The 230686-nt window shown below is 32.5% G+C and carries 169 protein-coding genes, 2 rRNA genes, 1 other RNA gene and 5 pseudogenes (1 of these 177 running past the window's edge); 69 read left to right on the top strand and 108 right to left on the bottom strand.

The window, feature by feature from the left end; genetic code table 11:
- Positions 1-342: 342 nt before the first annotated feature.
- Genes GKC53_01145 through GKC53_01135 form a run of 3 tightly spaced genes read right to left on the bottom strand, consistent with a single transcriptional unit; the run spans position 343 to position 3727 of the window.
- Complete coding sequence (locus GKC53_01145) at positions 343-909, bottom strand: hypothetical protein (GenBank protein ID QRN40771.1); 567 nt, start codon at positions 907-909, stop codon at positions 343-345.
- Positions 906-2480 (bottom strand): MCE family protein, encoded by a 1575-nt coding sequence (locus GKC53_01140; protein QRN40770.1) that lies wholly within the window; start codon positions 2478-2480, stop codon positions 906-908. Before GKC53_01140 ends, GKC53_01145 begins: the two co-directional genes overlap by 4 nt.
- Before the next feature lie 2 nt (positions 2481-2482).
- Entirely contained in the window at positions 2483-3727 is a 1245-nt protein-coding gene (locus tag GKC53_01135; protein QRN40769.1) for a hypothetical protein, read from the bottom strand.
- Between the two features lie 636 nt (positions 3728-4363).
- Here GKC53_01135 and potA point away from each other — a divergent pair.
- From potA to GKC53_01115, 4 genes are read left to right on the top strand one after another with little or no spacing between them, the layout of a single operon-like run.
- Positions 4364-5500: a polyamine ABC transporter ATP-binding protein gene (potA, locus tag GKC53_01130; protein ID QRN40768.1), complete on the top strand. Its 1137-nt coding sequence runs from the start codon at positions 4364-4366 to the stop codon at positions 5498-5500.
- A gap of 13 nt (positions 5501-5513) precedes the next feature.
- On the top strand, positions 5514-6593 hold the full coding sequence (locus GKC53_01125) for an ABC transporter permease subunit (protein QRN40767.1): 1080 nt from the start codon (positions 5514-5516) through the stop codon (positions 6591-6593).
- On the top strand, positions 6590-7441 hold the full coding sequence (locus GKC53_01120) for an ABC transporter permease subunit (GenBank protein ID QRN40766.1): 852 nt from the start codon (positions 6590-6592) through the stop codon (positions 7439-7441). Before GKC53_01125 ends, GKC53_01120 begins: the two co-directional genes overlap by 4 nt.
- A 22-nt stretch (positions 7442-7463) precedes the next feature.
- Positions 7464-8183 (top strand): polyamine aminopropyltransferase, encoded by a 720-nt coding sequence (locus GKC53_01115; GenBank protein QRN40765.1) that lies wholly within the window; start codon positions 7464-7466, stop codon positions 8181-8183.
- A 106-nt stretch (positions 8184-8289) separates the two neighbouring features.
- Here the strand turns inward: GKC53_01115 and gyrB are convergent, their stop codons facing one another.
- From gyrB to aroC, 5 genes are all read right to left on the bottom strand, one after another.
- On the bottom strand, positions 8290-10689 hold the full coding sequence (gyrB, locus tag GKC53_01110) for a DNA topoisomerase (ATP-hydrolyzing) subunit B (protein QRN40764.1): 2400 nt from the start codon (positions 10687-10689) through the stop codon (positions 8290-8292).
- 18 nt (positions 10690-10707) lie between these two features.
- Positions 10708-11814 (bottom strand): DNA polymerase III subunit beta, encoded by a 1107-nt coding sequence (locus GKC53_01105; GenBank protein QRN40763.1) that lies wholly within the window; start codon positions 11812-11814, stop codon positions 10708-10710.
- Positions 11815-11838: 24 nt separating this feature from the next.
- Positions 11839-13287, bottom strand: a complete 1449-nt coding sequence (dnaA, locus tag GKC53_01100; protein ID QRN40762.1) for a chromosomal replication initiator protein DnaA — start codon at positions 13285-13287, stop codon at positions 11839-11841.
- 439 nt (positions 13288-13726) lie between these two features.
- The gene (xth, locus tag GKC53_01095) at positions 13727-14500 is read right to left on the bottom strand and encodes an exodeoxyribonuclease III (protein ID QRN40761.1); all 774 of its coding nucleotides are present in this window, start codon (positions 14498-14500) and stop codon (positions 13727-13729) included.
- A gap of 16 nt (positions 14501-14516) precedes the next feature.
- Positions 14517-15602, bottom strand: coding sequence for a chorismate synthase (gene aroC / locus GKC53_01090; protein ID QRN40760.1), 1086 nt, complete (start codon positions 15600-15602; stop codon positions 14517-14519).
- Positions 15603-15762: 160 nt separating this feature from the next.
- On the opposite strand from aroC, the gene aceE reads away from it, so the two are divergent.
- On the top strand, positions 15763-18438 hold the full coding sequence (gene aceE, locus GKC53_01085; protein QRN41808.1) for a pyruvate dehydrogenase (acetyl-transferring), homodimeric type: 2676 nt from the start codon (positions 15763-15765) through the stop codon (positions 18436-18438).
- A gap of 27 nt (positions 18439-18465) precedes the next feature.
- Entirely contained in the window at positions 18466-20109 is a 1644-nt protein-coding gene (locus GKC53_01080; GenBank protein QRN40759.1) for a dihydrolipoamide acetyltransferase, read from the top strand.
- 73 nt (positions 20110-20182) lie between these two features.
- Here GKC53_01080 and GKC53_01075 read toward each other — a convergent pair whose 3' ends face one another.
- Positions 20183-21682 carry an aminotransferase class V-fold PLP-dependent enzyme gene (locus tag GKC53_01075; GenBank protein QRN40758.1) on the bottom strand — a complete coding sequence of 500 codons (1500 nt, stop codon included), beginning with the start codon at positions 21680-21682 and terminating at the stop codon, positions 20183-20185.
- Positions 21683-21809: 127 nt separating this feature from the next.
- On the opposite strand from GKC53_01075, the gene GKC53_01070 reads away from it, so the two are divergent.
- The 7 genes from GKC53_01070 to GKC53_01040 all read left to right on the top strand — a co-directional run bounded on the left by GKC53_01070 (position 21810) and on the right by GKC53_01040 (position 26295).
- Positions 21810-22721: a cation diffusion facilitator family transporter gene (locus tag GKC53_01070; GenBank protein QRN40757.1), complete on the top strand. Its 912-nt coding sequence runs from the start codon at positions 21810-21812 to the stop codon at positions 22719-22721.
- Position 22722: 1 nt separating this feature from the next.
- Positions 22723-23121 carry a peptide-methionine (R)-S-oxide reductase MsrB gene (msrB, locus tag GKC53_01065; protein ID QRN40756.1) on the top strand — a complete coding sequence of 133 codons (399 nt, stop codon included), beginning with the start codon at positions 22723-22725 and terminating at the stop codon, positions 23119-23121.
- Entirely contained in the window at positions 23114-23488 is a 375-nt protein-coding gene (locus GKC53_01060; protein QRN40755.1) for an arsenate reductase, read from the top strand. The genes msrB and GKC53_01060 overlap by 8 nt, the downstream gene beginning before the upstream one ends.
- Positions 23489-23532: 44 nt before the next feature.
- Positions 23533-23751 carry a hypothetical protein gene (locus GKC53_01055; protein ID QRN40754.1) on the top strand — a complete coding sequence of 73 codons (219 nt, stop codon included), beginning with the start codon at positions 23533-23535 and terminating at the stop codon, positions 23749-23751.
- A gap of 324 nt (positions 23752-24075) precedes the next feature.
- Positions 24076-24699, top strand: a complete 624-nt coding sequence (locus tag GKC53_01050) for a methylated-DNA--[protein]-cysteine S-methyltransferase (protein ID QRN40753.1) — start codon at positions 24076-24078, stop codon at positions 24697-24699.
- A gap of 80 nt (positions 24700-24779) precedes the next feature.
- Positions 24780-25775 carry a hypothetical protein gene (locus GKC53_01045; GenBank protein ID QRN40752.1) on the top strand — a complete coding sequence of 332 codons (996 nt, stop codon included), beginning with the start codon at positions 24780-24782 and terminating at the stop codon, positions 25773-25775.
- Between the two features lie 112 nt (positions 25776-25887).
- Positions 25888-26295, top strand: a complete 408-nt coding sequence (locus GKC53_01040) for a hypothetical protein (GenBank protein QRN40751.1) — start codon at positions 25888-25890, stop codon at positions 26293-26295.
- A gap of 127 nt (positions 26296-26422) precedes the next feature.
- Here GKC53_01040 and hrpA read toward each other — a convergent pair whose 3' ends face one another.
- Complete coding sequence (gene hrpA, locus GKC53_01035; protein ID QRN40750.1) at positions 26423-30319, bottom strand: ATP-dependent RNA helicase HrpA; 3897 nt, start codon at positions 30317-30319, stop codon at positions 26423-26425.
- 354 nt (positions 30320-30673) lie between these two features.
- On the opposite strand from hrpA, the gene prfA reads away from it, so the two are divergent.
- Entirely contained in the window at positions 30674-31756 is a 1083-nt protein-coding gene (gene prfA, locus GKC53_01030) for a peptide chain release factor 1 (protein QRN40749.1), read from the top strand.
- A gap of 132 nt (positions 31757-31888) precedes the next feature.
- Here prfA and GKC53_01025 read toward each other — a convergent pair whose 3' ends face one another.
- The 6 genes from GKC53_01025 to GKC53_01000 form a co-directional block, all read right to left on the bottom strand.
- Positions 31889-32398 carry a hypothetical protein gene (locus GKC53_01025; protein QRN40748.1) on the bottom strand — a complete coding sequence of 170 codons (510 nt, stop codon included), beginning with the start codon at positions 32396-32398 and terminating at the stop codon, positions 31889-31891.
- Positions 32399-32400: 2 nt separating this feature from the next.
- Complete coding sequence (locus tag GKC53_01020) at positions 32401-33306, bottom strand: YgcG family protein (GenBank protein QRN40747.1); 906 nt, start codon at positions 33304-33306, stop codon at positions 32401-32403.
- A gap of 30 nt (positions 33307-33336) precedes the next feature.
- On the bottom strand, positions 33337-33918 hold the full coding sequence (locus GKC53_01015; GenBank protein ID QRN40746.1) for a LemA family protein: 582 nt from the start codon (positions 33916-33918) through the stop codon (positions 33337-33339).
- A gap of 626 nt (positions 33919-34544) precedes the next feature.
- Complete coding sequence (locus GKC53_01010) at positions 34545-35744, bottom strand: acetyl-CoA C-acyltransferase (protein QRN40745.1); 1200 nt, start codon at positions 35742-35744, stop codon at positions 34545-34547.
- Between the two features lie 75 nt (positions 35745-35819).
- Positions 35820-38186: a 3-hydroxyacyl-CoA dehydrogenase gene (locus tag GKC53_01005; protein QRN40744.1), complete on the bottom strand. Its 2367-nt coding sequence runs from the start codon at positions 38184-38186 to the stop codon at positions 35820-35822.
- Between the two features lie 73 nt (positions 38187-38259).
- Entirely contained in the window at positions 38260-40737 is a 2478-nt protein-coding gene (locus GKC53_01000) for an acyl-CoA dehydrogenase (GenBank protein QRN41807.1), read from the bottom strand.
- Positions 40738-41555: 818 nt separating this feature from the next.
- On the opposite strand from GKC53_01000, the gene GKC53_00995 reads away from it, so the two are divergent.
- The 10 genes from GKC53_00995 to GKC53_00950 all read left to right on the top strand — a co-directional run bounded on the left by GKC53_00995 (position 41556) and on the right by GKC53_00950 (position 49226).
- Positions 41556-42077, top strand: coding sequence for a DUF615 domain-containing protein (locus GKC53_00995; protein ID QRN40743.1), 522 nt, complete (start codon positions 41556-41558; stop codon positions 42075-42077).
- A gap of 73 nt (positions 42078-42150) precedes the next feature.
- Positions 42151-42942 (top strand): indole-3-glycerol phosphate synthase TrpC, encoded by a 792-nt coding sequence (trpC, locus tag GKC53_00990; GenBank protein QRN40742.1) that lies wholly within the window; start codon positions 42151-42153, stop codon positions 42940-42942.
- Positions 42943-42945: 3 nt separating this feature from the next.
- Positions 42946-43722: a type I methionyl aminopeptidase gene (map, locus tag GKC53_00985; protein ID QRN40741.1), complete on the top strand. Its 777-nt coding sequence runs from the start codon at positions 42946-42948 to the stop codon at positions 43720-43722.
- Between the two features lie 141 nt (positions 43723-43863).
- A complete protein-coding gene (locus GKC53_00980) occupies positions 43864-44358 on the top strand; it encodes an Rrf2 family transcriptional regulator (protein ID QRN40740.1) in 495 nt (164 codons plus the stop codon).
- A complete protein-coding gene (locus tag GKC53_00975) occupies positions 44358-45569 on the top strand; it encodes an IscS subfamily cysteine desulfurase (GenBank protein ID QRN40739.1) in 1212 nt (403 codons plus the stop codon). The genes GKC53_00980 and GKC53_00975 overlap by 1 nt, the downstream gene beginning before the upstream one ends.
- 26 nt (positions 45570-45595) lie before the next feature.
- Entirely contained in the window at positions 45596-45979 is a 384-nt protein-coding gene (gene iscU, locus GKC53_00970; GenBank protein ID QRN40738.1) for a Fe-S cluster assembly scaffold IscU, read from the top strand.
- A gap of 17 nt (positions 45980-45996) precedes the next feature.
- Positions 45997-46317, top strand: coding sequence for an iron-sulfur cluster assembly protein IscA (gene iscA / locus GKC53_00965; GenBank protein QRN40737.1), 321 nt, complete (start codon positions 45997-45999; stop codon positions 46315-46317).
- A gap of 6 nt (positions 46318-46323) precedes the next feature.
- Positions 46324-46830 (top strand): Fe-S protein assembly co-chaperone HscB, encoded by a 507-nt coding sequence (gene hscB, locus GKC53_00960; protein QRN40736.1) that lies wholly within the window; start codon positions 46324-46326, stop codon positions 46828-46830.
- Positions 46831-46832: 2 nt separating this feature from the next.
- Positions 46833-48692, top strand: a complete 1860-nt coding sequence (hscA, locus tag GKC53_00955) for a Fe-S protein assembly chaperone HscA (GenBank protein QRN40735.1) — start codon at positions 46833-46835, stop codon at positions 48690-48692.
- Between the two features lie 33 nt (positions 48693-48725).
- The gene (locus GKC53_00950; protein QRN40734.1) at positions 48726-49226 is read left to right on the top strand and encodes a disulfide bond formation protein B; all 501 of its coding nucleotides are present in this window, start codon (positions 48726-48728) and stop codon (positions 49224-49226) included.
- A 494-nt stretch (positions 49227-49720) separates the two neighbouring features.
- Here the strand turns inward: GKC53_00950 and lepB (GKC53_00945) are convergent, their stop codons facing one another.
- Genes lepB (GKC53_00945) through lepA form a run of 3 tightly spaced genes read right to left on the bottom strand, consistent with a single transcriptional unit; the run spans position 49721 to position 53477 of the window.
- Positions 49721-50713 (bottom strand): signal peptidase I, encoded by a 993-nt coding sequence (lepB, locus tag GKC53_00945; GenBank protein QRN40733.1) that lies wholly within the window; start codon positions 50711-50713, stop codon positions 49721-49723.
- Between the two features lie 11 nt (positions 50714-50724).
- The gene (gene lepB, locus GKC53_00940) at positions 50725-51678 is read right to left on the bottom strand and encodes a signal peptidase I (GenBank protein ID QRN40732.1); all 954 of its coding nucleotides are present in this window, start codon (positions 51676-51678) and stop codon (positions 50725-50727) included.
- Positions 51678-53477, bottom strand: coding sequence for an elongation factor 4 (gene lepA, locus GKC53_00935; protein ID QRN40731.1), 1800 nt, complete (start codon positions 53475-53477; stop codon positions 51678-51680). Before lepA ends, lepB (GKC53_00940) begins: the two co-directional genes overlap by 1 nt.
- Positions 53478-53600: 123 nt before the next feature.
- Here lepA and GKC53_00930 point away from each other — a divergent pair, with 123 nt between their 5' ends.
- The 6 genes from GKC53_00930 to gltS (GKC53_00905) all read left to right on the top strand — a co-directional run bounded on the left by GKC53_00930 (position 53601) and on the right by gltS (GKC53_00905) (position 61800).
- Positions 53601-54908 (top strand): TRZ/ATZ family hydrolase, encoded by a 1308-nt coding sequence (locus GKC53_00930; protein QRN40730.1) that lies wholly within the window; start codon positions 53601-53603, stop codon positions 54906-54908.
- An 11-nt stretch (positions 54909-54919) separates the two neighbouring features.
- Positions 54920-55645: a bifunctional 2-polyprenyl-6-hydroxyphenol methylase/3-demethylubiquinol 3-O-methyltransferase UbiG gene (ubiG, locus tag GKC53_00925; GenBank protein QRN40729.1), complete on the top strand. Its 726-nt coding sequence runs from the start codon at positions 54920-54922 to the stop codon at positions 55643-55645.
- Positions 55646-56092: 447 nt separating this feature from the next.
- Positions 56093-57487: an adenosylhomocysteinase gene (locus GKC53_00920; GenBank protein ID QRN40728.1), complete on the top strand. Its 1395-nt coding sequence runs from the start codon at positions 56093-56095 to the stop codon at positions 57485-57487.
- A 706-nt stretch (positions 57488-58193) separates the two neighbouring features.
- Positions 58194-59444 (top strand): sodium/glutamate symporter, encoded by a 1251-nt coding sequence (gene gltS / locus GKC53_00915; GenBank protein ID QRN40727.1) that lies wholly within the window; start codon positions 58194-58196, stop codon positions 59442-59444.
- 13 nt (positions 59445-59457) lie between these two features.
- The gene (locus tag GKC53_00910) at positions 59458-60273 is read left to right on the top strand and encodes an RnfABCDGE type electron transport complex subunit B (protein ID QRN40726.1); all 816 of its coding nucleotides are present in this window, start codon (positions 59458-59460) and stop codon (positions 60271-60273) included.
- A gap of 276 nt (positions 60274-60549) precedes the next feature.
- Positions 60550-61800 (top strand): sodium/glutamate symporter, encoded by a 1251-nt coding sequence (gene gltS, locus GKC53_00905; GenBank protein QRN40725.1) that lies wholly within the window; start codon positions 60550-60552, stop codon positions 61798-61800.
- Between the two features lie 412 nt (positions 61801-62212).
- Here the strand turns inward: gltS (GKC53_00905) and GKC53_00900 are convergent, their stop codons facing one another.
- From GKC53_00900 to GKC53_00875, 6 genes are all read right to left on the bottom strand, one after another.
- A complete protein-coding gene (locus tag GKC53_00900) occupies positions 62213-63406 on the bottom strand; it encodes an aminotransferase class I/II-fold pyridoxal phosphate-dependent enzyme (GenBank protein ID QRN40724.1) in 1194 nt (397 codons plus the stop codon).
- A gap of 384 nt (positions 63407-63790) precedes the next feature.
- On the bottom strand, positions 63791-64570 hold the full coding sequence (locus tag GKC53_00895; GenBank protein QRN40723.1) for a ferredoxin--NADP reductase: 780 nt from the start codon (positions 64568-64570) through the stop codon (positions 63791-63793).
- A 46-nt stretch (positions 64571-64616) separates the two neighbouring features.
- Complete coding sequence (msbA, locus tag GKC53_00890) at positions 64617-66353, bottom strand: lipid A export permease/ATP-binding protein MsbA (GenBank protein ID QRN40722.1); 1737 nt, start codon at positions 66351-66353, stop codon at positions 64617-64619.
- A 387-nt stretch (positions 66354-66740) separates the two neighbouring features.
- Complete coding sequence (gene sstT / locus GKC53_00885; protein QRN40721.1) at positions 66741-67952, bottom strand: serine/threonine transporter SstT; 1212 nt, start codon at positions 67950-67952, stop codon at positions 66741-66743.
- A 115-nt stretch (positions 67953-68067) separates the two neighbouring features.
- The gene (hflB, locus tag GKC53_00880) at positions 68068-69954 is read right to left on the bottom strand and encodes an ATP-dependent zinc metalloprotease FtsH (GenBank protein ID QRN40720.1); all 1887 of its coding nucleotides are present in this window, start codon (positions 69952-69954) and stop codon (positions 68068-68070) included.
- Between the two features lie 32 nt (positions 69955-69986).
- Positions 69987-70622 carry a 23S rRNA methyltransferase gene (locus GKC53_00875; protein QRN40719.1) on the bottom strand — a complete coding sequence of 212 codons (636 nt, stop codon included), beginning with the start codon at positions 70620-70622 and terminating at the stop codon, positions 69987-69989.
- A gap of 464 nt (positions 70623-71086) precedes the next feature.
- On the opposite strand from GKC53_00875, the gene GKC53_00870 reads away from it, so the two are divergent.
- Complete coding sequence (locus GKC53_00870) at positions 71087-71506, top strand: hypothetical protein (protein QRN40718.1); 420 nt, start codon at positions 71087-71089, stop codon at positions 71504-71506.
- 452 nt (positions 71507-71958) lie between these two features.
- Here the strand turns inward: GKC53_00870 and GKC53_00865 are convergent, their stop codons facing one another.
- Positions 71959-72816 carry an EamA family transporter gene (locus tag GKC53_00865; protein ID QRN40717.1) on the bottom strand — a complete coding sequence of 286 codons (858 nt, stop codon included), beginning with the start codon at positions 72814-72816 and terminating at the stop codon, positions 71959-71961.
- 89 nt (positions 72817-72905) lie between these two features.
- Between GKC53_00865 and GKC53_00860 the strand changes: the two genes are divergently transcribed.
- Positions 72906-73778 carry an EamA family transporter gene (locus GKC53_00860; GenBank protein ID QRN40716.1) on the top strand — a complete coding sequence of 291 codons (873 nt, stop codon included), beginning with the start codon at positions 72906-72908 and terminating at the stop codon, positions 73776-73778.
- Positions 73779-73789: 11 nt separating this feature from the next.
- Positions 73790-74845, top strand: coding sequence for a transaldolase (gene tal / locus GKC53_00855; protein QRN40715.1), 1056 nt, complete (start codon positions 73790-73792; stop codon positions 74843-74845).
- Here the strand turns inward: tal and gloB are convergent.
- From gloB to tyrS, 5 genes are read right to left on the bottom strand one after another with little or no spacing between them, the layout of a single operon-like run.
- Complete coding sequence (gene gloB / locus GKC53_00850) at positions 74842-75603, bottom strand: hydroxyacylglutathione hydrolase (protein ID QRN40714.1); 762 nt, start codon at positions 75601-75603, stop codon at positions 74842-74844. The genes tal and gloB overlap by 4 nt on opposite strands.
- Positions 75604-75607: 4 nt before the next feature.
- Positions 75608-76348, bottom strand: coding sequence for a 3-oxoacyl-ACP reductase FabG (fabG, locus tag GKC53_00845; protein ID QRN40713.1), 741 nt, complete (start codon positions 76346-76348; stop codon positions 75608-75610).
- Positions 76349-76364: 16 nt separating this feature from the next.
- On the bottom strand, positions 76365-77300 hold the full coding sequence (gene fabD / locus GKC53_00840) for an ACP S-malonyltransferase (protein QRN40712.1): 936 nt from the start codon (positions 77298-77300) through the stop codon (positions 76365-76367).
- Between the two features lie 8 nt (positions 77301-77308).
- Positions 77309-78478, bottom strand: coding sequence for a succinyldiaminopimelate transaminase (locus tag GKC53_00835; GenBank protein QRN40711.1), 1170 nt, complete (start codon positions 78476-78478; stop codon positions 77309-77311).
- A 4-nt stretch (positions 78479-78482) separates the two neighbouring features.
- Positions 78483-79748 carry a tyrosine--tRNA ligase gene (gene tyrS / locus GKC53_00830; GenBank protein QRN40710.1) on the bottom strand — a complete coding sequence of 422 codons (1266 nt, stop codon included), beginning with the start codon at positions 79746-79748 and terminating at the stop codon, positions 78483-78485.
- Between the two features lie 286 nt (positions 79749-80034).
- On the opposite strand from tyrS, the pseudogene gltX reads away from it, so the two are divergent.
- A pseudogene (gene gltX / locus GKC53_00825) lies at positions 80035-81427 on the top strand (glutamate--tRNA ligase).
- A 264-nt stretch (positions 81428-81691) separates the two neighbouring features.
- Complete coding sequence (gene ilvA, locus GKC53_00820; protein QRN40709.1) at positions 81692-83215, top strand: threonine ammonia-lyase, biosynthetic; 1524 nt, start codon at positions 81692-81694, stop codon at positions 83213-83215.
- Between the two features lie 579 nt (positions 83216-83794).
- Here the strand turns inward: ilvA and uvrA are convergent.
- Both uvrA and guaB read right to left on the bottom strand, forming a co-directional pair.
- Complete coding sequence (gene uvrA / locus GKC53_00815) at positions 83795-86614, bottom strand: excinuclease ABC subunit UvrA (protein QRN40708.1); 2820 nt, start codon at positions 86612-86614, stop codon at positions 83795-83797.
- Between the two features lie 135 nt (positions 86615-86749).
- Positions 86750-88207: an IMP dehydrogenase gene (gene guaB, locus GKC53_00810; GenBank protein QRN41806.1), complete on the bottom strand. Its 1458-nt coding sequence runs from the start codon at positions 88205-88207 to the stop codon at positions 86750-86752.
- 206 nt (positions 88208-88413) lie between these two features.
- Here guaB and GKC53_00805 point away from each other — a divergent pair, with 206 nt between their 5' ends.
- Together GKC53_00805 and uvrC are read left to right on the top strand one after the other, a co-directional pair.
- Positions 88414-88776, top strand: a complete 363-nt coding sequence (locus GKC53_00805) for a hypothetical protein (GenBank protein QRN40707.1) — start codon at positions 88414-88416, stop codon at positions 88774-88776.
- An 85-nt stretch (positions 88777-88861) separates the two neighbouring features.
- Entirely contained in the window at positions 88862-90616 is a 1755-nt protein-coding gene (gene uvrC / locus GKC53_00800; protein ID QRN41805.1) for an excinuclease ABC subunit UvrC, read from the top strand.
- Positions 90617-90642: 26 nt separating this feature from the next.
- Here uvrC and GKC53_00795 read toward each other — a convergent pair whose 3' ends face one another.
- The 11 genes from GKC53_00795 to GKC53_00745 all read right to left on the bottom strand — a co-directional run bounded on the left by GKC53_00795 (position 90643) and on the right by GKC53_00745 (position 101807).
- On the bottom strand, positions 90643-92109 hold the full coding sequence (locus GKC53_00795) for an anthranilate synthase component I (GenBank protein ID QRN40706.1): 1467 nt from the start codon (positions 92107-92109) through the stop codon (positions 90643-90645).
- Positions 92110-92941: 832 nt separating this feature from the next.
- On the bottom strand, positions 92942-93307 hold the full coding sequence (gene erpA, locus GKC53_00790; protein QRN40705.1) for an iron-sulfur cluster insertion protein ErpA: 366 nt from the start codon (positions 93305-93307) through the stop codon (positions 92942-92944).
- 92 nt (positions 93308-93399) lie between these two features.
- On the bottom strand, positions 93400-94038 hold the full coding sequence (locus GKC53_00785; GenBank protein QRN40704.1) for an OmpA family protein: 639 nt from the start codon (positions 94036-94038) through the stop codon (positions 93400-93402).
- 16 nt (positions 94039-94054) lie between these two features.
- Positions 94055-95101 (bottom strand): N-acetyl-gamma-glutamyl-phosphate reductase, encoded by a 1047-nt coding sequence (locus GKC53_00780; GenBank protein QRN40703.1) that lies wholly within the window; start codon positions 95099-95101, stop codon positions 94055-94057.
- Positions 95102-95192: 91 nt separating this feature from the next.
- On the bottom strand, positions 95193-96164 hold the full coding sequence (locus GKC53_00775; protein QRN40702.1) for a biotin--[acetyl-CoA-carboxylase] ligase: 972 nt from the start codon (positions 96162-96164) through the stop codon (positions 95193-95195).
- Between the two features lie 18 nt (positions 96165-96182).
- Positions 96183-96671 carry a D-glycero-beta-D-manno-heptose 1-phosphate adenylyltransferase gene (gene rfaE2 / locus GKC53_00770; GenBank protein ID QRN40701.1) on the bottom strand — a complete coding sequence of 163 codons (489 nt, stop codon included), beginning with the start codon at positions 96669-96671 and terminating at the stop codon, positions 96183-96185.
- 21 nt (positions 96672-96692) lie between these two features.
- Positions 96693-97541: an ATP-binding cassette domain-containing protein gene (locus tag GKC53_00765; protein ID QRN40700.1), complete on the bottom strand. Its 849-nt coding sequence runs from the start codon at positions 97539-97541 to the stop codon at positions 96693-96695.
- The gene (locus GKC53_00760; protein QRN40699.1) at positions 97498-98301 is read right to left on the bottom strand and encodes an ATP-binding cassette domain-containing protein; all 804 of its coding nucleotides are present in this window, start codon (positions 98299-98301) and stop codon (positions 97498-97500) included. The genes GKC53_00765 and GKC53_00760 overlap by 44 nt, the downstream gene beginning before the upstream one ends.
- 4 nt (positions 98302-98305) lie before the next feature.
- On the bottom strand, positions 98306-99205 hold the full coding sequence (locus GKC53_00755; GenBank protein QRN40698.1) for an ABC transporter permease subunit: 900 nt from the start codon (positions 99203-99205) through the stop codon (positions 98306-98308).
- 11 nt (positions 99206-99216) lie between these two features.
- Positions 99217-100137, bottom strand: coding sequence for an oligopeptide ABC transporter permease OppB (gene oppB, locus GKC53_00750; protein ID QRN40697.1), 921 nt, complete (start codon positions 100135-100137; stop codon positions 99217-99219).
- A gap of 20 nt (positions 100138-100157) precedes the next feature.
- The gene (locus GKC53_00745; GenBank protein QRN40696.1) at positions 100158-101807 is read right to left on the bottom strand and encodes an oligopeptide ABC transporter substrate-binding protein OppA; all 1650 of its coding nucleotides are present in this window, start codon (positions 101805-101807) and stop codon (positions 100158-100160) included.
- A 596-nt stretch (positions 101808-102403) separates the two neighbouring features.
- Between GKC53_00745 and GKC53_00740 the strand changes: the two are divergent.
- From GKC53_00740 to GKC53_00725, 4 genes and pseudogenes are all read left to right on the top strand, one after another.
- A pseudogene (locus tag GKC53_00740) lies at positions 102404-102610 on the top strand (hypothetical protein).
- 355 nt (positions 102611-102965) lie between these two features.
- Positions 102966-103181, top strand: a pseudogene (locus tag GKC53_00735) (hypothetical protein).
- Positions 103182-103526: 345 nt separating this feature from the next.
- Positions 103527-103733 (top strand): annotated as a pseudogene (locus tag GKC53_00730) (hypothetical protein).
- 219 nt (positions 103734-103952) lie between these two features.
- Positions 103953-104624: a peptidase C39 gene (locus GKC53_00725; GenBank protein ID QRN40695.1), complete on the top strand. Its 672-nt coding sequence runs from the start codon at positions 103953-103955 to the stop codon at positions 104622-104624.
- Between the two features lie 237 nt (positions 104625-104861).
- Here GKC53_00725 and GKC53_00720 read toward each other — a convergent pair whose 3' ends face one another.
- Positions 104862-105008: a hypothetical protein gene (locus GKC53_00720; GenBank protein QRN40694.1), complete on the bottom strand. Its 147-nt coding sequence runs from the start codon at positions 105006-105008 to the stop codon at positions 104862-104864.
- 255 nt (positions 105009-105263) lie between these two features.
- Here GKC53_00720 and GKC53_00715 point away from each other — a divergent pair.
- A pseudogene (locus GKC53_00715) lies at positions 105264-105482 on the top strand (hypothetical protein).
- A gap of 1111 nt (positions 105483-106593) precedes the next feature.
- Here the strand turns inward: GKC53_00715 and GKC53_00710 are convergent.
- From GKC53_00710 to GKC53_00645, 14 genes are all read right to left on the bottom strand, one after another.
- Positions 106594-107235, bottom strand: a complete 642-nt coding sequence (locus GKC53_00710; GenBank protein QRN40693.1) for a 4'-phosphopantetheinyl transferase superfamily protein — start codon at positions 107233-107235, stop codon at positions 106594-106596.
- A gap of 218 nt (positions 107236-107453) precedes the next feature.
- Complete coding sequence (locus GKC53_00705; protein ID QRN41804.1) at positions 107454-109226, bottom strand: 2-isopropylmalate synthase; 1773 nt, start codon at positions 109224-109226, stop codon at positions 107454-107456.
- A gap of 172 nt (positions 109227-109398) precedes the next feature.
- A complete protein-coding gene (locus GKC53_00700) occupies positions 109399-109710 on the bottom strand; it encodes an integration host factor subunit beta (GenBank protein ID QRN40692.1) in 312 nt (103 codons plus the stop codon).
- A gap of 23 nt (positions 109711-109733) precedes the next feature.
- Positions 109734-111410: a 30S ribosomal protein S1 gene (rpsA, locus tag GKC53_00695; protein QRN40691.1), complete on the bottom strand. Its 1677-nt coding sequence runs from the start codon at positions 111408-111410 to the stop codon at positions 109734-109736.
- 120 nt (positions 111411-111530) lie between these two features.
- Positions 111531-112190 carry a (d)CMP kinase gene (locus GKC53_00690; protein ID QRN40690.1) on the bottom strand — a complete coding sequence of 220 codons (660 nt, stop codon included), beginning with the start codon at positions 112188-112190 and terminating at the stop codon, positions 111531-111533.
- Positions 112191-112248: 58 nt separating this feature from the next.
- Complete coding sequence (gene trxA, locus GKC53_00685; GenBank protein QRN40689.1) at positions 112249-112575, bottom strand: thioredoxin; 327 nt, start codon at positions 112573-112575, stop codon at positions 112249-112251.
- A 115-nt stretch (positions 112576-112690) separates the two neighbouring features.
- Entirely contained in the window at positions 112691-113965 is a 1275-nt protein-coding gene (gene clpX / locus GKC53_00680; protein QRN40688.1) for an ATP-dependent Clp protease ATP-binding subunit ClpX, read from the bottom strand.
- Positions 113966-113971: 6 nt separating this feature from the next.
- Positions 113972-114589, bottom strand: coding sequence for an ATP-dependent Clp endopeptidase proteolytic subunit ClpP (gene clpP, locus GKC53_00675; GenBank protein ID QRN40687.1), 618 nt, complete (start codon positions 114587-114589; stop codon positions 113972-113974).
- Positions 114590-114681: 92 nt separating this feature from the next.
- Entirely contained in the window at positions 114682-115992 is a 1311-nt protein-coding gene (locus GKC53_00670; GenBank protein ID QRN40686.1) for a trigger factor, read from the bottom strand.
- A 184-nt stretch (positions 115993-116176) separates the two neighbouring features.
- Entirely contained in the window at positions 116177-116980 is an 804-nt protein-coding gene (locus GKC53_00665; GenBank protein QRN40685.1) for a symmetrical bis(5'-nucleosyl)-tetraphosphatase, read from the bottom strand.
- Positions 116981-116985: 5 nt separating this feature from the next.
- On the bottom strand, positions 116986-118017 hold the full coding sequence (locus GKC53_00660; protein QRN40684.1) for a hypothetical protein: 1032 nt from the start codon (positions 118015-118017) through the stop codon (positions 116986-116988).
- A gap of 18 nt (positions 118018-118035) precedes the next feature.
- Positions 118036-119049: an ADP-glyceromanno-heptose 6-epimerase gene (rfaD, locus tag GKC53_00655; protein QRN40683.1), complete on the bottom strand. Its 1014-nt coding sequence runs from the start codon at positions 119047-119049 to the stop codon at positions 118036-118038.
- A 7-nt stretch (positions 119050-119056) separates the two neighbouring features.
- Positions 119057-120640 (bottom strand): bifunctional phosphoribosylaminoimidazolecarboxamide formyltransferase/IMP cyclohydrolase, encoded by a 1584-nt coding sequence (purH, locus tag GKC53_00650; protein QRN40682.1) that lies wholly within the window; start codon positions 120638-120640, stop codon positions 119057-119059.
- Between the two features lie 6 nt (positions 120641-120646).
- Entirely contained in the window at positions 120647-120901 is a 255-nt protein-coding gene (locus GKC53_00645; protein QRN40681.1) for a Fis family transcriptional regulator, read from the bottom strand.
- Between the two features lie 669 nt (positions 120902-121570).
- Here GKC53_00645 and murJ point away from each other — a divergent pair.
- Both murJ and prmC read left to right on the top strand, forming a co-directional pair.
- Positions 121571-123115: a murein biosynthesis integral membrane protein MurJ gene (gene murJ, locus GKC53_00640; protein QRN40680.1), complete on the top strand. Its 1545-nt coding sequence runs from the start codon at positions 121571-121573 to the stop codon at positions 123113-123115.
- 2 nt (positions 123116-123117) lie between these two features.
- Entirely contained in the window at positions 123118-123975 is an 858-nt protein-coding gene (prmC, locus tag GKC53_00635) for a peptide chain release factor N(5)-glutamine methyltransferase (protein ID QRN40679.1), read from the top strand.
- A 29-nt stretch (positions 123976-124004) separates the two neighbouring features.
- Here the strand turns inward: prmC and glnA are convergent, their stop codons facing one another.
- Together glnA and purL are read right to left on the bottom strand one after the other, a co-directional pair.
- Positions 124005-125423, bottom strand: coding sequence for a type I glutamate--ammonia ligase (glnA, locus tag GKC53_00630; GenBank protein QRN40678.1), 1419 nt, complete (start codon positions 125421-125423; stop codon positions 124005-124007).
- A gap of 172 nt (positions 125424-125595) precedes the next feature.
- Entirely contained in the window at positions 125596-129516 is a 3921-nt protein-coding gene (purL, locus tag GKC53_00625; protein ID QRN41803.1) for a phosphoribosylformylglycinamidine synthase, read from the bottom strand.
- A gap of 193 nt (positions 129517-129709) precedes the next feature.
- Between purL and dnaB the strand changes: the two genes are divergently transcribed.
- The 6 genes from dnaB to GKC53_00595 all read left to right on the top strand — a co-directional run bounded on the left by dnaB (position 129710) and on the right by GKC53_00595 (position 135032).
- Positions 129710-131122, top strand: a complete 1413-nt coding sequence (gene dnaB, locus GKC53_00620; protein ID QRN40677.1) for a replicative DNA helicase — start codon at positions 129710-129712, stop codon at positions 131120-131122.
- Positions 131123-131201: 79 nt separating this feature from the next.
- Positions 131202-131906 carry a prepilin-type N-terminal cleavage/methylation domain-containing protein gene (locus GKC53_00615; GenBank protein QRN40676.1) on the top strand — a complete coding sequence of 235 codons (705 nt, stop codon included), beginning with the start codon at positions 131202-131204 and terminating at the stop codon, positions 131904-131906.
- 18 nt (positions 131907-131924) lie between these two features.
- Entirely contained in the window at positions 131925-132548 is a 624-nt protein-coding gene (pilV, locus tag GKC53_00610) for a type IV pilus modification protein PilV (GenBank protein ID QRN40675.1), read from the top strand.
- A gap of 3 nt (positions 132549-132551) precedes the next feature.
- The gene (locus tag GKC53_00605) at positions 132552-133889 is read left to right on the top strand and encodes a prepilin-type N-terminal cleavage/methylation domain-containing protein (GenBank protein QRN40674.1); all 1338 of its coding nucleotides are present in this window, start codon (positions 132552-132554) and stop codon (positions 133887-133889) included.
- The gene (locus GKC53_00600; protein ID QRN40673.1) at positions 133862-134545 is read left to right on the top strand and encodes a hypothetical protein; all 684 of its coding nucleotides are present in this window, start codon (positions 133862-133864) and stop codon (positions 134543-134545) included. The genes GKC53_00605 and GKC53_00600 overlap by 28 nt, the downstream gene beginning before the upstream one ends.
- Positions 134538-135032 (top strand): prepilin-type N-terminal cleavage/methylation domain-containing protein, encoded by a 495-nt coding sequence (locus GKC53_00595; protein QRN40672.1) that lies wholly within the window; start codon positions 134538-134540, stop codon positions 135030-135032. The genes GKC53_00600 and GKC53_00595 overlap by 8 nt, the downstream gene beginning before the upstream one ends.
- A 4-nt stretch (positions 135033-135036) precedes the next feature.
- On the opposite strand, the gene ffs is transcribed toward GKC53_00595, so the two are convergent.
- Positions 135037-135134, bottom strand: an RNA gene (gene ffs / locus GKC53_00590) — signal recognition particle sRNA small type.
- A 455-nt stretch (positions 135135-135589) separates the two neighbouring features.
- Here ffs and GKC53_00585 point away from each other — a divergent pair.
- Positions 135590-136498, top strand: coding sequence for a DUF1275 domain-containing protein (locus GKC53_00585; GenBank protein QRN40671.1), 909 nt, complete (start codon positions 135590-135592; stop codon positions 136496-136498).
- Between the two features lie 104 nt (positions 136499-136602).
- On the opposite strand, the gene rrf is transcribed toward GKC53_00585, so the two are convergent.
- Both rrf and GKC53_00575 read right to left on the bottom strand, forming a co-directional pair.
- Positions 136603-136716: ribosomal RNA gene (gene rrf, locus GKC53_00580) — 5S ribosomal RNA — on the bottom strand.
- Between the two features lie 131 nt (positions 136717-136847).
- Positions 136848-139745, bottom strand: a 23S ribosomal RNA gene (locus GKC53_00575).
- A 1277-nt stretch (positions 139746-141022) separates the two neighbouring features.
- Here GKC53_00575 and GKC53_00570 point away from each other — a divergent pair.
- The gene (locus GKC53_00570; GenBank protein QRN40670.1) at positions 141023-142462 is read left to right on the top strand and encodes a hypothetical protein; all 1440 of its coding nucleotides are present in this window, start codon (positions 141023-141025) and stop codon (positions 142460-142462) included.
- Positions 142463-142556: 94 nt separating this feature from the next.
- Here the strand turns inward: GKC53_00570 and GKC53_00565 are convergent, their stop codons facing one another.
- From GKC53_00565 to GKC53_00545, 5 genes are all read right to left on the bottom strand, one after another.
- Positions 142557-144836, bottom strand: a complete 2280-nt coding sequence (locus tag GKC53_00565; GenBank protein QRN40669.1) for a TonB-dependent receptor plug domain-containing protein — start codon at positions 144834-144836, stop codon at positions 142557-142559.
- A gap of 204 nt (positions 144837-145040) precedes the next feature.
- Positions 145041-146171 carry an alpha/beta fold hydrolase gene (locus GKC53_00560; GenBank protein ID QRN40668.1) on the bottom strand — a complete coding sequence of 377 codons (1131 nt, stop codon included), beginning with the start codon at positions 146169-146171 and terminating at the stop codon, positions 145041-145043.
- 90 nt (positions 146172-146261) lie between these two features.
- Positions 146262-146996: a 4'-phosphopantetheinyl transferase superfamily protein gene (locus GKC53_00555; GenBank protein ID QRN40667.1), complete on the bottom strand. Its 735-nt coding sequence runs from the start codon at positions 146994-146996 to the stop codon at positions 146262-146264.
- 14 nt (positions 146997-147010) lie between these two features.
- Positions 147011-148324 (bottom strand): salicylate synthase, encoded by a 1314-nt coding sequence (locus tag GKC53_00550; protein ID QRN40666.1) that lies wholly within the window; start codon positions 148322-148324, stop codon positions 147011-147013.
- Between the two features lie 18 nt (positions 148325-148342).
- A complete protein-coding gene (locus GKC53_00545; GenBank protein ID QRN40665.1) occupies positions 148343-149587 on the bottom strand; it encodes a SidA/IucD/PvdA family monooxygenase in 1245 nt (414 codons plus the stop codon).
- 129 nt (positions 149588-149716) lie between these two features.
- Between GKC53_00545 and GKC53_00540 the strand changes: the two genes are divergently transcribed.
- The gene (locus GKC53_00540; protein ID QRN40664.1) at positions 149717-151327 is read left to right on the top strand and encodes an AMP-binding protein; all 1611 of its coding nucleotides are present in this window, start codon (positions 149717-149719) and stop codon (positions 151325-151327) included.
- A gap of 510 nt (positions 151328-151837) precedes the next feature.
- On the opposite strand, the gene GKC53_00535 is transcribed toward GKC53_00540, so the two are convergent.
- The 4 genes from GKC53_00535 to GKC53_00520 are packed head-to-tail and all read right to left on the bottom strand — an operon-like array spanning position 151838 to position 174960.
- Positions 151838-156379 (bottom strand): AMP-binding protein, encoded by a 4542-nt coding sequence (locus GKC53_00535; protein QRN40663.1) that lies wholly within the window; start codon positions 156377-156379, stop codon positions 151838-151840.
- Between the two features lie 7 nt (positions 156380-156386).
- Positions 156387-170309, bottom strand: coding sequence for a D-alanine--poly(phosphoribitol) ligase subunit DltA (dltA, locus tag GKC53_00530; GenBank protein ID QRN40662.1), 13923 nt, complete (start codon positions 170307-170309; stop codon positions 156387-156389).
- A gap of 14 nt (positions 170310-170323) precedes the next feature.
- Positions 170324-171514, bottom strand: coding sequence for a GNAT family N-acetyltransferase (locus GKC53_00525; GenBank protein QRN40661.1), 1191 nt, complete (start codon positions 171512-171514; stop codon positions 170324-170326).
- Positions 171511-174960, bottom strand: coding sequence for an amino acid adenylation domain-containing protein (locus tag GKC53_00520; GenBank protein ID QRN40660.1), 3450 nt, complete (start codon positions 174958-174960; stop codon positions 171511-171513). Before GKC53_00520 ends, GKC53_00525 begins: the two co-directional genes overlap by 4 nt.
- Before the next feature lie 146 nt (positions 174961-175106).
- Between GKC53_00520 and GKC53_00515 the strand changes: the two genes are divergently transcribed.
- On the top strand, positions 175107-175328 hold the full coding sequence (locus GKC53_00515) for an MbtH family NRPS accessory protein (protein ID QRN41802.1): 222 nt from the start codon (positions 175107-175109) through the stop codon (positions 175326-175328).
- A gap of 180 nt (positions 175329-175508) precedes the next feature.
- Here the strand turns inward: GKC53_00515 and GKC53_00510 are convergent, their stop codons facing one another.
- The 3 genes from GKC53_00510 to GKC53_00500 all read right to left on the bottom strand — a co-directional run bounded on the left by GKC53_00510 (position 175509) and on the right by GKC53_00500 (position 179245).
- Complete coding sequence (locus GKC53_00510; protein QRN40659.1) at positions 175509-176165, bottom strand: uracil-DNA glycosylase; 657 nt, start codon at positions 176163-176165, stop codon at positions 175509-175511.
- A gap of 1271 nt (positions 176166-177436) precedes the next feature.
- Entirely contained in the window at positions 177437-177742 is a 306-nt protein-coding gene (locus GKC53_00505; GenBank protein QRN40658.1) for a hypothetical protein, read from the bottom strand.
- Between the two features lie 1209 nt (positions 177743-178951).
- The gene (locus GKC53_00500) at positions 178952-179245 is read right to left on the bottom strand and encodes a hypothetical protein (protein QRN40657.1); all 294 of its coding nucleotides are present in this window, start codon (positions 179243-179245) and stop codon (positions 178952-178954) included.
- A 1143-nt stretch (positions 179246-180388) separates the two neighbouring features.
- Here GKC53_00500 and GKC53_00495 point away from each other — a divergent pair.
- Entirely contained in the window at positions 180389-180865 is a 477-nt protein-coding gene (locus GKC53_00495) for a hypothetical protein (protein ID QRN40656.1), read from the top strand.
- A 494-nt stretch (positions 180866-181359) separates the two neighbouring features.
- Here GKC53_00495 and GKC53_00490 read toward each other — a convergent pair whose 3' ends face one another.
- A complete protein-coding gene (locus GKC53_00490) occupies positions 181360-181740 on the bottom strand; it encodes an RNA-binding protein (protein QRN41801.1) in 381 nt (126 codons plus the stop codon).
- A 236-nt stretch (positions 181741-181976) separates the two neighbouring features.
- Here GKC53_00490 and GKC53_00485 point away from each other — a divergent pair, with 236 nt between their 5' ends.
- The gene (locus GKC53_00485; protein ID QRN40655.1) at positions 181977-185807 is read left to right on the top strand and encodes a DUF3683 domain-containing protein; all 3831 of its coding nucleotides are present in this window, start codon (positions 181977-181979) and stop codon (positions 185805-185807) included.
- Positions 185808-185860: 53 nt separating this feature from the next.
- Here GKC53_00485 and GKC53_00480 read toward each other — a convergent pair whose 3' ends face one another.
- The 4 genes from GKC53_00480 to folD all read right to left on the bottom strand — a co-directional run bounded on the left by GKC53_00480 (position 185861) and on the right by folD (position 190247).
- Complete coding sequence (locus tag GKC53_00480) at positions 185861-186703, bottom strand: SDR family NAD(P)-dependent oxidoreductase (GenBank protein ID QRN40654.1); 843 nt, start codon at positions 186701-186703, stop codon at positions 185861-185863.
- Positions 186704-186712: 9 nt separating this feature from the next.
- Positions 186713-188107, bottom strand: a complete 1395-nt coding sequence (locus tag GKC53_00475) for an aldehyde dehydrogenase family protein (protein ID QRN41800.1) — start codon at positions 188105-188107, stop codon at positions 186713-186715.
- A gap of 130 nt (positions 188108-188237) precedes the next feature.
- Positions 188238-189209: a thioredoxin-disulfide reductase gene (trxB, locus tag GKC53_00470; protein ID QRN40653.1), complete on the bottom strand. Its 972-nt coding sequence runs from the start codon at positions 189207-189209 to the stop codon at positions 188238-188240.
- Between the two features lie 156 nt (positions 189210-189365).
- Entirely contained in the window at positions 189366-190247 is an 882-nt protein-coding gene (folD, locus tag GKC53_00465) for a bifunctional methylenetetrahydrofolate dehydrogenase/methenyltetrahydrofolate cyclohydrolase FolD (protein ID QRN40652.1), read from the bottom strand.
- Positions 190248-190382: 135 nt separating this feature from the next.
- On the opposite strand from folD, the gene GKC53_00460 reads away from it, so the two are divergent.
- The 4 genes from GKC53_00460 to tag all read left to right on the top strand — a co-directional run bounded on the left by GKC53_00460 (position 190383) and on the right by tag (position 192570).
- A complete protein-coding gene (locus GKC53_00460) occupies positions 190383-191084 on the top strand; it encodes an NTP transferase domain-containing protein (protein QRN40651.1) in 702 nt (233 codons plus the stop codon).
- Positions 191081-191329 (top strand): hypothetical protein, encoded by a 249-nt coding sequence (locus GKC53_00455; GenBank protein ID QRN40650.1) that lies wholly within the window; start codon positions 191081-191083, stop codon positions 191327-191329. Before GKC53_00460 ends, GKC53_00455 begins: the two co-directional genes overlap by 4 nt.
- Positions 191322-191801, top strand: a complete 480-nt coding sequence (locus GKC53_00450; protein QRN40649.1) for a hypothetical protein — start codon at positions 191322-191324, stop codon at positions 191799-191801. The genes GKC53_00455 and GKC53_00450 overlap by 8 nt, the downstream gene beginning before the upstream one ends.
- Before the next feature lie 202 nt (positions 191802-192003).
- Positions 192004-192570 carry a DNA-3-methyladenine glycosylase I gene (gene tag, locus GKC53_00445; GenBank protein ID QRN40648.1) on the top strand — a complete coding sequence of 189 codons (567 nt, stop codon included), beginning with the start codon at positions 192004-192006 and terminating at the stop codon, positions 192568-192570.
- Between the two features lie 1306 nt (positions 192571-193876).
- Here the strand turns inward: tag and GKC53_00440 are convergent.
- The 11 genes from GKC53_00440 to GKC53_00390 form a co-directional block, all read right to left on the bottom strand.
- On the bottom strand, positions 193877-195121 hold the full coding sequence (locus tag GKC53_00440; protein QRN40647.1) for an MFS transporter: 1245 nt from the start codon (positions 195119-195121) through the stop codon (positions 193877-193879).
- 409 nt (positions 195122-195530) lie between these two features.
- Positions 195531-196529, bottom strand: coding sequence for an ornithine carbamoyltransferase (gene argF / locus GKC53_00435; GenBank protein QRN40646.1), 999 nt, complete (start codon positions 196527-196529; stop codon positions 195531-195533).
- A 37-nt stretch (positions 196530-196566) separates the two neighbouring features.
- Complete coding sequence (gene dapE / locus GKC53_00430; GenBank protein ID QRN40645.1) at positions 196567-197718, bottom strand: succinyl-diaminopimelate desuccinylase; 1152 nt, start codon at positions 197716-197718, stop codon at positions 196567-196569.
- Position 197719: 1 nt separating this feature from the next.
- Positions 197720-198487, bottom strand: a complete 768-nt coding sequence (locus GKC53_00425; GenBank protein QRN40644.1) for a ferredoxin--NADP reductase — start codon at positions 198485-198487, stop codon at positions 197720-197722.
- Between the two features lie 18 nt (positions 198488-198505).
- Positions 198506-199522 (bottom strand): tRNA (adenosine(37)-N6)-threonylcarbamoyltransferase complex transferase subunit TsaD, encoded by a 1017-nt coding sequence (gene tsaD, locus GKC53_00420; GenBank protein ID QRN40643.1) that lies wholly within the window; start codon positions 199520-199522, stop codon positions 198506-198508.
- Positions 199519-200694 carry a 5-(carboxyamino)imidazole ribonucleotide synthase gene (locus GKC53_00415; protein ID QRN41799.1) on the bottom strand — a complete coding sequence of 392 codons (1176 nt, stop codon included), beginning with the start codon at positions 200692-200694 and terminating at the stop codon, positions 199519-199521. Before GKC53_00415 ends, tsaD begins: the two co-directional genes overlap by 4 nt.
- 2 nt (positions 200695-200696) lie before the next feature.
- A complete protein-coding gene (locus tag GKC53_00410) occupies positions 200697-201071 on the bottom strand; it encodes a hypothetical protein (GenBank protein ID QRN40642.1) in 375 nt (124 codons plus the stop codon).
- Positions 201072-201073: 2 nt separating this feature from the next.
- Positions 201074-201559 carry a 5-(carboxyamino)imidazole ribonucleotide mutase gene (purE, locus tag GKC53_00405; protein QRN40641.1) on the bottom strand — a complete coding sequence of 162 codons (486 nt, stop codon included), beginning with the start codon at positions 201557-201559 and terminating at the stop codon, positions 201074-201076.
- A gap of 15 nt (positions 201560-201574) precedes the next feature.
- Positions 201575-201958, bottom strand: coding sequence for a DUF423 domain-containing protein (locus GKC53_00400; protein QRN40640.1), 384 nt, complete (start codon positions 201956-201958; stop codon positions 201575-201577).
- A gap of 8 nt (positions 201959-201966) precedes the next feature.
- The gene (locus GKC53_00395) at positions 201967-202632 is read right to left on the bottom strand and encodes a methyltransferase (GenBank protein ID QRN40639.1); all 666 of its coding nucleotides are present in this window, start codon (positions 202630-202632) and stop codon (positions 201967-201969) included.
- The gene (locus tag GKC53_00390; GenBank protein QRN40638.1) at positions 202629-202826 is read right to left on the bottom strand and encodes a DUF3460 family protein; all 198 of its coding nucleotides are present in this window, start codon (positions 202824-202826) and stop codon (positions 202629-202631) included. Before GKC53_00390 ends, GKC53_00395 begins: the two co-directional genes overlap by 4 nt.
- A 144-nt stretch (positions 202827-202970) precedes the next feature.
- On the opposite strand from GKC53_00390, the gene pcnB reads away from it, so the two are divergent.
- Both pcnB and thrB read left to right on the top strand, forming a co-directional pair.
- A complete protein-coding gene (pcnB, locus tag GKC53_00385) occupies positions 202971-204290 on the top strand; it encodes a polynucleotide adenylyltransferase PcnB (protein QRN40637.1) in 1320 nt (439 codons plus the stop codon).
- 95 nt (positions 204291-204385) lie between these two features.
- Positions 204386-205312, top strand: a complete 927-nt coding sequence (thrB, locus tag GKC53_00380) for a homoserine kinase (protein QRN40636.1) — start codon at positions 204386-204388, stop codon at positions 205310-205312.
- Here thrB and GKC53_00375 read toward each other — a convergent pair.
- The 3 genes from GKC53_00375 to GKC53_00365 all read right to left on the bottom strand — a co-directional run bounded on the left by GKC53_00375 (position 205309) and on the right by GKC53_00365 (position 209251).
- Complete coding sequence (locus GKC53_00375; protein QRN40635.1) at positions 205309-206646, bottom strand: exodeoxyribonuclease VII large subunit; 1338 nt, start codon at positions 206644-206646, stop codon at positions 205309-205311. The genes thrB and GKC53_00375 overlap by 4 nt on opposite strands.
- An 88-nt stretch (positions 206647-206734) precedes the next feature.
- Positions 206735-208207 (bottom strand): hypothetical protein, encoded by a 1473-nt coding sequence (locus tag GKC53_00370; protein QRN40634.1) that lies wholly within the window; start codon positions 208205-208207, stop codon positions 206735-206737.
- A 252-nt stretch (positions 208208-208459) separates the two neighbouring features.
- Positions 208460-209251 carry a hypothetical protein gene (locus GKC53_00365; GenBank protein ID QRN40633.1) on the bottom strand — a complete coding sequence of 264 codons (792 nt, stop codon included), beginning with the start codon at positions 209249-209251 and terminating at the stop codon, positions 208460-208462.
- Between the two features lie 274 nt (positions 209252-209525).
- On the opposite strand from GKC53_00365, the gene serS reads away from it, so the two are divergent.
- Genes serS through GKC53_00330 form a run of 7 tightly spaced genes read left to right on the top strand, consistent with a single transcriptional unit; the run spans position 209526 to position 215806 of the window.
- Positions 209526-210839 (top strand): serine--tRNA ligase, encoded by a 1314-nt coding sequence (serS, locus tag GKC53_00360; GenBank protein QRN40632.1) that lies wholly within the window; start codon positions 209526-209528, stop codon positions 210837-210839.
- A gap of 7 nt (positions 210840-210846) precedes the next feature.
- The gene (locus GKC53_00355; protein ID QRN40631.1) at positions 210847-211797 is read left to right on the top strand and encodes a type I pantothenate kinase; all 951 of its coding nucleotides are present in this window, start codon (positions 210847-210849) and stop codon (positions 211795-211797) included.
- Positions 211798-211815: 18 nt separating this feature from the next.
- Positions 211816-213156 (top strand): DEAD/DEAH box helicase, encoded by a 1341-nt coding sequence (locus GKC53_00350; GenBank protein ID QRN40630.1) that lies wholly within the window; start codon positions 211816-211818, stop codon positions 213154-213156.
- Between the two features lie 12 nt (positions 213157-213168).
- Positions 213169-214230 carry a tetraacyldisaccharide 4'-kinase gene (locus GKC53_00345; GenBank protein QRN40629.1) on the top strand — a complete coding sequence of 354 codons (1062 nt, stop codon included), beginning with the start codon at positions 213169-213171 and terminating at the stop codon, positions 214228-214230.
- 1 nt (position 214231) lies between these two features.
- Positions 214232-214420: a Trm112 family protein gene (locus GKC53_00340; GenBank protein QRN40628.1), complete on the top strand. Its 189-nt coding sequence runs from the start codon at positions 214232-214234 to the stop codon at positions 214418-214420.
- The gene (gene kdsB / locus GKC53_00335; protein QRN40627.1) at positions 214404-215162 is read left to right on the top strand and encodes a 3-deoxy-manno-octulosonate cytidylyltransferase; all 759 of its coding nucleotides are present in this window, start codon (positions 214404-214406) and stop codon (positions 215160-215162) included. The genes GKC53_00340 and kdsB overlap by 17 nt, the downstream gene beginning before the upstream one ends.
- A complete protein-coding gene (locus GKC53_00330) occupies positions 215159-215806 on the top strand; it encodes an adenylate kinase (protein ID QRN40626.1) in 648 nt (215 codons plus the stop codon). Before kdsB ends, GKC53_00330 begins: the two co-directional genes overlap by 4 nt.
- A gap of 1248 nt (positions 215807-217054) precedes the next feature.
- On the opposite strand, the gene nuoN is transcribed toward GKC53_00330, so the two are convergent.
- The 13 genes in view from nuoN to GKC53_00265 are tightly spaced (at most 48 nt apart) and all read right to left on the bottom strand, a layout consistent with a single transcriptional unit that may run on beyond the window.
- Positions 217055-218560, bottom strand: coding sequence for an NADH-quinone oxidoreductase subunit NuoN (nuoN, locus tag GKC53_00325; protein ID QRN41798.1), 1506 nt, complete (start codon positions 218558-218560; stop codon positions 217055-217057).
- Between the two features lie 48 nt (positions 218561-218608).
- Positions 218609-220102, bottom strand: coding sequence for an NADH-quinone oxidoreductase subunit M (locus GKC53_00320; GenBank protein ID QRN40625.1), 1494 nt, complete (start codon positions 220100-220102; stop codon positions 218609-218611).
- Positions 220103-220119: 17 nt separating this feature from the next.
- On the bottom strand, positions 220120-222156 hold the full coding sequence (gene nuoL, locus GKC53_00315; GenBank protein QRN40624.1) for an NADH-quinone oxidoreductase subunit L: 2037 nt from the start codon (positions 222154-222156) through the stop codon (positions 220120-220122).
- 21 nt (positions 222157-222177) lie between these two features.
- Positions 222178-222486, bottom strand: coding sequence for an NADH-quinone oxidoreductase subunit NuoK (gene nuoK, locus GKC53_00310; protein ID QRN40623.1), 309 nt, complete (start codon positions 222484-222486; stop codon positions 222178-222180).
- A 1-nt stretch (position 222487) separates the two neighbouring features.
- Positions 222488-223153, bottom strand: coding sequence for an NADH-quinone oxidoreductase subunit J (locus tag GKC53_00305; protein QRN40622.1), 666 nt, complete (start codon positions 223151-223153; stop codon positions 222488-222490).
- Positions 223154-223165: 12 nt separating this feature from the next.
- Positions 223166-223645 (bottom strand): NADH-quinone oxidoreductase subunit NuoI, encoded by a 480-nt coding sequence (gene nuoI / locus GKC53_00300; protein ID QRN40621.1) that lies wholly within the window; start codon positions 223643-223645, stop codon positions 223166-223168.
- A 13-nt stretch (positions 223646-223658) separates the two neighbouring features.
- Positions 223659-224699, bottom strand: coding sequence for an NADH-quinone oxidoreductase subunit NuoH (gene nuoH / locus GKC53_00295; GenBank protein ID QRN40620.1), 1041 nt, complete (start codon positions 224697-224699; stop codon positions 223659-223661).
- Between the two features lies 1 nt (position 224700).
- Positions 224701-226974, bottom strand: coding sequence for an NADH-quinone oxidoreductase subunit G (locus GKC53_00290; GenBank protein ID QRN40619.1), 2274 nt, complete (start codon positions 226972-226974; stop codon positions 224701-224703).
- A 37-nt stretch (positions 226975-227011) separates the two neighbouring features.
- On the bottom strand, positions 227012-228307 hold the full coding sequence (nuoF, locus tag GKC53_00285) for an NADH-quinone oxidoreductase subunit NuoF (GenBank protein QRN40618.1): 1296 nt from the start codon (positions 228305-228307) through the stop codon (positions 227012-227014).
- On the bottom strand, positions 228307-228780 hold the full coding sequence (gene nuoE, locus GKC53_00280; GenBank protein QRN40617.1) for an NADH-quinone oxidoreductase subunit NuoE: 474 nt from the start codon (positions 228778-228780) through the stop codon (positions 228307-228309). The genes nuoF and nuoE overlap by 1 nt, the downstream gene beginning before the upstream one ends.
- Entirely contained in the window at positions 228780-230033 is a 1254-nt protein-coding gene (locus GKC53_00275; GenBank protein ID QRN40616.1) for an NADH-quinone oxidoreductase subunit D, read from the bottom strand. Before GKC53_00275 ends, nuoE begins: the two co-directional genes overlap by 1 nt.
- Positions 230026-230616 (bottom strand): NADH-quinone oxidoreductase subunit C, encoded by a 591-nt coding sequence (locus GKC53_00270; GenBank protein ID QRN40615.1) that lies wholly within the window; start codon positions 230614-230616, stop codon positions 230026-230028. Before GKC53_00270 ends, GKC53_00275 begins: the two co-directional genes overlap by 8 nt.
- Before the next feature lie 5 nt (positions 230617-230621).
- Positions 230622-230686, bottom strand: partial view of an NADH-quinone oxidoreductase subunit B gene (locus tag GKC53_00265; GenBank protein QRN40614.1) — the final stretch only. Its footprint extends 415 nt past the window's final position; the window shows 65 of its 480 coding nt (coding positions 416-480); its start codon lies beyond the right edge, outside the window; the stop codon is at positions 230622-230624.

The following is a 230686-nucleotide window of genomic DNA, read 5'->3' as shown; positions in this document are numbered from 1 at the left end:
GCTCTCCTTGACTAAATTTGTACGGGTAACAAATATTATCTCAATGGTAACATAGTTTAGACCCAAACTTAATGAATATCTGATTGGCATATAAATTTTGAATACTACTATTTAGCTAGATTTTCATAATATAATTATTCCTTGTAATGGTGTATCTAAATTGACTAGATTTTTGACAAAAGCAATATTTAAATCAACCAGAGATAATCGTACAATTTCATTTTTCCGTTTGATTATCTAAAAAATAGTAGTTTTATCCATTGAACCTCGTTAGAATACTTACCTATTGATTACTGACACACTGACTATTTTTTTAAGTCAATTGTTGGAATAACAATTACGCTAACTTACTCCTTCAAAAAATATATAGATTTTGTTTGCTACCTTGCTAAGTGCGTTATCTAGTGCTTCCAACATGCCTTGATAACCATCAAAACTTTGTAAAGCTGTTTCTTTAAATGCAAGAGATTTTTTAATATTATGTTGATTATCAAGTAAATTAGCATATCCAACTACCTCTGCCGTTCCGTCCAAATTACCTTGAAACTTTTCAATAATAATTTCTAATTTTTCTAAACTATTTGTGTCAGAATAAATAGAAAAAGCATTATCATTATTTTTACCTAACTGATTAAGTTTATTAGAAATATTATTTTGAATAGATTTTGCTAAATTTTCTGCCCATAAGTGATTAGTTGTGAAATGGATTGAGTGAAATCTTTTGTCTCCGATTACAATAGAAGGTGAAGATAAATGGTCAGCTACTTGAACTGTTATTTCGATTACATTATTTATTTTCAATGGGGGTATGAAATTACTATTTGGTAAATAGTAATATTGTGTATTTGCTTTAGAAGCACAAGCATTCAAAAAAAATATTAGACAAAATGTAATAATATAACGTTTCATTGTACTGTCGCCTTAGGGATAGGATCTTTTTTGTTGTAGTTAAATAATAAAGAGTTAGGCTTCTCATTTATCTTACGAGATATCTGATCCAAATTTTGTATCAAATTATTTAAATCTTTATAAATTTTAGAACTCGGAGAAATACTCTTGAGAGTTTTATCAAGTTCTTTGATTGTATTATTTAGATTGTCAATGAATTTACCACTATCTAAATCAGAGGTAATATTCTTTATGAAACTTAAAGTGAATTTTAATTCATCTAAATTCTTATTTAATTTATTAACTGTTTTTTCTAAAGGTAAATTTTGAATTTTCATCAATACCAGATTAATGTTTTCTAGTAGACTATCAACACCTGAGAGTGTGGTAGGTATGACGGGATATTTTTGATATTGTTTTCGTGGATATACAGGGTGATCGGTAGCCGTTTTTTCATATAGATAGACATACTTTTCCCCAGTGATTAAGCTATCTGAATTAATTGTAGCCACTAGACCATTTTGGATAGCCTGTATTAATTCTTGTTTTAAAGTTTTATATTCAGCATCTAACACATCAGGATTGATATAAAATAGAACTGGAATTTCTTTTGTTTTAAACATATTTTTCTTATCACTACCTGCATAATAAGGAGCTTTTATTACTTCACCAACTTTAATGCCTTTGTATTCAACTGAGGAGCCAGCGATCAAATTCCTAATATCCTGATTGAAAAAACCAACTAAATAAATCGTATTATTTGGAACATTTATAGGAATTTCAGATTCATCGGAGTATAAAGGAAATTCATAGTCTTCATCAATAGGGTCACCTTTATCCATACCTTTCGGTTCACTAAAAGAAATCGATCCAACTAGATTATCAAAGTTCAAACCTTTAATTTTTATTTCACCACCTCTACCATCTAATGAGATACCAAAGGTAATCCAAAAATTAATATTTTTACCTAACAATTCGTCATTAGGAGAAGAGATAAAAATTTGATAATGTGTCGTTTTAGTTATTGGATCGAAATAAGAGTGTTCAACAGTACCTACATGGATACCCTTATAAAGAATAGCACTACCAGCACCTAATAATGTACCATTATCTTTTCCTATTAATTTAACAATACTGCCTTGACTTTGATAAGACATTAAAGGAGGTCTATCGTAAACAATAAATTCATTTTTTTTAGTTTTACTCATACCTGGCATAATTTCAATGTAAGAACCTGAAATAAGAGTGGATAGCCCCGATACGCCACCTTTGGCAATGATGGGTTTTACTACCCAATATTGGGCATCTTCTGCAAGTAATTGTTTATTATCACTATTAATATATGCTTTCATGATGACACTTTTACTATCTGGTGTTAATTTCATACTTTTAATTTTACCTACCTCTACGTTTAAAACTTTCAGAACTGTATTGTTAACTTTCAAACCATTTGCATTGGAAATATATAGGGTCACTGACTCTCCCAAAGATTTATAGTAATCATATGAAAGCCAAATTCCAGTTATAATCGCCACGACGGGGATAAACCATACCACCGATATCATCGAAATTTTAGAGTTTTTAACTGTCATATTTAGTCCATCTCATACTGCTTATTCTGACTATCTACCCATAATAAACGAGTATCAATAATATTTGTAGCTAACATTGTTATTATAACTACAAGACAAAAGTAAATAATTGCTAAACCTGGTAGAATGCAAATTATTGGGGATGTGAAAAGAGATGTCATTAGCGTGATAACAAAAACATCGATCATGGACCATCTCCCTATTTTTTCTATTACAACATAACATTTTGTTAAATTTCCTGGTGAGAGAGCTCTTTTATAACTTATTGCCAATAATATGATGAATAGGATAAAAATCTTAGTAATTGGAATCAAAAAACTTGCTACAAATATTACAGTAGAAATAACATAATCTCCTAAATCCCAAATTTGTATAATTCCTTCCAATATTGTACTGGAATAATAAAAACTTATCCCATCTGTAATCATCATAGGATAGACATTCGCAGGAATATAAAATATGACTGCTGTGATCAATAATGTCCATGATAAATGGACTTTTAGTCTAGCTTCTTGCTTAATCTCTATCGCTGATTGTTTTTTAATCTGAGTTGTACTACCTTCTAAATTTAAAATTTTTTCTTTTAGCCAGTAGTCAGAAATTGATAATACAGTTCTTGCTAAAAATATAGAATATCCAAATATAGTAATCATTGTATAATCAAAATATACATCAGCTAGCGCTTTTATTTTAAATAATGCTACGATAACCGAGATACAGAATATGTCTACCATAATCCATGGTTTTAACTTAACCAAAATATGAGCAACCTCTTTTATTTTGACCCATCGTTTCTGTAAAAATAATCCACAGTAAACATACAATGTAGCCATAATGAAAATTAAGGGTATGATTAACACAAATAAGACAAAGACAAATGATAGAAATATAAAACCTTGAGAATTTAAGTATTCAAATATCCTTAATAAGGAAATACTTGTTCTATCTTCAACAATAGGAATTACCACATTCAGTAAAGGGAAAGTAAGAGAGAAGAAGAAAGCCAATAAAGACAAAAGACCATAAATTATGGGTGTTGTGATTGGTTTTTTTTCTATTCGAATTAATGTCTGTTGACACTGAGGGCAGTTGACTTGCTCTCCTGGATGTACTTTTTCAATATCAAATTCGGCATTACAAAAATGACATATCATCTCTCTAGCTGAGATACTGTTATCTCTATTGACGTTTTCTATATAAATATCTGAATTAATAGTTGTATTATCCATAGAGTTGTAATTCCACATGTCAATTAATTAAGTTAAATTTAATTTTTGATTTCCAATCTCAAAATATCGTTTGATATTATAATCATTAGGAAGCTCAGTGTCCTTAAATTTTGATGATACGATGGATCTTGTACAATACTTTAAATATCTAGATTTATATTTATAATCTATCAATTTCATCGTAAGTTTCCATTTTTTAGGAAGATAAAATTTTAATATTTTAGTAGTATGAGATACTGCTCCACTTTTCCAATACGTATAATATAAGGGATTTGGTTTAATGGTAGAGTAAATCTTGTCATTAGTTTTGAGGGTGAAATATATAACTGTCATACTCTGTTATTCAATAGAATTTTCTAAGGATTTTACAGTTAAATGACAACTTTGATTGAGTATTTTCAGGCATCATAGTGATATGAACCTCATTTCTAAAAATATTCACTCAAATTTTAGTGAGCTTAGCTAAAAATATTAAGAAAAAAGTTTATTGTTGTAAGGACACATGCTGCAATTATTAGTTTGCAATGTAATGTTTTATGAGTTAATTTTCATTTTTATACTAGTGACGTTTTTTTTTATGATTTTAAGCAGTATAATCTCCCTTTTGTGTCCAAAGTTATTTGGTTCACGAGTATTTAACTAAGGTAAATTAACATGGTAAATAATGACGTTGACAAAGTTCTGGAAAAAGATACTCCTTTTTTAAAAATACAAAATGTGACCAAAACCTTTGGTGATTACTATGCTGTAGATGACGTTAGTCAGGATATTTATCAAGGAGAAATATTTGCTCTTTTAGGTAGTTCAGGAGGTGGGAAGTCAACCTTACTCAGGATACTAGCAGGCATCGAAAAGCCAACTTCTGGGAGAATTATCTTAGATGGTAAGGATATTACTAAAGATAAGCCTTATGACAGACCTATTAATATGATGTTTCAAAGTTATGCGTTATTTCCGCATATGACTGTAGAACAAAATGTTGCGTTTGGACTCAAGCAAGACAAAATATCTAAGGACGAAATTGAAGAGAGAACTGCACAGATGTTGAAATTGGTACAAATGAGTAAGTTCGCTAATCGTAAACCTAATCAATTGTCTGGAGGGCAACAACAACGTGTTGCTTTAGCACGTTCACTCGTGAAAAAGCCCAAAGTTTTATTATTGGATGAACCCTTAGGAGCATTAGATAAAAATTTAAGAAAACAAACTCAGTTGGAGTTGGTTAATACTATCGAAATGGTGGCGGTGACCTGTGTTATGATTACACATGATCAAGAGGAAGCCATGACAATGGCGACTCGTATTGCTGTTATGTCAGATGGTAAATTTCAACAAGTAGGTAAACCTTTTGATATTTATAAATATCCTAACAGTCGTTTTACAGCTCAATTTTTGGGTGACACCAACATATTACATGGGTTTGTTGTTAGTGATCAATCAGATTCAATGGAAATTATTTCCGAACATCTTAATAACCATTTTTACTTATCCTATAGTCTTGGCGGCCCAGACAATATGGAAGTTTGGGTCAGTATCAGACCAGAAGATGTGAATATGTATAAGACCAAACCCAGTCATTTAACAGATTATAATTGGGCATCAGGCGTAGTAGAAGAAATTGCCTTTTTAGGAAGTGTTGCTGTTTATTATGTGAGATTAGATAGTGGTTTTATTATGAGAAGTACTATTCCTTCTTCTCGATGGTATTTGGCAGATGAAAGACCTCCTACCTGGGGAGATACCGTCTACATAGCATGGCACAGCGATCAGCCTGTCGCACTAACCAGATAGTTTGGAGAAGAACATGAAATGGTTATTATCTTCCGGTCGTAAGAAGAATGAGGATATCAAAAGTGTAAAACAACATTTAATTGTACTAATTCCGTATTTATGGTTGATTTTATTTTTTCTAATACCTTTTATTATTGTATTCAAGATTAGTTTTTCAGTACAGGAGGTTGCGATTCCTCCTTACACTTCGCTTGTAGTTTATAACACTGATCTGAACCAATTAAGTATTTTTGTTAATTTTACTAATTATCAGGAAATATTTGAACAATTTTCTAGTAGCTTATTATATGAGTTGAATCCTTTTAACTTTCTTACAAAAATAGTTCATTTTGATCAGTTATATCAGTTTTTAAGTCAACAAAACTTAATTACTAGTGGACAAAATATCTATATTAAGGCTTATATATATTCTGTTTATTATGCACTTCTTACGACGTTCTTTTGTTTATTAATGGGTTATCCTATTGCTTATGCGATTACAAAAGTTCGGTTTAAATATCGTAACATTTTATTGTTATTAGTTATGTTGCCTTTTTGGACCTCTTTTTTACTTAGAGTTTATGCATGGATGTCACTATTAAGCATGAATGGTATTATCAACCAATTATTACAAAATATATCTATATTTCTTTCTAAAGTATTAAATACAACCATTTCAATTGGCCTCTGGGATATGTTTTATAATGAATTTTCTTTAGTTTTAGTTCTAGTTTATACTTATTTACCATTTATGATTTTACCTTTATATACACAGTTAATAAAAATTGACCCTAAATTAAGACAAGCAGCTGCTGATTTAGGTGCTAAGCCTTTTAAAACATTTACGCAAATTACATGGCCTTTATCTAAACCAGGAGTGATTGCGGGTTCCATGTTGGTATTTATTCCAGTAGTAGGGGAATATGTGGTTCCTGAGTTAGTGGGAGGATCGGAGAATCTAATGATTGGTAAAGTGTTATGGCAAGCGTTCTTTGATCAAAATAATTGGCCTTTAGCATCTGCTGTTGCAGTTGTTATGGTAGCCATTTTAATTATTCCTTTAGTTATTCATCATCGTTCTGAAAATAAGCATCATTCAGGAGAAGCCAAATGAAACATAGTCAAAATGGTTATTCCTATTCTTCATGGTTTCTGAAAATTTGTTTAGTACTTGGTCTTTTATTTTTATATTTACCTCTTTTCATTTTAGTTATTTATTCTTTCAATGATTCAAAAATGGTAACTGTTTGGGGTGGTTTTACAACTAAGTGGTACTTTGAATTATTACATAATGAGGTTATTTTAAGTTCAGCATGGTTATCTTTAAAAATGGCTATTGTATCTTCAGCTAGTGCAGTTATTTTGGGTATGTTGGCAGGGTATGCTTTAGAACGTATTAAAATTTTTAAGGGAAATACCTTATTTGCAGGTATGGTTAATGCACCGATGATGATGCCTGAAGTAATTTCAGGATTATCTATGTTGATGTTAATTTTTCAAACCCAAATAGTGATCCAAGCCATAGGATTTGAAAATTTTAGATTTGAAAGGGGTTTCTTTACTATTTGGTTAGCACATACTACCATGATTATGGCCTATGTTACTGTGATCATCCGTGCAAGATTAAGTGAATTGGATGATTCTTTAGAGGAGGCGGCTATGGACTTGGGTGCAAGGCCATTAAAAATCTTTTTTGTTATCACTCTACCTATGATCATGCCTGCTATTATCTCGGGTTTTATGTTGGGGTTCACTTTATCCTTTGATGATCTAGTGATTGCTACTTTTGTATCTGGTCCAGAATCTGTTACATTACCACAGATCATTTTCTCTAAAATTCGCAGAGGGTTAGATCCTCAAATGAATGTTTTAGCAACAATTATGCTGGTTGTTATTGGAACATTGGTTATCGGTGGTAATTATTTATTGATGAAAAATCAGGTCAAAAATTCTAGTTATTAATTCAATTAGTGAAATAAATGTTATGTCAGATGAAGTTATTTTATCAGAGAAAAATGGAATCTTATCTTTGCATTTAGGGAATGATATTATTCAAAGTGCTATGTCTTTAAAGGATCCTAGTCAGCTGGTATTATCGTATTCTCAGGCTATGGTTGCTTCTCTTTTGTTTCTAGATCAATTCACTTTTGTTGTACATCTAGGACTGGGTGCAGGGTCATTGGTTCGTTGGTTTGATACCTTTTTCCCCGAAGTTAAACAAATAGCTGTAGAGATTAATCCTAAAATAATAGGTATTGCTCGGTCAATGTTCCAACTTAATCAAACAAGTAAAATAGTTGATATTATTCTTGATGATGCTTTTAACTGGTTACCCAAACAGAAAAGTGATCAATTTGATCTTATTTTAGTTGATATTTTTGATGCTGATGGAATGTTACCCCAGTTTGTTTCAGTTGATTTTTTTGATTATTGTTTGCAAAAATTAACACCCCAAGGATCTGTTGTATTTAACTGGTGGCAGGGATATCCTTATTACTCTAAGAACTTACAGGATCTAAGACAAGTTTTTAAAAATGAGATTGTGACATGTCCTGCCACTACTTATGGCAACATTGCAGTTATGGGGTTTAAAAGGAAACTACCTTCCTGTTCGAAAAAAGTTCTCAGAGCAAAAGCAAATCATCTAAAACAAAAAACTAATGTAAATTTTTCTCAATTATTATCTTTAATAGAAATCAAATAATAAAAGTAAAGATAAGCCTTTATTTCAAGAATGTCAGTAGTTATTAAACGTAAGGTTTTTATCAGCAGAATTGAACATAATATATCATTTAAAATAAATCATTTTATTAAATGTCTAATGTTGCAGTAAGCGCATTATCTTCAATAAATTTGCGACGTGCATCTACCTCTTCACCCATTAGTGTGGTAAAAATATCATCTGCAACTACACTATCTTCAATTTTTACTTGGAGTAAGCGACGGACTTCCGGATTCATAGTTGTGTCCCATAACTGGCCAGCATTCATTTCTCCCAATCCTTTGTATCTTTGAATATTTAATCCTTTTTGAACCGTATTCAAAAGGTATTCTAAACCATGAGAAAAGTCACTAGTTTCCAATAAGACATTACCTTCTTCATTGAGCAACCTTATTTCCCCCTTTATTTCATTTAATTGATGGGCTGCATATTTAATTTTTTGATAATCTTGTGACTCTAAAAATACTTGAGTTAAATATGATACATTTGCGTTACCATAAATATATTTAACTATTTCGATGGAATAAACTCCATGATTATTAACCGTTTTTAATTCAATATCATCATCCTTAAGATAATTATTTAAGATTTCTATACTATGATTAGTAGCATCCATACTGCTAATGTCTAAGTTTCCTATATATAGGAGAGCCTCTAATACTTTTGATTCAATAAAACTATTATTTTCTATAATCATTTTTGCCATTAAATAGTTCTTGGCAATTAACTCAAATTTTTCATGAGACAAAGGGTTTCGATTGACTTCTAAGTTGATACCGTCTAATGCTAAGTTTAGTAGGTATTGATTTAGTTCAAAATCATCCTTAAGATATCTTTCTTTCTTCTTATAAGTTGCCTTATATAAGGGTGGTTGGGCAATATAAATATGACCTCTTTCTACTAGCTCAGGCATATGGCGATAAAAAAATGTTAATAACAATGTTCGAATATGCGCCCCATCTACATCTGCATCTGTCATGATAATAATACGATGGTAACGCAATTTTTCAGGATTGTATTCTTCACTACCAATACCACATCCTAAAGCTGTAATTAGAGTAGCAACTTCTTGACTTGAAAGAACACGGTTAAATCTAGCTTTCTCGACATTAATAATTTTACCTTTTAAAGGTAAGATAGCTTGAAACTTTCTATCTCTACCCGTTTTTGCAGAACCACCAGCAGAATCTCCTTCCACCAGATATAGTTCAGATAAGGCAGGATCTTTTTCTTGACAGTCTGCTAATTTTCCTGGCAGACCTAAAACATCCATCACACCCTTACGACGAGTAATTTCCCTTGCTTTTCTTGCGGCTTCTCTTGCTCTTGCTGCTTCAAATATTTTTCCACAAATTATTTTAGCTTCTGAGGGATTTTCTTCTAAAAATTCTATTAAGGCTTGTCCAACGACCTCTGATATGACAGAACCAATTTCACTAGAAACTAATTTATCTTTTGTTTGAGAACTAAATTTTGGATCTGCTAATTTAACCGAAATAACACAAGTCAACCCTTCCCTCATGTCATCGCCTGTCGTTTCAACTTTTTCTTTTTTGGCGATATAGTTTTTTTCAATATAGTGGTTAATAGTACGGGTCATCGTCTGACGTAACGCTGTCAAATGCGAGCCACCATCTCTTTGGGGAATATTATTGGTAAAACATTGTATGATTTCTTGATAAGAGTCATTCCATTGCATAGCAACTTCAACTTCCATATCATCTTTAGCGCCATTTGTATAAAAAATTTTATTATGTAATGCATTCTTATTACGATTGATATATTCTACAAATCCAGTAATACCACCAGAAAATGAGAAATTTTCAGTTCTACCTGTGCGTTTATCAATGAGTTCTATGGCAACACCATTATTTAAAAAAGATAACTCTCTTAATCTCTTTGCTAAAGTGTCAAATTGATACTCGATTTGGCCAAATGTTTTTTCACTAGCCAGAAAATGCACCCTAGTACCAGTATAATTAGAATCACCTAAAACTTTTAATGGTTGTATGACATTTCCTTTTTCAAATTCTACAAAATGTTCTTTTCCATCACGGCAGATGGTTAATTTTAACCAATCTGACAAAGCATTAACAACGGAAACACCAACACCATGTAGTCCACCCGAAATTTTATAACTATTATTATCGAATTTACCACCTGCATGCAAAACTGTCATAATAACTTCTGCAGCAGATCGACCTTCGGATTGATGGATATCAGTTGGAATACCACGACCATTATCTTCAACAATAACAGAGTTATCAGAATTAATAATAATTCTTATTTGATCGCAATGACCTGCCAATGCTTCATCAATGGCATTATCTAAAACTTCAAAAACCATATGATGTAAACCAGTTCCATCCTGTGTATTCCCGATATACATCCCAGGTCTTTTGCGAACAGCCTCTAACCCTTTTAAAACTTTGATGCTTTCAGCACCATATTCTTCATTTTTAATATTACTATTAGTTATATGATTCATGTATTTTTTACCATAAAATTAAATTCTCATTGGCATTACAACATATTTAAAACAATCATTATTCGGAATTGTAAATAATCCTGAACTTTTTTCTGTCCCAAATGCCAGTTCCATTTCCTCACTATTAACACTTCTCAAAACATCTAATATGTATAAAATATTGAAAGCCATATCTAGAGAACTCCCTTGGTAAGAAATTTCCAACTCTTCTTGTGCCTCTTCTTGTTCATTATTAGAACAAGAGACAGTTAATTTTCCAGGGCGTAAAAATAAATTTACACCTCTTAATTTTTCATTGGCTAAGATGGCAACACGTTCTAAAGCACCTAAGAGTTGTGCCCTATTGATAGTAAATATATTATGATTATCTAGAGGAATAACAGCTTTGTAGTTTGGAAATTTACTGTTGATAATCTTACTTAGTATTTCTGTTTCTTTACTTAGAAAACGAATTTTATCCGATAAGATTTGTACTGTTACTAGCTCATCAGGAGAATTGAGTAACTTGTAAAGTTCCAAAACTGTCTTCCTAGGAATGATAATATCATTTACATCTGGTAAATCAACCTCCATGGGATGTGAAGCGTAAGCTAATCTGTGCCCATCAGTGGCTACAATTTTTAATTCATTACTTTCTATTTGTAACAGAAGACCCATTAGATAATAACGGATATCTTGAGTTGCCATTGCATATTGAATTAATGAAAACATTTCATGCAAAATTTTTTGCGTTAGACTAAAGGCTATTTTAACTTCACTTTCTGCTTTCATTGATGGAAAATCTTTGACAGGCAGTACTTGTAAATTATACCGACCTTTTCCAGAGCGAATGGTCAATAAATTATCATGTAAATCAAGCCGTACCAGTGAAGATTCTGGTAAGACTCGCAAAATATCTAAAAACTTTTTTACGTTCGTGGTAAAAGCAAAATCGGGTAAGTTTATTTTAGGTCCTAAAGTATGCATTTGAATCTCTAAATCAGTGCCAAGAAAACTTACCTGACCTGATTTATTTTCAATTAGAACATTAGATAGAATAGGCATTGTATGCCTTCTTTCTATAATACCAGATATTGTTTGTAATGGTTTTAATAGTTCCGAACGTGTTGTTTCTAATATCAACATAGCATATTTCCTATTCTCTAAATTTTAGCTATTCAGTATATTAATCAAAATCTTGTATTCTTGCTCTAACTCGTAATCCTTTGTACGAAGATTCATGATCGTTTTATGAGAATGAATTACTGTCGTATGATCCTTGCCTCCAAATTCATCCCCAATAAAGGGCAAACTATGTTCGGTTAATTCTTTGGCAAGAGACATAGCCACCTGTCTTGGCCTAACAATTTTTTTAGTGCGTTTGTTTCCTTTAATATCGGATACTTTTATATTATAATAGTTGGCCACTACCTCTTGTATTTGAGCAACAGTGATTTGTTTACTACCGATAGCAAGTATGTCTTTCAGTGCTGATTTTACTAAATCTATGGTTAATGGCTCATTGACAAATTTAGAATGAGCCTTTACTCTATTTAGAGCGCCCTCCAAATCCCGTACATTAGACTTAATACTTTGTGCGATGAAAAAGGCAATATCATCGGGTAATCTGAAATTAGCTGACTCAGCTTTTTTGTGTAAAATTGCCACTCTCATTTCTAATTCTGGTGGCTCTATTTCCACGGTTAAACCACAAGAAAATCGGGATATCAAGCGTTTATCCATTTTATCTATTTCTGATGGTAATCTATCAGAGGTCAAAATAATTTGCTTATCTTTATCCAATATATCATTGAAAAGATAAAAGAACTCTTCCATTGTTCTCTCTTTGCCAGCGATAAACTGTACATCATCTAGAATTAATAAATCTAATCCTTTATAAGACTTTTTAAAACCATCAATATCTGATCTTCTAACATGTTTAATAAAATCATTAATGAATCTTTCAGCATGGATACATCTAATCCGTGTATGGATACCCTGAAAAAATATACGGTTAGCAACAGCCTGAGCTAAATGAGTTTTACCTAGTCCTGTTGACCCATAAACAAAAAAGGGATTATAGTCTTTTTTTCCAATAGCATCAGCAATAGCTGCACCTACATTAGCTGCTATTCTGTTACTTTTACCTACTACCAGGTTTTCAAAAGTTAGATCTGGTTTTAATCTCGTATGTTCGTAACCCGTATTAATATTTCTTTTATCCGATAGGTTACCAACTGGGGTCAAATTATCTTGAGACCTAATATTTTTTTGAGAAGGAAATTCATCACTGGGAGAAACAGAACCAATTGTTAATTCATTTGTGTTATTTTTTGAATTTTTTTTTCGATTTAAATCTATTACCTTTATGTCACCTTTCCCCACTTTGAGGATAATAGGGGGAAAATCTGGGTTCATTTCATTTTTAATTGTGTTAATTTTAGCTAAGCAGTTTTCTCTAACTAAGTTTAGAATAAACTGAGTAGGTGCGAACAATAACCAATTTTCTGTTTGCTTACTGGTGGTTAATAGAGGGATCCACGTATTAAATTGATACTCACTCATCTCTTTTTCAAGTTGAGTAATGCAAACTGCCCAAAAATTAGTAAATTCTTCCATTTTTATTCTTTAATTAATTGAGTTTATAAAACCCTTAATTTCTACATACTGTCATTCATGTTCAGGTATGTTTTATTTTCTTGACTTTGAAGGAACTATTATACCGCAAAGCTTAAAGATAGGCTATATTGACAAAACTATATTAGTTTGAATAAGGTGTTTTTTGAAGCTAATTTGTTAATTATACTTATGTTTTAAAATAAATTTAAATCTGTTGAGCTTTAAATACCTAAACGCTTGGTTTATTTTATTTTTGGGTAAAATTAGTTGCTAAAGTGGATGTTTTTCTGAATAATTACAATATACATATGTGTTGTATTATGTGTTGTATATGTATGATTCAAAGTTGATACATAAATATAAGGAAATAGTTTAAAAAATATTTTTTAAAGGAAAAATTATTTCAGTTAAGATGTATCTCTATGAATTGAATGGAAGATTAGGACATAGGTCTGATTTTAATCCATACAGGTGCATGGTCGCTTGGGCGTTCCATCCCTCTCATATTTATATCAATACCGAAATCTACAGTATGCTCTAATATTTTTTTTGTAATTAAAATATGATCAATTCGCATTCCTAAATTACGCTTAAATCCATTTGAACGGTAGTCCCACCAAGTATATAAAGGTGAAGTATTATCTAACTCCCTTAAACTGTCATAAAGACCCAAATTTAATAGATTTTTAAACCATTTTCTTTCCTCATTTGAGCAAAGAACTTTCTCATGCCATGTTTTTGGATCGTAAACATCCAGGTCTGCTGGTGCTATGTTAAAATCTCCAAGCAATATTAAATTGGAGTTATCTTTTAATTCGTTTTTAACTAGTTCTATTAGAGCACTAAACCACTCTCTCTTATATTGAAATTTAGGGCTATCAATTTTTTCACCATTAACACAATAAACATTGATAATACGAATATTATTGATGCTAGCTATGATAATCCTCTTTTGTTTATCTTTATAAAAAGGATTATCTAATAAACTATTGTGTAGATCTATGCGACTAATAATAGCAACCCCATTATAAGTTTTTTGTCCATTCCAAACTGCTTGATAGCCAATATTTTCAAACTCTTCTACTGGAAAGAATTCTGAGGATAGTTTTAGTTCTTGTAATACAAGTACATCGATACTGTTATCTTGTAACCAACATAGGATTTGAGGCAATCTTACTTTTAAAGAATTAACATTCCAGGTAGCAATCTTCATTAAATTCTTTCGTATGTTACTTGATTGGATTGATGATTTCTACATCTGAACATTGTGCTCTGTTAAGAAGGACTTGATCCATAAGCACTAACGCCAACATAGCTTCTGCAATTGGGACAGCTCTTAACCCCACACATGGATCATGACGGCCGTGGGTAACTAGATCTACTTCTTTTCCTTCAATATTAATAGATTTTTTTGGTAAAGCAATACTGGATGTGGGTTTGATAGACAGATGTACTGATATATCTTGCCCTGTGCTAATCCCACCTAATATTCCTCCTGAGTGATTGCTAAGAAAACCACCTTTTCTAATTTCATCACCATGGTAACTACCTTTCTGTGTTACAACATTGACACCATCTCCAATTTCAACAGCTTTAACAGCATTAATACTCATCATTGCATGAGCAATAACTGCATCTAATTTATCAAAAACAGGTTCGCCTAAACCAACAGGAACATTTTTAGCGGTAAGACTTAATTTTGCACCTATTGAATCAGTAGACTTTCTAATGGAATCGATATATTCTTCAATTTCAGATAGTTGTAGCTGATTTGGGATGAAAAAAGGATTTTGTGAAATATATTTTTGATCTTCAAATTTAATTATTTTTTCACCTATTTGAGATATATAACCAATGATACTTAAATTGTAATTTTGTTTTAACCAAGCTTTTGCAATAGCGCCTGCAGCTACACGAGCAACTGTTTCTCTAGCAGAACTTCTCCCACCTCCCTTATAATCTCGAATGCCATATTTCATCCAATAGGTATAGTCTGCATGTCCAGGACGGAATTGTTCCTTTATGTTGCTATAGTCTTTACTTCTTTGATCCTTATTGAAAATAATTAGTGCAATTGGAGTTCCAGTAGTTTTTCCTTCAAATGTACCAGACAAAATTTCTACTTGATCTGGTTCTCTGCGTTGAGTAACAAATTTAGAGGTTCCCGGTTTCCTCTTATCAAGTTCTTTTTGAATCATATCCTTGTCAATCGCTAACCCGGGTGGGCAACCATCGATAATACAACCCAAAGCTTGTCCGTGACTTTCACCAAAAGTAGTTACCCTGAATAATTGTCCTAGGCTATTACCTGCCATCGTTCACTTCCCAATTAACACTATTGAGTACAAGTTTATCACAATCAGATTAATTTCAGTATGTAATTAAAACCAATTTAAGATTTAAACCGTAGCTATATTGTAGTATCATGAGATGAGGTAGATTTAGACTAGGAGAATACTAATGGGTAGCAAAGTCATGGATAATTTAAATCCAAATGATGTTGATCCAGTTGAGACCAAAGAATGGATTGATGCAATAGACTCTATACTTGAAAATGAAGGTTCTAAGAGAGTTAATTTTATATTACAACAATTAGTACAACATATACGGGATGCAGGAATTTTTTTACCTTTTTCTGCAACAACGTCTTACGTCAACACCATTCCAGCAGGTAAAGGTAAATGTATACCAGGAAATCAAGAGATAGAACATAAGATTCGTTCTATTATTCGTTGGAATGCAGTCATGATAGTGTTACGTGCAAGTAAAAAAGACCTCGAACTAGGTGGGCATATTGCTTCATTCCAATCAGCAGCAACTCTTTATGAAGTAGGATTTAATCATTTTTGGAAAGCTCAAAATGACAAACAATTAGGTGATTTATTATTTTTTCAAGGTCACTCTTCTCCTGGATTTTATGCTAGAGCCTTTTTAGAGGGACGTTTAACTGAGGAACAATTAGATAATTTTAGACAAGAAGTTCATGGTAATGGATTGTCATCCTATCCTCACCCCTGGTTAATGCCTGATTTCTGGCAGTTCCCAACTGTATCTATGGGTCTAGGACCAATTATGGGAATATATCAAGCACGACTTTTAAAATATTTGGAATCACGTAAGTTAGTTAAGGATAAAAATCGCAAAGTTTGGGTATTTTGTGGTGATGGTGAGATGGATGAACCAGAAAGCCAGGGTGCCATTTCCTTAGCATCCCGTTATGATTTAGATAATTTAATTTTTGTAGTCAATTGTAATTTACAAAGGCTTGATGGTCCGGTTAGAGGAAATGGAAAAATTATACAAGAACTAGAAGGCAATTTTAGGGGTGCGGGTTGGAATGTTATCAAAGTTATTTGGGGAAGTCGTTGGGATAATTTGCTGGCACAAGATAATAATAATCTTTTAAAAAAACGTATGGAAGAATGTTTGGATGGAGATTATCAGACATATAAATCTAAGAACGGTGCTTATGTTAGGAAACACTTTTTTGGTACCTCCCCAGAGTTATTGGATTTAGTGGCAAACATGACTGACGAAGAAATTTGGCGTTTAAATCGTGGAGGACATGATCCCCAAAAGGTTTATGAGGCTTATTATGAAGCTTGTAATAATTCAAATGGTAAACCGACTGTTATTTTGGCTAAAACGGTTAAGGGCTATGGTATGGGTCTAGCTGGTGAGGCAAAAAATACAGCTCACCAGACCAAAAAGATGGATTTAGAATGTTTAAAACAGTTTAGAGATCGTTTTAATATACCTGTTACAGACAAAGATATTGAAGAAAATTTACCATATTATAAGCCCAAGGATGATAGTCCTGAGATCCAATATTTGATAGAACGAAGAGCTGCTTTGGGCGGTTTTTTCCCAAAAAGAGAACCAACTCAGGAAAAATTGGCCATTCCTGAGTTGAAAGCCTTTTCTGTGTTGTTAAAAAATAGTGATGAACGTGAATTTTCAACAACAATGGCTTTCGTGAGAATACTTAGTATATTGTTAAAAGATAAAAAAATAGGTCAACGCATTGTGCCAATTGTACCAGATGAAGGTAGAACTTTTGGTATAGAAGGTATGTTTAGGCAATACGGAATTTGGAATCCAAAGGGTCAAATGTACACCCCTCCTGATGCTGATGAGCTAATGTTTTACAAAGAGTCAAAAGATGGTCAAATTTTTGAAGAAGGCATTACAGAATCAGGTGCCATGAGTTCTTGGATAGCAGCAGCAACTAGTTATGCCAATAATCAATATCCTTTGATACCATTTTACATTTACTATTCTATTTTTGGTTTCCAGAGAATTGGTGATTTGGCATGGGCTGCAGGTGATTTAAGAGCGAGAGGTTTTTTATTGGGTGCAACTTCGGGTAGAACTACGCTCAATGGAGAAGGGCTTCAACATGAGGATGGTCATAGTCAAATACAAGCTGATTTAATTCCTAATTGTATTTCCTATGACCCTGCTTTTGCCTATGAATTAGCAGTCATTATTCATGATGGTTTGAAACGTATGTATGTTAATAATGAGGATATATATTATTACATCACTTTAATGAATGAAAATTATTCACACCCTGCTCTACCTAATAAAGCTGGTATTGAGGAAGAGATATTAAGGGGAATCTATTGCCTTATAGATAATCAAGCCACAGATGATAGTAGTGTTCAACTACTAGGTTCAGGAGCAATATTGAATGAGGTGATTGCTGCATCTAAACTATTGAAAGAAGATTTTGGTATTAGCTCTAATGTATGGAGTGTAACTTCTTTTAATTTATTATATCGAGATGCTATTGAAATTGAACGAAGCAATAGATTACATCCAAAAGAAACACCCAAAATACCTTATGTGGCGACACAATTGAGTAACTACAAAGGGCCCATTATTGCTGCTACAGATTATGTTCGTGAATATGCTAATAAAATAAGAGGTTTTCTACCAAATTCGTACACTGCTTTAGGTACTGATGGTTTTGGCAGAAGTGATTCTAGAGAAAATTTAAGAGATTTTTTTGAAGTATCTAGGGAATATATTGCCTTTACTGCTATTTATGAGCTGGCTAAACAAAATAAACTTGACTATGAACTAGTTGAAAAAGCAATCATTAAATATGGTATTGATACTCAAAGAACTCCAAGCTGGAAATCATAGATATCTATTAAGAACAAGGATGTGAACATGAATCAAATCGTTATGATACTGGTTCCTGATATAGGAAATTATAAAGATGCAGCTGTTATTGATATTGCTGTCAATGAAGGTGATAATATTGAAATTAATGACACACTTATTACTTTAGAAACGGAAAAAGCAACTATAGATGTCCCTGCTGATAAAGCAGGAAAAATCACTGCAATAAAAGTAAAGATTGGTGATAAGGTATCAGAAGGTAGTGTCATTGTAGAAATGAAAACAAATGAAGAAACCGAAGCAGAAGATAAACTTAATCGAAAGAGTGAAGAAATTGTTAAGGATAATATATCTAACCACTTAACAACCGTAGAACAACAAGATTCTCAAGAAAAGGAAATTATCGAAATTTTAGTACCTGATATTGGTCATTTGAAAGATGTAAATGTTATTGATATTCCAATTTCAGTTGGAGATAGAGTTGAAGTAGATACTATCTTAATGACTTTGGAGGCGGAAAAAGCAACTATCGATGTTCCTGCCGATAAAGCAGGAATAGTAAAAGAAATTAAAATTAAAATTGGTGATAAAGTATCTGAGGGTGATTTTATTTTAAAATTAGAAATCGATTCCTCAGATACTAGAGACAAAAAAAATGAAAGAAGTATTAATATACAACACGAAACTAATTCTGGGGTTAATGTAGTGGATGATGATGTCTGTAGTGCTATACCTAATGTTGCAGTTTCCTCAATGATAAATACATTAACTGATGAGAAATATCAAAGAAGAGCACATGCTGGCCCTGGTGTAAGAAAATTAGCAAGAGAACTTGGTATTGATTTATTACAAGTTAAAGGAACAGCACCTCATAATCGTATTGTGAAGGAGGATATACAAAACTATATTTCCCAACAATCAAAATCAAAGCAAAATTTTGATTCTTATGTCTCAAATAGTCAGGATTTAGTATCATGGTCCGATATTGATTTTCAGAAGTTTGGGCCAGTGGAAATTCAAGTACTAAGTCGTATAAAAAAAATATCAGGTAAAAATTTGAGTCGAAACTGGGTCATGGTGCCTCATGTAACTCAACAAGATGATGCTGATATGACAGAGTTAGAAGAATTTCGTCAAATTTTAAATCAAGAATGGGAAAAAGAAGAACTGAAAGTATCTCCTTTAGCATTTATTATTCAAGCTTCAGTTAAAGCTTTACAAAAATTTCCTGAGTTTAATTCGTCTTTAAAAGGAGAAGAGCTCATCATAAAAAAATACTATCATATTGGTTTTGCTGCTGATACACCTAATGGTTTAGTTGTTCCTGTTATCAAAGATGTTGATAAAAAAGGACTAAAAGATATTGCTAGAGAATTAAAAGTACTTTCCAAAAAAGCAAGGGATGGTAAATTAAGCCCACTGGAAATGCAAGGTGGTTCATTTACTATTTCAAGTTTAGGAGGAATAGGTGGTACTTATTTTACCCCTATTATCAATGTGCCGGAAGTAGCTATTTTAGGTATATGCAAATCCCAAATGAAACCTGTTTGGAATGGACAAACATTTCAACCCCGCTTGATGTGCCCTCTTTCATTGTCTTATGACCATCGGGTTATTGATGGAGCGCTTGCTTGTCGATTTATCACTTACTTAAGTAAACTATTGGCAGACTACAAAAGATTACTGTTATAATCATTTCCTTTAAGCAAGATTGATCTTAGCTCAATCTTGCTTCTCTAAATTATATGTAAAACTGTAGTTTAAGCTATTCTAAATTTAGTTCCTTGGCAATATCGATCTGATCTTGTAGAACATAATCAATATGTTGTGTTTGTGTAAGAGGATTGAAAAGGACGCTACGCAACAGAACAATATTTTGTTTTGGATAAAGATATGTTTGTTTATTAGTTCGAGACACAAAAGTTCTTCCCTTTTCTTTTTGTGTCTTTTGTAACAAAATATTCGCTTGATTGATCATTTTATTGTCATTTTCATCTAACTGTTTGTTTCGGTATTGCAAAGGAATATAACGATACAGTAGAATATTCATCGGGGGTTGAAAAATCAGTTCAAATGCATCTGATGTTATAATTTTATCCACCATATATTGTGTATTTTTCATACTGTGTTTAAGAATACGCTCATAACCATCTTGACCCAAGAGTCTTAAAGCAGCATCTAGATATAAGCCATTAGCAACACGAGAACCTTCTATGGTAAATCGTCCAATGTCAATAGAGCTTTCTCGTACTGCATAAGGGGCACAGTGTATATTTTGACGAACCGACTCTGGTTGTTTAAAGAAAATCATTCCTGACCCTAGGGGTAACATTAGTTGTTTGTGTCCATCTAAAGTAACAGTATCCGCTTGTTCTATCCCTTTTAATAATTTATTTCTATGGGTAGAACTAAAAATAAAAGCTCCGCCCCAAGCACCGTCAACATGAAAATGGATATTTTCTTGTTTTGCAATGTTTGCTAAAGATGACAAGTCATCAACTGAACCGAAATCGGTTGTCCCTGCAACACCAATCAAAGCAATAATTTTTTTGTTTTCTAAATAACATTGTTTGATTAATTTATTCAATTCATTTAAATCGATTTGGTATTGTGAATTAGTAGAACATTTGATAAAACTCAATCCCAATAAATCAGCTGCTTTTTCAAAAGAATAATGTGACAATTCTGAACCAATAATAACTACATCACTAAATCCTTGACTTAACCAATATTTCAATCGGCTACCTGTACAGTTGGTCGAAGTATTTAGGGCAGTATAGATTGCTGTAATATTGGAAATTGTTCCACCACTGGTAAAAAAACCTAAACTAGTAGAATGATCTTGAATATATTTTTGGTAAAATACGTCGTTGAAATTATAGATTAAGTGATGTATTTTAGCCATCATCTCCTTCTCTTGAAAAGTTAAGCCTTTGCTTGTTTCTGTTTTGATTAGATTTTGGTTAAGAGCAACTACCAAGGGGGCGATTTGTACAATGAAATTTGGTAGACGTGATGTCATGTGACCAATAAATGTTGGTGATGCCAAATGTGTACTGTGAATTAAAATATCCTGACTCAATTTCTGAACATATTCTTCCAATTCTAATAAGTCATTTTTTATTGTACTCGATTTAAATAGGTTCTCTATTCTATTAAAATTAACTGGATCGTCTGCATCAGTATGTTGGTAAAATTCTCGAATCACTGTCATAATGATGTCTGAAATAGAGAAATCATTATTAAATGGGAGGTATTGGGTCATAAATAAAACATGTTTTTTTGATTATAAAAGCAGTATACTAAATTAAATTGTTTATAAAGACAAAAATTAATTAATGAAAATTATAATAATTGAATATTACTGATAAACAAATGACACTAAAGCTAAGATGATCAATAAGACTAATTCAAAACTATTACTTTCGGTTGGTATTGCTTCCATTGTGGTTGCATTAGTGCTCATTATTCTAAAAGCATTCACTGAATTTAAAACTGGATCAGTAAGCGTTTTAGCCGGCCTGATGGATTCTGTGGCCGATTTATTGTCCAGTGTTATTAATTTAATTGGTATTAGTATAGGGTTAAAACCTGCTGATAAAAACCATAATTATGGGCATGCGAAGGCAGAAGGTCTTAGCTCGTTTATTCAGGCAACATTTATATTAGGTTCTGCTATGTTAATAATTTTTAGTGCTGTAGGTCGACTATTGCATCCCTACCCTATTGAGCACACTCAAGTTGCTATTATGGTAATGATTATTACAATTTTAGTTACTGGTATACTAAGTCTTTTCCAGCATTATGCTATAAAAAGGACTAATTCTTTATCATTAGCGGCAGATACTTCACATTATATTAGTGATCTTTTATTAAATAGTAGCATTATACTGTCTTTATTATTAGTGCAATTGGGGTACTTCAGTATGGACGCAATTTTAGCTATAATTATAGGCCTGTGGATGATTTATCTCTCAGGTAAAATCATGAGAGGCGCTTTTACTATCTTGATGGATGAAACTCTTTCGGAGTCAGAAGTAATAAAAATTGAGCAGGCTATTTCACTCACCCCAGGTGTTAATGGATTTCATGATTTGATGACCAGATCTGATGGTAAGACACATTATATACATGTACATATAGAAGTTGATGAAAATCTAACTTTTAGGGCATCACATGACATTGCTACCAATGTAGTTGTAAATTTAAACAGATTATTTGATAAACCAATTAAAGCTTTTATTCATACAGATCCAAGTTTAACAGAAGAAGTATCTTACTATAAATCCTTAGAGGTATATTAATATGAATCAAGTAAAAAAAACCAATGATGAATGGAAAGAAATATTGACCGATGATGTTTACCATATTACTCGAGAGGCGGGTACTGAGCCCCCTTATTCTGGTGAATATAATGAACATTTTAAAGAAGGAAATTATTATTGTTCTAATTGCCATTCTTTATTATTTACACATCAAACTAAATTTGAAAGTCATTGTGGTTGGCCTGCTTTTTTTGAAGAAGCAGAGCCTGATGCAACTTATAGAGTGGTTGATACTAGTCAAGGTAAAATTCGATCTGAAGTTAGGTGTTCTAGTTGTGATGCCCATTTAGGTCATGTGTTTCCTGATGGGCCAGCGCCTACTTATGAGCGTTATTGTATTAATTCTTTAGCTATGATTTTTGAAGCTAATAATGAATAAAAAGGTAAATATAATGAGCTATTTATATCATAATCCTAAATGTAGTAAGTCTAGAGCTGCTGTTCAATTTTTAACTGAAGAAAATATTGAATTTGAAACTATTTTATATTTAGAAACAGGGCTTTCTGAATCTGAAATAAGAAATTTATTAAAATATTTGAATTTAGAGCCAGTAGATATTATCCGTACTGGGGAAGGAATTTGGAAAACAGAATATCAAGGAAAAGTATTGAGTAATACAGCTGTCATTGAAGCACTGATAAGGCGTCCTGAATTATTAGAGCGTCCTATATATGTGAAAAATGAACAAGCTGTTATTGCCAGGCCACTAGAAAAACTACAAGAATTTATCGAAAGTAGTCATTGATATATCTAGCTATTATTTTTTTTTAGATTTTAATAAGGAAATTTATGATACCTGATATTATTATTGCCAGAAAAATAAAAAATCAGGCTTTACAAGCAATTCAAGATTTAGCTGGAATATTTGATATCCAAGACATTGCCTATTTTAAGGAATATGAAATTATTCGAGAAGGAATTTGTAAGGCTATTGGAGAAATTGATACTTCTTTATTGTTAACTATTTATCAAAAATATCCTGAATTAAGTGATTTGCAGGAAAAATAATGAGATAGAGCTTGTTCAAGAATGAGTAATAAATAATTTTTGAAGTTAAGTTATTTAAATTATAAGCCTGTACAACTTCACTCTTTAGAAATATTGTTAAGGTTACGGTTAAAAAATCAGTAAACAACCTTGAATCCTTTTGTACGGTAAGTACCATAGCGGCTGAATATATATTTTGTTGAGTAAAAATCTGATTAGTATTCAGTAATCAACTTTATACAACTAAAATTAGATGACATACGAAATTAATTTTGTATCAAGTGCGTTATTTTTGATAAGATAAAATCGGAAATCGAATAAAAATATAAAATTAAAAATATGGATATGTACAAAATAAGTAAAAATTTTTATGAAGATTTGATTACTATCAGCAATGGAATTAATTTACATCGTTCCTTTTCACCCATAAATACTATTGAGATAAAAATTATTTCCACTCCAATTGGCGATTATGTGTCCGGTATATTTAATGGAAAAGTTTGTTTATTGGATTTAATTCAAAATGGTAGAACTGAGCGTATCTTAGATAAAATCTCTACCTATTACCAAGCTAATCTATGTTTTAAGAGTAGTAGCCCAGTCTTAGATGAATTAAAAAATCAGTTAGACTCTTATTTTTCTAAAAAGCGAACTCAGTTTACAATTCCTACAGTCTTTTGTGGAACAAAATTTCAGATAAGTGTTTGGAACTCTTTAAAAACCATTCCTTATGGTGAGACTATTTCTTACAAGGAGCAAGCTATCCTCTTAGAGAAACCTAATGCAGTGAGAAGTATTGCTAATGCTAATAGTAGAAATCTGATTAGCATTTTGATTCCTTGTCATCGTGTGATAGGTAGTGATGGCTCTCTTACTGGTTATGCTGGAGGCTTGTCAATAAAGAAAGCTTTGCTTGAGTTGGAAAGAGGAACACTGTGGATGATAAAAAAATGCTTTATAGTAGACTAATTAATATTTTTATCTTTGACGGGAATAATTTTATTTAATTTATTATTTAATTTAAAGGTTATACATGTTTAAAAAAGTATATTCATTTTTTGTTTTTATCATTTATTTTATTAATAACCAGTTGTAGTCATAATGATAATGCTAAAAGTTTTACAACGAGTGACAGTCCTAAAATCACAAGCACATTATGGCAGGTATCTAAAGCAGGAGAACCAGTTTCTTATTTGCTAGGTTCCTTACATTTTGGCAAATTAGACGATGTATTATCCAATAAAATATTAGAAATAATACAGAAATCAGATTATATTTATGCAGAAGTTAAATTTCCTGATGATGTTGAAAATCCCACTGACTCAGATTTTATTGAATTCATGCAAAAGATGTATGACATGGACAGTCATCAAACATTAGAAGATAAGATAGGAACAGAAAGATTTAAAAAAATAAAGAAGATGTTTTTGGAATTAACTGAGAAAAAAAATAAGGGTAATAGCAGTCAGTTAAATTCTGAAAAGTTGAATTATATCCAACCTTGGATTTTACCTATTTATTTACCACAAGTTTTAGTTGAAAGAAATTTTTCAACAGAAAAGGGTGTTGACTATTTGGTGATGGCTGAAGCAAAACGTATGAATATTCCAATAGGTGGTTTAGAAAATCATATGTTTCGGTACTACATTCTTAAAGATAAGCCTATGGATCTTATATTAAATGATATTGATCAAATTTTATCTCAAGAAAAGATGGCAGAAATGAGTATGCGGTCTATGTATTTTCTCTACCATAGTGGTGATAGTAAGAGTCTCGAAGCAATTGGTATGTCGCTTACACCTGAAAAATCTATTTTTTCGGCGCTACATAGTAAAGAAACATTAGCATCTGCAAAATGGTTAAAAAAAGAAATGTTGGATAAACGCAATTTACATTGGATGCCAACAATTTTATCTCTCTTACCCAAACAGAAAAATTTTTTTGTAGTAGGGTTATTACATCTATATGGTTCAATAGGATTAATTCAACAACTTAGAGAACATGGCTATACAGTTACACCTATCTCATCAAATGATGATGAGTAAATATATTTAATTCTTATGTCAGTAGTATACATTGATTTATAAAAATCTTAACTGTATAATAAAACACAGTTAATTCTATTCGTATTAAAGGAACGTATTAAAGGAAAAGACTATGAATCATAAAAAAATTGTTGAGGACTATTTTAAAGCTAGTCAAGAAATGAATGCTGATGATATGGCAAAACAATTTGCCGAAGACATCGAAATTCAGAATATTGCACCTAACTTTACTCGTTACATATATGGTATCAATCAATTCAAACGTTCAACGAGTGATGAGGCATCAAAAATTGCAAAAGATATGTTAGCTATTTTTGATGATCCTAAGCAAAAAATTTCAAAGATTTCGGAAAAAGGCGATACTGTAGAGATCAGTATTTCTTTTGAAGGTGTTGTAAATAAGGATTTAGGTTCTCAAGCCCCTTATAAAAAGGGAGAGGTTGTTAAAAATGAATCTCGTTCAGTTTTTAAATTTAATGATGATCATAAGATTATTTTGATCCAAAACTATGTTGGGTAAATAGCTAAAAAAAAAGAGCTCGTAGGGCTCTTTTTTTTTAGCTATTAATACTCAATTATAATATAAGTCATGAATGATTCTAACATAAAAATCGATAATTATTTAAATTTGGATGAGGAACATAAATTCAAATGATTTGGGTTAATTTCTGCCACTCTTTTTCTAAACGTTTTAATGAAACTGGATAAGGTATTTTTAATTCTTGGGCAAATAGTGACACTCGAAGTTCTTCTATTTTCCATCTATATTGAACTAACTCCCGAGAAATAAAATGTTTTTCTTGTTTAGTTTTAGTGAATAATTCATAAAAACGCTCTTCTAGTTGCTCGATTTGTAATTGATTATCTTTATCTCGCGCTGGGTTGTTGCTGTATTTATCCAATCGTAATTGGATGGCTTTCAGATATACTGGTAATCTTGGCCAAATATTCCAAGGTGTGTTTATAATGAATCCTGGATAGATAATACGAGAAAGTTGTTCCTCAATTTTTTTAGTTAAAACATGTTTTCCTTGTTTTTGTTTTAATTCATTATAAGCGTTGGCAACATTTAATAAATATTCATGTATTGCTATTTTAATTTCAGGTAATCGTTGTTTTGCAATTCTTAATTGCTGATTAAAACTTTTTTCATCTTTAGGTAGTTCATCATCTCCAATAAATGCTCGTTCACAAATCGTATCAATAATTTCTTTTTTAAGTACTTCACTTAAGTATAAACCACGAAATAACAAAATGATTTGATTAAAGTCTGGTATATTTTTATTTAGATTCTTAACTTGCTCTTTTAACTGTAATTTCATTAATGCAATAACCCCTTGTTGATGTGCCTCCTCTGCAGCTTCTTTAGTATCAAATACTGTTAGGGAAATTCTTCCATTGTCTTGAATATTAAGACCTAAATACCCTATTAACAGTTGTCCATCATCTCTAGAAAACTTAATTTGAGATGGTATACTTCCGATATTCCAATGAGTTATATTTTGTTGATCAAGATATTGATTATTATTGTAATCTCTGAATGCATTTTGAGCTTGGATACCCAGTCTTTTTTGTAAAGTTAGTAAATCACGCCCCATTGCTAATTCTTTATTATTTTCATCAATTACTTGTATATTCATGTAGCAGTAATCAGGTAATTGATATTTCTGCCAATTTTCTAAAATTGTTTGTGTAAATAGGTTTATATTACCTGCTTTTTTACCAATAGCTTTAGCCAATTGGGGAATGATAGCTTGTGAATCATCTGGGTTAGTCATTAAAAAATTAGTGATAAATTCAGGAATAGGTACACATATTTTTCTAAGATTTTTAGGTAGGGCTTTAATGAGTAATTGTAATTTTTCCCGTATCATACCTGGAACAAGCCATTCCAAATGCTTGGCATTAATTTTGTTTAAAAATGCTAATGGTAGTTGTAATGTTACCCCATCCATAGGATGATTTAATTCAAACCGATAAATTAATGACAAACGTGTATTATCTATAATTAAATACTTTGGAAATTGTTCTTCTGTATCTAATTGTTTAGTATGGATTATGAGATCACTTAACTCAAAACTTAATACAGAGTTATGTGAATCTTTATCTTTATTTAACCAGTTTTTTAGACTCGTTAAATCAACGATATTTTTCGGTAATCTTTGATTATAAAAATCAAATAATACATCTTCTAATAATAAATTTTGCTTTCTTTCTTTATTTTCTAACTCTTCAACTTCGTTAAGTACTGTTTGATTGTTTATGTAAAAAGAATCTTTCAAGTCTAAATTACTTGATGTCAAACCATCCTTAATGAATATTTCTCGAGCAAGATTAGAATCTATTTTACTAAAACTAACTATTCGGCTAGGGATAATTGTTAATCCATATAATGATACTTTTTGGTTAGCTACAACCTCACCTCTTTTATTTGACCATCTAGGTTCAAAATAGTGGTATTTAATTAAATGGTTAGCTTCTTTTTCCACCCATTCTGGCTCTATCATGGCAACGTTTCGTGCATAAAGTTTTGAGGTCTCTATTAATTCAGAAGCCATAATCCATTTAGGTTTTTTCTTGTATAAATAAGAGGTTGGGAAAATGTAAAAATGATTACCTCTAACATTTATATAATCATTACTATCAATTGATTTCATTCCTATGTTGGTTAGTAAACCAGATAATAAAGCACAATGTATTTGTTCATAAGATATAAAATTCAACGGCACTTTTTGTTTTTTAGAAATACCATCTATTGCAATTTCTCTATTTTCTTTTATCCTGAAGCCCATTTCTTGGATGATTTGTTTTAACTGCTTAAATAAGTCTTTCCATTCTTTCATACGTAAATAAGAAAGAAAATTTTCCTTACATAATTGTAATAATTGTCTATTTGAATATTGTTGTTGGTATGTTTGAAAAAAATTCCATAGGTATATGAAACTTAAAAAATCCGAATTAGGGTGGGAAAATTTCTCATGTGCTTGTTTGGCAGCCTCTTTGGCTTCAAAAGGTCTTTCTCTTGGATCTTGTATTGATAAAGCCGAAACAATAATTAAGATTTCATAGACGCAATCATGTTGTTTTGCTGCTAGTAATATTCTAGAAAATTGTGGGTCTAACGGAATTTTAGCCATTTCTCGACCCAATGAAGTAAGTTCTTCTTTTTGGTTCATTGCCCCTAATTGATTTAATAATTGTATACCATTGTTAATTAACCTAGAATCAGGTAAATCAATCAGAGGAAATGAATTAATATTTCCCAATCGTAGGTAACTGATCATCAAAATAACATGAGCTAAATTAGAACGAAGAATTTCGGGATCAGTAAATTCATTTCGATTCAAGTAATCTTCTTCTGAGTATAATCTAATGCAAATTCCTTTACTAGTTCGACCACATCTACCCATGCGTTGTTTGGCTGCAGCTTGGGATATTTTTTCTATATTCAATTGTTCGACTTTTGCTCTAGGTGCATAACGTTTGACTCTTGCTTGGCCGCTATCAATAACGTATTTAATACCTGGTACTGTTAAAGACGTTTCTGCAATGTTGGTAGAGAGAATTATTCTTCTATCTGATTGTTTAGGATGAAATATTTTTTGTTGATCATTATTTGATAAGCGAGAAAAAAGAGGCAAGATTTCCATTTTGTTGAGATGGCTTTTCCTTAAAAAATCAGCACTTTCTCGAATTTCTCTTTCTCCTGGAAGAAAAACTAAAATATCACCCTTTTCAATTGCCCAAAGTTCATTAATTGCTTGTAATATTGCTTCAGGTAATGAAATATTAGCTTCATTTTCATCCTCAGATTGCAAAGGTCTATAACGTACTTCTATTGGATAAGTTCTTCCTGATACATGAATAATAGGTGCCTGATCGAAATGTTTACTGAACATATCAGCATTAATAGTAGCTGAAGTAATAATAATTTTTAGATCTTTTCTTTTTTTTATAATTTTTTTGAGATACCCTAATAAAAAATCAATATTCAAACTTCTTTCATGTGCTTCATCTATGATGATAGTATCATAAGCTTGTAAGTAACGACTACTTTGTATTTCTGAGAGCAACATACCATCGGTTATTAATTTAATATAGGTATCTTCACTGGTCTTATCCTGAAATCTAACTTTATAGCCTACTTCTTTGGAAACTTCAGACTTAAACTCTTCTGCAATTTTTGTGGCTATTGCTCTAGCTGCAATTCTCCGTGGTTGAGTATGACCTATCATACCTGCTATCCCTCGATCTAATTCCAAACATATTTTAGGAATTTGTGTGGTTTTACCAGAACCTGTCTCTCCACAAATAATGACAACTTGGTTATTCTGTATTGCTTTTTTTATTTCATCATGCTTTTCAATAATAGGAAGATTTTCATCGAAATGAACAGTTGGCTTTTTTTGTAATCTATTTAAATAGGCTTGATGTGATTTTTGATATTTTTGTTGAATATTTTTTAGACCACCAAACTTATTAGGATCTTTTTGAGCCTGTTGAAGGAAAAAAATATCTTTAGATAATACTTGATTCAAATCCATTAATCTGATTTTTTAAATTTAAACTCTTATTCTATAACAGAATTAGTTTTAATAAAATGACTAAAATATATGTCAATAATTTGAGATCGTATTAATATCATGGGTGGAGTTATCTGTTTTTTTTTTTTTACAGAAATTCGATAAATAAACATATTATATGAATAATTTTTGTTCAAGATATATGGAGAAATAAATTACATTAAAATATTTTTAGACGAAATACAATAAATAACCACTTGTCATCATAACAGGCAGAAAAAATACAAATATTTTTCTGCCTTTTTGTTCTTTATTCTAATTTTAATCAAATAATACTGATGTTATAATGTGCACTTTATTTTGTATTGTTGATATATGAAACTTTCTTTAATCCATAAACTTGATAACTTAAGTAACCGCTTAGAAGAAGTAACACGTCTTTTGGCAAGTGAAGACGTTACTAATAATTTAGATGAATATAGAAAGTTAACTAAAGAGCATTCAGAATTAATGCCTGTTATTAAATCTTATCAATCTTACAAAGAGGCTCAGGAAAATCTTTACGTGGCAAAGGAGATGCTTTCTGATCCCGAAATGAAAGAATTAGCCCAAGAAGAAATTGAATTAAATACAAAAGCTATTGAAAATTTAGAACATCAATTACAACTATTACTTTTACCTAAAGATGATGATGATCATAAAAATATTATTTTAGAGATTAGAGCTGGTACTGGAGGTCAAGAGGCTGCTTTGTTTGCTGGTGATCTATTTAGAATGTATTCGAAATATGCAGAAAATCGTAATTGGAAGGTTGAAATTATATCTGCAAATGAGTCAGAGCTTGGGGGCTATAAAGAGATTATTGTACAAATTCAGGGAGATAGGATTTATAAACAGCTCAAATTTGAATCAGGTGGGCATAGAGTACAAAGAATTCCTGAGACTGAAAGTCAAGGAAGAATTCATACTTCTTCTTGTACGGTGGCTATAATGCCTGAAGCAGATGAAATAGAAGAGGTTAATTTAAGCCCTAATGATTTAAAAATTGATACTTTCAGAGCAAGTGGTGCTGGTGGGCAACACATCAACAAAACAGATTCAGCTGTGCGCATCACTCATTTGCCAACAGGCTTAGTAGTGGAATGTCAGGATGGGAGATCACAACACAGCAATAAAGCACAAGCAATGAAAGTATTAGCTACCAGATTGTATGATCAGAAAAAAAATGCAGCTCAAGATAGAGAAGCGGCGGAAAGAAAAAGTTTGATTGGTAGTGGTGATAGAAGTGAAAGAATTAGAACATATAACTACCCTCAGGGTAGAGTAACTGACCATCGTATTAATCTGACTTTGTATAAATTAGAGAATATTATGGAAGGAAATTTAGATGAGATCATTCAACCACTTATTATGGAATATCAGGCAGAACAGCTTGAAAGGTTTTATCAATCAGAATAGATGACTAACAATCTTTTTAAAAGATCATATTCCTACTAATTTGTTGAAAACACACTATGTAATTGTGACTATTGCTTACATAGCCCCTTGTTGATGTTAACATCCTTCCTGTATTAAAGGACTGACTCTCAGTTAAATAATAATTACTTGATTTGGATACTGGTTATGGTAAGGAATATGATTCCTCGGTATTGTGTTAGTCAATACAGCATCAACTTTTTCCAGTCCAACATTAATACCCTCAGGGTAAGATCCTTGTTTGAACAGCATTGATATATCTGTACAAATATTTTGCCATATCTCGTTTGAAACTAATTTTGCAATACCTCTATCAGCGATAATTTCGATTTGTTTATCTGCAAATGAAACATAAATTAGTACCCCAGTGTTTAATTCTGTATCCCAACATTGGGTGAGACCAAACCATTCTAATGCCCTTTCTCGCGTATTTTTTTCTCTATATAAAGATTTCAGATCCCAACCCGATTCGATCACACATAAAATTTCAGCCATATGTTGTTTTTCAGACTGAGAAATCATATATTCAATTTTATTTAATTCTTTTTTAGGAAAACAATTAAGAACTTTATGCCTAGTGCTTAATAGATGTTTGATAATTCTTTTGAATTTATTTTGTTCCATAATTACCAGCTTCCAGAAGCTCCACCACCACTGAATCCACCGCCACCACCACTGAATCCACCATCACCACCTCCTCCGAAGCCCCCACTATGATATATTCCACGACCACTAGACGCTAGCCCACTATGATGATTATTGCCAATACCAAGTATATGGATTAAAATCGACATCAAACCAAAGTAGGTGATTAATACAGATATAACGATAATACTGATACCTATCCATTGTGAAATTGCAAAAATTTGTATCAGGCTAAATGAAAATCCAGCAGAGAGACATGAGGCAAAAACTTTACCAAAACTATTTCTCAAGAAGAACAAAATATATTGTAAGAATAGGAAAAATAAAACAAAAGAAGTAATATTACTATTATCAATTTTATTTGCTTCTGTATATTCAGGAAGTTTCTCTCCTAAAATTAGTTGTTGCAGTATTTGCGATGCTTTAAATAAACCAGAAAAGTAGTCTCTTTGTTGAAAGTGAGGCTTCATGGCCTGATTAATAATTTTTTTAGCAGTTATATCAGGAATTGCCCCTTCTAATCCACTACCAGGATAAATACCCATTTTAAGATCATTAAGTGCTATTATAATTAAGACACCATCATTGTACTCTTTTCTTCCGATTTTCCATTTCTCAAAAACCCGTGAACTGTAATCAAAAATATTTTCAGAACCTGTTGTGGGAATAATTAAGATAACAATTTGACTACCATTTCTTTTGTAAAAGTTGTATAGATTTTGATTTAAGGTGGATTTTTCTTCTGGTGTTAATAGATCAACAGTATCCACAACAGGATTATTTAATTCTGGGATTACTTGTAGCTCATTTGCAAAAATTGATGATGTTACCAACGTAAAAAAGGTTAATACCATCATCACAAATGAAATTTTTATTGTTTTAGCCATTTTTATTGAAAATATTTATAAAAATAGTATTTATTCAAAATTTACTTCAGGTGCTATTTGAATATTTTTTTCATTTTCTACCGAAAAATTTGGGATAGGCTGATATCCAAATAGTTTAGCTGTCATATTAACTGGAATTTGACGAATAGTTGTATTATAGGTTTGAACTGTTTGAATATACTGACGTCTTGCATGCGTAATTCTATTCTCCGTGCCCTCCAATTGTGTTTGTAGGTTGGAAAAAACCTCACTGGCTTTTAAATCAGGGTAGTTTTCCACAACCACATTTAAACGGTTTAGTGCACTTGTCAACTCCCCTTGTGCTTTAGTGAATTGTTGCATTTCTTGTTCTGTAGGTAATTGATGTGAGCTTAATTGAATATTATTCACCTTAGCTCTAGCATTAATCACCTCAGTTAAAACTTTTTCTTCATGATGAGCATACCCTTTAACGGTAGAAACCAATTGTGGTACAAGGTCTGCCCTTCGTTGATATTGGTTTAAAACTTCCGACCATCCAGCCTTAACAGCTTCATCTTCTTGTTGAATTTTGTTATAACCACACCCTGTTAGAATAAAAATCAGAGAAAAAAGAATCAAAAATTTTTTCATATATCACTCTTTAAATCAATTTAATTTAGTAAATTTATTTACCTCAGTTTAACTGTTAAATTCTAGCACAATATATAATTTATTCTCTAGAAAAAAATACCATTAATATTCTGTAATATAACGATATCGGTTAACCATTCTGATTTTGGTTTAATTTATTGCCTTTCCGTAAGATTCTATCCTTTGGAAAGGTAATATTGTTCACTTCAAATTGATAACTAAATATTCAGTTATTGTGCTATATTGTAAGTAGTAACAAATCTTGATAAAACTAAGAAATATTAAGGGTAAAATATGTACGGTTAGTTCGTGAAAGAATGAGTTAGTATGCCTTATAATACCGATTTTGGGCGCAGGGAAAATAATGTTGTATATGCTCTACAATAAATTTGATATTCATGTAAATGAACCGATGTTTGAGATATTTATGATACAGTTTAAAATAAATCCAACAGACATACCAGGTAAGTCACGACATCGTACTTAAAATGAATTTAGAGACAAGTTGTAAGATTTTTCCAAAATTTTTGTCATAACATTTCCTATGAGGTAAATAAAAATTTAGGAAGCATTCATAAAAAAACCCAATGAGTCATTGGGTTTTTTATAAAATTAAGAGGATTTTATTATAGAACTTCTATGATACCCGCAGCTCCCATCCCTGCACCAATACACATAGTAACCATACCATATCCTTTTAATCCTTTGTTTTTCATACCATAAATTAAAGTAGCAGTACGTATAGCACCTGTGGCTCCTAATGGGTGTCCTAAAGCAATGGCACCACCATTGGGATTAATTATATTCTTATCTAAATTAAGCTCCCTGATCACTGCCAATGATTGCGCCGCAAAAGCTTCATTTAATTCAATCCATTTTATATCAGATAATGACAAACCTGATGATTTTAATACTGCTGGAATGGCTTCTTTAGGTCCAATACCCATATATTGTGGTAAAACACCTCTAACTTGGAATCCTACATAGCGTGCGATGGGTGTTAAATTATATTTTTTCAAAATACTTTCTGACACAACCAAAATAGCACCAGCACCATCAGAAGTCTGTGAACTGTTACCAGCAGTTACAGTCCCCTTATTCATAAACACAGGTTTTAATTTCGATAATCCCTCTAAACTAGTATCAGGCCGCGGTCCCTCATCAGTATCCACTGTAAATTTAGTTTCTTTCACTTTTCTAGTGTGTAAATCAGGGGTTTTAACAATAACTTCAATTGGTGAGATTTCATCTTTGAATTTATGTGCTTGAATCGCTGCAAGTGCTTTTTTATGACTTTCTAGAGAGAAATTATCTTGATCCTCTCTGGATACTTTCCATTTTTCTGCTACTTTTTCAGCTGTTAACCCCATACCATAGGCAATGGCCAAATTTCCATCTTGTGTAAAAATTTCGGGGTTTAAAGCAATTTTATTTCCCATCATAGGAATCATTGACATTGACTCTGCACCAGCGGCAATCGTAACTTCAGCTTCACCTGTACGTATTCTATCTGCTGCAATTTGTAATGCATTTAAACCACTGGAACAATACCGATTAATGGTTAAACCACTTACTGAATCTGGTAGGCCGGCTAATAAGACAGCAACTCTTGCAAAGTTCATGCCCTGTTCTGCTTCGGGGAAAGCACACCCCACTACTACATCATTAATCTCTGTATGATCTAGGTTGGGTGTTTGTTTTAATACAGATTTAATAACATGAACCAACATATCATCAGGTCTTACCGTTTTGAGCACACCACGGGGTGCTTTACCTACCGGTGTTCTTGTTGCAGCTACAATATAAGCATCTCTAAATTGACTCATCTTTTATGACTCCAAAATTTTTTTTTCATGGCTTTACTTCACTAAACTAAAGCCATATACATTATTCATAGTAAATTAATTTCTAACAGTTTTACCTGTAGTTATGATTCCTTGGATTCTTTCTTGGGTTTTTTCATTTTTTAATAAATCCATAAACACCTTTTTTTCTAAATCTAAAATCCATTGTTCATCTACAATACTGCCATTTTCAATATCACCACCAGTCATAATCCAAGCAATTTTTTGCCCTAAATGGCTATCATATTCACTGATGAAACGACCCTCTTTCATATTCACTAATTGACCAAATATAGAAGCAGCTACAGTTCTACCCCCTACTGTAAATGTTTGAGGTTGTTCAGGCTTAAATCCAGACTGAGCCAAAGTTAAGGCTTCTTGAATAGCAACATAGAGTAGTTCGTAGGCATTAAATATCACTACATCACTTTCTCTCAAATGTTTAGTTTCTTTAGCCTCTAGAGCACTTGTAGCAACTTTAGCCATTGCAATATTCATATAATAATCTTTTATGGAAGCTAATAGGTCACCTTTACTTTCCTGTATTGCTCTTAAGGCAAACTCTTTAGTTCCACCACCCCCTGGAATTAAGCCAACCCCTACTTCAACAAGACCTATATAGGATTCTAATGCCGCTACAACTTTATTACTGTGTAATAAAATCTCACATCCGCCACCTAAGGCATAACCATTGACAGCAGAAACAACGGGTACTTGTGAATAGCGAATTTTCATGGAAACATCTTGGAATAACTTAATTGTTTTTTCAATAGCTTGAAAATCTCCGCTGGTAAATGCTGGCATCATTGATTTTAAATCAGCACCGACGGAAAATGGCGCACTCTCATTCCAAAGAACAACAGCTTCAAATTCCTGTTCCGCAATATCAATGGATTGACTAAATCCTGATAAGACATCATAGCTTATTGCATGATTTTTATTTAAATTTTCAATAATTAAAACCTGATCATCCAAAGTAAATGCTCTAACAAAATCACTTTGCCAAACTGTCTTACCTAAAAGTTTCTTACTTTCACCTAGTAACCTAGCTGGTACAATTTGTCGTTTATATACATCTAAATTAGAACGTGGTTGGTAACTACCATGTGAAAATTTAAAGCTACCATTATCATTATGGAATTCAGTTAAAGAATTTAGCCAGTTAGGCAGTTCTGCTTTTGTCATCATTTTTCCTGCAGATATATCTTCTTCAAGCCATTTTTTAACCTGTTGGATTCCGGTACTCTGCCATGTTTCTAGTGGACCCACATCCCATCCAAATCCCCAACGAATAGCAAAATCGATTTCTCTAGCAGTATCTGCAATATTTTCTGCATGATAAGCAATATAATGAAAAACTTCAGCAAAACAAAACCAAACAAATTGAGCTTGAGGATTTTTTGACTGTCGTAATGCTTTAAACTTTTCTAGAGGATTTTTAATTTTCAGTAATTCAGTAACTTCTGTATCGGCTTTTTCTCCACTAAGCACATATTTTTTAGTTTTAGGATCCAAAACAAAATATTGTTTTCCTTGTTTTTGATAGATACCCATACCTGTTTTTGAGCCTAGATTACCTTGCTGGATTAAGAAATCTAACCAATCAGGCTGTGTGAAATATTCATGCCAAGGATCATTTAGTAGATTATTTTCCATGGTTTTTGCAACATGTGAAAAAGTATCTAACCCAACAATATCAGCCGTTCTAAATGTGGCCGATTTGGGACGTCCTAAACGTTTTCCTGTCAAATCATCGACTATATCAAATCTTAAATCATATTTTTTAGCTAGGTGAATTGTAGCCAACATAGAGAAAACACCTAAGCGATTAGCAATAAAATTAGGTGTATCCTTAGCTCTTACTACACCTTTACCTAGCGTAGAAACTAGAAACCTTTCTAGGTGGTCAAGATATTCAAGCTTTGTTTGTTTGCAAGGGATTAACTCTACTAAATGCATGTATCTTGGAGGATTGAAAAAATGAATCCCACAAAAACGATGTTTTAAATTTTCTGGAAATTTAGAACATAATAACTCTATCGATAACCCTGAGGTATTAGTAGCGAAAATAGTAGTATCTCCGAGAAAGGGAGTAACTTGCTTATAAACAATTTCTTTAATATCCAGTCTCTCAGCAACTGCTTCAATGACTAAATCACAATCTCTTAATTCTTCTAAATCATCATCATAATTCGCTGCCTTAATATAATTTAAAGATTTAGAAGTAGCCAAAGGTGCTGGTTTTATTTTCTTTAATCCTTGTAACGCATTTTCTACAATCAAATTTTTCGACCCCTTTTTGCTTGCTAAATCAAACAAAACTGTTTTTACCTTAGCATTGGCTAAATGACCAGCAATTTGAGCTCCCATTACGCCTGCACCCAATACTGCTACCTTTCTAACAACAAATTTTTTTTTTGTCATTACATAAACCCCATAAAATAGTTTTCATAAAAAACATGCTGATGGATCTCATCAGCATGCCTACTTTTAGTTTTCAGAATACAAACCTATCAAGTAAATGTTCATCATGTTGATCAAGTTTCATATCAAAATCATCCACCATAATAACATAGCGTTTTAATTTTCTTGATTCGGTTACATCATCAAATTCTTGTTGTGTGATCCAACCTTTATCAAGAGCTTCTTGCAAGCGATTTTTAGGAGAGAATGTCTCAAATTGACCATCACGCTCAATCTTACGTAGTTTCTTTTCTATTGGTTCAGACTTAATAATAGCCTGACGTGTATGAACTAGTAATTTACTGTAATTTTTCTTTTCATCCTTTTGGCCGATATATAAACCTTTGGCTATACGTCTAGCTGTGGGGCCATCCTCCATCATTAAGGTAGATACCTTAGAACCTAGATCGTCACTAGGTGCATGTAATCTCCTACCTAAGGGTAAGATTAATATTCTGGCAAGTAAGGCTACAAAACGATTTGGTAAATTTCTAATGACTTCATCTAAAGCAACTTCAGCTTCATTTAGAGTTTTCTCTACAGAATATTGTAGTAATGGAATATCCTCCTTAGGACGACCATCTCTTTCAAAACGTTTTAATGTAGCAGTTGCTAAATATAAATTACTAACAATATCACCTAAACGAGCTGAAATCTTTTCTTTGAATTTCAGACTACCACCAAGGCTACCCATAGTCAGGTCAACTAGAGTCATAAAGTTAGCACTCAAGCGCGTTACTTTTTTATAGTAAGGTGAAACTGCACCAGAACGTGGTGAATTTGCAAATATTCCATTGGTTAAACTTAACCAAAAACTACGACTTATATTTACCAAGATGAAATGCAAGTGTCCAGATAATGCTTTGTCAAAACCGGCAGCATCATTCTGTGCTGCTGCAGTCATTTCTTTTAATACGTATGGATGACAGCGAATAGCACCCTGACCAAATATCATCAGCGTACGAGTTAAGATGTTAGCACCTTCTACAGTAATCGAAATCGGGATCGATTGATAAGCCGTTGCTAACGGGTTCCTTGGTCCCAAAACAACTGTTCTTCCACCATAAATATCCATAGCATCATTAACAGACTCACGACCTTGTTCTGTTAAATGATATTTTAAGATAGCTGAAATCACACTTGGATTTTCACCCATATCTAATGCAACTAAAGCCAAATCTTGAGCTGCCTCTGAAATATAAGCATTTGCAGCAATTCTGGCTAATGCTTCACCGACACCATCAAAACGACCAATAGGTAGGCCAAACTGATCACGAATTCTGGAATATAAAGCAGTTGTATAAGCACTGCCTTTGGAGGCCGCAACACCACCGGCAGGTAGAGAAATACATCGACCAATTGATAAACATTCCATCAGCATTGGCCATCCCTTGCCGGCTCTTTCAACACCACCAATGATCCAATCAATTGGGATAAACACATCTGATCCCCAAGTAGGACCATTCATAAAAGGGCTTCCAATAGGATAATGACGACGACCAATATTCACACCTTTATGTTTAGTTGGTACTAGAGCAAGTGTAATTCCAATATCTTTTTTGCCACCAAATTGATCACCTAATAAACCATCAGGATCATACATTTTAAACGCTAATCCAAGTACAGTGGCAACTGGTGCCAACGTAATCCAACGCTTCTCCCAGGAAATACGAATTCCCAATGTGTCTTTATGCTCCTCTCCAGTAATAGGATCAATATAATCACCTTTACAAATAACACCATAATCAGGAATACTTCCAGCGTCAGAACCTGCGTAAGGACTTGTTAATGCAAAACATGGAATTTCTTCACCCGTAGCCAAACGAGGTAAATAATAATCTTTTTGTTGCTGTGTACCATAGTGTTGTAGCAATTCACCAGGACCTAAAGAGTTTGGTACCATCACTGTGACACCTGCGGTGGCAGAGTGACTATGGAGTTTTCTTAATACTTGACTATGAGCATACTGGGAAAATTCTAATCCACCATATTGTTTCTTGATAATCATACCCCAAATACCAATATCTTTGATTTTTTGCCAAACTTCAGGTGGAAGATCTTTTATATGATGTGTTACTTCCCATTCATCAATCATAGAACATAGCTCTTCCAAAGGCCCATCAATAAATGCTTGTTCTTCAGCAGTTAATTTAGGATCTGGATAATTTAACAATACTTGATAATCAGGCTTACCTGAAAACAACTGACCATCCCACCAAACAGTTCCAGAGTCAATTGCTGCTTGTTCTGTCTCAGAAATAGTAGGAGATACTTTTCTGAAAATTGTAAAAATCTTATCTGAAATTGTTCGACGAACAGGTTGAAATGTTGTAACAATGGCCAGAATGGTTAATATGATATATAGGAGGTAGTGAATCCAAGTAGTCTCACAACCTGTAGCGAGCTGGCCGCCCCAAACCCCCAACAATCCTGCTACTGCAATGATTATACCTCTAGCCGCTACGTATGCTGCTATTCCCACAAATAACAGCATTAATACAATGCTTGTCACAATACTCATTAAACATCTCCTTTTTAACATTTGCCTTTGAGTAAAGGCTTTAAATCATATAAAATGATCCCTTACGCAACCAGTATTAATCGTTTCACTATTAAAATAATGAAAAAATTAGCTATTTTATAATTATTTTATCTAATTTAAAACATAAATTTTAAACTTTTAATGTTGCATTTAATAATTTGTGCTTCGTAACTTCCCGAACATATTAAATACCTTATCATTATTTTTAGTATCCACCATTTCAATAAGAAAAAAATCACTACTACCAACGTTTGGTATAAATCAAATTTGAAGGAAATCTAAAAATTTTTTAGAGTCTGAATCCACAATCAACACTGGTGAATTTACTTTTTAAAAAACAGGCTGTCAAGTTACTTTGATATTTTAAAAATTTTTTAGTTTATTTTTATTACAGTTATGCTTATACCATTTAACGACTTGAATATTAATGACTTGAATAGGAAAGAAGCTCTAATCGATAACAATAAATTGGATATTAATCAAGGTAGTTATTGCTTAATCAAGAGAAAATTGATGTTAAGATCCAGTACATAATCAAGAACAATAAAATCACATGACAGAATAAAGCCAATACTATACTTGTGGTTTATGAGTAGTTAATATTCCCTACTAGCTTTCATTCTTGTATCCAATCATCAACTAAACAAAACTCTGATAGAATCAGTTTAAAATGACATTTTTATTAAAATAGATGTACTAATACAAATCCTATTAAGTATTTTTTTACAATAAAAAAATATAGTTTATAATTTCGTAGTATTAGTTTATTAACTTGGAAAAGTATTGGTATGCTACATGATAGTCAACAGGAAAAAATTGTACTTAGTAAAACTAAAATAAAACAAGAAATGAATGCATTACAAGCATTAGGAAAAAGATTGACGACTCTTTCAATAGCAGAGAGAAGGAAACTTAGTATTCCTGACTTTCTAGAGGAAGCAATACAAGATTATTCCAAAATAAAATCTAATGGTGCTAAGCGTAGACAGTTACAATTTATTGGCCGCTTAATGAAAGAATTGTCCCAAGGCAATGTGCAGGTTATCACAACTTATTTTTCCATACTAGATGGTAATAATCAGAGTTATAATGCTTATATAAAAAGGTTAGAAATAACACGTAATGCACTCATTAGTAATGAAGGTACTTTAACTGAGTTTCTTTATCAGCATCCCAATGTTGAATCAAGTTATTTGAGAACATTAATTAGAAATTGTAAAAAAGAATCATCTGATCATAAGCCTTCCAGAGCCTATCGAGAGATTTTTAAGCTTCTAAGAGAAGTAGAACCTTTTGATTATCAATCATAAAATGCTACAATTATAATGTTGCCTTTGTAACTTTAAAGATAACAGAATTTGATAATAGATTAGAGTTTACTACATGGATATATTAACTACAATTAACGAGGCTAAGAAACAAGAAGTATCCCGTGCCAAAGAGTACCTTGACTTTAAATCTTTAAAATCACAGTGTCTTGATATCCCCTCCCCAAGAGATTTTTCTGGAGCGCTACGCAGCCTGGTTTCCCAAGAAAAAACTACAATTATTGCAGAAATTAAAAAAGCCAGTCCTTCTAGGGGACTGATTAGGGAACACTTCGATCCCATCGACATTGCCCAATCTTATGAGCGATCAGGAGCTGCATGCCTGTCAATATTAACAGATGTACAATATTTTCAGGGTAATCCTAAATACATATCACAGGTAAAGAGTAAGTGTAACCTACCAATTTTACGTAAAGATTTTATTATTGATGCTTATCAAATTTATCAAAGTAAGCTTTGGCAAGCTGATGCTGTATTATTAATTGCTGCCTCCTTAAGTCAGTCTCAATTGGAGGATTTTGAAGGGATTGCATTAGAAAATGGACTATCAGCTTTAATTGAAATACATGCTGAAGAAGAATTAAAAAAAATTGAATCCTTAAAATCACCCTTGATAGGAATTAACAATAGAAATTTAAAAAATTTTGAAGTTAATATTGAACGGACTTTGGCTTTAAAACCCTTCATCCCCAAAGAAAAAATTATTATCTGTGAAAGTGGTATTCATGATCATGATGACATAAAACATATGAGAGAGAATGGTATCTATGCTTTTCTTGTTGGGGAAAGTTTGATGAGGCAAGATAAATTAGATTCTGCATTATTGCAATTAATTAATGGTAAATGAAATATGAGCATTATGATCAAAAGTAGTGAAGAAATTGAAAAAATGAGAGTGGCAGGTCGATTGGCAGCTGAGTTATTGGATTACATAGAACCTTATGTTCAACCAGGTGTGACCACAAATGAGTTAAATGATTTATGCCATAATTATCAGATCAATGTACAAGGGACAATACCAGCACCTTTGAATTATGGTAATCCCCCCTTTCCAAAATCAATATGTACATCTGTTAATCACGTTATATGTCATGGTATTCCTGATGATAAAACACTTAAGAATGGAGATATTATTAATATTGATGTGACGATTATTAAGGATGGGTTTCATGGCGATACCAGTCGAATGTTCGCAGTTGGTGAAATTAGCACTTATGCCAAACGTTTAATTAAGGTGACTCATGAATGTATGATGTTAGGTATCAATGAAGTTAAGCCAGGAGCCATGCTTGGTGATATAGGTTATGCTATCCAAAAACATGCGGAAGAAAATGGTTACTCAGTTGTTAGAGAATTTTGTGGACATGGTATTGGCAGGGTTTTTCATGAGCAACCTCAGGTTCTACATTATGGCTATAAAGGTACGGGTTTGGTACTCAAACCAGGTATGATCTTCACTATTGAACCGATGATTAATCAAGGAAAAAGGCAATTAAAGATTTTGAATGATCAATGGACTGTGGTTACTAAAGATCGTTCCTTATCTGCTCAATGGGAACATGAAGTTCTTGTTACTGATAATGGGTATGAAATTCTTACAATCTCTCCTAAATACGGTAAACCATGATAGACTGACATCATTGATATTGAATATATCCCCTATTCTTCCCTATATTTAGCATGCTTTGGTATATTTGACTAATTTTATCGGGTATAATAAAATTCAGCGTAAGACAGAAAGTATTATTAATCAATAAAGTGTCATTTTATGAAGCTAACAACTAAAGGTAGAAATGCTGTTACAGCCATGCTTGATTTGTGCATTCACTCACAAAATCAACCAGTAAATCTAAATTCTATCCATGAGAGACAAGATGTTACAGTTAATTACCTTGAACAAATATTCATTAAGTTGCGTCGGGCAGGCTTAGTAAAGAGTATTAGAGGGCCTGGTGGAGGCTATGTACTTAGTAGAGATCCTAGCTCTATTAAAATAGCAGAAATAATTAATGCTGTTGAAGATAATTTGAAAGTAACCCGATGTGATGGATTGGTTAATTGCCGTGATGGTGCCAAATGTCTTGGACATGACTTGTGGCATAGCTTAGAAAAAGTATTGGATAATTTTTTACATAATTATTCATTGTATGATGCTGCTTATCCTGTATCTTCTTCAAAAAATCAGGAAATACAGTTCTTGAATTATCGACAAAACAATAATGTAGAACATAATAATAATATAGAACACAACGGAGAATATTAATGAGTATTAAACTTCCTATTTATTTAGATAATGCTGCTACAACGAAGATAGATCCGAGGGTAACTGAGAAAATGATCCCTTATTTATCAGAAATATATGGTAATCCAGCAAGTAGTAGTCATCAATTTGGTTGGATCGCAGAAGAAGCAGTTGAAGAAGCACGACAGCAAGTTGCTGATTTGGTCAATTGTGATAGTAAGGAAATTATTTTCACCTCAGGTGCTACAGAGGCTAATAATTTAGCACTCAAAGGTGCTGCTCAATTCTATGAAAAAAAAGGGAAGCATCTCATTACAGTAAAGACAGAGCACAAGGCAGTATTAGATACAATGAGAGAGCTTGAAAGAGAAGGTTTTGAGGTAACTTACTTGGATGTTGATGAATATGGTCTATTGAACATAAATGCTTTAAAAGCAGCTATTAGGGATGATACCATTTTAGTTTCTGTTATGTGGGTCAATAATGAAATTGGTGTTATTCAAGATATAGATGCTATTGGTGAGCTGTGTCGTGAAAGTAAAGTTATATTCCATGTTGATGCAGCACAGGCTTGTGGGAAAATACCTATAGATTTACAAAAAAGTAAAGTTGATTTAATGAGTATGAGTGCTCATAAGATTTATGGACCTAAAGGTATAGGTGCATTGTTTGTACGTCGTAAACCAAGAATTCGCTTGAATGCACAAATGCATGGCGGTGGTCATGAAAGAGGATTTAGAAGTGGTACCTTACCTACTCATCAGATTGTAGGAATGGGTGAAGCTTATCGTATTGCAAAAGAAGAAATGACTCAAGATTATGATAAGGCCTTGTTGCTACGAAATTTATTTTTAAATGAAATTAAAGATATTGAACAAACTTATATTAATGGTGATTTAAATCGGAGATTACCTCATAATATTAATGTAAGTTTTAATTTTGTAGAAGGTGAAAGTTTGATTATGGCTGTCAAAGAAATTAGTGTATCCAGTGGATCTGCCTGTACTTCTGCGAGTTTGGAACCGTCATATGTATTAAGAGCTTTAGGTAGAAATGATGAATTGGCTCATAGTTCTTTAAGAATTTCTTTGAGTCGCTTTACTACAGAAGAGGAAATTATATATGCAGCAAACTTAATCAAAGAAAAAGTAACAAAATTAAGAGAGCTTTCTCCATTATGGGAAATGTACCAAGAAGGTATTGATTTGAATACTGTTCAGTGGACAGAATAATAATTAAATTTTTTAAGGAGACTAACATGGCTTATAGCAAAAAAGTGATTGACCATTACGAAAATCCTAGAAATGTAGGATCTTTAGATAAAAATGATATTCATGTAGGAACGGGGATGGTTGGCGCCCCTGCTTGTGGTGATGTCATGAAATTACAGATTAAAGTCAATGATGCTGGTATTATTGAGGATGCTAAATTTAAGACTTATGGTTGTGGTTCTGCTATTGCCTCTTCTTCTTTAATGACAGAATTGGTTAAAGGAAAATCGATAGATCAGGCCTTGGCTATTAAAAATAGTACAATAGCAGAAGAGCTTGCACTACCTCCTGTTAAAATTCATTGTTCTATTTTAGCTGAAGATGCGATTAAAGCAGCTGTTAATGACTATAAGAATAAAAATAATGCCTAATTTTTAAGGAGTATTCAATGATTACTTTGTCAGAAGCTGCGGCTAATCGTGTCAAAAAATATTTGAATTCTCGTGGTAAAGGTGAAGGAATTCGAATTGGAGTACGTACAAGTGGTTGTTCTGGTATGGCCTATACTCTAGAATTTGTAGATTCGCCACTTGATGAAGATATCGCTTTTGAAAGTTATGGTGTTAAGGTATTTGTTGACCCTAAGAGCCTTATTTATTTAGATGGAACAGAACTTGATTTTCAAAAAGAAGGCCTACAGGAAGGTTTTAAATTTATTAATCCAAATGTTAAAAATGAATGTGGTTGTGGTGAAAGTTTTCATGTTTAGAATAAAATGAATTATTTTGAAATTTTTAAGTTCCCAGTTCACTATGATCTTCCTTTGGATGATTTAGAGTTTCAATTTCAAAAATTAGCAACACTTTATCATCCAGATAGGGTAGCTTCTCTATCGGTTTTTGAAAAGAATCAGTATATGCAAATGTTTACTACATTAAATGAGGCTTATCAAATTTTAAAAAATCCCATTTCTAGAGCTGAGTATATTCTCTCTTTAAACAATATTGAATATGATCCTGAAAAAACATTCCAATGTGATCCTGAGTTGCTAGAGACTCAAATGTTATTCCGGGAAAAAATAGAGGTTTCGCAAAATCTAACTGATTTGATACCTATTGTAGAAGAGATCAAAGTAAATCTATCTTCTCTTTTTTTAGATATTTCTTCGTTCATTTCGAGTAAATCTTGGGATAAAGTTATTACCTTGATAGACAAGGCAAAATTTTTTACTAAACTTCTAATAGTAACTCAACAAAAACAGACATTTTTAGAAGAAGAATAAATATGGCTTTATTACACATATCAGAACCTAATCAGAGTTCAAAACCTTACGAGGATAGGTTTGCTTTGGGAATAGATCTAGGAACAACAAATAGTTTAGTGGCAACTACTAAAAATTCTGAAACTATTTGTCTTAAAGATGAAAATGGTAGAAATGTTCTCCCCTCAGTCGTAAGGTATTGTGATAATCATCAGATAGAGGTTGGTTTTGATGCTTTGAGCGCACAACAATTTGATCCACTGAACACTATTAGTTCAACTAAGCGATTGATTGGGAAAACTTTAGCAGATATTCCTATCATAGATAATTTACCTTATGAGTTTATACCCAATAACAATATTATTAAATATAAAACAAGACAAGGTATTAAAACGCCTATTGAGGTTTCAAGTGAAATTTTAAAAGTACTATACCAAAGAGCTGAAAAAAATTTAGGTGAGAATGTTGCTGGTGCTGTCATTACAGTTCCTGCCTATTTTAATGATGCTCAACGTCAAGCAATTAAAGATGCTGCAAAATTGGCAGGTGTTAATGTGCTTCGATTAATTAATGAACCAACTGCAGCTGCGATTGCATATGGCTTAGAAAACAAATCTGAAGGCCGTTTTATTGTTTATGATTTAGGAGGTGGTACTTTAGATGTCTCAGTATTAGAATTATCCAATGGATTGTTTAAAGTATTAGCAACCGGAGGGAATACTGGTCTTGGTGGAGATGATTTTGATAGACAAATAGTGGATTATCTGATCAAGCAAAATAAATTAGAAAATTTAAGTCTGCAAGATACACAATTGATTTATTCTCTGGCTAGATCTTTAAAGGAACATTTAACTCACAATAAATCTGCTGTGATTCAATGTACTTTGAGCTCAGAGGAGTTATTTGAGTTTACACTTGATCAAGATAAATTTTTTCAATTAACTCAATTTTTAGTTGATGAAACATTAAACTCAGTAAAGCTGGTTTTAAAAGATGCCAAATTAACCTTGGATGATATTAAAGGTGTTATCATGGTGGGCGGTTCGACAAGAATGCCACATGTACAAAAAACTTTAAGTAATTTTTTTAGACAAGAATTATTAAACAATCTTAATCCTGAAACTGTTGTTGCTGTTGGTGCTGCAAAACAAGCTAATTTATTGATAGGGAATAATAAGCAAGATGATTGGTTATTACTTGATGTCACTCCCCTTTCTTTGGGTATTGAAACTTATGGTGGATTGACAGAAAAGATTATTCCTAGAAATAGTACTATTCCTATTGCTAAATCTCAAGAGTTTACAACTTTTAAAGATGGACAAAGTTCTATGATGATACATGTAATTCAAGGAGAAAGAGATTTAGTGTCTGATAATAGAAGTTTAGCTAAATTTACATTGAGTGGTATTCCCCCTATGGTAGCTGGTGCCGCCAGAGTACTAGTTACTTTCCAAATTGATGCTGATGGATTATTAAGTGTGATAGCAAAAGAAAGCATTACAGGACGAGTTCAACACATCGAAGTTAAACCTTCTTACGGCTTGGATACTGAAACAATTACCAGAATGTTACAAGACTCAATTACAAATGCAAGTGAAGATGTTCAAAAAAGAAATTTAAAGGAAGCATTAACTGAAGCAGAAAGTTTGATTAATGCAGTACTAGTAGCACTTAAAACAGATGCTGATTTATTAACATCAGAAGAAAATCAAATGATCCAAACATCTATTAAGAATTTAAAGACAGCATCCAAAAGTTTTCAAATTGATGTTATTCGTGCTTGTATTGATGATTTATCTCATGTCACCGAGAACTTTGCAGCTAGGCGCATGGATAAAAATATTTATGATATATTATCAGGTGAACATATTAATAATATTTAATAGGAACTAACAGTGAATCAAGGAATTTGTTTAATGAGAAAAAATTGTAGTTATAACTTTGTATTGGCCATCATTTTCTTTATCTGCTTGTTAGGAGCAGGTGCATCTTTTTTGTTACAATACGTTTTTTATTATAACCCATGCCCACTTTGCATTTTCCAAAGAGTAGCAGTTATAGTAACTGGTCTTGTAGTATTGGTTCTTTTATTAATTTCTCATAAAAAGATGCTTACCAAGATCATTTCTGCCGTCCTAATTTTGATTCCATGTGCTTTTGGTATTGTTTCTGCCGGTAGACAAATATATTTACAGCATCTTCCAGTGGATCAAGTTCCATCATGTGGACCTGGATTAAATTTTTTAATAGAAAATAATTCTTATTTTGTTGTATTACAGAAAGTGTTTAATGGTTCAGGTGAATGCGCAGTGGTGGAAAAATTATTTTATATTCCTTTACCTTTTTGGAGTTTAGTCATGTTTGTCATGATTGCATTGCTGGCCATATTGGGTATTACTAATAAAGATTATATTTAATAATCAATCTTTTCTTAGGAACAAGCTTATATTTATTTTAGCTTTGTTTTGAGTATACCAAAAATATTTAGCAACATAACAAAACCTAAAAACCACATAATTATTTATTTTTATAGTATGTCCAATAGCTATATTATTCAATGTTATATTTGTTTAAGCGAGAGTATTCACAAAATTTTGATTAATTAGGAAAGATATAAGATAAAATTTTCCAAATTTTTTGATGCTTTCCACTATAACAAATATCTAATAGATAATCATTTCCTGCTTCTACTCTCAATCCCCCTGCTACATCTTATTTTTCTATGCATAACAATAACAAATCCAACAATGGGATAAAATTTTACAAGGTCATTTATCCCACAAATCAGTTAATTGCACTGTCTTTCCTCTATAATATTTAAAAATATCTAATATCAGATTCAAGGTAGATTTTTTAAATACTTAAGATTATCAATAAGTTTGTCAGTTAATCTTATATTTTACTATTTCTTTTATTTAATTTTAGTGCCAATACGTTTAGGTTCTTTGAAATTCATCCATACAAAGAAAGCTTTGCCCTGAATATCCAATTCATCTACAAAACCCCAATAACGTCCGTCTTCACTATTATCTCGATTATCACCCAAGACAAAATATTTACCTTTGGGAACTTCACATACAATTCCATTATTACTTTCAATAATACATGGATTTTCAGGCTTCACATTATCCCCATCTAATGTTGGGCGATTAGGAATCTCATAAATATTGAATTCTGTAGTATCAATTTTTTGATGAAACTCTTGTACCTTTATAGTGTAAGGTGTGGCAACGTTATAAGAATTTTCAAGATATTCCCCTATTCCCAATAATTTTTTACTAATTTCTTGTCCATTAATAATCAAATTTTTGTCCCTAAATTCAATCTTATCTCCAGGCACACCAATAACTCGTTTAACATATTGAATTTTTCTATTTAGTGGAAAATTAAATACAATAATATCACCTCTTGCTACGGGGTTATTAGTGATTAATGTTTTATTTGAAATAGGTATTTTTATCCCGTAATTATATTTGTTAATTAGAACAAAATCACCTACTACTAATCCAGGTCTCATAGAACTGGAAGGAATAATACTTAAATCAACAATAAAAGAACGAATGACAAAAATAATCAAGAAAATCCAGAAAAAACCCTTAAAATAATCAACCAAATGCCAAAGAGATAATTCTTCGATATCTGTTTGTTTAGATTTACGGTAGAGATGATAAATGATATAAAACAAGCCGGTTAATATTGTCATCACAAAAAATACAGTGGCAAAACTGAAAAATTCAGACAATAAACAAAATATGGCAATAACTAATAATAAAAAAGACCAATCAATTAAAACTGGTAGGTTCCCCTCTTCAACTAACTCAGTTTTATCTGCCATAAAGAATAGGATAATAGCTAAAAATAATAAAACACAACCTACAACTAAAAACGATAAACCACCGAACACTTGTATTTCCTTTATCTTATTTTTTCAAAAAAACGATTAAATTGAGATATATTCATTAATATGAAAACAGCTCTCCCATAAATATCTTTTTTATTAATCAATCCATGATGTCGACTATCCAAACTATGGTCTCTATTATCTCCTAAAACAAAATATTGATCATTTGGAATGCTGCATTGAATAAATGTCTCCACTGGAATGCAGTTTTTATCTTTTATTAATAGCTCATTATTAAGTAAGTTTTCATCTTCAAAAATATTAAATGTGTTTAGTTCAATATTTTGTTCAAATTGTGACAATTCATGCGGTGCTTCTATTTTACTTAATTTTTTCAAATCTGTATTTAAAATTTTATTAATAAATTTCTTTTTTATTTTTTGACCATTGATTAATAGTGTTTTATCACCATAAGTTATTGTGTCTCCTGGTATACCAATGACTCTTTTAATTAAATTGATTTTTTGTTTTATATCTCGGAAAACAATCACTTGACCTTTTTGAATAGATTCTTTTTGACCTTTATTCGAAAAATAAATTGAATTTTTTGGTAACACTACAACAATATCACCTTCTTTTAAAGTTGGTGCCATAGAATTAAAAGAGATATAATAAAAACTTGCTAAAAATGAATGGGATAAGGCTAATAATAAAAGCCAAGGCAGTAGTTTTTGTAACACTTCACCGATCGTTTTTGAAAGTGACTGAATATAAAGTGACTGAATATTATGTTTTGGGGGGATTTTATCCCATATAAAAAAAATTGATCCAGTAACTATAAGACACCATAAAACTTGGGTTAAAGAAAAGAAACTAAGTAGAAATATAAATATTCCTACTAGTAGTAAGCAAATTAGCCAGATGGATTTTTGTTGAAAATCAATTAAATTTTTTTGTGTATGATGCCGTAAAAGTATTGAAGCAACCAATATCAGAGATAATCCCATAAAAGATAGGGACACAGGCATTATTTTTGATCTCCAATTTGTAATACTGCTAAAAAGGCAGATTGAGGAATTTCTACATTACCTACTTGTTTCATACGTTTCTTACCTGCTTTTTGTTTTTCCAATAATTTTTTCTTTCGAGTGATATCTCCACCGTAGCATTTTGCCAGTACATTTTTACGTAAAGCCTTGACTGTCTCCCTGGCAATAATGTGTCCTCCAATTGCTGCTTGTATTGCAATATCAAACATTTGACGAGGAATTAATTCACGCATTTTATTCACTAATTCACGTCCCTTAAATTGAGCAGATTGTTTATGTACAATTAAGCTCAAGGCATCAACTTTTTCCCCATTAACTAAAATATCTAATTTAACTAAATCAGCTGCTCTAAATTCTTTAAAATGATAATCTAACGAAGCGTAACCTCTTGAAGTTGATTTTAATCTATCAAAAAAGTCCATAACTACTTCATTTAAGGGTAAATCATAGGTCAACATAACTTGACGACCTAGGTATTGCATGTTGGTTTGTATGCCCCTTTTTTGATTGCATAATGTCATGACAGCCCCCACATATTCTTGGGGGACTAAGATAGAAGCTGTAATAATCCTTTCAAACATAGTTTGAATAGACCCTGCGTCAGGTAATTTAGAAGGGTTTTCTACTTCTATTTTTTCACCATTTTTTAGCAGGACTTGATATACCACGGTTGGTGCTGTGGTAATTAAATCAACATCAAATTCTCGTTCTAACCGTTCTTGTACAATTTCTAGATGCAATAAACCTAAAAAACCACATCGAAAACCAAACCCTAAGGCTTGAGATACTTCTGCTTCAAAATGTAAAGATGCATCATTCAATTGTAACTTTGCTAAGGCATCTCTTAAATTGTCATACTCATTCGATTCTATTGGATATAAACCTGCAAATACCTGAGACTGCACTTCTTTAAAACCTGGTAATGGTCTATCAGCAGGATTATTTACTAAAGTAATGGTATCTCCAACTTTTGCTGTTTTCAATTCCTTAATTCCTGATACAACAAAGCCAACTTCTCCAGCTTTTAATTCTTTTCTACTTTCAGACTTGGGGGTGAACACACCAAGTTGCTCAACCAAAGCTGTAGTTGATGTGGACATAAACTGTATTTTGTCTTTGAGTTTAATCTCTCCATCAATCAAACGAATGAGTATTACTATACCGACATAATTATCAAACCAAGAGTCAATGATTAAAGCTTTTAATGGGGCATTTTTATCACCTTTTGGAGCTGGAATTTCATTGATGATTAACTCTAAAATATCCTCAATACCCTCACCTGTCTTTGCTGAACATTGTACTGTACCTGTTGTTGCATTAATTCCTATAACATCTTCAATTTCTTGAGCTACTCTATCTGGGTTTGCATTGGGTAAGTCAATTTTATTTAGTACAGGTAAAACCTCCACTCCCAAATCAATTGCAGTGTAACAATTAGCGACTGTTTGTGCCTCAACCCCTTGAGAAGCATCAACAACCAACAAAGCACCTTCGCAGGCAGATAATGAACGAGAAACTTCATAAGAAAAATCTACATGTCCTGGTGTATCAATCATATTGAGTAAATAAGTTTTACCGTCTTTAGCTGTATAATTTAAAGCAACAGTCTGAGCTTTAATAGTAATTCCTCTTTCTTTTTCAATTTCCATAGAATCCAATACTTGAGAGCTCATTTCACGCATTTGCAAACCATCACAGTGTTGAATTAAACGATCAGCTAAAGTTGATTTACCATGATCGATATGTGCAATAATAGAAAAATTACGTATGTTTTTCATAAGTTTTTCAACGAATCAATTTAAAAATGTTTGATTTTAGCTGATTTTGAAAAAACATGCAGTATAAAATCATTAAAATACTAAGGTATAATTAGATCGATAAGATTAAATGGAATATAAATTATGTCAAAAAAGAGATTAATACAAGCTAAATGGATTGTCACAATGGAGGATAAAAACCCTATCTTAGAGGATTATGGGATTGTATTAAACAATAATATTATCGAAGCAATTTTATCTCCTAAAGAGATTAAAAAAACAAATTTTGAAAAGAAAATTGAATTAAGAAACCATATTTTAATGCCCGGGTTTATAAATTTACATGGGCACAGTGCTATGACACTTTTTCGTGGTTATGCTGATGATTTAGTTCTTATGGATTGGTTAAATAAGCATATATGGCCCCTAGAGTCGAAGTTTGTTAGTGAGAAATTTGTTTATGATGGTTCTTTATTAGCCATGGCAGAAATGATTTTAAGTGGTACGACTACTATTAATGATATGTATTTTTTTCATAGCGGGGTCGCTAAAGCTGGTATTGAAATGGGTATGCGAACATTTGTAGGTTGTTCTATTTTAGAATTTCCAACTAACTATGCTCAAAATTCCAAGGAATATATAAAAAAATCACTAGAAGAAAGGGCTAAATTTACTGGAGAACCTCTTATTACTTTTACCTTGGCACCACACGCACCTTATACTGTTACTGATGAAACTTTTAAAAAAATAGTTAAAATTAGTGAGCAAGAGGATATGTTGATTCATTGTCATATCCATGAAACGGAAACAGAAATTCAACAAAGTGTGGAAAAATATAATGAACGTCCTTTTGATCGATTACAAAAATTAGGTATATTACAAGCTAATTTGATTGCTGCACATATGGTATTTCTGAGTAATGATGAAATACAAAGAGCTCAAAGAATTGGTCTGAGTATTTCCCATAATCCATCCTCTAATATGAAACTTTCTTCTGGTTTTGCCCCTATTTCTACTTTACTAGAACAAGGCGTTAATGTAGGGTTGGGCACAGATGGTGCTGCCTCTAACAACCGTTTAGATATGTTTTCTGAAATGCGTCTTGCCTCATTAATTGCAAAAGGTTATTCTAAGCAACCAACTGATTTATCTGCTTATGAAACATTAAAAATGGCTACTATTAACGGTGCTCGTGCTTTACATATTGATGACAAAGTGGGCTCGATTTGTGTTGGAAAGCATGCTGATATAATTGCGGTAGATACTTCGAAAGTAGAAAATCAACCTGTTTATGATCCTATTTCTCATTTGGTTTATACTTTAGGTAGAGAAAATATTTCTGATGTTTGGATTAACGGTCGTCGGGTATTAAAAAATAGAGTATTGACTAATATTGCTGTCAAAGAGTTACATAAAAAAGCTAAACATTGGCAAAAAAAATTAATTACATAAGGATAGAATAAATGGAAAATGACATTATAAAGGCAAACATTAGTCATGAGGAAGTAGATAAATTTGGTCAATTAGCTGATAAATGGTGGGATAGAAATGGTCCTTTAAAGTCCTTACATGATATTAATCCGTTGCGTTTTTCTTTTATCCAAAAATATACTGGTTTAAATAATAAAAATATTCTAGATGTTGGTTGTGGTGGTGGGATTTTGACGGAATCTTTAGCCAAATCAGGTGGGAAAATAACAGGTATTGATTTGGCTTATGATTCAATTGAAGTAGCTAAACTACATGCAGAAAGACAGGATTTAGCTATCGATTATCAAGTGATAGACGTAGAACAATTATCCCAAGAAAAATCAGATGAATTTGATGTGATCACCTGTATGGAGTTGTTAGAGCATGTGCCTGAACCTGAAAGATTAGTTAAAGCTTGTACACAATTATTAAAACCTAATGGTTTATTATTTATGTCCACTATTAACAAAAATATTAAATCTTATTTACAAGCTATTATCGTTGCTGAATATATTTTGAAATTGGTTCCAAAAAAAACCCATGAACACTCTAAATTTATTACACCTGCTACCTTAGCGCGCATGGCGAGAAATAATAATTTAGATATCGAAGGTATGTCTGGGTTTTCCTATAACCCAATTACTCAAGATTATTTTTTAACTCCTAAAGTGGATGTAAATTATATGATTGTATTTAGAAAGAAAAATAATTTGGTATAGAATTTCTAGTATTGTGTTATGCTAAATCAAAAATGATTATTTTAAAACATAATAATTTTGTATCCTCATATTCTCTTTTAACTTTCGTCAACTATCCAAAATGTCAATATGTGGTATTTTGCTTTGTAATCTAATATCCATCCTTCGGTATTTTTAGTTATGTTTTATCCTTATTTCATAGTACGAAATTAGATAGAAAAATTGTTTGATCAAAATATCCGTATAGCATTTCTGTGGACGAATTTATGTAGATCATGTTTAAACCTATTGTCAGAAATTTTTTTATTCGACTATCAGTGATTGGCCTGTTACTTAATTCTGCAGTACTTCTAACAATATCCAATCATTATTTATTTTAGATAAAGAAAATAAAATAGGTTCTCAGCTTTTGTATCCTGATGATTCAGTTTATAATCAGCTGCTAAAAATTTTAATTGAGAGAATCAAATGATAGATGATTATGCAATCGCAGACATAAATCAAGCTGCTTGGGGAAGAAAAGAAATTGATATTGCAGAGACTGAAATGCCTGGGTTAATGGCAATTCGTAAAGAATTTAAAGATCAGCAACCATTAAAAGGGGCTAGAATTGCTGGTTCTATTCATATGACGATACAAACTGCTGTATTAATGGAAACACTAATTGCTTTAGGGGCTCAGATCCGTTGGGCTTCTTGTAACATTTTTTCTACACAGGATCAGGCTGCTGCAGCTATGGTGGAAGCAGACATCCCAGTTTTCGCCTACAAAGGTGAATCATTGGAAGATTATTGGGCGTATATACATAAAATTTTTGAATGGCCTGATGGGGAATTGGCCAATATGATTTTAGATGATGGTGGAGACGCTACTTTGTTACTTATTTTGGGTTCAAAAGCAGAAAAAGATCTTGATTATATTGCCTACCCTAATAATGAAGAAGAAAAAGCTTTATTTGCTAGTATTAAAACACATTTGGAACAAGATCCACATTGGTATTCTAAACGTCTGGAAAAAATTAAAGGGGTTACTGAGGAAACGACTACAGGTGTTCATCGTTTGTATCAATTGCAAGCTAATGGTGAGTTGCCCTTCCCTGCTATTAATGTCAATGATAGCGTAACCAAATCTAAGTTTGATAATTTATACGGTTGTCGTGAAAGCTTAATTGATGGCATAAAACGTGCAACTGATGTGATGATTGCAGGCAAAATCGCAGTTGTGGCAGGTTATGGTGACGTAGGTAAGGGTTGTGCCCAAAGTTTAAGGAGTTTAGGTGCTACAGTGTGGGTTACTGAAATTGATCCTATTTGTGCTTTACAAGCAGCAATGGAAGGTTATCGTGTTGTACATATGGATGATGTTGTTAGTCAGGGAGATATTTTTGTTACTACCACAGGCAATATCAATATATTAACCCATGACCATTTGATTTCAATGAAAAATGAAGCTATTGTATGTAATATTGGCCATTTTGATAGTGAAATTGATGTCGTATCATTGCGACAATATCCATGGGAAAATATTAAACCACAAGTTGATCACATTACGTTACCTAGTGGCAATCGTATTATTCTACTAGCTGAAGGACGTTTGGTTAACCTAGGTTGTGCTACGGGTCATCCTAGTTTTGTGATGAGTAATAGTTTCACTAATCAGGTATTAGCACAAATCGAACTATTTACCCAAGAAAATCAATATCAAAACCAGGTTTATATTTTACCAAAAAAACTAGATGAAAAAGTTGCAGAGCTACATCTAGGCAGGATTGGTGCTAAACTAACTAAATTAACTCAGGAACAGGCAGATTATATTGGTGTGAATATTGATGGCCCTTACAAATCTGAACATTATCGTTATTAATGAGTAAGTAATATACTAGGATTTATGATACTTAATTGAATATTATTTGTCAGGATATCAAAATTACCTCATATCCTGTTCAGGAAATACCAGAGAAATTTATTGAATTAGTGTTGTACGAACAATCGTATGGGGTTTCTTTTTGGATAAATGAAATGTGAACTAGTAAAATATTTAAATCAAGAACTCCATTGAGACTATATCCGGATATTATACTTCCTCACAAGATGAAGTTAATGGCTGGTCATAACTAAGATAAATTAATCCAGCTATTAGAAATTGATTGGTCATAAACTTGTCTATTTGAATATAATGTATAAATAAAATTAATTTAGATTTTACGTTATGGTATATGTGATATATCAGTGGATTGTGACAAGTATTACAAATTGATTTTCAGCAGGTGTTTAATATAATTATCAGGGAAAACAGAATTTAATTTTTATTATCTATCCAATAAACTTGACACTTATGTTAAAAAAATATCTAAGTTAGTTGGAGTGTGGTTGAATCATTGCAACTACTATGATAACCATATGTTCATTTAGATGAATTACATTGCTTTTGAGATGATTTTTTGTTACATTCATAGTAAAATATTTAGAGTAATTGATCTAATTTATAGGTATTAATAAACACTTAAAGGAGAAAAGCCAATATAGTGGTGTACGACTTTTGAAAAATTCAATTTTATGGGAGACTAAACATGGAACCAATATCAAACATTACTAACTTTGTTGTTAATCCATATTATACACTCATTATAGCGGTACTAGTCATCACACTAGGCCATTTTTTGACTGAGAAAATAACTTTTCTCAAGAAATATAGCATTCCACAACCTGTAACTGGTGGTTTAGTTGTCTCTTTTCTACTTTTAATTTTATATTATACTCATGGCGTTGAATTTCAATTTCATGAAGGCTTGAAAAATTTCTGTATGCTATCTTTTTTCGCATCCGTTGGATTAGGTGCTGATTTTAAAAGCCTAGTTAAAGGTGGGAAACCTTTAGTGATTCTTGTGATTTCTCTAATATTTTTTGTATTTTTACAAGATATAATAGGTGTAATGTCTACTTATTTTTTTGAACCACTAAAACCGTTACATGGCTTGATATTAGGCTCTATACCTTTAGTGGGAGGACATTCCACAGCGGGCAGTTGGGGCTCTTTTTTCGAAGGAAACTATGGTTTAATAGGTGCTTCTACTATAAGCATGACAGCAGCTACCTACGGGTTAGTGGCTGGTGGATTACTTGGTGGTCCTATAGCCAATTTATTAATGCGTAAGGGTAAGGTGACGCTTCCTTCAAAGGTAGAAATTGCTCAAAGCAAGAATGAAAACTCTGTTTCATCTGAAGGTGGAACTAAGGTTCGTTTAATCACTGCCAGCTCTACTTTGGAAGTATTGGGAATGGTCGCATTATGTTTGAGTGCTTCTTATTTTATTACCAATTTTTTAAATACCAATTATCCAACCAGTATTATTAAGGTTCCTGCCTTTGTTTGGGCTCTATTTACAGGAGTTATTTTAAGAAATACTTTGGGTCATGTTTTTAATTATCATGTATTTGATAGAAATATTGATGTGATCTGTAATGTTACTTTATATCTGTTTTTAGCTGTTGCACTCATTTCTCTAAAACTGTACCAACTATCTGGTTTAAGCTATATCGTTCTGATTGTGTTATTAATTCAAACACTATTTTCCTTGCTCTATATTTATTTTATCACCTTCAATGTAATGGGTAGAGACTATGATGCAGCGATTGTCTGTGCAGGTCAATGTGGATTTGGTCTAGGTGCAACACCCACTGCTATTGCTAATATGCAGGCACTTACTGAGAAATTTGGCCCTTCACCAAAAGCTTTTTTAATTATTCCATTGGCAGGAGCTTTCTTTGTTGATATTATCAATACCGTTGTTTTAACCATTTTCCAGTATTTTTTAGTTTGAACACTAACCAAATATGAATATGAAAGTTGAAAAAATTAATCAACTTCTTCCACAAACTCAATGTCAACAATGTGGTTACAAGGGGTGCTTGCCCTATGCGACTGCTCTAGCAGAGGGAAAAGCAGAGATTAATCTTTGTCTACCTGGTAAAGATGAAGTTATGTTGGATTTAGCTAATCTTTTAGGTAGACCACCTATTGCAGTTGAGCCTTCTGTTAATCAGACTGTATACATTGATGAGATGATCTGCATTGGTTGTAAAGCTTGTGTTAGAGCTTGCCCTGTTGATGCCATTGTTGGTACAACTAAAAAAATGCATACTGTTATTAATCAAGAGTGCACAGGTTGTAAATTATGTATACCTGTTTGTCCCGTTGATTGTATTTTTCCGCAATCGGAAAATATTGACTATCTACCTAAAAATCCCATTTTGAGTGATTCATTGGATCCTAGAACTAAAGCCTCTGAACACGCTAAAATTCGCTTTGATAATCGAAATAAGAGATTAGAACTTTCAAAGCAAAAAAAACAAAGCTATTTAGACCAATCAAAAAATAATTTATTGGAGGAAAGCAATAATACCTCATGTAATACTTCTAATCTTGTCATTCAATCATTATTGGATAGGGCTAAATATAATGCCCAAAATCGGAAATTTAATCGAGTCAGAATAGAGGATCAAGAACATAGTCAACAAAAAATATTACAAGAGAAAAAACGTGCTGCCTATCGTAAAGCACAAAAAGATTTTCGCTATGGTTCAGAACAGGAAAAAGCAGTTGCTTTGGCTTTTTTGCGTAAATGGAAAGAAGAAAATAATGGTAATTAAATTATTTTAACATATATTTGACAGATTAGTGGGTAGTAAACCAAACCAAAAAGTAAAGTCTTAGTTTGCCTGTAGTTTAAATCGTGATACCCAGAATATTCAAGAAAGCATCAAGTCAATTAGGTGTCATCTATTGAAATAATTTTTTATTACAGTTATAGTAAGTAAATTAGATTAATTATTCTAGTATTAGTAGGGTTAATAGTACTTATAAGGAGAAAAGCCAATATAGTGGTGTATGACTTTTGAAAAATTCAATTGTATGGGAGACTAAACATGGAACCAATATCAAACATTACTAACTTTGTTGTTAATCCATATTATACACTCATTATAGCGGTACTAGTCATTGCACTGGGTCATTTTTTGACTGAGAAAATAACTTTTCTCAAGAAATATAGCATTCCACAACCTGTAACTGGTGGTTTAGTTGTCTCTTTTCTACTTTTAATTTTATATTATACTCATGGCGTTGAATTTCAATTTCATGAAGGCTTGAAAAATTTCTGTATGCTATCTTTTTTTGCATCCGCCGGGTTAAGTGTGAATTTAAAAAGTCTAGCTAAAAGTGGTAAACCCTTAGCTATTCTTGTGATTTCTCTAATATTTTTTGTATTTTTACAAGATATAATAGGTGTAATGTCTACTTATTTTTTTGAACCACTAAAACCGTTACATGGCTTGATATTAGGCTCTATACCTTTAGTGGGAGGACATTCCACAGCGGGCAGTTGGGGCTCTTTTTTCGAAGGAAACTATGGTTTAATAGGTGCTTCTACTATAAGCATGACAGCAGCTACCTACGGGTTAGTGGCTGGTGGATTACTTGGTGGTCCTATAGCCAATTTATTAATGCGTAAGGGTAAGGTGACGCTTCCTTCAAAGGTAGAAATTGCTCAAAGCAAGAATGAAAACTCTGTTTCATCTGAAGGTGGAACTAAGGTTCGTTTAATCACTGCCAGCTCTACTTTGGAAGTATTGGGAATGGTCGCATTATGTTTGAGTGCTTCTTATTTTATTACCAATTTGCTAAATACTAATTATCCAACCAGTATTATCAAAGTCCCTCCATTTGTTTGGACTTTATTTACAGGAGTTATTTTAAGAAATATTTTGAGCCATGTTTTCAATTATCAAGTATTTGATAGAAATATTGACATATTTGGCAATGTTACTTTATATTTGTTTTTAGCTGTTGCACTTATTTCTCTAAAATTGTACCAACTATCTGGTTTAAGTTATATTATTACGATTGTGTTATTAATTGAAACGCTATTTTCCTTGCTCTATATTTATTTTATCACTTTTAATGTAATGGGTAGAGACTATGATGCGGCAATTATTTGTGCGGGTCAATGTGGATTTGGTCTAGGTGCAATGCCTACAGCTATTGCTAATATGCAAGCACTTACTGAGAAATTTGGCCCTTCACCAAAAGCTTTTTTAATTATTCCAGTGGCAGCATCTTTTTTTATGGCTATGATCAATACCATTGTCTTAACCATTTTCCAGTATTTTTTAGTTTGAATACAGACACAAATCCTGTATCAACAATGTGGTCACAAGGGGTTCTTATCTTATTGTTATACCTAGAAAATATATCTTATTCACTAAGAATGTACATGTTTTAAGTAATAGCCAATCTCTGATCGTGGAAAAACTCAATCAATAGGATAAAATAAGGTATTTATTTCAAAATCCTATTTTAGCGATTCATTTTTTTCAAGCAAGAAGCAAGATAATAATGCAATCATTTTGGACATGAACATTTCAAAAATCACACCTATACCCTACTACTGATCAGATTTAGTAGACAACTTTATTTACTTTATCAAATTCAAGGAACATTAAATCTATTATTTTTTGACATAAAATCTAGCTTAATTTTGTATTAAATACAACTAACCTTTGAAAAAAACTGTTCTCATACATATTATGCCTATTCTAAGACTTTAGAAAAAGCGTTGACCACATAATCAATATTTTGTTGATTGAGTGCAGCAATACACATACGGCCATTTTCAACTAAGTAAACCGCAAATTCATCGCGTAAACGTAATACTTGCTCTTTACTTAACCCTGTAAAACTAAACATTCCTCTCTGTTTAGTAAAGTAACTAAAATCTCTATTAGGAATATTTCGGGTTAGTGCGTCATAAATTTTTTGTCGCATTTCACGAATACGTAACCTCATAGCCTCCACCTCTGAAGTCCATTCTTGATACAATTGGGGGGTATTCATCACAATAGAGGTAATATGTCCCGCATGTAATGGTGGGCTAGAATATAAACGACGAATAGAAAATTGAAACTGACTAAATACCGATTTAGCTTCTTCTTCAGTATTTGCCACTATCGATAAAGCACCAATACGTTCGCCATACAAGGATAAATTTTTAGAATAGGAATTACTCACTAAAAAGGGAATACCTAAATAGGCGGCTCTACGAACAGCGTAAGCATCTTCTTCTAAACCATCACCCAAGCCTTGATAAGCAACATCCATAAATGCAATTAAGTTTCTTTCTTTTATAATTGGTAAAATTATATCCCACTCTTCACGAGTTAAATCTACACCTGTTGGATTGTGACAGCATGCATGTAATAATATGATTGATTTCTCTGGTATTTTCTTTAAAAATTCTACTAATTCTTTAAACTTAATATCCCCTGTTTTTGAATCATAATAAGGATATTTTTCCACATTAAAACCTGTGTCATCAAAAATAGCAATATGATTTCCCCAAGTGGGGTCACTCACGTAAACCGTGCTATTGGAAAAATACCTATGTAAAAACTGTGCGCCCACCCTAAGAGCACCAGAACCACCTACTGTTTGAATTGTTTGGATTTTATTTTCTTTTAACAAAGGATTATTTTCTCCAAATAATAACGCTTGGGCAGCTTTTCTAAATTCTAATAATCCTTCCATTGGTAGATAGGCACGAGGAATATACTGACTGGCTAAATGATCCGATGCTTTTTTTACAGAGTCGAGTAACGGTATTTTACCATTTTCATCATAATAAACACCAATACTTAAATTAACTTTTTCCGATCTTTGATCTTGTTTAAATACTTCAACCAAAGATAAAATCGGATCACCCACAGAAAAATCAACATATCTAAACATAATAAATACCCATCAAATACAAAATTCTTTATGTTACAAAAACTTACAATAACAGACTATATCGTCGGAATAACAAGAAAATCAAACTAGAACTACCGTAATAAAACTCAAAATATACGCTAATAGTACGATAATATACTTTAATTTTCAATGGTGAAAATAGCAGAAACTGAAACTGTCATATTTTCGGAAATAAAAAATTCATCAATATAAATCTAGATTAAAGGATACGAATAAGATCCATTTTCCTATACCAATCATTTTTTACTAGGGAAAATTACACCAAAAAAATCAGAATTAATAGTCACCGTTCAGAAACCAACAGTATAAACCCCAATTTGCATTTTTAGTGATTAATACTTCTTCCTTTTTTAGAATATTGACTTATTCAACAAAAGCCCTTTCAATTAAATAATCACCTCTTTGACCTCTCTTAGGAGACACTTTCAATCCTAATTGATTCAATATTGTCGAAATATCTTTTAGCATTGTTGGGCTACCGCAAATCATTGCTCTATCATACTCTGGATTGATGACAGGTAACCCAATATCCTGAAATAATTGTCCATTACTCATTAAAGTTGTAATACGTCCTTGATGTTTGAAAGACTCTCTCGAAACAATAGGGTAATAAATTAATTGATTTTTAATAATATCACCCAAATATTCATGTGCCCTTAAATATATTGTGAAGTGGTCATGATAAGCTAAGTCTGCAATATTTCTTACGCCATGTACTAGAATAATTTTTTCAAATTGTTCGTAAGCTTCTGGATCCTTGGTTAAACTCAGGAAAGGGGCTATTCCTGTGCCTGTTGCGAATAAATATAAATTTTTACCAGGCTTCAAATCTGATAATACTAAAGTACCAGTAGGTTTTCGGCTAATCAAAACTTCATCGTTAACTTTTAAATGTTGCAACCTACTAGTTAGTGCTCCATTTTGAACCTTAATACTAAAAAATTCTAAATGATCCTCCCAGTTAGCACTGGCGATACTATAAGCTCTAGCAATTGGTCGTTCCAATTCTTTCACTTGTAGGGCTACCATTACAAATTGACCACTATCAAAGCGTAAACTTTCATCTCTAGTACAAGTGAAACTAAAATAATTATCAGTCCAATGATGGACTGATAATACTTTTTCTATGTTATAAGCCGACATTTAAACTCCTTAATCTGTATCATCATTATGATTCATCATTTTTGTCCTAGGAAAACTGCATATTATATAATGCTTGATAGCGCCCGCCCATCTTTAATAATTCTTGATGTTTACCTTTTTCAACAATACGCCCCTCATGCATCACAACAATTAAATCAGCAGATTCTATAGTCGATAAACGATGTGAAATTACTATTGTTGTTCTATCTTGCATTAATCGTTCCAAGGCATTTTGAACCTCTTTTTCAGATTCTACATCCAAGGCACTAGTTGCTTCATCTAAAATTAAAATAGGTGCATTTTTTAATATTGCTCTTGCAATAATTAGTCTTTGTCGTTGACCTACCGATAATTTGGAACCATTTTCACCTATTTTAGTATTTATTCCTTTTGGTAATTGCATCACAAAATTCCAAGCATTTGCTGCTTTAAGTGCATTTTCTATATTTTTAATGTCTTTACTGTTATCACCGTAAGCAATATTGTTGGCAACAGTATCATCAAATAAAAAAATATCTTGACTGACTATGCTAATATGTTGTCTCAAACTGTGCAAGGTCAAGTCTTTAATATCAACATTGTCTAGTAATATACTTCCCTTTGAAACATCATAAAAACGAGGTATCAGATTGGCTAAAGTACTCTTACCAGAACCAGAAGAACCCACTAAAGCAACTATTTTCCCTTTAGGAATAGTCAATTCAATATCTTTTAGATTATCGGAATTTGAACCAGGATAGCGAAATGATATATTATTCATATATATTTCATACTTGAATTGGTTGGTTTCTAATATACCACTGTCTTGCTCTATCTCTAAATCTAAAAAATTAAATACACTCTCAGCACCTGCTATCCCCCTTTGTAAAGATTGAGAAATGTCTGTTATACGTTTCATAGGATCAAACATAGCAATCATTGAACTTAAAAAAGCCATAAATGACCCTGGTGTAAATCCTTGTTGTACTCTTATGCCAGCAAAATAAATAATTACTGCTAGTGCGACAGCTATGATAAACTGAGTTATAGATGTGTTGACTGAATTAGCTGAACGTTGTTTTACTAAATTAGTCCTAATAGCATCCGTTAGATGTTTAAGAAGGTTTTTCTCTTGCTCATAAGCATTATATATTTTAATTTCTTTGATACCGTCAAACGTTTCGTTTAAAGATTGTGTCATACTACCCATATAAGACTGATTTAATGAGGTTAATGTTCTCAGTCTTTTATTTACCGTTTTAACCAAAATACTTACAATCGGAAAAGTAACAAAAGTAATCAATGTTAATTGCCAATCTAAATAGAATAAAAGTACCAACAAACCCGCTACCATCACCCCATCTTTAGCCAATACGGTAATCACATTAAAGCCTGCATCAGTAATTTGATTAGCATCATTCAATACTTTAGAGGCAACTATACCTGAGGATTCACCTTTGAAATAAATTACAGGTAAATGTATGATTTTATCATACATTTCTAAACGAACTTTTTGCACTAAATGGCTTGATAAATAGGTAGTTAGATAGTCATTAATATAATTAGCTAGACCCCTAATTAAAAACAAAATAACAATAGCAACCGGAATCATTAAAGTATAATATGGGTTTTGCTCAACAAATCCTTTGTCAATGAGTGGTTTGGTTAAAAGTGCAAATAAAGGAGTGGTTAAAGAAGCTATTATCATTGCAATTACTGCAATTGAAAAAAGTTTCCAATAGTCTGTTAGGTAAAGAAATAGTCTTCTATAGACAGTAAAATTAGTACTAGGATTGTGCAACATATGTTTAATTAGCAGTATATAGGTGGATATTATAAACAACTTCGAGAACTTTAACAAAATGATTCCTATCATCAATACTATGATTATGAGAATTTTGATTCAATTTAAGTAACAATCAAATGACTATTTCTCATAAGATCATATATTGATTAATAGAGGAAAGTTTCAAAGATTCTAGATACTTTTGGAATTTACATCAATACAAAACAATAGAGTTAAATCTTAACAAGACAATAATTTCTCAGACACAAAAAACTCCATACAAAGTTTTAATTATTTTTTTTAAGGAAAAAGTCTGTATATTGATATATTTCTTTATCATAGCTACAGAATCCTCCTACTTATTCGACGATAGAAAGAAGATTATAAAAATAAATTACCTAATTTCTAATTTTTAGCATCAAAATAAGAACAGCCAGTTGCTGTTAGCACTACATCCGAAGATGAATTAAGTGCTGTTTCCATCGAATCTTGAATAATACCTATTACAAAACCAATACCCATTACCATACCCGATATTTCTGGAGAAAGTCCAAATAAGTTGCAAGCAACTGGAATTAACATAATTGATCCACCTGCTATACCAGAAGAACCAGCAGCACATATACTAGCCAAAAAACATAGCAAAAGAGTGGTAATAAAATACAAAGGCTCACCTAAGGTATGTACAGTGGCTAATGTTAAGATGGTAATAGTAATTGCAGCACCTGCCATGTTAATAGTTGCACCTAGAGGAATGGTGACAGAATAAACATTTTTATCTAATTTTAGTTCCTCACAAATTTTTAAGTTAACAGGAATATTGGCAACCGAACTTCTGGTGAAAAAAGCAGTAATACCACTGGTTTTTACAGCACTCCAAATTAGAGGATAAGGATTCTTTTTATTGAATGCATATACCAACAAAGGATTGATTATGAATGCCATTATCATCATTGTCACCACAAGTAATAAAATAATTTGTGAATACAGTTTCAAAGACTCTGTTCCTTCAATAGCTAATGTAGAGCTTAAAATACCAAATATACCAAAAGGTGCAAAACTAATAGCTAGTGAAACAATCTTTGATAGAATATCAGACATATTTTGGAAAAAAACTTTAGTCATTTCTGAGGCACTTCTAACACCAAACCCAATTAGAATTGCCCAAAATAATATACTAATGTAATTACTATGATATAAAGCTTTTATAGGATTTTCTAACATTCCTAAAAGTAGAGATGAAATAACATCAGGAACAGTACCTAAACCAACGTTTTGTGTGTTAGTTAACGATAGAGGCAAAGTGACCGGAAACGCAAAACTCATCATCACGCTTAATAATGATGCTAAGAAAGTACTTAAAAAATACAAGAGAATAATAAAGCGAATACTCTTTTGGATATATGTTTTTTGTCCAGAGATCGAAGCAATCAACAACACGAAAACTAATATTGGTGCAATAGACTTTAAAACTTGGATAAAGAGGTCTCCTAATATCTTAAAATGAGTACTTATTTCAGGAAAAAACATAGCCATTGAAATAGCTAAGACTATAGATATGACAACTCTAATTAATAAATTACCTTTAAAAACAAAAAAATATATCGAAGACAACATAATATTACATCCGTGGCTGTTTGATTAATCTTTACCATTTTAGTTACCTTTAAATGGCTCTACTTGTATTACTATTGTTTACTGGTATTAAAAATTTCCTTCTCAACAGTCTGTTCTATTTGTTTTCTTCATTTTTTTCTATATCAGGTTGATTTTCTGCTAAATTATGACTGTAATCCTTGGGTTCACTTGGCTGTTCACCAGCCATGATTTGAAGGATTTGATCACGATCGATAGTTTCCCATTTCATCAAAGACTCAGTCATTGTTTCAACAATATTTTTGTTTGACTCTAAAATTTCTTTCGCTAATGTATATTGTTTTTCCAAAATCCTACGTACTTCTGTATCAACTTCTTTCATAGTGGATTCGGAAATATTCTGGGATTGTGTTACACTTCGACCCAAAAACACTTCATCTTGATTTTCTGAAAAAACAACTGGACCTAAGTCAGACATACCATAACGCATGACCATTTCCTTAGCAATTTTGGTTGCTCTTTCAAAATCATTGGAAGCACCAGTAGAAATACGTTTAACAAATAATTCCTCTGCTACCCTTCCACCAAATAGTATTGCAATTTCATTAAGCAGCTGATCTTTATATTTACTAAAACTATCCCTTTCAGGCAATTGCCAAGTTAGACCTAAAGCCCTTCCTCTAGGCATAATTGTTACCTTATGTACAGGATCTGTTCCATCAAGAGATTCTGCGACCACTGCATGACCACTTTCATGATAAGCCGTTGTTCTTTTCTCATCTTCGTGCATAACCATAGAGCGACGTTCCGGCCCCATATAGATTTTATCTTTTGCCTCTTCAAAGTCACTTTGATCAACAACAACCTTTTTATTTCTACCTGCCAAAAGAGCAGCTTCATTAACTAAATTAGCTAAATCAGCACCAGAAAAGCCAGGTGTCCCACGTGCAATTTCTGAAATATTAACAGAATCATCTACTTTAATTTTTTGTACATGAACACTTAAGACTTGTTCACGTCCACGAATATCAGGCATAGGCACTACCACTTGTCTATCAAAGCGTCCAGGTCGTAACAATGCTGGATCTAAGACATCAGGTCTATTGGTCGCTGCAATAACAATAATCGTAGCATTGGATTCAATACCATCCATTTCAACTAACAATTGGTTAAGGGTTTGTTCTCTTTCATCGTTACCCCCACCTAAACCAGCACCACGTTGACGACCTACCGCATCAATCTCATCGATAAAAATAATACAAGGTGCTTGTTTTTTAGCTTGTTCAAACATATCTCTAACACGAGAGGCACCTACGCCCACAAACATTTCCACAAAATCTGAACCTGAAATACTATAAAATGGAACCTTGGCTTCACCGGCAATGGCTTTAGCCAACAAAGTTTTCCCTGTACCAGGGCTACCTACCATTAACACCCCATGAGGTACTTTACCTCCTAACTTTTGATAACGTGAAGGTTCCTTCAAATAATCAACAATTTCCTGAACTTCTACCTTGGCTTCATCACAACCTGCTACATCTTTAAATGTTACCTGATTAGCATCTTTATCAATTAATCTTGCTTTACTTTTTCCAAATGAAAAAGCACCTCCACCTTTAGATCCTCCCCCTTGCATTCTCATAAAGAAGAAATAAAATAAGAAAATTAGTAAAAATAAAGGGATTAGACTGATAAATAAATTTTGAAGTACACTTGGTCGTTCTTCTGGAATAATGGTTGTCTTAACATTATTGTCTTGTAGTACTTTGAACAAGGCTGTGTCATAAGGCGCATTAGTAGTGAATTTAGTATTATCTTTTTTTTCACCTTTAATGCTATAACCATATAAAAATGAGCCTTCAACAGAAACCCTATTTACTTCTTGAGAGTGAACAGCACCCAAAAAGTCTGAATAATCCATCTGAGACTTCATATTTTGTTGTTCTTTCACCATGCTGTAACCTAAAAATAATACTGTTACAACTAAGACAGTAATTAATATTTTCTTTATAGAAGTATTCACTAATCAAAACTCCCCAAATAATATCTCAAATGTTAGCGTAAGTTAGAGGCTAATAAATATAACTCTGTAGATCTATTTCTTGATGCTTGGGGTTTTCTAACCACCACATCGTTAAAATATGATCTAACTAATTTTAAATATTCCTGATAACCAGATCCTTGAAAAATCTTAACCAAAAAACGTCCATTATTTTTTAAATGATTTTTAGAAAAATCAAGTGCTAGTTCTGCCAAATAGTAACTCTTAGCTTGATCTATAATAGCCATCCCCGTAATATTGGGGGCAATATCAGAAATTACAAGGTCTAATTCATCATTATTTAAATAAGTTTCTAATGTTTTTAGCACACTTAATTTAGTAAAATCACCCTGAATAAAATGAACACCTTGTATGGGATCCATCTCTAAAATATCTAAAGCTATAATGGTTCCCTTACCTTGAGTCCTTTGAATAGCCACTTGAGACCAGCTACCAGGTGCACTTCCTAAGTCAACTATTTTTAAATTCGGTTTTAATAATTTGTCTTTATCATCAATTTCTAGTAATTTATAAGCTGCTCTTGCTCGATAGCCATTTTTTTTGGCAAGATGCACATAATGATCATTAACATGTTCATTCAACCATGAAGCAGAGGATTTGGAACGTGTATTGTTATTCTTTTTCTTCATGAATGTGTTTTTTAAATTAAAAATGACTCATATTATACAATACAAATACTAGATTAAAAATTTATTCTGTAATTTATGCTATAAGTTTATAAAGTATTTTAAATTTCACTTCTGTCCCTTATACTTTAACTAGAGGATAATACCAGAAATAATTTACAACATTAATAAATTTTAAAAACTATGGAATTTTTAGATCAAAAATTTAAAAAATCTCTTAAACGAATATCTCACTATTTAGAACCAGTAGCTATTATTGAACAGAAAGGGATTAACTAGCGCCGTCTTAAACTAATTTATTAGCTCATAAACTATAAAAATTAGGATGAATCTATGTCTATGTAATAGAAAATAAAGAAATGTTATGTACAATAATATTAATTAGAGGTTACTTTCCAATAAAATATTGGGAAAGTGATAGTTTTATGGCATAAATTCTGCTAAAAAAGGTTAAGGAAGTCAAAATAATGCAGCAAATAGGTAGGAGAAATGATCCCAACATCAAAAAAATGTTAATTGTGGTCTATATTTTGTATTATTTGGGTTTGATTGAAAGTATTTTACTCTTTACTAATGGAGTTGTTATGGTATTAGGCTTTGCTCTTGTTTTATTTCAATCGAATCCAATCAAAGAATCGTCTTATGTGAGGCATTACTGGTGGTTAATTACTTTGGCTATTATATTTCTATTGTTAATTTTTGCTTCTTTAAATTTTACCTCCAACATCAAAACTGGAAATATCAGTTTTACGTTTTATCTCAGGTGTGTTGGCCAGTTAGTTTATTTTATTTTATTATCCTACGGTTTTTTCTGTCTTTTAAAGAATAAGCAATTGCCTAATTTGTTTTTTTCCAAAAAAAATAAAAATTTACCTAGCAAAAAGTAGAATCTTATTAATTGGGATACCAATTATCAATCAAAAAATATTTTTTGTATTTTTTTTTTTTTTTTTTTTTTTTTTTTTTGCTGAAAATCTTTGGGGAACTGTGTTCAAAATGGACTAATCCCATTCCAAAAATGGGAAGAATTTATATCGAGATTATCTGTATATCAGGAGTAAATGATGACACATCCCGTGATCCGCTGTATCACTTTTTAGTAATTCAATACCAGTCATTGCCCAGTAGCAAAATAAAAGATAACTATAAATTGTCTTAATTCATGTAAGTATATCAAATTGATATTGATTTTTCTTTGTGATCGTTTGTATTAGGTGATGACTAATTACTACTACTACCCAATTGTTATCACTAATATTTTGTTTATCAAAAAATCTCTCTTTCTATGATTGTTTGGACAGTATTTGTTTGTGTTGTATATAACCTTGATAATGATAAGTTAATTTCTTGCACTTTTTACCTTATTTCGATTGAATAGACTACTCATTAAACCACTTGCTACTATTAATAGGATACCTATTCCTTCCTTTAAACTTAATTGATCTCCCAAAATAAAAAAACCAATCAAAAAGGAAAAAACAATAGTTAGATAGGAAAGAATAGAAGACATAAATAAATCTTTCTTAGAATAAGCCAAAGTCATGCACATTTGCCCCACTAAAGCACTTGCTCCCATGAATAAAATGTAAACAAAGTTTTCCAAAGTAACAGTATGAAAACCTGAGAATGAACTCCATATTCCGGTGATAGTAGTACCAATCAAAGAGAAATAGAAGACAATCCGCCATTCAGGTTCTTTTAAAATTGTTAATTGTTTAACTTGAATATAGGCTAATGCGGAAATAACTCCTGTTAATATTCCTACAAGTGTTATACCGATCTGACCCTGAGAAAAAGTCGGTTGTACTAATAAGGCAACACCAATTAGCCCTAAAGTAGCACAGAACAAAACCAACAGTGATACTTTTTGCTTTAGAATAAAAAATGAAAAGACAATAAACCAAATAACAGAGGTATAACTCAAAGTAATAGCTGTTGCTAAAGGTAAATAAGTAATTAAGTAGAAATAAAGGATTAAAGCAATTGTTCCTATGACACCTCTAATGACATGATTTTTAAAATGAGATGTTTTAATACTTTGACCTTTAACTTTAGCTATGGCTAATAACACAGTAGTTGCAAACAACATTCTCCAAAAAACAATTTCCTGATAATCAAAATATTGACTGCAAATCTTGACGAAATAGCCCATTAGTGAAAAACCTAACGATGCTATCACCATCCATAAAGAATCCATTTTTATCCTTTATTCTCTAATTTAATTCACATTAAATGTGGAATAATCGTTACAATTAATACCTTCTTATTTTTATCCTGTAGAATGAAATGATTTTAATTGCGCTAAGTGTTATTTTCAGTGTTACTGTCTCAATTATTTTAAAATTAAGCAACCAATATCCTGACGTTAGCTTAAAACAGGCTATTGCTTTTAATTATATCACTACAATAGTTTTATGCTATACACTGTTAATGCCCTCTATACCTAAAGATATAAGTTCTTTATCTTGGCCTTTATTTTTAAGTTTAGGGATTTTGTTACCTAGTATTTTTATTGTAATGGGATATGCAATTAAAAATATAGGCATTATCAAAACAGATGTCGCTCAACGGCTATCTCTTTTTATCCCAGTTTTAGTATCTTTCACTATTTTTGATGAAACTATTAATTCAACAAAAGTAATCGGTATCATCCTGGCTTTTTTGTCAATTTTCTTATTACTTAATGGTAAAAATGATACATTGGATGATAAGCCCAGAAAATGTCTCATGAATTTTATTTATTTTTTTACTATTTTTATGGGTTTTGGGATTATTGATATTTTATTTAAACAAGTAGGTGCTTCTGGTGCTGATTTTGGTTTGACACTACTCTTGACTTTTAGTTTAGCCGCTTTTATTTTATTCAGTATAATTTTTGTTAAAAAAGAAACTATTAAGTACAAAAATGTATTCATTGGAAGTTTATTAGGTATATTCAATTTTGGTAATATTTATTTTTATCTGCGTTCTCATCAGCATTATCCTGACAATCCTAGCTTAGTATTCACTGTGGTTAATATTGGCATCATAATCCTGGGGACATTTTTTGGTAAAATATTATTTAAGGAACCTCTTAGTTTTCGAAATTGGCTAGGTATTATGTTAGCTACTGTAGCGATCATATTTTTATTTAATGGGGAAAAATTAGTTTATTTTTAGGGGGAATTATTGTGAATAATATAATAAAAACAAGAGAATTAGGACAACAAATTTGGTTAGATAATTTATCTAGATCTTTAATTCATTCAAAAAAATTAGTACATATGCGCCAACTTGGCGTTACAGGCATAACTACTAACCCTGCCATTTTTTCTAAGGCTATTGAAAGTGATTCTTTGTACCAAAAGGATATTGATAAATTAAATAAAAAACCATTAACTGCAAAGCAAAAATATGAATTTTTAGCTATTCAAGATGTTCAAGATGCCTGTGATGAATTTTTTGATACTTATCAAGAATCTCATTTTCAATATGGTTATGTTAGTATTGAATTAGATCCTTATTTATCACAAAATTATGAAAATAGTGTTCGAGAGGCCAAACGCCTATGGCAGTTAATTGACAGACCTAATGTAATGATTAAAGTTCCTGCGACTGGATCTGGTATTAAGGTTTTTGAATACTTGATTAGTGAAGGCATGAATGTCAATATTACACTTCTATTTTCTTTAGAGGTAACACGAAAAATACATTATGCTTATTTGAATGGGTTAAAGACAAGATTAGCAAATGCTCAACCTATTAATCATATTCGGGCGGTTGCTAGTTTCTTCTTATCACGAATTGATACTGCTTTGGATGTCGCTCTACCTCAACATTTACAAGGTAAAGTTGCAATTTCTATTGCGAAACAAGCCTATCAAGATTGGTTAACTATTTTTGATCAACAACAATTAGTATGGTTGAACAAGCATGATGCTAAACCTATCTGGCTATTATGGGCTTCAACTGGGACTAAAAATCCTGATTATTGTGATGTATTGTACGTTGACAATTTGATTGGTGTTGGAACAGTTAACACACTACCAGAACAAACCTTAAATTTTTTTGTAGAACATGGTACTGCAAGCCCGTCTTTAATTAATAACATTGATCAAGCTAGAATGGTATTAGCGGAAGTTGAAGAACTAGGTATTTCTTTGGAAAATTTATCAACTAAACTGCAACAAGAAGGATTATTACAATTTGAGCAGGCCTTCCAAAAAATTCTTGACCAACTTAATTAAAATTGATTCCTCAAGGTTCTTAAGCCTGAAAAGATACCCAATGGTGTATTGTCAACATTGGGTATTTGTTTGCGTACTCTTTGTATAATTTCAGGCTCTTGAACTCTGAGAAAGGGATTAACTTGTCGTTCATGTTTTAAGGTGACGGGTAAAGTAATATGAGGGTTGTTTTGAATATGTAATAATGTGCTTTTAACTACTTCATTGCTTGGTTCAACATATTTGGCAAATTCTAAATTATGTTGTGTGTATTCATGAGCAGGATAAAATAGACTATTTTCAGGTAAGGTATTAATTCGACAGATACTTTCATAAAGCTCTTGTATTGTGCCATCCAAAACGCGACCACACCCAGCACTAAATAAAATATCACCACAAAAAATATGTAATCGGTCTAATTTTAGTATAAAAATAACATGATCTCTTTTATGGCCTCGTGTTTCCCATACTTCAACCTTATTTTCCCCTATCAAAAAAGTATCACCATCTCGCACAGGTTGATTGGTTAATAAAACTAAGGGTGATCCCCTGACCTCAGTCTGTGGAAAGTGTGAGAGTAAACCAGCTAAACCAGCTAAATGATCTTGGTGGCCATGAGTGATCCAAAAATGTTGGATAGATAAATTATTTCTTTTGGTGTACTCTAAAACAATATCTTCTTGCGTAGGATCGATACAAACAACATTATCTTCTAACTCTAGTATCCAAATATAATTATTTAGATGGTATTTAGGAGCTGGTAATGCTGTAATTTTCATTTTATTACTCCATCAATAACCCACCATTCACATGTATGGTTTGTCCTGTAATATATTTTGCACCCTCGGAAGCCAAAAATAAAACTGTGTTGGCAATATCTTTTGCTTCGCCCAAAACACCTAAGGGGATCTCGCTTAATATATCAGCTACCGTTTCCTGCGATAAATTATCTGTCATATCAGTTTGGATAAATCCAGGAGCTATGCAATTAACGGTAATGTTTCTTGAGCCTACTTCTCTTGCCAAAGATTTAGTAAAACCCATCATACCGGATTTACTGGCTGCATAATTTGTTTGACCACTATTCCCCATTCGTCCTATTACCGAAGTAATGTTGATAATTCTACCCTCTTTAGCTTTCATCATTCCTCTTAATACTGCTTTAGAAGTTCTATAAATGGACTTTAAATTAATATTTAAAACATCATCCCATTCTTTTTCTGTCATTCTCATCAGTAGATTATCTTTAGTAATTCCTGCATTATTAACTAAAATAGTAATAGGACCAAATTCTTTTTGGATACTCTCAACTGTTTCAAGTACACTTTCATTATTATCAACATTCAAACATTTACCCGCTCCTTTAAATGGTGATAAACGGTCATGAATTTTTTGACTTTGTTCTTTACTAGTTGCTGTTCCGATGACAATCGCCCCTGCATTGGCTAAAACGTCTGCTACTGCAGCGCCTATACCTCTTGATGCACCAGTCACTAATGCTATTTTGTCTGTTACTAACATCATTGTCCTTTCTTTGCCTTTATTGATTGACCTGAATCCATTTATTGACAGTATCCATACTCATAAAAGGTGTACAAGTCATTTCTTTAGAAATACGCTTATTTAAATCAGTTAACACCTTAGCAGGTGCACATTCAACTGTAATATTAATGCCACAATCAAGTAACGATAGTATAGTCTCTGTCCACCGAACAGGGGAATATAATTGTCTGACTAAAGCGTCTTTAATATCATCTGGATTATTATATGATATAATATCAACATTATGAATTACTTTACTTTTTGGTTTTTTAATTTCAATATCAGCTAATGTTTTGGCTAATTTTTCTGCTGCTGGTTGCATTAATTGACAATGAGAAGGCACAGATACTGGTAAAGGAATCACTCTTTTAGCACCTTTTTCTTTGGCCATTTCCATCGCTAATTCTACTGCCTTGGTTTTACCTGCAATGACTACTTGATTCATTGAATTATAGTTGGCTGCTTGGACTAAACCTTGATCTTTTGCACTTACTTCCTCACACACCTGTCTAATATCTTCATCTGATAATCCTAAAATAGCAGCCATGGTACCTGAACCTTCTGGAATAGCTGACTGCATTAATTCGGCTCTTGTACGAACGAGGCGAACAGCATCTGAAAAATTTAGGGCTTGAGCTGCTACCAAAGCACTGTATTCACCTAAACTATGTCCTGCAAAATAATCTGGCTGTTTTCCACCTGCTTCTAAGTAAGCATTGTAAATAGCTATTTCTACAGTCAGTAGTAATGGCTGAGTAATTATAGTTTTATTAATTATTTGTACATCTTCACCATTAATTAAAGCCCATAAATCTAAATCCAATATCTTGGAAGACTCATCAAAAGTTTTTTTAACAATCGTAACATCTGTAAATCCAGACATCATATTTAACTTTTGAGCACCTTGCCCGGGAAATAAAAATGCGAATGCCATGTTAAATTTTATCCTTTGTAGTCTAATATTCTGTTAACTGCCTCCACGCATTTTTCAAGTGGTGCGACTAAAGCAATCCGTACCCTGTTTTTGCCTGGGTTACCAAAACTGGTCTCCCGAGCCAAATAACTTCCTGGTAGCACTTTTACAGAATGTTTTTGATATAAATTTCTTGTAAATTCTAAATCATCATTGACTTTTAACCAGAGGTAAAAAGAAGCATCTGGTTCAGTTATCTCATATTCCCGTTTTAACATGGGAATAATATGTGAAAATTTTTCTTGATATAAAGCTCGATTATTTTTGACATGTGACTCATCCTGCCACGCTGCTATTGAAACTTCTTGCACTAGTGTACTCATGGCAGAACCATGATACGTTCTATATTTTAAAAAGTGACGAATCAAATTAGCATCTCCCGCAACAAAGCCACTTCTTAAACCTGGCAAATTTGAACGCTTAGATAGACTGGTGAACATGATTTTTTTACAAAAATCTAAATCTAACTTTTGAGCTGCTTGTAATACACCCAATGGTTTTTCGGAAAAATAAATTTCAGAGTAACATTCATCAGATGCAATAGTAAAACCATATTTTTTTTGTAACTCAAATAGTTCTGCCCAATCTTGTAGGTTCATAACAGCTCCAGTAGGATTACCTGGTGTGCAAACAAATACTAACTGAGTTTTTTTCCAAATATTGGGTTCTATTTCATTCCATTTAGGAATATACCGAGGGACATAAGCATTGGCATAGGCTATTTTTGCACCTGCTAAAATAGCTGCACCTTCATAGATTTGATAAAAAGGATTAGGCACGACTACATAAGTTTCTTTATTTTCAGTGTCTAAAATACTTTGTGTAAATGAAAATAATGCTTCTCGACTACCATTAACCGGTAGAACCTCTCTCTTAGAGTCTACTACAACAGAATATCTATCTTTCAGCCAGTTACTACACACCTCTCTAACCTTATCTGTTCCCATTGTCGTTGGGTATTTAGAGAGTTTCACATAATGATCGGTCAATATATTAGGGATAAATTTAGGAACCTCATGCATTGGTTCTCCCATGGTTAGATTGATTTCTTCTAAACTGGGGTTAGCCTTAATGTTTTCTAATAAGTTTCTTAGTTTTTCAAAAGGATAAAGATTTAACTGTTCTAATAAAGGATTCATCTTTCTAATCCCAATATAACAAGATGTGATTTCTTTTACCTCGGCGCAAGATAGCGTAGCGATTAAATCTTTTATCATTACTTGATAAAATATAACTATTATCCTGGATTAATTTGCCATTCAATCGAACTGAGTTTTGTGTAATAAATGTTCTAGCTTCATTATTTGATTTCACCAGTTGACTCTTATTTAATGCTTCAATGATAGATAACCCTTCTTCTACTCGACAACTTGGCAAACCATCTAAGGCTAATTGTTTAAAATCAGATTCTGTTAAATCACTTTGATCTTCTGCAAACAAGCTTTTTGAGATTCTTTGGGCTGCATGTAATAATTTTTCACCATGTACCATACGGGTAATCTCATCTGCTAAAATCTTTTGTGCTATCGGTTTTTGACCACTATTCTTATCTGTTTGTTCAATTTCTTCAATTTCGGCTAACGTTAAGAAGGTAAATAGTTTTAAGAAGTTGTAAACATCCACATCAGGTACCTTTAACCAAAATTGATAAAATTGGTAAGGTGACGTTTTGTCTTTATTTAACCAAACCGTACCCTTCTCTGTTTTTCCAAATTTACTGCCGTCAGATTTAGTTATTAAAGGTAGGGTTAAGCCATAAACTGCTTTTTGATTTAATCTCCTAGTTAAATCCATACCTGCCGTAATATTACCCCACTGGTCAGAGCCACCTATTTGCAAAATACAGTCATAGTTTTTGTTAAGTTGAGCATAATCATATGCCTGTAGCAAACTATAAGCGAATTCTGTAAATGAAATCCCTACATCATTACGACTCAAACGCTGTTTAACAGACTCTTTATTCATCATGGCATTAACAGAAAAATGTTTACCAATATCACGTAAGAAAGTGAGTACATTAATATTTATAGTCCAATCTGCATTATTGACTAATACTGCTGCATTTTTACTCTCAAAATCTAAGAAAGGCTCCAATTGTTTACGAATCTTTTTCACCCAATCTGCTACAGTGTCTGCTGAGTTTAAATTTCTTTCAGCAGTTTTAAAACTTGGATCTCCGATCATACCAGTGGCACCACCAACCAATGCAATTGGCCTATGTCCATGTTGTTGAAAGCGACGTAACATTAATATGGGTAATAAATGTCCAATGTGCAAACTATCAGCCGTTGGGTCAAATCCACAATATAGGGTAATAGAACCCTTTTCTAAAGCATCAGACAATGTTTCAATATCGGTTACTTGTTGAATTAACCCTCGTTCTTGTATTTCTTGCATAAATTGATTCATTGCTTATTTTCTTTCTATTTTATTTCTATCATCTTTTATATAATCGTCTATATTACCTTATTTAAACATATAATAAAATAGACTATTTCCTTATTCTTAATGATTTTAGATAATAATTATTTGACTATTAAATTAAATAGTAGACGATAATTGAATTGATTTGGATAGTTAATATGGCCAAATAAAATTAAGACATCTGAAAAGAAATTATATCGGGTTAGACTTTTATTTAATCTCATATGAGTTAAAATAAAACGTTTTGAAGATTATTTTATTGAGGAAAATCATGGTACGTACTCGTTTTGCACCCAGCCCTACTGGTTATCTCCATATAGGAGGCGTAAGAACTGCTTTATTTTCATGGGCATATGCTAAAAAAAATAATGGAAATTTTGTTTTAAGAATTGAAGATACTGATTTACAACGTTCTACCTCAGAATCAGTACAAGCAATATTAGATGGTATGCAATGGGTAGGATTAGATTATGATGAGGGGCCATTTTATCAAACTAAGCGTCTGGCACGCTACAAAGAACTTATACAAAATTTAATTGACTCAGGTAATGCTTATTATTGTTATTGTAGCAAAGAAGAACTAGATGAAATGAGAATGACAGCTAAAGTCAATAATCAGCATTTTTCTTATGATCGTCGTTGGCGTCCTGAGCCCGGTAAAAAACTTCCCCCCATTTGTAATAGTGTTGATCCTGTTGTTCGTTTTAAAATGCCACTTGAGGGAACAACGTCATGGAATGATCTGGTTAAAGGCTCTATTAGCTTTGACAATAAAGAATTAGATGATTTAATTATAGCTCGAAGTGATGGTACACCAACCTATAATTTATGCGTAGTGGTTGATGATTATGATATGGGTATTACCCATGTTATTCGTGGTGATGATCATGTAAATAACACCCCTAAACAAATTAATATACTCAAAGCATTAAAGGCTAATATACCTGAATATGCTCATCTCCCTATGATCCTCAATGAAGGTGGTAGTAAAATGTCTAAACGAAGGGATGCGGTAAGTGTGGTTGATTATGGACAAAATGGGCATTCTACCAGAAGCGCTACTTAATTACCTTGCTCGTCTAGGTTGGTCTCATCAAGACGATGAAGTGTTTTCTATGTCTCAATTTGTTGAATGGTTTGATTTAAAAAAAGTCAGTCCCGCTGCTAGTCGTTTTGATATGGAAAAATTGCTTTGGTTAAATGCTGAATATATAAAAAATTTAGATTTAACCCAATTAGCTACTTTAGTTTTACCAAGATTGCAAGCATTAAATATTAATAATGCTAGTGTAGATAGTATAATTCCTATTCTTGAATTAGTAAGAGATAGAGTCAATAACTTAAATGACTTGGCTCAAGAAAGTATTTATTTTTACCAAAAGCAAACCCCAACTGAACAAGAATTAAAAAAGTTCTGGGATGGGGGTGCAAAAGAACGATTATTACGATTTGCTGATCAACTAGAAATGATACCAGAATCTGAATGGAATGCAGAAAATATACATGTTTTGTTTAATCCTTTTTGTAAGCAGGAAAAAATCAAAATGAGCCAATTAGGTATGCCTTTGAGAATCAAGGTATGTGGGACAGGAAAAGTACCATCTATTGATAAAGTCCTTGCACTTTTAGATAAAGAGGAAGTTTTAAAAAGAATCCGACAATAGTCTAACTGTATTTAGCCATTGATCTCACTTAAAGTGTATTTATGTTGTTGGTGACCTTACTTTCTACTTCACAGGGCAACCAGACGTGTCTGTATTGAGGTAAGGTTTGGCTGGTGCTTTTTTAGTGATTGTAAATCTATTACTTTAAAGTGCCATCAATTACATTAAATATTTTTTAATCAAGTTTTTCAAAAGACTTTTCAAATATGATTTAAATAATTATAGTTAAAGTCTTTAACCATAAAATTATTGTAAAGAAACCTTATGAATTGTTATTCAGAATATGTCAAAAAAATTCTTACATCTTCGGTCTATGATGTTGCTCAACAAACACCATTAGTGTACGCAAAAAACTTATCTGAACGTTTAGAGAACTGTATCTACATGAAGAGAGAAGATTTACAGCCTGTTTTTTCTTTTAAATTAAGAGGGGCTTATAATAGAATTTCTCAATTAAGCAAAGAAGAAGCCAGTCATGGTGTCATTACTGCAAGTGCGGGTAATCATGCACAAGGTGTTGCTTTAGGTGCTCAGAAACTTGGCTACTCCGCGATTATCGTAATGCCGATCACGACACCTCAAATCAAAATAGATGCTGTCAAACACTTTGGTGCGAATGTTGTATTGCATGGTAATTCTTTTTCTGATGCATACCAACACGCTCTACAATTAATTGAAAAAAATAATATGATTTATATTCCTCCTTTCGATGATGAATATGTGATAGCAGGACAAGGTACTATTGCTATGGAAATTATTAGTCAATACCCAAAAAAAATTGATGCTATATTTATACCAATTGGTGGTGGAGGACTGGCTGCAGGTATTGCCACATTTACCAAAAATGTTCGCCCAGACATTAAAGTTATTGGTGTACAAACAGAGGATTCTTGCGCCATGAAACAATCGATTGATCAAAATAAAATTGTTAGTCTAAAATCAGTTGGTTTATTTGCAGATGGGACAGCAGTTAAGGAAGTTGGTAAAATTACTTATCAAATTTGTAGAGATCTATTAGATGATATTATTTTAGTTGATACTGATGCTATTTGTGCAGCTATTAAAGATATTTTTAATGAGACTAGAAGTATTATTGAACCTTCAGGTGCTCTTGGTCTGGCTGGTTTAAAGTCCTATATTATTGATAATAATATAAAAAATCAAACATTAATTACTATCAATAGTGGTGCAAATATCAATTTTCATCGTTTACGTCATGTTTCAGAGCGAACTGAGTTAACTGAGAAAAAAGAAATTATTTTAGCTGTAACTATTCCTGAAAAAGCAGGTAGTTTTTTAAAATTTATACAAGTGATTGGTAATCGCAATATAACAGAATTTAATTATCGATATGGTAATAGGAATAATGCACATATATTTGTGGGCATAGAAACTAATAGCCAAGAGGATATCCAAGAAATTACTCAAAGTTTAACAAGATCTGGTTTTGCAACTTTGGATTTATCGGATAACGAAATTGCTAAAATCCATATCAGACATATGGTTGGTGGAAAAACTAATGAGGTTAAAAATGAACAACTTTTTAGTTTTGAGTTTCCAGAATATCCCAATGCGTTAGGTCATTTTTTAAGTGCATTTCAATCTAAATGGAATATCACTCTTTTCCATTACAGAAATCATGGTTCTGATTATGGACGCGTTATTATGGGTATAGATGTACCACCTCAAGACAAAGAAGAATTTAGACAGTTTATTAACAAGTTAGATTATGAATTTTTAGATCATACACATGACCCTGCCTATGAATTATTTTTAAGTCCCTTTTAAAAATCAAAGAAAATAAAATCCGTGGAAATGAGAAAAATTAGTAAGATGTTTGGACGTTAAAATTGTAATAAAAATGTTATGGTATCATGGGGGGGCTTTCGTGAGATAAATAATACCGATTTTAATATAGATGAAAATTTATTTTTGAGTATGTAGAACGTTGTGTTCATTAAACCTTAAAAATTGTTTCCCAAAAAATAAATTAATTACCTACCTAAATGAATTATTCTGACAGAAAAGAGACTTTATTTATGTTGCTACCTGTCAGAAATAAATCTGACAAAAATAAGAAATAACCATCAAATCTAAACTATTAATTTATGTACCAATATATGTAACTTATTATTTACGAAGGATTTACTATTAAGATCGATTGATAAATCAAATTAGAGATATTTTCTCTTATCTTTAATATTGTGTCTAGTTTTTACAGACATCCAAAGATAATAGAAAAATAAGAGTAAGTTTTATGGGCGAATAAAAGGAGGATAAATGTCAGAAAAAGAAGATCAAGAAACTATGCCAATACAATATTTAAGAAACTTGGCAATATATTGGCAATATAACTCACTTGTTTGTTTATTCTAGATAACTTTTTAAATACTTACCAGTATAGGATCTCGGATTAGTCGCAATTTCTTCAGGTGTGCCTTTTGCTATAATTTCCCCACCTTTATCTCCTCCTTCGGGTCCTAAATCGACAATATAGTCAGCAGTCTTAATGACATCCAGATTGTGCTCAATAATGATAATTGTATTTCCTTTACTATTCAAACGTTTAATAACATCTAATAGTAAAGAGATATCCGCAAAATGTAAACCAGTAGTTGGTTCATCCAAAACATAAAGGGTTTTACCAGTATCACGTTTAGATAACTCTAAAGCTAATTTAATTCTTTGTGCTTCTCCACCTGATAAAGTAGTTGCACTTTGTCCTAAACGAATATAACCTAGTCCAACATCTTTTAAAATATCTAACTTTCGGCTAATACTAGGAATATTTTCAAAAAATTGACTTGCTTCTTCTACAGTCATATCCAAAACTTCACTAATATTTTTATTTTTATAGGTTACTTCTAATGTTTCACGATTATACCGCTTTCCATGACACACTTCACAGGGTACATAAATATCAGATAAAAAATGCATTTCAACTTTAATCATACCATCCCCTTGACAGGATTCACAACGCCCCCCTTTAACATTAAAGCTAAAACGGCCTACGTTATAACCTCTTTCTCTGGCTAAAGGAGTTTTAGCAAATAATTCACGAATATGGGTAAATAAGCCTGTGTAGGTTGCGGGATTGGAACGTGGTGTTCGACCAATTGGAGATTGATCAACATTAATAATCTTATCTAAATGTTCTAGTCCTGTTATTTCTTCATAAGGTGCTGGGTTGGTATCAGCTCGGTTCAATTCTCTAGCTAAAATTTTTGCTAAAGTATCATTAATTAGGGTTGATTTACCACTACCAGAAACCCCAGTGATACAAACAATTAAACCTAAAGGAATGGTCAAATTTACTTGTTTTAGATTATTTCCACTTGCTCCTTTTAAAATTAATAATCGTTCTGGATTTATGGGATTTTTCTGCGGGGAATATTCAATGGTTTTTTTACCACTAATATATTGACCAGTAATCGAATTTTTATCTTTGACTAATTCACAAGGGGGTGAGGCCATTACTATTTCCCCTCCATATTCACCTGCCCCTGGCCCCATATCTATTACAAAATCAGCAGCTTTAATCGCATCCTTATCATGCTCTACTACCAGCACACTATTGCCTAAGTCTCTTAAGAATTTTAATGTTGCTAGTAAACGATCATTATCCCTTTGGTGAAGTCCAATGGAGGGTTCATCCAAGACATACATTACTCCTGTTAAACCAGAACCAATTTGGCTGGCCAAACGGATTCTTTGTGCCTCACCTCCAGATAACGTTTCAGTACTCCTAGCTAAGCTCAAATAATCTAGTCCAACATTAATTAAAAAACTTAAACGATTAATAATTTCTTTTAATATTTTTTCTGCAATAATTTTCTGATTACCTTGCAAAACTAATTGATTAAAAAAATCATAACTTTCTTTTAAATTTAATTGAGTGACTTCATTAATTCCCAAACTTCCGATACGCACATATCTAGCCTCTTTTCTAATTCGAGCACCATGGCAATCAGTACAAGTTGAATAAGTTTGATATTTACTAATTTCTTCTCTAATAAAATAAGAATCTGTTTCTCTCAAACGCCGCTCCAGATTTGGAATAATACCTTCAAAAGGATGCTTATTTTTATATTGTTTTCCATTATCAGAGTTTAAAATAAATTCAATGCTTTCTTTATCAGATCCATACAATAAAATATTTTTGACAGAGTCTGGGAGTTCTTGGAAAGGTGTATTAATATCAAAATTATAATGCTTTGCCAAAGAATGTATCATTTGGTAAGAAATACTATTTCTCCTATCCCAACCTCTTACCGCTCCTGCTGCTAAAGAGAGTTCCGGGTGAGCAACAATTTTATCAATATCAAAATAGTACATTTCTCCTAAGCCATTACAAGTGGGGCAAGAGCCTATAGGATTATTAAAACTGAATAAGCGAGGTTCTAGCTCTAATAAGCTATAAGAACATTTAGGGCAGGAAAATTTTGTTGAAAAAGAATATTCTTCTTCTGTATCCATATTAACTGCAATTGCTTGATCATCTCCTAACCTTAAAGCTACTTCAAAACTTTCAGCTAACCTTTGTTTGACATCTGCCCTAACTTTAATTCTATCGATTACAACCTCAATATTATGTTTAATATTTTTTTTCAGCTCAGGAACTTCATCTATTTCATAATTCTGACCATCTATTTTGACACGAATAAAACCTTGTATTTTTAAACTTGCCAACAAGTCTAAAAACTCTCCTTTTCGATTTCTAACCACAGGTGCTAGAATCATTATTTTGGTTCCTTCTGCCAAATTCATAATAGTATCTACCATTTGAGAAACAGTTTGACTCGATAGGGGTTCATTGTGTTCAGGACAATAAGGTGTGCCTATTCTGGCATATAATAATCTCAAATAATCATAAATTTCTGTTACTGTACCCACTGTTGAACGAGGATTATGATTGGTTGATTTTTGTTCAATCGAAATGGCGGGTGATAGGCCTTCAATTAAATCGACATCTGGTTTTTCCATCATTTGCAAGAATTGTCTTGCATAGGCTGATAAACTCTCTACATATCGACGCTGACCTTCAGCGTATAACGTATCAAAGGCTAAAGATGATTTTCCACTACCTGATAAACCAGTAATCACAACCAACTGGTTTCTTGGAATGTCTAAGTTAATATTCTTTAGATTATGCGTTCTAGCACCACGAACTTTGATATATTCTGTCATTATATTGTTCCAAAAAGTCTACTATAAAATGGATTGACTATTTATAATTTAGATTTAATTTGGATAAAACACAGCACTTTGAATGAAATATATTAAAGAGTAAGTATACCAGCATACTTACTCTAATAATAGTGTCTACCGTACTTGATAATTAGGGGCTTCTTTAATAATTTGAACATCATGTACATGAGACTCATTCATACCTGCTGCTGTTATCTCAACAAACCTTGCTTTATTATGCATTTCCTCAATTGACATACATCCGATATAACCCATACTAGAACGTAATCCACCTAATAGTTGATAAATAATATGCACAATAGGTCCTTTATATGGAACCCTACCTTCAATTCCTTCTGGTACAAATTTTTCTACAGCTGCCTCTCCTTGAAAATAACGGTCAGCAGAGCCTTTAGACATAGCAGCCAATGATCCCATCCCACGGTAAGACTTATAAGAACGTCCTTGATAAAGTTCAATTTCACCAGGTGATTCATCTGTACCTGCAAACATACTCCCCAACATTACGGTATCTGCACCTGCTGCCAAAGCTTTTGCAATGTCTCCAGAGTATCGAATGCCTCCATCAGCAATAATAGGAATATTTTTTCCTTTTAATGCCTTAGCTACATTGTGAATAGCAGTTAATTGAGGTACGCCAACCCCAGCAATAATTCTAGTTGTACAAATAGAACCAGGACCAATGCCTACTTTCACGCCATCTGCACCTGCTTTAAATAAATCAAGGGCAGCCTCTCCAGTAGCAATATTTCCTCCCACAATCTGTAAATCAGGATAAGTTTTTTTAATCCATTGAATTCTATCAATAATATTTTGATGATGGCCATGAGCTGTATCTACTATTATGACATCAACCCCCTCAGATACCAAACCAGCTACTCTTTCTTCGGTATCATCAGAAACACCTACTGCCGCTCCCACTCTTAACCTTCCTTGACTATCCTTATTGGCGTTAGGAAAAGCTGTTGTATTTAAAATATCTTTAACGGTGATTAAACCTTTTAACTCCCAATTATCATTAACTACTAACACTCTTTCCACTTTATGTTGATGCATAAGAGCTTTGGCATTCTCTATACAAGTGCCTTCATCAACTACTACTAACTGATTACGAGGTGTCATTATTTGGGAAACTGGAATATCCATTCTGTCTTCAAAACGTAAATCTCGATTAGTTACTAAACCAACTACCTTATTATTCTCTAATACTGGTAAACTGGATATTTTATGTTTTTTGGAAAGCTCTACTACATCTTTAATTAAGAGATTGGGAGAAACGGTTACTGGATCTTTTACTACCCCACTTTCATGTCTTTTTACCTTTTGAACACACCTTGCTTGTAAGGCTGGCGTCATATTTTTGTGAATAATCCCAATTCCACCTTCTTGTGCCATAGAAATGGCTAGTTTAGCTTCTGTGACCGTATCCATGGCGGCTGAAACTAATGGTATATTTAAACTAACTTCCCGAGAAATACGAGTCTTTAATTGTACTTCTCTAGGCAAAACAGCAGAGGCGGCTGGAATCAATAAGACATCATCAAAAGTATATGCTTTTTCTAAAATTTCCATCATGTTCTTTCTAAAATTGAGCTCGATAGATTGTATCAAATAAGTAATTTTTCGTTAAGTAATTGTAAGGAAAATAGCATATAATTAACCGAAGTAGAAATTTAAATAATGGTTTAACTATATTTCTTTCAAGTAAGGTATTTGTTAGATCTTAGAAAAGGAATTGTATGTATAGATTTTCTTTAATTAGATGGGTAGTTATTTTTATGTCAATATTGGTAATATCAAAGTTTTCAATAGCCGGTCAAACAGTCTATGTTTGGAAATCTAAAGGTATTAACACCTATAGTGACGTACCACCAACCAAAGGCTATGACTATGGTACTGTTGTGGATGAAGATACTGTCATGATGCAGAAAAAAGCGACTTCACAAAATAGTGAACAAGATGATGATGTAAATTTGAATATTACCAATACAACAGATAGTAATCAAAACAATAAGCAAGATACTGAAAATTGTGCTCAAGCACAAAATAATCTGAATTTAGCGCAACAAGTTCAAGATGCAGCAACTAGAACTACTTTGATTAATTTATATCAAACGAAGGTTAATAAATACTGTTATTAGACGAGGTGTATATTAATTTTTGAATCATTCACCAGAATTGCTCTCTTTTGCTAAGAATCTTCCTCATCTACCAGGTGTTTATAGAATGCTTGATGATGAGGGTTCAGTATTGTATGTTGGAAAAGCAAAGAATCTAAATCATAGGGTAAGAAGTTATTTTCAAAGTAAAAGTCATTCTCCTCGAATAGAGTTAATGATAAAACAAATTAAAAAAATTGAAACAACAATTACACGCAATGAGGTTGAAGCACTCATTTTAGAGAATAATTTAATTAAATCACTACGCCCTAAGTATAATATTTTATTTAGAGATGATAAAAGTTATCCTTTCATTAAGATCTCGCATCATTGCTATCCACAAATTTCTTATTTTAGAGGTAACCCACAAAAACCACATCAATATTTTGGCCCCTATCCTAATAGCCAATGCATCAGAGAAAGTATCCATATTATCCAAAAAGTATTTAAGTTACGTACATGTGACAATACCACATTTAATCATCGTTCTCGTCCCTGTCTTCTATTTCAAATAAAACGTTGTTCAGCTCCTTGTACAAATGAAATTTCACAAAAGAATTATCAACAGACTGTAAATGAAGCAGTTATGTTTTTAAATGGTAAAACTGATACTCTGATTCAAATTCTGGAAGAAAAAATGAATCTTTGTGCTCAAAAGCTAGATTTTGAAAGCGCGGCAAAATATAGGGATCAAATTTTTTCTTTGAATAAAATTCAAAATAACCAGTTTATTAATAGTCAGCAAAATCATGAATTAGATTTAGATCTTTTAGCTTGTATTTCTGTAGAAAATTTTATTTGTATTCAGTGGATTAGTATTAGGAATGGACAATATATTGGTGACAAAAGCTTTATACTAGATTGTACAAAACTCATTAGTGAACCGATGCAAAGATACACTGAAAATTTTTTAGCTCAACACTATCTAGGCAAAGACAAACCAGATCATATTATTACTAATTTCCCAGTTTCTAAAATACTACAAGATGCTTTAAACCAAGAACATCATAAAAAAATTAAATTTTCTCAAAAAGTTATAGGAGAAAGAAAAAAATGGCTGGCTATGGCAGAAGACAATGCCATGCTAGCTATAAGACAAAAACAAATGACAACTGGTAATCAAAAACACAGGGTGGAGATTCTAAAAGATTTATTAAATATAGAGAGATTAAATAGAATAGAATGTTTTGATATTAGTCATACTTTGGGAGAAGCAACTATTGCTTCATGTGTTGTCTATCAAGATCATGCTATGCAACCTTCACAATACCGTCGCTATAATATTAAAACTGATACTCAAGGTGATGATTACTTGGCTATGTACGAAGTATTAATTAGACATTATCAAAATGATCATTCCCAAAATGATAAAAAGGTATTACCTGATTTAGTTTTAATTGATGGTGGAAAAGGACAAATCAGTACTGCATTAGAAGTATGGGATAAATTAAGCCTGAATATTCCATTAATTGGTGTTGCCAAAGGTGCTGAGAGGAAAGCAGGTATGGAAGAATTAATTATTCCCGAAATTAATCGAGTCATTCATCTTAATCCTGATAACCCAGCCCTACATTTAATTCAGAATATTAGAGATGAAGCCCACAGATTTGCCATTACAGGGCATCGGCATAAACGAGACAAAAATAGACAAAAATCTAGACTGGATAAAATTCCTTTAATTGGTTCTAAAAGGAAAAAAGCGTTATTAATCCGATTTGGAGGATTACGTGAGATCGAAAATGCAAGTATAGAAGAATTAACCAAAGTTGAGGGTATTAGTAAAACCATCGCAACTAAAATATATCAATATTTACATTCTTGATACTAGTGGTTGGCAGATATATTTCCTTATTTATCTAACCCTTGTTGTACCATTTGTACTGCTTTTAATAACGCCATTGACTTGTTTTGCGTCTCTTGTAATTCCATTTCTCGATCTGAATCGGCAACAATTCCTGCGCCTACTTGAATATAAACTTTTTCATTTTTTATCACAGCTGTACGAATCCCAATAGCCAAATCCATATCACCGGAAAAACTGATATAGCCCAAGGCGCCACCATAAACTCCTCGCTTGGAAGGTTCTAATTCTTGAATAATTTCCATAGCTCTAATTTTGGGAGTACCTGATAAAGTGCCAGCTGGAAAGGTTGCAGCTAATATTTGCATTAAAGAAATATCATCTCGACATTCTCCTTCTACATTGGATACTATATGCATTACATGTGAGTATCGTTCAATAACCATTTTTTCAGTTACTTTAACACTTCCTGTTGTACTAATCTTACCTAGGTCATTACGTCCTAAATCAATTAACATAACATGTTCGGCAATTTCTTTCTCATCGGACAGAAGATCTTCTTCATTTTTTAAATCTTCTTCTAGCGTTCTGCCCCTTTTTCGAGTACCCGCTAGAGGTCGAACCGTAGCTGTATTATTTGATTTTCTTACTAATAACTCAGGAGATGAACCTACAATATTAAAATCGTCAAAATTATAATAAATCAAGAATGGTGAAGGATTCAAAGTACGTAAAGAACGATATAGACTAATAGCTGTATCTTTATAATCTAAATAAATTCTTCTCGAAGGAACAACCTGCATACAATCTCCTGCATAAATATAATTTTGAATAACATCTATACAGTTTTGATATTCTTCTTCTGTCATCTCATATTGTATCTCAGAACCTGGACATCCTAATGATAAGGGTAAAACAACATTTTGACGTAATTTAGCTCTTAACTCTTCTAATCGTTCTCTTCCCTTAAAATAAGCATTTGTTTCATTCACATCCACATATACAATTAAATAAATTTTCCCCAAAAAATTATCAACTATAGCGATTTCTTTGGAAATCAATAAAAATATATCAGGAATATCGATCAATTTAGGTAAAGGATTATTACTCAACTTTTTTTCAAAATATTGATTAATCTCATAGCTAAAATAGCCCACCAGCCCACCTTTAAAGCGATCAAGGCCTTCAATTTCAGGTGTCTTAAAACGTTTAAAATACTCATCGATAAAATCTAATGGGTTTGCTTGGTATGTTTCAATGATATTATGTTTCTCATAGATATCGATAGTGTAATCATGAACCTTAATGTAGCTATCACAAGGTAATCCAATAAAAGAATATCGACCAAATCTTTCTACATGCACCGCTGATTCTAGTAAATAACTAAAAGGCTGATTAGCTAATTTTAAATAGACAGATAAAGGTGTATCTAAATCCGCTAACAGCTCGCAGACTAAAGGGATATGTGTATAACCTTCTTGTTTTTTTTGTTCAAATTCTTTAATGGTTATCATTTTTATTTAAATTCTCACTAAGTATACTAATTAATAATAAAAATATTATTTTATTCAAATAGTTAAACTAAAAAAATCGATCAAACTAAGCTCATCACCTTGTTTAAATAGTCTCCTTAATTTTACAGAATATTGATAATAAATTATGAAGTCTTTTTTCCCATGGCAAATAATAATTGTAGGCTTAGTTTTATTAATATTTATATGATTTGAAAGTATATTTAATAAACAGTTTAGATACAAGAAAAATCTCTTTTTAACTATATCAACTATACTAACTAGATAAGAGACTTTAAAATTAGTAAATTAATTAATTCAGAATTATCTGTTATCAATTCGATTACTAAACCATTTTCCAATAAGCTATCAAGCATAATTGAATCCTCATTGAAAATTATTGATAAAACCCAATAAAAAGCTTTGAGTACCTGTATAAAATTATATTACTTGGACTCAATAATCATAAATAAGTAGCATAACCCTAGTCTAGGTAAAATTTTAAACTAAAATCTAAGTCATTAATAATTAATTTATTACTATGTAAAAAAATAATATCTTAAATATAATCTTGTTATGTTGTCTTGGATAAAATACCATGAAAATATTTTTATCTATGGTAACGTGGTATTACTTATAGCTAAAATATGAAATATTTTTTTATTTTTTACTCTTAGGTTTTAAATCTAAATGCCTTTTGAAATTTGAATACAGAATTTTTATAAATTACCAAATGCATTCTACTAAAAATTAAGTAATCCTAACTATACAATAAAAAGCAAGCCCTTCTAAGACAAGAAGGGAGCGTTACTTTTAATTAATTTAAAACAGTTGCTCAGACAGAAAATGACGAACCACATCCACATGTTGTTACTGCATTAGGATTACGAATCACAAACTGAGAACCATGTAAACTTTCTTTATAATCAATCTCAGCACCCAATAAATATTGATAGCTCATTGGGTCGATTAAAAAAGTCAATCCTGCTTTTTCAACTTGAAAATCATCTTCATTAACAATCTCATCAAAAGTAAATCCATACTGAAACCCTGAACAACCACCGCCATGTACAAAGACTCTTAGTTTTAAATCGGGATTATTTTCTTCCGCAATCAAGTCCTGTACCTTAACACAACAGTTTTCTGTGAAAACGATAGGTTCTTCTACTGTTGTAGAAGAAGTTTCAAATTCTTCATTCATTTCGTCCTCCCTTTACAAACGTATCTGCATAACCATTTTAAGCTTTTTTATCAATTTTTCAATAATTATCAATTTATGACTATATCAACTATCTATTTTTTCAGCAAGATTTCTACACGGTTGCCATGTTGTTGTGCATTATCGTTAGATCCTTTAGGATAAACAATAGGAGGCTTAACATTAGTTGTATAATTTCTAAGATAATTAGCTACTGACTGGGCTTCTTGACGAGCAATTAACAAATTTTGAGATTGATCTGCTGCTGTATTTACGTAGCCATAAATTTCAGGCTGTATCATAGGATTATCTTGCAAATATTTACCTACACGTTGTAGTACGGGATAGATGTTAGAATTCAATGTGATACTATCAGACATAACTAAATATTCTGGCATACTTACTAATACATAACTATTATTGGAACCAAATGTAACAGTAATCTTTGAATCTAATACTCTAATATCTTCTTGTAAACGTGATGCATTATTTTCAGCAACCGATCCTGCAATGGCTCCAATAACACCACAGAATACCCCTGCATTAGTAGCGTACTGATTACTTTTCCCATCAGGAGCACTTGTAGCACCAATTATTGCACAGGTTGTTGCACTCGTTAAGCCATATAAGGCTGATTTATGCATTCTAGTTTGACCATTACCAACACTAACACATGCTGATAAAGATAAAGCTATTACACCCAATACACTTGATATACTCATTAATTTGTTCATATCATCTTCTCCAAATTTAGGGTACTAAAGGTACCAGATTTAAACCTAATGATTCTTTTAATCCAAACATAACATTCATATTTTGTACCGCTTGACCTGAAGCACCTTTCATTAAATTATCAATGGTAGATAGTATGGCATAACAATCACTTTGGTACATTCTATACACTGCGAGCTGGCAAATATTAGAACCTCGAACATTGCGAGTTTCTGGGACAGATCCTTGTGGTAAAACTTCTATAAATTTTTCATTTTTATAATAATCTTTGAATACTTCATGTAAATCAATTGAATTATCTCTTAACTTAATATAAATTGTTGCTTGCATGCCTCTTATCATAGGAATTAAATGAGGGACAAAGATTAATTTTTTGGCAATATCTCGATCAAATAAAGCAATATTCTGTTGAATTTCAGGATAATGACGATGACCTTGTAATGCATAAGCCTTCATACTATCGCTTGCTTCACAGAATAAATTCGATATTTTTGCTGACTTACCCGCGCCAGAAACACCTGATTTACAATCAGCAATAATATTAGCCTCTTGATCTAATAAAGCATGTTCTAATACTGGTAATAACCCCAATGTGACACAAGTTACGTAACAACCTGGTACGGCCACTAATTGAGCAGTTTTAATTTTTTCACGATTTAGTTCCACCAGTCCATAAATTGCCCGATCCACATATGCTGTTGCTTGATGTTTAACCTTGTACCATTCTTCCCAAATAGCAATATCTTTTAATCTAAAATCAGCAGATAAATCAATAACTCTTGTACCCCTTTGCAACAATTTAGCTACTTGACTCATAGCTACTGTATGAGGGGTTGCAAAAAACACTACATCTGATTGACCTAATTCATCATCATTAGGATTAGTAAACCTTAAGCCATAAAAAGGACGTAGACTCGGAAATATTTCTGAGATCAAACAACCTTCATCTTGACGGCTGGTTACATTAACAACTTCTACCTGTGGATGATTGGCTAGTAATCTCAATAATTCAACACCTGTATATCCTGTAGCACCTACTATACTTACTTTTATCTTTGGATTCATAAAATACCCTTGGTTCAAAATTATGTAAAATAATTCGACCGTTTCAATTAAATGACAATTGTACTGCAAAGTCTATCGCCCTTGCTAGTCTCTAAGTATTCAACACCTGTAAGGAAAAATCAGAAGTGGCCACTTGGTGTCTTTGATTCTTTAAGTCGACAATCGTTAATGTACCATCACTAGCAACCTCTTGCACTATGCCCTCTAAAATAATCTCTTTTTTAAATGTTATTCTTACTATTTTACCAATATCTCTATGCCATTGATTAAACTCATTTTGGAAGCTTTTAAATCCATTTTCTAAATAAACTACCAAAGCTCTTTCAACCTCATCAAGTAATATAGTTAATAACTGTATTGGATTAACATAGGGATTCAATTGCAATACAGAAATATAATCATCACCATCAGTATCGATTGAATTAAAATTCATTCCTATACCTATAATGAGAATTTTATTTGTTTGATATTTAATACTTTCAACCAAAATGCCAGCTAATTTTTGATAACCGATCACAATATCATTAGGCCATTTAATCTGAGCTTTAATATTAAAAGATTGTAATGCTCGACCGATAGCAACTGCTATAACCAATGGTATCGTTTGTACATCTTGTAAAAAGGAAACTGGCCAGGCCAAACTTAAAATTAAACTATTACCAATACTACTTTTCCAATGATGTCCTTGCCTACCTCTTCCTTCTAATTGTTCATTAGCTACAATAGTTTGATAATTCACTATTTTTGAATTATTTCTTACTCGATTAATCAACAAATTATTAGTAGATAAACAAGTATCAACCACTTCCACTTGTAATCGATGCGTTTGATTAAACTCACGAAAATCGTCCTGTGTAAATAACGCAATAGGTTGTAGTAACTTAATAGAATCCGAATTAACCTGTATTTGTTCAGGAAATAATTGCTGGATAATTTTGATTTGAGCTAAAAACTCATTACGACTTAACCTTAGTATTTTTTCTAATTCGACAAAATACCATAATTTATTTTTATGTAACAAAGAAATCATGCCAACAAAAGGATAGTTAGGTGAATTGCTCATATCATCACTAAGTTAAGATCATTTATTGCTAATTTTATTAATGATTTGGGTGGTAGAAGTATCATATAAAAAAGGAATAGAATATACCTTCCCACCTCGAGCTATCACTTCTTGATGGCCTACTATTTCTTCAATTGGCCAGTCTCCCCCTTTTACTAAAATATCAGGTTGTAATAATTCAATCAATTTTAAAGGAATATCTTCATCAAACCAAGTCACAAAATCTACATTTTCTAAAGCTGCAATAACTGCCATGCGATTTTCTAAGGTATTAATCGGCCTATTTATACCTTTCCCTTGTCGTCTAACAGAATCATCCGTATTTAAAGCAACAATCAATGAATGTCCTAAAGATTTGGCTTGTGCTAAATATGTTACATGTCCCCGATGTAAAATATCAAAACAGCCATTAGTAAAGACTACTGGGCGATCCAGTACATCTAACACCAATTTTATCTTTTGAGCAGATAGGATCTTTTGTTCAAATATTATTTGATCTTCGGACATAATAAAAAAATCCTGTAATTATTAGCTTGGTAGTCTAGGAATAGCCGTTAATAACTGTTTAGTATACTGTTGTTTGGGATGACAAAATAATGATAAAGTATCATTGTATTCCACTTTCTGTCCATGTTGCAGTACTAAAACATGCTCACACATACCAGCAACAACTCGAAGATCATGAGTAATTAATAAAATAGCCATATTAAATTCACGATTCATTTTCTTCAGTAATTCAATAATTTGTGCTTGTATACACATATCCAAAGCTGTTGTTGGCTCATCACAAATGAGTAATTTAGGTTTGACTATCAATGCCCTTGCAATACCAATACGTTGGCATTGCCCACCTGAGAACTCATGAGGATAACGATTAACCATATTCTTAGACAAACCTACTTTTTCTAGCATATCTTCTACTTTTTGTTTTATTTCTAGTTTAGTTAATTCAGGTTGATAAATTTTTAGAGGTTCAGCAATAATATTGCCTAAAGTCATTCTAGGACTAAGTGAGGCAAGTGGATCTTGAAAAATCATTCGCATATCTTTACGAGCCAAACGTAATGATTTAGTAGTTAAATTTGTTAATTCTTGTTGATTGAATTGAACCGAACCTGATGTTATTTTATTTAACCCTATAATGGCACGTGCAATAGTAGATTTACCTGAACCAGATTCACCTACAATACCAAACACCTCACCTTTATTGATTTGAAATGATACATTATTAACTGCCGTTACAACATCTTTTTTAAATGTAAAAATAGAACCTTTTTTAGGGATATAAAAATTTATTGATAAATTGTTAACCTCTAAAAGTATCTCAGACATTTTATTTATCTCCATACTTGCCATCTGGTAATTTAGGAATGGCATCTAATAACCCCTGAGTATAAGGATGTTTCGGATTTAGGAATATTTCATCTCTTGTACCTGCTTCAACCTTCTCCCCTAATTTCATAACTAATATATCATCACAAAAACTGGCAACTAGCCCCAAGTCATGACTAATAAATAATATCCCCATGTTAAATTGATGGTTAATCCTTTTTAATAAATCTGTAATCTGCACTTGAACTGTCACATCCAAAGCCGTAGTAGGCTCATCGGCAATTAATAAATCGGGCTCACACAATAGTGCCATGGCAATCATAACTCGTTGACACATACCTCCAGAGAATTCATGCGGATATTGTTTCATTCTTTGTTCAGGGTAGGAAATTTGTACAGCATCTAACATTTCAACTGCTTTGACATAAGCCTGTTTTTTAGACATCTTTTTATGATAAACCAATACCTCACATAATTGTTTACCAATAGTTAAATAAGGATTCAATGCAGTCATTGGATCTTGGAAAATCATGGCAATGTGATTGCTACGCAAACGATTCATTTCTTTATCAGATAAATTCAAAATATTATTGCCATTAAATAGAATCTCACCACTGGTTTGAGCGTTATTGTCAAGTAATCCCATAATTGCAAACCCAGTTTGAGTCTTACCTGAACCAGACTCTCCTACAATTCCCAATATTTTCCCTTTCTCTAGTTCAAAATTAAGTAACTTAACTGCTTTTACTATACCGTCTTGGGTAATAAAGGAAATATCTAAATTCTTTACTGATAATAAACTCATGCTGCTACCTATATTTCGGATCTAATGCATCTCTCAAACCATCACCAATAAAATTAAAGCTAAATAAAGTGGTAATTAAAAATAAACCAGGAAAAAACAACTGCCATAATGCTACTTGCATATTTTGCGCACCCTCTTGCAATAAAACTCCCCAACTTGTCATTGGTTCTTGTACACCCAAACCTAAAAAACTTAAAAAAGATTCGAATAAAATCATGCTAGGTACCATTAGAGAAGCATAAATCACCACAATTCCTAACACATTAGGAATAATATGCCTAAAAATAATCTGTCTATTTTTTAATCCAATGACAAAAGCGGCATCAATAAATTCTTTTTGAACCAAACTTAAGGTTTGCCCTCGCACAATACGAGCAACATCAGCCCAAGAAAATAAGCCAATGGCAATAAAAATAAATTCGATTCTTCGACCAAACATAGTAATTAATAAAATCACAAAAAACATAAAGGGGAAAGCATTGATAATATCAACAATTCTCATCATGATTGTATCTACAACACCACCCAAGAAACCAGATATAGCACCATAAATTGTTCCCACAGTGACTGCCATTAAAGCACCAAGTATCCCAATTAACAAAGATATCCTGCCACCGACTGCAACTCGTACCAAAACATCACGCCCTAGTGCATCACTTCCCATCCAATAACCTTTTTCAATACTTGGGGGGCTCAAAACATAATCCCAGTTAGAGACCACATAATCGTGTGGTGCAATCATAGGCACAATAATAGAAAAAATAATAATCATTGTTAATAAGAAAACACTTACCATTGCAGCTTGATTATGTTTAAAACGGAACCAAGCATCTTGCCACAAACTACGGCCTTTCATTTGCAAGGCATCTGATACTAGTTTTTGATCTTTTTTGCTGATAAACATGCATCATCTCCTTAATACTTAACCTTGGGATCCAGAATACCAATCAAAATATCAACCAACGTGTTAAAGATAATCGTCAAAGTACCCACTAAAATAGTTAAACCAATAATCAAACCATAATCTCGATTTAGAGCGCCATTCACAAATAATTGTCCCATTCCAGGTAAGACAAAAATTTGCTCAACAGTGACTGAACCCGTAATGATACCCACCAAAGCAAGTCCTAAATAAGAAATTACTGGAATTAAAGCAGGTTTCATGGCATGACGAGTCACAATAGTGTGCATGGGCATTCCTTTTGCTCGAGCTGTACGAATAAAAGAACTATGCATCACTTCTATCATAGAACCCCGAGTAATTTTAGCAATACTCGCTATATAAGGAAGCGATAAAGCTATTACTGGTAGAATTAAATTGACCGTTGATCCATCATTCCAACCACCTGGAGGTAGTAACTGCAAGAATACCGAAAAAATTAAAACCATAATAGGAGAAATTACAAAATTCGGTATTACCATCCCCACCATAGCAAAGACCATAAAAATATAGTCTAACCAAGTATTTTGATTAAGTGCTGCAATAATGCCAAACAAGAAGCCTAAACTAACGGCTAATAAGAAAGCATACAATCCTATTCTAACTGAAATAGGTAATGCATATTCTAATAGCTCATTTACCGAATAATCTTTATATTTAAAAGAAGGACCCAAATCACCATGTAATAAATCTTTTAAATAATAGCCAAACTGATTAACTAATGGTTCATCTAAATGATATTTAGCTGCAATATTATGCATTACTTCTGGTGAATAGCCTTTTTCAGTCGTAAAGGGACTCCCTGGTGCCATACGCATAATAAAAAAAGACACAGCAATCAGAATAAACAAAGTAGGTATGGCTTGTAAAATTCTCCTAATAATTAGTTTGCTCATATTATTCCCACAAACAACTTTTATTTTTCAGTATTAGTTTTCCCATAATCCAACCATAATTGATTGAACTTAATAGTCTCCAACTGGTTTGCTTTAAATCCTTTAACATAGGTTTTGACTAATCTCGACCCTACATGAGAGTGAATAACTAATAAAGCAACATCTTCCAATAAAATTTTTTCTGCTTGGATATATTGTTGTTTAAGTTGTTCATCACTGATATCGGCACGAAAAACGTCCTGTATTACCTTATCATAGTGAGGATTATTATACCCTGAATGGTTATCAGGACTGTCCGATAAATTCCCTAATAAAAAAGTAGATGGATCATTACACCCAGCACACCCTCCACGCCTCAGCATAGAAAAATTACCCAAACGCATGGCATCTAAGTATGTTTTCCACTCCATATTATTCAAAGTTACTTGGACAAACCCTAATTGTTTTGCCCACTCTGTAGAAGCAGTTACCGCAATATGTTTATGGGTTTCTGACGTATTATATAGGATCTCAAATTTTAGGGGATTTTGTTCACTGTAACCTGCTTCTTTTAGTAGCTGTTTAGCTTTAGCCACTCTTTTTTCTAGACTCCATTTGGCCCATTCTGGTTCTAATTTAGTAAAATGATTTATAAAATAAGGAGTTAGTGTATAACCCACCTCTTGACCTTGTCCCAATACTTTTGACACAATAATCTCTCTTGGCAGGGTCATCGACAAGGCTAGTCGAACCCTCTTATCATTAAATGGAGCTCTGGTTAGATTGACATCATAGAAATAAGTACAAGCTAAAGGATAGACTTTTAATTCATTAGGATAGTGTGATTTAATTCTAGCAAAAAGTTCTGGTACAACACCTCCGCTTATATCCGCATTACCAGACACATAACTAACAGTATCACTAATCTGAGAGTTCATTGGCACAAGGACTATTTTTTCATTCTTAGTATGTACATCATCCCAATAATAAGGATTACGTACTATTTCAATATTGCTACTAATATTCCATGTCTTTAAACGATAGGCACCACTACTTATCATATTTTGAGGCCTTGTCCATTTTTTGGCATAGGTTTGTATGGACTTTTTAGGTAAAGCCGCTAAGGCTGGATGATCTATACCAATGACAAAAAAAGGTACTGACTTTTCTAAAGTTACTTCAAACGTATAGTCATCCAACGCTTTAACACCTAATTCTTGTACCTTCTTCTTTCCCGCTACAATTTCTTTAGCATTCAATACCCAAACATCAGTTAGTGCACTCACGACCGGAGAAGAGGTTTGCGGATCAACTAAACGCCGCCAAGCATAGACAAAATCATGAGCAGTAATTGGTGTCCCATCTGACCAATGAGCATCTTTTCTCAAATAAAAAGTCCATACTCGATAATCTCGGTGCTCCCAAGATTCTGCCAGTGCAGGGATTGGATTCCCGTTTTCATCTGTATCCACCAATCGCTCAAATAAATTTTTTAAGATTAAAATATCATTAGTACCATTGGTTAGCTGAGGATCTAAAGATTCTGGCTCTGAAATATTAATAACAATATCTTTTTTATTGGCTTTTGCATAAGGAGTTTCTCGATAAGCACTACCGCCAACTTGCCAATCACAAGCACTTAAAAATAACAAACAGATAAATGTCAAATATTTCAAATGCCCACCTTTCATTTAACCAGTTTATTATTATTCAAATCTAAATATTTTACATGCACTGACGCTTTACGAAACCTTTTGTTTATTATACTAATTAATATACAATTTAACCAGTTTTAAATTGCATTTCCCGCTTCCCAATATCAATATTTTCCGTTGTAATTTTGATGAATCAAATTGTAACTTTTATTTAAAAAAAACTAGGACATTTGACTAAGACACTCCGAAAATATTTTTCTGAATCTTTTAAGGATTACGGTAACACATGACTATGGCAATCTTTAGACCATTTAAATTACATTTAGGAATAAGTTAGACATTTTTCTATTTATGATTCACTCAGAAAATGCTACAGTATTTGTGGCGGAAAGAATAAACCTGAACAACATAAATTCTTAAATCAGAGCGTAAGGAATTTTAACCATGTTTTCGTCATACTAAAGTTACCAGACTCTAGTGAGTTATTTAAAATAGAGAACGTTTTCATTTTTGAAAAGAAAATCATAATGATTGATTATATATACAGAGAATCCAGTTATGATCGTGCATGGCGGATTATATATGCTATGCAAGGGGGTGCTGTCCCTGATGGTGCTTCTGTCTTGGTAAGAATAAGTTGTCATTCAAAACGTTCTTTTATCTTAAGTAATATAAAAAGATATGGATACGCCCATTCGGCATCTAAAGTTAAAAGACTTGAAATACCATTTCCTTTTAATTTAATACCTCTCCCACGACCGTATTATTTTTATCTTATTAATGCCGAATTAAATCAAATTTTTAATTTGGCATCCTCTTGTTTTGACTTTTTGGTATTTGGAATATTGATTGCCGATAATCTTAACACAGAGATAATAAAAGAAATATGTAGTTCTGGGAGTACTTTGTATGGGGGCTTTAAATTTAGTTCATATTTCAAACAATATTTTTTTTGTGAGCTTAATTTTGATGGGGGTCTATGAAAGTGGGGTAGATGAGGAATTAAAATATAATTTTGTGCCTGATTTTTTGTCTGCTTATTTCCCTGAAGTAGTTAAATAAATAAGTATATTTGTTGTGACAACCATAATGATTGATTATATATACAGAGAATCCAGTTATGATCGTGCATGGCGGATTATATATGCCATGCAAGGGGGTGCTGTCCCTGATGGTACTTCTGTCTTGGTAAGAATAAGTTGTCATTCAAAACGTTCTTTTATCTTAAGTAATATAAAAAGATATGGATACGCCCATTCGGCATCTAAAATTAAAAGACTTGAAATACCATTTCCTTTTAATTTAATACCTCTCCCACGACCATATTATTTTTATCTTATTAATACCGAATTAAATCAAATTTTTAATTTGGCATCCTCTTGTCGTTACTTTTTGGTATTTGAAATATTGATTGCCGATAATCTTAACACAGAGATAATAAAAGAAATATGTAGTTCTGGGAATACTTTGTATGGGGACTTTGAATTCAGTTCATATTTCAAACGATATTTTTTTTGTCGTCTTGATTTTGATGGGACTGATGAAATTGAGGTAAATGAAGCATTAAATTATAATTTTGTGCCTGATTTTTTGTCTGCTTATTTCCCTGAAGTAGTTAAATAAATAAGTATATTTGTTGTGACAACCATAATGATTGATTATATATACAGAGAGTCCAGTTATGATCGTGCATGGCGCATTATATATGCCATGCAAGGGGGTGCTGTCCCTGATGGTACTTCTGTCTTGGTAAGAATAAGTTGTCATTCAAAACGTTCTTTTATCTTAAGTAATATAAAAAGATATGGATATACCCATTCGGCATCTAAAATTAAAAGACTTGAAATACCATTTCCTTATAATTTAATACCTTTCCCACGACCATATTATTTTTATCTTGTTAATGCCGAATTAAATCAAATTTTTAATTTGGCATCCTCTTGTGATAACTTTTTGATATTTGGAATATTGATTGCCGATAATCTTAATACAGAAATAATAAGGAAAATATGTAGTTCTGAAAGTACTTTGTATGGAGGCTTTAAATTTAGTTCATATTTCAAACAATATTTTTTTTGTGAGCTTAATTTTGATGGGATCTATGAAAGTGGGGTAGATGAGGAATTAAAATATAATTTTGTGCCTGATTTTTTGTCTCTTTATTTCCCCTGAAGTAATTAAATGAATAAGCATATTAAACATCTATTTTCTTTTTTTCTAATTGCCTTATTTCTCTGCTGTACGACATTTGCCACCCCGACCTTCACTGAAAATCCTATTGCCTATGGTAAAGTCCATTTACAAAGCTGGAAATCACAACGTGATGCGGGTATTGTGAAACAAGATTTTGATTTCTCCTGTGGTGCGGCTTCCATTGCCACATTACTGAATAATTACTATGGTCAATCATTGACTGAAGATGAAATTTTAGAAAAAATGGGTAAAACAAAAGAGCGGGCTTCATTTGCCGATATGCAGCGTATCATGCCAGAACTAGGGTTTGAGGCAAAAGGTTATGCATTATTATCATTTGAGCAGTTGGTACAGTTAAAAATTCCCGTAATTGTATACTTAAAATATCGTAAAAATGACCATTTTTCAGTATTGCGTGGCATTAATGCTAGTACCGTACTACTCGCCGATCCTTCTTTAGGACATATTTCTATGAGCAAAGCACAATTTCTTGAGTCATGGAAAACCCGTGCAGGTAAAATGGAAGGTAAAATTTTAGCCATTATCCCTAAGAACACAGATACCAAGCGTAATATAGAATTTTTTACCAAACAACCACAACGCTCCAGCCATGCAGCAGTTGATCAAATTCAATTGCGGCAAGAAATTTCTATCCGATAAGTTAAAGAAACTTTTTGCGATAAAATCAATTTTATTTTAAATTGATTGTTCCATTTCTCTACGAAATATGGATCACTCTTTTAAAACCTAAAGAAATACCATGAATCATCTCTGTATTAAGTTGATTTTGGTGCATTTTGATTACCTAAGAAAGTATTTTAGGGTACTAAGGATAGTTTGATGTTATACAAAAATATTTTGTTGCTTTTGACAAAAAAATCTATTATCTATAGTAGGTTATTTAGTGCTATACTGCATTAACTGCATTAACTGCATTAACTGCATTAACTGCATTAACTGCATTAACTGCATTAACTGCATTAACTGCATTAACTGCATTAACTGCATTAACTGCATTAACTGCATTAACTGCATTAACTGCATTGTAGAAACTATAGAAACCTAGAAACAGTTTCGAACGATTTTAAATCTTACTCAGAATTTAAGAAGTTTTAACCTAATACAGACTAAAATGACCAGCTTCTAGTTGGTGTGCTAAAGAGAAAGGATAGTCCTATATTTGAACAAAAGAAAATAAGTAATTATTTAACAAGAATTAGTCATGATCGTGCATGGCAGATTGTGCGTTCCATGCAGGAAGTCACTGTATCCTCTGGCTATGATTCTATTTTAGTCAGATTGAGATGTGATTTAAGACCTTCTGTTATTGTAAGTAATATAAAAAGATATGGATACGCCAATTCGATATCAAAAATCAGAAAAATTAACAAACCATTTTTCTTGAATTTACTACCTATTATTCCATGGCCATATCATTTTTACATTATTCATGCCAAATTGAACCAAATATTCAATTTAGCCTCATCATGTGACAACCATTTAATGTTAGAAGTATTGATGACAGATAGGATCAACATAGACGCAATAATAAGTAAAATATGGTATGCTGAGGACAATTGGTATAGAGGTAACTTTGAATTATTTTCATTCTGCCAGCAATTCTGTGAAAAATCCGAATTCTGCGATAAATACTTTTTTTGTGGCTTTGACTTCCGTGATACTAATTATGAAAGTGGGGTAAGTCAATTATTAAATTATAACTTTATTCCTAAACCTTTATCTGTCTACTTTCCTTCTCATCCTCATAAATGAAGTATTTTAATTCTATTTAAAAATTTTTCTCCATTTCTTTGTGTCATCAGTTTCTAACATTATCAGTGATCAATTTTGTCTTCCAACCATAAAAAAATGTTTTTTTATTTCTGCATTATTTTTCTTATTCTTGCTACAGTGTTTTTTTGATTTATGTTTTGACATAAGGTTTTTCTAGCCAAATAATTAAACAAAAGCATTACCAAAATATTTAGGTATGTACTATGGCGTAATCAGTTTGTAGTACATCATTCCAATTGAACACATTCCATTGGGCACTTAGAAGCATACCATAAACCATCATTCTCAATGCATAGGACAAATAATAGTTTTCTATCGCTGTCAAAACTAAAAAACATGTTATCCAGAAAACAAACCAATACACATCCGATCTAAACCCTCCTAATTGGTGTACCAAACTTCAACGCTACAAGAAATTTCTGGTGTATTTATCCTTGAGATTTTGATGATTGATTGGCCAAAAAAGATTTACAACATTTATTCCTAGCCTCTATACACTTTGCGGTAAAATTAATCAATACTTAATTACTGCACCCCTACCCTACTTAAAAAAATCCCTACTGGAAAAAGTAGGGATAAACAGAAAGAAATTAAAAAATGTTCAGTTTTGAGCTTTTACTTTAAACACTTTTTATTAGATTGTCAAGAAGTTTTGTATCTAAAGGAAGGGTGTCCTTCTTATTCTTATTAACTACAACGGTAGTACACCAAATTTTAGAAGATAGCAATAGAACGTATTTTGGTAGTTTAAAAAGAAAATTACCGACTCTATTATTTAGATGATCTAATAGAACACGTTGTATACAGAATCACCTTATGAGAAATTCTGACTCAACTAACTAATCTTTTCTATGATCTCAAACGTATCAATTTTAACAGAACCACAACAAATCATACCTATTTGATTATATAATCTAAAAGGGATCATCCTGTAAATTTGATTATCATACTTACTGATAGCTAAATAACTTTTTGCCCCATATTCTATTATTTCAAACTCTAAATCATTTACTCCTGTATAAACACTAAGTGCTTTGGCCTTAATAAAAGATTCTTTTTGAGTCCAAAAAAACAAAAAATCAGTCGTTTTTTGTCCATTTGATACAAAATCAGACCATTCTCTATTAGACAAAGTTTTTTTTATAATATCTAAATTAACACGCCTAGATAAAGATTCTATATCTAAACCCAACTCTATTTTTTCATTGATCCAAACAATGGCATAATACTCCTTACTGTGAGATATACTAAAAGAAAAATTTTTGTTACGAACAAAAGGTTTACCTTTTTCAGTGTAACCAATCTCATTTCTAGTAATAGGAGTGCCTAATATATTTGACAACAAATAATATTTGTAATCTTTTATCTGTTGCCTGCATTCTCTTAAACTAGATTTTTTTTGAACTATTTCATCTAAGCAGACGATGTAAAGATAAATTCTATTAATCACATTCAGTCTTGTTTTATTTGTTATCAAATATTATCAGATGGTTAACGACAATTACTTTTGTATTTCTGTGGGTGTTTTTCGCAAATAAAATTTCACTGCCGTGATCTAGCCATAGTAGCATCCTACATGACATAGTCCAGACAATCAAATTTTATTGACTACATATAGATTGAAATCATTAATAAAACAAAAAAAGACTATAAAAAATAATTTAATCCCTTAAGTTTTCTAAAGTAATCATTTAACTAAGCTTGGATCTTGAGCCCTTCCTTCCCTGTTTGAAATTTACTTAGAGCTGACAAATAAGATTTAGCACTTGCATTTAAAATATCTAGATCAGTTCCTTGTCCGCTGACTATTCTATCTCCTCTCTTAAGACGAATTGTTACATCTGCCTGACTTTCAATTCCTTCTGTAACAGCATTAACTGAATACAATTCAAGAGTGGCACCACTATTGATGACAGACTCAATAGCCTTAAATATAGAATCAACCGCACCTACTCCTGATGCTTGTGCCATAACTTCCTTTCCATGGTTAGAAAAATAAATTTTAGCCAATGGATGCTCTCCTGTTTCAGTATCAATTTTTAGTGAAATGAAACGCAAATCTTCGTTTAGTCCCATATTACTAATTTCATCTGATACTAATGCATGCAAATCTTCATCAAAAATTTGACGTTTTTTATCTGCTAAATCTTTAAATCGAGCAAATGCAGCATTTATTTTATCTTCAGATTCTAGAAAAATACCTAACTCATGTAGTTTTGTTTTAAAAGCATTTCGACCTGATAATTTACCTAATGTTAACCGGTTAGCACTCCAACCAATTGATTCAGGAGACATAATTTCATAAGTTTCACGGCATTTTAATACACCATCTTGATGAATACCTGACTCATGTGCGAATGCATTAATACCAACTATAGCTTTATTCGCAGGTACTGGATAACCAGTGATAGTAGATACTAATTTTGAAGTCGATAAAATTTGTTTGGTATCAATATTTGTTTCTAATCCTAATAAATCTTCTCTGGTTTTAATTGCCATCACAACTTCTTCTAAACTAGCATTTCCTGCTCTTTCTCCAATACCGTTCATTGTGCATTCAATTTGTCTTGCACCACCTTGTACTGCTGCAATTGAGTTGGCCACCGCCATACCCAAGTCATCATGACAATGAGTTGACCATACTACTTTTTCGCTATTAACAACTCGTTTTATAATTTCTTCGAAACGTTTTTTTGTATGACTTGGTATTGAATAGCCAACAGTATCAGGCATATTTATAGTCGTAGCACCCGCTTCAATCGCTACCGTAAATATTTTCTCTAAGAAGTCCATATCTGAACGAAAACCATCTTCTGCTGAAAATTCAATATCATTAGTATATTCTTTTGCTATACGAATTGACCTAATAACCGCATCTAATACTTCTTCTGGTGTTTTCTTTAATTTGAACTTCATATGTAGTGGACTTGTTGCTATAAAAACATGAATTCTTTTATGTTCGGCTGGATCTAATGCTTCCCCAGCTTTTCGAATATCATATTCATTAGCTCTTGCTAACGAACATACAGTAGAACGTTTAATTAGTTTAGCAATAGAATTAACTGCGTCAAAATCTCCTGGACTAGCTGCTGCAAAACCAACTTCAAGTACATCAACACCCAATTTTTCTAGTTGCAAAGCAATACGAATTTTTTCTTCTTTAGTCATTGCAGCACCTGGGGTCTGCTCACCATCTCTTAAGGTAGTATCAAAAATTATTACTTTGTTTGGATTCATTGTTGTGTGCTCCATCTTCTCTAATCGTAAAAATTGGTTTATATCAAATTGTAAATTCTTTTTTTTAGCTAAATTTATTAAACTTTCCAATTTAGACATTGGTATAGAACCTCGTTGCCTCCACTTGTATATAGCCGAAGCAGAAACATCTACACCCACAGATCTTAAACCTTGCTCTAGAGCTAAAACACCTCCAAAGTAATCTATTAACTTAAATACATCTAAAATTATATTCGTCATTTAGCACCTAAAAATATTTAACAGGACAAATAGTCTAAAAATAAAAATTATTTTTTAAAATTTATACTTTAAACAATGATCATTATTATGATATTTGGACATTTTGTCAAATAAAGTTAAAAAAAAACATCACCGCGGTGATGTTTTTTTTTAACTTGAAAATTCAATTATTTTGAAAAGCCTCATTAACCCTTTCACGTAACTCTTTACCCGGTTTAAAATGAGGTACCTTTTTAGCGGGAATATCAACTTTTTCACCAGTTCTTGGATTGCGACCTATTCTTCCTGGTCTATCATTTAAATCAAAACTACCAAAGCCTCGAATCTCTATTCTTTGACCTTTTGCTAAAGAACGTGTCATACTGTCTACAATCAATTTTACACCAAGATCAGTGACCAATTTTGAATTCAAATTTTCCAAATCTTGAGACATACTTGACTCTACAATTCTATTAATTAACTCTGATTTCGTCATCTTTATTCCTTTTCTAATGATACTTAATCTTCAGTTTCAGAAAGTTTTTCTTTTAATAGGTCACCCAAACTTGTGGTACCAGTATTCACATTGCTACGATTAACTGAGACCAATACGTCAGATTGCTCTTTTTCAATATTAGCTTTAACAGATAAATGAATAACACGATTCTTACGGTCAATGCTAACAATCATGGCTTCAACTTCATCACCTTCCTTCAAATGATTTCTTGCATCTTCAACCTTATCTGTTAAAATTTCTGAAGCACGTAACTGTCCTTCAACATCAGTGTCCAATTCAACAATAGCTAATTTGGCTTCAACAGATTTTACTATTCCCTTAACCACGCTACCCTTGTCATGAGAATCTATGTAATTACCAAAGGGATCTCCTTCTAATTGTTTAACACCCAATGAAATTCTTTCTTTAGTAGTATCAATGGATAAAATAACTGTTTCAATCTGATCACCTTTTTTGTATTTTCGGATAACTTCCTCACCTGGCTCATTCCATGATAAATCTAATAAATGGACTAAACCATCAATACCGCCTGGCAAACCGACAAAAATACCAAAATCTGTAATAGATTTTATTGCCCCTGTTAATTTATCACCTTTTTGATAGTTAGCGTCAAAATCTTCCCAAGGATTAGGCAGACACTGTTTCATTCCTAAACTAATACGACGACGTTCTTCATCAACATCTAAGATCATAACTTGAACTTCATCACCTAGTTGTACCACTTTACTCGGATGAACATTTTTATTAGTCCAATCCATTTCAGAAACATGAACTAAGCCTTCTATGCCTCTTTCGATTTCAACAAAAGCACCATAATCAGTTAAGTTAGAAACTTTACCATATAGCCTAGTACCTGTTGGATAAACTCTAGATAAACCTTCCCAAGGATCATCTTCTAACTGTTTTAAACCTAAAGAGACTCTATTCTTTTCTTCGTCAAATTTAAGGACTTTAGATTCAATTTCTTTACCTACTTCTAATAACTCACTTGGATGTTTAACTCTTCCCCAAGCCAAGTCAGTAATATGTAACAAACCATCGATACCACCCAAATCAACGAATGCACCATAATCTGTGATATTTTTGACAATTCCTTTAACCACAGCACCTTCTTTTAAGTTTTCTAATAATGCTTCTCTTTCCTCACCTAATGTTTCTTCTAGTACTGCACGACGAGAAACAACCACATTATTACGTTTTTTATCCAATTTAATTACTTTGAATTCTATCTCTTTACCTTCATAAGAAGATGTATCTTTAATTGGATGAATATCTACTAGAGAACCTGGCAAAAAGGCACGTATACTATTAACCATCACTGTTAAACCACCTTTTACCTTTCCATTAATAACACCAGATAAAACCGTACCTTGTTCCAATGCATCTTCAAGTACAATCCAGTCAGCTACTCTTTTAGCTTTCTCTCTAGATAGTTTAGTCTCACCAAATCCATTTTCAATTGATTCAATAGTAACAGTTACGAAATCACCAACTTTTACTTCAAGTTCGCCATTAATATCTTTAAATTCATTAATGTCAATCCAAGCCTCTGATTTTAAGCCTGCATTAACTATAATGGTATTATTACTTATACCAATAACTTCAGCGGTAATCACTTCGCCTACCGCCATATCTTGACTTGATGAATATTCTTCTAGTAACTCTGCAAAATTTTCCATGTAATTAATCTCAAGCACCGCCAAGAATGCTTTTGTGTCAATTAATAAAATTCACTACCTTGGCTTAGTGAATATGTGTTAAATTTATATAAATCAATATTATAAGTCCTACATTATAACTCAACTAATTAATTCTTGATACCAATTTATAATTTGTTTTACTGTTTCATCAATACTTAATGTAGAAGAATCAATAATTCTAGCTCCATATGCTGGTTTTAATGGTGCAACCGCCCGGTTTTTATCTCTATCATCTCTTTGTAATATGTCCTGATAAATTTGCTGATATTCATCAGAATCAGCTGCCAAACCAAGTTGCATTGATCGTCTTTTAGCTCTTTCCTCTGCAGAAGCCGTTAAATAGATCTTTAACAGTGCATCAGGAAAAACGACTGATCCCATATCTCTTCCATCTGCTACTAAATTACCAGCCTTTGCAAATTGTTTTTGTCGTTCTAATAAGGCTTGTCTCAAGTTAGGAAAAACTGCAATTTGTGAAGCGATCAAACCTATTTCTTCTTCCCTGATACTTTTTGTAACCTTCTTTGAATCCAAATATACTTCGTTACCTATGAATTCAATTGATATTTTTTGAGCCAATTCAACTAAAGAACCCCTATCATTAAAAGATATATGACTATCTTTAGCTGCTAAAGCGATTGAACGATACAATGCTCCGGAATCTAAATGACACCACCCCAACTCATCTGCTACTAAACTGGCAACCGTTCCCTTCCCAGAGGCAACAGGTCCATCAATCGTGATTATTTGTGTGGTCATAATAAGAAAATAATAGCCACCATCAACTATTATCCATTTATTTTAATAATAAAAAAAATTAAATAGAAGCATCAATAAATGCAACTAACTGAGGTTTGCCTAATGCACCAACTCTAGTAGCCACCTCTTCACCACTTTTATAAATTTTCATTGTGGGAATATTTCTAATACCTAATTTAGATGCAACCTGTTGATTTTGTTCTACATCCAACTTAACAACTTTTATTTTACCCGCATACTCTTTAGATATATCTTCTAAAACAGGTGCTACCATACGACACGGACCACACCACGGTGCCCAAAAATCAACTAATACAGGAATATCTGATTTTAAAACATCTATCTCAAAATCCTGATCTGTAGTATTGATAACCCCCTCACTCATGCCTTTTCCTCCTAATTAAACTTTAAAAAAAAATAAAATACCACCGCGATTGTAACCAAATTTTTTTAATAAGTTGATAATAAAAATTTATTAAAAAGATAGTTTATTTTTTATTTCATGAAACTTTCTTTTTTTTAGATTTTTCATTCTTAAGATTTTCTTCCCTAATATATTCTGGTTTGGTACCTTTCTCTACATTTTCTTTAGTTATGACAACTTGCTTTATGGTCTTATCTTGAGGTACCTCATACATAACATCTAAAAGTAATTTTTCCATTATGGAACGCAGACCTCTAGCTCCTGTTTTTTTATCTTTAGCTTCTCTTGCTATACTTCTTAAAGCAGAAGGCATGATTTTCAAGCCTACTCCCTCCATTTCCAGCAAGGCTTGATATTGTTTTAGAATAGCATTTTTGGGTTCTGTCAAAATACGTATCAAAGCTTCTTCATCTAATTCTTCCAAAGTAGAAATGACAGGCAGACGTCCAATTAACTCGGGAATTAAACCAAAACGTGTTAAGTCATCAGGTTCCACTTGCTTTAGTAAGCTAGAAATATCTTTCTCATCTTTATTCGAGAGTTTAGCACCAAATCCAATACCACCTGGTTCAGATCTTTTTTGAATAATTTTCTCTAAACCGTCAAAAGCACCCCCACAAATAAACAAAATATTAGAAGTATCTACATTCAAGAATTCCTGATTAGGATGTTTACGTCCGCCTTGAGGCGGAACAGATGCAACAGTTCCTTCTATAATTTTTAACAATGCTTGCTGAACACCTTCACCAGATACGTCACGAGTAATAGAAGGATTTTCACTTTTACGAGCTATCTTATCAATTTCATCAATATAAATAATTCCTCCCTGTGCACTTTCAATATCAAAATTACATGTATTTAACAATTTAGTAATAATTTGCTCAACATCTTCTCCTACATAACCTGCTTCTGTTAAAGTAGTAGCATCCGCAATTACAAAAGGTACATCCAATTTTCTGGCTAATGACTGTGCTAACAAAGTTTTTCCAGACCCTGTTGACCCAATTAATAGAATATTACTTTTGCTAATTTCAACCGTATTTTCATCTATTTTATCTTTATTTTTTAACCTCTTATAGTGATTATAGACAGCTACTGCTAAAGATTTTTTTGCATCTTCTTGCCCAATAACATAGCCATTCAAATTATCTACAATCTCCTGTGGTGTAGGTAAATTAAATTTAGTATCTGATTGAGAACTTTCTCTATCTGAGGATTCTTGTAGTTCCAAATAATGAATACTTTCCCTTATGCATGAATCACAAATACAGGCATTCTTTCCTTGAATTAAAGTATTTACTTCATCTACGCTTCTACCACAGAAGTCACAACAGTTGATTTCTTTTGTCATAATTATTTATTTCCCTTTTACATCAGATCTATAAGTAACTACTCGATCAATTAAGCCATAGTTTTGTGCTTCTGCCGCCGACAAAAAATTATCTCTATCTGTGTCTTTTTCTACTTCTTCTACCGACCTACCACAATTTTTTGCTAATAGCTTATTCATAATTTGTTTTGTTTTAATCAATTCCTTCGCATGAATTTCAATATCTGATGCTTGACCAGATAATCCCCCACTAATTAATGGTTGATGAATCATAATACGACTATTAGGTAAGGCTAATCTTTTCCCCTTAACCCCAGAAGAAAGCAAAAAAGCCCCCATACTAGCAGCCATACCAGTACAAATAGTAGATACCTCTGGGTTAATATAATTCATAGTATCATAAATTGCCATACCCGCAGTAATTGATCCTCCTGGAGAATTCACATATAAATAAATATCTTTATTCGGATCTTCACTTTCCAAAAATAATAGCTGTGCAACAATCAAGTTGGCCATGGTATCATCAACAGGGCCAACTAGAAAAATAATTCTATCTTTTAATAATCTTGAATATAAATCAAAAGCTCTTTCACCCCTACCAGTTTGTTCAATTACAGTAGGAACTAAATAGTTTGCTGTTATCATGTTTTGTTTCTCTCCTAAAACATAAAAAGCTTAAATACAATCGTATCTAAGCTTTGATAATACTATAAAACAAGTCATCAATTTAAATAAAATTATACTTTCATCAGTTCATCAAAACTTTGTTTAATATCTTTTGTTTTCACCTTTGCCAGTACAAAATCAACAATATTTTTCTCGGTTGCCATTGATTGTGCATTAGCATACTCATCCTTATTATTCATATAATAGCGTAATACTTCCTCTGGATCTTCATAATTCTGAGCTATATCTTCTATTACTGCCTTCACTTGCTCTTTAGTTGCTACTAATGACTCTTTATCCATTATTTGATTTAAAATTAAACCAATCTTCACTGACTTCTCTGCTTTTTCCTTAAACAAATCTTCCGGAAGTTCTGGAATATTTTCTTTACTCACTCCTTGATTCAAGAAATTTTGCTGAGCTTGCTTTTGTAATCTAGACACCTCACGTTCCACCATTACTTTAGGTACATCAAAACTTGCAGCATCTAATAATAAGGCAATAACCGCCTCCTTATTGACCAAAGCAACTCGCCTTGCAACTTCACGAACTAGATTTATTTTGATTTCTTCTTTCATTTTCACCACATCGCCATTCTCAATTCCAAGTGATCTAGCAAATTCCTGATCCAAAACCGGCAAGATCTCTTCTTCTAGTTTCTTTAGCACAATAGTAAATATGGCTTTTTTCCCCGCTACATCTTTACCATGATAATTTTCAGGAAAATTAATTTCTATATTATCCTTAGACTCACCAGGTTTTAAATTGATAATCGCTTTTTCAAATTCAGGTAACATTTGACCAGAACCCAGAATAATTGAATAGTCCTTAGCAGAACCTCCCTCAAATACTTCACCATCAATTTTTCCAGTAAAATCTATGGTAGCCCTATCAGTCTCTTGTGCAGCACGAGTGACAGATTCATATTTTACCCTTTGTTTTTGTAATACTTTTAATGTTTTTTCCACATCTTCATCAGTGACTTCACAAACAACTTTATTTAATTCTTTTTTAGACAAATCCCCCAATTCAATACTTTCGGGAATTACCTCAAAAAAAGCTGCTACCTTAATCACTGCTTTATCATTGTCTTGTGGTAAAGCTTCTAATTTCTTTAATCCTGCTAAGGCAATTTTTTCATCATTAACAATTTTATAGAAATTTTTAAAGGCCTTATCATTTAAAACGTCATTTTGAATGGATTGCCCATACATATTTTGAATCATTTTCAATGGTGTCTTCCCAGGACGAAACCCATCCAACCGAACCCTTTTTTGAGTGTCCTTTAAACGAATGGTGACTTCTTTATTGATTTCTTCCCATGCTAAAGATAAAATTAGCTTTCTTTCTAATCCATCTAACGTTTCAATTTCAACAGCCATTATAAACCTTCCACTAACTATAATTATTTATAAATTGTTAAGAATCTAAAAATTGTTACTTTAAATCACTGATTACCTAAACATTTCAATTATCTGACAGATAATATCATAAAATTTTAATCGACTATTGTAACATAATTTTATTTTTTAAAAGAAAGAATCAATAACAAAATAATTTGATACACTAATTTGGTACACTGAAAGTTTCACCAGTATCCATATCATAAGCAGTTAACCGCCCCCCCCATACTGCCCCTGTATCTAAACAAATCGCATAGTCAGCATCATTAAGTCCAATAGTAGACCAGTGACCAAATAAAATCTTTTTGTCTGATAAATGTTGATTATCAAAATCAAACCATGCTTTCAAGTAAAACGGCATATCATTCAGAGAAGATTTAAATTTAAAATCCAGCTTTTTATTCCATCGATAAAGAGCCCTCATACGTGTAAAAACATTCATATTAAATCTTAATCTCTCAAAACCATGTAAATCTTTTGAATATTCATCAGGTAAATCTCCGTAAATATTATTTAAAAGATTTACATAATGCTCTCCTCGTAACCAATCAGATAGTTCATCACCATTTTGTTTCATATCCTCTATAGACCACTCAGGAAAAACCCCTGCATGCACAACAATATAATGTTCATTTTGCAAATACAAAGGTTGTTGTCTTAACCAGTCAATAAGTTGTTTTGAGTCAGACGCTTCTAAAATAGGGGCAAGGGTATCCTTTTTCTTATTAGGACAAGATCTTACCGTATCCAGATACAATAAATGTATATCATGATTTCCTAAAACCATTTGCATGCAGTCATCATGTTTTTTAATAAAACGCATGGTTTGCAAAGATTCAGATCCACGATTGATGACGTCTCCCGTAAACCAAAGGCTGTCTTTACCGTAATTAAAATTAATTAATTTCAATAAATCATTCAAAATAGTATAGCAACCATGAACATCCCCTACTACATAGTGTGCCATTTATTTTACTTTCCAATTTTTTGCATTAACTTACTATTTTTTACCCCAAGAATAAAATAAGGTGACTGTCCTTGTGAATCCTTCATTATAATCCAATAAGGTTTGTCTAAAATAAGTCTTTTAGGTGTATTCACTACTGATGAAGCCGAACTTGTAAATCCAATATAAGCTTCATTTTCAACTTTAGCGCCTATCTCATCCATATTAAATTTAATATTTTCTATCATAGTACTAATGACATAGTTTTCAAATCCAGTATTTGTAATTGGCAGATTAATAAAGTCCTGATGTTGGTGACTCACATCTAAAACTAATTTAGGTGCTTTAAATTCATCTCTACTATTAAGTTTCTCAGAACTACCGATATTATTATCAATAAGTTGAATAATCTCCTTAGCTGAAGTATTTTCATAGCCTTTAACCAAAAAAAGCTTATCTTTTACATCTTTAAGCTTCAATTCCAAAACAAATCGATCATCATTATCATACTGTAAAATTTGAATATTATTCCTCATTTTTGTGTTTGTTGCAGAAAAAGCTTGTACTGTTTGCCCATTAAAATTAAGAGTAGAAACTGAGAAAGGTGTTTTGTATTGCACCTCTTTTAGTAAATAAGCATAACTAATAATATCTTTATCCCCTAAATTAATTTTCAAATCAGGAAGACTTTTTTGAGGAAATTTTTGTTTTACCTCTCGATTGATTAAGTTAATGGTCTTTTGTCCATAACCACTCTTAATATAGAAACTATCAACACTAATATCATTTCTAGTAAAAACTGGATGATTATAAGAGTTGACCCTATTTTGAACTTGTTGAAGATTAGATCTTACCTGAATCGGTGCCCCTATCACATGCTCACTCATTTCTGTCCAAGCCAGATTCATAGCACCTGCCCACACATAATTACCTTGGTAATCAAATCCATGATAATCTGCCTGAAGTGTAGCATTGATTGCAGGTGTATTGTCCATCTCAACAGTGGTACAAGATATTGTCAATCCGCTTAATAAGAATAACCCTATTATTCTTAACACAGTATATCTCCCTATTTCTTAGTTGTTTTGTTTTAATAATTGATTCATATATCGAGATACACCTTCTTCCAATGACAAAAAATCATCATGATAACCTGATTGACGTAATTGACTTATATCTGCCTGAGTAAAACTTTGATACTTTCCTTTTAAATTATTGGGAAAATCGATATAACGAATCAAGCCTTGCTCTACCATTTCATCTAGAGATAATTTCTCTTTATTTTGAGATTGACGAATAGTATTCACTGTGACTTTAGCTAATTCATTAAACGATTCACTGTTTCCAGTACCTAAATTATAAATTCCTGATTTATTAGGATTATTCAAGAAATACAAATTTACTTTAACAACATCTTCTACAGATATAAAATCTCTCTTTTGCTCTCCATTTTCATAACCATCATACCCACCAAACAATTCCACATAACCCTTTTTATTAAACTGGTTGAAGTGATGAAAAGCAACTGATGCCATACGACCCTTATGTTGTTCATGCAAACCATATACATTGAAGTAACGAAAACCAACCACTTGGGATTTTAACTTTTTATTTTTTAAATAGCCTCTCAAATACTGGTCAAATAAAAATTTAGAATATCCATAAACATTTAAAGGACTTTCATATTCTCTAGATTCTCTAAATATTGTTCCCTTACCATACACTGCTGCACTTGATGCATACAAGAAAGGAATTTTTTTATCTTGAGCCCAATGAAATAAGTCAACAGTATATTGATAATTATTCGACATCATGAATCGACCGTCATGATTCATCGTGTCAGAACAAGCACCTTCATGGAATATTGCCAATATTTTAAAATCACTCAAACGATGTTTACAAACATACTGTATAAACTCTGCTTTATCATAGTAGTATGCTATATTACTATCAACAATATTCAGAAATTTATTACCTTCTGTTAAATCATCAACCGCAATAATATTTTCAATGCCCCTTTTATTGAGAGCACTAATAATATTACTGCCTATCAATCCTGCTGCTCCTGTCACAACATAATAATAAGTCATAATCTCCCTAGTGTCTAAAATGTCTAATGCCTGTTAATACCATTACCATATTGTGTTCATCAGCTGCTTGAATAACTTCTCCATCTCGCATAGAACCTCCAGGATGAATAACTGCTTTAATTCCTTGTTCTGCAATGACATCTATTCCATCTCTAAAAGGAAAAAAAGCATCTGAAGCTGCAACAGCATTAGTTAAATCAAAACCTGCTTCTTTAGCCTTACGTTGTGCAATCCAAGTGGAATCCACCCGACTCATCTGACCTGCACCCACACCATAGGTTCTACCGTCTTTTCCAAACACTACTGCATTGGATTTTACAAATTGAACTACTTTCCATAAAAATAATAAATCTTTCAATTGCGAATTACTCGGTTGACATTTTGATACTACCTTGAAATCATCTTTTGAAAGTAAGTGAATATCTGGAGTTTGTACTAACACCCCTCCACTAATTCGTTTTATTTCATAGTGATTATATTTGTGCTCTAATGGAATCTTTAATACTCGGACATTTTTTTTAACCGTCATTAATTCCAATGCCTTTACCTCAAAGTCAGGTGCGATTAATAATTCCATAAACTGGTTGGCTAAAATAGTTTCTACTGTCTTTGCATCTACTCTACGATTAAAAGCAATAATACCTCCAAATGCACTAGTTTTATCAGTTTCATACGCTGCTAAATAGGCAGACAGGCTATCAGTTGCTATTGCCACCCCACAAGGATTGGCATGTTTTACAATCACACAAGCAGGTTCATCAAATACTTTAACAGCTTCCCATGCTGTATCTGAATCCACCAAGTTATTATATGAAAGCTCTTTTCCCTGCAATTGTTGATAAGATGATAAACTACCAGCTAAAGGTTGAATATCCCGATAAAAAGCAGCTTTTTGATGAGGATTTTCTCCATAGCGTAAATCTTGTACTTTTATCCATTGCTGGTTTAATTGTTGTGGAAATAATTCTAGATAGGGTTCTCCTGATAGCTTTTCCAAATTAACTGAGGTTAAATAGTTACTTATTAATCCATCATATTGAGCAGTATGAGAAAACGCCTTAGCAGACAGCGTAAAAAGTGTTTGTTTACTTAATTGACATTTATTGGATGACTTTAATTCTTGAATAATTTTAGAATAATCATCAGTATCAGTCACTATTGCCACAGATTGCCAATTTTTGGCTGCTGAACGAATCATTGTTGGCCCACCAATATCAATATTTTCAATGGCATCTTCTAACGTACAAGCTTTCTTTTCAATAGTTTCTTTAAAAGGATATAAATTAACGCATACTAAATCTATGGTTCCAATATTATAATTAGAGATTGTATCCATATGCTCTTTAGAGTCTCTTCTTGCTAAAATGCCTCCATGAACTCTCGGATGTAGGGTTTTTACTCGACCGTCCAACATCTCCGGAAATCCAGTATAATCAGATATTTCAATGATTTTTATACCTGCATCCGCAAGTAGTTTTGCTGTTCCACCTGTTGAAATAATCTCTATGCCCAACTCCTCTAATTCTTGAGCAAATGTCACTACACCTGTCTTATCAGAAACGCTAATCAAAGCACGTGCTACTGGGTTCATAATTTATCAACCCTTCACGTTCAAATTATATTTCTTAATTTTGACTCTTAAAGAGTTACGACTAATACCCAACATTTTCGCTGCTTTCGTTTGGTTTCCACTACATTTTTCTAATATAAGATCAATTAATGATTTTTCTACTTGGCTCATCACCATATCATAGACACCAGTTGGTTGTTCACCCTCCAGCTCATCAAAATAAATCGTAATATTGTCTTCAATACATTGGCTAATTGTAATACATTTCTTTTGCTCAGTCATAATCCACCTAAACCTTAAATAGATAAATAGAACGATGGATACAGTCATCTTTCTTTTTTGCTTAAATTATTGAACCTAAAAGTAATCAAACCTTTGAGTTAAATCGGCCTAAAGCAAATAATTGATTTTTGTTCGCTCTATCATTTGTTAAATTTTCAGATACTATATTGATATGTTTTCTTGCTACCTTCTCCAGTAAGAACCAATAACGTACATATAAACGTTTTTTATTGTCCTTGAAATCAAATCAAATGGCAATATGATTTTCAGTACTTATTCTATAAATATTAGAATTAACATTAAATTAACATTAATCCAAACAGGAATGGATATTTTTTTATTGCTTCTCTAAATTAAATAGACTAACTTAAGTCCTATCGATAGGTCATAAACTTAGCATCAATACTACTCATTTTAAAATATCAACTAGTGCTAAACATCCAATAATTTTCCTAAAAGGATCATTTATATATTTAGAAAATATCCTTCAATTAAAAAGAATCATTTATTCCTACCCAAATATTCCCTATCAGAAATAATTTTTTACCAGTGAAATGTAAAAAAAAAATATCCTACTTGTCTCAAATGTTTTTGAGACAAATACACCATTTACTTTTTTTATAAACTCGGTATCATAACGTACATTCAGAATTATTAAATTCATTGTTTATGAATCTGGTCAAATCATTTATTTCTGTTAGTACTTTCACATTTCTTTCCAGAATCCTTGGCTTTGTAAGAGATATGTTACTTACTCAGTATTTTGGTGCAACCAAAACTACTGACGCATTCTGGCTGGCTTTTAGAATCCCTAATCTGTTAAGGCGTATTTTTGCTGAGGGTGCTTTTTCTCAGGCATTTGTACCTATACTAAGTGACTATAAAAAAAATAAATCTCATGAAGAAACAGTTGAGTTTACAAAAAAGGTATGTGGATTACTGTCTTTTATTCTATTTATTGTTACTATCATAGGAATTATTGTTGCACCCTTTCTTATTACAATAGCTGGTAGTGGGTTTTTAAAAGATACGGAACAATTTTATCTGGCCAGTGATCTTTTAAAAATCATGTTTCCTTACATCTTTTTTATTTCACTTACTTCATTTTTTAGTGCTATTTTAAATACTCATAATAAATTTTCTATTCCTGCCATCACCCCTATATTTCTTAATATATCCCTGATAATATTTGCAACCTGGATCTCACCTTTCTTTACCGAGCCAATTTTTGCTCTTGCTTGGGGAGTGTTTGTAGCTGGCATTATACAGTTACTATTTCAACTTCCTTTTATTGCACAATTAGGTTTTTTAAAACTTACCAAATTAGCTTGGAATGATCCTGTGATTAATCGTGTTATCAAATCAATGGGGGTCATTATTATTGGTGTCTCTGCCGGACAAATTTCTTTTGTCATTAATAGTAACTATGCATCTTATATGATAGAAGGTAGTATCACTTGGCAATATGTTTCTGACCGATTAATGGAGTTACCTTCTGGTTTATTAGGTGTTGCTCTTGGTACTATTTTATTGCCGACATTAGCAAAATTCTCAGCACAAAATAAACAAAAAGAGTTTTCTGATTTATTAGATTGGGGATTAAGATTATCTGTGCTTTTAGCTCTGCCCGCAGCTGTAGGACTTGCTATTTTAGCTATGCCCTTAATTATGACGTTATTTCAACATGGTCAATTTACTATTCATGATGCCAACATGACATACCCTGCCGTTATGTCATACAGTATCGCCATACCCGGTTTTATTTTTGTTAAAATTTTAGCACCTGGGTTTACTTCCAGACAAGATTACACAACGCCTGTGAAAACAGGATTTTTCATCTTATTGTTAACTCAACTTTTAAATTTATTTCTTGTACTCTATTTAAAACTTGGTATTGTAGGTCTTAATCTGTCAATTAGCTTAGCCACTTGTGCTAATAGCTTTATTTTATACTACCTACTACGCAAAAAGAATTATTATACTCCTCAAAAGGGATGGTCACTATTTAGTTTCAAAGTTGTTATTGCCGTAGTAGTCATGGGATCTGTACTTTATTTTTTACTCAATCAAAACTACTATCCTATAAGATGGGACATCAGTGCTAACGTTCGAGTAATACAACTAAGTATATTGATGACTATAGGAATCATAGTATATTTTAGTACACTCTTTCTCTTAGGTTTTAAAAAGAATGACTTCATAAAAAAGGTATAGGTATGACATTTAATGAATGGCGCCAAAGCAGCCAATTAGATTTCACAGAGGCCAATATTATTATTAAACAAGCCACAGGTTACTCTTCAGCACACTTAATCATAAAATTACATGAAACTATTCCTAATTTTTATTTGGATAGGCTTAATGAATTAAAAAATCGAAGACTACAAGGTGAGCCTATAGCCTATATTTTAGGTACACAAGAATTTTACAGTAGATCATTTGTTACAACACCTGATGTACTAATTCCAAGACCTGAAACTGAACATTTAATTGACTATATACTACAAAATTTTGATGCTTCTAAACAATTGAATGTTTGGGATATGGGGACAGGTTCTGGTATTATAGCCATTACTCTAAAATTAGAACGACCCAACTGGGAAATCTTTGCCTCAGACATTAGCGAAGTTGCTATTAAAATTGCACAAGAAAATAGTCATCTATTGGGTGCTGAGGTAATTTTCGGATTAGGTTCTTGGTTTAATCTAGACCCTAATTTTACAGAAAATACATTTGACATTATCGTTTCTAATCCTCCTTATATTAAGAAGGATGACTATCACTTAACCCAAGGTGATCTACGATTTGAACCTCAAGTAGCATTAACTGATTTTAATGATGGTTTGAGTGCTTTTAGAATATTAGCAAAAGAAGCTATTCATTTTCTAAATCCCCACGGCTATCTTTGTTTAGAACATGGCTATGACCAAGCAAAAGCAGTTCAAAATATTCTTGAAAATCATCTTTTCCAGGATATAAAAACATACAAAGACTATGCTAATAACGATCGCATTACCATTGCTAGAAGAAATAAATATTTAGAGACAAAACAGATTGGAAGCACATTGCAATAATGTGCTTCTATTGTGAGTAAATTCAATCTTTATAGAGAATAATACATATCAAACTCTAATGGATGAGTGGCTATGCTTATTTTCCTGGCTTCTTGAAGTTTTAATTCCAAATAACTTTCCACCCAGTCTTTAGAAAAGACTCCACCTTTAAGTAAAAATTCATGGTCATTGCTTAAAGAATCAAGTGCTTCTTCCAAACTTTGGGCAACTGTTGGTACTAAAGTTGCTTCTTCAGGTGGCAAATCATATAAATTTTTATCTACAGCATCACCTGGATGAATCTTATTTTTTATACCATCAATTCCAGCCATCAATAGAGCAGAAAATGCCAAGTAAGAATTGGCCATAGGATCTGGGAAACGAACTTCAATTCTTCTTCCTTTATTGGAAGCTACATGTGGAATTCTAATCGAAGCAGAACGATTCTTAGCAGAATAGGCTAATTTAGTAGGTGCTTCAAAATGAGGTACTAAACGTTTATAAGAATTGGTACTAGGATTGGTAATGGCGTTTAAAGCCTTACCATGCTTAATAATACCACCTATATAGTAGAGAGCTATTTCAGATAATCCACCATAACCATTCCCCACAAACATATTTGTACCATCTTTCCAAATAGATTGATGAATATGCATTCCCGAACCGTTATCACCAAAAATTGGTTTAGGCATAAAAGTAGCAGTTTTACCAAAATTATGCGCTACATTACGAATGATATACTTTTGAATTTGAGTCCAATCTGCACGAGTAACCAAAGTACTAAATTTAGTTCCAATTTCCATTTGAGAACCAGTGGCCACTTCTGGGTGATGCACCTCTACTGGGATGCCAATCGCTTCTAATAATAGACTACATGCCGAACGAAAGTCTTGTCCAGAGTCTACCGGAGGTAAAGGTGCATACCCTCCCTTTACTGTTGGGCGGTGACCAGTATTCATTCCATCCAAGCTTAAACCATTAGCCCAAACACCTGATTCAGAATGAATTTGATAACGCGAGCCAAAAATGTTAGTTTCATACTCTACGCCATCAAAAATAAAAAATTCTAGCTCTGGACCAAAATAGGCAGCATCTCCAATTCCTGTTGATTTAAGATAATTCTCTGCTCTACGTGCAATCGATCTAGGATCCCTATCATAACCTTGACCATTAGCAGGGTCTATGATATTACAATGGACAGCCACAGTGGGCTCATCAAAAAATGGATCCATAAATACAGTGTCAAGATCAGGAATCAATAACATATCAGATGCTTGTATTCCTTTCCACCCTTCAATTGAAGAGCCATCGAACGCTTGTCCTGCCTCTAGCCAATCCTCAGGATCTTTTTTTATCACATGTGAAGGAATTGTTGCATGGTGCTGCTTCCCTTTTGTATCTGTATATCTCAGATCCACAAATGTAGCATTATTCTCATCAATTAGTCCCAATAATTTTTCAATCGACATGTTTTGTTCCTCAATAAAAAATAAAATATATACCTTAAGAGTAATTACTCACTTAGCTCCTTCGGTATTCTGCCACACATACCTTAACAAGGGAATATAAATATTTAATATTTTTTTTTAAATTATTTTTTTCACTTATTTAAGTTTAGTTACTGTGTGTGTTGATGTTTCTTTAAAAATACTTTCTTGCAGATAAAAACATTTGTATCCAAGGACTATATTCGTATCCCCATGACTCAGGATGCCAACTTAATTGTGTGCTTCTAACTACCCTTTCTGGATGTGGCATCATAATAGTAACCCGGCCATCCTGATTGGTAATCCCTGCAATTCCATTAGGTGAACCGTTAGGATTCATTGGATAATGATCACTAATACTACCATCACTATTAACATAACGTAATACGATAGATAAGTCATTAGGAACTAAATTATCGGCTCCTATATGAGAAAAACTTGCTCTGCCTTCTCCATGACTAACAACTATTGGTAAACTAGAATTGGACATTTCACTTAAGAAAATTGAATTTGACTTTTCAATATTAACCATTACCAAACGTGCCTCATACTGTTCTGACAAGTTTTTTTTGAAACGTGGCCATAATTCAGCCCCAGGAATGATGGCACTTAATTCGCTCAACATCTGACAACCATTACAAACGCCTAAAGTTAAAGTATCTGAACGATGAAAAAAATTTTCAAATTGATTTTTTAACTCATCATGATACAAAATGGTATTTGCCCAACCTCTCCCTCCACCTAATACATCACCATAACTAAACCCACCACAAGCTGCTAAAACCTGAAAATCACCTAGATTTACCCTTTTACCTAATAAATCACTCATATGTATATCATAAGTATCGAAACCTGCTCTCTCAAAAGCAAATGCCATTTCTACATGACCATTCACACCTTGCTCTCTTAAAATGGCTACTTTAGGGTTTTTATGTTTTTTAATAATAGGCAAATCACGTAGATGATCAGTATTAAAGTTAATTTCTGAATATAATCTACCGTTGTTATTTTGAATAGTTTCAAATTCTTGTTTGGCACATATAGGATTATCTCTTAAACATTGCAATTGATAAGACGTATTAGACCATATTTTCTGAAGATCTTGTCTTTTTTCTTTAAGCAACTCTCCACCATCTAGCTCGATAAAAATTCTATCTTCATCACTGATGGTTCCTAATTCAACAATAAAATTACCCAGACCAACTTGTTGAAATTCTTCTAATAACGCCTCTGCATCTTGATTTTTTAATTGTAAGACTATTCCTAACTCTTCATTAAAGAGGGCACGTATAATTGCTTCATCAACGGAATAATTAACATTTTGCATTACTTTATCAATAACATTATCTAAGATTAAGTCTATACCGATTCGAGAAGTGAACATCATCTCTATCAAGGTAACTATTAGCCCCCCATCAGAACGATCATGCAATGCAAGAATTTTTTTCTCTTTTAATAAATTCTGAATTATTTTAAAAATAGACTTCATTTCTAAAATATATTCAAAATCAGGCACCTTTGAAGTAAATTCTTTATACACTTGAGCCAATGCAGACATTCCAATTCTAGATTGGAATTGACTTAAATCAATTAAAATCAATGAAGATTCAGGGATATTTTTTAATTCTGGTGTAACACTCAAACGCACATCTTCCGTAACAGCAAATGCAGAGATTATAAGTGATACGGGAGAAACAACAGATTTTTGCTGTCCATTTTCTTCCCAAATGGTTTGCATTGATAAAGAATCTTTACCAACAGGAATAGAAATATTAAGTTTACGACATATTTCAGAAGTTGCTTCTACTGTTCTGTATAATTTTGCATCTTCACCAGGCTCACCACATGATGCCATCCAATTGGCTGATAATTTTATACTAGATAAAGAATCCCCTATATAAGCAGATATAAGATTAGTAATTGATTCCCCTATAGCCATCCGTGCGGAAGACGGTCCATCAACCAAAGCTAACAAACTTTTTTCTCCCATACTCATTACTTCACCAACATGTGTTTCAAATCCCATATTAGTAACAGCACAATTAGCTACTGGAACTTGATATGGTCCGACCATCTGATCTCTATGAGTCAGTCCACCAACTGTCCTATCTCCAATAGTAATTAAAAAGTTTTTACTAGCAACTGAGGGAAGATTTAATACTTTGTACAAAGCATCTCGAAGTGATAATAATTTTAAATCGAACCATTCTTCTGTTTTAACAGTGATATCTTGATCTATTCTAGTCATTTTAGGTGGTTTTCCTAATAAGATATCCAATGATAAATCAACAGGATGATTATTAAATAATTTATCAGTTACTTTTAATAATTTATTTTCTGTAGCAATACCAATAACCGAAAAAGGACAACGTTCTCTTTGACAAATATTTTCAAAAACAGATATATTCTCCTCCAAAATGGCTAAAACATAACGTTCTTGTGATTCATTACACCAGATTTCTTTGGGTGACATACCCTTTTCTTCAATAGGAATATTCCTTAATTCAAGATTAGCACCTCGGTTTGCGTCATTAACTAACTCAGGAAAGGCATTAGATAAACCTCCCGCACCAACATCATGAATAGCTAATATTGGATTCGCTTCCCCTAGTTGCCAACATCTATCAATAACTTCTTGGCATCTACGTTCAATTTCTGGATTACCTCTTTGTACAGAATCAAAATCTAAATCAGCTTCATTTGTACCATTGACCATACTAGATGCCGCACCACCTCCTAAACCAATTAGAAATCCTGGACCTCCTAACTGAATCAACAGTGCATTTTCAGGAATATTTTGTTTAAATGTCTGTTTATCTTGAATATTACCTAATCCTCCAGAAACCATAATAGGTTTATGATAGCCTCTAACTTTTCCTTGGAATAAAGCTTCAAATGTCCTAAAATAACCCAGTAGATTGGGACGACCAAATTCATTGTTAAATGAAGCTGCGCCTATAGGTGCCTCAAGCATGATTTGCAAAGCACTACTAATCCTGTTTGGTTTTCCGTAGAATGTATTAGCATTTATATATTCCCAACTTTGTATATGGTTGGGAATTGCAAGATTTGAAACGGAAAACCCACATAGTCCAGCTTTAGGCTTTGCGCCTCTTCCTGTTGCACCTTCATCCCTAATCTCCCCACCTGAACCAGTAGAAGCTCCAGCAAATGGAGAAATTGCTGTGGGATGATTATGTGTTTCTACTTTCATCAATACATGTGTCTTTTCAGAATACATAGTATATAACTTCTCTTCTGGATGGGCATAAAAACGATTAATATTCCTTCCTTCAATAACTGATGAATTATCTTTGTAAGCAACAATGGTGCCCTGTGGACTTGCTTCATGTGTTGCTTTAATCATTGAAAATAAAGTATTTGGCATTTTTTTATTATTTAAAATAAAATCTGCATTAAAAATTTTATGCCTACAATGCTCAGAATTTGCTTGAGCAAACATCATCAGTTCAACGTCTGTAGGATTTCTTTGAATATGCTGATAACTTGAAAATAAATAGTTTATTTCCTCTTCTGATAAAGCTAAGCCCAATTTTCTATTTGCATTTATTAATGCATTAATTCCTTCTGATAGTATATTAATCTCGAGGTATGGTTGGGGACTTTGTTGTGAGAATAAATCAGATAACTCATTTATGTTAGTAAAATAATCCTCTGTCATACGGTCAGATATGATTGGTAAGTAATGTTTTAACATATCATTTTCTAAGTTTGAAAAATGATAATAAATTCCTCTTTCCACTCTAATAACCTTACTTATGCCGATGTTGCGCATAATATCGGTCACCTTAGAAGACCAAGGAGAAACGGTACCCATTCTCGGAAAAATGGTAAAGCTACCGGGTTGTGATAACAAATGGATGCTTGATGAAGCATACTTTGCTTGCAGAATGAGTTCTAATTTTTCAATTTCTAATGATGTAAGCTCATGTTTAACCTTTACTAAATACCAGTATCTGGTTTCTATATCAGATGGTAAAGACAACTCATTTAATTTTGCTTCTGCTAATATTTTTCTTATGCGAAAATCGTGCAGAGCTACTTCTCCTTGCATGACTAAAACTGTCATAAAATTATTTTCCTAGATTGATGTTGATAAATAAAATATTGTAGATTATAGAATCTAATAATCTTACACTCAATGCTTTTGAGTAACTAAAGTTACTCTCAAAGAATAATTAATTTTTGAATAATTTACCTGTATAATGATTCAGTTTTAATTTACATGAGAAAAATGTTTTTACATAATGGAAAAATTTGATCAAACATTATCTGAAGATAATTTAAACTTCATGCCCCCACACAATACCGAAGCAGAACAAGCTGTTATAGGTTCTATCCTACTTAATAATGAATTATGGCATGAACACAACATTTACAGTGTTATATCCAGTAGTGATTTTTATAATATACAACACCAAATTATATTTCAAACTATTGCAAGTATTATTAACAATGATCGAAAAGCCGATCTCATTACCTTAACTGAAGAACTCACTAAATTAGATCATTTAGAAAAAATAGGTGGTAAAACTTACTTAGTCGAAATTATATCTAATGCACCTTCATCTTTTAATGTGAAAGATTATGCTGAAATTATCAGAAATAAATCTATTATGCGTCAGTTATATGAAATAGGACAAAAAATTAGTGCATTGGCATATACTCCAACATCTAAAACGTCTAAAGATCTTTTAGATGAAGCCGAACAATTGGTTTTCAATATAGCAGAACAAAATCAACGCACAAAATCAGGATTAATACCTATCCGAGAAGTATTAGTAGCTGTTCAAAAACAGCTTGAATCATTGTATGGATCTCCTAATCAAGGAATTACTGGAGTAGAGACTGGATTTTATGACTTAGATAAAAAAACATCTGGCTTACAAGCGGGTGATTTAATCGTTATAGCAGGTCGCCCTTCTATGGGTAAAACTTCTTTTGCAATGAATATTGCCGAACATGTCGCTACCGAATTAAAAAAAACAGTTGCAATTTTTTCTATGGAAATGCCAGCTCATCAATTAGCTACTAGAATGATTAGTTCACTGGCTGGTATAGAACTGTCTAAACTTAAAACAGGTCAGCTTCAAGAACAAGATTGGGATAAATTTACTACAGGCTTTCCTCTTCTGAATTCATCTTCTCTTTTTATTGATGAATCAGGCGGGCTTTCCGCACTAGAAATTAAAGCCAAAATTCGTCGTCTCAAGAGAGCTCATCCCGATTTAAGCCTTGTGGTTATTGACTATATACAATTGATGAGTAGTAGTTCAGGCAAAAGTGATAATCGCACCATTGAACTGGGAGAAATTTCAAGATCTCTAAAAACACTAGCTAAAGAAATCAGTGTACCAATTATTGTATTATCCCAACTTTCTCGTGGTGTGGAGTCTCGTGCTGATAAAAGACCAATGATGTCTGATCTACGAGATTCTGGTGCAATAGAACAAGATGCAGATTTAATTATTTTTATGTATCGGGATTCTTATTATAATCGTGATGATGAGAACCCTACACTATCAAATATTAACTCGAAGACAGAAGCCATTATTGGAAAACATAGAAATGGTCCAGTAGGAACTATTTATTTAATATTCCAAACTGAATTTACTAAATTCGTTAATTCCAGTAAGCTAGATTATGATTATATCGAGTAAGTCACTTATCCTTATTTTTGTACCATTAATCTTAAAATGATGATTTTTTTAAGGGATTAAACTAATATTTGAATAATTAATGAGATTGTATATCATGCATAGAAACAGTGGATTTACTCTAATAGAATTGATGGTTGTATTAATTATTATTGGTATATTTGTTGCTATGTCTATACCACCATTCTTAAGCGCTGTCCGTAAACAGGAGGTTCGTTCTATTTCACAAAATATTGCCGATCTGATCAACTATACACGCAATGAAGCTTCTCGTCGAAATCAAGTTGCATTCGTCTATCCTGCTTATTTTAGAAAAAATGCAAAATTAAATGGGCAGGCACAATCTTGGGATAATGCGAATGGGATGGTCGCTTTTATCGATCACTTAGGTAACCCAAATAACAGAATTAGTCAATATGATAAAACTGAAGAAATTAGGAGTGTACAAATAGCAAGACCAGGTAGCCAATCACGACCTCAAACAATTAGTTTAAGTGCTAATACATTTACTTCTGTTGACCAACCTACTTCTGATATATCAGAAATCGGGTTAGTTATCTATCCAAGTGGACAAATGAAAGTATCTAACAATTATACGAACATCTCTACTGGCAATTCAGGCTATCAAGCTAGAATTATCGTCAGTAATCGCTATGATTCCAGTATTTGTCATGTGCTGTGGGTGGATAACTTAGCTCGAGCAAGAAGTTGTCCTAATAACATCGCGTCAAACAACACACCTAAAAGTATAAAAGATATTTGTACTTGTTGGCGACCTAAAGAATAACTATTTTATGGTGTCATTATGAAATCACATCAACTAAACCATCAGTATCGTAAACAATCTGGGATTATGCTCATTGAGGTAGTAGTTTCAATATTTATATTAGGTCTCGGTATCTTAGCTTTGTTAGGCATGCAAATGCGCTCATTAGGAAGCATCAAACAGGCTCAAAATATTGCTCAAGTATCTCAAGCCGTTGATAATTTAGCTCAAGGTCTAACAGTTAACCCTTATCTAAGATTAAAACTTATCCCTTACAAAGGTTATATTACTGAAAAAAATTATGACCACTACAAAAATTTTAATAACTGTAATAATCGTGGTAGCAGTCCTTTTATAAATTTAGATTCTTCACTCAATCACCAACAACTTGCTAATCAACAATTAAATCAATTTTGCCAGGAAATTAAACAAATTGAAGGTATATCTCCAAATGATATACAACTAAAAGTGTGTACTAATTCCAGTATACAAGGCAACTTACCTTGGAACTTTTCTTGTAATCGCGGTGGTACAGAAACGGTTATTAAAGTTGTGTGGAAATATCGCACTAAGACAGAAAGCCAAAATAACTTAGATAATTCAGGAGTAATAGATAAAGATAATAAAATAATTTTATCTTACGAGGTTCCTTTAACTGAATAATAAATGTATAACTATTTTATGAATATAACTATTATGAATCCATCCTCACATTTTTATTTTGCCAATCAGAAAGGATTCACTTTGCTTGAATTCGTGGTTGCAAGTGCATTAGCACTTTTGATCATGCTCTCGGTTGGCTCTCTTTATGTCTATACAAATCGTCTTAACCATATAGCACAAACTAATTTAAAAATCCAAGAAGATTTACGTTATGCTTCCCAATTAATATCAAGAGATGCCTCACTTGCTGGGAATTTTGGCTGTTTATCCTTAGGTTCACTTTATCAAAAAGACAGTCAAAATACAGATAATAAATTTAATCGTGAGTTTCATATTTTTTTTAATGGAGTAGACAATAGTAGTCCCATCGTATTTGATCGACCTGGTAGTTCCGCTATATCTAATAACCAAAACTTTGGGGTTAACGTTGTTCCTGGAAAGAATCTTAATATTAATAATTTTATACCTCAGGGTGATGCACTTATCTTTTATTATGGACTTGGTTCTTCAGGTATCAAAAATATTAATTTTGGAAATAATGGTAATAAAATAGACAAGATTTCTTTTACTGATGGTGACATCTATCAATCTTTACAATCAGTTGCTAATCAAGGAGGCTATTTAGCCTTATCTAGTTGTCAGGCACTTAATATTTTTAAATCCAGTAGTGGTAATCAAAATTTAAATTTTAGTAGTTCTGATTTTGGTGATGTAAGAATTAGTTACCAAGATGAACCCAATAAACAAAAAGTATCTGAAATTAGGTTATTACGTTACATCGTTCATGCTTATGTTGTAGGGACTGCTAATGGCCAAACAGGATTATATAAAATAGAACTGAATGAAGATGGTATTTTTGGTCCTCCTATTTTGATTTCTGACTATGTTGCTAGTATCAACACATCATTTGTTTACCCAACCGCCCTTGATAAAAATAATCACCCCATCGGCTGTCCTAGTGCTTTTAATGACGATATCTTTAGCTCATCTACAGAAAATATTGATCAAAAATTTAATAATTATCTATTCTATGAAAAAAATAATACAACTTTTGTTAATACTACTAAACCTATTAATCCTAAAAGATTTCAAGGGGTGGATTTAAATCAACCATTGACAGATGAATATTTTTTTCCTCCTGCTGGAATTAATGTAGTTCTTACCATTAATAATCCAAATCTGGAAAAACCGACTGGCCTAAGTCAAAATAATAATCAAATTTCTAATGAAAATGTACGTATTAATATGATTCAAGGGCAGAACACAACATCTAACACTTTTAGAATATTTTCCTCTATTAGAGGGGGTAATCAATGCGCCAACAGAAATTTATTAGACTAAATAATCAACAGAATGGTTATATACTCATTGTGGTACTTTCTATACTGGTACTCATTTCTTTGATGGTAGTAGCCACTTATGTAACAACAGAGTTAAGCTTAAAAAGCAGTTCCTATGATTCGGATCGAAAATATGCTTTATCAATTGCAGAACAAGCTTCTAAGATTGCTGCAAAAGAAGTAGCACAACAATTTGCTAATCCACAAAATGATATTTTTCCTCCAATTACTGATTATGATCAGTCTGAATATCCAGTTATCTTTAGCCAATTACTAGAGGGTGGAGTTGCTTTAAAAACAGTTGATGGTAAAACTTGGCCTCAATACTTTACTAATGATTGTTATGGAAGGGGTAAATATCCAGGATATTGCACACCTACAGCAATTATTGATGGAAAACAGTATGGTAATGGTATCCCTGTTGCTTCACGTGCCAATGTTTTTAACGAATTCTCTGGTCAACAATGTCAAAATGCAGTAACCATTAATCAAAATGAACTCCCTAATATATCTGCCAGAAATCCTTGTTATGTAGTAGAGTTTTTAGGTATTAATCCAGATCGAGTATTACGTTATCGAATTACAGTGATTGCATGGGGTCAAAATCTAAAAACCACAGTCAAATTAGAATCGACTTATGAGATGAGCTATGATTGAAACAAAACTGTATAATAAAATCAATATCCGACATCAACCCGGTTTTACGATTATCGAAATTATGGTTACTTTGGTTATTCTTAGTATTCTTGCCACCTTTAGCATAGGCTACTTTTCACAGTATCGTGAAAAGTCTCAGTTAGCGATAGCACAAACAATGCTAAATATATATGCTCAAGAACTAGTTGCCTTTGAATTAAAAGGGCATCGTTTTCCTGAAAACAATAATGAGTACAATGTGTTTTTAAAACAACTTAAATTTGATCCCAATAATGATCCTCAATATAATACTTATTTTCTGATTCAACCAAATTTTAATACAAATTATTTATTGGCCGTACCTCAAAGAAAACACAATTATAAGTCTTATGTCCAAATGTCTTTGGATGATTTTTCTATGGATATTTGTCGTGAGGCACCTACCTTATACCAAGCAAAAGGTGGTATATGTCGTCGAACCATCAGTCCTACTCATTTGAGCCAATAGAAAGGGAGGCGAGCCCAACCCTCGGCACTTATTCATATGAAGTGAGCTGCTTGCTTCCGCACCTGACCCGTTGTTCCAAAGACTAATGCGAAGAGACCCGCCATTGATAAATTAGACTCGAACTATATCATGAGTTATCTTTTTTCACAATAAAAATTATTTTCCTAATAAGATTTATTAACTATCTATACTCATTATTTTTTGATCTAATTTCCAGGATAAGATTCTATTTTCGGATACCAATTAAAGTTCAAAGATAGGCACACTGATGATTATCTAGAAAAGTTAGAGAGTCCCAAAAAAATATATATACTTTATTCCAAAATTTGAACTAGTTCTTTCATCCTACATATATCGACCCAATAATATATTCCTTTGAGTCAATCATTAAAGTATGCTTATTTTCATTACTCACTATGTATTTTTTTGATATCAATGTTATACTGGGGGTTTCATTAATTGAAAAATTAAACTAATTAATGTCTTCATTAATCAAATATGATATTAGCAAATTCATAAAATGGTATTAAGGTGGTTGCTAAAAATTTTTGTGAGAAATGATATTAAAAATTTTTCCAAATTTTTTATTGATTAAAATAATGATGTTTTCTAATAAAATCAAAGATTCTCTTTCACCTACTCAAAAAATAGGTAAACGAAAATTATTTCGTTCACCCCAGTTGCCATATCTACAAGAGGCTAATATTACCTTACGATGGTTACGTTGGTTAGCTTACTTTATGGCATTTTCAGGAGGTACTATTAATACGGTAGGTTTTTTCTCCTTCAATAAATATACCTCTCATATGTCAGGTGAATTGGCTAGTATGTCTAATGATGTCTTTTTAGGTAAGTGGTATTTGGTATTAACCTCTTTTCTATGCGTATTAGCTTTTGTATTAGGCTCTGCTCATTCTAGTTGGATCATTATTTGGACTAAAAAACATCGCTATCGCAGCTCTTATGCACTCTCTATGTGGATTGAGGCAACTTATTTAATTATTTTTGGTTTAATTGGTTATAAACTCTATATTTCTACCACCCTTATTTATATTCTGATTATTTTAATGTGTTTTATTATGGGTATGCATAATGCTGTATTAACCATACTGTCCAAGGGAGTAATTAGAACTACCCACATGACAGGTCATATTACCGATGTAGGAATTGAACTTTCAAAAATAATTTATAACTTAGGCTTGAAAAAAGAAAATAAAGATAGAACCCCAATAAACATACCTAAAATAAAGTTGTTAATGGGTATTATTATCTCTTTTGTGATAGGAGGATATGTTGGAACCTGGGGATTTTTTGAACTAGGTTATAAGATTGTATTACCTATTGCCTTATTCTTACTGATTTTAGGATCAGCCTCTATTCAATATGATGTAAAAATACGTTATCGTTTACGTCGCTACAAACCATATTTAAAAAATAAAAATAATTCAAACAAATACAAAATCTAATCAAACAAAATCCAGTCAAAATTATTTCTTGGGGATACCAGATCCGGTAAAAAAAGCAAAGCCCTTGACCGCATAAGCATAAGTCAAGGGCTTTATTGTAATTAGTTTGGCAGTGACCTACTTTCACATGGGTAATCCATACTATCATCGGCGCTGAGTCGTTTCACGGTCCTGTTCGAGATGGGAAGGGGTGGAGCCAACTCGCTATGACCACCAAACAATCTTGTTTTATATTCTCTATTTTTTATTCTTTATTACTACTTATCTTCTTATCTTTAATCAAGAAGCCTCTATCTTAATCACTATATCTCCGTTACATTAACCTTCATCATCTGAAGTCCTTCAAATGATAGAATCAAGCCTCACGAGCAATTAGTATCGGTTAGCTTCATGCGTTACCGCACTTACACACCCGACCTATCAACGTCATAGTCTCTAACGTCTCTTTAGGGAGATTATATCTCCAGGGAAGTCTCATCTTCAGGCGAGCTTCACGCTTAGATGCTTTCAGCGTTTATCTCTTCCAAACTTAGCTACCCGGCTATGCCACTGGCGTGACAACCGGTACACCAGAGGTTTGTTCACTCCGGTCCTCTCGTACTAGGAGCAACCCCCGTCAAACTTCCAACGCCCACTGCAGATAGGGACCAAACTGTCTCACGACGTTCTAAACCCAGCTCACGTACCACTTTAAATGGCGAACAGCCATACCCTTGGGACCAACTACAGCCCCAGGATGTGATGAGCCGACATCGAGGTGCCAAACTCCGCCGTCGATATGAACTCTTGGGCGGAATCAGCCTGTTATCCCCGGAGTACCTTTTATCCGTTGAGCGATGGCCCTTCCATTCAGAACCACCGGATCACTATGTCCTGCTTTCGCACCTGCTCGACTTGTCAGTCTCGCAGTTAAGCTACCTTATGCCATTATACTATCAGTCCGATTTCCGACCGGACCTAGGTAACCTTCGAACTCCTCCGTTACGCTTTAGGAGGAGACCGCCCCAGTCAAACTGCCTACCATGCACGGTCCTTAATCTCGATTCAGAGACCTAAGTTAGAACCTCAAAGTTATAAGGGTGGTATTTCACCAATGGCTCCATAACAACTAGCGTCATTATTTCTTAGCCTCCCACCTATCCTACACATACAACTTCAAAGTCCAATGCAAAGCTACAGTAAAGGTTCACGGGGTCTTTCCGTCTAGCAGCGGGTAGATTGCATCTTCACAACCACTTCAACTTCGCTGAGTCTCAGGAGGAGACAGTGTGGCCATCGTTACGCCATTCGTGCAGGTCGGAACTTACCCGACAAGGAATTTCGCTACCTTAGGACCGTTATAGTTACGGCCGCCGTTTACTGGGACTTCAATCAAGAGCTCTCACCCCATCATTTAATCTTCCAGCACCGGGCAGGCGTCACACCCTATACGTCCACTTTCGTGTTTGCAGAGTGCTGTGTTTTTAGTAAACAGTCGCAGCCACCGATTCTCTGCGGCCCCCTTCTGCTCCGAGCGCAGGCTCTTCACATACCAAGGGCACACCTTCTCCCGAAGTTACGGTGTCATTTTGCCGAGTTCCTTCTCCTGAGTTCTCTCAAGCGCCTTAGAATTTTCTTCCTGCCCACCTGTGTCGGTTTGCGGTACGGTTCATTTATAGCTATGCTTAGTGGCTTTTCCTGGAAGCAGGGTATCAGTTACTTCGGACCCGTAAGTCCTCGTCATCACACCTCAGTATTGAACACCCGGATTTGCCTAAGTGTCCTACCTACATGCTTAAACAACCTATTCCAACAGGTTGATAACCTAACCTTCTCCGTCCCCACATCGCACTATAAATAAGTACGGGAATATTAACCCGTTTCCCATCGATTACGCATTTCTGCCTCACCTTAGGGGCCGACTCACCCTACGCCGATTAACGTTGCGTAGGAAACCTTGGGCTTTCGGCGAACGAGCTTTTCACTCGTTTTATCGCTACTCATGTCAACATTCGCACTTCTGATACCTCCAGCACATTTCTCAATGCACCTTCTTCGGCCTACAGAACGCTCCCCTACCATACATACTTACGTATATATCCGCAGCTTCGGTTATCAGTTTGAGCCCCGTTACATCTTCCGCGCAAGACGACTCGACTAGTGAGCTATTACGCTTTCTTTAAATGATGGCTGCTTCTAAGCCAACATCCTAGCTGTCTATGCCTTCTCACTTCGTTTTCCACTTAACTGATCATTCGGGACCTTAGCTGGCGGTCTGGGTTGTTTCCCTCTCGACACCGGACGTTAGCACCCGATGTCTGTCTCCTAAGAATTTACTTCACGGTATTCTGAGTTTGCCATGGGTTGGTAAGTCGCAATGACCCCCTAGCCATAACAGTGCTTTACCCCCGTGAGTATGCTCTTAAGGCACTACCTAAATAGTTTTCGGGGAGAACCAGCTATCTCCGAGTTTGTTTGGCCTTTCACCCCTATCCACACCTCATCCTCTAATTTTGCAACATTAGTAGGTTCGGACCTCCAGTCAGTGTTACCTAACCTTCATCCTGGACATGGATAGATCACTCGGTTTCGGGTCTACACCCAGCAACTATCGCCCTATTAAGACTCGGTTTCCCTACGCCTCCCCTATCCGGTTAAGCTCGCTACTGAATGTAAGTCGTTGACCCATTATACAAAAGGTACGCAGTCACTACATTAAATGTAGCTCCCACTGTTTGTATGCATCAGGTTTCAGGTTCTTTTCACTCCCCTCCCGGGGTTCTTTTCACCTTTCCCTCACGGTACTAGTTCACTATCGGTCGATGATGAGTATTTAGCCTTGGAGGATGGTCCCCCCATCTTCAAGCAGGATTCCTCGTGTCCCGCCCTACTTCTCGTATACTTAGTACCATTAGCAATCTTTCAAATACGGGGCTTTCACCCTCTATGGCCAACTTTCCCAAGTTGTTCTCCTAAATCACTAATTATCATATACAGGCTCCTCCGCTTTCGCTCGCCACTACTTACGGAATCTCGGTTGATTTCTTTTCCTCTAGGTACTTAGATGGTTCAGTTCCCTAGGTTCGCTTCTTTAACCTATGTATTCAGTTAAAAATGCCTAGTTAATACTAGGCGGGTTTCCCCATTCGGATATCTCCGGATCAATGCTTATTGCCAACTCCCCGAAGCTTTTCGCAGACTATCACGTCCTTCTTCGCCTATCATCGCCAAGGCATCCACCTGATGCACTTAAATCACTTGACTCTATCATTTCAAGAACCTCTGACTTCATATTACCACCGTTGACTAGCAATAATACTTAAGCTCCCTACTCTAATAAAGATTAATGCTCAATTTATAAGGCCTCTTGTCCCCCTTATAAATCTCTTCTTTTAGATACAATCATTACCCAATTATTCGTCGTATCGTCATATCTCATCAATATTCAATATCACTTTACAACTCTATTCATTGTGTTTGATTTCGGCTTCTCAATTGTTAAAGATCGAATGATTGAAACTAAATACCTCAACCATTGAAGACTTGAGATTATATACATCTCGAGAAAAAATAGCAATACCCATTCTCATTATTTTTAGATGGTGCTATTTAACAGTATAAGTTCTAAGTACAAATTTATGATTTTGCTTTGCCGTTTATTTTTTAATTATAGGAGCATAAATTTTTACATAGATTATATTCTTGCAATTCTTTTTCAAAAACTTATAGCGATTTTACTCATTTTTTCTTATAGAGTAATTCCAATAAAAAAAACTAGGTTATTAGCAATAGCCTACATCGACAATTCCAAAATAGCCCCTACCGCCCAATCACAAGATACAGTTTTGAAACAATTTAAAGTTTCCTAACAATTGAAAAACATGGGGGACGATGACCAAAGAAATATTGAATTACACACACCTAATTATGCATAATAATTTTGAAATAAATACAACCATCTCACAAAACAAATTCACCGTACTTGAAGCTCCTAATAATTACTTTCAGGCAAGATTCAGATCTACCAAAAATGGAATGATAGCCAGGGAATAATACTTAATCGTGATGGTTCAATTACCTCAATTTCCCTGAAAATCATTTTTCAAACTAGTAAAATTTTAATAAAATGGTTGAAATAATTGACAGCACAATTTTGCTAATTAAAGACACTCAAATAAATATTATAAATTTACAAAAATAAAATAATTTTTTAAAAATTTGATATTAACAATACACAATAAAAAATTAAGTTATGTAATATTATAAATATCAATTTACTTTTTAGAGAAATTTACTATTTTCATATAATTTTCAATCAGATATATTCAAAAATACTTACAAAGGGTAATGTATCACAGCCAAGAAAATATACTAAAGAAAAAAAAATTGACACACATTGACATACCTTGAAAAATAAAATTCCCCCCGTTTATTTTATTGAATATAAAAGAAGTTATTATACTGTAATATTATTATGGTATAATTAAATTTTTTGACTATTTTATTTAATCTTAATTAATCCTAATTACAAGCAGGGGAAACAAAATGAAAAAAATAATAACACTGTCCATTTTAGCACTAATATATGGGGAAGTGAATGCGTCAGGATTTATTTTAGACGTTCAATCAGCAGATTCGATGAGTACAGCAACAGCAAACAAAGCAGAAGCAGCAGAACCAAGTACCATATATTATAACCCAGCTGGGTTAGCTCATCTAGACGGATTGCAAATATCTAGCTCTCTGTTCATCATAGATATGCATATTAAGTACTATAATGCACAAGCAAAGTATTTTTCTACCCACGTATCAGTATCCGGTAAACAAGGTGGAAAAATATCAGGAACAACACCAGTTCCTCAATTTTTTTTATCTTACCAGATCAATGATACAGCTACCTTTGGGTTAGGTATATACGCCCCTTTTGGAGCTGAAACTAAATATTCTGACGATTCTGTTTTACGTTACAATATAACCCAAGCAAAATTACAGTCCATCGCTTTCAACCCAACTTTTGCATTCCGTATTACCCCTAATCACTCAATAGGGCTTGGATTAATTGCAGAATATACAAAGGCAAAATTGAAACAATTTGCTGACTTTAGCCCTGCAATGAATAAAGGTATTCCGATTCTTGGGAACTACTTCAACCTGGTTCAAAATGGTGCTGGTGATGGTTACGCAAAAATAAAAGGCGATGATTGGAGCCTGGGCTACAGTCTAGGCTGGTTATGGGATATCAATGATAGTCTTAGAATTGGTCTCTCCTACCGCTCTAAAATAGCACATACATTAAAGGGAAAGGCTGAGTGGCATCTTGATGGTAGTGCATTTAGCTGTCCCATTCTAGGTGAAAAATTTTATAATGGTATTCGTAATGCTGGCTATGTCGTAGAAGAGGAGGGGAAAGTGGGTATCACACTTCCTGAAATTATTTCTATCCATGGCGCTTGGAAAGTCACCCCACAAATAAATCTATTTGGTGATGCTTCTTATGGTCGACATTCTAGATTTACAAATCTGACTATTCAATGGAAAGAGTCTAAAACTATAGCAGATGCAGTCAATGTAGGAAAAAAAACAACCGGGAATCAGACCAACTTCAACCCAAATTTTAGATCTGGCTGGAAATTTTCTTTGGGGGGAACTTATCAAATTACTGAACCATTACAGCTGCGTTATGGTATATCATACGATAAAAGCACAGTCACAAATCCTGAATACAGAATTTCAGCTATGCCTGATAATGATCGTTATGGATTAGGCCTTGGTACAAAATATAAAATCAATGATAAAACATATTTATCAATATCTTACACATATTTCAAGGTCAAAAATGCCTCAGCTCATGTGAATGGTTGGTGCGGTGGAAATACTGAATCTGGCTCAAGTGCTAAAAGTTGTGTATCCAGCAGATCCTCTGGTAATGCAGATTTCAAATCCTATGCCAATATACTTGGTGTACAATTAACAAAAAAGTTTTAATGATTACAGAAAAAATACTCCTAGTTAAACTAGGAGTATTTTTTTATCAATAAACCATAAAAGAAAAGACTTCTTCTAGTGATTTTTTAAAAACCTAAATTGTAACCTTATAAGTAATACCGAAACTACGACTTCTACCATAAGTTCCCAAGTTAACTCCTGATGAAACAGCATTACTAAAATATTTTTTATTGGTCAAATTTTTAGCCCATACAACAATATCATGTTTCTTCTTTTTGAATACAACAGAAGAATCTAGTGTATGCATTGGCTTGAGGGCTAATTTATTACCAAAATCTATATACATTTTTCCCCGTCTACTAACGGTTGTAGTCCAAATAACATCCGTCGATTGAATCTTTCCATTAATAATTAAATCTAAATGTGAATTAGATTTTGGTATCCAAGGGATTGTTTTATTCCTAAAAGTTGTTAAATCCGAATAAGCATCATAAAATCCTGCTTTCACAAACCCAAAAGAATCTTGCATTTGATAATCTTTAATTCTAGGATCGACTTTACTATGAGTTAATCCTATAGTGACGTTAGGATGTAGTATAAAATAACTAGCGATCTCATAACCTTTAGATTCAAAGTTGGGAATGTTTTCTAAAGAATATTTCAAGAAATTAAAAAACTGATAATTACGATATTTATTTTTATAAATAGCACCTACTAAAAATAACCTATCATCAAACAATTGAGATTTAAATCCAATTTCCCTTGAAATCCCTCTTTCAGGACGTATTAAATTATTAGTAATAAAACTTTGATAACCACCTGACACATAACCTTTAGATGCCGTTGTATATAAACTAATTTTAGGTGTAAAATGCAAGGTCAAAGTTCCAGACCAAAGATTAGCAGCACTTGAATATACACTAGGTAAAGTACCTCCTTTAATGACATTGGTTAGGAAAGGATCTATCCATTTATCATAAACAGTATTAACCAAATCATTATCACTAAATGAATAAAATTCTGGTGTAACTTTATCAACTTGACGTCTAAAACCTAAAATAAAATCAATATATTGGCTAGGTATTATTTTCCATTGTGTATAGACAGCTTTACCTTTTACCGTATCTCCCATTCTCATACCCCTAGCAGTAATACCAAAAGGATTACCTGCCGCTAGCCTTCGGTTATAATCAATCGTTTTAGAAATACCAAAAATCCATTTAAATAGATCATATTCACCTGTAAGTCTTAAGTCTTGATAAGATGAATATGCTTTATAATCATGAGTGACATGTAATAACCCAATTTTTTTAATAAAATCAACATCGGTATTATCTATATCAATATTACCTGTCTCATTATATTTTGAATTTGAATAAATATATTTTAAAGACATATTGTCATTAAAATAATGTTCTAATGAGGTTGAAAAAGACCGAGTTCTACGTTGAGTATCTCCACCATAATCATTTCTTTGTTCCCAAAAATTTAATTTAGATCCCTCTAACATCGGAGTTTGTGCCGTATCAAAGCTTGAAAAATAATAGGTTAATGGTTGTAAATTTCTACCAAAATGAGTCATAACAGGTTTTTTAGCATTTATTTTTTGATTATTAAAATAAAAATCCAGGAAAGTTTTTGTACTAGGTTTTAAAAACAATCTAATGTCATAGTTATTAGCAGTAAAACCACCTCTTTTTTGTCCAGTTGTTAAATTCTTAACAAACCCCCCATCATGTAGTCGATCAATACCAAGACTTAAACTTACATAATCATTAATTTTAACACTTTGATTCCATGAAATATTTCTAATGTTATCATTACCAAAACCCAAAGCAATCACCCCTTTAGTTTGACTAGGTCTTTTAGTATAGACGCTAATCGCACCAGAACGTGACTGGCTACCATACAGAATATGTTGAGGACCTTTCATTACTTCAACAGCACTGATATCATCAGTTAAAAGTAAATTTTTTGACTCAGTCGATGGTAACGGAATTCCGTTTAGGAAAACTGAATGAGATTTACCTTTTACATCATACATACTGCCAGTACCACGAATAATCATATAATCAACCATCGCAAAACTCATGGACTGAAATCCAGGTGTATTTTTAATTAGTTCATTTAAATTTTTACTCTGAGTACGTAAAATATCATCTTGCGTATATACATCCACACTTCCTGAAATGGTATTTAATTTTTCTTTAAATCCATAACCTAATACCTCAATAGTCGGTAATTTAAATACTGAGGCAGCTTTATCTAAATCATTTTTAATAACTTCTTGTACTGAATTATTTTTTTGATCATCAGCACCATCATTCTCATCTGAATGAGAAGCAAAAATAATAGAATTCAAACTAGATATGAATAATGTACTTAATATCATAACGATTCTATTCAATTGCATAACATAATCTCCTTTTTTAATTTAAAAAAATAATAATGATAATTATTATTGTTTTAAATGTTGGTTAATAATACTCTTTAAAAATTTCAAAAACTAATATTTAACAAAATTCGAAGTAAAATAAACGTATATATGTCGTGTTTATAAAACAGAATTAAACTATTGAATCAGATACACTGAAATAAAAATAGCAACTCATTCTTTTCAATGATGCAAACAATCATTTTTAGCTGGGATATTAGAAAATCGATCTTCAATCCAAGGAAGAGAAATATTAATATCCTCATGACTCATATGGCCACCTTTTCTCTCTATATAGTGCACAAATAATTTTTTTTCACAAAATTTTTCCATCAGATTTTCTCGCCATCGCTTTTGTACAACTTCATCATTCTCTCCATAAATTAACAATAATGGAATATTTGTGTGGTATTTAGGTGCATCTTGTGCTACAAAGTAGGATCTGATGATGTTCAACTGTCGCTCAGAAATTCTGGAAATGTCTAAAGAAAAATTCCCAGCTACTAAAGACAAAGGTGCACTAAAAGAACATAAAGTTGAAAGAATTTGCAATTTATTATTGAAAATTGTTTCTTCCAAGGGTTTTAATTCAGGTGTAGTTTGAATAATCCCTGATAACATATAAGGTATCAACATATAGTGAAATACATTAATTTTTTTATCAATAAAATCCTCCAGAGCAGAAGACAATATTAAAGGTGCTGAATTCTGAATAGAACCTAATATATTTAAACTAGGTGCATAAAAGCTAACTATTTCACTTGCTCTTTGGGTAGCTTGTCCCCCCTGAGAATATCCCCATAACACAATAGGTATATCAACATCCAATTCAAATAATTTAATACTCGCTTGAATAGCATCGAGTACATCCATAGCTGCATCATTTGCATTTAGAAATCTATGTGAAGTATCACTCAATCCTAAGCCTCGGTAATTTGGTAAAATCACTCTGTAATGATTTTTTAATAACGCTTGAATATAATTCGAAATTGCCCATTGATATAAATTTCCTTCTATACCACAACTTTTGCCAATTCCTGTAACAGGATGTGCCAACACAACTATTTTATTTTTAGAATTTTTAGGTAATAAATAAATAGCAGAAGCTTTAACCAATTTATTATTATCGGCTGTTGTGAAATAAACATATTCAAAAGCTTTGTCAATATATTTATCAATCGAAAAAATTGGCTTATAGGCTGTATAGGAAAAAGGCTGACCTCTTTGACGAATATGCTTCACTTCCATTTGCATATTGTGTTCAACACAGCTTGAAAATAAGAATATGGTACTAAATAACAAAAAATTTCTCATTGAACTAAAAACTAATCATCCTATCTCTTAAATTAAAATTGTCATAAACAGTAGAAAACAAAACTACTAACCATGTATTATCTATAAAAATCATACCTCCATTAAAACATCACAGATATCAAAAAATTGATAATCTTTATTAAAAATATACTGCCTAATATTATTAAGATTTCTAGAAACAACAAATCCAACATAACCTAAAGGAAGATTTAATTGACATCCACTCATAATTCTTATTAAATTATTTTTTTCCTTACACAGAAATCTTTCTCTTCCTTGGTAAACAGAAAAAAATAGTTTTTTAAGTGGAATAACAACATGTTCCAGTGGTTGATATAATCCATAACCCAAAGCCTTTACAATAGACTCTTTCCTTACCCAAATATGCCACAACAATACCAAATCCTTTTCACTATCACTAATAGTAGCAATAAAATCTTTTTCTGCCTTACCCAAAATGAAATCAAGATCTTCAAAAGTTAATATGTTTCTACTTATATTTTCTATATCCACACCAACATCAAAGTCTGAAATAGCTATGGCAAATAATCCATTAGTATGACTTATTGAAAAAAAAGGGCCATTTAATAAATAAGGCTTACCATATTGGTTACTATAAAAATACGAATTAAGACCATGAATAGACTGAGATATTTTTTTAGCCAGAATGATTTTCATTAATAAATGCGATTTTAAATACGAAATTGCATCAAATTCCCTTACGAAACCATGATATTTTTTGATCTCCTCATCAGAAAATATATGCATATATTTTTTCACATCAATATTTATTTTATCTAACTCAACTATCCATATCTCAGTCATAACACAACAACCATCTATCTATTTTTAACCAGATAAGGTGCAATCGAAGATACCTTTTCACAAGTTTCTTCATATTCTCTTTCTGGATTAGAATCAGAAACAATCCCCGCCCCAACCCTTAAGAAGGTATCTTCACCAACTTTTAAAATGGATCTTAGTACTAAGGTTATATCAAACACACCTTTAGGATCAAAATAACCGACACCACCAGAATAAAGACCCCTGGGCATATCATCTAAACGATTGATGGCTTCAATAGCATATTTTTTAGGTAATCCAGAAGCGGTAACCGATGGAAATAAAGATGCCAATACTGAAAAAACACTCAATTCTTTTTCCATCCATCCTTCGACTGAAGAAGCCATATGTTGAACAGTACCTCTTTCTTTAACAACCATAAACTCTGTTATATTGGCTTTACCATTATTGCTAATTCTACTAATTTCATCACATGCTACCTTAACTGAAATAGCATGTTCAAATACCTCCTTAATATCTGTATATAATTCATTTTTTAATTCATCATTTTCTTTAAAATTATTTTTCAATGTTCTCGTTCCCGCTAAAGGCTCTGTCATCACCCTACCATCAGGTTCGATTCTCGCCACAAGCTCAGGACTGAAGCCAAAAGACTGTATCCCAACACAATTCAAAATAAATGAACGAGCAGGATTGTTAGCTAATCGGCCATTTAAATATGATTTGGAGAAATCTATTTCAAAAGGTACGGAAATTTTACGAGAGAGAATAACTTTATCATATTTTTTATCCAAAATCTCAGTCACTGCTATCTTAACTCTTTCCTTATAAGAATCATCTGTACGATAATAAACGTGGTTATAAAACTCACTCTTTAAATTGTTATCATCGAATTTTCTCATTTCTTTCTTTATTTCATCGTTTATTTCAGATACCAATTCTGCATCCCCCATTGATGAAATATTTTCTGTTGTTATTTTAATTTCAACGTTTGGAATAAATAAAAAAGCTAATAATATATTTTTTTCTAATTCTTCAAATACACTCAACTCCTCAATAGAAAACTCAAAAGTAACACCTACAAAAATTCTTTCCTCTGATCCTAAAAAATTTTTAGTATAATAATTCAACTCAATAGAAGGTTTAGCAAACCTTCCTTCAATAGAATGAATGTTACCATCAACAAATAACTCCACTCTGTCCGAATAAAGTTTAATCATTTTTTTATTTCCCAATGCAAAAAATGATTCTTGAGGAGATTCATAGGCAAAATAATCGTTATCAGTATATTTATCTGCTAAAAAACTTAATATATAAGGAATTTGTTTACTATCTATTTTCATCGTCATTTCATTCTCACTGGTTATTTATTTTAAAGTAATGCTACTTAATATCTCTCCTGCTCTGACTGCAGTAACAGACAATAAAGTAGAACTAAACCCATGAGAGTTTTCTGTACAACCATTCAAATAGATTGAGGATACTTCATTATTTTTCTTTTCCAATTGATAATTTCTGGTCACTGTAGGTGATTCTCCATTAAAAGAATAATCCTCTGGATGTGCTAATATATTTTTAATACTAGTTGGCTCAAATCCTGTGGCACAAACTAAAATATCCACATTTAATTCTTGAATATTTTGAGTAAATAAATCTTTTATCTTCAAACAAACACTATCTTCTTTTTCTTCACAATCTTCAATAATAGACGCATTCTTCATATAAATTCTATTTTTATTGAGCAAGGTATCTTTGTATTGTAGTTCGTATATCTTATTAATTAAATCCTCATCAACTACAGAATAATTAGTTGTTTTATGATAATTAAACAATAAATTCCTAGTTTCTTGGCTTGTTTCATACCAGTCGTTAACTACTTCGGAATCGAAAATTTGATTATTATAAGGTGTACTATCAGAAGGAGTTAACCCAAATCTTGAAAAAATGGCGTAAATATCCATATCGGGAAATTCATGATAGAAATAATTAATTACTTCAGCTGCACTTTGCCCAGCACCTAATATTGCTACTTTATTATGTTTGAAATCTTTTACCTTCTTAATAGAATCTAGTATATTGTAGTTGTGAAAGACTCTGATACCTGATCTAATTGATTGTGGCAACTTGGGAGATAACCCCATTCCTATCACTACATTTTCAGTAATGATATTTTTTTGCTCATTGGCTTCATTGATATAAGATAGACTAATAAGGTTATGATTTTGTTGTATACTTGTTACTTTACTGGAATATTTTACTGGAATCCGAATTTTTTTAGACGCCCATTTTAAATAGTCTGCAAACTCTACTCTAAATGGATAAAAAGACCTTAAATTGACGAAATCAGCCAATCTTCCTTTCTCAAACAAGTAATTAAAAAAAGTATATTCACTTCTAGGATTTCGGAATGTGACCAAATCTTTTGGGAAAGCAATCTGCATACTTGAGTCTGGCAACATCATATCAGGATACCAGGTAAAATTAGGTTTACTTTCTAAAAATAAAGACTTTATCTTGTTAGTATTAAAGCTATTATATTCTTCTATTGCAATTGATAATGCCAAATTAGAAGGACCAAAGCCCACACCAACAACATCATATTTTTTTTCCATAGATTTACTCCAGTTTAATTATAAATTATAATAATTATCATTATCATTATAATAATATTATTTAATGTTCACAATATTTTTTAAACATCATGTTTTTGCCTAATAACCTATAATTCGATTGGAAATAAAATGCGTCAAAGGATCTTATCTAAATATAAATATCTGGATGAAAAATTAGAAAATACTTACATAATGAATAAGTTATTTAAATTCAAATTATTGTATGAAATACTACTTGATGCAAGTCAAAAATTTCCACAAAATAAATTAATTCTCAATAAAAATGAATATAACACTTATTCAAGTTTTTTAGCACAAGTTGAATTAAATGCAAATATTCTATGGCAAGTAGGACTTAGACCGTATCAAGTAGTTACCATACAAATTGAGTCATTAAGAAATTTTTTATTGGCTTTCTTTTCGTGCTTAAGAATCGGAGTGATTCCTTTATTATCATTACCTGGTCACCAAAAAAAAGAATTATTAAATTTAGTTAATACTGTTTGTGCCAGTTTTATCATAACTGAAAAAAATTTTATATCAGCGAAAAATCATCTATCTATGTATACAACAATAACTAAGCAAGCAAATAACCCCATACAAGTTCTTTTAATAGACTCTTTACCAAGTCCAACATATCAACATAATAAAATTCCCAAATTTCTAGAAATCAAAAAACTAGTTTCAAGTAATGATCCTGGTCTTATGCTAGTTTCTGGTGGGACGACAGGTAAACCAAAAGTTATTGCGCGATCACACAATGATTATTACTATAATATTCAATGTGCTATCAAACAAACTCAGCTTAGTTCTAGTGATATATATTTAAGCATACTTCCAGTCGCCCATAATTTTATACTCTCTGCACCTGGCATATTAGGATCAATTATGACAGGCTCCTCACTGGTTCAGTGTAATAACCCTAGTCCAGAAAACGTATTTAAAGTGATCAATGATCATAAAGTGACTATCACTGCTCTGGTACCATCAATTGCGAATTTATGGACTGAAACACTGCAAAGAGAACCCATTGATTTATCATCAATAAGAGTTATTCAGGTTGGAGGTGCTCGTTTTAGCCCACAATGTGCTCAAGCATTCGATCAAATTATTGGTAGAAAATTACAACAAGTTTATGGTATGGCCGAAGGATTAATATGTTTTACTGAACTAAACTCACTTAGGAAATTAACCTGGATGACTCAAGGTAAACCAATGAGCTCCTACGATGAACTAAAAATTATAGGTGAAGATGGAAATCCCCTTCCATTAGGTAGCGAAGGAGAATTATTAGTCAGAGGACCTTATACAATAAGAGGTTACTATGGCAACGAAAGAGCTAACCATGATAGCTTTTCACCAGATGGGTTTTATCGCACTGGTGATAAAGTAAGGCTCCTTAAATCAGGAGATGTCATTATTACTGGGAGAATCAAAGATATAATAATACGTGCTGGAGAAAATATTGATTGCTCGGAAATTGAAGAATTAGCTATGTCACATCCAAATATCAAAGAAGCAGCACTAGTTGGTCTGCCAGATGAAGTTCTAGGTGAAAAATCTTGTCTGGTTATTACTGGAGATAATCCTCCAAACTACTCAGAAATTAGAAAATATTTTTCCCAGAATCAAGTTGCAACCTTTAAAATTCCTGATGAATTGGTGATTGAAAAAAAACTACCTAAAACATCCATCAATAAAATTGATAAAAAGAAAATTATCCGTAAGCTTTGTTCTTGATCGAATAGTAGTAATATTAAAAGGATTTTAATTCGCTAAAAATTTAATTTTGATTGTCAAAAAACAATCTGAGTGATAATTTGTTTCGCAAATATTACCATCAAATAACTATGGATGATAATCGGTAGCTAATTTATTGCTTTGATTTACCCACGATCCTCTAGTTTCTTTTTTGATATTCCAGCTAATCAAAATCATACCGATTTATTTTAAGTATTTTGTTTTATATTTTTATTTTATAAATAAATCCAGCCTATTTCTTATTTCTAAAAGTAAAGATCTATTACATTCCTTTTATGGATTAGATCAGTAACCAGTAGTTTAAATTAGACAAATATAATCAAATATTTTATTCCAGACATTTTTCTTCAAAAAAATACTCTTAAGCTGGAAGTAAAATAACTAACACAAAATAATCAACAAAAATATCTTATCTGGTTTATTTTCAATAACTAGCTATTTTTATAAAACCTACAGTCTATATTTAGACAGATAAAAAATACGTTATAACTATTGATATCGCTTGGTAAGATTCAGACAAATTTTTTCAAATTGTTCTTGCCATAAACAATGTAATTGTGCCAGGTCTTTTCGTTTAAACACATTTGCACTTAAATTAAGCCTCACCACCAAATGACTTTGATCGCCACCAGTATTAATAACATCTTCAACAATGCCAGCATTGATTTCTACGGCATAAGTACGTGGCAACAAGGGATCAGTTACTTCTGGTATTGCATCTAAAATTTTTGGCTCTGTAAACATATTCCAAGCACCACTATCTTTATTTGAAACGTTATTTAGAAGTCCATGGTAATTGAATTCTATTTCTGCTCCTGAAGGGCCTAATTGTTCTTGTAATAGAGAATATTCCAATGAACTACTTGGCATCGATGATAATTGATTTTTAATAGTATGTAGTTGTTCGAAAATATCTTCACTATCACTGTGTTTTAATCGTAATGGTACAACTGTAGTAAACCAACCTACTGTTCTTGATAAGTCATCATCACTATTCCCATATTCATCAAAAACTTGTTCGTCTCGACCATGATTTTCACGATCAATCAGAATTTCTTGTACTTCCATGCCAATCCGATTGGGATACCTTATCTTATACCAAACCAATACTGTTTCTAATAAGGTTAATAATAATACCTCTTCTACTGTAAAATTAAATAAGGTTACATCTTTTAAAATTCTGACTTTTTGTGAATCAGATAATACAGTCATCGTATAAGCATCTATTGCTAGGTCACGTTCAGTATCAATATACCTTTCTCCCAATGGTTCCCTACTAATATCTAAATATTTCTTCCAATGAGGTAATGAACCTAATACTATTGAGGATTTAGATTTTTCCACTAATAAATTCGACCAAGTAGTAAAGTAAGTTCTCTCTGGTATAATCACTTTTTTACTTATTTCTAACTGTCGGAAATCATCTAATAAAATTCTCCATGAAACACCGTCAACCACCAAATGATGAATAAATATTAGAATATGTCCGCCCTTTTGTTCATGTTTTGGAAAATAAACAATTTTTATATTAACGCCTAACTGAGGATCAATTAGTGCTGTAATTTGCTGTGAAATATTTTGAAGTTCGATCTTCTCATGTTGCATTAACGGTTTATTAACACAAAGTATCCAATTATCTTCATTCGAATTGAATTGATCAACATTCATAATTTCAAAAAACTGGTTAGTACCATTTTTGTGAATTCTAGATCGTAACATTGGATGAATTTTAACAATATGCTTTAAATTTTCTTTCAGTCGTTCCTCTGTATAATCGTGTGGTAAGGTAAATATCGACCACTGACAAAAATGTTGCCAACGATCAAAATTCACCAACCACTTCATAATAGGTGTTAACGGATAATATTTTTTTGCAATATCATCAAAATGATTTTGTCTTACTGTATTTTTTTCTATTAGTAAGGCAATTTGTCTAATTGTTTTAGCACCAACAATCATCCTTGGTGTCGCGAAATAACCATTTTGCTTGATCAGATTACATAACTGTATCACCAAAATACTATCCAAACCATAATGACGTAAATCTTCAAGTACATCAATTAATGTTCCAGATTCAAAGTCTAATAACTTAGCTACCAATTGAACTAGTTTCACCTCTGTTTCGGTTTTTGGTTTTTCTATAACTTTTTTTTGTATCTTAGGTAATGCATTAACATCTAGTTTTCCGTTAATAGTCATGGGAAATTTATCAACAACTACAATGTAATGAGGTACTAAATAAGCTGGTACTTTTTTCCTAAAATCGACCATAATTTGAGTGTTAATTTCATCACTAACATATATGGGGTTTAATATAATGGCGGCTGCTAGTCTCAATCCTGCTGAAGTTGATACCGGAAAGACCTTTGCATCAGCAATTCTGTAATCTCTCATTAAATTTTCTTCAATATCTTTGGGTTCAACTCTAAAACCTCTAATCTTTACTTGAAAATCAGAACGTCCATGATAGACTAATTGACCCTGTCGATTAATTGAAACTAAATCTCCAGTACGATATCTAAGACAACCATTATCTCCAGCGACAAATCTAATGGAAGTTGTTTCTGGGTCATTAAAATAACCTCCTGTGATTTGGTCTCCTGATAAATAAAGTTCTCCAATAACACCTTGAGCACAAGGTCTTAACCAATTATCTAATATTTGAACTTTAATTCCATCTAACGGAAAACCTATGATGGGCGTGTTACTTGCACAAATATCCGCCACCACTGCATCAACAGTCGCTTCTGTTGGCCCATAAAAATTTAGTATCTTAATACTATCAATATTTGATAAACGTCTCCATAATAAAACATCAATAGGCTCACCACCCAAGCCTAGAATTTTTAAACTAGAATTCTTTTTAGAAAATAAAACATTTAAATCAATATGTTTTATCATCGTAGGAGAAGTTTCAATAAACTCTATTTGATACTGTTGAATTGCTTCAACAAATAAACTAGGATCACGTTGGATTGATTCATTTAAAAGTACAAGTGTATTACCCGATAAAAAACATATTAACGGTTGCCAAGATGCATCAAAAGCAAAAGACCATGCATGCCCAATATGCAATAATCTATTTTCTTCTTTTTGCAATTTTTTTAAATATAAATTCTGATGAGATTTGAGTAGAGCTATTATATTACGTTGAGACACCGTAACCCCCTTGGGATTTCCAGTAGATCCAGAGGTAAAAATGATATACAAAGGCTGATCTAAACTAATGGTATAGTCGTTATCATCATCAAGAGATAACCCAGAAAAATTTAATGCTGCAAAATTTAAAGTGGCTACTGTATCAATAACTGATTGCTTATTACTAAGAATTAGCTTGATACGTGCTTTATTTGCAATATTTTCAACCCTTTCTATAGGAAAAGAGTAATCAAAAGGAATAAAAACATAATTTAACTTAATACACGCTAAAATACTTGCAACAAAATATTCATTTCTTGGCAAGTATATCCCTACTGTACAACCACTTTCTAGATTTTCTTGTTTCACCTTTTGCTTAATTAGTAAAGAGATTTGACGAACTAGTGTGTCTAGTTGTATCCAAGTGTAAGTTTTTTCTCCTCCTCCAGATAATGGAATAATAATTGCTTTTTCTTGGGATAATTTTTTGACATTTTTTTGAAAAATTGCCCAAATACTATCTGTATATTTGATGTTTTTATCAACATTAAGATTAGTAACGAACCCTTGCTCTAAATAAATAGGTATACTGGATAGACACTGTTTTTCATATTGAGAAACTTCTTTTAAAAATTTCAAAACAGACTGAACGATATATTGAGCATTGACAGAGTCAGTAATATCACTCCTCACTTCTAACTCTAGTCTAAATTCACCATCAACAACTGCCCCTACCAATGTTAGGGGATAATGTGTTGAATCCGAGGATTTTAATGGATAAATTTTTGTGTCGCCTAATTCAAAATTAGTCTCATAAGCAATAGGTGTATTTTGGAAAATGACCAGTGTATCGAATAATTGATTCATTTTTAATGCACGCTGAATATCAGTTAATCCAATAAATCCATATTCCCTCATCTCAAATAACTTATGTTGTAGTGCTCTGATCTGTTCCAAAATAGTTTCGTCAGGAATTAAATGTACCCGACATGGTACTGTATTAATGAATAAACCGATCATATTATCTACATTGACTATCTCTGCAGGTCGACCAGAAACGGTTAATCCAAATAATACATCTTCTTGATTAAGAATATTCCTTAACACAAAAGACCATGCAAATAAAAAAACTGAATTAATAGTCAATCCAACTTGCTGACACCATTTAGATAATATTTTTGTTTCTTCTTTTAATAAATACCCTTGATGCCTTGCCGGTAATGTGATTTTAAACCCCAACCCATCGAAATTAGACAAAAAAGTTGGTTGTTTTACCCCTGATAAATATTCTTGCCATTTCTTTAATGCTGTGGATTTACTCTTCTGCCCCAACCATATTACATAATCTCTGTAATTAGGTGGCTCTACCAACAAAAATGATCGATTTTTACAACATACATATAATTTCATTAATTCACTAAAAAAAATAGGTAGTGACCAACCATCAATAATGATATGATGAGCTGTCATTATAAAATAATGAACGTCTTTCTCACCTGATAGATATAAAAATCTAATCAATGAGCCAGCAGTCAAATCGAAAGGTTTTGCAAATTCTTCCTTGCTTATTGCTAAAACACGTTTATCTGTTGCAATGATATCATCTAAGGTGTCTATGGGTATTTCTTTCCAATAAAACTCAGCTTTGTTGGGAATAATTTGTATAGGATATTCTAAATCTTCATCAAAAAAAGCCGCTTTTAAATTGGGATAACGATCTAATAATAGGTGAATAGAAGATTTTAATAAATCTTTATCAATATTCCCTTCTATGCGAAATGAAAATTGAATATGATAAGGATCCTTACCTTGAGATAACTTATGCAATACAAACAGCCCTTCTTGCAAAGGACTCACTGGCCATACATCAATAATATCTACCCCGTTGTCCATAGAATACTCACTCTCTATTTTTTTTATTTTTCCATTTATTTAATACTGATTGTAAAGAATTATTTTTTCTAAGTTCTTCAATAACATTAACTTCTACATGATCAGAATGATATTTAAGAGTATTTTTTTGAGTAGATTTCAAATCGTCTATCATTTGTCCTAAAGTATAAATATTCTGATTTTCAAAAATCATTTGTGGTGTACAATCATAACCCATGTCTTTTAATCTATTAGACAATAAAATAATTGAAATACTATCCAGTCCAAGACTAATAAACCCAGCATTTCTACTCGGTTCTGGAATACCCAGTAAATCCATTATGAGTTGTGCAATATCCTTTTCAGTCTTTGTTTTAACCTTTTCTCCTATTTGAAAATTTTGAGGATTAGGTAACTTTCTATAATCGATTTTTCCATTTAAAGTTAAAGGTATTTGATCAATACGAATTAAAATATGCGGAACCATATACTCAGGTAACTTTCTGGTAATATCTTTCCTTATTTGTGGAAAACATTCCTCACTAAAACCTTGTTCTAAAACAATATAGGCAACTAAAAACGAAGACGTCCCTTGGGTACATAATTTAATAACTACTTCTTTAACTTCAGATAGTTCTAATAAAACAGAAACCACCTCTCCAATTTCTATACGGTGACCTCTAATCGAAATTTGAGTATCTGATCGACCTTGAAAATATAATTGTTGATTTTTCCATACTCCAATATCTCCAGAACGATACATTACTCCAGTAAAGAAAGGATTAGCAATAAATTTTGTTGAAGTAAGTTCTGGATTAGCTATATAACCACAAGCTAACTGATAGCCAGCAATATATATTTCACCACTAACATTATCTGGTACAGGATTTAAATATTCATCTAATACAAAAGTTTTTACATATTTAAAATCATTACCTAAAGATGGTATGCCATTCCTATAATGATAAATACTAGAAATAATAATGGTTTCTGCTGGGCCATAAGAAGGCCACACTTCAGCACCTTGCTGTTTTAATTTTTGTGCTAATGGTTCTGCCAAAAGTTCACCTGCAGACAAAATTTTAAATCCAGCAAAAAAATCTTTTGGATCCTCGCTCTTAACGACACTAGAAAGAATTGACCAAAAACTTGGTGTAGATAAAGAAATCATTGACTTTTTACTCTGCATTATTGGTTTTATTAAGCTAGGATTAAGTCTTTGATTTTCATCGGTAATATAAATTTCAAGATTATTACATATCGGCCATAATACATCAAAAACACCTAAATCGAAGTTAAAAGCGGAAAAAGAGAAATAGCAATCTAATGATTTTTTAGGAATACTCAAATTCATTCCATCTAGAGCCAGAGCTAAGTGCTTACGATTAACCAAAATACCTTTAGGTTCCCCAGTCGTACCTGAAGTGAAAATAATATATGCACCTAATTCTAAAGACAGAGACTGTATATCAGGTAACTCTATATTGATATTCACTTCATTCTGTAAATCACTTTCTAAACCTAATATCAATGAATTAATTTTAATATTAGACAATTTTCTCTTAGTATCAGTGATAATCAATTTTATATTTGCTTGCTGAATAATATTAGATACCCTATCTTCAGGTGTTTCTAAAGATAGTGGCACATAAGTTCCTCCTATTCTTAATACCGCCAATACCGCTACATAAAAATTAATTGATCTGCTACAAGAAATACAAATAAAATCTCCTTGCCTAACCCCTTTTAATAATAATTTCTTTGCTATTAAATTAACTTGATCATCAAATGACTCATAACTTAAACTCTGGGTAGAATCAGAAATTAACTTAGAGTAATCAACTCCTTGTGGTAAAAACCCATGTACAATCCTTTGACAATTTAAATCTATCTCTCCAATTGTGAAATCTTTTGATATTTTTTGATAAAAATTAAGACGTTCTGATGGTAGTAAAATTGAAAAATCTGATAAATGTTGTTGGGGAAAATATAAAGCAAGCTCAATAATCATCTCTAATCTAAGCATCATTTTTTCAATGCTTTTTTTAGTAAATAATCCTGTATCATATTCAACCAAAAATTTCAATTCAGGATTTGAGTTACTGATAATTACATCAAAATTTAGATCATATCTCGCCACTTTAGGTTTATAATTTATAGCCTCTATATTTAATCCAGATAAGTTGAAAGTAAAATCGCTTGGATTTTGTAAGCCCACGCCTACTGTAAATAATGGATGGCTAGTTTTAACCCCACTAGAAGAAAATTCCTTAACTAGTTGCTCAAAAGAAGTTGTATAATGGGAATAAGCATCCATCACAGTCCTTCGCACTCTTCTAGTCAACTCTAAAAAAGTAGGATTCCCCGATAAGTTAAATTTCAAAACAATAAGGTTAATGAAACAACCCACAATTTCTTGATCTATAATATCCTGTCTTCCTGAATCAGGTGTTCCTAGCACAATATCTCTTCCACACCCCAGTCTATGCAACAATAAAGCAATAGATGTTTGTATAAACATAAAAGGCGTTAAATTATTTTTTTGAGCAAATGAAACAACTTTCCGACCAATATTCAACCCAAAATTAAACTCTAAAAGATCTCCCTTAAATCGGGGCTCTGATGGCCTTTGAAAGTCGCAGGGAAGATTCATAGGACAAGGTAAATCACGTAATTGATTTTTCCAATAATTTAAATCTCTATCTGACATATTATTTTTAGTCCAATATAATTCCCTTCTCCCTATTTCATTAATATAATTCGATTCAGTTTCTTCTATGTAATAATCCTTATCTTTCAACAAATTATTAAAAATAATATTAAAATCCTTAAGAATATTAGCAATGGACCAAGCATCACAACTAATGTGATGAATAGTGATAAGTAAAACATGTTCTTGTCCTGATACAGTTGTTTTATTTTCCAGTGTAAATAAACCAAATCTCAACATTAAATCATTAGTCAAATCAAAGGATTTACTATGAAATAAATTAATTTGATGTGGTAAAAACTTTTGTTTGATTTTTTTATGCACTGCCATTAAACGTGATTCCAATTGATTTTTTGATAAAACCAACTGATATGGGCCATCTTCATCAGTTTTAATAACTGTCCGTAAGGATTCATGTCTGTGGATTATCTGTAATACAGTTTTTTTGAAAAGATTGAATAACAACTGACTATTATATTGTGTTTTTTCATCTTTTATTTTTACTGTTAATGGTAAATGATAAGTAGAACCTGTATTAACAACCTGAGACAGTGCCCAAAATCTTGTTTGAGCAGAACTTGCAACAATTCTATTAGTTCTGTTCCATTTAACCCTAGAAAGTGAGTAATTTGGCTTTTCATCCAATTTTTTTAAAATATTTAAAGGTGTTCTTAATTCAAAAATATCACTAATAATTAAGTTACTATCAAAAGTTTGATTAATTCTAGTAACTAATTTAGTAGCCAATAGAGAATGGCCACCAACAGATAAAAAATCATCTGTATCTCTAATAGTTTGTTCACTACAGAGTACTGAAGTCATAATAGATTTTATTATGTCTAATTTAAAGTTATAGCTAGATACACTGATGTTACTAGATACAGTAATTCTGTCCAAAATTGTTTTTCTCAAGCATTGTATATCAACTTTATTATTTTTAGTTTTTGGAATGATATCTACAATTTTGATAATATTAGGTAATAGATAGTCGGGTAATACTTGTGACAACTGTTTTTCAATATCTATTTCTGTTAGGAGACTATCAGAATCTATGACAACTGCAGCTAACAACCCCGTTGCATTCTTTTCTTGGTTAGAAATTACACTAGCTGCTACCACACCTTTGATATTTGATAAAGCACTGATAACTTCCCCTGGTTCTACTCGAATACCTTTAATCTTAATTTGATCATCAGCTCTACCTAAACAATAATAATTACCATCTGAACTTTTATAACCTAAATCTCCAGAACGATACATTCTTGTGGCCTTAAATCCTATATTAATCTCCCTAGGAATAGCTACAAATCTAATCGCTGTCTGTACCGGATCATTAATATAACCATTCGATAGATTTTTCCCCACAAGATATATCTCACCGATTCTACCTAAAGAAACTTCTTTTAACTGTTCATCTAAGATTAATAAATCAGTATTGGTAATAGGTTTGCCTATAGAGGCTACCTTTTTCTCACTACTGAATGTACTATCTGCCATGACAACATGCGTTTCCGCTGGACCATAATGATTATGCAGCTTTGGGCCATCATCATTACTGATCCATTGCGCCAATGCTGAACTAACTTCTAACTTTTCACCAGCTTGAATAATATGTTCCAAATTAGGTATTTTTTTATGTATGTAAACAGATGCTAATTCATTGATAACCAAATTAGTTGCAAACAAAATATCAACCCTATTTTGTTCCAAATAGTATGACAAATCTGAAATATTTTTACGCAAGTCTTCTGGTACAATAACCATCGAAGTCTGAAATACAAAAGCAGTTAATAATTCTTGTATAGAAACATCAAAATAACTAGGTGCAAAATGTGCAATCACTTGTTGTTGATTGATTGAAATTTCCTCTTTCTGCCAATTAATTAAATTCTCCATCACAGACCAAGGCATACTAATAGCTTTTGCGACACCAGTGGTTCCAGAAGTATGAATAATATACGCAGTATTTGCCAAACTAACTGAGCTTAATCGTTCTGATGGGGTAAATGGTTTCTCATTTCCCGTTTTATCATCTATTTCGTCAAGGTCAATCATCAGACCCAATCGTTCAATAGAGTGTATATCAATAATTATTTCTGGTTTTAGCCTGTCAATGATCTGTAAATACCTTAAATTTTCAATTTCACAATCAAGTGGAACTAAACAAGCTCCAGTTTTCCATACAGAGATTGCTAATAAAACAGCCTCAATGCTTCTGGGCAATGAAATGACTACTTTAGTTTCCGGTCGACAACCAAACTGGATGAGACGCCGCGTTAAATTATTAAGATGGCTATCACATACAGCACTACTGATTGTTATTAGTTGACGATTTTTTAAAGATTGACCTGTAAGCTGAATTCCTCTAATTCTATCCACTAAATGATTATCCTTAGACAATATTTTCTTAGTGAATTTTCCTTTATTATTGATGATTTCATTAACACAATCATTAAAGGTATTTCTGACAAATTCAATAGAAAATCCAAAATCTACTTCATTAGCCATTAATAATCTCACCTGTATCGAATCAGATCCAACATTAAAAATAATGCTGACTGGATAATGAGTTCCATCTTCATACTCGTATTTGCTTAACTTGACCCCAGGCAAAGGATTAGATAACATATTAAAGTCTATAGGGTAATTTTCTATAACCAATAAGCTATCAAATAATTGATCTTGTCCAGATAATGACAAAAGCTCTGAAAGAGGGATGGGCACATCAGATGACATCAATAAAATCTCACCGACTTTCCTAGCTGACTCTAAAAGAGAACCATTCGCTTCGGTGATATGAATAGGTACAGTATTAGAAAATAATCCTACTACATTCTCAATATCTTTAATAAAACTTGGCCTACCTGCTGTCACTGAGCCAAAACTAACGCTTTTCTTGTCAGTTAGTTTCATTAGACATTTGGCCCAAATGACATGTAACAGAGATCCAAACGTAATTTTGTTTTCTTTAGACAATACTTGTAAACGCAGTAAATTCTCTTTTCCTATATTCCATTTTAACTCTCTTCTATATCCCTTATCTTCTCCTGATTGAACCAAAATAGTACTATGAATACCTCTCAAATACTTCTTCCATTTATATAATGCTTCTTTTTTAGGTTGAGATTTGATTGAATTAATGACTGTAGCAATCGAAGATGTCTTTACAATAAGCTCTCCTTTATAAGCATCAAATAAGTCTCTAAGAATAATAGGACTTGACCAACCATCTGCTAATATGTGATGCATCAATAAAATGATGACGTGTTCTTTTTTATTTTTTGAAATCATACAAACTCTAAATAATGGAGCAGAATTAATATTAAAATTTCTATTCAATTTTGATTCCGTATGTTCAATAAATTCTAGAAAACTACCGTGTACGTCATCAGAAACATATTGTTCATAGAGCCAATCTAGTTTAACTCCATCCAATTTTGCAAAATATTCTTCATCTTCCCTATGAAAGGAAGCTCTTAACATTTCATGTTTTAATAAAACTTGACACCATGCATACTTTAATTGCTCTGAGTTAAGATCCCCCTCAAAAAAAAGCCTTATTTTGATAATATAGGCATTATTACTTTCTATACCTGTTTCCTGAATTTGAAATAATCCCTCTTGTGTATAAGTCAAAGGTAAATATTTTTGTTCCACAAGCAAATGACAATTTCTTTTCAAAGAATCAATTTCATTCTCTATTAGGTTAATAAACTGCTTAAGTTTATTGTTACTAACTAGTCGAGGAGACCAAATAAAATTTAACCTTAACTGTTGTTGGTTTTGATTTTTAACGAGTTGTGCTGTGATAGAAATAGGATTTCTCAATGGTAACTCATCAGAATACAATATTGATAATGCTTCTTCACCTTTTACTGTATTAAACAATTGTTGATTTTTATTGCCATCCAAACCCAGATCTAACTCCCCTAAATAATTAAATGAAATCTCAGAACGATCTTGGTGGTCATGAGCAATGCTAAATGCATTGTTATTATCCCCCAGTTGTGTATGTATATAGGTAATCTGTTCTTTTAAATCAAGTTTCGTAGGGATCACAAGAGATCTAATTGTGGTAAACCATCCCACCGTTTCTAGATAATCTAATTGATCTCTTCCATGAGACTCTAGATCAATAGAGGTAATACCAGGACCGAATTTATCCATATGACCAATTGATTTTGCCACCAAACAAATTAAAATATGTTCGATATTTAAATTGACATCATAAAAATTATTTCTAAGTCTATTTAAAGTCTCCACTAAGTTAGCAGTTAAAATATGATTAATAGATATTGTTATCATCTTAGATTTAAATGCAGTATCTAACTTGGGGTCTAATTTTTTTGAAATTATTTTAGCCCTATGTTTAGGTATTTCTGATGATAAAAATTGTATCTTTTGTGAGCCAAATATTTTTGCGTATTCTTTTAATGAATACAAGACAGGTAACAACTCCTTTTCCTGGTAGAGCAATCTCAATTCTTTTAAGATAGTCCTAACAGAAACCATATCTGCAGCCAGATGGTGAATTATTAATACTATGTTTTTCTCTGCATTTTTGACATGATTAATCACCCCAACCACTATATTTTTACCCAAATAAGGATTTAAAAATTTACCTAAATTATTTTTTATTACATCAAATGATAAATCATCACCCTCTAGAACTATCACTTCAGGCATCACATTAGGATGATTACTTGGTAAAGTGATAGCAAGTTCTGAACTTATATATCTTGTTCTCAATGATGAGTGTCTTGCTATCAGTTTCTCTAACAATACTACTATTTTTTCATCAATATCCCTTGGAGCATCTAACAATATACTATAGGCAAAAAGTTGATCAGACTTATTTTGTTGTAAATATTCTTGAATAATAATTGTTGGTAAAAAACTTCCAACATCTTCTTGTGATTTTAAATTTTTGGTTTTATATACTAAATTCCCTAAAGCACTGTTATCTTCAATTTTCAACATCATTGCTAAATTAACTAGACTTTCTGCTTCAAATAATTCTTTAGGGGTTAATGGAATGTTATTTTTCTTTAAATAGCCAATAACTTGTAATGCACCAATACTATCTCCCCCTAATTCTAAAAAATTTTTGCTCACATCTAGCTGAGCAATATCTAAAGAAAGTACTTTAGAAACAGACTCCTGCAATAACATTAAAATATTATTTGGATACTTGAATTCCGGTGCAAGTAGGTTTGAGTTAGAGTTAGACTTAGATTTAATTTGATAGAATTGGTTGATTATTTCTTTTTTATTGACCTTTCCATTTGATGTTATTGGTAAAGAAGGTAATAAAATTATTGTTTGGGGAATTAAATATTGAGGTAATTTATCCTTTAACCTAACTCTAAATTCTAAACTGACATCTTGAATAGAACAATTATTATCTACGGTAATAGCCGCAATTAAAGAGGGACGTTCCACAGAATCTTCTACACCTACCCACACAGACGATATTTCTTTGAAAGATAAGAATGCTCTTTCTATTTCTCTTGGTTCGATCCTTAAGCCTCTAATTTTAAATTGATTATCAACCCTCCCATGTAAAACTATTAATCCATTTGCATCAATAGAAGCCAGGTCTCCTGTCCTATATATACGGTAACCTAATTCTTTAAATGGAGAGGCAATGAATCTCATAGCCGTTGCAGTTGGGTTATTCCAATAACCTCTGGCTAACCCTGTACCACCTAGGTACAACTCACCTTTAACCCCAACCGGAACAGGCTGTAATGCACTATCTAAAATAACTGCACTCATGCCATAATCTGGCAGTCCTATAGGCACCTGATCTCCCATAAAGTATTGCTTCTCTATATAAGTAAGTGCATTCACTGATGCTTCACTAGGGCCATACAAATTAACAATAGTATGTTCTTTGCTCCATTCTCTAAAAGATTTACTAGAAACTGCTTCAGCTCCTACTGAGATCACAACATCTTTATCAATATTTTTAGGATTACCTAAAGTATCCAATATGGTTGGTGTCACCGCTAAATTAGTAATACTATGTGCTTTTGCTGCTCTTAATAAATCTTCTCCTGCTCTCTCATGATCTTCAACAACTTTTATGTGTCCTCCAGTTACTAAAGATGATAATACCTCAATCAGTCCAACATCAAATGTCATGGAAGCTAACGATAATAAACGGATAGGTTTGTCCAAATAAAATATATTTCGAAACCAATATACAAGATCAGATAAACCAGCATAACTGATAGAGACACCCTTAGGTTCACCTGTTGAACCTGAAGTAAAAACAATATACGCTAAATAGTTGGGATGAGGTGGATTGATAAAACATTTACTGGTTTGATCCCCATTAAAATTTAATAGATTGTTGAAATCTACTATACATAATTGAAAATTATTCCAATCGATTTTTTCTGAATATTGTTGAGTTGTTAAAAATAGGCTAGGTTTGAGTTTATCTATCAATTGAATTAACCTATCTTTGGGATGATCAGGATCTAAAACAACATAAGTACGTCCTATAAACAAAACAGATAGCATCAATATAATCTGCTCAAATCTATTATTTGCATAGATAATAATAATTTCTTCCTTACCATTTTTACCCAACTTTTCTATCAATAACTTACTAATAACACTTAAAACAATTAATAAATTTTTATAATCTAATTCATAACCCATGCCCGATATAGCAATTCTATTTTTATAATCTATTAAAGATTGATATATTATTTCTGGTAAAAATTTGAATGGCTGAGAAGATGTTTTAAAATATTGTTCGTATTTAAAATTAATATTATTCTGATTAATATTAAAATAGTTAAGTTCTGATATTTTTTTTGTTGGATCATTTAGAATGAAATCTATACTTTTAGCTAATGCATTTTTAAATAAAACTGCACTTTGTTCATTATAATATTTATCAGATAGTAACAAATCAATTTTATGTGTAACCCCTTCTATTGTGTAGAGAATAATCACAGGGAATTTAGGTAATCTAATATCCCAGTTAATTGCTTGAGCAACAAAATTATCTGTAACCAAACAAGGCAATTGACCCTTACGATAATCAACTAAAATTGAAAATGGAATCTTAGAGCTATCTAAAAATATTTTCTCCAGAGGTACGTCAGCATAAGACATTGCCTCTAAGACTGTATCTCTAACATTACTTAGCAAGGTTTGTACTTCCCAGTCTAAATCGCATTGAATCCTAATTGGTAAAGTATTAGAAAAATAACCAACCACATCAATATAATCTCTATGATCTCTACCATGTACAGGAATGCCAATACACACATCTTGTTGTGAAAATCTAGCCAAGACATTGATAAGACAAGTTTGGAACCAATGAAAAGGAGATATTTTATATTGTGTTTCATACTCTTCTACTTGAGCTATTTCTTGATCATTTAGTATAATCTGCTGGTGTAAGACCTTCTCCAGTCTTGAACTTTCCATATTTTGACTAAATGTTAGAAAAGGTAATTCTGTTAATTGAACTCCTTCCATTTTATTTTGCCAATATTCTTTTGAATTATTCGAAAAATGATCCAAATTATTGAGTAATTCAAAATACCTAACATTTCCTGTCACTGAGATAGGTATTGAAGGACATTTTAGTAACTTATTATACAATTCAATAATCTCATTGAATAAAACTCTTACTGACCACTCATCTGCCACAATATGATGGATGACGATTAATAAATAATCTTCGATATTTTCTTCTTGAGACCTATAATAAAAACATCTAATCGGCAGTTCATCCTCTAGATTAAATGGTCGATTTATCTCTTCATTAATCAATTTATAAAGATGATCATGGTGAGTATAATCAATGATTCTAAAAGATGAATCCCACTGTTCTATAACACACTCCCATTTTAAAATTCTAGCTGTTAGAAGTGAAATATCATATACACTAGTTAATATTCGATGTTTTTCTAAAATTTTTAAAAAAACTTTTTTTAGCAAATCTACATCAGGTAGCCCAGAAATTTTTAAAACTAATGGCATATTATAAAGACCCGGAAACTCGGATATTTTCTCCGCACTTAAAATTCTCTTCTGGCCCATGGTCAGATTAAATTGTTGAGAATCAAAATTGGTTAATAAATTATTGTCTTCATTTAATAGGCTATTTCCTGAGTCTTTATTTCTCCTTTTAGTCAATAATAATGCTATCTCTTCTATTGTTGGATGATCGAATATATCTTTAGCAAGCAGTCTAACCCCAGTAATGTGCTCAAAATAACTAAGTAAAGCCGCTATTTGTAAAGAGTACCCTCCCAATTGGAAAAAATTTGAAGTTGCATGAATATTTTTAATACCCAATACTTTTTCGAAACCATTAGCAACTATCTTTTCTTCATCTGTTGATATAGGACGAACGATATTGTCGTCCAACATAGGTTTCGGTAATTTCTTTCGATCAATTTTTCCATTGAAAGAAAGTGGTATTTTGTCGATCTTAGTAATAGAAACTGGTTGCAAGTAATAAGGTAATACCTGTTTTAGTTCCCATCTAACCTTATTTTCATCAATTGAACCGATATAATAAGCATAAAGGACGGATTGATTGCCTATTTCCTCAGTTTTAACGACAGCCGCAGATACTCCTGATATCTGTTCTATTGTCTGTTCTATTTCTTGCGCCTCAACTCTTACACCATGCAAAGATAACTGGGCGTCTGAACGACCACAATAACAAATCTCTCCTGATGATACATCTATAAATGCTAAGTCCCCAGTACGATACATTCGCTCACCAGAAATAAATGGATTTGCAACAAATTTTTCTGATGTTTCAGAAGCTAGTTGTAAATACCCATGAGCTATCTGAGGACCAAATAAATATAGTTCTCCTAAAAAACCATCTGGTATAATTTCTAATTGATAATTCAAAATGACAAAGCCCACTGTGTCCAAAGAATATCCCAGTGTAGGAACTTTATCTTCCTTACATGTTAAATAAGTGGAAATAATAGTCGTTTCAGTAGGCCCATAAAGATTGCTCACCTTGGCTTTACCTTTTATCAAATGATTGCTAACTTTTAAAGATAAAGTCTCTCCACCACAACAAACATGTATACCTTCTAAGTTACAAGATTCCGTTTTAATTATTTCAGACCATAAACTAGGCGTGGCTTCAATAATAGAAGGTTTTATTACATTGATCTGATGACTCAATTCAACAGGATCCCTTGACCATTCTGATTTCCCTATAACAAGATTTATACCATAGTAAAGAGGTGCTAGAATTTCAAAAATTGCGATATCAAATCCCAAAGTAGATAATGCTAAATATCGACTGGAATCTTCCAAAATAAATTTATCTTTCATCCCATTTAAAACTGAGTTCAACCCCATTCTACTAATAATGACACCTTTAGGCTCTCCCGTAGTGCCTGAGGTAAAAATCACATAAGCAGGAATATTATGATTGATAATTGCTTTGGGTTTATTCTCCAATGAGCAATGGTATATTTTTTGTAATGTATTTTTATCCAAAATGAGATTTTTAATATTTCCAAGATTTTTAGTAATTTTTTGACACATTAATTCGGAATTACTAATAATTATTTTAGGTCTACTTTTATCTACAAATTTTGTTAATCGTTTCAAAGGTTGGGTAATATCTAAAGGCACAAATATTGCCCCTACATATAAACAAGCTAAAAATGCAATTGGAATATTTATAGATCTCTCAATTGCAATCACAACCGTGTCACCAACAACTACACCCTTATTGTTAAGAATTTTAGCTAAAATCTTCACCCTGTCCCATAACTCCTGACGAGTCACTCCACTCTCTAGATAATTCACAGCAATTTTATGGGGGTCATACATCACTAATTCTTGAATTCTTTCCATAATATCTTGTTGTTTAGTTGTAAAAAGGTCATCATAAGATAATTGTCTATTTTGTTTGTTTAGCTCTATTGATTCTGACTCTAGCTGAATAAGTAATTCATACCAATCATGTAGTAATGCTTCAACTAATTTTTTAGGTAATAATTCAGAATGATATTCACAAGATAAAGTCAAATCTGCTTCATCCATTGAAAAGACTACATCAAATAGACTATGTTTGCTGGAAATATGCTGTCCTCTTACTATTTCATCTTCTAATTTAATTTCTCTGTTAATATTTCTGTGTAGGACAATAAAATCAAACAAAGGATGTCTTATCCCCATATTGACAATTTTCAACTCATGTATTAGATCTTCTATACACAAAAAACGGTACCTATGAGATTTAATAATTATGTGGTGTACTTTACGAATTAATGCATACAAACTTGTATGATCATCATGTTGAAAAATAATGGGCAATAATGTAATAAAATTACCGATTGTTTTAAATGATTCTTCTGATTCCCGTTGATCAATAGCAGTTCCTATAATGGTATTTTTCAGTCCTCTACGAGTTAATAACAAAAATACGGATGCCATCAAAATTGGCGTCAGACTAACTTTTAGTTCTTTAGCTACCGACTTCAATTTTTTTAACTGATCTATGGTAATTTTTTGTGTAACAGTATCGGATATATACTTGTTTTTATTATTTAATTTATTTCTATATATAGAAAATAGATCTACACGTTCTAACTGAAAATAAGGCTTTAAATTTTCTATCCAATATTTATTGGAATTAACTATCAAATTACTTTCAATATTGGGCTGTACATCAGAATGGCTTAAAAAAGATATAGATTCATTATTACCTAATTTGAAATAAATACTTTCTAATTCTGATAACAAAATTTGCCAGCTTATTTCATCAGCAGCAATGTGATGTAAAACTATAACCAATTCGATATGATCATCAAATTTTTTTAGTAATATTTTAAGAGGGGCAGATTTTTTAATATCTATTGGTTTTATAGTGTCTACCCAATTTAGGCCAGATTCAATCTCTAACCAATCTAAGTGCTGTAGCACTTCAGGATAGAAAAAATCACTTTTTTTAACATAGATAGAATTTAAAATTGGATATTTTTTTACTAATATTTCAAATGCATTTTTTAATCTTGAGACAACGATAGAATTTGAAAAAATAAATTTCCAAGCTAAAAGACTGGCCATTCCCTCTACATTAGGATCTAATTGTAATTGCTGTAGCTGTTGTCTACTAAGCCTTTGGGATTCTATTTCGCGTTTTATCTTATTCTTCTTAAATCCGGCCGCCTCAAGTTTTTCTCTTAATAATCTTTTTTTTCGATCTTCATTATTTTCAAGTTTCATATCAGTCAAACCTATTAATTTTGTTCATGGCATCTAACTACATAAGAACATTTATGTGGCATAGCTATAGTAGCCACATGATATCCAGCATATTTGGTGGCAGCTTTGAACATACTTAAATTATTGACATCTGGCTCACCCATCGTGCCGCCAACTAATGTTTTAGGATAAATTAATAATAATTTACTGATGTCATCAATGATTTTTCGCCCCATTTTTTTATTGAGTAAATCTGCCTTAATTATTCCTAAGTGAAATCCAATTTCTGTAGGATCAAACAAAAAAGATCTTCCCATTTGCACAACTGCAGGTCTATAAAATTCTATATAAGCACACTCTTCATTTTGAAAAGAACCAATCATAGGCCGTGTAAAAGGAGATTGAATCAAATGATTTAATTCTTCATACCATGCCTCTAACGAAAAATTTTGGTGAAAGGTATTAGCCAATATGGGTTCATTCATCCATTGATGAATTTTATTTAAATCTTCCATACTCACATCTCGCATAGACCAACCATTGGATAGTTCAAATGGATCAAAAAAGTCAAGTGAAGGAACAATTGATTTATCTATCTCTGGGTTAAGTGGATTATTTAACCATAATCTTCCTACCTGCTCACCTCCTTTGATTCGAGGTAAAACATGAAACGGTACATTATCTATATTTCCAATACCATCCATCATCGGATAAAAAGAAGATAATCCTGGAATAAAGTTACTCGATAGCCAAAATTCTACTATTGGATTTTCTAAATACATCAATTCTTTCTTTAATTTATTTATTTTCTCTAGTTCTTGATCCTGATTTTGAGATGATATAGCTATATTGAATAATTTATCTCCAACTAGAAACCTTTCAGTGAATTCACAGTTCGTTAAAGAAAATAATCCTGTATCATTAAATTGTTGAGAATCTGTAAAGACATCAGTATAGGATTTAGTACGGTAATTTGCTTCCTGATGTAACAACCTATCAATAGCTAATTCTGATAATGGTAACTCTAAATTGTTTTCTAACAATACAACTTTTTCAACACGATGGAACCCTGTCAAAGACACATATTCAAAATACACCTTAACACGTTTGTTGCTACTCTTGAATAAAGGTAACTCTATTTCATATCGATCAATTGTGACATGATTTTCTCTTAACCATCTTAATAACTTCATATATGATAGACTCATGTTGTGTACCTCATTCATATTTCATCCAATTCAGCCAATATTTCTGCAGTCTTTTCTAAAATTCCTTCTTGTTCTTCCAATGCTTTTAATTTTTGGGTAAAAGAAAACAGTGTTCTATTTTCAAATAGATCAGAAACAGAAATTTTTTCAAAATCTAAAGTCTGTCTAATGGAAGAAATCATTTGTGTTGCCAAAACCGAATCCCCACCTAATTGAAAAAAATCATCTTCTAAATAGACACAATCTACCCCCGTATAATCAGTAAATTTTTTCGCCAATAGAGATTCTAAATATGTCTTTGGCGCTGTTTTTCCCTTATCATTATTCTGTTGGACATAACCATCTGATAATGCCTTACGATCAATCTTATCGTTACTGGTTAAAGGAAATTTATCTAACACAACAATCCGTTCAGGAATCATATACAATGGTAAATATTTTTCTAAGTACATTTTGATATGGTTGGGGGTAATATTTTCATTTTCTTTAACCTGGACAAAAGCAACTAAATTAACACCCCTGTCTTTGATCACCATAACAACTGTGTTTTTTATTTCTTTAATTCTATTGATTACACCTTCGATTTCATCAATTTCGATTCGGTATCCTCTAAGTTTTATTTGATTATCACAACGGCCAATATAATCCACCACTCCATCATTGGTATACCTAGCCAAATCACCTGTTCTATACCAGGTTTGTCCATCTTTCTGTACAAACTTTTCTTTAGTTTTATCTGGTAAATTAATATAGCCATTAGCCAGCCCAAGGCCTCCGATCCATAATTCACCAATAGTCCAATTTGCGCAATCATTACCGCTCATATCCACTACACGGCAGGCATTGTTTAATAAAGGATAGCCGTAAGGGACACAGGTGAAATAAGAATTTAGTTGGTCTTTAACTTCATAATAAGTACAATGTATCGCTGTTTCAGTCGCCCCTCCGAAACCAGCAAATCTAGACCGTGGATTATGACGTTTGAATTGGTAATATAATTCAGGAGATATCTTATCTCCACCCAATATCACTAAACGTAAACTTGGCATAACCGCATTTTGTTCTGATGAAAGTAACATTTCCAACATGCTAGGTACTGCATATAATTGTGTTACTTTGAATTGAGTTATTTGCTGATGCAAATAATCTGCATCATAGCGACCGTCTTCGTTAATCACCACTGTGCTACCACCCACATTAAACAACCCAAAAATATCTTGAATGGACAAATCAAATTCTAATGAGGAAAATGCTAAACTAATATCGTCTCTGCTAACAGAAAAAAGGTAATTAACTACTTCTAAAGTGTTCATAACTGCTTTATGTGACACTTCTACACCTTTAGGGCTACCAGTAGAACCTGATGTAAATATAATATATGCGATTGATTCTGAACTAATAGTTATAGGTTCAGATAGTGTCTCAATACTATTGAAACACTCTTTAGAAGTAATAATTCTTACATTGTCTGCCTTAACTGTGAGTGATGAATCTTCTACAATATAAAAAGTAGATTCTGAAGTAGTAAGAATTGATAATTTACGAACTTGAGGTTGCTTGATTCCAATAGGAACATAGGTTGCACCAGAAGCAAGTACACCTAATAAGATAATAATTTGCTGTGGACCTTTCTCTAATGACAGTGCCACTTTTACGCCTGGCTTAACTCCTTGAGACACTAAAAATGAGGCTACTCTTAAGGATAAATTCGCTAGTTCCCTATAACTGATCCTTTTTATACCATCTCCATGCTGATAATATATTGCTGTTTTTTCAGGTTGTTCAGCAGCATGATCATAGAATTTTTGATGCAATATATGATGCTTGACTGGATAAAGAGTGTTATTACATTTATTTCTTTGTTTTATCTGTTCTTCTATAACATTGTTTTTAAAATATTTTTGATAATTTTTTTCAGATTGAATAATTGTTTCAATATTCTCTTGGTATATACTGAAGATAGATTCAATTACACCAGGTAAAAACACACCCTCCCTAACATCCCAATTGGCCAAAAAACCTCTTTCATACTCTGTAATTTGAGCATCCAAAATTACTTGTGGGCCTTGCGATAACAACCAAACAGGTTTACCAAAGTTTCGAGTAACTTGCTCTGAAAATAATTCTCCCAATCCAATAGCACTGGTATACACCACTGGTGCTAATACTGTGGTTCCTCTATTTCTACTTAGATCTCTTAATACATCTAAAGCAGAATAGCTATTATGAGTAACACTTTCGATAAAAAAGTGACTAATACTTTTTATCCTTTCAATAATAGTCTGTTTATTTGTTAAATCTATTTCAACAAGCACAGATGAACTAAAATCGCCCACTAATAAATCAACATCAGGATGAAATTGTTCTCTGTTAAATAATGGAAGATTTAAAAAAAATTTTTTGTCTTTAGAATGTGTACCAACTGCCTCTGCAAATGCGGTTAATAAAGTCATAGCCATTGTGACCTGATTATTTTTCGCAAATGTTTCAATTTTCTGCTTATTTTCCGGAGAAATCCAATAAAACAACCTCGTCGATTGCATTGATTCTGATAGATTCTGATCATTGACTAAAGGAAGTTGTAAGGGATTAGGGAAGTTTTTTATTCTTTCGTTCCACCATCTTTTATCAATCTCTTTGTGAGCAGATATATTATTTAACTTTGTTAGGACGTAGTCCCTATACGAATAATTAATTGAAGGTAATTCACCATAATCGCTATACAATATCGCTAAGTCATTCAATAATATTCTATAACTCACTGCATCGGCAGCTAACATATCAATATCTACATGTAATCTAAATTTACCATGTGATAATAAGGTAAGTGTAAATTCAAAAACTTTTTTCTGATTTTTAAAGATTGTCTGACTACTCTTTTCACGCCGTATAATTTCCAATTTAGAACTGGACTCCAAGCTACTTAGTGAAGATAAATCATTAATCACCAATGGATCGAAATTAAGGAGTGTAGAAAATTTTTGATAGCCATTATCAAGAACTTTCACTCTCAACATATCATGTCTATTGACTAACTTCTGTAAAGATTGGCGAAATTTCTGTATATTTAAGTTTTGACCTTCGAATTCAACATATAAATGAGCTGCTACATTTCCCAATAATTGTCCATCCATAGAACCAACCCAATAAGCATATTGCATGGGTGCAAGGGGAAACTCTTCACCAACTACTTTAAAATTTTTATATAAGTTTTCAGTTTTACCCTTGTCCTTTAGTAAGCTTGTCCACGCGTCTAAAGTTGGATTATTAATCAAATCTGCAAAAGTAACATCATAGCCATCACTTCTTAATCGGCTAGATAAAGCCATTATTCTCATTGAATCAAATCCCAATGAAAACAAACTTTGATCTGAGGCAATATCAAGTTTATTGCCCAAAATATCTTCCACATGACGAATAATTATCTGTTTATATTGTGAAAATTCCATATTATTTTGCAACATTTCTATTTATCTCTCTTTCAAAACATCTCATTCTCACCATTTAACCAACAACTATGACTTGAATTAATAATTAATTTTGATTATCATTATCATTATTATTTTTGAAAAATTATAATATCTTTTTTTTATTTTGTATACTAAGGGGAATTATGGAAAATCCTTTTGATAACGAAGAAGGTATGTTTCATGTACTAATTAATGAGGAAGAACAATATTCTTTATGGCCGACTTTCTGTAAAATTCCACAAGGCTGGTCTATTGTTCTAGAAAATAAAAATCGTCAAACTTGCTTAAATTATGTGAAAGAGCATTGGACAGATATGCGTCCCAAATCATTAAAAGAGGCTATGCGTAATCTAGAGACCTAAAAAATATCAGGATTTTCTAGCGTAGAGACTCAATATTCCAGCATGATAGTTGAAGATTATATCCAGTCATTTAAGGGATTATTCTCTTGCTGCACATCCGGAAAAAAACTTAAATTAATACTAATTAACGTTATCGAACTAAACCAAGGAATAATTCTACTCAATTCAGTTATTGGAATACTATATTTTCCAATCGATAGCTTCTAACCCATGTTCTATCAGAAAATGATTGGTTTTAGAAAAATGTTGACAGCCAAAAAACCCACGGTATGCCGACAAAGGTGATGGATGGGAGGCCTTCAAAATTAAATGTTTCCTTTGATCAATTAAAACACTTTTTTTCTGAGCTGATGCCCCCCACAATAAAAAAACCACATGCTCTTTATTGTGGTTGATCGCCATAATGACTTCATCAGTAAATTGTTGCCAACCTAAATGTTGATGAGATTGAGGCATACCTGCCCTTACTGTCAAAACCGTATTCAATAAAAACACACCTTGTTGCGCCCAAGAGGTTAAACAGCCATGTTCCGGTATCCGAAAATCAGGAATATCTGTTTGTAACTCCTTATAAATATTTTGTAAGGAGGGAGGAATATTTATCTCTGGTGCTACTGAAAACGCTAAACCATTCGCCTGTCCTACCCCGTGATAAGGATCTTGTCCTAATATAACTACTTTTAAATTAGAAAATTCAGTTAATCGAAAAGCATTAAAAACATCTTTTTTCTCTGGGTAGATAGAATATTGAGTACGCTCTCTTGCAACTTTTATTAAAATATCTCTAAAAAAGTCTGTATTTTTAATATCACCAATAACATCAGTCCATGTAACCACTTTATTTTCCTCATACTTTAATTGAATAAATTATTTAATTAATAGTTTCTAGTAAGTTGACTATTTTACTATACATGAAGTTGACACTGTTATCAGCTTCATAGTGCTTATTTTTCTGAACTAAAGCATGATTCAAAAAGAACAACAGCCACAAAGCTCTGTCTCATTTTGTAAATATGTTGATTATCAAGCACTATAGTCATTAGGTAATGACTTATTAAATGGTCATTTTAATTTCATTTATCTCGAAAAAGATTTATTCACTCATTGGAAATTCTATACTAGTGTATAATGCAATGATTAACATAAATAATTTTTTTCATTGGCTATGATCCTATAGTTGCTTATCCTAAACCAACCTACCCCCTTTTAAGAATATGAAGTTATAAAGTTAGCTTCATACGATCTGATCCGTACCGATCGCGTTTAGTAATACTATCAATGTCTAGTAACAATCTCTAGTAACAGAGAAACTATTTGTTATAGTTCATAACACCTGCGATACAAGTTAAATCTGAATCTATGATAGATTTATCTACATTAATAACCACGTCAATACAATCTCATTGCATTATTCCATCATTATTCTGAGTCAATACTTAATTATATTTTTAGTAGGAATTTCAGTAATTTCTACATGTCTTAACGGAAAACTTAAGAATTAAACCAAGTTTACCACTCCAAAATTGACAGCTCACATAGTTGTAGAATTGATGAATAAATTGACACCACACTCTCTCATAGATCTTAGCCAAAAGTAAGAACATGGTGTCAATTTGTTCAAGGATGGGGAATATGTTAGTCTTTACGAATCTTTTTAAAAATCTTACTCATTAATAAATATACGGGAGGGAATATCAAAGTTATAGAAAGCAAATTAACCAAAAATACTAGATATGAACTATGAAAATGCTTAGAAAGATAAACAATATTATGAGAGACAATTATGATAGAACACATGAAACATGAAACATCTATTTCACTAAATTTCATCGTTAACATTTTTTTTATACAAGATAAAATACCGGTCATACTAATCACCTCAATTACGTAACATTTATTAATAACGACCCCAAGATTTGAGCTACTTGCTAACCTAAGTCTACCATACAACTGTATTCAGTACCCCACCACTATTCAACAGGTTATAGAAAAATTATTACCACGTTGCTACACGCCTTCCACCATGCACCTACCCCATCCATGTACATCGTTTATAATATTTACTTACCTTATACTACTATATCTTGGACATTATGTCCGAAGTTGGCTTATTTGTCATCAACCTGTGTGTCATCAACCTGTGTGTCATCAACCTGTGTGTCATCGGCTTGTGTGTCATTGTTATTACCATATATGGCGTCATATACGCTCTCCCAAGCATTGAATCCCACATATGAACCTATTGCCACTCCAATCACAGCAGCAAATGGACTGGTTCCCACAACTGTACCTAAAGCTGCACCTATTAACCCCCCAGCTATCGAAGACATATTATCTCCTTGACCATCATACCATTTACAATAAGAGGTATTAGACAAAATCAACATCAACAAAAGAAAAGATATTTTTTTCATTTGTAAATTCCTTCTTATCCAAGTTAAACATGCACCGCATGAAACCATCCATTACAACTCCCCATTATAATTATAATATTTCTTGATTAAATATACAATAAACCTTCCAAATTTGGTCATAATTTCAAGAATTTTCCAGAGCAATCTATCACACCAAAAGAAGAACAAGAAAATTTCAATGACTTAAAAAAGCATTGATCGTTGGAAAATAATACCCTTTAGATAAGTTAGATATATTAAGTTCCTACATCTTTGTCAAATATACTTCGGTTTTTTCTTCATCTAAGACGAATCAAATATTCAGGAAATAGTTGTATTGGGATAAGGTGTTTTACACCATTTAAATTTTACTCAATATTGTGTCATCTTAAACAAGTGGATACCAAAAATCCTCAATAAAATTTAATAGTTTTAATTGGCATGCATTAATGATTAATAAACTATGCATAGCCAATAATGTAAGGTACATTAATAAAGAAGTACCCTACTATTTATCAATACGTACAACAACGACATCTAAAATAATATTATATATATATCTTTAACCCACCCCAAAAATAGTAGAGATGATAAAAAATTTAGAAAAAAAATTAAATATCAGACTGGTAAGATTATGAAAGCAGAATTGACGAACAAGTTGACACCACACTCTCTCTTAGACCTTAGCCAAAAGTAAGCGCATGGTGTGAATTTGTTCAAAGATGGAGAGCATGTTAATCTTTAAAAACCTTTTTAATAACCTTACTGATTAACAAATATACAGGAGGTAATATCAAAAAGACAGCAAGCACATTCATCAGCAAAAACGTAAATAGGTTCAAATTACTGAAATGATTAGTAATATAAATGGTAGTTGTAGGTGGGATCACAAGAACACAAATGAAAAATACAGCATCTGCTTTAACCGACTTCATTGAGAACATTTTCTTTATACGAGAAAAAATACCAGTCATATTAACTACCTCAATCATTACGTAACATGTATTAAATAACCAAGCCTTTAGCGATGCCCTAAACTAAGTTTTCCACACAACTACCTTCATTACCTTTCAACAAATTAGAAAGATCATTACTACACTGCCACATGCTTCCCACCATGTACCTATTCTATCCCATCTATGTATCTAATTGATGATATTTAGGATATCTCACACTAGTACATCTATGATTATAAGATATTCTGGTACTTTTGTATCTCTACCATTATTATTAACAGCCTCCAGAAGTTCCATAGCTATCAGATTTACCAGATCTACCACCACGACCATTGCTATTGATATTTCTATTGCTATTAACATTGATATTGACATTACTATTGCTATTGCTATTTGCAGTGATTTCCAAAGATGGATCCTCCTTACTTCCAGACCGCTTATCATCTGGCGTGTTTCCTTTAAATACACCGATTACATCTTTGGCGACTGACAAAAGATCGAAACAGCAGGGATTACAATAAGAGGTATTTGACAAGACCAACATCAAAAGAAAAGACATTTTTTTCATATATGGCTCCTTCTTATCTAAGTTAAACATAGAACTACATGAAATCAACCAATACGAATCTATTATATTATTTTTTGAGTAAATATTCAATACTTTTTAGTAATCTAGTCACGGTTTCAAAAAAATTCCCGAGCAGTAAAAAGAAAATTTCAGTCGCTTAAAAAAGGATCATTCATTAGATAATTAATGCTATATTAAGATAAGTTCGAAATATTTAAGTTCTTACGGGTTTGTCTCTTACGGGTTTGTCTCTTACGGGTTTGTCTCTTACGGGTTTGTCTCTTACGGGTTTGTCTCTTACGGGTTTGTCAAATATAATTTGTTTTTTCCTCATCTAAAATGAATCAAATATTAGGGGGGAAGTAATTAATTTTTGGATAAGTTGTTTTACCAGTATTTAAACTTTCCTCAATATTATTATTTTTTTGTCTTAAATTTAAGTCGATACCAAAACTCATCAATAAAAAATTTAATAGTTTTTTGATTGGCACGTATTATTATAATAATTAACCATGAATAGCCAATAATATTAAGAAACATTAATGCGCAAACATTTTTGAAACTATGAAAAGAGGAAGTAAAACTACCATTTGTCAATATATGTAAGAACGAACATCGAAAATAATACCTATTCCATACGTCATACCCTTTATCTCACCCTAAAGTAAAATTTTCAATCTCTGGCGAAAAAGAAATAGTAAAGGCCAAGATTTTTATGTATTTACCAAAGATAGTTATGTACTAGATAATGTTAAGTCATATACTTATGAATTTGATTCATCAACAGTATTTAATAAAGAAGAGCAATTATTGGTATACAAAAAAGTTTAACTACCAAAGAATTTTAGATTATACTCGGGACAAATTACACTCCCGAGTATTTATTGATGAAACGAATAATAAAACTGGTTTTGGCATTCTTTAATTCTATTAATTCTGACATCTTTTTTTCTTAATTATTTTTGGGTGAACGACACATACATACCGTCTTCCACTTCTGATATTTCTAATGAAAAAATCTATTTTTCTGAAAAAAGAGACTATTAATATACAATTTCTCGTATACCTTCTCAAGATTTTTTTCATTTATTTAATGAGAAACACCAATATTTAGGGATATTAAGAGTTAATACAAGAGAGAATATGGGGCTTAGACAATGTGATGATTATTCCTTCCGAATAAAAATTTGGGGATATAGGCGTAATAGGGATGTTGAATATGTAGCTGATGTTCTTAAATTAAATCAAGAATTAAGACCCTATTCTTTTTGGCAACATGCCTATCCTACTTTGGAGAGTAAAAATAGTTTTAGATTTAAAATACACTCACTATTGTTTCTATTGGAAAACATTTTTTATAAAAAAGAGAGTATTTATACGGGCGAAGGCATGCAAAGAATATTTGATATTGTAACATTTATTATGTCAGTTCATGTTGGTAAGATACAAAATAAGTTAGTATCTTTCTATGCCTCCTACTGGAAAACACCTTTGATGAACGAGAGTGTTATTAATACGATAGCAGAGATGATGAAAATAATATTTGAGCTTTTTACATTTTTCTTTGATGAAATAAAGTATCATCTGATACATTTATATCTTTTCAGAAGAGATGTATAAGAATTAATTTTTTAGCATGATGACTTTCTTGTTCTGTAATGATTTGACATAGTGTTTATAATACACTCAACACTGGAAAGATGACTCTTACATTCATAAGAAAGATGAGTTGAGGTCAAAACAAAAAGAAAATCAGAAATACTGTTCCTATCCATTGGCTTACAGATAAAATTCTCATGTTATTACCAATGTTTACTATATTTCTCACCTACAGAGACTACAATCTCACAAGGGATTCTGCCATGATTCATGGCTTGATATAGACAGGGAAAATCGATAAATCTCAAGATAAATAGGATTTACGCCTAAACAAACACCCTCACCTACTATCTCTTAAAAAAATAAATCCTATACTCTACTAACATTAATACAACTAGAAAATGGTATATGAAATCCAATATAGTCTTTAAAAATATACTGAAAAACAGATATTATTTATCAACAACCATCTAAATAGTATTAGAGAATTTAACAAGAGGAGGTTTATTAACTAATTAATTGAAAGTTCTCTTTAATTTTTCTATACTTCTTCTATGTTTCTTGGTTGGTCGACCTTCTCTATATGGGGAAGAATATGTGCTGGTATTCAAAGAAATCTGCAACTTTAAAGCTTGACGTTGTTGAATAACTTCTTCATCCTCACGATACATCTGTCTGGCTTCTATCGAAGGTCTACGCTGTAAATTTAATTTAACTACTGTAAATCTATAGGGTAAACAGTTATATCGCATTTCAATAACATCTCCCACTTCAATATTTCTACTATTTTTAGCCTTATCCCCGTTAACTTTCACTCGTCCTAATTCGATATCTTTTTGAGCCAACCCCCTTGTTTTGAAAAAACGAGCAGACCATAGCCATTTATCCAGTCTCATTGATTCTAAATTAGCCAACTTTAACTCCCTTCGAAATTCACTAAGATTTCTTATTGTTTTTACTCTATGTAATCATAGTTTAAAAATTTGACTTAATTAAATTAATTATTTATCAATTTTACATAAAGATAAGTATTAATTCTAGTCGCTTTATAATACAATATCAGGGCTAGATTACTATATTAAATTAAACTCACTCTTTAAAAAATAAATTTAACTACTATGATGAGTTTTTTATGGCTCAAACCGATACCCAAATTAGAGAAATTCCTTATAACCATACCTCTTATTCAGACAGAGAAATTGTTATCCGCCTATTAGGAGAGAATTCCTGGAATATTATTGTTGATTTAAGAAAAAAAAGAAAAACAGGACGTTCTGCTCGCATGCTTTTTGAAGTACTGGGTGACATGTGGGCTGTTATGCGTAATCCGTATTTAATTGATGACCTAATTAAACATCCCAAACGTAGAAAAGCACTTATAAAGGAAATAAATTATCGTATTGATGAAATTTCTAAACGACGTGATAATAACCCTGACGTTGCGATACTAATTGAAACAGTCTCGATTGCAGTTAATCGGTTTGATCAATCATTCAAACAGATTGTACAAAAAAGACAACAAATTTTCTCGCGACTAAGTCAACATACCAAAAGTGAAAATATATTATTTGATGGTTTATCTCGAGTTTCACATGTTACTGACGCAACTGACTGGCGTGTTGAGTATCCTTTTGTTGTCATATGTCCTGATCATGAGAGCCAAATTGCCCCAATTGTTAGATCATTGATTGATTTAGATATTAGTATTGTCCCTAGAGGTGGTGGAACTGGTTATACTGGGGGTGCAGTTCCCTTAGATGCCATGAGTGCTGTTATTAATACAGAAAAACTTGATTTATTTAGTAAGGTAGAATTAAAACCTCTACCAGGTTTAGAAGGAACCCATCCTATTATCCACGCAGGTGCTGGTGTCGTGACTAGACGTATTGAGGAAGCTGCTGCCCGTGCAGGATATGTTTTTGCAGTTGACCCAACATCTGCTGATGCGTCTTGTATTGGTGGTAATGTAGCTATGAATGCGGGGGGTAAAAAAGCTGTTCTGTGGGGAACTACTTTAGATAATTTAGCATACTGGAAAATGGTTGACCCTAACGGACAATGGAAGTTAATTGAAAGAATTAATCATAATTTTGGCAAAATACACGACCAAGAGGTAGCTATTTTTGATATACATACTCTTGCAAATAATGGCGTTACTATTCTTAGTACTAAACGTTTAAAAATACCTGGACAAAAATTTAGAAAAATAGGCTTAGGAAAAGATGTCACAGATAAATTTTTATCAGGTCTTCCAGGTATCCAAAAAGAGGGAACTGATGGTATTATCACCAGTGCCGGTTTTATTCTACATACCAATCCTAAATATATTCGTACAGTCTGTATGGAGTTTTTTGGTACAGTCACCAATTCAACCCCTTCCATTGTTGAAGTAAGAGATTATATCCTATCCCATCCTACTGTAAATTTAGCAGGTCTAGAGCATTTAGATTGGCGTTACGTTAGAGCCATTGGTTACTCAACAAAGGCTCCTGGCCGTGGCCGCCCTAAAATGGTGTTACTAGCTGATATCGTGTCTGATAATGAAAAAGACCTAGATATTGCAGCACAGCATATAGTGAAATTAGCCAGTACTAGAAATGGTGAAGGCTTTATTGCCACCACACCTGAGACAAGAAAATCATTCTGGTTAGACCGGTCACGAACAGCTGCCATCGCAAAACATACCAATGCATTTAAAATTAATGAAGATGTGGTTATTCCTTTGGATAAGTTAGGGGAGTATTCAGACGAAATAGAACGCATCAACATTGAATTATCTTTTAGAAACAAATTAAAACTATGTGCTCAATTAAAGGAATATTTAACCAACAGGTTATCCGTCGACCGATTAGATGCTGATTCATCCTCTCAAGATATTTTAGATAACCGCACGGAAACAGCACTGCAACATGTTACTAAAATAGAAGAACGATGGCAATGGATGCTAGAGAAACTAGATCAAACCGTATCTAAGTTGCTAACAATATATCCTGATACCCCCTTTGAAAAAGAGATTAATAATCCAGACGAAGAAACTGTATTTACTAGTATGCGAGATTTTAAACTTCGTATTTCAGTCAAACAAGATATTCTGGAAATATTAGATGCGATCTTTTCTTCAAAAAATGATACTACCATTCGGGAGCAAGTAAAAACATTACATCATAAAGTAGTTCGAAGCCGTGTATTTGTCGCTCTGCATATGCATGCTGGGGATGGCAATGTACACACCAATATCCCAGTTAATTCAGATGATTACGAAATGCTACACACTGCTCATGAAGTAGTGGACAGGATCATGAAAATTGCCCGAAATTTAAAAGGTGTTATTTCTGGAGAACATGGTATTGGTATTACCAAAATTGACTACTTAACTGATGATGAAATGCAACCCTTCTGGGAGTACAAACAACAGATTGATCCTAATCAATACTTCAATCGTGGTAAACTCATGCGTGGTTCTAATCTTGATATGGCTTATACTCCTTCCTTTGAACTATTGAGTGAAGAAACATTGATTTTTGAGCAATCTAGTATTGGAGAAATTTCCAATATGGTTAAAGATTGTTTACGTTGTGGGAAGTGTAAACCTGTTTGTTCAACTCACGTTCCTAGAGCCAATTTACTATATAGTCCAAGAAATAAAGTACTGGCCTTAGGTTTACTGACAGAAGCTTTCTTATATGAAGAGCAAACAAGAAGAGGTATTTCTTTAGAACATTTTTCAGAACTAAGCGATGTCGCAGATCATTGTACAATTTGTCACCGCTGTTTTAAACCTTGTCCTGTTGATATTGATTTTGGCGATGTTTCTATTGCAATAAAAGCCTTCTTGCATAAAACAGGTAAACATAAAATAGCTCCTAGTACTAAATTAGGCATGCATTTTTTAAATGTTCAAGATCCTACCACCATAAAATTATTAAAAACCCAAGTCAATTTGGGCTTTAAAGCTCAAAACTTAGCTTATCACTTAGCTCAATTCTCTATGGGATCTGCTATTAAGGAACAAAAATTACATCCCCCACCAACTATAAAAAAAAGCAGTATTAAAGAGCAAGTAATCCATTTCATTAACCGGCCACTTCCTCGTAATGTACCAGCAAAAACTATGCGAGCAACGTTGAATATTGAAGATAACAAAACTGTTGCTATTATTAGAAATCCGGATCTTGCTGATGATGTAGAAGCAGTATTTTACTTTCCTGGATGTGGTTCAGAAAGACTATTTAGTCAAATTGGTTTAGCAACACAAGCAATGCTATGGCATGTTGGGGTACAAACCATTTTACCACCAGGTTACTTGTGCTGTGGTTATCCACAAAATGCCGGTGGTCTAATAGAAAAATCCAATCAAATGGTTACAGATAATAGAGTGCTATTCCATCGTATGGCTAATACATTTAATTATTTAGATATTAAGACTGTTATTGTTAGCTGTGGTACCTGTTATGACCAACTTGAAAATTACCATTTTGAAAAGATTTTCCCAAATTGTCGCATAATTGATATTCATGAATATTTATTAGAAAAAGGTATTCACTTAGATAAAGTTACAGGCCAAAAATATTTATATCATGATCCTTGTCACTCTCCTATGAAAACAGCCGAACCTATCAAAATAGTTAATCAATTGATGGGACAAGATGTAGTGCTTTCTGACCGTTGTTGTGGAGAGTCAGGTTTATTTGCAGTTAACCGACCTGATGTTGCGACCCAAGTTAAGTTTAGAAAACAAGAGGAAATTGAAAAAAATCTAGCAGCACTATCTTCTGAAGAAAAAACAAAAATTCTTACCTCTTGTCCTGCTTGTTTACAAGGTCTAAGTCGTTATGAAGATGACAATAACCTACCTGCTGATTACATTGTTATTGAATTAGCTAAATCCATCTTAGGTGAGAATTGGGCTGAAAACTACATTAAACAAGCACTCAACAATGGTATAGAAAGAGTTCGTTTGTAGATTCATAATTCATATATAAAAAATTTAGGAAGTGGTCTTATATGTGCCAATTTCTAGCGATTAGAATGGCCTTTAAAATCTTCCATAGAACTATAAATTCCAATAACGTTTTCAGCTACCCAATCCCATAACCCAGTAGGTAAAATACCTTTTAGTACGCCAGATAACCTAACAGTCAATGGTTTGTACACAATTGGTGTCCCTTTTTTCATACCTTTCCATGCCACATCTACTGCAGTTTCAGGTGTGATGACTGGGGTTAACAACATCCCCTTTACACCATAAAACATACCAGTACTAATATAGGTAGGACAGAAAGTTGTTACTTTAATATGCTTATTACCTGATTTTTTGAGTTCCAATCTGAAAGAATCACTCCAACCCAAACAAGACCACTTAGAAGCAACATATACCGACATATTAGGATTAGAAACCAATCCCGCAGCAGAAGCTACATTCAAAATTCTCTTTTCTGTACTTTTATCTGCAATCATGTCATCAATGAATAAATTAGTAACATACATAGGTGCTAATGCATTAATGGACATTGTGAAATAAATATCTTTTTTATTATCCATATTCCAAAAATAATTATTTCCTGACACAACACCAGCATTATTAATTAAAACATCTAAACTTGAAACATTAGGTAAAGCTTTAGTTTCTTTTGCTGCTCGTTCAATTTCTTCTAACTGCCCTAAATCAACTACATTTGTATAAACAATTGCACCTTTAGCTCTGACTTCCTCCGCAGTTTTTTCTAACTGTTCTTGATTAATATCCCACAAAATAATATTGCTTGCTTTTTCTTGTGCTGATCTCAATGCGTATATCCTACCCATTCCCATAGCTGCACCTGTAATCAAAACATTTTTACCTTTTAAATCATAACTCATAGCTGTTCCTTATCTTCCAATGAATAATTTAGTCACTAATTTTGCCATATATCCATAGGGGGCATAAATAAAACGCATTGTGTCTGGCCATAATGGTTTACTGAGTATTGGTTTCAAATGACTGAAAGTTATAAATGAATATTTACCATGATAGTTTCCATAACCACTAATACCAACCCCCCCAAATGGTAGTTTAGGTGAGCTTAAATGAGCAACAGGGATATTAAATCCTATCACTCCTGATGAAGTGTCTCGTAATAAACGACTTTTCTCCTCTTTATTTTTGGTAAATGCATATAATGCTAAAGGTTTTTCTTTGGATAAAATAAGTTGTAGTGCTTCTTCAAAATTATTTACCCTAACGATAGGTAAAATAGGTCCAAATATTTCTGATTTCATCAGCTCAGAATCAAGAGACACATGATCAATAACAGTAGGTGCAATATATTTTTCTGGAATTTTAACTTCACCACCTGTTAAAATTTGTCCAGGATCAATATCGTCTAACATATTCTTTAACCTTCTGACATGTTTTTGATTGATAATGCGACAATAGTCCATATTATTTTCAGGATTTTTTCCATAAAACTTTTTAATTGATTTAATGAAATATTTACCCAACTGATCTGCTATATCTGGTGTTGTTACAATATAATCAGGTGCCACACAAGTCTGCCCTGCATTAATAAACTTGCTCCATACAATCCGATTGACTACATGTTTTAAATTCACCCCTTTTCCTATCCAAACAGGTGATTTCCCCCCCAATTCAAGGGTCACTGGTGTTAAATACTTGGCTGCAGCAACAGAAACAATTCTTGCAACATACTCATTGCCCGTATAAAAAATATAATCAAATCTTTCTTCTAAAATGAGTCCAGTGCCTTCTGCATCCCCTTCTAAAATTTTAACAGCATCATGATCTAAATATTGAGGAATTAATTCCGCTAAGACCTTGGAAACTGTGGGACTAACCTCACTGGGTTTTAACAAAACACAATTACCTGCCGCTAAAGCACCCACTAAAGGGGATAACAACAACATAATAGGATAATTCCATGGTGTAATAATTAAGACAACCCCTAACGGTTCATAAACCAACTGACCTGTTGCTGGTTGTAACATCAAAGGCATTAAACATTTAGTGGATTTCATCCATCTGTTTAGTTTCTTTAATGTATATGAAATTTCCCCTTTAACAAAAGCAGTTTCTGTCATCCTAGATTCTATCTCTGACTTTCCTAAATCTTCTCTAAGCGCTTTTTCTAAAGTGGATGAATTTTCTTCAATTAATCTTCTTAGTTGCTTAAGCTGCTCCTTACGCCACTCAATCGGTTTTGTTTTTCCGGAATTAAAAGTTGCCCTTAATTGAGATACTGTTTGAGACACAATATTTTTATCCAGCTGGAATTGACCCATATTCTCATACCTTCTCTTTATCTAAATCTAAGTTATTAAAAATTAAGGTTACTCTAATATAAAATAAATATTAATAAAATCAATATCCTATTATATTTCTATCACATGTTGTATCTTATACAAATTTATTTTGTAATTTTGTTAAATATTTATCTGCATCTAGAGCAGCTTGGCATCCTGCGGCAGCACTTGTAATAGCCTGCCTATAAATTGGATCTTGTACATCTCCGGCAGCAAACACACCTGCAATACTCGTTTGAGTTGTATTCTGCCCATGACCTTTTTCAGTGTACAAATAACCCGCCTGATCCATTTTTAACTGTCCCTTAAAAATATCAGTATTTGGCCTGTGTCCAATTGCAATAAATACACCTTGCACTTTCAACGTTTCAATTTTATCTTCAACAACAGATTTCAAGTTAACCGCATTAACACCAGTATGATCACCTAATATTTCATCTAAAACTTGATTCAACTTTAATTCAATCTTACCCTCTTTCACTTTCTGCATTAGCTGATCAACCATAATCCTTTCTGCTCTAAAGTGATCACGACGATGAATTAAATATACTTTCCGGGCAATATTAGATAAATATATAGCTTCCTCCAATGCGGTATTCCCTCCACCTATAACTGCTACATATTGATTCTTAAAGAAAAAACCATCACATGTTGCACACGCAGATACCCCTTTCCCCCGAAATACCTCTTCACTTGGTAGGCCTAAATATTTAGCACTCGCCCCCGTAGCAATAATTAAAGCATCACAGGTATAAGTTGTGCCCATATCTCCTTGTAAAATGAAAGGTTTCTCTTGTAATTGTACTTCATTAATATTATCAAATACAACCTCTGTCCCAAATTTTTCAGCATGTGCCTGAAAACGAGCTATTAAATCCGATCCTAAAACACCGTCTGGGTCTCCAGGCCAATTATCTACATCAGTCGTTGTCATCAGCTGCCCCCCTTGTTCTATTCCAGTAATTAACAACGGTGACAAATTCGCCCTAGAGGCATACACTGCTGCAGTATAACCTGCAGGCCCAGATCCCAAAATAATTAAAGAACTATGTTTTCTTTGACTCATCAACATCCCTTATTCTACCAAAAATAAATTCATTCATAAGACTTTGAATCCCAGATACCCCAAAATAGCAAAAATTACGATATCAAATCTATTAAATAACACTACACATAACTTATCTTACCTAAAAATAGTAATCAATAAAAATATGACTATCTTCTAGAAGTTACCAACAAATGGCTCTATACCATCCTCACGTAACTGTACTACCATTAAGGTATTATCCAACAAAGAGGCAATTGTCATCGGTCCCACACCTCCGGGGACTGGCGTAATATAAGATGCTTTTTCTTTTGCTACTTCAAACTCAACATCACCACATAACTCTCCATTTTCTAAACGGTTAATACCCACATCTATCACTACAGCTCCCTCTTTAATCCAATTACCTTTAATCAGATTGGGACATCCTACGCCTACAACAACTATATCTGCTCTTGAAACTTCTGCTTGTAGATCTCTAGTTGCTATATGACATACTGTAACCGTAGCCTTATCTAATAACATTTCAAGAGCACTAGGAAGACCTACTATATTAGACTGACCCACAATAGTTACATTTTTACCTGCAACATCAATACCATATTCTTCCAGCATCAACATGATACCTTTGGGCGTACAAGGTCTTAATAATGGTCTTTTTACTGCAAGCCTCCCTATATTATAAGGGTGGAAACCATCAACATCCTTTTGTGGATGTATTTTTTCAATAATTTTATTTTCATCAATATGAGAAGGTAATGGTAACTGTACCAAAATTCCATCAACTCCATCATTTTGATTAAGCTCCTGAATCAAACTTAATAGTTCGTCTTCTGTAAACTCTGAACTTTTTTCATAAGATAAAGAATAAATACCTACTTTTTCACAGGCTTTTTTCTTATTTTTCACATAAACAGCACTAGCTGGATCATCTCCTACCAAAATAACGGCTAAACAAGGAGCTCTCAAGCCTTTTTTTACCCTCTCATCACATCTTTTCTTCACCGAAGACAGTAATTTCTCTGATACTAGCTTCCCATCTATTAGTTTTGCTGACATTATATTTTTCCTAATTTCTATTTAACAACCGCCTATTCTCTCATTTATTAACTATTTTTTCATCAATTTAACATGGTTGTGATAAATAAAATTCGATACAATAAATAAATGAATATTTTTAGAGAAGAATAACACATGAAAGCAATGATCCTAGCCGCAGGGAGAGGGCAACGTTTAAAACCGTTAACCGACACTTGCCCAAAACCTTTACTATCCATTGGTAATGACTCTCTGTTATCTCGACATATTAAGCAACTCAAAAATTCTGGTATTAGTGAAATCGTTATCAATCATGCTTGGTTAGGACAAAAAATTGAGGAAGCCTTAGGTGATGGTTCACAGTTTGGTGTTTCTATAACCTACTCTCCTGAAGGTGAATTAGGTCTAGAAACTGCTGGTGGTATAAAAAAAGCATTACCCATGTTGGGCGATGAACCTTTCTTAGTCATCAATGGGGATATTCTCACTGATTTCAATTTTAAAAAGGCATTTAACATAAAACAAGAATTAATTAAAAAACATATAATGGCTCACTTATGGCTTATTAGTTATCCAGTATCTCACCACCCCACAGGAGACTACTCTATTAGCTCAGAAAATTATCTAATCGAAAAAGCATATCCAAGTTATACATTTTCAGGAATTGCTGTTTATCACCCAGATTTTTTTGTTACTGTCCCAGAGAAAACCCCCTATAAATTAGCCTCTTTATTTCATCAATATATACCTGAAAAAATGGTACAGGCTGAATTATTTCCTGGTCTTTGGTTGGATGTAGGAACTATAGATAGATTAAATCATGCAAAACAAATTATTCAGAATAGGAAACTACAATGAAATCAAAACAATTAAATGAGTTAGAAAATTTAATAGAGTCAATGATTAATAAAATTAATGATCTACGAGTTGAAAATAGAGTTTTAAAAAGGCAGACAATGGAAAATCAAGAAAATAATGCTAAAATTTTTCAAATTCAGGAACAGAATATTGCATTATTAACCGAATCTAATAAAATTTTGCAATTAAAAATCAATATGTTGAAACAAGAATTAAAATTATTAAAAGGAAGTATCAATGAGTGACAATAACACTATCATTGAAATTGAAATTGAAATTGATGAACATCGCCTATCTATCCAGACACCAAAAAAAGAATTAGAAGCGCTTAATCAGTCCGTTAACATATTGAATAATGCATTGTATGAGTTAGCTCAATATCAACATGTAATGAATTCTGAAAAACGACTAATTCTTGCCAGCTTAAACATTATTCGTAATCTGACACTACACTCATCCATAAAGGAAAATTGTAATAAAGATTTAACGCCCAGTACTGTGATCAATGAGAATCTGCTTATCGAAAAAAATGTATTAGCCATACAACTTGCACGTACTATGATAGAACTTAATAATTATAAAGCAAATATTCATGATCAAAATTATTATAATGAATCACAAAATAATAGTAATCAATTGGACTTAACATTGAATGTTAATAAGGAAAATAGTAGAATAACACGCATGGTAGAACGTTGTCGTTCTGCCCTGGAATGAGATCATCCTTGCTTTTTAGTGATACTTAATTCATTAGTTTTTTGTGACTCAATTGTGGTATCCGTGAAAATTTATTAGAAACTATTCCTTAATTTTACAACAAGTTGTAATCTTTACCAAAAAGGTTTAGGTAATTCTGCAATTATTACTTACCTGATCAACTTGAGGTTATTCTTGTTCACTTTTAGCTAAATATCAATTTATGAATATAGTACGTTGCCCTTGGCTAACAAATGACCCTGAATATATTCATTATCACGATCATGAATGGGGTAGAGTTAATCAAAATGACCAATATTTGTTTGAATTACTTTGCTTAGAGGGACAGCAAGCAGGTTTGTCATGGATTACAATCTTAAAAAAAAGAATTGGCTATCGTGAATGTTTTCATAACTTTAATGCCCCAAAAATTGTACAAATATCAAATCGGGAAATTGATTTTCTTATGCAAGACAATCGGATCATTAAAAACCGATCAAAAATATTAAGTATTATCGAAAATGCCAAGTCTTATTTAGCCATTCAGGAGAAGCAATTATTTTCTGATTTCTTATGGGAAATAGTTAATCACAAACCTATCATTAATCACTGGAATGATATGTCACAAGTTCCCACACAAACCGATCTCTCTTCAAAAATGTCCAAAAGACTCAAAAAAGCAGGTTTTAAATTTGTGGGACCAACTATTTGTTATGCTTTTATGCAAGCCTGTGGTATGGTCAATGATCATCTTACGACCTGCTTTTGCCATCCAGACTACAATGATTGAACAATTTTTTGTAAGTCAAACGCCAGCAATATCATTACAGGGTAATAATAACATTTGTTACTTCTTTATTATTCAAAAACTCTTTGCCGTCAAAATCATAATTGATAAATAAAAATTCTCGATTTCCCTCATTACTATCTATTTGAAAAGTATTAAAACCTGTGGATCATCCATTTTTAATCTTAAAATATTTGCCACCTAACCATTTAATACACAATTCCTCACCATCATCCTTATCTAAAAATACAACATAGCTTTTTAATTTTCTTGTGGGGGAAGTGTTAGGTAAAGCAATCTCTCTTAATAAAACAAGTTAAGAAACACATTAACAAAGTTTTACCAGAATCAAGTGAGCCAGATATTCCAGTATGTACTACAGTAATCTGACCAAAATCATTACTGAGATTTCCCTCGTATAAATTAAAAAAAATGCTTCACCAAACACATTTTTTTAAAGCACAACCGATTATCACCAAGCATTACCCAATCCCTTCCTCTATAAAACACGTAAGAATCAGAAAAATTAGCAAAATTTTTAGATGTTAGAATTTTAAATGTGGACAATAATTAACATTCGTTGGTTGAGCAAACAAAGCACTTGGTCAAGTAATATCAGAAAATGTTGCCACAATACCCAACTTTTGTAACGCTGTTACTACCTTATTGATATTCTCTTGCAATTGTTCGAGTGCATCCCCGCCTAAATGAAAAAAGTTGCATGACTTTTACCAGGCGATCTTAGCCCCTGACAAATCATCTTACAATACATTTAAGAACTCTTATTTTATAATATCTCGACCAGAAAAATAAGCCTTTTAGCATGCTATCCGATAACTGATAAGAATTAAGTAATGAAAAGGAATGAATCGCTACAAAATCCACTTGGATTAAGTTCAAAATATCATATGTTCCAGCATAGGAAATATTATCGTAATTTTTTATCTCTACTTCTCGGGCATAAGAACGGTAATTAATCCCTTTAATTTCTAATATTTCATTAGAAATGATAACGTTCATTTCCTAATAAATTGTAAACAGGCACGCTACCAAGCTGAATAATACAACGCTCTCCCGTCAATAATAACCGTAATTTCTCTACCTTACAAACAAATACTTGAGCATACTACATCCAGAGAAAAAAATGATGAGCCCACCTACTCATCACTATAAAGTGGTACTTTGATGGTGACACTTCAACTAAATTTGAACTTCTTTTATAACTTTGTTTAATATATTTTAATAAATTGTACTCATATAGCGATATCTTTAATGATAACTGCCAAATAAACCTCCCAAAGTTTTTAAATTACAGCTTATGTTCTAATTTATTAAATGCAGAAATTAAATAAACAAATGAGATCAAGGTTAAAAAAGTTGCTACTAAAAACGGATTAGATTCTCGTAATAAAATATCCTGTTCAACACTGAATTTAAATAAATCAGTCATAAACAATAACCCAATAATAGTTGCCAAACTAACAAAAGAAGAAATCACTCCTTGCAGTTCTCCTTGCTCATTCTCTTTGACCTGTGAAGTATATAAACTACTGTAAGCAGAATTAGAAATCATGGAACACCCAAATAAAGCACTAGCAAAATACAATATACCAGTATTATTTACAAATACCATCATTAACATTCCCAGCGCAAAAAGAATCATACCTAAATAACAAATATTAATATTTCCTAATTTAGGGTACAATTTCGGTACTGCTACCAATTGTACTACTATCATGACTACGCCTATCCAAATGAATAAATCCGCTGTTTGTACAGGATCCCATTTTAGTTTTTCTTTAACAAAAAAAGAAGTTAGAACAAAAGGTGCTTGTACAGCTATCATAAATATAAAATGTGATAAAAACATTTTCTTTAAACCAGGGTACTGACTAAATTTAACAATAGGTTTGAAGGGACTTTCCACTTTAAACTTATTGCGCTTATTTTCTGCTAATGTCTCAGGCATAAAGAATAATATTACTAAAAAGTTAACCAACGCAAACATACTTGCAAAAAAGAAAGGTGCTCTCACCCCTAAATGAAAAGCTAACCCTATACGTACAGAAATTGATGAAATAATAGGTCCGACAATCAATCCTAGACCAAGTGCTGCATAAATAAATGCATAATTTTTTGTTTTACTTTCTGGAGAACTAATATCTGCCACACAAGCCAATCCAGTGACCAAACATGCCCCAGTAATTCCCGCTAAAATACGTCCTAAAAACAATACCCATAATTCTGTAGCAAATGCCATAATCAAATAGTCAAAAATAAATACAAAAGAAGAAATAACTAAAATCTTTCTACGACCATAATGATCACTTAATTTCCCAATAATAGGGCCAAATATCAATTGCATTAAAGCATAACTGGCAGACAAAAAACCACCAATTTGAGCTGTATCTGCCACATCACTACCCGTAATTTCATACAATAAGTCAGGTAAAACAGGCAGTATAATTAATACTCCAGATTGTTCAAATAATACTGTAAAAAATAAAATAACCAATATAATCTTCAAGTTTTCTGGCCCAATGAAAGCTCTCAAAACATTCTCCCTAAGTGATTAATTTTAAATTATAAAATATGGATGGTATAGATTGGTTGTTCCTGTCAATTTTATAATTGTTTCCAGAATTCTATGACTCTTTTTATTTGAACAATTTGAATTTCAAAAAAAATAAACTTTATTTATTGATATAAACTACTACATCAACTTATTCACAATAAATAATAAAACTTAATTTCTAATGAACCTAATTTGGCTGTATTACAATTTTTACATTAATTATATAGTCAAGTACAATATCACTTATTTCTGTACCTTATTAACAACACTAATAACGCTATGCCTTAGTTATTTATCAGTTTTAAATTAAATCATACAAACATAACTAATATTCAATTGATCTAGTGTATCACTTATTTTTTCTGATTTCATAAGTTATTATAGTGTATCACCCCAATAAAGCCACTAACAAAGCTTTAATAGTATGCATCCTGTTTTCTGCTTGAGAAAAAACAATTGATTGTTCACTTTCAAACACTTGATTGGTCACTTCAACACCATCCAGACCAAATGCTTGATAAATTGCTTCACCTATTTTAGTCTCTCTATCATGATAGGCCGGCAAGCAATGCATAAATTTTACATTAACATTATCAGATAGTTTCATCAACTCACTATCTACTCGATAGGGTTCTAATAGTGCAATACGCTCAGACCAAACTTCATCTGATTCTCCCATAGAAACCCAGACATCTGTATAAATAAAATCTACATTTTTAACCGCCTCTTCCGTAGATTCTGTCAGTAATATCCTAGCTCCTGATGTTTTTGCTAATTCTTTACACATCAATACCAAGCACTCCTCTGGCCACAAACTTTTAGGTCCTGCGATTCTTACATCCATACCCATTAACGCACCCAAATGAAGTAGAGAATTCCCCGTATTATTTCTGGCATCCCCTAAATAAACAAATGAAATATCAGTATACTTTTTTTGCGAGTATTCGCGCATGGTCATCAAATCTGCCAACATTTGCGTCGGATGCCATTGATCTGTTAAGCCATTTAAAACAGGTACCTTGGAATACAAGGCTAATTCTTCTATTAATGCTTGCGAACTACCACGATACTCAATAGCATCAAACATCCCACTTAATACTCTTGCGGTATCTTTGATACTTTCTTTATGACCCATTTGGCTACTTTGCGACTCTAAATATGTAACATGAGCACCTTGATCATGAGCAGCTACTTCAAATGCGCATCTAGTCCGTGTTGAAGTTTTTTCAAAAATCAGGGCAATATTTTTACCCTGCAAAAGAGGTTTTTCCGATGCCATACCTTTAGCTTGCTTTAATGCAATGGCTAATTGGATCAGATCTTCTACCTCTGATTTAGAAAAATCTGATAATTTTAAAAAATCTCTATTCTTAAATTGACTTAGCATGTAGAAAATCCTTCTTTTCTATAATTTTTATAAAATTTTAACTTAACAATAATTCCCTCAATATTTTCTCATAAATTTGTGATAAGGAAATTACATCTTGTAATTTAACACATTCATTTACCTGATGAATCGTTGCATTAACAGGGCCAAATTCAATTAATTCCCTAGCAATATCCTTGATAAACCGTCCATCAGAAGTTCCACCTAAGGTATTGATGTCTGATTTAACCTGCAATTCATCCCATATGACTTTTTGTACTACTTCAGTTAACCGACCTTCTGGTGTAATAAAAGGCTTACCTGAAACTTCCCATTCAATATCATATTCCAATGCATAATCATCCAAAATAGCCTGAACTTTTTTTTGTAACTCTTCTACTGTATTTTCCGGACTGAATCTAAAATTGAACCATGTAGTTAATTCACCAGGAATCACATTACCGACGCCGACACCTGCTTGAATATTGGAAAACTGTAAACTAGTTCTTGGAAAATATTCAATTCCCCTATCCCACTCAAAATCTATTAATGTGTTCAAAACAGGTGCTATTTCATGGATAGGATTAATTGCTAAGCTAGGGTAAGCAATATGTCCCTGCTTACCCTTAACTCTTAACTTTGCAGACATACTCCCTCTACGACCATTTTTAATGGTATCTCCCAATATATTAATAGATGTCGGTTCCGCCACAATACAATAATCAATTAATTCTTGCCTATCTCTTAATTTTTCCACCACTTTAACTGTGCCATCAACGCCATTGCCTTCTTCATCTGAGGTAACTAATAAAGCAATACTCCCATTAAAATTAGTATATTGATATATAAATCTCTCGATAGCAGTTACAAAAGCCGCTAATCCTGACTTCATATCTGCTGCCCCTCTTGCATATAAATAACCATTTCTAACAGTTGGTTCAAATGGAGGGCTATTCCAATTTTGCAGGATACCTGCAGGCACTACATCTGTATGACCTGCGAAACAAACCAAAGGCTTTTTTTCTCCAATCCTAGCCCAAAAATTACTTGTTTGATTAAAATGCATTTTTTCACATTTAAATCCTATTTTTTCAAGACGTGTAAGTAATACATCCTGGCAACCCAAATCATCTGGTGTTACAGAAGGTATTTTTAATAGTTCAACCAATAGCTGGATTGTGTCAGTTTGAGTTACGTTAGTGAGTGACATATTAAAACCCATTTTCCATAATAATCTGTCCTGGTAAATGGTTTCGATGCATAGAAAACCCTCTATCTAATAGTGATTTAAATGTATCTTGAACCATTTTAGGATTACCACAAATTAGAAATCTTGTATCTTCTGGAGTAAATTTGAATCCTATTCTTTCCTCGAGCTGACCTGAAACAATCAAAGCAGGTACTCGCTCTTTAAATGCCCCATCCACTTCATTTCTAGTAACTACCGGTACAAATTGTAACTGTGTCAATACCGAAGATAATTCAGGATAATCATGTAATTTATTAACTAACGCCAATGAGACTAGCTCGTCTTGATAACTCACAGAATGTACTAAAATAACCTTATCAAATTGTTCCCAAAGTGCTAAAAATTTTAACTGTGACAAAAAAGGTGCAATACCAGAACCTGTTGCCAACATCACTAAATTCTTTCCTGACTCAAATCGCTCAGGCAATAAAAATCCAAAAGCTGTTTTGTCTAACAAAATTTCGTCACCATCTTTAATACTAGATAAACGTTGGCTCATTGAGCCATTTTCAATTAGAACAACATAATATTCAAGGAAATTCTCATTGACACTCGAGGCAATTGAGTAAGCTCTCCATATAAATCCTGAGTCTTCAGGTAATCCAATACGTGAAAATTGGCCTGGCTTAAATTGATAGCTTTCAGGTCTTGTGATAGTAAATGTCATTAATTTGTCAGTATACTTTTTAGACCATAAAACTTTTTCTTTTGTGTATTTTTCTTCAGACATCCATCTACTCCTCTATCTTTAATTGTTAATATCTGTTAAAGACCAACGTGATTTTACAGTAAAGGATTGTGCTTTTTTTCTTATATCCAAACGCATCGCACCCGCTAAAGCAATCATAGCACCATTATCAGTGCACCATTGTAATTCAGGAAAATAAACTTTAGATTTTAATTTTTTCAATGCCTGTCTTAAAGCTTGATTAGCACCCACCCCTCCTGCTACAACCAAAAGATTTAATCCAGTAACCTCCAAAGCCAGTTCTACTTTTTTGTGTAATACTTCTACCACTGCAGCTTGAAATGAAGCAGCGATATCATAAATTTGTTTCTCAGATAATGTTACTTTATTATTTCTTGTTAATGTCGTCACCTTAGTTAATACTGCAGTTTTCAAACCAGAGAAACTCATATTAAGATCTTTGCTATACAACATAGGTCTAGGAAACAAGTAAGCCTCCTCATCACCCAAATTTGCTAGACGAGATAACTGAGCACCACCAGGGTAAGGTAACCCTAATAACTTGGCTGTCTTATCAAATGCCTCCCCTACTGCATCATCTACAGATTCACCTAATAACTCATACTCACCAATACCGGTAACTTTAAAAAGTTGTGTGTGACCTCCGGAAACCAATAACGCAATAAAAGGAAATTCTGGTTTATTTTCTGATAATAAAGGTGAAAGTAAATGTCCTTCAAGATGATGCACTGGTATTAAAGGCCTATCTAGAGAAAGTGCCAATCCATGGGCAAAACCAGTTGCAACTAATAAAGCTCCTCCCAGTCCTGGCCCTTGTGTATAAGCAATAGCATCAATATCTTTCCAAGAAATAGTCGCATCAGATACGCATTTCTCGGTTAACTCTGCTATTCTGTTTATATGATCACGACTTGCCAGCTCAGGAACAACACCACCATACTCAGCATGCATCGCGATTTGACTATGTAGACCATGTGCCAATAATTGTTTTTTGTCAGAGTCATATAAAGCAACACCTGTTTCATCACAAGAGGATTCAAGTCCCAATACGATCATACTGCTGAGCAACTTTCTAGATGATTAAATAAATCATGTGCCACTGATAAGCTTTTTTCCGGCGTGTCACTTAAGACATTAAAATGCCCCATTTTTCGCCCTGGTCTTGCCTCTTTCTTGGCATATAAATGCAAATGCACAACCGGTTCTCGTAATAAAATTTGCCAATCAGGATCTTGTGTATTTCGAGGCCATAAGTCACCTAATACATTGACCATTGTACATGCTCTCAACAAATCAGTATCTAATGGTGGTAACCCACACAATATCCTAACCTGTTGCTGAAATTGACTCGAAAGTGTCGCATCTAAAGTATAATGCCCAGAATTATGCGGTCGTGGTGCTATTTCATTGACATAAATTTTTTGTTTATCATTGACAATAAAAAATTCGACCGCTAAAACGCCAACATAGTCTAGATGATTTGCTAATTGTATGGCATGGCTTTGCAATTCTAATTGAATGTTTGGCATTAACCCACTAGGCACTGTGGAAGTAAATAAAATACCATTTTTATGGACATTATCTGCTACAGGAAAACATTTAACAGTATTCTGATCTAATCGAGAAATTACTACTGAAGCTTCAGATTGTAAATCTAATTTTTTTTCCAAAACACAGGGAACACTTTTTAAATCTAAAAATGCTTGTTTTAACTCTATTAAATCATTAACTAAAATTTGACCTTTCCCATCATAACCTAAAGTAGCTGTCTTCAAAATACCTGGCAATAATTCCACACAATCGGTATTACAATCAATATATGAATCAATCACTCGGTAAGGTACAGTCTTCAAACCTGCAGTTTGAATCTTTTTTTTCTCTAGAATTCTATTTTGTAATATAGCAACACATTCACTAGAAGGAGACACGCGAACCGATTTAGCTAATCTCTCCATCAGATCAACACTCACATTTTCAAACTCTGTCGTTACAGCAGCACACTGTTCTAACTGCTTCAGAGCCTCTGGATCATCATAATGCTTACATATATGTTGATCAGCAAACATTTTTGCAGGAGCATCAACATCTGGGTCTAAAACAAGTACATTATAACCCATGGTTTTAGCGGCAATAGTAAACATTGTACCCAACTGGCCACCACCCAATATACCTAAAGTTTCAGGAGGTAAAATAATCTTATTATTTTTTTTAGAATTAGTAGTATACATCATCAATATATCGTATAGTCGGTTAGTTTCGTTATTTTGTTTCTTTGGTGTAACATAGCTTGCATCAAACTTATATACATAGCCTCTGCATATTCTCTGGATATTTTTTGACTTTGTACACGATCTTCCACTATTTTATTTAGCGTTTGTAATTCTTCGTAGGAATAATTTAAATCTTCAATACTTTTTTTATACTGCATTAATTGAATTGGCCCTAAGTTGAGCACAGCTAAAGACTGTAAATTAGAGGCGATTTGTGTAATTAGTGCCTCTTCAGTTAACTCAGAGGGCGGTGCTCCATTATCACTAACAGAACAGGCAACTAAAAAGCAGAATAAATTGCTTATAATAAAAAATCTCATATACTTTTTTAGCATAATTAATCCAACTTCATCTCTAAGACTTTATTAGTTTGATTCCTTCTAAATTCTGATAGCTTTTTCTGTAATTCGATGTTACGGTCTGCACTTGCTAATATAGTAATAGCAAAAATTGCAGCATTAACGGCACCTGCCTCTCCAATAGCAAAAGTAGCTACAGGTATTCCTTTAGGCATCTGAACAATAGACAATAAAGAGTCTTCACCCCTTAGATACTTACTTGGTATAGGTACACCTAATACAGGAATCATTGTTTTAGCTGCTACCATACCAGGCAAATGTGCAGCACCCCCAGCACCTGCAATAATTACTTTTAAGCCTCGTTTTTCAGCATTTTCAGCATATTCAAACATTAAGTCAGGAGTACGATGAGCTGAAATGATCTTTGTTTCATAATCAACTTCGAACTGCTGAAAAATTTCAGTTGCTTTGTGCATAATTGGCCAATCACTATTACTGCCCATAATAATACCTACTTTAGGCATGATGTCTCCTTCTTATTATTTACAGAATGCTGAAAAAGCAACCAAAAACCATGAAATAATCAATAACATACCCCCTATCGGTGTCACTGGCCATAAAAATTTAAATTTGTTAGAGCCTAATTTACTTAAATTCAATACATAAATCGAACCTGAAAACATCAACACACCAACAAATACCAAATATACAAGCCAATCCCTATGAACACAAGTAATCGAATCATTCATACTAATAAATAATAAGAACAACGCATGATAAATTTGGTATCTTACCCCTACTTCAAAACTTGTTAATTGCTCAGTATCAAAAATTTTTTTCAATGCGTGGGCACCAAAAGCACCAAAAATAATTCCAGTTACGCCCAACAAGGCTGCAAGCATTTGTATTATTTCATTACTCATAATATTTATCACTTTTTCATTAATAACGTTAGACCATCACCCAATGGTAGCATTACTGAACTAAATCGATTATCGTTCATAATACTCTTATTAAACCTACGTATAACCTGTAGTGAAATCGAATCATCTGTTTCTGCACTTGCTGCTACTTTACCCTTTTGATATGTGTTATCAATCGCAATAATGCCACCTTGTCTGACTAACGGATAGCTATTTTCAACGTAATCTATCAAAAGTGCTTTATCAGCATCAATCAAAACCAAGTCAAAAAAATTATGTTTACCATCTTTCAATAACTCTCTTAGAGTAATTAATGCAGGTTGTAAATATAATTGTATTTTATTTTCAATACCTGCATCACACCAAAACTTCCTAGCAATATCAGTGTAAGTCACACTAATATCACACAAATGTAACTGTCCATCAGAAGGTAAACACAACCCCATAGCTGTACTGCTATACCCAGTAAACACACCAATTTCCAAATAATACTTGGCGTCAACCAGGCGAGCTAACCAGGTAAGTACCTGCATTTGCATAGGATCAATCATCATACCACCCTTGGGATGATGACTATTATAGTCTAGGATAGTCGCTAAAACTTGATGAGTAGGACTTATTTTCTTAATGTAATGTGTAAATACCTCATTATCAATTTGATAGTGTACAGTCATTCTTGTTCAATATTTGGAAAGTAAGTGTAAGGCTTTTTAGGAATTTCTCCTAATTCAAATTGAATTAACTCATCAAAATTTAATGTAACATCCCACAATTTATTTCTATGCTTTAATCTTTGGTCTTGCTCTTTAGGATTATTTTGCAAAAAATCTTGCATAAAATGGGTTGTATCGGAAGTATAATGGTACATAATTAAACCCTGTTAATTTTAACTAACTATTTCGTTATAAAATGCCATTATACTAAATTTTATCCAAAACAACATCCTAAAAATTCGAAAGGTTTTATAATTAGCAAAAATTAATACTTCATTTAAATAAATAACTAAAATATTATGCTTAAGATATTTAAAAACTTACTCTCAAAAAAATTTAGCAATGCTCCTGAGACCACCTCGGAAATCATTCCAATGTCAAGTTTGAATTTATCTCCATCTGACATTAGCAAAGATGCTTTACAAGTCATTGATATATTACATGACAACAACTATGAAGCTTTTATTGTTGGTGGTGCAATAAGAGATTTAATTCTAAATCAAACACCAAAAGATTTTGATATTGCCACTAATGCCCCTCCAGAAGAGATTAAAAAAATATTTAGACGTGCAGGAAAGCATGCACAGATTATTGGTAAGAGATTTCCCATTGTTCATGTTTATACAGGTAGACAAACTTTAGAGGTTTCTACATTTAGAAGTCAAAGTAACTACGTTAACCACGAAGGTAGAATTATTCAAGATAATCAGTATGGATCTATTCATGATGACGCTAATCGAAGAGATTTTACCTGTAATGCACTTTATCTAGATCCGATTAATCAAAATATTCACTCTTATCATAATGCATTGCAACATCTAGAAAATAAAAAATTAATTATGATAGGAGAGATAGAAACAAGATTAAAAGAAGATCCCATACGCATTATACGCGCAGCTAGAATAGCTGTTAAAACTAACTTAACGATAGAAACTTCTTTACTTGAAAATATGCAAAAAAATGCCTATTTACTGCCTAATGAACCTGGTTCCAGATTATTCGATGAGTGGGTTAAAATTATTTACTCTAAACACGCTTATCAATGTATTCTTTTATTAAAAAAACTAAAAATTTTACCTTTTATTCACCCTATTACTAAAGTCATATTTGAGTACCATAGTGATAATGATAAATCACTGGTGAAAAATACTTTACAACAAACCGACTATCGACTCCAAAATAATCAAAGTATTTCTTTAGGATTTGTAATTTCTGCTTTATTGTGGCCAATTGTAGAGAAAAAATGGCAATATAACCAGTCACAAGGGATGAAGCCCCCACAGGCATTACATGAAGCAATTCTGTCTGTGATGAATGAGGATCATATCATTTCGGATATACCTAACAAAAATATAGCAAGTATGAATGAAATTTGGCTTATGCAGAATCGTTTAGAGACTGCCAAATCTAGGCAACAAATCCAGAAATTACTTAATCATCCCAGATTTAGAGCTGCTTATGATTTTTTTGTACTCCGAACTAAAAGTAATAATATCAATGAGAACAAAGTACAATGGTGGACAAAAATTATCGAGAACCAAACTAAACCACCTACTAATCAACAAAATAAAAATAGAAATAGGAAGCCATCAAAAACAGGAAACAACCAAACATTATAAAATAATATTAAAAAGCAATATTAAGTCGTTTTTTAGTTTTGCTATTTTAAGTTAGTCCATTGTAAAATCGGACTTTTCAAATATACTATTGCATTATGTCAGTTTATACCACTTTTGATCTTAAAACACTTGAAACTTTTTTAGAGAATTATTCACTAGGTGAACTAATCACTTACAGGGGTATTTCTGGTGGTATTACTAATACTAACTATTTTGTGGACACTACTCATGGTCGTTACGTCCTGACTATCTTTGAACAATTAAAAGCAGAAGAACTCCCTTTCTACCTCAACTTAACTCTATTTTTAAATCAACACCAAATTGCTTGCCCTGCCCCTGTACCTCAAATCAATGGAAAATTATTTGGCTTTTTGAAACATAAACCCGCTATCTTGGTTACTTGCCTAAATGGTTCTGCAGTTGAATACCCCAATGAACAACAATGTTTTAATGTAGGGGCTATGTTGGCAAAAATGCATGTAGAAAGTACTTACTTTAGCCAAACTATGTCCAATCCTCGATACAAATTATGGTGGAATAATAAATCAAATCAATTATTTAATTTATTACCTAGAAATGATCAATTACTATTAAAAGATGAATTAAATTTTCTAAATAACCATATGATAGAAAATTTACCAAATGGAATCATCCATGCTGATTTGTTTAGAGATAATGTACTAATTTATAATAATGAGGTAGCTGGTTTTATTGATTTTTATTATGCATGCAATGGTCTTTTTATATATGATTTGGCAATAACCATTAATGACTGGTCGAGAACACAAGAAAATACTATTAACATAGAGCAAGAAAAAGCAATCTTAGCCGGCTATGAACGCATACGTGCTTTAACAGATCAGGAAAAAGAATATTTCTTAATCGCCAAACGATCAGCAGCTATTAGATTTTGGATTTCTAGGCTATTGGACTTTCATTTTCCTGTAAGCGGAGAAATTACTTTTACTAAAAACCCAGATGATTTCCGAAATTTATTACTATTCTACCGTCAAAAAAATTAATTAAACAGATCCAGTTGACTATCCACAATAACCTTAGTTTGCCCATCAATAAAATTAATCTTTAGTCTTTGATTATTCTTTAACTTCCTACTGGAACTAACTACATTACCATTAATGTCTGTCACAATACTATACCCTCTTTCCTGCATTTTCTTAGGAGATACAGCTTCTATCAACTGAGAAAAAGTAGTTAAAGTACTTTTCTTTGTGTGAATTAACATTTGCCACTCATGTAGTAAACTATTTTTAATATATTGCAACTCCTTCTTAAGTTCCCCGATTTCTGGTCTATTTTTCTGTAAACTTAAAATATAACGTTGTAATTTTAGGTGGTAGTAATTTAATTTTTCTGAAATCTCATTTTTCAGCAGTACATGATAATGAGTTAATCCTTGTTTTTTCCCATTTAATATTTGTGATGGCTTAATCAATAGCCGTGCTAATAAATCTAAACGCTGACTGGCTTCATTATAACGATTTAATAAAATTTGTTGTATACGATATAGATAACTATTCAATTCCTTCAGTAAATCTTCCTTATTAGGACTAACTAACTCTGCTGCTCCTGTAGGCGTAGGTGCTCTTAAATCTGCAACAAAATCAGTTAAAGTAAAATCAGTCTCGTGTCCTACACCACTAACGACAGGTATTTTACTTTGATAAATAGATTCGACAACTATTTCTTCATTGAAAGACCATAGGTCTTCTAAACTACCTCCTCCTCTGGCAACTATTAAAATATCTACTTCATCCCTATTATTTGCTAAATTTATTGCATTTGCAATTTGTACTGCACTATCTTTACCCTGTACCATAACAGGGTAAATAACAATACCAATCTGACTCATTCGTCTTTTTAAAGTCGTTAAAATATCCCTCAACGCTGCTCCTGAAGCACTGGTTATCACTCCAATTTTTTTTGGGAAAAAAGGAATTGACTTTTTATGTTTAAGATCAAAGTAACCAAGTTTTTCCAATTTTTCTTTTAACCTAATATACTCTATATACAGTTGACCCAAACCTTTAGGCTCAATTTTGTCCACTATAATTTGGTAATGACCTCTTGGTTCATATAAAGTCACTTTACCACTCAATTGAACTTCTTCACCCTCTTTTAAATCAAATTGTGATTTTTTTGCTTGATGTTTAAATAAGGCACAAGAAACCTGAGATTTGTCATCTTTCAAGGTGAAATAATAATGGCCAAGAGATGATTGCGTAATCCCAGAAATCTCCCCCTGAATCCAAAAATTAGAAAAATTAGTCTCTAATAAATGTTTCGCTCTCGAATTCAACTGTGTAACCGTAATAGCATCACTTTTTTCTGTTTTCATTGCGATATACTCAATATTAATCTATGTATTCTACATGATAAAAAGATCGGAATGTTTAAAACATTCCGATCCTATCAAATTGCACCATTTAAAATTTATATTTCAAACCAAAACCTATCATATGCGCACTGGATTTAACTGTCGTACTAGTACTACCACGACTATCAACACAATTTACAGCACCCAAACCAAATTCAACAGAGCCACCACAATAACTACCCACATCCACCTTAGCAGGTTTTAATTTCAAAAAATTATACGACAAACTCAAAGTTAAATTTTGATTATATCTATAATTTGCTCCCATACCTAACATGATTCTGTCTTCGTCCGCCGTAATAGGTAATCGATCTTTAGGATCTCGAACTGCTGATAAAGCATACATCATTCCGAATCTTAATTGTAACGGATCCGAATATTGATAAGTTGCACCGACACTTGCTCTCCAAGTATTACGAAAATTAATAGCAATTTTAGTAAAATTTCCCCAAATCAAATCGGGATGAGTATAATTCCGAGCATCTGGAGCCATTTTAGGACTAATCCAATTAACTTGTAAGGCACGTTGTTTACCATCTCTAGAATACCCAATATTCCCCAATAGATTCAATTTATTGTTAATTTGCCACACACCATTGACTTGCCATAAATCCGGATAATTTAAAGTGTATGAAACTTTCTCATCTGTTGCATAACCAAGCTTTCTATACATATATTCCAACACAGAGCCTACGATAGGTATCGTCCAACCACTACCATAAATATTCCAATTCACATGCCCCTTAAATTTCACAGATGATTTAGACCTATAACTTAGACCCACTCTAACTGCATTATTAATATCCCATAACCAACCAAAAGTGAACCCATAATTCCATGCATCCCCTCTCAACTTAGCATATCCTTCAAATGTTGTTGCAGGTAATGCATGTTGATAACCATTATGTTGATCATTAGCAAAAGGAATCACCCTATCAATATAAGCATTAACACCATAAGTTAAATCTGCAAACTGTCTTAGCTTACTCATTGAGTAAAGTGTATAAAAGCCTATACCTATAGCATGTTTCTCATTAATTTTAAAAGCTAAAGTAGGATTTAAAATAACAGAAACAATTCTTACTCTATTACCATTATATCGAGTCACACTATCAAAAGGATAATCAAAATCAATACCAAACGGTATATAAAGCCCAACACCAAGCACAGCGCTTTCTTTTAGTCTGTGACTAAGAAATATACCTGGAACCTCTAAACGATGACCAATATTACCAGAAGTCTTACCACGTAAAGACTCGTGTGTATTGAAAGTATATCCCCTAGCATCATGATAACTAAAATCAGGCTGTAAAATAAATAAATTATTTTCTATTTGTGTTCCATCTAAATAAATCAAACCTGCCGGATTACCTACTATAACTGAAGGACTTTTGGCTTCTGCCCCATTAGCATTCGCCGTACTGGCCGCATCAGTAGAGTACACTGGAACACCCATACCCGAAGAAAAGATAAAAGAACTAGCAAATGAAAGCAAACTAAGTAAAATCTTTTTTATGTTCATAAACACTCCTGACCACTTTGTGACACATGATATTTAAGCGTAAAATCTCTAAAAACTATCTAGTCTACTCTTTATAAATTTAGAGTAATTATTCTAATTCTATCTTAGAAATACAAATTGATCAAAATATCAATATATTAAGATTTAGTTGAACAATCACCCATCATTTACAAAAAAACAAAATTTTATAAACTAATGCTCGTTAGCTAATATTAATTTTTCTAAATTGGAATAAATTGTCATTGGATAAAATTATCTCTTAATGATGCTTTTGACATTGTGTTCTAATATGTCATCAATAACATTAGGAATTTCAGACTGAATTTCTTTTTGCACACAAGATAACATAATCTCATAATTATTCAATAACATATTTTTAATCATTCCCTCTAGAATATCTTGTAAATGTGGTTTTAATTGTGCTTTAATTGACTCTACAAATTCTTTTTCATCCACAATACATAAATTTTTATTTGGATTCAGATTAGGCTTTACAACAGTTACACTAATCATTGTATTTGGTAGATCTTCATTACTCATTTCTTCATTTTGATCAGATTCATTAGGATTGGCTTTTTCTAACTCTTGAGAATCATTAAAAAATAAAACAGAACTATCTTCCTCACTAATAGAATCTGATTGCAATAAAATATTATCAGATTTCAAAGTCCATCTATTTGCTAACAATATTTGAGTTTCACCTACTTGATCATTGAGCGATTGGTTATGTTCCTGTTGCCATTTCTTTAAATAATATTGATAAATTTTATTTTTGATTTCTGGTGAACTGTTATTATGATTAACATAATCTGCAGAGGTTTTCTTCGTGACAAAATTGATTTTGTTTGTTGTATTTTCTGATCTAACTGAAATATTAGCAAGCTCATTATTCTTTTGAGAATTAAAAAATATTTTTTTCTCTTTTTCCTTACGTTTTTCCCTCATCTCTTCTAAATGACGCAACCAACTAGGGGGCTCTTCTGTTTCTATTTTTTTATGAGTAACCGAACGCGTATTGGATTTATTTTTCTCAAAAAAAACCATAAATGAAATCACCTCTCAAATTAAAAATAAAATTTTATAACACCAACAATTATAATCAGCAAAATCACAAGGTAACCCTAAGCAGAACATTTTAACCTATATAATATTGAAAAAATAGCCTTACTTTTAAAAGTCATTATAATGTTAAAAATTTTTCAAACCTAAGATAAAGATATGTATTAAATTTGTTTTGTTGCATACACTCAAAGACATTTATTTTTAAACAGATAAAATGTAAAATCACGGTGTTTACTTTAAGGTTTTAGGAATTTTTATGATTGATGTACAATTACTCAGAATGAATATTACTCAAGTAGCTCACCAACTCAAAAATAAAGGCTATCATTTGGATAACTCTTTATTTATCAAACTGGAAGAACAGAGGAAACAGTTACAAACTGAAACTCAAAATTTACAGTCTCAGAGGAATATCATATCCAAAGAAATAGGTATAAAAAAAAGTAAAAAGGAAGATATTTCAGACTTGATGAAACAAGTATCTACTATTAATGATCAACTAAATTCTATACAGCAAAATTTTAAAAAAGTTCAGACAGAATTAGAGTCATGGCTATTATCAATTCCTAATATCCCTAATGAGTCGGTTCCTCTAGGCAAAGATGAAAATGATAATATTCAGATTAGAACGTATGGTACACCCAAAATATTTGATTTCAATATTAAAGATCAGGTTGAGTTAGGGGAGACTTTAGGTTTAGACATTAATGCTGGTACTAAACTATCCGGTTCACGCTTTTCCGTTCTAAAAGGTTCTATTGCTAGACTACACAGAGCACTCGCTCAATTTATGATTGACTTACATACAGAACAACACGGTTACACAGAGCATTATACCCCCTATATTGTTAATCCCGATATTTTATATGGTACTGGGCAATTACCAAAGTTTGCACAGGATATGTACCAAGTCATATCAGGAGATACTGAATCTGAACAAAAAAGCCAATACCTGATTTCTACTTCGGAAATCACTCTAACCAATACTTTCAGAGAGAAAATAGTTGATGGTCAACAATTACCTTTCAAAATGACTGCTCATTCTCCCTGTTTTCGATCAGAAGCAGGTTCTCATGGTAAAGATACAAAAGGATTAATCCGACAACATCAATTTGATAAAGTAGAAATGGTACAAATAACTCATCCAGACAAATCTTATGAAGCACTTGAAGAAATGGTTTCACATGCTGAAGCTGTCTTACAAGCATTAGAGCTCCCTTATCGAGTTGTTATCTTATGTACAGGTGATATGGGATTTAGTGCTGCCAAAACTTATGATTTAGAAGTTTGGATTCCATCAGAAAATACTTACAGAGAAATTTCAAGTTGCTCTAACTGTGAAGATTTTCAAGCAAGAAGAATGAAAGCAAGATTTAAAGACGAAAATGGTAAAAATAAACTGGTTCATACTTTGAATGGTTCAGGTGTTGCTGTGGGTAGAGCTTTGGTTGCTGTTTTAGAAAATCACCAAAATCAAGATGGTTCTATTTATATCCCTGAAAAGTTAAGACCTTATATCAATGGGTTAAGTAAAATTAGCCAAGATACTCAATTTACAACCCTAAAGTAAACAACACATGGAAACAACCAAACAAAAAAACTTAACCCCCTATCTCACTTTTGACAGAGAACAATGGTCAGAGTTAAGAAATAATGTACCATTAACACTAACTGAACAAGATTTAAAACCATTATTAGGCCTTAACGAAAATCTTTCTTTGGATGAGGTTAGTACTATTTTTTTACCGCTAGTACGTTTGATTAATTACTACATTGAAGAAAATATCAGACGTCAAAATGTATTACATAACTTTTTGGGGATTAAACTTAAAACTATGCCTTATATTATAGGTATCGCCGGTAGTGTTGCTTCTGGAAAAAGTACTACATCTCGTATTTTACAAACTATCCTCAGTCAATGGCCAAATCGAAGAAAAGTAGATCTGGTCACAACTGATGGCTTTTTATACGATATGAATACACTAGTAGAAAAAAACCTTATGAATAGAAAAGGTTTTCCTGAGTCTTATAACATGCATAAACTACTGCGATTTATATATGATGTAAAATCTGGGAAAAGACACATCAAAGTACCACTTTATTCACAACTTACTTATGATATTATCCCTAACCAGCACGAAATAGTTGACCAGCCCGATATATTGATACTAGAGGGTCTAAATATTTTACAAGACAACACAGTTAATTTAGATTCTGACCATCTTGTTTTTGTTTCTGATTTTGTGGATTTTTCTATTTATGTAGATGCCAGTGAAAAGTTACTAGAAAAATGGTTTTTAGAAAGATTTCTTAAATTAAGAGATGTTGCTTTTAAAGATCCAAATTCTTATTTTCACTCTTACACACTAATTAGTGCTGAAGAAGCGATAGTATTTGCCAAAGACGTATGGAAAAATATTAATGGTCTAAATCTACAAGAAAATATTTTACCTACTAGAGAACGAGCTGATTTAATTCTAACTAAAGGTGAAAATCATACAATTGACACAGTTAAATTAAAGAAATAATTATAGGAGTTTTATACATTGAACCCATTTACCTCACTTGGATTGTCACCAGAAATAGTTAACACACTAAATCAGTTAGGTTTTGAAGAACCTACTGATATTCAAAAGACTGCTATTCCAATAATTATGGCTGGAAATGATTTACTTGCTATCGCTCAAACTGGAACTGGTAAAACTGCTACCTATGCACTGCCTACAATTGAGCGCCTCAAAAGATATGCAAATAATAGTACTTCCCCTGCCATGCATCCTGTTAGGATGTTAGTTTTAGTACCTACTCGTGAACTCGCTCAACAGGTTCAAGAAAATATTGCCTTATTCGTACAACATATTCCTCTTAGATACGCAGTTCTTTATGGCGGGACAAATATTAACCCTCAAATTGAACAACTGCGGCAAGGCATTGAAATTTTAATAGCAACAGTTGGCCGTCTAAATGATTTAATTGAACAAAAAGCAGTACAATTGAATAAGGTAGAAATTGTTATTTTAGATGAAGCAGATAAAATGCTCGATATTGGTTTCTTTGATGATATTTGTAAAATATTTAGCCATTTACCTAATAAAAAACAAACAGCTTTGTTTTCAGCTACTTTTTCCAAACAAATAGAACTTCTGACTAAAGAATTTTTATACCAACCACAACGTATTGAAATAGCACCAAAAAATACAACTAATATTAATGTAGTACAGCATTTTGTGGGTGTTGATAATCCACAAAAAAGGACACTGTTGTATACTTTGATTTCTGAACTAAATATGTATCAGGTGATTATTTTTTGCAATACCAAAGCAACGGTAGAGAGAGTAGCACATTATTTAACACGAAAAAGAATAAGTGTACTTTCTATTCATGGCGATAAAACTCAGAGTAACCGAACAGATACATTATTGAAATTTAAACAAGGCAATATACAGGCATTAGTTGCTACTGATGTTGCAGCAAGAGGATTAGATATTGAAGCATTACCTTTTGTGATTAATTATGATTTACCACAACAAGTTGAGAATTATGTACATAGAATTGGTCGCACAGGGCGTGCAGGTGCCAATGGTGTTGCTATTTCATTGGTTGAAGAATCTAACATAGAACAATATCAAAATATTTTGTCCTTAACCAAACAAAATATTAGAATTGAATTTATTGATCTTTATAAACCTTACTGGTATCAAAAGAAAAAAATTGCACTTGAAATCCAAAATCCATCTCCACTGTCAGAACAACTTAATACATCCAGACAAAGCAAAGAAAATACTTTAATTATTTGTCAACCAATTCCTGGCAGAAAGAAATACATCAGAAAAAAAGAAGACTGTGCATTGTTACTTCCCAATTACGGACTAGATCAATCTAGTTAAAAAATAACTATTATGAAGATTATTTTTTCAAAACTCAGAAAAATAGTAGAGACTCATTGGCAAAAATCTAACCCAATTACCTCAATTGTTTTAACACCTTTATCATTTTTATACAAACTAGCTAGTAAAACTAGATTTTGGCTATACCAACAATCCATTCTTGCTTCACAAAAACATCCATTACCCATTATTGTAATAGGTAACCTACATGTGGGAGGAACCGGCAAAACACCAACAGTCATTTACCTAGCACAAGAACTTACTCAAAAAGGTTTTAAAGTCGGGATTGTCAGTCGAGGTTATGCTAGAAATTCCCATGAAACTTTACAGGTGTACATTCATGGATCTGCCAAAAAATACGGTGACGAACCATTATTAATTGCTCAAAAAACAAATTGCCCAACAGTTGTTTCTCCACAACGTAATCATGCAATTAACTATCTACTCAACCATTTCCCTGATTTAGATATAATTATTAGTGATGATGGACTCCAGCACTACCAAATGAAAAGGGATATAGAAATTGTCGTTTTCCCTTATAACGATGTTAATAAACCTTTAAAGTTATTACCTAACGGCCCCTTAAGAGAGTCCTTGACTAGATTACAGTCCATACCTTTTATTTTGATTTCTAATATACCAGAAGATGCTATTAATAAATATCAAGTTAGGGAATCTATTGCTTCTTATCACAGTAAAATATTTTTTTCAAAAACTCAGTCTAATAAACTATATCTACTCAATCAACCAGAGCAAGTCATTCAATTTAGTTTTTTCTATCATAAACAAGTGGCTGTAGCTTGTGCTGTTGCTAACCCAGAAAGATTTTTTTCTAAGATAGAAGAATCAGGCATTACTATACGTGATAAAATTGTTTTTCAGGATCATAAAACACTCCCTATTAAAGAGTTAGCAAAGCAATATGAATGTGTTATCATCACGGAAAAAGACGCAGTAAAAATTCATAACATATCACTTAACAATGTTTTTGTTCTACCCATCACAATATCTGTTGAAAGTGGTTTCCCCGATGCGGTTATTGATTATTTAAAAGAACATTACAATAGGAATTAACATGGATAAGAAACTATTTGAAATACTAGTTTGCCCTATCACTAAAGGCAAGCTAATCTATCTTCCTGAAAAACAGGAATTAATTTCTAAACAGATAAAACTGGCCTTTCCTATTAAAGATGGCATTCCTATCTTACTGGAATCTCAGGCCAGAACTATCTCACAGGAAGAGTATGACGCCCTCAGCTGATTTTACAATTTTAATTCCCACACGACTCGAATCTTCCCGATTGCCGAATAAGGCATTAGCGGATATTCTTGGAATCCCAATGATTATAAGAGTTGCCAATCAAGCGAAGAAGAGCCATGCAAAACAAGTCGTCATCGCTACTGATAGTGATAAAATCGCTGAAGTTTGCCAAAAATTTAATTTCTCATTTATTAAAACCAGTAGTAGCCATCAAAGTGGTACTGATCGTTTAGCTGAAGCTGTACAAAAACTAAACATACCTGATGATGAAATTATACTTAATATACAAGGTGATGAACCGTTGATTAATCCTCAACTAATTAACCAACTGGCTGCTAAATTAGCTGGCTGTAGTACACCTATAGCCACATTGGCACATCCCATTTATTCAGAAGAAGAATATAAAAATCCTAATATTGTTAAGGTAGTCTTAAATAAAAATCAAGAAGCTATGTATTTTAGTCGCTCACTCATTCCTTTTTTAAGGAATAAAAATCCTGAATTATCGATATTGAGACATATTGGGTTATATGCTTATCGTGCTCAATTTCTAAAAACCTATTATAAACTAGGCACTTCCTCATTAGAACACGTAGAGTCATTGGAACAATTAAGAATTTTATGGCATGGCTATGCAATTAGTGTACTAGTGACAGAAGAAAAGACTAGTATAGGTGTTGATACACCAGAAGACTTAAATAAAGTAATTGAATTAATTAAAAAAAATAAGGAATTATTATGAAAATATTACTATTAGGCCCACCAGGCGCAGGTAAAGGGACTCAAGCTAGATTTATTTGTGAAACATTCAATATCCCACAAATATCTACTGGTGATATGCTAAGGACTGCAATTAAAGAAGAAACTCCTTTGGGTCTACAAGCTAAAAAAGTTATGAATTCAGGAAATCTTGTCAATGATGATATCATTATTAGCCTTGTCAAAGAACGAGTTGCTCAAGATGACTGCACTAATGGTTTTTTATTTGATGGCTTTCCTCGTACCTTAGCACAGGCAGAAGCAATGATAGCAAATAATCTTGAATTGGATTATGTGTTTGAATTGAAAGTACCTGATGAAGAAATTATTAAAAAGATGTCTGGTCGCTGGGTACATTTACCTTCAGGACGTACCTATCATACAACGTTCAATCCACCTAAACAACATTATATAGACGATATTACAGGTGAAAAATTAATACAACGTGAAGATGATAAGGAAGAAACAGTTCGTAATCGCTTAGATATTTATCATCAACAAACCGAAATTTTGTCTGACTTCTATAAAAAACTATATCAAACCGGTAAACTAATTTACGTTGAAGTCGATGGGACGCAATCAATTAATGATGTCAAAAATGAGATTCTAAATGTTTTAAATCAGTAAATAAATCCCTCTTCTAGAGGGATTTATAGCCATGATATTTCTTATTATTTTAGGAACAATTTACTAAAAAGTTGCTAGAAAAAATTCTTTTGTATATTGATTATATTGATTATTCAACACATAAATATTATGAACCGAATTTAACAATCATCAAATAATAAAGTATATCCTACAATCCTTTTTTTATTAGAATTGCTATTAATCACTTTTTAAATTGATAACTAAATCTTTAGTTTCTCTTAATACACCTTTTGCCTGCTTCAATCATCTATACAAAAAAGATGTTTGCAATAATCCAATCACATTCCACCATGATAGGTAGAGAAGATTGCTAAATATTAAAAGATAAAGACATATCAATTTCAAATTATCTTTATTTTTATCGAAGAATAAGCAGAAAGATATACCAACAGGAAAAGCAAAAATAATTTAAAAATAACTACCAAATCTAAATTAAAAATATAGATCGAAACGAACTGTACTGCCTACCGTTAGAGAGAAAACAAAAATATTGCCATAAAAATTAAAATATAGTCATGTTTTTAACTTCGAAGAAAAGTCTACAGATTTGTAGCTTAGTAATTTATCATAAATTATTATTTCTTATTTTTTTCTATAATTTTATTAAATAAAAGAATTGCCATCACTGATCCAATAAAAATCATCTTGAAAACAGCACCTAACATTCAGACAAAATTTATCAGTCATTAAATAATTTAAAAAATTCAAAAATTACCTGGATAATAACCACAATCAGAATTACACTAATGATAAAAATTGTCATTTTTCCTAATCAAAGTGTTCTTAATAGGCTCTTTTCATAACCTCATCATATATCCGTTAGCGTAGCATGAAAAACAATAGTCAGTAACAAACCACTTCTGATACTCAACTATTAAATCAGAATTTCTATTTAACAGAACCCTACAGAATTATATGTTTAAATTAATAACTTAAAAGATAAAAATTTCATTTTAAATAAATAGATAACAAATTTTAGAAATTTTGGCCAAAAATTTAAAAATTATGAAATATGGTATTATGGCGTGAGTCACAATAAATTATCCTTGAAGCTAACTAACTTATGCATCCTGTGATATTGTTTCTATACAACGCTACTATTGCTTTTCAGCTTGGTGTATTCTTCATATAGACCTTATAGATCTAATCCTAAAAAAACCATCATATTAAAAAACAGACAAGTTTTTTAAGTTTCTCTATATTAAAATAACATGCAATTATAAACAGCTATAGTATCTTACTCATGCTAAACATATATTCACATAAACGTATAATTGGCTCTGGATAAATACCGAATATCAACAAAGCTAACCCATTAAAACCTAGAAATATTTTGGCGAACATAGCCAAATCTAAATCTTTTTTGGATGATTCTTTTTCTGGAGCATCAAAATACATTACCTTCACTACACGTAAATAATAGAAAGCACCAATCAAAGACATTAAAACGGCAAATACTGCTAACCAAGTCAATTGACTGGCAATTAATGCCTCAATAACATAAAACTTAGCATAAAAACCTACCAATGGAGGTATCCCTGCCATTGAAAACATGGCTAACAACATAATAAAAGCTAAAACTGGATGTCTACTATTCAGACCTGCTAAATCAGACAAATTTTTGCATTCTTTTTCTTTGATAGAAGTTGCCATTAACACAGCAAATGCAACACTAGACATACCTACATATGTAATAGCATAGAACATGGCACTGTAAAATCCTTGCCAATTATAACTAAGAAACGATGTACCATCATATTGGAAATGATTAGCTGAAAATCCCAAAATTATAAATCCCATATGTGAAATCGTTGAGTATCCCAACATTCTTTTGATATTAGTTTGAATAATAGCAGCTATATTACCTAATAACAAAGAGGCAACTGCAATAATTTGTAACATCAAAGAGATATCTGTTAGGTTTGTGCCTAAAGACTCTAATAAAATTCTATAAGCAAATACCACAACAGCTATTTTAGGTGCTGTACCCACAAACATTGCGACTGAAGTAGAAGCTCCCTCATACACATCAGGTACCCACATATGAAATGGTACAGTGCCAAATTTAAAAGCAATCCCAACCACTGAGAACACAACTCCTAATAACAATAGAATCTGTTTAGAATCAGCTAAATTTTGGCTTCTTTGGAATACTTCTAACATATCCAAAGTTCCTGTAGCACCGTATATCATAGAAATACCAAATAACAAAATACCAGAAGCAAGTGATCCCAGAATAAAATATTTTAAACTTGCCTCACTTGAACTTATAGAATTTCGTTTCAAAGCAATCAAGGCATACAACGCTAAAGATAATAGCTCTAAACCAATGAACATCATGACATAGTTTATAGAACTAACCATAATATTCATACCTAATAAAGCAAATAATATCAATAAATAATACTCACCTTTGTATAAATTTTGTTGTTTCAAATATTGTCTCGAGTAAACCAACGCAACAAATGTTAATATATACATAATTAACTTTGATACATTGGATAAACCATCATTAATGCACATGTTATCAAAAAATAATATTGGTTCTGCATGAAAAGCTTGATTGAAGGTGACTGACAATTGAATGATAAATATAATAATAAGACCCAACAAAGTAAACTTCTCAGTAATTTTGCGATTCTTATCTGACATAAATAAGTCAATAACTAAGACCAAACCCAATAATATCAACAAGCTAACATCTGGCAAAATAAGCCAATCAGGTTGAGTCATTACATATGAGGTGAAATTTGCTAATAAATTCATTAATGAAAATCCTTATTAAATCTTAGTTTGTGCTACTAAATTAACCAAATTTTTAGCAGACTCATGTAAAACACTACTAAACATTTCTGGATATAAACCCATTCCTAATACGGCTACTGCTAATATCACTAATACACAATACTCACGCTTATTGATATCTTTTAGTTTAGCTACCCCTGGGTTAGCAATAGCTCCAAATATCACTCTCTTATACATCCATAAGGTATAGGCAGCACCTAGGATCAAAGTCGATGCAGCAAATATCCCTACAATAAAGTTAACTTGTACAGAACCCATTATAACCATGAATTCACCCACAAATCCCGATGTACCCGGTAATCCAGCATTGGCCATTGCAAATAACATCATAAAAGTAGCAAATTTAGGCATTACATTTGCAACACCACCATAATCAGTAATATTTCTACTATGTATCCTATCGTATAGAACCCCTATACACATGAACATTGCAGCAGAAACAAACCCATGAGAAATCATTTGCATCAATGAACCTTCCAAGGCTGTAATATTTAGATTATTATCAGAAAATAAAAATACACCTAATGTCACAAACCCCATATGACTAATAGAAGAATATGCTACCAATTTCTTCATATCAGTCTGTACTAAAGCAACAAACCCAATATAAACAACAGCGATTAAAGACAATATAATAATGACAGGTGCAAAATACCTTGATGCATCAGGTAAAATAGGCAACATAAACCTCAAAAAACCATATCCTCCAATTTTCAAAGTTATTGCCGCTAATACTATAGATCCTCCCGTTGGTGCCTCTACATGGGCATCCGGTAACCATGTATGCACAGGAAACATTGGCACCTTAACTGCAAAAGATAAAAAGAAGGCGATAAATAACAATATCTGAGTACCCATTGCAATGTGAGGGATATTATAAAAGTCCAGTATTTCAAAACTACCATTTGCTAAGTATGAAAGGTAGATCAGAGCAACTAACATTAACAATGAACCTAACAACGTATACAAAAAGAACTTTATTGCAGCATATACTTTTCTAGGCCCTCCCCATATACCAATAATTAGATACATAGGAATTAGCATTCCTTCAAAAAAAACATAAAATAAAATAGCGTTCATGGATGCAAATGCACCATTAATTAATCCAGACATAATCAAAAACGCAGCCATGTATTGAGAGACATTTTTCTTAATAACCTCCCACCCCGCTATAACCACCAAAAAGGTAATTAGGCTATTTAATAGCAGGAGTAACACAGAAATACCATCAACCCCCAAATGATAATTAAGATTCAAAGCAGGAATCCAAGAATAAAATTCTTGATACTGCATCGAAAAAATACCTTTGTCAAAATTAAAATATAAAGGTAATACAACTAAAAAACTCAATAAACTCCCTATAAGAGCCAATACTTTTGAAATTTTTTCTCTAGAATTGCCACCTGTTATCAAGATGACAACACCAAATACGATCGGAAGCCAAATAGCTAAACTTAAAATATAATCCATACTCCAGCACCCAACTCTTATGAGAATGTTTTAAGAATAACTGGATAAAACCAGTAAATAATGAAAACTAATAACCCTAAAATCATAGTAACAGCGTAGGTATAAATAAAACCAGTCTGTAACTTTCTAAAAACTACAGAACAAACTGATACTACTCTTGCACTACCATTAACAATAACCGAATCAATCAATAGTACATCACCCACCTGCCAGAAAAATCTACCTATTTTTTGAGATCCTTTAACAAATACAAAATAGTAAAGATCATCAATATAATATTTGTTATCTAATAAGGCATAAATAGGTTTAAAAACAGTTTTAAACTTCTCAGGTAATGCGGGAATTACCATATACATTATAAAAGCCGAAACCACTCCAGCCAAAGCCAGCCAAAATGGCAAACTTGTAAATCCATGAATCCCCATTACTTTAGCACCTCCTTCGAAGTGTTCACTCATGCTCGCCATAACAGTATGCAAAGTAGTATTAATATAAATTGATTCTCCAAAAAATCCACCATATAGTAATGGTTCAATTGTATAGTAACCAATAATTACAGACGGTATGGCTAAAAAAATTAGTGGAAGTATCATACTCCAAGGACTCTCCTTAGGATTTTCATTAGGTGCTAAACCATGATGCTCTGCATTAGCATCTACATGATGTCCTTTAGATTCTCTCCAGCGTTCCTTGCCATGAAAAACTAAAAAATATAATCTAAAAGAATAAAATGCTGTAATAAAGACACTAATAACTAAAAACCAATAGGCCATATTCGCAACGGGTAAATGAGAAAATTTAACTGCCTCTATGATAGAATCCTTAGAGAAAAAACCAGAGAAGAAAGGTGTTCCAATCAAAGATAAACTACCTAACAACATAGTTATCCAGGTAATTGGCATATATCTTCTCAATCCACCCATATTACGCATATCCTGATCATGATGCATACCAATTATTACAGAACCTGCACACAAAAACAAAAGTGCTTTAAAAAAGGCATGTGTCATAACATGAAACATCCCTGCACTGTATGCAGATACCCCTAGAGCAACAATCATATAACCCAATTGAGACAAAGTAGAATACGCCACCACTCTCTTAATGTCATGCTGTACTACTCCAAGAAAGCCCATAAATAAGGCTGTAATAGCACCAATAACAACAATAAATGTTAAAGCCATAGTTGATAATTCAAAGAGAGGAGACATTCTTGTAACCATAAAAATACCAGCTGTAACCATTGTTGCAGCATGAATCAAAGCAGAGATGGGTGTAGGACCTTCCATCGAATCTGGTAACCATACATGTAGTGGAAACTGTGCTGATTTACCCATAGCGCCAATGAATAACAAAATACACGTCGTCGTCATTAAGTTGAGTTCTAAACCTGGAATAATTGTAAGTGTAGTATCTTTTAAACTTGGAGCCACTTGAAAAACTGCGCTGTACTCTAACCCTACATTAAAGTAAGCCAATACTAAACCAATCCCCAGTAAAAAGCCAAAATCCCCCACCCTATTAATTAGAAACGCTTTTAAATTAGCAAAAATGGCTGTTGGACGCTTAAACCAAAAACCAATTAAAAGATAAGAAACTAAACCAACTGCCTCCCATCCAAAAAATAACTGAACAAAATTATTACTCATCAATAAAACGAGCATTGAAAAAGTAAATAAAGAAATATAACTAAAAAAACGTTGATAACCGGAGTCATCTTTCATGTAGCCAATGGTATAAATATGAACCATCAAAGAAACACTGGTAACAACAAACATCATTAAAGCTGTTAGTTGATCTACCAAAAAACCTATCGAAAAACTTAGTGAATCACCAACAGTCAACCATGTGTATAGATTTTCATTGAATACAGTCTCTTGACCTGTAATAAATCCTTTCAATACATAACATGACAGCGATGTAGATAATAACAACCCTAAGATAGTAACCGTATGCGCACCTGTCTTACCTATTTTTTTTCCACAGAATCCAGCCAGTAAGGAACCAAATAATGGGGCTAAAACAATTATTAAATATAAACTCATCTTATCCATAATACTTATTCTTCCTGACCATTAACCTTTCAATGTCCCTAAATCTCTAACATTAATACTCTTACGATTACGATAAACCAAAACCATGATAGCTAAACCTATTGCTGATTCTGTCGCCGCTACTGTCAATATGAAAAATACGAAAATCTGTCCATGAATATCGTTCATATATCTAGAGAATGAAATAAAATTATAATTTACTGCTAATAACATCAATTCTATAGACATCAATAAAATCAACACATTTTTACGATTCATAAAAATACCCATAGCTGAGATCCCAAATAACAGGGACGATAACACAAGATAATGGGTTAAAGTTATAGTCATTTTATGTTCCCCTTTCATCATCAGTACCACTGATTTTTGATAATTCTTGTTTGTTTTCCATCACTACAGGCTTCATTTTAACAATTTCTACCCTGCCTACATAAGGATTTACTTTAACCTGATCTTTTGGTTGCACGCGTTTACTATTCTTACTTTCACGATTAACTAAAGCAATTGCAGAAACCATACCCAATAACAACATAACTGCAGCTAATTCAAAAGCTATCACATAACTCTTACTATATAAAACCTTTCCTATCTCTCTAACCGAATTATAGTCAATAGACAAATTCTTAAAATGATCAAAAGAAGCTAAATCAGTATCAGGACTGATAAAAATAAGAATTAAAGAGGCTGCTACTAAAATACCAATTGTGAACGATATAGGTAAATTTTTCCAAAATCCTGCTCTCATAGTTTCTCCGTCAATATTTAACATCATCACTACAAAAAGGAATAACACCATCACTGCACCAACATAAACTAATAGCAGAACAATACCTAAAAATTCAGCTTGCATTAAAATCCACTGCAAGGAACTAATTGCAAAAGTAAGCACTAACCACAACGAAGCCTTAACGGGATTCTTTACTGTAACTACCTTAATAGCAGAAAATAAAAGAGCTATCGCAAATGAATAAAATAAAATAGGAATCAAATAATTCATATCGTTTAACCTTTATCTATAGGAAGAATCAGCTTCTTTGCATTGTGTAATCTCTGATTCATATCGATCACCAATAGCTAACAACATAGGTTTGGTATAATACAAATCTCCTTTTTTCTCTCCATGATATTGATAAATTTGTGTTTCAACAATAGCGTCAACAGGACACGCCTCTTCACAAAAACCACAAAATATACACTTCGTTAAATCTATATCATAAGTAGAAGTTCTACGTGTACCATCACTTTCCTCCGCAACATCAATCGTAATTGCCATTGCTGGACAAACAGATTCACATAATTTACAAGCAATACACCTTTCTTCCCCATCTTCATAACGTCTCTGAGCATGCAAGCCTCTAAATCTAACAGATTGAGGAATACTTTCTTCGGGAAACATCACCGTATCTTTTCTTTTAAAAAAAGTCTTTAACGTAACCCATAATCCATAAACCAACTCGGATAAAGCAAATGTTCTAATAAATCGTAGCATAATCTAAAAACCTTTAATTCCAGAGTGAGTAAGGAGTCATCATCCAATAAGCCACAACAATCAACCAAATCAAAGTGATGGGAATAAATACTTTCCAACCTAATCTCATAATTTGATCATAACGATATCTTGGAAATGTTGCTCTAAACCAAAAATAAATAAACAATACAAATGCCATTTTCAAAAGCATCCACGCAAAATGATCCTGTCCTATCCATCCCCAAGACTGAGGAAATGGAGATAACCAGCCACCTAAAAACAAAATAGTGGTCAAAGCAGAAATAACCATCATATTAATATATTCACTCAGGAAAAATACCGCAAATGCAAACCCTGAATACTCAGTATGAAAACCAGCAACTAATTCAGACTCACCTTCAGCCACATCAAATGGTGCTCTATTTGTTTCTGCTACTCCTGATACAAAATATATAATAAACATAGGCAGTAAAGGTAACCAGTTCCAAGAAAACAATCCAGAATTACCCTCCTGTATATGAACAATATCAATAAAACTCATACTGCCAGCCACTAAAATTACGGAGATAATCGCAAAACTCATCGGTAATTCATAGGAAATCATTTGTGCTGAGGCTCTCATTGCGCCTAAAAATGAATATTTAGAGTTAGATGCCCAACCACCTAAAATTACGCCATAGACACCAGATGAACTTAACGCCAGCAAATATAAAATTGCCACATTTAAATTAGCCAAAATCAAATTTTCTGAAAAAGGAATCACTGCCCATACAGCAAAAGCAGGCAACAAAGTAATAATAGGCCCTAGCATAAACAGACCCCTATTTGCTGCACTTGGTCTAATAACCTCTTTAAGTAAGAGTTTAAAAACATCTGCAAAAGGTTGTATCATCCCCCCAGGTCCTGTCACATTCGGCCCAACTCTCATTTGCATGTAAGCAATTACTTTACGTTCAAAGTAGGTTAAATAAGCTACTGTTAAAATTAAACAAACCATTAACATAGCAATTTTAATCAATATTGAAACTGTTAATCCTATGTCATGACCCAATATGCCTTGAAAAAATGCGTCCATATTATCCTCGTTTTAAAACTATTTCATCCATCAATGCACCTAAATATTGATTACTTTGATGTGCAGGTAAGTGAACCACGTAATCTGGCAAGGAGTCATCCAATCGAATTGGTAACTCTAAACAATCTCCACCTGTCTGATTCGCTAAAACGCGATCTTGTTCTCTCAGACCCAGTTTTTGCAACATCTTACTATTAATCGCTAAACAAGGCATCTGAGCTTGTACTGTTTGTTGTAAACAATCAGATCTTCTGACAATTGCATCAGTATTATATAAACTAATTCCACCGACTCGAATAAATCCGTTAGTCTTACATATCTGCGTTTTCGATAGATCACTAATGACAATCTTACTATTCAAAGGCTGAATATCAGAATGAGAGACTGCTTCAGCTAAAACTTCCTGAGATGTTTGAAAATCAAAGCCATCTAATCCCAATAAATTCCCGATTACTCTAATGACTTTCCACATAGGCTTAGTATAGCCTAAGACAGGAACAGTACTATAAAATGACTGTAATGTACCCTCCATATTCACAAAGCTACCTGGAGTTTCTGTAAAAGTAGCAATTGGTAAGATAACATCTGCATATTCTTTTATGGATTCACTAGCATAAGGTGTTAGTGCTATCACTGTATCTGCTTGAGATAGTGCTGATAATGCTTTCTTATTATGATAACTGTCTAAATCAGGTTCAACATTAGCTAAAATAACTGCTTTTTTAGGATTATCGATCATATGAACGATACTGTTACTTTCCCCCGCGATCAATCCCAACATATCGGCTCCGACAGCATTAGCAGCGTTAGGGAAAATACCTATTTTTCCAGATACCGAACTTGCTAAATTCTGAGCCATCTGATAAAGCAGAGCAAAATCATGATGTAACTGAGCTTCTTCCCCCAATACAATACTGACTTTAGTACCTGATTTTAGTATATTAGCACACTCTAGTTCTTCCCCTAATTGAATTTTACTTAAGAAATCCAACCACTCATTAGGTGAAAGAATTTTTTGTATCACCTTAGGAATATGTAATTCTTCTTTGAATGCCTGTAGAACAATCAAACGAGCACCTCTGTTAACAGCTTGTCTAATACGAGCAGTTAATAGTGGTTGATCTTGTCTCAAATAAGAACCAATGATAAAAATCACGTCACTAGTTAAAAAACTATTAATAGATTGACCTAGCCACAAAGCACCTTGCTTCATCTTGTTAATAGTTCTATCTTGAACTCTCAAGTGACTGTCAATGTGTTCTATACCAAAATTTTTAGCCAATTTCTTCAATAAATATAACTCTTCAAAAGTATTGTTATTATTGACCCAAACACCAATAGAATCCTTACCATATTCTTCTGTAACACCCAATAAGCCTTTTTCTACATATCTAAGAGCAGTCATCCAGTCTACTGTAAACCAACGATTATCTTGCTTAATCATAGGATGATAAACCCTTTCATCATGATTCAATCCTTCATAAGCAAAACGATCTTTATCAGATAACCAACATTCATTAATCTCTTCATTTTCTCTTGGTAAAACCCTGCGTACAGTTTTATCTTTGACTTGAACTTCCAAATTGGAACCTAATGAATCATGAGCTGATATTGATTTACGTCTTGAAAGCTCCCAAGTACGTGCATTATACCTAAATGGTTTACTCGTCAAAGCACCTACTGGACATAGATCAATCACGTTACCAGAAATTTCACTGTTAATAACTTTACCAATAAAAGGAACAATTTCTGAATGCTCTCCTCTATTAATCATACCAATTTCTTGATAACCAGCTATTTCCTCAGTAAATCGAGTACAACGAGTACAGTGAATACAACGAGACATTTCTATAGCTGCCACTAATGGCCCCATGTCCTTAAGGGGAACTACTCTTTTTTCTTCTATGAATCTACTGTGAGAGTGCCCATAGCCTACGGCCAGATCCTGTAGTTGACATTCACCACCTTGATCACAAATAGGACAGTCTAACGGATGGTTTAATAATAAAAACTCCATGACTCCCTTTTGAGCTGATCTTGTTAGCTGTGAGTCAGTATGAATCTTCATTCCATCAGCTGTCAAAGTAGCACATGCTGGAACTGGCTTAGGGTTTTTTTCAATTTCAACTAAGCACATACGACAATTCGCAGCTATGGATAATTTTTTGTGATAACAGAAATGAGGAATAAATGTTCCAGCCTGAGCAGCAGCCTCAATTACTGAAGTTCCTTTCTCTACTGAAATTTCCTTACCATCTATCTCAATTTGTATCATATTCAATATTCCTAAATCATTTATTTAAGCAGAAGAGTTAAAACCAACTATGATTCAACGGTGGTTGTTGGGTTTCAATACATTCAATAAATTCGTTTCTAAAATGCCGTAAAAATCCTCTTACAGGGAAAACAGCAGCATCTCCTAAAGCACAAATTGTTCTTCCTGATATATTGCCACAAATAGACTCTAACAAATCCAGGTCTTGCATTCTTCCTTGACCAGAAGCAATTCGATGTACTATACGGTACAACCAACCAGTTCCCTCTCGACATGGTGTACACTGACCACAAGATTCCTCATAAAAAAAATAAGACAGCCTTTCTAACGCCTTGACCATGCTAACCCCTTCATCCATGACGATGACTGCACCTGAACCCAACATAGATCCTGCCTTTTGTATCGAATTATAGTCTAAGGTAATATTCATAATGATATCTGCAGGCAAAACAGGGGCAGATGCACCCCCAGGTATTACCGCTTTCAATTGACGTCCTTTACGAACACCTCCTGCCATCTCTAAAACTTCTTTAAATGGTGTTCCCAGCGGAATCTCATAGTTTCCTGGTCTTTGAACATGACCAGAAACTGAAAATATTTTGGTACCCGTTGAACCTTCAACTCCATACTGACTGAACTTGCTAGCACCATCTCTTATAATAAATGGGACAGATGTAAAAGTTTCAGTGTTGTTAATAGTGGTCGGTTGGCCAAATAAACCAACAGCTGCCGGGAAAGGTGGTTTAAAACGAGGCTGCCCCTTCTTCCCTTCTAAAGATTCCAATAAAGCTGTTTCTTCACCACATATATAAGCACCATAACCATGATGGGCATACACCTGATAACTAAAATCAGAACCTAGAATATTTTTTCCCAGGTAACCAGCCGCCCTTGCTTCCTCTAAACACCTTTCAAACAATTGATATTCTTCAAAAATTTCACCATGAATATAATTATATCCAGCAGTGCATCCCATGGCATAACCGGCAATAATCATTCCTTCAACCAAGGCATGTGGATTGAAACGTAAGATATCTCTATCTTTAAATGTTCCAGGCTCACCCTCATCCGTATTACACACAACATATTTATCGCCCTTATGCTCTTTAGGCATAAAACTCCACTTCAAACCTGTTGGAAATCCTGCACCACCCCTACCACGCAAACCAGAATCTTTAACAATTGCAATCACATCTTCTGGGCTTATTTTTTCATCAATTATTTTTTTAAGTCCTTGGTAACCACCTCGAGCCTCGTATTCTTTCAAAGTCCAACAATTTGGATCACTGGTATCTACTTGGTTAAAAATTATACCTTGGTTAAATACAGCCATCAGTTTAACTCCGCTAACATTTTATCGATTGCTTCTTCAGTCATAAAACTACACATTTTATGATTATTCAACAACAATACTGGTGCATCACCACATGCACCTAAACATTCTCCCTCTATAAGGGTAAATTTTCCATCAGATGTTGTTTCACCCAGCTCGATCCCCAACTTATTCTTTAAGTATTCAGCCGTATTAATCCCACCTTGTAACGCACAAGGAAGATTCGTACAAACTTGAAGTTTATACTTACCCACGGGCTTTAAATCATACATATTATAGAATGTTGCTACTTCATAAGCCTGTACCGGAGGTATTCCTATATACTCAGCTACAAATTCTATTACATCCGGAGATAACCACTTTCTCTCCTGTTGGGCGATTGTCAAGGCAGACATAATTGCAGATCGAAAATTTTTTTCAGGATATTTAGTTAATTCTCTATCAATTTTCCTCAGAGATTCCTCAGATAACATTATCTATCTACCTCCCCAAACACTAGATCTAACGTTCCCATCAATGCCACCACATCAGCTAACATATGACCTCTTGCTAACTCATCCATTCCTTGCATATGAGCAAAACCTGGTGCTCTAATTTTCAAACGATAGGGTTTATTAGCACCATCAGAAATAATATACACACCAAATTCACCCTTAGGATGCTCAATTGCTTGGTAAACTTCCCCCTCAGGAACGTGCATGCCTTCACTAAATAATTTAAAATGATGAATCAATTCCTCCATCCCTGTTTTAATTTTCTCTCTTTTAGGAGGTGCTATTTTCAGATCATCAATTATGACAGGTCCAGGATTTTTCCTTAACCAATCCACGCACTGAGTAATAATCTTATTGGATTCTCTCATTTCTATGATTCGACACAAATAACGATCATAACAGTCGCCATTCTTGCCAATAGGCACATCAAAGTCCATGTATTCATAAGACTCATAAGGTTGTTTTTTACGTAAATCCCAAGCAATCCCAGAACCCCTTAGCATTGGACCGCTAAATCCCATTTGCAAAGCTCTTTCTGGGGACACAACCCCTACACCTACTGTACGTTGCTTCCAAACACGATTTTCTGTCAAAAGACTCTCATAACGATCAACACAAGAAGGGAAACGTTTTGTAAAATCATCAATAAAATCAAGCAAACTACCTTCTCGATTACTATTCAATTTCTTTAACTTACTCTTACTTCTATACTTACTTTCTGCATATTTAGGCATACTATCAGGTAAGTCACGATACACCCCACCAGGCCTAAAATAGGCTGCATGCAAACGAGCACCCGAAACAGCTTCATACATATCCATCAAATCTTCACGTTCACGAGCTGCATATAAAAACACAGTCATAGCACCAATATCCAACGCGTGAGAACCCACCCCCATTAAATGGTTTAAAATTCTAGATATTTCAGCAAACATAGTACGAATATATTTGGCACGCACAGGTATATCAATTCCCAACAAACGCTCTACCGCCAAACAATAAGCCTGTTCATTAGACATGGCAGAAACATAGTCCAAACGATCCATATAAGGCAGTGCTTGTAGATAAGTTCTTGATTCTGCAAGCTTCTCAGTTCCCCTATGCAATAAACCAATATGTGGATCAGCTCTCAATATTGTTTCACCCTCAAGCTCAAGAATCAGTCTTAATACACCGTGAGCAGCGGGATGTTGTGGTCCAAAATTAACAGTGTAATTATTGATTCTAGACACCGTACTTCTCCTCTCTTACCACTCTTGGAACATTATTTCTCGGTTCTATCGTAACAGGTTGATAAATGACCCGATTCTCTTCCTCATCAAAAATCATCTCAACCAATCCTGAAACTGGAAAATCTTTTCTTAATGGATGACCCACAAACCCATAGTCAGTTAATATTCTTCTCAAATCGGGATGTTTATTAAATATAATACCGTACATATCAAATGCTTCTCTTTCATACCAATTGGCAGAACTGTATAGTTCAACAACAGAATCAATTCGAGGAACCATAACATCATCAATATATGCCTTAACTCTAACACGATAATTTCTGGATATTGAAAGCAAATGTACTACAACTGCATATATTCTTTCTTGCTGAATCTCATTCTTATATTCAGAATAATCAACACCACATAAATCGATGAGCTGATCAAAATCTAATTGAGTACTATCACGTAGCACTCTCATCAACTCAAAATACTGTTTCGTATTACATTCAATGGTTACTTCATTGTGGCTAACTTTGATAGATTCATATAAGCCATCAATATTATTCGATATGAGTTCTTTTAAATCAGATAGTCTAGACATAATAATCAATCTCGAGCAACAGTACATTCACGGTTTATCTTCAACTGCAACTGAATTAATCCATAAATCA

The organism is Neisseriaceae bacterium (genome assembly GCA_016864895.1).
GTDB lineage: Bacteria > Pseudomonadota > Gammaproteobacteria > Burkholderiales > Neisseriaceae > QFNR01.
This window is presented reverse-complemented; position numbering and strand designations above follow the sequence as displayed.

Bases quoted from the DNA above. Each gene is read 5' to 3' on its own strand.
- GKC53_01145 (QRN40771.1), bottom strand. From the start codon at position 909: ATGAAACGTTATATTATTACATTTTGTCTAATATTTTTTTTGAATGCT.
- GKC53_01140 (QRN40770.1), bottom strand. From the start codon at position 2,480: ATGACAGTTAAAAACTCTAAAATTTCGATGATATCGGTGGTATGGTTT.
- GKC53_01135 (QRN40769.1), bottom strand. From the start codon at position 3,727: ATGTGGAATTACAACTCTATGGATAATACAACTATTAATTCAGATATT.
- potA (QRN40768.1), top strand. From the start codon at position 4,364: ATGGTAAATAATGACGTTGACAAAGTTCTGGAAAAAGATACTCCTTTT.
- GKC53_01125 (QRN40767.1), top strand. From the start codon at position 5,514: ATGAAATGGTTATTATCTTCCGGTCGTAAGAAGAATGAGGATATCAAA.
- GKC53_01120 (QRN40766.1), top strand. From the start codon at position 6,590: ATGAAACATAGTCAAAATGGTTATTCCTATTCTTCATGGTTTCTGAAA.
- GKC53_01115 (QRN40765.1), top strand. From the start codon at position 7,464: ATGTCAGATGAAGTTATTTTATCAGAGAAAAATGGAATCTTATCTTTG.
- gyrB (QRN40764.1), bottom strand. From the start codon at position 10,689: ATGAATCATATAACTAATAGTAATATTAAAAATGAAGAATATGGTGCT.
- GKC53_01105 (QRN40763.1), bottom strand. From the start codon at position 11,814: ATGTTGATATTAGAAACAACACGTTCGGAACTATTAAAACCATTACAA.
- dnaA (QRN40762.1), bottom strand. From the start codon at position 13,287: ATGGAAGAATTTACTAATTTTTGGGCAGTTTGCATTACTCAACTTGAA.
- xth (QRN40761.1), bottom strand. From the start codon at position 14,500: ATGAAGATTGCTACCTGGAATGTTAATTCTTTAAAAGTAAGATTGCCT.
- aroC (QRN40760.1), bottom strand. From the start codon at position 15,602: ATGGCAGGTAATAGCCTAGGACAATTATTCAGGGTAACTACTTTTGGT.
- aceE (QRN41808.1), top strand. From the start codon at position 15,763: ATGGATAATTTAAATCCAAATGATGTTGATCCAGTTGAGACCAAAGAA.
- GKC53_01080 (QRN40759.1), top strand. From the start codon at position 18,466: ATGAATCAAATCGTTATGATACTGGTTCCTGATATAGGAAATTATAAA.
- GKC53_01075 (QRN40758.1), bottom strand. From the start codon at position 21,682: ATGACCCAATACCTCCCATTTAATAATGATTTCTCTATTTCAGACATC.
- GKC53_01070 (QRN40757.1), top strand. From the start codon at position 21,810: ATGATCAATAAGACTAATTCAAAACTATTACTTTCGGTTGGTATTGCT.
- msrB (QRN40756.1), top strand. From the start codon at position 22,723: ATGAATCAAGTAAAAAAAACCAATGATGAATGGAAAGAAATATTGACC.
- GKC53_01060 (QRN40755.1), top strand. From the start codon at position 23,114: ATGAATAAAAAGGTAAATATAATGAGCTATTTATATCATAATCCTAAA.
- GKC53_01055 (QRN40754.1), top strand. From the start codon at position 23,533: ATGATACCTGATATTATTATTGCCAGAAAAATAAAAAATCAGGCTTTA.
- GKC53_01050 (QRN40753.1), top strand. From the start codon at position 24,076: ATGTACAAAATAAGTAAAAATTTTTATGAAGATTTGATTACTATCAGC.
- GKC53_01040 (QRN40751.1), top strand. From the start codon at position 25,888: ATGAATCATAAAAAAATTGTTGAGGACTATTTTAAAGCTAGTCAAGAA.
- hrpA (QRN40750.1), bottom strand. From the start codon at position 30,319: ATGGATTTGAATCAAGTATTATCTAAAGATATTTTTTTCCTTCAACAG.
- prfA (QRN40749.1), top strand. From the start codon at position 30,674: ATGAAACTTTCTTTAATCCATAAACTTGATAACTTAAGTAACCGCTTA.
- GKC53_01025 (QRN40748.1), bottom strand. From the start codon at position 32,398: ATGGAACAAAATAAATTCAAAAGAATTATCAAACATCTATTAAGCACT.
- GKC53_01020 (QRN40747.1), bottom strand. From the start codon at position 33,306: ATGGCTAAAACAATAAAAATTTCATTTGTGATGATGGTATTAACCTTT.
- GKC53_01015 (QRN40746.1), bottom strand. From the start codon at position 33,918: ATGAAAAAATTTTTGATTCTTTTTTCTCTGATTTTTATTCTAACAGGG.
- GKC53_01010 (QRN40745.1), bottom strand. From the start codon at position 35,744: ATGAGTCAATTTAGAGATGCTTATATTGTAGCTGCAACAAGAACACCG.
- GKC53_01005 (QRN40744.1), bottom strand. From the start codon at position 38,186: ATGACAAAAAAAAAATTTGTTGTTAGAAAGGTAGCAGTATTGGGTGCA.
- GKC53_00995 (QRN40743.1), top strand. From the start codon at position 41,556: ATGCTACATGATAGTCAACAGGAAAAAATTGTACTTAGTAAAACTAAA.
- trpC (QRN40742.1), top strand. From the start codon at position 42,151: ATGGATATATTAACTACAATTAACGAGGCTAAGAAACAAGAAGTATCC.
- map (QRN40741.1), top strand. From the start codon at position 42,946: ATGAGCATTATGATCAAAAGTAGTGAAGAAATTGAAAAAATGAGAGTG.
- GKC53_00980 (QRN40740.1), top strand. From the start codon at position 43,864: ATGAAGCTAACAACTAAAGGTAGAAATGCTGTTACAGCCATGCTTGAT.
- GKC53_00975 (QRN40739.1), top strand. From the start codon at position 44,358: ATGAGTATTAAACTTCCTATTTATTTAGATAATGCTGCTACAACGAAG.
- iscU (QRN40738.1), top strand. From the start codon at position 45,596: ATGGCTTATAGCAAAAAAGTGATTGACCATTACGAAAATCCTAGAAAT.
- iscA (QRN40737.1), top strand. From the start codon at position 45,997: ATGATTACTTTGTCAGAAGCTGCGGCTAATCGTGTCAAAAAATATTTG.
- hscB (QRN40736.1), top strand. From the start codon at position 46,324: ATGAATTATTTTGAAATTTTTAAGTTCCCAGTTCACTATGATCTTCCT.
- hscA (QRN40735.1), top strand. From the start codon at position 46,833: ATGGCTTTATTACACATATCAGAACCTAATCAGAGTTCAAAACCTTAC.
- GKC53_00950 (QRN40734.1), top strand. From the start codon at position 48,726: ATGAGAAAAAATTGTAGTTATAACTTTGTATTGGCCATCATTTTCTTT.
- lepB (QRN40732.1), bottom strand. From the start codon at position 51,678: ATGCCTGTGTCCCTATCTTTTATGGGATTATCTCTGATATTGGTTGCT.
- lepA (QRN40731.1), bottom strand. From the start codon at position 53,477: ATGAAAAACATACGTAATTTTTCTATTATTGCACATATCGATCATGGT.
- GKC53_00930 (QRN40730.1), top strand. From the start codon at position 53,601: ATGTCAAAAAAGAGATTAATACAAGCTAAATGGATTGTCACAATGGAG.
- ubiG (QRN40729.1), top strand. From the start codon at position 54,920: ATGGAAAATGACATTATAAAGGCAAACATTAGTCATGAGGAAGTAGAT.
- GKC53_00920 (QRN40728.1), top strand. From the start codon at position 56,093: ATGATAGATGATTATGCAATCGCAGACATAAATCAAGCTGCTTGGGGA.
- gltS (QRN40727.1), top strand. From the start codon at position 58,194: ATGGAACCAATATCAAACATTACTAACTTTGTTGTTAATCCATATTAT.
- GKC53_00910 (QRN40726.1), top strand. From the start codon at position 59,458: ATGAATATGAAAGTTGAAAAAATTAATCAACTTCTTCCACAAACTCAA.
- gltS (QRN40725.1), top strand. From the start codon at position 60,550: ATGGAACCAATATCAAACATTACTAACTTTGTTGTTAATCCATATTAT.
- GKC53_00900 (QRN40724.1), bottom strand. From the start codon at position 63,406: ATGTTTAGATATGTTGATTTTTCTGTGGGTGATCCGATTTTATCTTTG.
- GKC53_00895 (QRN40723.1), bottom strand. From the start codon at position 64,570: ATGTCGGCTTATAACATAGAAAAAGTATTATCAGTCCATCATTGGACT.
- msbA (QRN40722.1), bottom strand. From the start codon at position 66,353: ATGTTGCACAATCCTAGTACTAATTTTACTGTCTATAGAAGACTATTT.
- sstT (QRN40721.1), bottom strand. From the start codon at position 67,952: ATGTTGTCTTCGATATATTTTTTTGTTTTTAAAGGTAATTTATTAATT.
- GKC53_00875 (QRN40719.1), bottom strand. From the start codon at position 70,622: ATGAAGAAAAAGAATAACAATACACGTTCCAAATCCTCTGCTTCATGG.
- GKC53_00870 (QRN40718.1), top strand. From the start codon at position 71,087: ATGCAGCAAATAGGTAGGAGAAATGATCCCAACATCAAAAAAATGTTA.
- GKC53_00865 (QRN40717.1), bottom strand. From the start codon at position 72,816: ATGGATTCTTTATGGATGGTGATAGCATCGTTAGGTTTTTCACTAATG.
- GKC53_00860 (QRN40716.1), top strand. From the start codon at position 72,906: ATGATTTTAATTGCGCTAAGTGTTATTTTCAGTGTTACTGTCTCAATT.
- gloB (QRN40714.1), bottom strand. From the start codon at position 75,603: ATGAAAATTACAGCATTACCAGCTCCTAAATACCATCTAAATAATTAT.
- fabG (QRN40713.1), bottom strand. From the start codon at position 76,348: ATGATGTTAGTAACAGACAAAATAGCATTAGTGACTGGTGCATCAAGA.
- fabD (QRN40712.1), bottom strand. From the start codon at position 77,300: ATGGCATTCGCATTTTTATTTCCCGGGCAAGGTGCTCAAAAGTTAAAT.
- GKC53_00835 (QRN40711.1), bottom strand. From the start codon at position 78,478: ATGAATCCTTTATTAGAACAGTTAAATCTTTATCCTTTTGAAAAACTA.
- tyrS (QRN40710.1), bottom strand. From the start codon at position 79,748: ATGAATCAATTTATGCAAGAAATACAAGAACGAGGGTTAATTCAACAA.
- ilvA (QRN40709.1), top strand. From the start codon at position 81,692: ATGAATTGTTATTCAGAATATGTCAAAAAAATTCTTACATCTTCGGTC.
- uvrA (QRN40708.1), bottom strand. From the start codon at position 86,614: ATGACAGAATATATCAAAGTTCGTGGTGCTAGAACGCATAATCTAAAG.
- guaB (QRN41806.1), bottom strand. From the start codon at position 88,207: ATGGAAATTTTAGAAAAAGCATATACTTTTGATGATGTCTTATTGATT.
- GKC53_00805 (QRN40707.1), top strand. From the start codon at position 88,414: ATGTCAATATTGGTAATATCAAAGTTTTCAATAGCCGGTCAAACAGTC.
- uvrC (QRN41805.1), top strand. From the start codon at position 88,862: ATGCTTGATGATGAGGGTTCAGTATTGTATGTTGGAAAAGCAAAGAAT.
- GKC53_00795 (QRN40706.1), bottom strand. From the start codon at position 92,109: ATGATAACCATTAAAGAATTTGAACAAAAAAAACAAGAAGGTTATACA.
- erpA (QRN40705.1), bottom strand. From the start codon at position 93,307: ATGAATGAAGAATTTGAAACTTCTTCTACAACAGTAGAAGAACCTATC.
- GKC53_00785 (QRN40704.1), bottom strand. From the start codon at position 94,038: ATGAACAAATTAATGAGTATATCAAGTGTATTGGGTGTAATAGCTTTA.
- GKC53_00780 (QRN40703.1), bottom strand. From the start codon at position 95,101: ATGAATCCAAAGATAAAAGTAAGTATAGTAGGTGCTACAGGATATACA.
- GKC53_00775 (QRN40702.1), bottom strand. From the start codon at position 96,164: ATGAGCAATTCACCTAACTATCCTTTTGTTGGCATGATTTCTTTGTTA.
- rfaE2 (QRN40701.1), bottom strand. From the start codon at position 96,671: ATGTCCGAAGATCAAATAATATTTGAACAAAAGATCCTATCTGCTCAA.
- GKC53_00765 (QRN40700.1), bottom strand. From the start codon at position 97,541: ATGCCATTCCTAAATTACCAGATGGCAAGTATGGAGATAAATAAAATG.
- GKC53_00760 (QRN40699.1), bottom strand. From the start codon at position 98,301: ATGAGTTTATTATCAGTAAAGAATTTAGATATTTCCTTTATTACCCAA.
- GKC53_00755 (QRN40698.1), bottom strand. From the start codon at position 99,205: ATGTTTATCAGCAAAAAAGATCAAAAACTAGTATCAGATGCCTTGCAA.
- oppB (QRN40697.1), bottom strand. From the start codon at position 100,137: ATGAGCAAACTAATTATTAGGAGAATTTTACAAGCCATACCTACTTTG.
- GKC53_00745 (QRN40696.1), bottom strand. From the start codon at position 101,807: ATGAAAGGTGGGCATTTGAAATATTTGACATTTATCTGTTTGTTATTT.
- GKC53_00725 (QRN40695.1), top strand. From the start codon at position 103,953: ATGAATAAGCATATTAAACATCTATTTTCTTTTTTTCTAATTGCCTTA.
- GKC53_00720 (QRN40694.1), bottom strand. From the start codon at position 105,008: ATGCAGTTAATGCAGTTAATGCAGTTAATGCAGTTAATGCAGTTAATG.
- GKC53_00700 (QRN40692.1), bottom strand. From the start codon at position 109,710: ATGACGAAATCAGAGTTAATTAATAGAATTGTAGAGTCAAGTATGTCT.
- rpsA (QRN40691.1), bottom strand. From the start codon at position 111,410: ATGGAAAATTTTGCAGAGTTACTAGAAGAATATTCATCAAGTCAAGAT.
- GKC53_00690 (QRN40690.1), bottom strand. From the start codon at position 112,190: ATGACCACACAAATAATCACGATTGATGGACCTGTTGCCTCTGGGAAG.
- trxA (QRN40689.1), bottom strand. From the start codon at position 112,575: ATGAGTGAGGGGGTTATCAATACTACAGATCAGGATTTTGAGATAGAT.
- clpX (QRN40688.1), bottom strand. From the start codon at position 113,965: ATGACAAAAGAAATCAACTGTTGTGACTTCTGTGGTAGAAGCGTAGAT.
- clpP (QRN40687.1), bottom strand. From the start codon at position 114,589: ATGATAACAGCAAACTATTTAGTTCCTACTGTAATTGAACAAACTGGT.
- GKC53_00670 (QRN40686.1), bottom strand. From the start codon at position 115,992: ATGGCTGTTGAAATTGAAACGTTAGATGGATTAGAAAGAAAGCTAATT.
- GKC53_00665 (QRN40685.1), bottom strand. From the start codon at position 116,980: ATGGCACACTATGTAGTAGGGGATGTTCATGGTTGCTATACTATTTTG.
- rfaD (QRN40683.1), bottom strand. From the start codon at position 119,049: ATGACTTATTATTATGTTGTGACAGGAGCAGCAGGATTGATAGGCAGT.
- purH (QRN40682.1), bottom strand. From the start codon at position 120,640: ATGAACCCAGTAGCACGTGCTTTGATTAGCGTTTCTGATAAGACAGGT.
- GKC53_00645 (QRN40681.1), bottom strand. From the start codon at position 120,901: ATGACTGAGCAAAAGAAATGTATTACAATTAGCCAATGTATTGAAGAC.
- murJ (QRN40680.1), top strand. From the start codon at position 121,571: ATGAATCTGGTCAAATCATTTATTTCTGTTAGTACTTTCACATTTCTT.
- prmC (QRN40679.1), top strand. From the start codon at position 123,118: ATGACATTTAATGAATGGCGCCAAAGCAGCCAATTAGATTTCACAGAG.
- glnA (QRN40678.1), bottom strand. From the start codon at position 125,423: ATGTCGATTGAAAAATTATTGGGACTAATTGATGAGAATAATGCTACA.
- purL (QRN41803.1), bottom strand. From the start codon at position 129,516: ATGCAAGGAGAAGTAGCTCTGCACGATTTTCGCATAAGAAAAATATTA.
- dnaB (QRN40677.1), top strand. From the start codon at position 129,710: ATGGAAAAATTTGATCAAACATTATCTGAAGATAATTTAAACTTCATG.
- GKC53_00615 (QRN40676.1), top strand. From the start codon at position 131,202: ATGAGATTGTATATCATGCATAGAAACAGTGGATTTACTCTAATAGAA.
- pilV (QRN40675.1), top strand. From the start codon at position 131,925: ATGAAATCACATCAACTAAACCATCAGTATCGTAAACAATCTGGGATT.
- GKC53_00605 (QRN40674.1), top strand. From the start codon at position 132,552: ATGTATAACTATTTTATGAATATAACTATTATGAATCCATCCTCACAT.
- GKC53_00600 (QRN40673.1), top strand. From the start codon at position 133,862: ATGCGCCAACAGAAATTTATTAGACTAAATAATCAACAGAATGGTTAT.
- GKC53_00595 (QRN40672.1), top strand. From the start codon at position 134,538: ATGATTGAAACAAAACTGTATAATAAAATCAATATCCGACATCAACCC.
- GKC53_00585 (QRN40671.1), top strand. From the start codon at position 135,590: ATGATATTAAAAATTTTTCCAAATTTTTTATTGATTAAAATAATGATG.
- GKC53_00570 (QRN40670.1), top strand. From the start codon at position 141,023: ATGAAAAAAATAATAACACTGTCCATTTTAGCACTAATATATGGGGAA.
- GKC53_00565 (QRN40669.1), bottom strand. From the start codon at position 144,836: ATGCAATTGAATAGAATCGTTATGATATTAAGTACATTATTCATATCT.
- GKC53_00560 (QRN40668.1), bottom strand. From the start codon at position 146,171: ATGAGAAATTTTTTGTTATTTAGTACCATATTCTTATTTTCAAGCTGT.
- GKC53_00555 (QRN40667.1), bottom strand. From the start codon at position 146,996: ATGACTGAGATATGGATAGTTGAGTTAGATAAAATAAATATTGATGTG.
- GKC53_00550 (QRN40666.1), bottom strand. From the start codon at position 148,324: ATGACGATGAAAATAGATAGTAAACAAATTCCTTATATATTAAGTTTT.
- GKC53_00545 (QRN40665.1), bottom strand. From the start codon at position 149,587: ATGGAAAAAAAATATGATGTTGTTGGTGTGGGCTTTGGTCCTTCTAAT.
- GKC53_00540 (QRN40664.1), top strand. From the start codon at position 149,717: ATGCGTCAAAGGATCTTATCTAAATATAAATATCTGGATGAAAAATTA.
- GKC53_00535 (QRN40663.1), bottom strand. From the start codon at position 156,379: ATGGACAACGGGGTAGATATTATTGATGTATGGCCAGTGAGTCCTTTG.
- dltA (QRN40662.1), bottom strand. From the start codon at position 170,309: ATGAAACTTGAAAATAATGAAGATCGAAAAAAAAGATTATTAAGAGAA.
- GKC53_00525 (QRN40661.1), bottom strand. From the start codon at position 171,514: ATGAATGAGGTACACAACATGAGTCTATCATATATGAAGTTATTAAGA.
- GKC53_00520 (QRN40660.1), bottom strand. From the start codon at position 174,960: ATGTTGCAAAATAATATGGAATTTTCACAATATAAACAGATAATTATT.
- GKC53_00505 (QRN40658.1), bottom strand. From the start codon at position 177,742: ATGAAAAAAATATCTTTTCTTTTGTTGATGTTGATTTTGTCTAATACC.
- GKC53_00500 (QRN40657.1), bottom strand. From the start codon at position 179,245: ATGAAAAAAATGTCTTTTCTTTTGATGTTGGTCTTGTCAAATACCTCT.
- GKC53_00495 (QRN40656.1), top strand. From the start codon at position 180,389: ATGGGGCTTAGACAATGTGATGATTATTCCTTCCGAATAAAAATTTGG.
- GKC53_00490 (QRN41801.1), bottom strand. From the start codon at position 181,740: ATGAGACTGGATAAATGGCTATGGTCTGCTCGTTTTTTCAAAACAAGG.
- GKC53_00485 (QRN40655.1), top strand. From the start codon at position 181,977: ATGGCTCAAACCGATACCCAAATTAGAGAAATTCCTTATAACCATACC.
- GKC53_00480 (QRN40654.1), bottom strand. From the start codon at position 186,703: ATGAGTTATGATTTAAAAGGTAAAAATGTTTTGATTACAGGTGCAGCT.
- trxB (QRN40653.1), bottom strand. From the start codon at position 189,209: ATGAGTCAAAGAAAACATAGTTCTTTAATTATTTTGGGATCTGGGCCT.
- folD (QRN40652.1), bottom strand. From the start codon at position 190,247: ATGTCAGCAAAACTAATAGATGGGAAGCTAGTATCAGAGAAATTACTG.
- GKC53_00460 (QRN40651.1), top strand. From the start codon at position 190,383: ATGAAAGCAATGATCCTAGCCGCAGGGAGAGGGCAACGTTTAAAACCG.
- GKC53_00455 (QRN40650.1), top strand. From the start codon at position 191,081: ATGAAATCAAAACAATTAAATGAGTTAGAAAATTTAATAGAGTCAATG.
- GKC53_00450 (QRN40649.1), top strand. From the start codon at position 191,322: ATGAGTGACAATAACACTATCATTGAAATTGAAATTGAAATTGATGAA.
- tag (QRN40648.1), top strand. From the start codon at position 192,004: ATGAATATAGTACGTTGCCCTTGGCTAACAAATGACCCTGAATATATT.
- argF (QRN40646.1), bottom strand. From the start codon at position 196,529: ATGCTAAGTCAATTTAAGAATAGAGATTTTTTAAAATTATCAGATTTT.
- dapE (QRN40645.1), bottom strand. From the start codon at position 197,718: ATGTCACTCACTAACGTAACTCAAACTGACACAATCCAGCTATTGGTT.
- GKC53_00425 (QRN40644.1), bottom strand. From the start codon at position 198,487: ATGTCTGAAGAAAAATACACAAAAGAAAAAGTTTTATGGTCTAAAAAG.
- tsaD (QRN40643.1), bottom strand. From the start codon at position 199,522: ATGATCGTATTGGGACTTGAATCCTCTTGTGATGAAACAGGTGTTGCT.
- GKC53_00415 (QRN41799.1), bottom strand. From the start codon at position 200,694: ATGTATACTACTAATTCTAAAAAAAATAATAAGATTATTTTACCTCCT.
- GKC53_00410 (QRN40642.1), bottom strand. From the start codon at position 201,071: ATGCTAAAAAAGTATATGAGATTTTTTATTATAAGCAATTTATTCTGC.
- purE (QRN40641.1), bottom strand. From the start codon at position 201,559: ATGCCTAAAGTAGGTATTATTATGGGCAGTAATAGTGATTGGCCAATT.
- GKC53_00400 (QRN40640.1), bottom strand. From the start codon at position 201,958: ATGAGTAATGAAATAATACAAATGCTTGCAGCCTTGTTGGGCGTAACT.
- GKC53_00395 (QRN40639.1), bottom strand. From the start codon at position 202,632: ATGACTGTACACTATCAAATTGATAATGAGGTATTTACACATTACATT.
- GKC53_00390 (QRN40638.1), bottom strand. From the start codon at position 202,826: ATGTACCATTATACTTCCGATACAACCCATTTTATGCAAGATTTTTTG.
- pcnB (QRN40637.1), top strand. From the start codon at position 202,971: ATGCTTAAGATATTTAAAAACTTACTCTCAAAAAAATTTAGCAATGCT.
- thrB (QRN40636.1), top strand. From the start codon at position 204,386: ATGTCAGTTTATACCACTTTTGATCTTAAAACACTTGAAACTTTTTTA.
- GKC53_00375 (QRN40635.1), bottom strand. From the start codon at position 206,646: ATGAAAACAGAAAAAAGTGATGCTATTACGGTTACACAGTTGAATTCG.
- GKC53_00370 (QRN40634.1), bottom strand. From the start codon at position 208,207: ATGAACATAAAAAAGATTTTACTTAGTTTGCTTTCATTTGCTAGTTCT.
- GKC53_00365 (QRN40633.1), bottom strand. From the start codon at position 209,251: ATGGTTTTTTTTGAGAAAAATAAATCCAATACGCGTTCGGTTACTCAT.
- serS (QRN40632.1), top strand. From the start codon at position 209,526: ATGATTGATGTACAATTACTCAGAATGAATATTACTCAAGTAGCTCAC.
- GKC53_00355 (QRN40631.1), top strand. From the start codon at position 210,847: ATGGAAACAACCAAACAAAAAAACTTAACCCCCTATCTCACTTTTGAC.
- GKC53_00345 (QRN40629.1), top strand. From the start codon at position 213,169: ATGAAGATTATTTTTTCAAAACTCAGAAAAATAGTAGAGACTCATTGG.
- GKC53_00340 (QRN40628.1), top strand. From the start codon at position 214,232: ATGGATAAGAAACTATTTGAAATACTAGTTTGCCCTATCACTAAAGGC.
- kdsB (QRN40627.1), top strand. From the start codon at position 214,404: ATGACGCCCTCAGCTGATTTTACAATTTTAATTCCCACACGACTCGAA.
- GKC53_00330 (QRN40626.1), top strand. From the start codon at position 215,159: ATGAAAATATTACTATTAGGCCCACCAGGCGCAGGTAAAGGGACTCAA.
- nuoN (QRN41798.1), bottom strand. From the start codon at position 218,560: ATGACTCAACCTGATTGGCTTATTTTGCCAGATGTTAGCTTGTTGATA.
- GKC53_00320 (QRN40625.1), bottom strand. From the start codon at position 220,102: ATGGATTATATTTTAAGTTTAGCTATTTGGCTTCCGATCGTATTTGGT.
- nuoL (QRN40624.1), bottom strand. From the start codon at position 222,156: ATGGATAAGATGAGTTTATATTTAATAATTGTTTTAGCCCCATTATTT.
- nuoK (QRN40623.1), bottom strand. From the start codon at position 222,486: ATGACTATAACTTTAACCCATTATCTTGTGTTATCGTCCCTGTTATTT.
- GKC53_00305 (QRN40622.1), bottom strand. From the start codon at position 223,153: ATGAATTATTTGATTCCTATTTTATTTTATTCATTTGCGATAGCTCTT.
- nuoI (QRN40621.1), bottom strand. From the start codon at position 223,645: ATGCTACGATTTATTAGAACATTTGCTTTATCCGAGTTGGTTTATGGA.
- nuoH (QRN40620.1), bottom strand. From the start codon at position 224,699: ATGGACGCATTTTTTCAAGGCATATTGGGTCATGACATAGGATTAACA.
- GKC53_00290 (QRN40619.1), bottom strand. From the start codon at position 226,974: ATGATACAAATTGAGATAGATGGTAAGGAAATTTCAGTAGAGAAAGGA.
- nuoF (QRN40618.1), bottom strand. From the start codon at position 228,307: ATGGCTGTATTTAACCAAGGTATAATTTTTAACCAAGTAGATACCAGT.
- nuoE (QRN40617.1), bottom strand. From the start codon at position 228,780: ATGTTATCTGAGGAATCTCTGAGGAAAATTGATAGAGAATTAACTAAA.
- GKC53_00270 (QRN40615.1), bottom strand. From the start codon at position 230,616: ATGTCTAGACTATCTGATTTAAAAGAACTCATATCGAATAATATTGAT.